At 72.1% G+C, this 227,743-nt stretch carries 196 protein-coding genes, 1 tRNA gene and 3 pseudogenes (1 of these 200 running past the window's edge); 112 read left to right on the top strand and 88 right to left on the bottom strand.

What is annotated here, in order from left to right; all coding sequences use genetic code 11:
* Positions 1–46: 46 nt before the first annotated feature.
* The 5 genes from ACZ4Z4_RS17175 to ACZ4Z4_RS17155 all read left to right on the top strand — a co-directional run bounded on the left by ACZ4Z4_RS17175 (position 47) and on the right by ACZ4Z4_RS17155 (position 5,334).
* Complete coding sequence (locus ACZ4Z4_RS17175; RefSeq protein ID WP_468327577.1) at positions 47–619, top strand: MTB12 C-terminal domain-containing protein; 573 nt, start codon at positions 47–49, stop codon at positions 617–619.
* Positions 594–1,883, top strand: a complete 1,290-nt coding sequence (locus ACZ4Z4_RS17170; RefSeq protein ID WP_468327576.1) for an ABC transporter substrate-binding protein — start codon at positions 594–596, stop codon at positions 1,881–1,883. Before ACZ4Z4_RS17175 ends, ACZ4Z4_RS17170 begins: the two co-directional genes overlap by 26 nt.
* Positions 1,884–2,046: 163 nt before the next feature.
* Positions 2,047–3,309: a glycosyltransferase family 4 protein gene (locus ACZ4Z4_RS17165; protein ID WP_468327574.1), complete on the top strand. Its 1,263-nt coding sequence runs from the start codon at positions 2,047–2,049 to the stop codon at positions 3,307–3,309.
* Complete coding sequence (locus ACZ4Z4_RS17160) at positions 3,306–4,199, top strand: hypothetical protein (RefSeq protein WP_468327572.1); 894 nt, start codon at positions 3,306–3,308, stop codon at positions 4,197–4,199. The genes ACZ4Z4_RS17165 and ACZ4Z4_RS17160 overlap by 4 nt, the downstream gene beginning before the upstream one ends.
* A gap of 58 nt (positions 4,200–4,257) precedes the next feature.
* Positions 4,258–5,334, top strand: a complete 1,077-nt coding sequence (locus ACZ4Z4_RS17155) for a helix-turn-helix transcriptional regulator (protein WP_468327570.1) — start codon at positions 4,258–4,260, stop codon at positions 5,332–5,334.
* Position 5,335: 1 nt separating this feature from the next.
* On the opposite strand, the pseudogene ctaD reads toward ACZ4Z4_RS17155, so the two are convergent.
* Positions 5,336–6,907: pseudogene (gene ctaD / locus ACZ4Z4_RS17150) on the bottom strand (aa3-type cytochrome oxidase subunit I); the annotation flags it as partial.
* 464 nt (positions 6,908–7,371) lie between these two features.
* Here ctaD and ACZ4Z4_RS17145 point away from each other — a divergent pair.
* Positions 7,372–7,587 (top strand): I78 family peptidase inhibitor, encoded by a 216-nt coding sequence (locus ACZ4Z4_RS17145; protein ID WP_468327568.1) that lies wholly within the window; start codon positions 7,372–7,374, stop codon positions 7,585–7,587.
* Positions 7,588–7,688: 101 nt separating this feature from the next.
* Here the strand turns inward: ACZ4Z4_RS17145 and ACZ4Z4_RS17140 are convergent, their stop codons facing one another.
* Positions 7,689–8,720 carry a phosphatase PAP2 family protein gene (locus ACZ4Z4_RS17140; protein ID WP_468327566.1) on the bottom strand — a complete coding sequence of 344 codons (1,032 nt, stop codon included), beginning with the start codon at positions 8,718–8,720 and terminating at the stop codon, positions 7,689–7,691.
* Between the two features lie 249 nt (positions 8,721–8,969).
* Positions 8,970–10,169: a hypothetical protein gene (locus ACZ4Z4_RS17135; RefSeq protein WP_468327564.1), complete on the bottom strand. Its 1,200-nt coding sequence runs from the start codon at positions 10,167–10,169 to the stop codon at positions 8,970–8,972.
* A gap of 297 nt (positions 10,170–10,466) precedes the next feature.
* On the opposite strand from ACZ4Z4_RS17135, the gene ACZ4Z4_RS17130 reads away from it, so the two are divergent.
* The gene (locus ACZ4Z4_RS17130) at positions 10,467–12,122 is read left to right on the top strand and encodes an MFS transporter (protein WP_468327562.1); all 1,656 of its coding nucleotides are present in this window, start codon (positions 10,467–10,469) and stop codon (positions 12,120–12,122) included.
* A 509-nt stretch (positions 12,123–12,631) separates the two neighbouring features.
* Entirely contained in the window at positions 12,632–13,828 is a 1,197-nt protein-coding gene (locus ACZ4Z4_RS17125) for an acyl-CoA dehydrogenase family protein (protein ID WP_468327560.1), read from the top strand.
* Between the two features lie 42 nt (positions 13,829–13,870).
* Here ACZ4Z4_RS17125 and ACZ4Z4_RS17120 read toward each other — a convergent pair whose 3' ends face one another.
* On the bottom strand, positions 13,871–14,320 hold the full coding sequence (locus tag ACZ4Z4_RS17120) for a cell division protein SepF (protein ID WP_365358353.1): 450 nt from the start codon (positions 14,318–14,320) through the stop codon (positions 13,871–13,873).
* A gap of 328 nt (positions 14,321–14,648) precedes the next feature.
* On the opposite strand from ACZ4Z4_RS17120, the pseudogene ACZ4Z4_RS17115 reads away from it, so the two are divergent.
* From ACZ4Z4_RS17115 to ACZ4Z4_RS17080, 8 genes and pseudogenes are all read left to right on the top strand, one after another.
* A pseudogene (locus ACZ4Z4_RS17115) lies at positions 14,649–15,810 on the top strand (DUF5685 family protein).
* 465 nt (positions 15,811–16,275) lie between these two features.
* Positions 16,276–18,111, top strand: coding sequence for an FAD/NAD(P)-binding protein (locus tag ACZ4Z4_RS17110; protein ID WP_468327558.1), 1,836 nt, complete (start codon positions 16,276–16,278; stop codon positions 18,109–18,111).
* Between the two features lie 31 nt (positions 18,112–18,142).
* Positions 18,143–19,213, top strand: a complete 1,071-nt coding sequence (locus ACZ4Z4_RS17105) for an LLM class flavin-dependent oxidoreductase (protein ID WP_468327556.1) — start codon at positions 18,143–18,145, stop codon at positions 19,211–19,213.
* Positions 19,210–20,547 carry an NtaA/DmoA family FMN-dependent monooxygenase gene (locus ACZ4Z4_RS17100; protein WP_468327554.1) on the top strand — a complete coding sequence of 446 codons (1,338 nt, stop codon included), beginning with the start codon at positions 19,210–19,212 and terminating at the stop codon, positions 20,545–20,547. Before ACZ4Z4_RS17105 ends, ACZ4Z4_RS17100 begins: the two co-directional genes overlap by 4 nt.
* A gap of 5 nt (positions 20,548–20,552) precedes the next feature.
* Positions 20,553–21,338, top strand: coding sequence for a DUF1684 domain-containing protein (locus tag ACZ4Z4_RS17095; protein ID WP_468327552.1), 786 nt, complete (start codon positions 20,553–20,555; stop codon positions 21,336–21,338).
* A gap of 190 nt (positions 21,339–21,528) precedes the next feature.
* On the top strand, positions 21,529–22,434 hold the full coding sequence (locus tag ACZ4Z4_RS17090) for a S1 family peptidase (protein WP_468327550.1): 906 nt from the start codon (positions 21,529–21,531) through the stop codon (positions 22,432–22,434).
* A gap of 157 nt (positions 22,435–22,591) precedes the next feature.
* Complete coding sequence (locus tag ACZ4Z4_RS17085; protein WP_468327548.1) at positions 22,592–23,425, top strand: slipin family protein; 834 nt, start codon at positions 22,592–22,594, stop codon at positions 23,423–23,425.
* 278 nt (positions 23,426–23,703) lie between these two features.
* Positions 23,704–24,786 (top strand): S1 family peptidase, encoded by a 1,083-nt coding sequence (locus ACZ4Z4_RS17080; protein WP_468327547.1) that lies wholly within the window; start codon positions 23,704–23,706, stop codon positions 24,784–24,786.
* Between the two features lie 81 nt (positions 24,787–24,867).
* Here ACZ4Z4_RS17080 and ACZ4Z4_RS17075 read toward each other — a convergent pair whose 3' ends face one another.
* A complete protein-coding gene (locus ACZ4Z4_RS17075) occupies positions 24,868–25,911 on the bottom strand; it encodes an ABC-2 transporter permease (RefSeq protein ID WP_468327545.1) in 1,044 nt (347 codons plus the stop codon).
* A gap of 185 nt (positions 25,912–26,096) precedes the next feature.
* Here ACZ4Z4_RS17075 and ACZ4Z4_RS17070 point away from each other — a divergent pair, with 185 nt between their 5' ends.
* The 3 genes from ACZ4Z4_RS17070 to ACZ4Z4_RS17060 all read left to right on the top strand — a co-directional run bounded on the left by ACZ4Z4_RS17070 (position 26,097) and on the right by ACZ4Z4_RS17060 (position 31,569).
* On the top strand, positions 26,097–29,555 hold the full coding sequence (locus ACZ4Z4_RS17070; protein ID WP_468327543.1) for a DNA polymerase III subunit alpha: 3,459 nt from the start codon (positions 26,097–26,099) through the stop codon (positions 29,553–29,555).
* Positions 29,556–29,563: 8 nt separating this feature from the next.
* Positions 29,564–30,538, top strand: coding sequence for a DNA polymerase Y family protein (locus ACZ4Z4_RS17065; RefSeq protein WP_468327702.1), 975 nt, complete (start codon positions 29,564–29,566; stop codon positions 30,536–30,538).
* A 155-nt stretch (positions 30,539–30,693) separates the two neighbouring features.
* Positions 30,694–31,569, top strand: a complete 876-nt coding sequence (locus ACZ4Z4_RS17060; protein ID WP_468327541.1) for an esterase/lipase family protein — start codon at positions 30,694–30,696, stop codon at positions 31,567–31,569.
* Here ACZ4Z4_RS17060 and ACZ4Z4_RS17055 read toward each other — a convergent pair.
* Together ACZ4Z4_RS17055 and ACZ4Z4_RS17050 are read right to left on the bottom strand one after the other, a co-directional pair.
* Positions 31,566–32,573: a lytic polysaccharide monooxygenase auxiliary activity family 9 protein gene (locus ACZ4Z4_RS17055; RefSeq protein WP_468327539.1), complete on the bottom strand. Its 1,008-nt coding sequence runs from the start codon at positions 32,571–32,573 to the stop codon at positions 31,566–31,568. The genes ACZ4Z4_RS17060 and ACZ4Z4_RS17055 overlap by 4 nt on opposite strands.
* 144 nt (positions 32,574–32,717) lie before the next feature.
* Complete coding sequence (locus ACZ4Z4_RS17050) at positions 32,718–33,404, bottom strand: response regulator (RefSeq protein ID WP_468327537.1); 687 nt, start codon at positions 33,402–33,404, stop codon at positions 32,718–32,720.
* Positions 33,405–33,535: 131 nt separating this feature from the next.
* Here ACZ4Z4_RS17050 and ACZ4Z4_RS17045 point away from each other — a divergent pair, with 131 nt between their 5' ends.
* The 4 genes from ACZ4Z4_RS17045 to ACZ4Z4_RS17030 are packed head-to-tail and all read left to right on the top strand — an operon-like array spanning position 33,536 to position 37,026.
* Positions 33,536–34,519 carry a Bug family tripartite tricarboxylate transporter substrate binding protein gene (locus ACZ4Z4_RS17045; protein WP_468327535.1) on the top strand — a complete coding sequence of 328 codons (984 nt, stop codon included), beginning with the start codon at positions 33,536–33,538 and terminating at the stop codon, positions 34,517–34,519.
* On the top strand, positions 34,516–35,046 hold the full coding sequence (locus ACZ4Z4_RS17040; protein ID WP_468327533.1) for a tripartite tricarboxylate transporter TctB family protein: 531 nt from the start codon (positions 34,516–34,518) through the stop codon (positions 35,044–35,046). Before ACZ4Z4_RS17045 ends, ACZ4Z4_RS17040 begins: the two co-directional genes overlap by 4 nt.
* A gap of 1 nt (position 35,047) precedes the next feature.
* Positions 35,048–36,556 (top strand): tripartite tricarboxylate transporter permease, encoded by a 1,509-nt coding sequence (locus ACZ4Z4_RS17035; protein WP_468327531.1) that lies wholly within the window; start codon positions 35,048–35,050, stop codon positions 36,554–36,556.
* On the top strand, positions 36,553–37,026 hold the full coding sequence (locus tag ACZ4Z4_RS17030; protein WP_468327529.1) for a GNAT family N-acetyltransferase: 474 nt from the start codon (positions 36,553–36,555) through the stop codon (positions 37,024–37,026). The genes ACZ4Z4_RS17035 and ACZ4Z4_RS17030 overlap by 4 nt, the downstream gene beginning before the upstream one ends.
* A gap of 34 nt (positions 37,027–37,060) precedes the next feature.
* Here ACZ4Z4_RS17030 and ACZ4Z4_RS17025 read toward each other — a convergent pair whose 3' ends face one another.
* Complete coding sequence (locus ACZ4Z4_RS17025; RefSeq protein ID WP_398310033.1) at positions 37,061–37,201, bottom strand: hypothetical protein; 141 nt, start codon at positions 37,199–37,201, stop codon at positions 37,061–37,063.
* A 123-nt stretch (positions 37,202–37,324) separates the two neighbouring features.
* On the opposite strand from ACZ4Z4_RS17025, the gene ACZ4Z4_RS17020 reads away from it, so the two are divergent.
* Positions 37,325–38,470, top strand: a complete 1,146-nt coding sequence (locus ACZ4Z4_RS17020; protein WP_468327527.1) for a methyltransferase domain-containing protein — start codon at positions 37,325–37,327, stop codon at positions 38,468–38,470.
* Here ACZ4Z4_RS17020 and ACZ4Z4_RS17015 read toward each other — a convergent pair.
* Positions 38,463–38,963: a ribonuclease FAU-1 family protein gene (locus ACZ4Z4_RS17015; RefSeq protein ID WP_468327525.1), complete on the bottom strand. Its 501-nt coding sequence runs from the start codon at positions 38,961–38,963 to the stop codon at positions 38,463–38,465. The two genes, ACZ4Z4_RS17020 and ACZ4Z4_RS17015, sit on opposite strands and share 8 nt — an antisense overlap.
* Positions 38,944–39,882, bottom strand: a complete 939-nt coding sequence (locus ACZ4Z4_RS17010; protein WP_468327523.1) for a GNAT family N-acetyltransferase — start codon at positions 39,880–39,882, stop codon at positions 38,944–38,946. The genes ACZ4Z4_RS17015 and ACZ4Z4_RS17010 overlap by 20 nt, the downstream gene beginning before the upstream one ends.
* Before the next feature lie 89 nt (positions 39,883–39,971).
* Between ACZ4Z4_RS17010 and ACZ4Z4_RS17005 the strand changes: the two genes are divergently transcribed.
* Positions 39,972–40,352, top strand: a complete 381-nt coding sequence (locus tag ACZ4Z4_RS17005; protein WP_468327521.1) for a GntR family transcriptional regulator — start codon at positions 39,972–39,974, stop codon at positions 40,350–40,352.
* Between the two features lie 147 nt (positions 40,353–40,499).
* Here the strand turns inward: ACZ4Z4_RS17005 and ACZ4Z4_RS17000 are convergent, their stop codons facing one another.
* Complete coding sequence (locus tag ACZ4Z4_RS17000; protein WP_468327519.1) at positions 40,500–41,594, bottom strand: DUF5925 domain-containing protein; 1,095 nt, start codon at positions 41,592–41,594, stop codon at positions 40,500–40,502.
* A 156-nt stretch (positions 41,595–41,750) separates the two neighbouring features.
* Here ACZ4Z4_RS17000 and ACZ4Z4_RS16995 point away from each other — a divergent pair, with 156 nt between their 5' ends.
* Positions 41,751–43,169 carry a GH39 family glycosyl hydrolase gene (locus ACZ4Z4_RS16995; protein WP_468327517.1) on the top strand — a complete coding sequence of 473 codons (1,419 nt, stop codon included), beginning with the start codon at positions 41,751–41,753 and terminating at the stop codon, positions 43,167–43,169.
* Between the two features lie 6 nt (positions 43,170–43,175).
* On the opposite strand, the gene ACZ4Z4_RS16990 is transcribed toward ACZ4Z4_RS16995, so the two are convergent.
* The 6 genes from ACZ4Z4_RS16990 to ACZ4Z4_RS16965 form a co-directional block, all read right to left on the bottom strand.
* The gene (locus tag ACZ4Z4_RS16990; protein ID WP_468327515.1) at positions 43,176–47,147 is read right to left on the bottom strand and encodes a lipopolysaccharide biosynthesis protein; all 3,972 of its coding nucleotides are present in this window, start codon (positions 47,145–47,147) and stop codon (positions 43,176–43,178) included.
* A complete protein-coding gene (locus ACZ4Z4_RS16985; RefSeq protein WP_468327513.1) occupies positions 47,140–47,943 on the bottom strand; it encodes a polysaccharide deacetylase family protein in 804 nt (267 codons plus the stop codon). The genes ACZ4Z4_RS16990 and ACZ4Z4_RS16985 overlap by 8 nt, the downstream gene beginning before the upstream one ends.
* Positions 47,940–48,947 (bottom strand): glycosyltransferase family 2 protein, encoded by a 1,008-nt coding sequence (locus ACZ4Z4_RS16980; protein ID WP_468327511.1) that lies wholly within the window; start codon positions 48,945–48,947, stop codon positions 47,940–47,942. The genes ACZ4Z4_RS16985 and ACZ4Z4_RS16980 overlap by 4 nt, the downstream gene beginning before the upstream one ends.
* Positions 48,944–49,777: a glycosyltransferase family 2 protein gene (locus ACZ4Z4_RS16975; protein WP_468327509.1), complete on the bottom strand. Its 834-nt coding sequence runs from the start codon at positions 49,775–49,777 to the stop codon at positions 48,944–48,946. Before ACZ4Z4_RS16975 ends, ACZ4Z4_RS16980 begins: the two co-directional genes overlap by 4 nt.
* 362 nt (positions 49,778–50,139) lie before the next feature.
* Positions 50,140–51,240 (bottom strand): GNAT family N-acetyltransferase, encoded by a 1,101-nt coding sequence (locus tag ACZ4Z4_RS16970; RefSeq protein WP_468327507.1) that lies wholly within the window; start codon positions 51,238–51,240, stop codon positions 50,140–50,142.
* Position 51,241: 1 nt separating this feature from the next.
* Positions 51,242–51,667, bottom strand: a complete 426-nt coding sequence (locus ACZ4Z4_RS16965) for a hypothetical protein (RefSeq protein ID WP_468327505.1) — start codon at positions 51,665–51,667, stop codon at positions 51,242–51,244.
* 243 nt (positions 51,668–51,910) lie between these two features.
* Here ACZ4Z4_RS16965 and ACZ4Z4_RS16960 point away from each other — a divergent pair, with 243 nt between their 5' ends.
* Positions 51,911–52,732: an SGNH/GDSL hydrolase family protein gene (locus ACZ4Z4_RS16960; RefSeq protein WP_468327503.1), complete on the top strand. Its 822-nt coding sequence runs from the start codon at positions 51,911–51,913 to the stop codon at positions 52,730–52,732.
* Here ACZ4Z4_RS16960 and ACZ4Z4_RS16955 read toward each other — a convergent pair.
* From ACZ4Z4_RS16955 to ACZ4Z4_RS16940, 4 genes are all read right to left on the bottom strand, one after another.
* Positions 52,716–54,440 carry a serine/threonine-protein kinase gene (locus ACZ4Z4_RS16955; protein ID WP_468327501.1) on the bottom strand — a complete coding sequence of 575 codons (1,725 nt, stop codon included), beginning with the start codon at positions 54,438–54,440 and terminating at the stop codon, positions 52,716–52,718. The two genes, ACZ4Z4_RS16960 and ACZ4Z4_RS16955, sit on opposite strands and share 17 nt — an antisense overlap.
* A gap of 31 nt (positions 54,441–54,471) precedes the next feature.
* Positions 54,472–55,863 (bottom strand): nickel transporter, encoded by a 1,392-nt coding sequence (locus ACZ4Z4_RS16950; protein ID WP_468327499.1) that lies wholly within the window; start codon positions 55,861–55,863, stop codon positions 54,472–54,474.
* Positions 55,864–55,943: 80 nt separating this feature from the next.
* On the bottom strand, positions 55,944–57,281 hold the full coding sequence (locus ACZ4Z4_RS16945; RefSeq protein WP_468327497.1) for a tetratricopeptide repeat protein: 1,338 nt from the start codon (positions 57,279–57,281) through the stop codon (positions 55,944–55,946).
* Between the two features lie 86 nt (positions 57,282–57,367).
* Positions 57,368–58,933, bottom strand: a complete 1,566-nt coding sequence (locus ACZ4Z4_RS16940) for a DUF4331 domain-containing protein (protein ID WP_468327495.1) — start codon at positions 58,931–58,933, stop codon at positions 57,368–57,370.
* A gap of 398 nt (positions 58,934–59,331) precedes the next feature.
* On the opposite strand from ACZ4Z4_RS16940, the gene ACZ4Z4_RS16935 reads away from it, so the two are divergent.
* Complete coding sequence (locus ACZ4Z4_RS16935; protein ID WP_468327493.1) at positions 59,332–59,601, top strand: hypothetical protein; 270 nt, start codon at positions 59,332–59,334, stop codon at positions 59,599–59,601.
* A 163-nt stretch (positions 59,602–59,764) separates the two neighbouring features.
* On the opposite strand, the gene ACZ4Z4_RS16930 is transcribed toward ACZ4Z4_RS16935, so the two are convergent.
* Together ACZ4Z4_RS16930 and ACZ4Z4_RS16925 are read right to left on the bottom strand one after the other, a co-directional pair.
* On the bottom strand, positions 59,765–60,547 hold the full coding sequence (locus tag ACZ4Z4_RS16930) for an ABC transporter permease (RefSeq protein WP_468327700.1): 783 nt from the start codon (positions 60,545–60,547) through the stop codon (positions 59,765–59,767).
* A gap of 62 nt (positions 60,548–60,609) precedes the next feature.
* Positions 60,610–60,720 (bottom strand): annotated as a pseudogene (locus tag ACZ4Z4_RS16925) (daunorubicin/doxorubicin resistance ABC transporter ATP-binding protein DrrA); the annotation flags it as partial.
* Positions 60,721–60,733: 13 nt separating this feature from the next.
* On the opposite strand from ACZ4Z4_RS16925, the gene ACZ4Z4_RS16920 reads away from it, so the two are divergent.
* Complete coding sequence (locus tag ACZ4Z4_RS16920; protein ID WP_468327491.1) at positions 60,734–61,264, top strand: TetR/AcrR family transcriptional regulator C-terminal domain-containing protein; 531 nt, start codon at positions 60,734–60,736, stop codon at positions 61,262–61,264.
* Between the two features lie 94 nt (positions 61,265–61,358).
* Here the strand turns inward: ACZ4Z4_RS16920 and ACZ4Z4_RS16915 are convergent, their stop codons facing one another.
* The 3 genes from ACZ4Z4_RS16915 to hmgA are packed head-to-tail and all read right to left on the bottom strand — an operon-like array spanning position 61,359 to position 64,720.
* Complete coding sequence (locus tag ACZ4Z4_RS16915; protein ID WP_468327489.1) at positions 61,359–62,561, bottom strand: type ISP restriction/modification enzyme; 1,203 nt, start codon at positions 62,559–62,561, stop codon at positions 61,359–61,361.
* Between the two features lie 25 nt (positions 62,562–62,586).
* Complete coding sequence (locus tag ACZ4Z4_RS16910; RefSeq protein ID WP_468327487.1) at positions 62,587–63,336, bottom strand: GntR family transcriptional regulator; 750 nt, start codon at positions 63,334–63,336, stop codon at positions 62,587–62,589.
* Between the two features lie 28 nt (positions 63,337–63,364).
* Positions 63,365–64,720, bottom strand: coding sequence for a homogentisate 1,2-dioxygenase (gene hmgA / locus ACZ4Z4_RS16905; RefSeq protein WP_468327485.1), 1,356 nt, complete (start codon positions 64,718–64,720; stop codon positions 63,365–63,367).
* A 230-nt stretch (positions 64,721–64,950) separates the two neighbouring features.
* Here hmgA and ACZ4Z4_RS16900 point away from each other — a divergent pair, with 230 nt between their 5' ends.
* From ACZ4Z4_RS16900 to ACZ4Z4_RS16880, 5 genes are all read left to right on the top strand, one after another.
* Positions 64,951–65,538 (top strand): TetR/AcrR family transcriptional regulator, encoded by a 588-nt coding sequence (locus ACZ4Z4_RS16900; protein WP_468327698.1) that lies wholly within the window; start codon positions 64,951–64,953, stop codon positions 65,536–65,538.
* A 114-nt stretch (positions 65,539–65,652) separates the two neighbouring features.
* Positions 65,653–66,507, top strand: a complete 855-nt coding sequence (locus ACZ4Z4_RS16895; RefSeq protein WP_468327483.1) for a hypothetical protein — start codon at positions 65,653–65,655, stop codon at positions 66,505–66,507.
* 52 nt (positions 66,508–66,559) lie between these two features.
* Complete coding sequence (locus ACZ4Z4_RS16890; RefSeq protein ID WP_468327481.1) at positions 66,560–71,995, top strand: caspase family protein; 5,436 nt, start codon at positions 66,560–66,562, stop codon at positions 71,993–71,995.
* A gap of 121 nt (positions 71,996–72,116) precedes the next feature.
* Positions 72,117–73,556 (top strand): CitMHS family transporter, encoded by a 1,440-nt coding sequence (locus ACZ4Z4_RS16885; protein WP_468327479.1) that lies wholly within the window; start codon positions 72,117–72,119, stop codon positions 73,554–73,556.
* Positions 73,556–74,824 (top strand): MFS transporter, encoded by a 1,269-nt coding sequence (locus tag ACZ4Z4_RS16880; protein ID WP_468327477.1) that lies wholly within the window; start codon positions 73,556–73,558, stop codon positions 74,822–74,824. Before ACZ4Z4_RS16885 ends, ACZ4Z4_RS16880 begins: the two co-directional genes overlap by 1 nt.
* On the opposite strand, the gene ACZ4Z4_RS16875 is transcribed toward ACZ4Z4_RS16880, so the two are convergent.
* A complete protein-coding gene (locus ACZ4Z4_RS16875) occupies positions 74,808–76,022 on the bottom strand; it encodes a S8 family peptidase (protein WP_468327475.1) in 1,215 nt (404 codons plus the stop codon). The two genes, ACZ4Z4_RS16880 and ACZ4Z4_RS16875, sit on opposite strands and share 17 nt — an antisense overlap.
* Positions 76,023–76,493: 471 nt before the next feature.
* Between ACZ4Z4_RS16875 and ACZ4Z4_RS16870 the strand changes: the two genes are divergently transcribed.
* Together ACZ4Z4_RS16870 and ACZ4Z4_RS16865 are read left to right on the top strand one after the other, a co-directional pair.
* Positions 76,494–77,882 (top strand): aldehyde dehydrogenase family protein, encoded by a 1,389-nt coding sequence (locus tag ACZ4Z4_RS16870; RefSeq protein ID WP_468327473.1) that lies wholly within the window; start codon positions 76,494–76,496, stop codon positions 77,880–77,882.
* 48 nt (positions 77,883–77,930) lie between these two features.
* A complete protein-coding gene (locus tag ACZ4Z4_RS16865) occupies positions 77,931–79,010 on the top strand; it encodes a zinc-binding dehydrogenase (RefSeq protein ID WP_468327696.1) in 1,080 nt (359 codons plus the stop codon).
* A 30-nt stretch (positions 79,011–79,040) separates the two neighbouring features.
* Here ACZ4Z4_RS16865 and ACZ4Z4_RS16860 read toward each other — a convergent pair whose 3' ends face one another.
* Positions 79,041–79,994 (bottom strand): urea transporter, encoded by a 954-nt coding sequence (locus ACZ4Z4_RS16860; protein ID WP_468327471.1) that lies wholly within the window; start codon positions 79,992–79,994, stop codon positions 79,041–79,043.
* A 165-nt stretch (positions 79,995–80,159) separates the two neighbouring features.
* On the opposite strand from ACZ4Z4_RS16860, the gene ACZ4Z4_RS16855 reads away from it, so the two are divergent.
* Positions 80,160–80,735 (top strand): TetR/AcrR family transcriptional regulator, encoded by a 576-nt coding sequence (locus ACZ4Z4_RS16855; protein ID WP_468327469.1) that lies wholly within the window; start codon positions 80,160–80,162, stop codon positions 80,733–80,735.
* Here ACZ4Z4_RS16855 and ACZ4Z4_RS16850 read toward each other — a convergent pair.
* Positions 80,725–81,477 carry an ArsR/SmtB family transcription factor gene (locus tag ACZ4Z4_RS16850; RefSeq protein WP_468327467.1) on the bottom strand — a complete coding sequence of 251 codons (753 nt, stop codon included), beginning with the start codon at positions 81,475–81,477 and terminating at the stop codon, positions 80,725–80,727. The genes ACZ4Z4_RS16855 and ACZ4Z4_RS16850 overlap by 11 nt on opposite strands.
* A 43-nt stretch (positions 81,478–81,520) precedes the next feature.
* The gene (locus ACZ4Z4_RS16845) at positions 81,521–82,171 is read right to left on the bottom strand and encodes a TetR/AcrR family transcriptional regulator (RefSeq protein WP_468327465.1); all 651 of its coding nucleotides are present in this window, start codon (positions 82,169–82,171) and stop codon (positions 81,521–81,523) included.
* 91 nt (positions 82,172–82,262) lie between these two features.
* Between ACZ4Z4_RS16845 and ACZ4Z4_RS16840 the strand changes: the two genes are divergently transcribed.
* From ACZ4Z4_RS16840 to ACZ4Z4_RS16830, 3 genes are all read left to right on the top strand, one after another.
* Positions 82,263–83,414: an acyl-CoA dehydrogenase family protein gene (locus ACZ4Z4_RS16840; RefSeq protein ID WP_468327463.1), complete on the top strand. Its 1,152-nt coding sequence runs from the start codon at positions 82,263–82,265 to the stop codon at positions 83,412–83,414.
* Positions 83,415–83,474: 60 nt separating this feature from the next.
* The gene (locus ACZ4Z4_RS16835) at positions 83,475–83,762 is read left to right on the top strand and encodes a YiaA/YiaB family inner membrane protein (protein WP_468327461.1); all 288 of its coding nucleotides are present in this window, start codon (positions 83,475–83,477) and stop codon (positions 83,760–83,762) included.
* 117 nt (positions 83,763–83,879) lie between these two features.
* Positions 83,880–84,518: a TetR/AcrR family transcriptional regulator gene (locus ACZ4Z4_RS16830; RefSeq protein WP_468327459.1), complete on the top strand. Its 639-nt coding sequence runs from the start codon at positions 83,880–83,882 to the stop codon at positions 84,516–84,518.
* Between the two features lie 7 nt (positions 84,519–84,525).
* On the opposite strand, the gene ACZ4Z4_RS16825 is transcribed toward ACZ4Z4_RS16830, so the two are convergent.
* Positions 84,526–84,990: a MaoC family dehydratase gene (locus ACZ4Z4_RS16825; RefSeq protein WP_468327457.1), complete on the bottom strand. Its 465-nt coding sequence runs from the start codon at positions 84,988–84,990 to the stop codon at positions 84,526–84,528.
* 120 nt (positions 84,991–85,110) lie between these two features.
* Between ACZ4Z4_RS16825 and soxR the strand changes: the two genes are divergently transcribed.
* On the top strand, positions 85,111–85,581 hold the full coding sequence (gene soxR / locus ACZ4Z4_RS16820; protein ID WP_468327455.1) for a redox-sensitive transcriptional activator SoxR: 471 nt from the start codon (positions 85,111–85,113) through the stop codon (positions 85,579–85,581).
* A gap of 21 nt (positions 85,582–85,602) precedes the next feature.
* On the opposite strand, the gene ACZ4Z4_RS16815 is transcribed toward soxR, so the two are convergent.
* Positions 85,603–86,670, bottom strand: coding sequence for an RNA ligase (ATP) (locus ACZ4Z4_RS16815; protein ID WP_468327453.1), 1,068 nt, complete (start codon positions 86,668–86,670; stop codon positions 85,603–85,605).
* A 180-nt stretch (positions 86,671–86,850) separates the two neighbouring features.
* Between ACZ4Z4_RS16815 and ACZ4Z4_RS16810 the strand changes: the two genes are divergently transcribed.
* A complete protein-coding gene (locus ACZ4Z4_RS16810; RefSeq protein ID WP_468327451.1) occupies positions 86,851–87,369 on the top strand; it encodes a hypothetical protein in 519 nt (172 codons plus the stop codon).
* 65 nt (positions 87,370–87,434) lie between these two features.
* Here the strand turns inward: ACZ4Z4_RS16810 and ACZ4Z4_RS16805 are convergent, their stop codons facing one another.
* Complete coding sequence (locus ACZ4Z4_RS16805; protein WP_468327449.1) at positions 87,435–88,043, bottom strand: hypothetical protein; 609 nt, start codon at positions 88,041–88,043, stop codon at positions 87,435–87,437.
* A 305-nt stretch (positions 88,044–88,348) separates the two neighbouring features.
* Between ACZ4Z4_RS16805 and ACZ4Z4_RS16800 the strand changes: the two genes are divergently transcribed.
* Positions 88,349–91,198, top strand: a complete 2,850-nt coding sequence (locus ACZ4Z4_RS16800) for a penicillin acylase family protein (RefSeq protein WP_468327447.1) — start codon at positions 88,349–88,351, stop codon at positions 91,196–91,198.
* A 9-nt stretch (positions 91,199–91,207) separates the two neighbouring features.
* Here ACZ4Z4_RS16800 and ACZ4Z4_RS16795 read toward each other — a convergent pair whose 3' ends face one another.
* The 3 genes from ACZ4Z4_RS16795 to ACZ4Z4_RS16785 form a co-directional block, all read right to left on the bottom strand.
* Positions 91,208–92,473, bottom strand: a complete 1,266-nt coding sequence (locus ACZ4Z4_RS16795; protein WP_468327445.1) for a serine-threonine protein kinase — start codon at positions 92,471–92,473, stop codon at positions 91,208–91,210.
* A 77-nt stretch (positions 92,474–92,550) separates the two neighbouring features.
* Positions 92,551–93,873 carry an MFS transporter gene (locus ACZ4Z4_RS16790; RefSeq protein WP_468327443.1) on the bottom strand — a complete coding sequence of 441 codons (1,323 nt, stop codon included), beginning with the start codon at positions 93,871–93,873 and terminating at the stop codon, positions 92,551–92,553.
* Positions 93,874–93,932: 59 nt separating this feature from the next.
* Positions 93,933–95,261 carry an erythromycin esterase family protein gene (locus tag ACZ4Z4_RS16785; RefSeq protein ID WP_468327442.1) on the bottom strand — a complete coding sequence of 443 codons (1,329 nt, stop codon included), beginning with the start codon at positions 95,259–95,261 and terminating at the stop codon, positions 93,933–93,935.
* Between the two features lie 136 nt (positions 95,262–95,397).
* On the opposite strand from ACZ4Z4_RS16785, the gene ACZ4Z4_RS16780 reads away from it, so the two are divergent.
* From ACZ4Z4_RS16780 to ACZ4Z4_RS16765, 4 genes are all read left to right on the top strand, one after another.
* A complete protein-coding gene (locus ACZ4Z4_RS16780; protein ID WP_468327441.1) occupies positions 95,398–96,093 on the top strand; it encodes an alpha/beta fold hydrolase in 696 nt (231 codons plus the stop codon).
* A gap of 97 nt (positions 96,094–96,190) precedes the next feature.
* The gene (locus tag ACZ4Z4_RS16775) at positions 96,191–96,958 is read left to right on the top strand and encodes an SDR family oxidoreductase (protein WP_468327694.1); all 768 of its coding nucleotides are present in this window, start codon (positions 96,191–96,193) and stop codon (positions 96,956–96,958) included.
* Positions 96,959–97,041: 83 nt separating this feature from the next.
* On the top strand, positions 97,042–98,697 hold the full coding sequence (locus tag ACZ4Z4_RS16770; RefSeq protein WP_468327692.1) for a class I adenylate-forming enzyme family protein: 1,656 nt from the start codon (positions 97,042–97,044) through the stop codon (positions 98,695–98,697).
* 22 nt (positions 98,698–98,719) lie between these two features.
* Positions 98,720–99,316, top strand: coding sequence for a TetR/AcrR family transcriptional regulator (locus tag ACZ4Z4_RS16765; RefSeq protein ID WP_468327440.1), 597 nt, complete (start codon positions 98,720–98,722; stop codon positions 99,314–99,316).
* Positions 99,317–99,461: 145 nt separating this feature from the next.
* Here ACZ4Z4_RS16765 and ACZ4Z4_RS16760 read toward each other — a convergent pair whose 3' ends face one another.
* The 3 genes from ACZ4Z4_RS16760 to ACZ4Z4_RS16750 all read right to left on the bottom strand — a co-directional run bounded on the left by ACZ4Z4_RS16760 (position 99,462) and on the right by ACZ4Z4_RS16750 (position 102,101).
* Complete coding sequence (locus ACZ4Z4_RS16760) at positions 99,462–100,676, bottom strand: acyl-CoA dehydrogenase family protein (RefSeq protein WP_468327439.1); 1,215 nt, start codon at positions 100,674–100,676, stop codon at positions 99,462–99,464.
* Positions 100,677–100,682: 6 nt separating this feature from the next.
* Positions 100,683–101,705: a phosphotransferase family protein gene (locus tag ACZ4Z4_RS16755; RefSeq protein WP_468327438.1), complete on the bottom strand. Its 1,023-nt coding sequence runs from the start codon at positions 101,703–101,705 to the stop codon at positions 100,683–100,685.
* 99 nt (positions 101,706–101,804) lie between these two features.
* A complete protein-coding gene (locus ACZ4Z4_RS16750) occupies positions 101,805–102,101 on the bottom strand; it encodes a hypothetical protein (protein ID WP_468327437.1) in 297 nt (98 codons plus the stop codon).
* Positions 102,102–102,238: 137 nt separating this feature from the next.
* Here ACZ4Z4_RS16750 and ACZ4Z4_RS16745 point away from each other — a divergent pair, with 137 nt between their 5' ends.
* A complete protein-coding gene (locus ACZ4Z4_RS16745; RefSeq protein ID WP_468327436.1) occupies positions 102,239–103,174 on the top strand; it encodes an NADP-dependent oxidoreductase in 936 nt (311 codons plus the stop codon).
* 41 nt (positions 103,175–103,215) lie between these two features.
* Here ACZ4Z4_RS16745 and ACZ4Z4_RS16740 read toward each other — a convergent pair whose 3' ends face one another.
* The 5 genes from ACZ4Z4_RS16740 to ACZ4Z4_RS16720 all read right to left on the bottom strand — a co-directional run bounded on the left by ACZ4Z4_RS16740 (position 103,216) and on the right by ACZ4Z4_RS16720 (position 106,019).
* Positions 103,216–103,554 (bottom strand): DUF202 domain-containing protein, encoded by a 339-nt coding sequence (locus ACZ4Z4_RS16740; protein ID WP_468327435.1) that lies wholly within the window; start codon positions 103,552–103,554, stop codon positions 103,216–103,218.
* A complete protein-coding gene (locus ACZ4Z4_RS16735; protein ID WP_362991409.1) occupies positions 103,542–103,934 on the bottom strand; it encodes a YidH family protein in 393 nt (130 codons plus the stop codon). The genes ACZ4Z4_RS16740 and ACZ4Z4_RS16735 overlap by 13 nt, the downstream gene beginning before the upstream one ends.
* Before the next feature lie 78 nt (positions 103,935–104,012).
* Complete coding sequence (locus ACZ4Z4_RS16730) at positions 104,013–104,549, bottom strand: NUDIX hydrolase (RefSeq protein WP_468327434.1); 537 nt, start codon at positions 104,547–104,549, stop codon at positions 104,013–104,015.
* A gap of 49 nt (positions 104,550–104,598) precedes the next feature.
* Positions 104,599–105,369 (bottom strand): glucose 1-dehydrogenase, encoded by a 771-nt coding sequence (locus tag ACZ4Z4_RS16725; protein WP_468327433.1) that lies wholly within the window; start codon positions 105,367–105,369, stop codon positions 104,599–104,601.
* Positions 105,366–106,019 (bottom strand): TetR/AcrR family transcriptional regulator, encoded by a 654-nt coding sequence (locus ACZ4Z4_RS16720; RefSeq protein ID WP_468327432.1) that lies wholly within the window; start codon positions 106,017–106,019, stop codon positions 105,366–105,368. Before ACZ4Z4_RS16720 ends, ACZ4Z4_RS16725 begins: the two co-directional genes overlap by 4 nt.
* A 152-nt stretch (positions 106,020–106,171) precedes the next feature.
* Between ACZ4Z4_RS16720 and ACZ4Z4_RS16715 the strand changes: the two genes are divergently transcribed.
* The 3 genes from ACZ4Z4_RS16715 to ACZ4Z4_RS16705 all read left to right on the top strand — a co-directional run bounded on the left by ACZ4Z4_RS16715 (position 106,172) and on the right by ACZ4Z4_RS16705 (position 110,610).
* Positions 106,172–107,836 carry an FAD-binding dehydrogenase gene (locus ACZ4Z4_RS16715; RefSeq protein ID WP_468327431.1) on the top strand — a complete coding sequence of 555 codons (1,665 nt, stop codon included), beginning with the start codon at positions 106,172–106,174 and terminating at the stop codon, positions 107,834–107,836.
* A gap of 199 nt (positions 107,837–108,035) precedes the next feature.
* Positions 108,036–108,998: a hypothetical protein gene (locus ACZ4Z4_RS16710; protein ID WP_468327430.1), complete on the top strand. Its 963-nt coding sequence runs from the start codon at positions 108,036–108,038 to the stop codon at positions 108,996–108,998.
* Positions 108,999–109,044: 46 nt separating this feature from the next.
* Complete coding sequence (locus ACZ4Z4_RS16705) at positions 109,045–110,610, top strand: APC family permease (protein ID WP_468327429.1); 1,566 nt, start codon at positions 109,045–109,047, stop codon at positions 110,608–110,610.
* 114 nt (positions 110,611–110,724) lie between these two features.
* Here the strand turns inward: ACZ4Z4_RS16705 and ACZ4Z4_RS16700 are convergent, their stop codons facing one another.
* On the bottom strand, positions 110,725–112,122 hold the full coding sequence (locus tag ACZ4Z4_RS16700) for a GntT/GntP/DsdX family permease (RefSeq protein WP_468327428.1): 1,398 nt from the start codon (positions 112,120–112,122) through the stop codon (positions 110,725–110,727).
* Between the two features lie 95 nt (positions 112,123–112,217).
* The gene (locus ACZ4Z4_RS16695; RefSeq protein ID WP_468327690.1) at positions 112,218–112,733 is read right to left on the bottom strand and encodes a gluconokinase; all 516 of its coding nucleotides are present in this window, start codon (positions 112,731–112,733) and stop codon (positions 112,218–112,220) included.
* 138 nt (positions 112,734–112,871) lie between these two features.
* Between ACZ4Z4_RS16695 and ACZ4Z4_RS16690 the strand changes: the two genes are divergently transcribed.
* Both ACZ4Z4_RS16690 and ACZ4Z4_RS16685 read left to right on the top strand, forming a co-directional pair.
* Positions 112,872–113,573 carry a FadR/GntR family transcriptional regulator gene (locus tag ACZ4Z4_RS16690; RefSeq protein ID WP_468327427.1) on the top strand — a complete coding sequence of 234 codons (702 nt, stop codon included), beginning with the start codon at positions 112,872–112,874 and terminating at the stop codon, positions 113,571–113,573.
* Positions 113,574–113,610: 37 nt separating this feature from the next.
* Positions 113,611–114,018 carry a YchJ family protein gene (locus tag ACZ4Z4_RS16685; RefSeq protein ID WP_468327426.1) on the top strand — a complete coding sequence of 136 codons (408 nt, stop codon included), beginning with the start codon at positions 113,611–113,613 and terminating at the stop codon, positions 114,016–114,018.
* Positions 114,019–114,112: 94 nt separating this feature from the next.
* Here ACZ4Z4_RS16685 and ACZ4Z4_RS16680 read toward each other — a convergent pair whose 3' ends face one another.
* Positions 114,113–115,390 (bottom strand): lipase family protein, encoded by a 1,278-nt coding sequence (locus ACZ4Z4_RS16680; protein ID WP_468327425.1) that lies wholly within the window; start codon positions 115,388–115,390, stop codon positions 114,113–114,115.
* Between the two features lie 390 nt (positions 115,391–115,780).
* Here ACZ4Z4_RS16680 and ACZ4Z4_RS16675 point away from each other — a divergent pair, with 390 nt between their 5' ends.
* Together ACZ4Z4_RS16675 and ACZ4Z4_RS16670 are read left to right on the top strand one after the other, a co-directional pair.
* The gene (locus ACZ4Z4_RS16675) at positions 115,781–118,660 is read left to right on the top strand and encodes a peroxidase family protein (RefSeq protein WP_468327424.1); all 2,880 of its coding nucleotides are present in this window, start codon (positions 115,781–115,783) and stop codon (positions 118,658–118,660) included.
* A complete protein-coding gene (locus ACZ4Z4_RS16670) occupies positions 118,647–120,026 on the top strand; it encodes a hypothetical protein (protein WP_468327423.1) in 1,380 nt (459 codons plus the stop codon). The genes ACZ4Z4_RS16675 and ACZ4Z4_RS16670 overlap by 14 nt, the downstream gene beginning before the upstream one ends.
* 6 nt (positions 120,027–120,032) lie before the next feature.
* Here the strand turns inward: ACZ4Z4_RS16670 and ACZ4Z4_RS16665 are convergent, their stop codons facing one another.
* A complete protein-coding gene (locus tag ACZ4Z4_RS16665; RefSeq protein WP_468327422.1) occupies positions 120,033–121,595 on the bottom strand; it encodes an acetolactate synthase large subunit in 1,563 nt (520 codons plus the stop codon).
* Positions 121,596–121,641: 46 nt separating this feature from the next.
* Entirely contained in the window at positions 121,642–122,685 is a 1,044-nt protein-coding gene (locus tag ACZ4Z4_RS16660; protein WP_468327421.1) for a GlxA family transcriptional regulator, read from the bottom strand.
* Positions 122,686–122,737: 52 nt separating this feature from the next.
* On the opposite strand from ACZ4Z4_RS16660, the gene ACZ4Z4_RS16655 reads away from it, so the two are divergent.
* The 5 genes from ACZ4Z4_RS16655 (at position 122,738) to ACZ4Z4_RS16635 (ending at position 127,894) form a co-directional block, all read left to right on the top strand.
* Entirely contained in the window at positions 122,738–123,154 is a 417-nt protein-coding gene (locus tag ACZ4Z4_RS16655) for a cupin domain-containing protein (RefSeq protein ID WP_468327420.1), read from the top strand.
* 220 nt (positions 123,155–123,374) lie between these two features.
* Positions 123,375–123,464, top strand: a complete 90-nt coding sequence (kdpF, locus tag ACZ4Z4_RS16650; RefSeq protein ID WP_033264828.1) for a K(+)-transporting ATPase subunit F — start codon at positions 123,375–123,377, stop codon at positions 123,462–123,464.
* Between the two features lie 8 nt (positions 123,465–123,472).
* Entirely contained in the window at positions 123,473–125,137 is a 1,665-nt protein-coding gene (kdpA, locus tag ACZ4Z4_RS16645; protein WP_468327419.1) for a potassium-transporting ATPase subunit KdpA, read from the top strand.
* A complete protein-coding gene (gene kdpB, locus ACZ4Z4_RS16640; RefSeq protein WP_468327418.1) occupies positions 125,134–127,218 on the top strand; it encodes a potassium-transporting ATPase subunit KdpB in 2,085 nt (694 codons plus the stop codon). Before kdpA ends, kdpB begins: the two co-directional genes overlap by 4 nt.
* Before the next feature lie 7 nt (positions 127,219–127,225).
* Positions 127,226–127,894 (top strand): potassium-transporting ATPase subunit C, encoded by a 669-nt coding sequence (locus ACZ4Z4_RS16635; RefSeq protein WP_468327417.1) that lies wholly within the window; start codon positions 127,226–127,228, stop codon positions 127,892–127,894.
* Positions 127,895–127,916: 22 nt separating this feature from the next.
* Here the strand turns inward: ACZ4Z4_RS16635 and ACZ4Z4_RS16630 are convergent, their stop codons facing one another.
* Positions 127,917–128,291, bottom strand: a complete 375-nt coding sequence (locus ACZ4Z4_RS16630) for an effector-associated constant component EACC1 (protein WP_468327416.1) — start codon at positions 128,289–128,291, stop codon at positions 127,917–127,919.
* A gap of 136 nt (positions 128,292–128,427) precedes the next feature.
* On the opposite strand from ACZ4Z4_RS16630, the gene ACZ4Z4_RS16625 reads away from it, so the two are divergent.
* Positions 128,428–129,456, top strand: a complete 1,029-nt coding sequence (locus ACZ4Z4_RS16625; protein WP_468327415.1) for a glucokinase — start codon at positions 128,428–128,430, stop codon at positions 129,454–129,456.
* Between the two features lie 17 nt (positions 129,457–129,473).
* Here the strand turns inward: ACZ4Z4_RS16625 and ACZ4Z4_RS16620 are convergent, their stop codons facing one another.
* The gene (locus tag ACZ4Z4_RS16620) at positions 129,474–130,865 is read right to left on the bottom strand and encodes a glucose-6-phosphate dehydrogenase (RefSeq protein ID WP_468327414.1); all 1,392 of its coding nucleotides are present in this window, start codon (positions 130,863–130,865) and stop codon (positions 129,474–129,476) included.
* Between the two features lie 125 nt (positions 130,866–130,990).
* Here ACZ4Z4_RS16620 and ACZ4Z4_RS16615 point away from each other — a divergent pair, with 125 nt between their 5' ends.
* Positions 130,991–133,324, top strand: a complete 2,334-nt coding sequence (locus ACZ4Z4_RS16615; protein WP_468327413.1) for an ATP-binding protein — start codon at positions 130,991–130,993, stop codon at positions 133,322–133,324.
* 12 nt (positions 133,325–133,336) lie between these two features.
* Here the strand turns inward: ACZ4Z4_RS16615 and ACZ4Z4_RS16610 are convergent, their stop codons facing one another.
* Positions 133,337–134,809: a trehalose-6-phosphate synthase gene (locus ACZ4Z4_RS16610; RefSeq protein ID WP_468327412.1), complete on the bottom strand. Its 1,473-nt coding sequence runs from the start codon at positions 134,807–134,809 to the stop codon at positions 133,337–133,339.
* A 2-nt stretch (positions 134,810–134,811) separates the two neighbouring features.
* Positions 134,812–135,477, bottom strand: coding sequence for an SIS domain-containing protein (locus tag ACZ4Z4_RS16605; RefSeq protein ID WP_468327411.1), 666 nt, complete (start codon positions 135,475–135,477; stop codon positions 134,812–134,814).
* Between the two features lie 138 nt (positions 135,478–135,615).
* Between ACZ4Z4_RS16605 and ACZ4Z4_RS16600 the strand changes: the two genes are divergently transcribed.
* Positions 135,616–136,929, top strand: a complete 1,314-nt coding sequence (locus ACZ4Z4_RS16600) for a caspase family protein (protein ID WP_468327410.1) — start codon at positions 135,616–135,618, stop codon at positions 136,927–136,929.
* Between the two features lie 65 nt (positions 136,930–136,994).
* Here the strand turns inward: ACZ4Z4_RS16600 and ACZ4Z4_RS16595 are convergent.
* A tRNA-Leu gene (locus tag ACZ4Z4_RS16595) sits at positions 136,995–137,079 on the bottom strand.
* A gap of 188 nt (positions 137,080–137,267) precedes the next feature.
* On the opposite strand from ACZ4Z4_RS16595, the gene ACZ4Z4_RS16590 reads away from it, so the two are divergent.
* From ACZ4Z4_RS16590 to ACZ4Z4_RS16580, 3 genes are all read left to right on the top strand, one after another.
* Entirely contained in the window at positions 137,268–138,593 is a 1,326-nt protein-coding gene (locus ACZ4Z4_RS16590) for a M20/M25/M40 family metallo-hydrolase (protein WP_468327409.1), read from the top strand.
* A gap of 146 nt (positions 138,594–138,739) precedes the next feature.
* Entirely contained in the window at positions 138,740–138,973 is a 234-nt protein-coding gene (gene chpH, locus ACZ4Z4_RS16585; RefSeq protein ID WP_468327408.1) for a chaplin ChpH, read from the top strand.
* Between the two features lie 143 nt (positions 138,974–139,116).
* Positions 139,117–139,995, top strand: coding sequence for a chaplin family protein (locus ACZ4Z4_RS16580; RefSeq protein WP_468327407.1), 879 nt, complete (start codon positions 139,117–139,119; stop codon positions 139,993–139,995).
* Positions 139,996–140,107: 112 nt separating this feature from the next.
* On the opposite strand, the gene ACZ4Z4_RS16575 is transcribed toward ACZ4Z4_RS16580, so the two are convergent.
* Positions 140,108–140,296, bottom strand: a complete 189-nt coding sequence (locus ACZ4Z4_RS16575) for a DUF5703 family protein (RefSeq protein ID WP_355810220.1) — start codon at positions 140,294–140,296, stop codon at positions 140,108–140,110.
* A gap of 47 nt (positions 140,297–140,343) precedes the next feature.
* Here ACZ4Z4_RS16575 and ACZ4Z4_RS16570 point away from each other — a divergent pair, with 47 nt between their 5' ends.
* Positions 140,344–141,081 (top strand): hypothetical protein, encoded by a 738-nt coding sequence (locus tag ACZ4Z4_RS16570; RefSeq protein WP_468327406.1) that lies wholly within the window; start codon positions 140,344–140,346, stop codon positions 141,079–141,081.
* Between the two features lie 88 nt (positions 141,082–141,169).
* On the opposite strand, the gene ACZ4Z4_RS16565 is transcribed toward ACZ4Z4_RS16570, so the two are convergent.
* Both ACZ4Z4_RS16565 and ACZ4Z4_RS16560 read right to left on the bottom strand, forming a co-directional pair.
* Positions 141,170–143,371, bottom strand: coding sequence for a helix-hairpin-helix domain-containing protein (locus tag ACZ4Z4_RS16565; protein ID WP_468327405.1), 2,202 nt, complete (start codon positions 143,369–143,371; stop codon positions 141,170–141,172).
* Positions 143,368–144,348, bottom strand: coding sequence for an aldo/keto reductase (locus ACZ4Z4_RS16560; protein ID WP_468327404.1), 981 nt, complete (start codon positions 144,346–144,348; stop codon positions 143,368–143,370). The genes ACZ4Z4_RS16565 and ACZ4Z4_RS16560 overlap by 4 nt, the downstream gene beginning before the upstream one ends.
* Before the next feature lie 136 nt (positions 144,349–144,484).
* Here ACZ4Z4_RS16560 and ACZ4Z4_RS16555 point away from each other — a divergent pair, with 136 nt between their 5' ends.
* Positions 144,485–145,540 carry an LLM class F420-dependent oxidoreductase gene (locus tag ACZ4Z4_RS16555; protein ID WP_468327403.1) on the top strand — a complete coding sequence of 352 codons (1,056 nt, stop codon included), beginning with the start codon at positions 144,485–144,487 and terminating at the stop codon, positions 145,538–145,540.
* A gap of 135 nt (positions 145,541–145,675) precedes the next feature.
* Here ACZ4Z4_RS16555 and corA read toward each other — a convergent pair whose 3' ends face one another.
* Positions 145,676–146,674, bottom strand: coding sequence for a magnesium/cobalt transporter CorA (gene corA, locus ACZ4Z4_RS16550; RefSeq protein WP_468327688.1), 999 nt, complete (start codon positions 146,672–146,674; stop codon positions 145,676–145,678).
* 61 nt (positions 146,675–146,735) lie between these two features.
* On the opposite strand from corA, the gene ACZ4Z4_RS16545 reads away from it, so the two are divergent.
* From ACZ4Z4_RS16545 to mshC, 4 genes are all read left to right on the top strand, one after another.
* Positions 146,736–147,422, top strand: a complete 687-nt coding sequence (locus ACZ4Z4_RS16545; RefSeq protein WP_468327402.1) for a histidine phosphatase family protein — start codon at positions 146,736–146,738, stop codon at positions 147,420–147,422.
* Between the two features lie 101 nt (positions 147,423–147,523).
* Complete coding sequence (locus ACZ4Z4_RS16540) at positions 147,524–148,114, top strand: DUF3090 domain-containing protein (RefSeq protein WP_362991476.1); 591 nt, start codon at positions 147,524–147,526, stop codon at positions 148,112–148,114.
* Positions 148,078–148,899, top strand: coding sequence for an SCO1664 family protein (locus tag ACZ4Z4_RS16535; protein WP_468327401.1), 822 nt, complete (start codon positions 148,078–148,080; stop codon positions 148,897–148,899). Before ACZ4Z4_RS16540 ends, ACZ4Z4_RS16535 begins: the two co-directional genes overlap by 37 nt.
* A gap of 184 nt (positions 148,900–149,083) precedes the next feature.
* The gene (gene mshC / locus ACZ4Z4_RS16530) at positions 149,084–150,313 is read left to right on the top strand and encodes a cysteine--1-D-myo-inosityl 2-amino-2-deoxy-alpha-D-glucopyranoside ligase (protein ID WP_468327400.1); all 1,230 of its coding nucleotides are present in this window, start codon (positions 149,084–149,086) and stop codon (positions 150,311–150,313) included.
* Between the two features lie 74 nt (positions 150,314–150,387).
* On the opposite strand, the gene ACZ4Z4_RS16525 is transcribed toward mshC, so the two are convergent.
* The 12 genes from ACZ4Z4_RS16525 to ACZ4Z4_RS16470 form a co-directional block, all read right to left on the bottom strand.
* Positions 150,388–151,002, bottom strand: a complete 615-nt coding sequence (locus tag ACZ4Z4_RS16525; protein WP_468327399.1) for a hypothetical protein — start codon at positions 151,000–151,002, stop codon at positions 150,388–150,390.
* A gap of 41 nt (positions 151,003–151,043) precedes the next feature.
* Positions 151,044–152,801 carry a S8 family peptidase gene (locus tag ACZ4Z4_RS16520; RefSeq protein ID WP_468327398.1) on the bottom strand — a complete coding sequence of 586 codons (1,758 nt, stop codon included), beginning with the start codon at positions 152,799–152,801 and terminating at the stop codon, positions 151,044–151,046.
* A gap of 249 nt (positions 152,802–153,050) precedes the next feature.
* Positions 153,051–154,034, bottom strand: a complete 984-nt coding sequence (locus ACZ4Z4_RS16515; protein ID WP_468327397.1) for a PAC2 family protein — start codon at positions 154,032–154,034, stop codon at positions 153,051–153,053.
* Positions 154,035–154,170: 136 nt separating this feature from the next.
* Entirely contained in the window at positions 154,171–154,842 is a 672-nt protein-coding gene (locus tag ACZ4Z4_RS16510; RefSeq protein ID WP_468327396.1) for a FadR/GntR family transcriptional regulator, read from the bottom strand.
* Positions 154,843–154,930: 88 nt separating this feature from the next.
* Positions 154,931–155,713 carry a ferredoxin reductase gene (locus ACZ4Z4_RS16505; RefSeq protein WP_468327395.1) on the bottom strand — a complete coding sequence of 261 codons (783 nt, stop codon included), beginning with the start codon at positions 155,711–155,713 and terminating at the stop codon, positions 154,931–154,933.
* Positions 155,706–156,323 carry a sulfite oxidase-like oxidoreductase gene (locus ACZ4Z4_RS16500; protein ID WP_468327394.1) on the bottom strand — a complete coding sequence of 206 codons (618 nt, stop codon included), beginning with the start codon at positions 156,321–156,323 and terminating at the stop codon, positions 155,706–155,708. The genes ACZ4Z4_RS16505 and ACZ4Z4_RS16500 overlap by 8 nt, the downstream gene beginning before the upstream one ends.
* Positions 156,320–157,675 (bottom strand): amidohydrolase, encoded by a 1,356-nt coding sequence (locus ACZ4Z4_RS16495; RefSeq protein WP_468327393.1) that lies wholly within the window; start codon positions 157,673–157,675, stop codon positions 156,320–156,322. The genes ACZ4Z4_RS16500 and ACZ4Z4_RS16495 overlap by 4 nt, the downstream gene beginning before the upstream one ends.
* A gap of 19 nt (positions 157,676–157,694) precedes the next feature.
* A complete protein-coding gene (locus tag ACZ4Z4_RS16490) occupies positions 157,695–158,465 on the bottom strand; it encodes a nucleoside phosphorylase (protein ID WP_468327392.1) in 771 nt (256 codons plus the stop codon).
* Entirely contained in the window at positions 158,462–159,373 is a 912-nt protein-coding gene (locus tag ACZ4Z4_RS16485) for an ABC transporter permease (protein WP_468327391.1), read from the bottom strand. The genes ACZ4Z4_RS16490 and ACZ4Z4_RS16485 overlap by 4 nt, the downstream gene beginning before the upstream one ends.
* Positions 159,373–160,479 (bottom strand): ABC transporter permease, encoded by a 1,107-nt coding sequence (locus ACZ4Z4_RS16480; protein WP_468327390.1) that lies wholly within the window; start codon positions 160,477–160,479, stop codon positions 159,373–159,375. The genes ACZ4Z4_RS16485 and ACZ4Z4_RS16480 overlap by 1 nt, the downstream gene beginning before the upstream one ends.
* Before the next feature lies 1 nt (position 160,480).
* A complete protein-coding gene (locus ACZ4Z4_RS16475) occupies positions 160,481–162,073 on the bottom strand; it encodes an ABC transporter ATP-binding protein (RefSeq protein ID WP_468327389.1) in 1,593 nt (530 codons plus the stop codon).
* Entirely contained in the window at positions 162,057–163,094 is a 1,038-nt protein-coding gene (locus tag ACZ4Z4_RS16470) for a BMP family ABC transporter substrate-binding protein (RefSeq protein WP_468327388.1), read from the bottom strand. Before ACZ4Z4_RS16470 ends, ACZ4Z4_RS16475 begins: the two co-directional genes overlap by 17 nt.
* 463 nt (positions 163,095–163,557) lie before the next feature.
* Between ACZ4Z4_RS16470 and mtnA the strand changes: the two genes are divergently transcribed.
* Positions 163,558–164,625 carry an S-methyl-5-thioribose-1-phosphate isomerase gene (gene mtnA, locus ACZ4Z4_RS16465; protein ID WP_468327387.1) on the top strand — a complete coding sequence of 356 codons (1,068 nt, stop codon included), beginning with the start codon at positions 163,558–163,560 and terminating at the stop codon, positions 164,623–164,625.
* 95 nt (positions 164,626–164,720) lie between these two features.
* Here mtnA and mtnB read toward each other — a convergent pair whose 3' ends face one another.
* The 7 genes from mtnB to ACZ4Z4_RS16430 all read right to left on the bottom strand — a co-directional run bounded on the left by mtnB (position 164,721) and on the right by ACZ4Z4_RS16430 (position 171,929).
* The gene (gene mtnB / locus ACZ4Z4_RS16460; RefSeq protein WP_468327386.1) at positions 164,721–165,338 is read right to left on the bottom strand and encodes a methylthioribulose 1-phosphate dehydratase; all 618 of its coding nucleotides are present in this window, start codon (positions 165,336–165,338) and stop codon (positions 164,721–164,723) included.
* Positions 165,335–166,078, bottom strand: coding sequence for an acireductone synthase (gene mtnC / locus ACZ4Z4_RS16455; RefSeq protein ID WP_468327385.1), 744 nt, complete (start codon positions 166,076–166,078; stop codon positions 165,335–165,337). The genes mtnB and mtnC overlap by 4 nt, the downstream gene beginning before the upstream one ends.
* Positions 166,075–166,665: a 1,2-dihydroxy-3-keto-5-methylthiopentene dioxygenase gene (locus tag ACZ4Z4_RS16450; protein WP_468327384.1), complete on the bottom strand. Its 591-nt coding sequence runs from the start codon at positions 166,663–166,665 to the stop codon at positions 166,075–166,077. Before ACZ4Z4_RS16450 ends, mtnC begins: the two co-directional genes overlap by 4 nt.
* 151 nt (positions 166,666–166,816) lie before the next feature.
* Entirely contained in the window at positions 166,817–168,427 is a 1,611-nt protein-coding gene (locus ACZ4Z4_RS16445; RefSeq protein ID WP_468327383.1) for a glycerol-3-phosphate dehydrogenase/oxidase, read from the bottom strand.
* Between the two features lie 4 nt (positions 168,428–168,431).
* A complete protein-coding gene (gene glpK, locus ACZ4Z4_RS16440) occupies positions 168,432–169,976 on the bottom strand; it encodes a glycerol kinase GlpK (protein WP_468327382.1) in 1,545 nt (514 codons plus the stop codon).
* 86 nt (positions 169,977–170,062) lie between these two features.
* The gene (locus ACZ4Z4_RS16435) at positions 170,063–170,854 is read right to left on the bottom strand and encodes an MIP/aquaporin family protein (protein WP_468327381.1); all 792 of its coding nucleotides are present in this window, start codon (positions 170,852–170,854) and stop codon (positions 170,063–170,065) included.
* A gap of 310 nt (positions 170,855–171,164) precedes the next feature.
* On the bottom strand, positions 171,165–171,929 hold the full coding sequence (locus tag ACZ4Z4_RS16430) for an IclR family transcriptional regulator (protein WP_468327380.1): 765 nt from the start codon (positions 171,927–171,929) through the stop codon (positions 171,165–171,167).
* A gap of 267 nt (positions 171,930–172,196) precedes the next feature.
* Here ACZ4Z4_RS16430 and metH point away from each other — a divergent pair, with 267 nt between their 5' ends.
* The 4 genes from metH (at position 172,197) to ACZ4Z4_RS16410 (ending at position 180,119) form a co-directional block, all read left to right on the top strand.
* Complete coding sequence (metH, locus tag ACZ4Z4_RS16425; protein WP_468327379.1) at positions 172,197–175,730, top strand: methionine synthase; 3,534 nt, start codon at positions 172,197–172,199, stop codon at positions 175,728–175,730.
* A 100-nt stretch (positions 175,731–175,830) separates the two neighbouring features.
* Positions 175,831–176,526: an HAD family hydrolase gene (locus tag ACZ4Z4_RS16420; RefSeq protein ID WP_468327378.1), complete on the top strand. Its 696-nt coding sequence runs from the start codon at positions 175,831–175,833 to the stop codon at positions 176,524–176,526.
* Positions 176,527–176,864: 338 nt separating this feature from the next.
* Positions 176,865–178,472, top strand: a complete 1,608-nt coding sequence (locus ACZ4Z4_RS16415) for an ABC transporter substrate-binding protein (protein WP_468327377.1) — start codon at positions 176,865–176,867, stop codon at positions 178,470–178,472.
* A gap of 60 nt (positions 178,473–178,532) precedes the next feature.
* Positions 178,533–180,119: an ABC transporter substrate-binding protein gene (locus ACZ4Z4_RS16410; RefSeq protein ID WP_468327376.1), complete on the top strand. Its 1,587-nt coding sequence runs from the start codon at positions 178,533–178,535 to the stop codon at positions 180,117–180,119.
* Between the two features lie 84 nt (positions 180,120–180,203).
* On the opposite strand, the gene ACZ4Z4_RS16405 is transcribed toward ACZ4Z4_RS16410, so the two are convergent.
* Both ACZ4Z4_RS16405 and ACZ4Z4_RS16400 read right to left on the bottom strand, forming a co-directional pair.
* Complete coding sequence (locus ACZ4Z4_RS16405; protein ID WP_098241447.1) at positions 180,204–180,875, bottom strand: response regulator; 672 nt, start codon at positions 180,873–180,875, stop codon at positions 180,204–180,206.
* A 15-nt stretch (positions 180,876–180,890) separates the two neighbouring features.
* A complete protein-coding gene (locus ACZ4Z4_RS16400; RefSeq protein ID WP_468327375.1) occupies positions 180,891–181,772 on the bottom strand; it encodes a RecB family exonuclease in 882 nt (293 codons plus the stop codon).
* 129 nt (positions 181,773–181,901) lie between these two features.
* On the opposite strand from ACZ4Z4_RS16400, the gene ACZ4Z4_RS16395 reads away from it, so the two are divergent.
* The 3 genes from ACZ4Z4_RS16395 to ACZ4Z4_RS16385 all read left to right on the top strand — a co-directional run bounded on the left by ACZ4Z4_RS16395 (position 181,902) and on the right by ACZ4Z4_RS16385 (position 185,163).
* Entirely contained in the window at positions 181,902–183,380 is a 1,479-nt protein-coding gene (locus tag ACZ4Z4_RS16395; protein WP_468327374.1) for a site-2 protease family protein, read from the top strand.
* A gap of 55 nt (positions 183,381–183,435) precedes the next feature.
* On the top strand, positions 183,436–184,338 hold the full coding sequence (locus tag ACZ4Z4_RS16390) for a tRNA (adenine-N1)-methyltransferase (protein ID WP_125511707.1): 903 nt from the start codon (positions 183,436–183,438) through the stop codon (positions 184,336–184,338).
* Positions 184,339–184,578: 240 nt separating this feature from the next.
* Entirely contained in the window at positions 184,579–185,163 is a 585-nt protein-coding gene (locus tag ACZ4Z4_RS16385; RefSeq protein ID WP_468327373.1) for a hypothetical protein, read from the top strand.
* 19 nt (positions 185,164–185,182) lie between these two features.
* Here the strand turns inward: ACZ4Z4_RS16385 and ACZ4Z4_RS16380 are convergent, their stop codons facing one another.
* Positions 185,183–185,494 carry a ferredoxin gene (locus tag ACZ4Z4_RS16380; protein ID WP_468327372.1) on the bottom strand — a complete coding sequence of 104 codons (312 nt, stop codon included), beginning with the start codon at positions 185,492–185,494 and terminating at the stop codon, positions 185,183–185,185.
* A gap of 254 nt (positions 185,495–185,748) precedes the next feature.
* Between ACZ4Z4_RS16380 and arc the strand changes: the two genes are divergently transcribed.
* The 6 genes from arc to prcA all read left to right on the top strand — a co-directional run bounded on the left by arc (position 185,749) and on the right by prcA (position 191,640).
* A complete protein-coding gene (arc, locus tag ACZ4Z4_RS16375; RefSeq protein WP_362993692.1) occupies positions 185,749–187,515 on the top strand; it encodes a proteasome ATPase in 1,767 nt (588 codons plus the stop codon).
* A 213-nt stretch (positions 187,516–187,728) separates the two neighbouring features.
* Complete coding sequence (dop, locus tag ACZ4Z4_RS16370) at positions 187,729–189,240, top strand: depupylase/deamidase Dop (protein WP_468327371.1); 1,512 nt, start codon at positions 187,729–187,731, stop codon at positions 189,238–189,240.
* A gap of 124 nt (positions 189,241–189,364) precedes the next feature.
* Positions 189,365–189,583, top strand: coding sequence for a ubiquitin-like protein Pup (locus ACZ4Z4_RS16365; RefSeq protein ID WP_150219625.1), 219 nt, complete (start codon positions 189,365–189,367; stop codon positions 189,581–189,583).
* Complete coding sequence (locus ACZ4Z4_RS16360; RefSeq protein WP_468327686.1) at positions 189,519–190,016, top strand: endonuclease VII domain-containing protein; 498 nt, start codon at positions 189,519–189,521, stop codon at positions 190,014–190,016. Before ACZ4Z4_RS16365 ends, ACZ4Z4_RS16360 begins: the two co-directional genes overlap by 65 nt.
* Positions 189,968–190,813, top strand: coding sequence for a proteasome subunit beta (gene prcB, locus ACZ4Z4_RS16355; protein WP_468327370.1), 846 nt, complete (start codon positions 189,968–189,970; stop codon positions 190,811–190,813). The genes ACZ4Z4_RS16360 and prcB overlap by 49 nt, the downstream gene beginning before the upstream one ends.
* A 53-nt stretch (positions 190,814–190,866) precedes the next feature.
* Complete coding sequence (gene prcA / locus ACZ4Z4_RS16350) at positions 190,867–191,640, top strand: proteasome subunit alpha (RefSeq protein WP_468327369.1); 774 nt, start codon at positions 190,867–190,869, stop codon at positions 191,638–191,640.
* Between the two features lie 72 nt (positions 191,641–191,712).
* Here the strand turns inward: prcA and ACZ4Z4_RS16345 are convergent, their stop codons facing one another.
* Entirely contained in the window at positions 191,713–192,777 is a 1,065-nt protein-coding gene (locus tag ACZ4Z4_RS16345; RefSeq protein ID WP_468327368.1) for a LacI family DNA-binding transcriptional regulator, read from the bottom strand.
* Positions 192,778–192,843: 66 nt separating this feature from the next.
* Between ACZ4Z4_RS16345 and ACZ4Z4_RS16340 the strand changes: the two genes are divergently transcribed.
* The 17 genes from ACZ4Z4_RS16340 to ACZ4Z4_RS16260 all read left to right on the top strand — a co-directional run bounded on the left by ACZ4Z4_RS16340 (position 192,844) and on the right by ACZ4Z4_RS16260 (position 209,979).
* Positions 192,844–194,103, top strand: a complete 1,260-nt coding sequence (locus tag ACZ4Z4_RS16340) for an MFS transporter (protein WP_468327367.1) — start codon at positions 192,844–192,846, stop codon at positions 194,101–194,103.
* A 9-nt stretch (positions 194,104–194,112) separates the two neighbouring features.
* A complete protein-coding gene (gene pafA, locus ACZ4Z4_RS16335; protein WP_055567245.1) occupies positions 194,113–195,474 on the top strand; it encodes a Pup--protein ligase in 1,362 nt (453 codons plus the stop codon).
* 147 nt (positions 195,475–195,621) lie between these two features.
* Complete coding sequence (locus tag ACZ4Z4_RS16330) at positions 195,622–196,620, top strand: FKBP-type peptidyl-prolyl cis-trans isomerase (RefSeq protein WP_468327366.1); 999 nt, start codon at positions 195,622–195,624, stop codon at positions 196,618–196,620.
* A gap of 59 nt (positions 196,621–196,679) precedes the next feature.
* Complete coding sequence (locus tag ACZ4Z4_RS16325) at positions 196,680–197,054, top strand: FKBP-type peptidyl-prolyl cis-trans isomerase (protein WP_468327365.1); 375 nt, start codon at positions 196,680–196,682, stop codon at positions 197,052–197,054.
* Between the two features lie 167 nt (positions 197,055–197,221).
* Positions 197,222–198,199, top strand: a complete 978-nt coding sequence (locus tag ACZ4Z4_RS16320; protein ID WP_468327364.1) for a helix-turn-helix transcriptional regulator — start codon at positions 197,222–197,224, stop codon at positions 198,197–198,199.
* A gap of 17 nt (positions 198,200–198,216) precedes the next feature.
* On the top strand, positions 198,217–199,266 hold the full coding sequence (locus tag ACZ4Z4_RS16315; RefSeq protein WP_468327363.1) for a helix-turn-helix transcriptional regulator: 1,050 nt from the start codon (positions 198,217–198,219) through the stop codon (positions 199,264–199,266).
* Positions 199,267–199,277: 11 nt separating this feature from the next.
* Positions 199,278–199,538: a hypothetical protein gene (locus ACZ4Z4_RS16310; protein ID WP_468327684.1), complete on the top strand. Its 261-nt coding sequence runs from the start codon at positions 199,278–199,280 to the stop codon at positions 199,536–199,538.
* 9 nt (positions 199,539–199,547) lie between these two features.
* A complete protein-coding gene (locus ACZ4Z4_RS16305; RefSeq protein ID WP_468327362.1) occupies positions 199,548–199,745 on the top strand; it encodes a hypothetical protein in 198 nt (65 codons plus the stop codon).
* A gap of 208 nt (positions 199,746–199,953) precedes the next feature.
* On the top strand, positions 199,954–200,235 hold the full coding sequence (tatA, locus tag ACZ4Z4_RS16300; RefSeq protein ID WP_468327361.1) for a Sec-independent protein translocase subunit TatA: 282 nt from the start codon (positions 199,954–199,956) through the stop codon (positions 200,233–200,235).
* Between the two features lie 95 nt (positions 200,236–200,330).
* Positions 200,331–201,224, top strand: a complete 894-nt coding sequence (tatC, locus tag ACZ4Z4_RS16295) for a twin-arginine translocase subunit TatC (RefSeq protein WP_468327682.1) — start codon at positions 200,331–200,333, stop codon at positions 201,222–201,224.
* Positions 201,225–201,241: 17 nt separating this feature from the next.
* Complete coding sequence (locus ACZ4Z4_RS16290; protein ID WP_468327360.1) at positions 201,242–202,132, top strand: diacylglycerol kinase; 891 nt, start codon at positions 201,242–201,244, stop codon at positions 202,130–202,132.
* 54 nt (positions 202,133–202,186) lie between these two features.
* Entirely contained in the window at positions 202,187–204,997 is a 2,811-nt protein-coding gene (locus ACZ4Z4_RS16285) for a DEAD/DEAH box helicase (protein ID WP_468327358.1), read from the top strand.
* Between the two features lie 390 nt (positions 204,998–205,387).
* Complete coding sequence (locus ACZ4Z4_RS16280; protein WP_468327356.1) at positions 205,388–206,992, top strand: ATP-binding protein; 1,605 nt, start codon at positions 205,388–205,390, stop codon at positions 206,990–206,992.
* Positions 206,989–207,396, top strand: a complete 408-nt coding sequence (locus ACZ4Z4_RS16275; protein ID WP_468327355.1) for a roadblock/LC7 domain-containing protein — start codon at positions 206,989–206,991, stop codon at positions 207,394–207,396. The genes ACZ4Z4_RS16280 and ACZ4Z4_RS16275 overlap by 4 nt, the downstream gene beginning before the upstream one ends.
* Positions 207,393–207,803, top strand: a complete 411-nt coding sequence (locus tag ACZ4Z4_RS16270) for a DUF742 domain-containing protein (RefSeq protein WP_468327353.1) — start codon at positions 207,393–207,395, stop codon at positions 207,801–207,803. Before ACZ4Z4_RS16275 ends, ACZ4Z4_RS16270 begins: the two co-directional genes overlap by 4 nt.
* The gene (locus ACZ4Z4_RS16265; RefSeq protein WP_468327352.1) at positions 207,784–208,407 is read left to right on the top strand and encodes a GTP-binding protein; all 624 of its coding nucleotides are present in this window, start codon (positions 207,784–207,786) and stop codon (positions 208,405–208,407) included. Before ACZ4Z4_RS16270 ends, ACZ4Z4_RS16265 begins: the two co-directional genes overlap by 20 nt.
* Before the next feature lie 90 nt (positions 208,408–208,497).
* Positions 208,498–209,979, top strand: a complete 1,482-nt coding sequence (locus tag ACZ4Z4_RS16260; protein WP_468327350.1) for a cytochrome P450 — start codon at positions 208,498–208,500, stop codon at positions 209,977–209,979.
* 3 nt (positions 209,980–209,982) lie between these two features.
* On the opposite strand, the gene ACZ4Z4_RS16255 is transcribed toward ACZ4Z4_RS16260, so the two are convergent.
* A complete protein-coding gene (locus ACZ4Z4_RS16255; protein ID WP_468327349.1) occupies positions 209,983–210,927 on the bottom strand; it encodes an RluA family pseudouridine synthase in 945 nt (314 codons plus the stop codon).
* Between the two features lie 554 nt (positions 210,928–211,481).
* Here ACZ4Z4_RS16255 and ACZ4Z4_RS16250 point away from each other — a divergent pair.
* Positions 211,482–212,084 carry a GNAT family N-acetyltransferase gene (locus ACZ4Z4_RS16250; protein WP_468327348.1) on the top strand — a complete coding sequence of 201 codons (603 nt, stop codon included), beginning with the start codon at positions 211,482–211,484 and terminating at the stop codon, positions 212,082–212,084.
* A gap of 6 nt (positions 212,085–212,090) precedes the next feature.
* Here the strand turns inward: ACZ4Z4_RS16250 and ACZ4Z4_RS16245 are convergent, their stop codons facing one another.
* Together ACZ4Z4_RS16245 and ACZ4Z4_RS16240 are read right to left on the bottom strand one after the other, a co-directional pair.
* Positions 212,091–212,927: a siderophore-interacting protein gene (locus ACZ4Z4_RS16245; protein ID WP_468327347.1), complete on the bottom strand. Its 837-nt coding sequence runs from the start codon at positions 212,925–212,927 to the stop codon at positions 212,091–212,093.
* 52 nt (positions 212,928–212,979) lie between these two features.
* Positions 212,980–213,885 (bottom strand): 5'-3' exonuclease, encoded by a 906-nt coding sequence (locus tag ACZ4Z4_RS16240; protein WP_468327680.1) that lies wholly within the window; start codon positions 213,883–213,885, stop codon positions 212,980–212,982.
* 275 nt (positions 213,886–214,160) lie between these two features.
* Between ACZ4Z4_RS16240 and ACZ4Z4_RS16235 the strand changes: the two genes are divergently transcribed.
* The 5 genes from ACZ4Z4_RS16235 to ACZ4Z4_RS16215 all read left to right on the top strand — a co-directional run bounded on the left by ACZ4Z4_RS16235 (position 214,161) and on the right by ACZ4Z4_RS16215 (position 220,485).
* Positions 214,161–215,276 carry a quaternary amine ABC transporter ATP-binding protein gene (locus ACZ4Z4_RS16235; protein WP_468327345.1) on the top strand — a complete coding sequence of 372 codons (1,116 nt, stop codon included), beginning with the start codon at positions 214,161–214,163 and terminating at the stop codon, positions 215,274–215,276.
* Complete coding sequence (locus ACZ4Z4_RS16230; RefSeq protein WP_468327343.1) at positions 215,269–217,881, top strand: ABC transporter permease/substrate binding protein; 2,613 nt, start codon at positions 215,269–215,271, stop codon at positions 217,879–217,881. Before ACZ4Z4_RS16235 ends, ACZ4Z4_RS16230 begins: the two co-directional genes overlap by 8 nt.
* A 155-nt stretch (positions 217,882–218,036) precedes the next feature.
* Positions 218,037–219,029, top strand: a complete 993-nt coding sequence (locus ACZ4Z4_RS16225) for a hypothetical protein (RefSeq protein WP_468327341.1) — start codon at positions 218,037–218,039, stop codon at positions 219,027–219,029.
* Between the two features lie 126 nt (positions 219,030–219,155).
* Positions 219,156–219,731 (top strand): helix-turn-helix domain-containing protein, encoded by a 576-nt coding sequence (locus ACZ4Z4_RS16220; RefSeq protein WP_468327339.1) that lies wholly within the window; start codon positions 219,156–219,158, stop codon positions 219,729–219,731.
* Between the two features lies 1 nt (position 219,732).
* Complete coding sequence (locus ACZ4Z4_RS16215) at positions 219,733–220,485, top strand: helical backbone metal receptor (RefSeq protein WP_468327337.1); 753 nt, start codon at positions 219,733–219,735, stop codon at positions 220,483–220,485.
* Here ACZ4Z4_RS16215 and ACZ4Z4_RS16210 read toward each other — a convergent pair.
* Positions 220,454–221,587, bottom strand: coding sequence for a TDT family transporter (locus ACZ4Z4_RS16210; protein ID WP_468327335.1), 1,134 nt, complete (start codon positions 221,585–221,587; stop codon positions 220,454–220,456). The genes ACZ4Z4_RS16215 and ACZ4Z4_RS16210 overlap by 32 nt on opposite strands.
* A gap of 70 nt (positions 221,588–221,657) precedes the next feature.
* Here ACZ4Z4_RS16210 and ACZ4Z4_RS16205 point away from each other — a divergent pair, with 70 nt between their 5' ends.
* A complete protein-coding gene (locus tag ACZ4Z4_RS16205) occupies positions 221,658–222,635 on the top strand; it encodes a LysR family transcriptional regulator (RefSeq protein ID WP_468327333.1) in 978 nt (325 codons plus the stop codon).
* Between the two features lie 332 nt (positions 222,636–222,967).
* Positions 222,968–223,936 (top strand): phosphotransferase family protein, encoded by a 969-nt coding sequence (locus ACZ4Z4_RS16200; RefSeq protein ID WP_468327331.1) that lies wholly within the window; start codon positions 222,968–222,970, stop codon positions 223,934–223,936.
* Here ACZ4Z4_RS16200 and ACZ4Z4_RS16195 read toward each other — a convergent pair.
* From ACZ4Z4_RS16195 to ACZ4Z4_RS16185, 3 genes are all read right to left on the bottom strand, one after another.
* Positions 223,905–224,591 (bottom strand): gamma-glutamyl-gamma-aminobutyrate hydrolase family protein, encoded by a 687-nt coding sequence (locus ACZ4Z4_RS16195; RefSeq protein WP_468327678.1) that lies wholly within the window; start codon positions 224,589–224,591, stop codon positions 223,905–223,907. The two genes, ACZ4Z4_RS16200 and ACZ4Z4_RS16195, sit on opposite strands and share 32 nt — an antisense overlap.
* 41 nt (positions 224,592–224,632) lie before the next feature.
* On the bottom strand, positions 224,633–226,078 hold the full coding sequence (eat, locus tag ACZ4Z4_RS16190) for an ethanolamine permease (RefSeq protein WP_468327329.1): 1,446 nt from the start codon (positions 226,076–226,078) through the stop codon (positions 224,633–224,635).
* 194 nt (positions 226,079–226,272) lie between these two features.
* Entirely contained in the window at positions 226,273–227,022 is a 750-nt protein-coding gene (locus ACZ4Z4_RS16185) for a FadR/GntR family transcriptional regulator (protein WP_468327327.1), read from the bottom strand.
* 75 nt (positions 227,023–227,097) lie between these two features.
* Here ACZ4Z4_RS16185 and ACZ4Z4_RS16180 point away from each other — a divergent pair, with 75 nt between their 5' ends.
* On the top strand, positions 227,098–227,743 hold the start of the coding sequence (locus ACZ4Z4_RS16180; protein ID WP_468327325.1) for a glutamine synthetase family protein. 725 nt of this gene lie beyond the right edge of the window; only the first 646 of its 1,371 coding nucleotides appear in the window; its start codon is at positions 227,098–227,100; its stop codon lies off the right edge, out of view.

Raw genomic sequence — 227,743 nt, 5'->3', positions numbered from 1 at the left:
AGCTCCGGGCCCGCGCGGCCCGGACCGACACCCGGTGGTGAGCCAGATGGTTCTCGGGAGCAGCCCAAGGCGGGGGACGCACCCCGGGCGGGGCAGGGCGCGGGGCGCGGCGCTGGCGGCCGCCGCGGTCCTGCTGATCGGACCGGCCGCCGTGGCCTGCGGCGACGACAGCGGGGGCGGGGACGGCGGCACGCCGCCCGAGCCGTCCGTGGAGAAGACGGCCGAGCGGACGACCGAGCCCGCGGAAGCGGACGCGCCCGCCGATCCGGCCGCCGCGGAGAACGAAGTCCGGGAGAACTGGGAGAAGTTCTTCGACCCGAAGACGTCTTTGAAGGAGAAGGAGACCGTCCTGGAGAACGGCGCCGAGATGCGCGCCGTGCTGCGGAGCTTCAGCGGCGACGAGCGGGGCGAGCAGGTCGCGGCCGAGGTCGGCGAGGTCGAGTTCAACTCCGCCACCGAGGCCGACGTGACGTACGCGCTGACGCTGAAGGGCGCCACCGCGCTGCCCGACGCCTCCGGAACGGCCGTCGACGAGGACGGCACCTGGAAGGTGTCGGTCAAGACCCTCTGCGCCCTGGTGAAGCTGAGCGGGAATGCGTCGCCCGGTCCGGGCTGCTGAGGCACTGTCCGCCGCCGCGCTCCTGGTGGCGTGCGCGGCCTGCGGGAGCCGGCTGCCGGAGAGCGACTTCGAGCGGCGCGGCACCGGGCCCGCCCCGGCCGGGGGAGCGCCGGTCAGGGTCGGCATCATCACCAGCGCGACCAGCCCGGTCGGCGGCGCCGCCTTCACCGGGCCACGGGACGGGGCCAAGGCCTATTTCGACCGGCTGAACGCGCGCGGCGGCATCGCAGGACGCAGGGTCGAGGTGCACACCTGCGACGACGGCGGCAGCGGCGTCGGCAACAACGACTGCGTGCGCAAGCTGGTCGAGGAGCAGCGCGTCGTCGCGCTCGTCGCCACGTCCTCGCTGGACTACGCGGGGGCGGCACGCGTCTCACGGGCGCGGGTGCCCGACATCGGGGGGCAGCCCATCGGCTCGGCCTACGACACGTATCCGTATCTGTACGGGATCTACGGCAGCCTCGCCCCGCGCAACGGGAAGCCGGGCTGGGACGGCAAGCTGTACGGCGGGACGGAGGTCTACCGCTACTTCAAGCGGGAGCACGGCGCGCGGACCGCCGCCGTCGTCGCCTACAACCAGGCCGCGTCCGCCGCGTACGCACGGCTCGTCACCCGGGGCCTGAAGGCCGAGGGGTACAAGGTGGTCACCGAACAGGTCGACTTCGCGCTGCCCAACTTCCGTGCCGCGGCGGCCGATCTGAAGGAGCAAGGCGCCGACCTCGTCTTCGACGCGATGGACACCCACGGCAACGCGCGGCTGTGCGAGGCGATGGACGACGTCGGCGCGCGGGTCACCGCCAAGGTCACCAACGTGCAGAACTGGACCTCGGCCGTCGCCGACGACTACAAGGACGCGCCCCGCTGCCGCAACGCCCTGTGGGCCACCGGGTCGAGCAGGAACCACGAGGACACCGGCCACCCGGCCGTACGCGAGTTCCGCGCGGCCATGCGGGGCGAGGCGCTCTCGCAGTGGCAGCTGGAGGGGTGGGCCGCCGCCATGTGGTTCACCGACGCGGCGCGGTCCTGCCCGGGCGGCGCCGACGTCACGCGCGCGTGCGTGGACCGTTTCATGCGCAGGGACGAGCCGTACTCCGCGCGGGGGCTGCTGGTGCCCGTGGAGTTCGAGCGGCGGAGGGAACCGCCCACGACGCGCAGGACGTGTGTGTCGGTGGCCCGCTGGCGGGACGGGCGGGGCTGGGTCACTCAGGGCGGCGACATGAACGAGAACTGTTTCGACGTCCCTCAGCTCTCTTACCAGCCTTGATGCACGCCATCGCGGAAAAGTTCCCATCCTTGGCTTGCGATCAGGCATCTGTTCGGAAACAGGATGGTGATGTCACCCAACCATTGGCCAGGATTCCCCGTCTAACCCTGCGGTAGGCGGACGAGGGGGACTGTCCGCATGGAAGCGCGGAATACGGGGACGCATGCACATTTCTTTCCTGATTCACAACGCGTACGGGATCGGAGGAACGATCCGGACGACGTACAACCTGGCGAACACGCTGGCCCAACAGCACGACGTCGAGGTCGTATCCGTCTTCCGGCACCGCGACGAGCCTGTCTTCGCGCCTGACCAGCGCGTCCGACTGAGCCACCTCGTCGACCTCCGCAAGGGCGCCCCCGGCTATGAGGGGGAGGATCCGGAGCACCTGCGTCCGGCCCGGACGTTCCCCGCCGCCGAGGGCCGCTACGACCAGTACAGCGCTCTGACCGACCGGCGTATCGCCGCCCACCTGGCGGCCCTCGAATCGGACGTCGTCGTCGGCACCCGGCCCGGCCTCAACGTGCACATCGCCCGTCAGACCGCGCGCGGTCCGCTGCGCGTCGGCCAGGAACACCTCACACTCGACAGCCACAGCAAGGAGCTGCGCCGCCAGCTGCGCAGCGTCTACCCGCGCCTCGACGTCCTGACCACGACGACCGAGGCCGACGCCCGCGCCTACACCCGCAAGATGCGGCTGCCCGGCGTGCACGTCCAGGCCGTGCCGAACCCCGTGCCCGCACCCGGCATAGAGCCCGCCGACGGCTCCCACAAGTGGGTCGTCGCGGCCGGACGCCTCGCCCCCGTCAAGCGGTACGACCTGCTGATCAGAGCCTTCGACAAGGTGCGGCGCGAGCGCCCCGACTGGCGGCTGCGGATCTACGGCGGCGGCAAGCAGAAGGAGAAGCTGCGCGCCCTGATCGACGAACTCGGCCTCTACAACCACGTCTTCCTCATGGGCCCCGCCCACCCGATCGAGCCCGAGTGGGCCAAGGGCTCCATCGCCGCCGTCACCTCCAGCCTGGAGTCCTTCGGCATGACGATCGTCGAGGCGATGCGCTGCGGACTCCCCGTGGTCGCCACCGACTGCCCGCACGGACCCGGCGAGATCATCGACAACGGTGTCGACGGGCGGCTCGTCGAGACGGGCAACGCCGACGCCATAGCGGGCGGCCTGCTCGAACTGATCAACAACGACTCGCTCCGGCAGCGGATGGCGGGCGCGGCGCTCCAGGACTCCGAGCGCTTCGACCCCGAACGCATAGCCGAGCGCTACGACGCGATGTTCTCCGGGATGCTCGCCCGCGGGAGCTCGATGGGGGGCCGGATGCGCGGCTCCCTGCACCGCACGCGAGGCGCGCTGCTCGGGGGCGCGTACGCCGTGCGTGATCTCGGCCGCATACAGACGAAGGGATCGACCGCATGACGGCCTTGGCCACCTCGCAGTCGGCGTCGCACGCCGGGGACGACCACGAGGCCGCGGGGGCGCCCCGCGCCGACTGCATCGCCGACTCCGCCGGGGGGCTCACCTTCGACGTCACGGACCCCGGCGAACCCGGCACGGCGGACGCCGCCCACCTGCTGCTGCGCCGCCGCGACGCCGCATCCCCCGAGGACTGCGTGCGGCTGCCGCTCTCCCCGTCGGCCGACGGCAGGCTGCGGGCCGCGCTGCCCAGCAGCGTCGAGCTCGCCGAGGGCCGCTGGAACGCGTACGCGCAGGTCGCGGGCGGCGAGCCGCGCCGCCTCATGCCGGGCGTCAACGACCTGCGCTCCCTGGTCGACCGCGCGCCCAGCGGCAGCCGAGGCCACGTCGCGGTACGCATCCCCTACGCCACCAAGCAGGGCAACCTCTCCGTGCGCAGCTGGCTGCGCGCGCCGCACGCCGAGGCCGGCGAGATCGAGATCACCGGCACCACCATGACCGCGCACGGCCGGGTGTACGGCACCGGGCTCACCCCCGCCGCGTACGTCGAGGCCGTCCGGCGCGCCGAGCCGGACGCCGTCCACCGCGCCGAAGTCACCGCGGACGGACCGGAGTTCACCTTCACGCTGCCGTACGGCCCCCTCGCCGCACACGGCGCGGGGCCCTGGGACCTGTGGCTGCTCCCGGCCGGCGGGAGCGGCCCGCGGGTGCGCCTGGCCCGCATCCTGGACGACGTCCCGGACAAGAAGACGATCTTCACCTACCCGGTCGTGCCGTGCGCGACGGAGCGGCACGGCACGCTGGAGACGGGCCCGTACTACACCCTCGACAACGACCTGTCCGTGCGCGTCCGCGAGACGCGCGGCGAGGAGGCGGCCGGCGAGGACGGCTGACGCCGCGGAGCGGCACCGCGGACCGTGGCTGTCCTCGGACACCGGCACAATCACGTCCATGTTGGAGACCTCGGCACGACTGCTCCGCCTGCTCTCCCTGTTGCAGGCCCACCGCGACTGGTCCGGCGCGGACCTCGCCGAACGGCTCGGGGTCACCCCGCGCACGGTCCGGCGCGACGTCGACCGGCTGCGCGGGCTCGGCTACCCCGTCAACGCCACCCCCGGCACCGGAGGCGGCTACCAGCTCGGCGCGGGGGCCGAGCTGCCGCCGCTCCTCCTCGACGACGACGAGGCGGTCGCGGTCGCCGTGGGCCTGCGCACCGCCGCGGGCCAGGGCGTCGAGGGCATCGGCGAGACCTCGGTCCGCGCCCTGTCCAAGCTCGAACAGGTGCTGCCGAGCAGGCTGCGCCGCCGCGTCGGCGCCCTGCACGCGTACACCGTGCCGATGCTGCGGACCCCGCAGCCGCAGGGCGTCGACCCGGCGGTCCTCACCGAACTCGCCGACCTCTGCCGGGACTGTGAGCGGCTGCGCTTCGACTACCGCGACCACGAGGGCACGTCGACCCGCAGGACCGTCGAACCGCACCGCCTGGTCTGCACCGAGCGGCGCTGGTACCTCGTCGCCTGGGACCTCGACCGCGACGACTGGCGCACGTTCCGCGCGGACCGCATCGAGCCGAGGCCGCCGCACGGGCCGCGCTTCGCGCCGCGCACCCCGCCCGCCGAGGATCTCGCCGCGTACGTCGCGAAGGGCGTCTCCACGCGCGTGTACGCCACCCACGCCGTGGTCCGGCTCCTCGTCCCGCTCGCCGAGGCGGCCCAGCGGATCACGCCCGCCGACGGCACCCTGGAGGCCGAGACCGAGGAGACCTGCCTGCTGCACACCGGCGCGACGAGCCTGGACGTGATGGTCTTCCATGTGCTGTTCATGGGCTTCGAGTTCGACATCGTCGAGCCCTTGGAGCTCGCCGACCGGGTCAGGTCGGCGAGGGACCTCCTGAGCCGGGCCCTGGACCGGGGTGCTCGGTCTGCGGGTCCTGACGCGGCCGGTCCTGGTCCCGCGCCTCGAACGCCGCGTACTCGGGATGGTGCAGGTCGAACGCAGGGGACTCCGAGCGGACCCGGGGCAGCGTGACGAAGTTGTGCCGCGGGGGCGGGCAGGAGGTCGCCCACTCCAGGGAGCGGCCGAAGCCCCAGGGGTCGTCGACGTCCACCTTCTTGCCGTACTTGGCGGTCTTCCAGACGTTGTAGAGGAACGGCAGCGTGGACAGGCCGAGCAGGAACGCCCCGATGGAGGAGACGGTGTTGAGCACCGTGAAGCCGTCCGCCGCCAGGTAGTCGGCGTACCGCCGCGGCATGCCCTCGGCGCCCAGCCAGTGCTGGACCAGGAACGTCGTGTGGAAGCCCACGAAGAGCGTCCAGAACTGGATCTTCCCGAGCCGCTCGTCGAGCATCTTGCCCGTCAGCTTCGGCCACCAGAAGAAGAAGCCGCCGAAGGTCGCGAAGACGACGGTGCCGAACACGACGTAGTGGAAGTGCGCGACGACGAAGTACGAGTCGGTGACGTGGAAGTCGAGCGGCGGCGAGGCCAGGATGACACCGGTCAGGCCGCCGAAGAGGAAGCTCACCAGGAAGCCGACTGCCCACAGCATGGGCGTCTCGAAGGAGAGCGAGCCCTTGAGCATCGTGCCCGTCCAGTTGAAGAACTTCACGCCCGTCGGCACCGCGATGAGGAAGGACATGAAGGCGAAGAAGGGCAGCAGGACCGCGCCGGTGGCGAACATGTGGTGCGCCCACACGACCACGGAGAGCCCGGTGATGGCCATCGTCGCGCCGACCAGCGGCAGATAGCCGAAGATCGGCTTCCGGCTGAAGACCGGGATGATCTCCGTGATGATGCCGAAGAACGGCAGCGCGATGATGTAGACCTCGGGATGCCCGAAGAACCAGAACAGGTGCTGCCACAGCAGCGCACCGCCGTTCTCCGACGCGAAGACGAGCGAGTGGAAGCGGCGGTCGGCCTCCAGGACCAGCAGCGCGGCGGCGAGCACGGGGAACGCGATCAGCACCAGGATCGACGTGAACAGCACGTTCCAGGTGAAGACCGGCATCCGGAACATCGTCATGCCGGGCGCGCGCATCCCGATGATGGTGGTCAGGAAGTTCACCGCGCCGAGGATCGTGCCGAAGCCGGAGAGCGCGAGCCCCATGATCCACAGGTCGGCGCCGATGCCCGGCGAGCGCTCCATGCTGTTGAGCGGGGCGTACGCGAACCAGCCGAACGAGGCGGGCCCGCTCGGCACGATCAGCGAGCCGATGACCATCAGGCCGCCGAAGAGGAACAGCCAGTACGAGAGCATGTTCAGCCGTGGGAACGCCACGTCGGGCGAGCCGATCTGAAGCGGCATGATCTCGTTGGCGAACCCCGCGAACGTCGGCGTCGCGAAGAGCAGCAGCATGATCGTGCCGTGCATGGTGAAGGCCTGGTTGAACTCCTCGTTGCTCATCAGTTGCAGCCCGGGGCGGGCCAGTTCGGCCCGCATGAGCAGGGCCAGCGCGCCGGCGAGGAGGAAGAAGACGAACGACGTGATCAGGTAGAGGTGCCCGATCTTCTTGTGGTCCGTGGTGGTCAGCCAGTCGACGACCACCCGGCCGGGGCGCTGCTGCCGCACCGGCCGTCCGGTCTCCCGCGCCGTCTCGGTCCCCATCGCTCGCCCCTTCGCCGTCGCGTCCCGGGCCCCGCTCGCAGGCTGTTCGAAGCTCACGCCATGATGCTCGCGTCGCGGCGGGTTCGACAGGGGGCGTACGTCGGTTCCGGGTGACCGGTGAGCGGACACCGATGCCGGAATGCGTAATTCCCCCATGCGCCGTCACATCCCGTGCGGGCGCCCGGATTCGGAAATGCGGAGAGTTCGTAAAGACCCCTCCGCCTCATTCGGGCAGCGCTTTTCCGGGGGTGGGGAAGGGACGGGGAAGAAGCCTTCCGAGTGACGTGAAGACGCCGTCGAATTACGTCGGTAGAAGGACGGAACCGCCCGTTCGTGTGACGGAGTTCGGCCGAAACACACGTGCTGATCCTGTGACAGAAGCGTGACCGGAGAGGTACCGGTGACGCATGGTGTGCGCCTGACGGGCTTCCCCCGTCGGTGCCGCGCCGCCTAACGTGGCGGCCATGGCACCTATTCCGACCCCTCCCACCGAGCCCCAGGACAGCCCGGACAGCTACGTGGGCCTGACGGCCGACGCGGCCGGGCAGCAGGCGCGCGAGCGCGGCTGGTCCACCGTCAGATCGCTGCCCCCGGGCTCGATCATCACCATGGAGTACCTCGCGGGACGGCTCAACTTCGAGGTCGAGGACGGCGTCGTGAAGCGCTGCTGGAAGGGCTGAGGCGCACATACGGCGGAAGGCCCCGGTTCCTGAATGAGGGAACCGGGGCCTTCGCGGTGCGGGGGGTGGGCTGTGCGTACCGGCCCCCGCCGTCCGTGGGGTCAGCCGCCCGCCAGCGGGCGGGCCGGCGTGGTGCCGCGGGTGACGCGGTCGGAGTGCGGCGGGCGGCGGCTGCCCGCCGGGGTGACCGGGGTGCGCTCGGAGCGGGCCGTGTGCGGGCCCGGGGCCAGATAGGCCGCGGGGCGGCCGCCGCGGGCGGCGCCGACCGGCTCGCGCGCGGGCGCGCTGTCGTCCGCGGCGGGCCGCTGCGGCACCATCGCGGGGGCGGCGCCGACCGGCGACGACGCAGGCTCGGGCACCGTGATGATCTGGGTGCGGCGGGCCCGCCAGGAGTCGCGGAGGCGGAAGATGCCGGCCTCGACCCGGGCGATCAGCGACTCGAACCAGGGCAGCGCAAGCAGGATGAGCAGGCCCGCGGCCCAGCCGAGGAAGACATCGCTCAGCCAGTGCGTACCGAGGTAGACGGTGGTGAGGCCGACGCTCAGCGAGACCACCGCGGACAGGGCCGACAGATAGCGGCGGGTGCGCGGGGTGGAGGCGAGATAGGCCAGGATTCCCCAGGTCACGACGGCGTTGGCGGTGTGGCCCGAAGGGAATATATCGCCGCCGAGCCACATCTCGTTCGAGCCGATCGCGGTGGCGTAGTGCGGGCCGAGGCGGCCCATGCCGAGCTTGGCGGCGCCGACGGTGACGTTCAGCAGGAGGAGCGAGGCGCCGAACATCAGGAGCGGGCGCAGCGTGTGCTGGCGCCAGGAGCGCCAGCCGAGCCAGGCCGCGACCATGACGGCGGTCGGGCCGCGCTGGCCGAGGACGACCCAGTAGTCGAGGAACGCGTGGATCTCCGGCCACTGCTGGTAGGGCCGGAAGAACATGACCTGCCAGTCGAACCGCACCAGCCACGAGGTGGTCAGCACGGCGACGACGATGGCCAGGTAGAAGGCCAGGGTCGCGCCGAAGAGCACGACCCTGTGCCGGCTCATCCTCGGCATGGTGAGGTGGGCCGGTCGTTCCGGCTCACGGTCCAGCCGGGCGAAGACCCGGTCAAGACGGGTGAGGTTTCGTTCGGTACGCACCCAATCGACGTTACAGCGAGTGAGTGCGGCACTAGGCCGAATCAGTGGCTTTGTGATGACGATGTGATGTGGGATTGATCTCAGGAAGAGGTTTATTCCTCATGGTTTCTTTATTGTGTGCCGACCGCTTACCCAATTCGTTGATCATTTCCGGTGCTGTTTTATAGCCCTTTTGAATTGGTTCACCGGGGGCTGGTGCGGAATTTCCCGTTCGATCACCGGCGGGCCGCCGAAATGATCATGACGTGATCAGGGCGGCCCCGAGCCGTGCAGCCAGAACGCCCCGTAGACCGCGCTCACCACCGCCACACCGCCCAGGACCAGCGCCGACCTGGACGTACGCAGCCGGGCCAGCGCCACCGCGACCGGCAGCAGGAGCGGGAACGCGGGCATCAGGAGCCGCGGCTTCGAGCCGAAGTAGCCGGCCGCGCACAGGGCGAGCACGACGACGATCCCGCAGTAGACCAGCAGCGGCACGGGCTGCTTTCCGCGTACGCCGAGGACGTACAGCCAGACCACCGCGGCGACACCGGCGATGAGGCCGAGGCCCGCGAGGGCGCCGGGGACCGACGTGAACTTCTCCCCGACGAACCGCGCGAACGCATAGCCGAAGTCGAAGCCGTTGCCCCACCCCGCCTGGACGTCGAGATAGCCGAAGAGACCGCCCCCGGTGCGGTGGCCCACCCACAGGACGTAGCCCGCGGCGCCGAGCGGAGCCAGGACCACCCCGAGGAGCATGCGCCCGCCGGCCCGCCGCTCCCGGTACACCCGCACGGCCACCGCCACCCAGATCGCGGCGACCACCGCGGCGCCCACCGGCCGGGTCAGCCCCGCACACGAGGCGAGCAGACCCGCCGCCACCCAGCGCTCCGTGAGCACCGCGTACAGCGACCAGGCGGCGAGCGCCGTGAACAGGGACTCGCTGTACGCCATCGACTGCACGATGCCGACCGGAAGCACCGCCCACAGCGCGGCCGCGCAGATCCCCGCCCGCCCGTCTCCCGCCACCGCCCTTCCAAGGCCGCGCTTCGCGCCTTCTTCTTCGCGCCCGTACACGTGGTCGGCGACCGCGAAGATCCCCGCGGCGGCGAAGAGCGACGCGAGCCAGCTCACCAGGAGACCCGCGTCGGCGTACGACAGCGGACCGACCGCCGCGACGAGCCGTTCCAGCCAGGGCAGCAGCGGGAAGAACGCGAGGTTCGAGTGGACGCTGCCGTCCGGGAGCGTCACTTCCCAGCCGTATCCGTGCTCGGCGACGCGGGTGTACCAGAGCGAGTCCCAGCGGGCGGTCAGCAGTGTGTGCGGACTGCGGCCGGCCACCGCGCCCCACACCGCGAGGACGGCGAGGCCCAGCGCACGCACCCCGGCGTACACGAGGACCGCGGGCGCCGCGCGGCGCAGCGCGCGGCCCGCCGGGGACGGCGTGCGGTGTTGATCAAGATCGGTCACGGGCTCGATTATCGGCCGTGGGGCCGGCCGGATGCCTCCGCGGGGCGCGGCCGGGCGCCTCCACGGGCGGGCTCGGACGCCTCCACCGGGCGGGCTTGGACGCCTCCACCGGGCGTGGCCGGGAAGTGACGGCGTGGTGCACACCACACCGCATCCGTACAACCGTGAGAGGTCCGCCACGCGCCTCAGGCGTGGACTCGCGTACTCTGACGGCTCACTCGCCTTGTCTGTGCCGCCGGAGCAGGGAGTTCCCATCCCGCAGGCCGCTGTCGCGAGGGACCACTGGGAGGTACGCACATGTCCGGGACGACCACGGCCGCAGCACCGCAGGGCCGTCGGGGATCCGGGGCCGGTGCCGGGGCCAACCGCTGGGTCGTGCTCGTCGTCCTCTGCGTCAGCCTGCTGCTCGTCGCCGTCGACGCCACCGTCCTGCACGTCGCGGTGCCCGCGGTCACCGAGGACCTGAAGCCCGGCGCGATCGAGCTGCTGTGGATCGTCGACATCTATCCACTGGTCTGCGCCTCGCTCCTCATCCTCTTCGGCACGCTCGGCGACCGCGTCGGCCGCAGACGCGTCCTCCTCCTCGGATACGCCCTCTTCGGCGTCGCCTCCGCGGTCGCGGCCCTCTCCGACAACGCGCAGGTCCTGATCGCGGCCCGCGCGCTGCTCGGCGTCGGCGGCGCGATGATCATGCCCGCGACCCTGTCGATCCTGCGCCAGGTCTTCCCCGACCGCCGCGAGCGGGCCCTCGCCATCGGCATCTGGAGCGCGGTGGCCGCGGTGGGCGCCGCCGTGGGACCGCTGCTCGGCGGGTTCCTCCTCGAACACTTCTGGTGGGGCTCTGTCTTCCTCATAAACATCCCGCTGATGCTGGTCAGCCTCCCCATCGGGCGCTGGCTGCTGCCCGAGTCGACCGGTGACAGGAACGGGCCGTGGGACGTCGTCGGCGCACTGATGGCCGCGGGCGGGCTCTTCGGCCTCGTCCTCGGGGTGAAGCGGCTCGGCGGCGGTGAGTCGCCGCTCGGTGCCACGACGCTGCTCTCCCTCGCCGTCGGCGGCGCCCTCCTCGTCGGCTTCGTCCGCCGGCAGCGGCGGCGCGAGCACCCACTCGTCGACCTGTCGATGTTCACGCGGCCCGCGTTCAGCACGTCGGTCGGCTGCATCGTCCTCGCCATGCTCGCCCTCGTGGGCCTCGAACTGATCGCCGCGCAGTACCTCCAGCTCGTGCTGGGGCTCTCCCCCCTGGAGACGGGGCTGCGGCTCGTGCCGCTCACCGTCGCCGCGATGGCCGCGGGGCTCGCGGGCTCGAAGATGCTCGGCGGCCTCGGGCCGCGCACGATGGTCTGCGCCGGGTTCTGCCTGACCGCGGCCGCCGTGCTGCTGCTCACCGGCATGGGCACCCACGCCGACGACACGCTGCTCCTCGTCGGGTTCGTGCTGCTCGGCTTCGGTCTGGAGACCACGCTCTTCGGGGCGTACGAGTCGATGCTGAGCGAGGCGCCGCCGGCGCAGGCGGGCGGTGCGGCGGCGATCGGCGAGACCTCGTACCAGTTGGGCGCGGGCATTGGCATCGCGCTGCTCGGCAGCGTCATGAACGCGGCGTACACGCCGGGGCTCTCCTCCGTGCCCGGGGTGTCCGCGGCGGACAGTGCCGCGGCGGGGCACTCGCTCGGCGAGGCGTACGAGGTCGCGGCGCGGCTCGGGGGGGATTCGGGGGCGGCGCTGCGGGCCGCTGCGCGGGACTCCTTTGTGCACGGGCTGCATGTGACGCTGCTTGTCAGTGCGGGGTTGTTGCTGGTTGGGGCGGTGGCGGCGTTGCGGTTGCCTCGGGGTATGGAGTGCGGGGAGCCGCCTGCGGGGCGGCTTGAGCAGGGGGTGCCGGGGCCTCGGGACCCGGCGCGGGTCGGGGCGGGGGTCTCCTCGTCCTCGTCCTCCTCCTCCGTGGATGCGTGAGCCTCTTTGGCGGGGTGGGTGGGTTCTTTGGGTGCGGTTGGGTTGTGGCTGGTCGCGCAGTTCCTCGCGCCCCTGGGTGGGCTGGCCTGGTTCTATGGGTGCGGATGGGTTGTGGCTGGTCGCGCAGTTCCCCGCGCCCCTGGGGGGCTTGCCCGTGTTCCTCGGGTGCGGGTCGGTTGTGGCTGGTCGCGCAGTTCCCCGCGCCCCTGACGGGGCCGCCGGCCCCGCGCTCCTGACGGGCCCGCGCCCCCGGCACCCTGACGGGGCCGCGCCCCCGTGTCCTCACGGGCCCGCGCCTCCGTGTCCTGACGGGGCCGCGCCCCGTGTCCTGATGGGGCCGCGCCCCTCGCGCCCTGGCGGGGCCGCGTCCCCCGTGCCCCGCCAGGGCCGCGCCCCGCGCCCCTGGCGGGGCCGGGTGGGGGAGTCTGGACGGGAAGGTGTGGGCGTCGTAACGTCGGCGCGAGTTGGAGTGGATTAGCGCTGCTAGTTTTGTGTGTCCGGAGGTTCGCATGTCCGTAAGTGCCCGCACCCCGCTGCCGTCGTTCGATCCCGCCGATCCCCTCGGGATTGATGACCTCCTCGGCCCGGAGGACCTCGCGATCCGTGACACCGTCCGGACCTGGGCGGCCGACCGGGTCCTGCCGCACATCGCCGACTGGTACGAGAGGGGCGAGCTGCCCGGGATCCGTGAGCTGGCGCGGGAGCTCGGCTCCATCGGGGCCCTCGGCATGTCGCTGGAGGGGTACGGGTGTGCGGGGGCCAGCGCCGTGCAGTACGGACTCGCCTGTCTGGAGCTGGAGGCCGCCGACTCCGGCATCCGCTCCCTCGTCTCCGTGCAGGGTTCCCTCGCCATGTACGCGATCCACCGCTTCGGTTCCGAGGAGCAGAAGCAGCGGTGGCTACCGGGCATGGCCGCCGGCGAGATCATCGGCTGCTTCGGGCTGACCGAGCCGGACCACGGCTCCGACCCGGCGTCCATGTGGACCCACGCCAAGAAGGACGGCACCGACTGGGTGCTCAGCGGGCGGAAGATGTGGATCACCAACGGCTCGGTGGCCGGGGTCGCCGTCGTCTGGGCGCAGACCGACGAGGGCATCAGGGGATTCGTCGTACCGACCGACAGTCCCGGTTTCTCCGCGCCCGAGATCAAGCACAAGTGGTCCCTGCGCGCGAGTGTCACCAGCGAACTGGTCCTCGACGAGGTGCGGCTGCCGGCGGATGCCGTGCTGCCCGGGGTGAGCGGCCTCAAGGGGCCGCTGAGCTGTCTCTCCCATGCCCGCTACGGCATCGTCTGGGGCGCCATGGGCGCGGCCCGCTCGTGCTTCGAGGCGGCCGTGGAGTACGCGAAGAGCCGTGAGCAGTTCGGCCGGCCCATCGGCGGTTTCCAGCTCACGCAGGCCAAGCTCGCCGACATGGCGGTCGAACTGCACAAGGGCGTTCTGCTCGCCCATCACCTGGGACGGCGCATGGACGCGGGCCGGCTCCGTCCCGAGCAGATCAGCTTCGGCAAGCTCAACAACGCCAGGGAAGCGATCGAGATCTGCCGCACGGCCAGGACGATCCTGGGCGCCAACGGCATCTCGCTCGAGTATCCCGTCATGCGGCACGCGACCAACCTGGAGTCGGTGCTCACCTACGAGGGCACCTCCGAGATGCACCAACTCGTACTGGGCAAGGCGCTCACCGGTCTCGACGCCTTCCGGTGACCGGCCCCGTGCCGACCCGGACTCCGATGAGCCGCCCTGCCCCTAGCTCTGATTGAAGAAACCGTCCGAGGGGCGACTCACGGCCTCGCCGTTGACGATCTGGGTGTCGGCGGGGGTGAGCAGGAAGACCCGCGTCGCCACGCGCTCGATCGAACCGCGCAGGCCGAAGGTGAGGCCGGCCGCGAAGTCGACCACGCGCTTGGCGTCGGTGGGCTCCATGGACGTGAGGTTCATGATGACCGGGACGCCGTCCCGGAAGAGCTCGCCGATGTGCCGCGCGTCCCGGAAGCTGTCCGGGGTCACGGTGCCGATCCGCTGCCCGTGGTCCTGGGCCGGCTCGCTCGCCACCCGCGCGCGCGGGTCCGTGACCCAGGCCTCCGGCTGGTCAGGTCCCTCGGCCCGGTCGTCTTCGTAGCCGTCGTCGTAGTAACGCTCGTCGTTGTTGTCGTCGACGAGGCCAAGCCAGGCACTCGCCTTGCGCACCGATCCCATGGACGCCTCCTCTCGCAGCGGTTTCCCTGAATTCCGCATCCCTATCGTCGTCCATGATGCGGATGATGCGCCAAGTGGATAGTCGCCGCGCGGGGTTTTCGTGACGGTACTGGTGCAGAGTCAACACGCCGATGTGCGGTGCGCTCCAAGGGTCGGACTGTGCACGGCTGCTGACTGTGAGTGAAATATGATTGTTCACGGCGTATGGGTGACGGCCGGTGCGTACGGGTGAACGAGCCGATGGCTACGATGCCGGGGTTGATCGCACACGGGCCGCGGCGACCACGGACAGTTCGCCCGCGTCGTCACCAACTACGACGGGCTCGTCATCTCGGTTCTGACGGAAGCTCAGGCCGAGCGGTCGACCGGTTGGCGGCGCACCGCGGGGCCCTGCCCGCTGAGGGGAATGCGGACCGCCTCCGTGGCCCAGGGGGAGGGGGCGCGGCTCGCCGCCGCCGTCTCGCTGGTGCTCGCTTCGGCGAAGGTCCGCGACGATGTCGTCGACGGCGACGGACTGCTGGCGCGCAGGCCGGTGGCCGTCGCCGCCCGGCGCGTCGCCAGGAAGTGGGACCGGGCGGGCGCGCGGACCGGCGCCGACGTGGGGTTCGACACCGCCGTCCTGGTCGACGCCGTCGAACGGCAGGCCGGTGTCGAGGCCTTGACGGGGCCCGTCAGCTCGCTGCTCACGGTCACCGAGCCGACCGAGACCGCGACCGCCGCCGCCTTCGCGCACACCGCCGTGCTCGCCGGGCGGCCCGGCAACGCGGAGCCGCTCGCCGAGGCGGGCCGGCTCTTCGGCAGGCTCGCCCACCTCCTCGACGCCGTCGAGGACAGGGAAGCTGACGCCGCGTCGGGAGCGTGGAACCCTCCCCCAAGCTCTTAAGGAGCAGGGGGGACCCCCAACCGCGACCGGCACGTCACTCGCCGAGGCGCGCCGTCTCGCCGACGACGCGCTGCACGGCATCCGGCTCGCGCTGCGCGACGCCGAGTTCACCGACGGCAAGCCGGCGCACATGCTGCTCGCGCACGAGCTGGGCACGTCGATCGACCGGGCCTTCGGCACCGTCGCGTGCGGGCACGCGCATGAGGTGACGGCTCATCAGGGTGGCTTCTTCGGGCCGCCGCAGCAGGGCGGGCCGTACGGGGCGCCGCCCGCCAGTGGCCCGTACGGATCGCAGAATCCGTACGGGGGTGGGGTGCCCGGCGGCCCCGGTGGACCGGTCGGCCCCGGTGGCTCGGGCGGTCCCGGTGGCTTCGGTGGTGGGCCCGCCTTCGAGCCGCAGCCCCCGAAGCCCGGCAGGCGCGGCTTCTGGGCGGGGTGTGCCGTCGCCATCGGGCTCTGCTGCACCTGCAAGATGTGCTGCGCCGACCAGTACGAAGGGCCCTGGTCCCGCAAGAAGCGCGAGGGCTGTTGCAGCAACTGCGGCGACTGCGACTGCGGCTGCTGCGGCATCTGTGAGTGTTGCTCCTGTTGTGACTGCGGCCTCTGAGCGGGGCGTCCGAGCGGACGTATGAGGGGAGGGGGTGTCACCGCTCGGACGGAGGAGCGGTGACGTACGCGTGTGAAGGCAGGGGCGACGGCGCGCGTCGGCGCGGACGTCGGACGTACGCGGAAGACCGGCCGGCCCGCGGCAGGAAAGAGAAGAAAAGGAGCGAGCCCGGGACGGGCTCGGCGCGCGGCGGGTCGGCTCAGGAGGGCATCAACAAGACGCCGACCACACTCGACCGAAGTCGATGTGGGAGCGCGTGACCAGCCACTGCTGCGAATGCATGGGCCAAGTGGAACAGGCATCCGTATCCGCGTCAACTGCCGTGAGACGTACGGCTCATATGCTGGACGGCCTTGACAGTGCGCGTGCAGGGGCCCGTAATCTCAAGGCGGACCGTGCTGAGGGGCTCGGTCCGCGTGAAGGCGTCACCCGTGTTCGATCTTCTGTATCCACGGAGCCTTCCGCATGTCCTCCGCCACCCTCGCCCCCCTTCCCGCCCCCGCCCGAGCGGCGACCGCCCCGCCGTCCCACTCGCTGGTCATCGTGGGAGCCGGGCCCCGCGGCACCGGAATCCTGGAGCGCATCGCCGCCAACGCGCCCTCGCCGTACGGGGGAGCGGGCCTGGACATCCACCTCGTCGACCCCTACCCGCCGGGCGGCGGGCGCGTCTGGCGGCACGACCAGTCGCCGCTGCTCTGGATGAACTCGCAGGCCCAGGACGTCACGATGTTCACCGACGACACGGTGGAGGTGGCGGGGCCCGTCCGGCCGGGGCCCGCCCTGCACGAGTGGACCGGGCGTGACGGGCGCGCCTTCCTCGCACGCCGCGAGCAGAGCGCCTATCTGCGCTGGGTGTACGAGAGGGCCGTGGCCGCCCTGCCCGCGGGCGTCACCGTCCACCACCACCGGCGCAGGGCGCTGCGCGTCACCGGAGCACACGACACCCGCCAGCACGTGCTCCTCGAGGGCGCCGACGAGCCGCTCACCGCCGACCTCGTCATCCTCGCCCAAGGGCACCTGGACGCCGAACCCGACCCGGAACAAGCCGAGTTGGCCGCGTACGCCGAGCGCAACGGACTCGTGTACCTGCCGCCCGACTTCACCGCCGACAGCGACCTGTCGCGGCTCGCGCCCGGCGCGCCCGTCGTCGTGCGCGGCTTCGGCCTCGCCTTCGTCGACCTGATGGTGCTGCTCACCGAGGGGCGCGGCGGACGGCACGAAGGTGACACGTACCACCCGTCGGGCCGTGAGCCCGTCCTGTACGTCGGCTCGCGGCGCGGCGTCCCCTACCACTCGAAGATCGGCTACGACTGGGGGCCCGGTGAACGCCCGCCGCTGCCGCGCTACTTGGGGCCGGCCGAGATCGACGGGCTCCTCGCCCGGCCCGGCGGGTTCGACTTCCGGCGGGACGTGTGGCCGCTCGTCGAGAAGGAGCTGGGCTTCGCCCACTACCACCGCCTCTTCACCGCACACCCCGAACGCACCCGGGCCGCCTGGACGGACTTCGACGAGAAGTACGAGGCCTGCGACCCCGGCAGCCCCGCACTGGACGCCCTCGTCGCCTCCGCCGTGCCCGACCCCGCCGACCGGCTCGACCTCACCGCGCTCGACCGCCCCCTGTCCGGAGTGCGCCACACCTCGTACGCGGCGCTCCAGGACGGGCTGCGCCGCCATGTCGCCGACGACCTCGCGCGCCGGCACGACCCCGGACACAGCCCCGACCTCGCCGTCTTCCACGGCCTCCTCTCCGTCTACGGACAGCTGGTGCGGCTCGGCGACGTGGGGCCCTGGTGGCACGGCTTCTTCAGCAGCCTCGCCTCCGGGCCGCCGGGACCCCGGCTGAGGCAGCTGCTCGCGCTCTCCCGCGCCGGAGTCGTGCGGTTCCTCGGCGCGGACGTCCGGGTCGACGCCGAGGGCGGGGTGTTCCGCGCGCGGAGCCCCACCCTGCCCGGCCAGGTCACCGAGGCCCGCGCGCTCGTCGAGGCGCGGCTGCCGCAGCCCACCCTCGCCCGCACCCGCGACCCGCTGCTGCGCGCCCTGTACGCCGAGGGCGCCGCGTCCACCGAGGCCGGGCTGCTCGCCGTCGACCCGGCCGACGGGCGGGTGCTCGACCGGGCCGGCGCGGCACACCCGCGCCGGTTCGCGCTCGGCCCGCACACCGACGCGCGCGGCGCGGGCGCGTTCACCCGGCCGCGCACCAACAGCCCCACCTTCCGGCAGAACGACGCCACCGCGCGCGCCGTACTCGACTTCCTGCACACCGCCACCCGGACCGGAGAAACCCGTGCCGCGGCCCAGTGATCCCCTCCCAGGTCCTTCAGGAGCCCCCCATATGCCTGCACCGCACACCCTCCACCTCGCCGTCGCCATCGACCGGCCCGAGGCCTACGAAGCCGACGCCTACACCGAGCCCGCGCTGCTCGCCGAGCGCGGGGCGATGGACTTCGTGACCCTCCACGACTCCTTCGCGCGGCCCGGTCCCGACGCGCTCGCCGTGGCCGCGCGGATCGCGCCCCGCACCGGACGCATCGGCCTCGTGCCGACCGTCACGACCACCCACACCGAGCCGTTCCACGTGCAGGCCGCCGTGGCGACCCTCGACTGGGTCAGCCACGGGCGGGCCGGCTGGACGGTCGACGTGTCGACGACCGAGGCCGAGGCCCGCCTCTTCGGACGGCGCCGCGCCGCGTCCCGCGAGGAGCTGTGGCGCGAGGCCGGTGAAGTGGCCGACGTCGCCGCCCGGTTGTGGGACAGCTGGGAGGACGACGCGGAGATACGGTCCGTGTCGACCGGCCGCTTCATCGACCGGGACAAGCTGCACTACGTCGACTTCCGGGGGCGCGGCTTCTCGGTGCGCGGCCCGTCCATCGTGCCGCGGCCGCCGCAGGGCCACCCCGTGCGGGTGGTCGACGCGACCGCCCCGCAGGCCCGTGAGACGGCCGCCCGGTACGCGGACGTCGCCCTGGTGCGGGTCGCGTCCGTCGAGCGGGCCGACGCCGCGCGGGCCGAACTGCGGGGCCTCGCGGCCCGGTCGGGGCGCGATCCGGGGACGCTGCTGGTGTTCGCCGCCCTCCACGTCGACCTCGGCGGCGGGGAGCACGCCGCGGAGCCGGGGCACGGGGGCGGGCCGCTGCCCACCGCCGAGGGGCCCGCCTACCGCGGCGGGCCCGTCGACCTGGCCGAGCTGATCGCCGACTGGCACCGCGCGGGCGCCGTCGACGGCTTCCACCTCACGCCCGCGGAGCCGCGCCGTGACCTGGAGCGGCTCGTCAACGGCACCGTCGCGCTGCTCCAGCACCGCGGCCTGTTCCGCACCTTCTATCCGGGCAGCACGCTCCGCGAACACCTGGGGCTCGCCCGGCCCGCCAACCGTTACGCCGCGCTCACGGGGGAGCCCTCATGACCCATCGACCCCTCAGAACTCATCGACCCCTTCGGTCCCGGTCACCCAGGCAGGTGCACCTGGCCGCCCACTTCCCGGGCGTCAACAACACCACCGTCTGGTCCGACCCGAGGTCCGGCTCGCACATCGACTTCTCGTCCTTCGAGGCGCTCGCCCGCACCGCCGAGCGCGGCCTCTTCGACTTCTTCTTCCTCGCCGAGGGGCTGCGGCTGCGCGAGCACAAGGGGCGGATCCACGACCTGGACGTGGTCGGACGGCCCGAGTCGCTGACCGTCCTGACCGCGCTCGCCGCCGTCACCGACCGGCTCGGCCTGGCCGGCACCGTCAACGCGACCTTCAACGAGCCCTTCGAACTGGCCCGCAGATTCGCCTCCCTCGACCATCTGAGCGCGGGCCGCGCCGCCTGGAACGTGGTCACCACCTCGGACGCCTTCACCGGTGAGAACTTCCGGCGCGGTGGCTACCTCGACCGCGCCGACCGGTACACGCGCGCCGCCGAGTTCCTGGCGACGGCGCGCGAGCTGTGGGACTCCTGGACGCCGCAGGGCCGGCCGCGGCCCTTCGCGCACCACGGCGAACACTTCACGATCGAGGGCCAGTTCACCCTGCCGCGCTCCCCGCAGGGGCACCCCGTGGTGATCCAGGCGGGCGACTCCCCGGAGGGGCGGGAGTTCGCCGCGTCGGCCGCCGACGTCGTCTTCACGCGGCACGGCACCCTGGAGGCCGGGCGGGAGTTCTACGCCGACGTGAAGGGGCGCCTCGCCAAGTACGGGCGGGCCGCCGACGACCTGAAGATCATGCCCGGCGTCACCTGCGTCCTCGGCGACACCGCCGCGGAGGCGCAGGAGAAGGCCGCCGAGATCCGCCGCAAGCAGGTCTCCCCGCAGAACGCGATCCTCGCCCTGGAACAGGTCTGGGGCGTGGACCTCTCCGCGTACGACCCGGACGGGCCGCTGCCCGACATCGACCCGGACCCGCACTCCCAGCTGGTCCAGGGCCGGGTGAAGACCGGCGACCCGGTCGCCGTCGCCGCGAAGTGGCGGGCGCTCTCCGAGGCCAAGGGGCTCTCCATCCGCCAGACCGTCATCGAGACCACGGCCCGCCAGTCCTTCATCGGCACCCCGGACCAGGTCGCCGCCGACCTGACGGAGTCCGTGCGCACCGAGGCCGCCGACGGCTTCATCCTGGTGCCGCACCTCACCCCGGGCGGCCTCGACGACTTCGTCGACCAGGTGGTGCCGCTGCTCCAGGAGCGCGGCGTGTTCCGCACGGAGTACGAGGGCGCGACGCTCCGCTCCCACCTCGGGCTGCCCGAGCCCGTATGGAAGGGTTGATCACCATGACGGACGACGCACAGGACTGGAAGCGCTGGCACGTGCAGCGGACGGAGACGGTGTCGGCCCCCTACGGGCCGCTCTCCCTCACCGGCACGCACTGGCTCGCGGACCACCCGGACGGACACCTGCCGGGCATCCCCGGGCACTGGGCCCCGGCGGCCGACGCGGTGGTCCTGACCGCCGGGGAGGACGACGGCCTCACCGTCGACGGGCGGCCCCCGGCCGGAGAGGTCCGGCTGGCCGCCGACAGCGGACCGGTCGCCGGTGCCCGCGTCGCGCACGGCGGGCGCTGGCTCGTCGTCATCCGGCGCGAAGGCCTCTGGGCGGTCCGCGACTTCGACCCGGACGCCGCCGCCCGCCGCGCCTTCCGGGGCATCGACGCCACCGCGTACGACGCCCGCTGGGCCGTGCCGGGCCGCTTCGTCCCGTACGCCGGGGAGCGCACCGTCACGGTCCCCAACGCGGACGGCAAGGAGCGCGGTCTCGGCCTCGGCGGTGAACTCTCCTTCCGCCTCGGGGGAGCCGAGCACACCCTCCGGGTGAGCGTCGAGGCGGACGGATCGCTCTGGGCCGTCTTCGCGGACGCCACCAGCGGGACGTCCAGCTACCGCTTCCGCTTCCTGCGGCCCGCCGCGCCCGACGCGGAAGGCCGCACCACCGTCGACTTCAACCGGTCACTGCTGCCGCCGTGCGCCTTCGCCGACCACTTCGTCTGCCCCTTCCCGCCGCCGGGGAACACCCTGGTCACCGAGGTCGCGGCGGGAGAGCGGAACCTTCTCGGCCGCTGAACAGGGGCCGGGCCGTGCCCGTCGGGCACGGCCGAAAGGCGCCCTTGTGCGGCTCGTGTCCGCCCCTCAATACTCCCGAGCAGCGCTTGTCAGGAGCACGGCGTAACCGGAATCCGGGCTTGCTCTTTGGCTGCGCCTCACGGGTCCTCAACCCACAAGGACCCACTGACTTCCCTCGGGAGGGAACAACGTGAGGATCAAGCGCACCATCCCCCACAGTGGCACGGCGAGACGCACCCGCCTGCTCGCCATGGCCACCGGACTCGTCGCCGCCGGAGCGCTCGCCGTGCCCGCGGCCAACGCGCAGGACGGCATGGCGTCCTTCAGCGCGTCCCAGCTGGAGCAGGCCAGTGACGCCGTCCTCGACGCCGATGTCGCGGGCACCGCCTGGGGTGTCGACCCGAAGACCAAGCAGGTCGTGGTGACCGCCGACAGCACGGTCTCCAAGGCCGAGATCGACCGGATCAAGGACGCGGCCGGGACCAACGCGGACGCCCTGAAGATCGAGCGCACGCCGGGCAAGTTCCAGAAGTACATCTCCGGCGGCGACGCGATCTACGCGAGCAGCTGGCGCTGCTCCCTCGGCTTCAACGTGCGCAACAGCGCGGGCGCCTACTACTTCCTGACCGCCGGGCACTGCACCGACGGGGCGACCACCTGGTACGCCAACTCGGCGCGGACCACCGTGCTCGGCACCACGTCGGGCTCCAGCTTCCCGACCAACGACTACGGCATCGTGCGCTACACCAACAACTCGATCACCAAGTCCGGCACCGTGGGCAGCCAGGACATCACCCGCGCCGCCGACCCCACCGTCGGGCAGAACGTCACCCGGCGCGGCTCCACGACCGGTACGCACAGCGGCCGCGTCACCGCGCTGAACCAGACGGTCAACTACGGCGGCGGCGACGTCGTCTACGGCATGATCAGGACGACGGTCTGCGCCGAGCCGGGCGACAGCGGCGGCCCGCTGTACTCGGGCACCACGGCGCTGGGCCTGACCTCCGGCGGCAGCGGCAACTGCTCGTCGGGCGGCACGACCTTCTTCCAGCCGGTCACCGAGGCGCTGCGCGCGTACAACGTGAACGTCTACTGAGGTCGAACGTCTACTGAGGTCAGCAGAGTCGAAAGCTGTGGCCAGCAGTGGGTGAGCCCCCGTCCGGACACCGGGCGGGGGCTCGCCCTCGTCCGGGGGGAGGGCTACCTTCGAAGGGAACGCCCGACACGCCCAATTCGGACCCCGGGGGGCCGGCATGGTCGAGGAGCTGGTGGCGGCGGGGCTGACCCTCGGGTCGGCCGGAGTGGTCTACGCGGCGGCGGCGGCGCGCGTCGTCAAGCAGTACGAGCGGGGCGTGGTGCTGCGCCTCGGCAAGCTGCAAAGCTCCGTGCGCGGGCCGGGGTTCACCATGATCGTGCCGTTCGTCGACCGGCTCCACAAGGTCAACATGCAGATCGTCACGATGCCGGTGCCGGCGCAGGACGGCATCACGCGCGACAACGTCACGGTCCGGGTCGACGCGGTCATCTACTTCAAGGTGGTCGACGCCGCCGAGGCGGTCGTGCAGGTGGAGGACTACCGCTTCGCGGTCTCGCAGATGGCGCAGACGTCGCTGCGCTCCATCATCGGCAAGAGCGACCTGGACGACCTGCTCTCCAACCGCGAGAAGCTCAACCAGGGCCTGGAGCTGATGATCGACTCCCCGGCCATCGGGTGGGGCGTGCAGATCGACCGCGTCGAGATCAAGGACGTGTCGCTGCCCGAGACCATGAAGCGATCCATGGCCCGGCAGGCCGAGGCCGACCGCGAGCGGCGCGCCCGCGTCATCAACGCCGACGCCGAGCTCCAGGCCTCCAAGAAGCTCGCCGAGGCCGCCCACGAGATGGCCGAGGAGCCCGCAGCGCTCCAACTCCGGTTGCTTCAGACCGTGGTGGCCGTCGCCGCCGAGAAGAACTCCACCCTCGTGCTGCCCTTCCCGGTGGAGCTGCTCCGCTTCCTGGAGCGGGCCCAGCAGGCCCTGCCGCACCAACAGCCGCCGCGTGTCGCGGAGTCCGCGGAGTCCGGGGAGTCGAGAACCGGACAGGACTAGTCCGCACGGGCCGACGCCCGTTGCTCGCGCGGGGTGTTTGCAACGGGAACCGGCGTCGTGTGACCGGGCTCACTCGACGTACGGGGGGCGCACTGTCGATCTCGCGTGCGCGTCCTGAAGTCGACCTTGTGTGCTACCGGTTGGCCTCGGGATAGTGGAAGAGGCAACTTTGGCATGGACGCGGCTTTTTCAGCGTGACAACTCCGTGCGCTGCACCCTTGCGGCCCGTCAGGCCCCCACGCCCGGCGAGCCGTTCCCCCCACAGGAGGTCGTGAGCTTTGAAGCACCGACGCATACCCAAGCGGCGTGCCGCCGTGGCAGGCGCGGGCATCGCCGCGCTCGTCACCGCGGGCATCACCTTCCAGACTGCGAACGCGAGCGAGAGCTCCCCGACGCCCACACCGGACACCCTCTCGGTGGCACAGGCCGGAAAGCTCGCCTCGTCCCTCGCCGAGGAGCTCGGCACGGACGCCGCGGGCACGTACTACGACGCGCAGGCCTCGGCCCTCGTCGTGAACGTGCTGGACAAGAGCGCCGCCGACACCGTCGAGTCGGCGGGCGGCAGGGCCAGAATCGTGCGGAACTCCCTCGCCGAACTGAAGAGCGCCCGCGCGACGCTCGACGAGAAGGCCGCCGTGCCCGGCACCTCATGGGCGATGGACCCGGCCGCGAACAAGATCGTCGTCACGGCGGACCGCACGGTCGGCGGCGCGAGGCTCGACAAGGTCGCCTCGATCGTCAGGAGTCTCGGCGGCAAAGCCGAACTGAGGCGCAGCAAGGGCGAGTTCAAGGCCTTCCTCGCCGGTGGCGACGCGATCTGGGGCGGCAGCTCGCGCTGCTCCCTCGGCTTCAACGTCGTCAGGGGCGGCGAGCCGCACTTCCTGACGGCCGGTCACTGCGGCAACGCGGTCAAGAGCTGGTCCGACTCGCAGGGCGGCCCGGAGATCGGCACCACGGAGGAGTCGAGCTTCCCGGGCAACGACTACGCCCTCGTGAAGTACACGGCCGACACCCCGCACCCCAGCGAGGTGAACCTCTACGACGGCACCTCCCAGCCGATCACCCAGGCCGGGGACGCCACGGTCGGTCAGGAGGTGACGCGCAGCGGCAGCACCACGCAGGTCCACGAGGGTGAGGTCACCGCGCTCGACGCGACGGTGAACTACCAGGAGGGCCGGGTCGACGGTCTGATCCAGACCACCGTCTGTGCCGAGCCCGGTGACAGCGGCGGCGCGCTCTTCGCCGGCGACACCGCGCTGGGGCTCACCTCGGGCGGCAGCGGTGACTGCTCCACCGGCGGGGAGACGTTCTTCCAGCCGGTTCCCGAGGCGCTGAGCGCGTACGGGGCCGAGATCGGCTGAGGCGGGCAGAGCCGGGCAGGACGCCTTGAGCCCCGCCCCCGTGAAAGCGGGGGCGGGGCTCTTCCGTGCCCGGTCCGACGGCTACGCGATGCCTCTGCCGTAGTTCGTGCCGCTCAGGTCGATGGAGCCGCTGCGCGTCCTGCGCCGGGTGGAGAGGGCGAGGGTGACGACGACGCCGAGGACCGCCCAGGCGGAGAGGACGAGGAGCGGCCGGGTGACCGAGTTCCCGTCGAAGTACGCGATGGAGCGTGCCACCCAGGTGCCGGCGCCCGGCGGCAGCCAGGGCCCGATCGCCTGCCAGAAGGGCGGCAGCATCGGCAGCGGGAAGGCACCGCCCGCGCTCGGGTTGCCCGCGATGACGACGAGGAGGACGGCGAGGCCGATGCCGACGATGCCGGTGAGCGCCTGGAGGGCGAGCGTGATCGCGCCGACCCCGAAGATCACCAGGGCGCCGAGGCCCCACAGGCCGAGGACGCTGCCCGGCAGGGCGCCGAGGATCGGTCCGATGATGACCGCGCCGCCGAGCCCGCCGACGATCGAGTAGAGCGCCATGGTGCCGAGTCTGATGACGGCGCGCGGCACGTTGGCGGCCCGGGAGCCCGCGCTGATCGCGAGGATCGACGCGCACAGATAACCGCCGACGCACCAGCCGACGACCAGGTAGAAGGACGAGAGGCCGTTGAAGTCCTGGTTCGACGCGGCGGCCACGTCGTCGGCCTTCACTGTGCGCTTCTGGGCGGCGTCGGCCTCGGAGACGAGCTCGGTGAGGGTCCTGGACAGGGCGGTGCCGCCGCCGGAGGCGACCAGGAGGGTGTCGGTGGTGCCGCGCGGGTCGACGAGCAGGGCGCCGTCGATGTCGCGGTTCATGATCTGGCGGCGGGCCGTGGCCTCGTCCTTGAGGACGCGGGGGTCGAGCGGGTCGCCGGGGAGCTTGTCGAGGCGGTCGGCCGTCTGCTCGGCCGCGGGGCCCGGGGCGACGACCCCGAAGGGCACGTCCCTCGGCTCCGGATGGTGCAGGGCCCCCACGTAGGAGGCGATGAACAGCAGTTGCAGGGCGAGTACGCCGATGACGAGCAGGGCTGCTCGCGGGGTGACGGCGCTCTTCAATTCATCGGCGAACCTCATGCCCTCACGCTCCGGGTCCCGGGGTGTTTCCGCAGGTGGGATGGGCCGAACGGACGACGGTACGGGCGGTCGGGCACGCCGGACCAGTGAATCGAACGTGTGTGTCGTACGTAAGTTCGAAACTGGTCTATGGTGGAGGCGGGGGATGTGAGAACGGATCGATTTCAGGGTTTCAGGAGGTGCGTGTGCCCGGGTTCACGCATCTGCACACCGTCTCCGGGTTCTCCCTGCGGTACGGCGCCTCGCACCCGGAGCGGCTCGCCGAGCGCGCCGCCGAGCGGGGCATGGACGCCCTCGCCCTCACCGACCGGGACACCCTCGCGGGCACCGTGCGGTTCGCCAAGGCCTGCGCCAAGGCGGGTGTGCGGCCGCTGTTCGGGGCCGAGCTCGCGGTGGGGGCGCCCGCCCCGGCCAAGGGCGAGCGGCGCCGGGCCCCCGTGCGCGGCGGTGCCTTCATCGACGAGTCGACCCCGCGCGTGACCTTCCTCGCCCGGGACGGCGCCGCCGGCTGGGCCGCGCTCTGCCGCCTGGTCACCGCCGCGCACCGCGACGGCGCGGCTCAGGGACAGAAGCAGGGGCAGGGGCAGCCCGTCCTGCCCTGGCAGGAGAACCACGGCGAGGGCCTCACCGTGCTGCTCGGCCCCGCCTCCGACGTGGGCCGCGCGCTCACCGCGGGCCGCCCCGACCGGGCCGCCCGCCTCCTCGCCCCCTGGCGCGAGCGGTACGGCGACGCGCTGCGCCTGGAATCCGTCTGGCACGGCCGCGAGGGCACCGGGCCCGGCTCGCTTCGCCTGGCCGCGCGGACCGTCGGCTTCGCCGCCGAGCAGGGCGTGCGCCCCGTCCTGACCAACGCCGTGCGCTACGCCGACCCCGGCCAGGGCCCCGTCGCCGACGTCCTCGACGCCGCCCGCCGCCTCGTCCCCGTCGACCCGACCAAGGAACTCGACAGCGGCGAGCGGTGGCTGAAGGGCGCGGACGCCATGCTGCGCGCCGCCGAGCGCGTCGTCGAGGCCGCGGGCTTCCGCCGCGACACCGCCCACCGCCTGCTCGAACAGACCCGGGCGACCGCCGCCGAGTGCCTCGTCGACGCCGAGGACCACATCGGCATCGGCTCCGTGCGCTTCCCCGAGCCCCACCTGGTCGGCGCCGGGCGCCGCACCGCGCAGCGCGTCCTCGCCTCGCGCGCGGCTGCCGGCATGGTGCTGCGCGGCTACGACTCCCGGCGCGAGTACTGGGAGCGCATGCACCACGAGCTGGACATCATCGACCACCACGGCTACGCCTCGTACTTCCTGACCGTGGCGCAGGTCGTCGACGACGTGCGCGACCTGGGCATCCGGGTCGCGGCGCGCGGCTCCGGCGCCGGGGCCCTCGTCAACCACCTCATCGGCATCGCGCACGCCGACCCCGTCGAGCACGGGCTGCTCATGGAGCGGTTCCTGTCCAAGCGGCGGCACGTCCTGCCGGACATCGACATCGACGTCGAGTCGGCCCGCCGCCTGGAGGTCTACCGCGCGATCATCGGCCGCTTCGGCGCCGAGCGCGTCGCGACGGTCGCCATGCCCGAGACCTACCGGGTCCGCCACGCCGTGCGCGACGTGGGCGCCGCCCTGTCCATGGACCCGGCCGAGATCGACCGGATCGCCAAGGCCTTCCCGCACATCCGCGCGCGCGACGCCCGCGCCGCGCTGGAGGAGCTGCCGGAGCTGCGGGCGGTCGCCGAGGAGCTGGGCGACCGCAAACGGCTCTGGGAGCTGGTCGAGGCGCTCGACGCGCTGCCGCGCGGCGTCGCCATGCACCCGTGCGGGGTGCTGCTCTCCGACGCCTCACTGCTCGCCCGTACGCCCGTGATGCCGACCAGCGGCGAAGGGCTGCCCATGTCGCAGTTCGACAAGGACGACGTCGAGGACCTCGGCCTGCTCAAGCTGGACGTCCTCGGGGTGCGGATGCAGTCGGCGATGGCGCACGCGGTGACGGAGGTCGAGCGGGCCACGGGGGAGCGGGTCGACCTGGACGCGGTGGAGCCGGGTGACCCGGCGACGTACCGGCTCATCCAGTCCACCGAGACGCTCGGCTGCTTCCAGATCGAGTCGCCGGGCCAGCGCGACCTGGTCGGGCGGCTCCAGCCCGCGACCTTCCACGACCTGGTGGTCGACATCTCGCTGTTCCGCCCGGGACCGGTCGCCGCCGACATGGTGCGGCCCTTCATCGAGGCCAGGCACGGCCGCGCGCCCGTCCGCTATCCCCACCCCGACCTCGCGGAGCCCCTGAAGGAGACGTACGGCGTCGTCGTCTTCCACGAGCAGGTCATCCAGATCGTGGACATCATGACCGGCTGCGGGCGCGACGAGGCGGACCGGGTGCGGCGCGGGCTCTCCGACCCCGAGTCGCAGGGCCGGATCCGCTTCTGGTTCGCGCAGCAGGCGGCGGCCAGGGGGTACGACGCGGAGACCATCGGCCGCACCTGGGAGATCGTCGAGGCCTTCGGGTCGTACGGCTTCTGCAAGGCGCACGCGGTGGCCTTCGCCGTGCCGACGTACCAGTCGGCGTGGCTGAAGGCCCATCACCCGGCCGCGTTCTACGCCGGGCTGCTCACGCACGACCCCGGGATGTACCCGAAGCGGCTGCTGCTCGCGGACGCGCGGCGCCGGGGGGTGCCGATCCTTCCGCTGGACGTGAACCGGTCGGCGGTCGCTCACCGTATCGAACTGGTGTCCGGTTCGGAGGGGGCGCCGGACCGGTGGGGGCTGCGGCTCGCCCTCGCCGACGTGCACGGCATCAGCGAGGCCGAGGCCGCGCGGATCGCCGACGGGCAGCCCTACGCCTCGCTCGTCGACTTCTGGGAACGGGCCAGGCCCGCCAAGCCGGTCGCGCAGCGGCTCGCCCAGGTCGGCGCGCTCGACATGTTCGGCGCCAACCGCCGCGACCTGCAACTGCACCTGGCCGAGCTGCGGCGGGGCGCACGCGGCGCCGCGGGCGCCCAACTGCCCCTGGCGGGCGGGCGGAAGACGGCACCCGCGGGCCTGCCCGACCTGGACGACGCGGAGCGGCTCAGCGCCGAACTGGGCGTCCTCGGCATGGACTCCTCGCGCCACCTCATGGCCGACCACCGCGCCTTCCTGGACGAGCTCGGCGCCCTCAGTGCCCGGCGGCTGCGCGAGGCCGAGCACGGCGCGACCGTCCTGGTCGCGGGCGCCAAGGCCGCCACGCAGACCCCGCCGATCCGCTCCGGCAAGCGCGTCATCTTCACCACCCTGGACGACGGCACGGGCCTGATCGACCTGGCCTTCTTCGACGACGCCCACGAGCGGTGCGCGCACACCGTCTTCCACTCCTGGCTGCTGCTCGTGCGCGGCGTGGTGCAGCGCCGCGGGCCGCGCAGCCTCAGCGTGGTGGGCGCGGCGGCGTGGAACCTGGCGGAGCTGGTGGAGCTGCGCGAGGAGGGCGGCCTCGACGCGGTGGCGCGGCGCTTGGCGGAGGCGGGTCCCAAGGGGGAGGAGGCGGGCGAGAACCCGGCCGGTGGCCGCCGCATCCGGCTGGCCAACGGGTACGAGATGCACCCCTGGGCGGACCTGCGCCCGGCGGGTGAAGGGACGGCATCGACACGGAAGCTGTGGCACCAGAGTCCGGGGAGCGCGGGATGAACGACGGCATCACCACCCTCTACGTACGGTTCCTGCTGCCGCCCATGCACGAGGCGCTGCTGCCGCAGCTGCTCGCCCTGCTCGGCGAGTTCTCCCCGCAGGTGGAGGCGGTGCCGCCCGACGCCGCGCTCGTCGACGTGCGGGGCGCGCGGCGGTACTTCGGGCGGAGCGCCGTCGACCTCGCCGCGCTGATCCGGGTGCGGGCGCTCGCGCTGTACGGGGTGGAGTGCGCGATCGGCGCGGGGCCCGGCCCGATGCTGGCGCGGATGGCCGCACGCGGCGCCGCCCCCGGCGTGACGCGTGCGGTGCCCGAAGGGCCGGACGGCGTACGGGAGTTCCTCGCCGACCGGCCGGTCGGCGAGCTGCCCGGCATCGGCCGCGCCACCGCCCGCACCCTGTGCGAGTACGGCCTCGACTCCCTCGGGAAGGTCGGCGCGGCGCCCCTGTCCACCCTCCAGCGGCTCGTCGGCGCCCGCGCGGGCCGCGAGCTCGGCGAGAAGGCGCGGGGTGTCGACCGCACCCGGGTGGTACCGAACGCCGCCGCACGCTCGCTCTCCGTCGAACGGCCCTTCCCCCGCGACGAGCTGGACCCCTTCCGGCACCGCCGCGCCCTGCTCTCCGGCGCCGAGGAGCTGGGCGCCAGGATGCGCGACGAGGGCCAGGTGTGCCGCACGCTGACCCTCACCGTGCGGTACGCGGACCGCAGCACGACCGTCCGGACCCGGGCCCTGCCCGAGCCGACCGCGCACTCCACCGCGCTGACCACGGCCGCGTACCGCATGTACGAGGCGCTGGGCCTGCAACGCGCCCGGGTGCGCGCCGTGTCCCTGCGCGCCGAGGGACTCGCCCCCGCCGAACAGGCCGTGCACCAGCTGACGTTCGACCCGGCGGACGAGAAGGCCCGCCGCATCGAGGAGGTGGCCGACCGGGCGCGGGAGAAGTTCGGACCCGGCGCGATCGTGCCGGGAACGCTGGCGGCCTGACCTGTCCGGTCACCCTGCCAGTGAACACTGGAAGTTTTGCCGACGCGCCGCTTCACTCCTCGCCTACCCGCGCGTAATTTGACGCGAGCACGACACGCTGCACTCCCCGCACGGCATCCCGTCGCACCTCCCTTGAGCCGCAAGGAGACCACACGATGCTGCCCTGGAGACGCGCGCTGCGCGCGCTCGCCGCCACCCTGCTCGTCACGGGCGCGGTCACCCTCGCCCCCGCCGCCACGGCCGCCGCCGACGAGCCGCGGACCTCGACGGCGACGGCGGTGTCACGGGGGTGGAACGACTACGCCTGCAAGCCGTCCGCCGCGCACCCCCGCCCCGTCGTCCTCGTGCACGGCACGTTCGGGAACTCCGTCGACAACTGGCTCGTCCTCGCGCCCTACCTCGTCAAGCGCGGCTACTGCGTCTACTCCCTGGACTACGGCCAGTTGGAGGGCGTGCCCTTCTTCCACGGGCTCGGCCCCATCGGCAAGTCGGCCGAGCAGCTCGACGGCTTCGTCGACAAGGTGCTCGCCTCGACGGGCGCGCAGGAGGTGGACCTCGTCGGCCACTCGCAGGGCGGCATGATGCCCCGCCACTACCTCAAGTTCCTCGGCGGCGCCGACGAGGTGAATGCCCTGATCGGCCTCGCCCCCGACAACCACGGCACCACCCTGCTCGGCCTCACCAGGCTGCTGCCGTACTTCCCTGGCATCGAGGACCTGCTGACCACGAAGACGCCGGCCCTCGCCGACCAGGTGGCGGGATCGCCCTTCCTGACCAAGCTCAACGAGGGCGGGGACACGGTGCCCGGGGTGCGCTACACCGTCATCGCCACCAAGTACGACGAGGTGGTCACCCCGTACCGCAGCCAGTTCCTCGACGGCCCCGGCGTGCGCAACGTGACCGTCCAGGACCTGTGCCCCGTCGACCTGTCGGAGCACGTCGCGGTCGGCATCCTGGACCGCGTCGCCCACCACGAGGTCGCGAACGCCCTCGATCCGGCGCACGCGACCCCGACCACCTGCCTGTCCTAGGACTTGTGTCGGCCGGCCGCGCGGCGGCGCGTCGTGGTGAACATCGCCGCGGCGCCGACGGCGAGAGCGGCGACACCGCCGATCGCGATGTACGGGGTGGTGCTGTCGCCGCCGGTCTCGGCGAGGTTGTCGTTCGCGGTGGTGACCGGCTTCTCGGCGCCGCCCTTCACCTCGGGGGCGTTGCCCGGGGCGTCCTCGGCATCGGCGGCCGGGGCGGCCTCGGTGACCTTGGCGCCCGTCCCGGCGTCGGCGTCACCGTGCCCGTGGTGCTCCACGGAGGACTTCTCGGCGCCCGCCTCGATCTCCCGGTCGGAGGGTGCGGAGGCGGCCGGTGCGGGCGCCGAGCCGGCACCGGAACCGCCGTCGTCCTTGCCGAAGACGACGTCGGAGCAGGTGTAGAACGCCTCGGGGGAATCCGAGCGCTGCCAGATCGAGTAGATCAGGTGACGGCCCTGGCGGGCGGGGATCCGGCCGTCGAAGACGTAGTCGCCGTTCTCCATCTTCGGGTCGGTGACCTTGACGAAGGGCTTCGCCTCCAGGTCCGACCACTTCAGGGGCTTCGTCGGGTCGTACGACTCCTTCGTGACGTACAGCTCGAAGGAACCCCTGTGCGGGGCGGTGCCCTTGTAGCGGAAGGTGTGGTTGCCCGCGGAGAGCCTGCTGGACGGCCAGTCGGCGCGCGGCAGGTCGAGGCCCTTGTATTTGTCGTTGTTCGCGCTGCACAGCTTGCCGTCGGGGATGATCTCCTTCGACTTGCCCGCGGCGTTGGCGATGTTCACGCCGTTCCAGTCGTAGAAGGCCTGCGTGCCACTGGCCGCGACAGCGGCCTTGCAGGCGGCCGACTTCGGGGCCTCCGGCCCCTCCTGGAAGCAGGCGGAGACCCGGCTGACCGGGTCCGTCATCGAGCCGTACGCGGCGGCGGGCGCGGCCGACAGGGCGGTCAGGGCGAGCGGCGCGACACCGACGGCGGCGAGGGCGGACATCTTGCGGTGGCGTGCGGTCATGGTGGTTCTCCTCGACGACGGTTCAGGGGGCGAGCAGCAAGCTAGCCCCTGAAATCCGTGAAATCCCCTGCTGAGGAGGGGGATCGGAGATCCTTATGGTCGCTTTAAGGGAGGGCTAACCGGGGGCTCAGGTAGAGCACGCCCTCACCCCACCCATCGGTACCGCCGCTCCGGCCGCCCCGTTCCCCCGTACCGCAGCGTCACCTCGGCCCTCCCCGTGGTCGTGAAGAACTCCAGGTAGCGGCGGGCGCTCACGCGGGAGAGGGCGCCCGCGCGGGCGCACTCCGAGGCCGAGAGGCCCTCCGGGTGGTCGCGCAGGGTCTGTCCCACCAGGTCCGCCGTGTGGGCCGCCAGGCCCTTCGGTAGTTCCCTCGACCCCGGCGGACGCGTGCCGAAGATCTGGTCGACGTCCTCCTGACGCGCCTCCGCGAGGCCGTCGAGGCGGGCCCGCAGCGCCGCCACATGCCGCAACTGCTCATGCAGGGCCGCCTGGTTGAACGGCTTGATCAGATAGTGCAGGGCGCCGGCCCGCAGCGCCGCCCGCACCACCTGCGCGTCCCGCGCCGCCGTGATGAACAGCGCGTCCACCGGCCGCCGCGCAGGATCGCGCTCCTCGGCCGCCCGCAGCTCACGCAGTACCGCGATGCCGTCCATGTCCGGCAGATACACGTCGAGGAGCACCAGGTCGGGGCGGAGCCGCTCCACCGCGTCGACCGCCTCCGCGCCGCTGTGGGCGACCCCGACCACGGCGCAGCCCTCCACCGCCGCGACGTACCGACTGTGCAGCTTGGCGACCATGAAGTCGTCGTCCACCACCAGCACCCTTGTCATCGCCGCAGGCTATGGGCGCGACCACAACGACCACAACGTCCGTTGATTCCGGAAGAGAGACAGGTTCTTAACGCCCGGGCAACATGTGGGCCACCTCACAACCGACTACACGCCGACAGGTGGTGGCACACGTGCGCCTGCGCACCCCCCTCGCCCTGCTCGGGGCCGCCCTCCTCGTGCTCGTGGCACCGCCGCTGCTCACCACGGGCAGCGGCGCCGACACCGGCACCCAGATCCCCGGCCTGCGCCTCATGGTCCCCAACACCCCCGGCGGCGGCTACGACATCACCGCCCGCACCGCCGCGAAGAACGCCGAGGACGCCGGACTCACCCACAACATCGAGGTGTTCAACCTGCCCGGCGCGGGCGGCACCGTCGGCCTCAGCCGGCTCGTCGGCGAGCACGGCAACGGCAAGCTCGCCATGTCCATGGGCCTCGGCGTCGTGGGCGCCGCCCGCTCCAACCACTCGCCCAGGACCCTCGCCGACACGACGCCCATCGCGCGCCTCACCGAGGAGCAGGACGTCGTCGTGGTCGCCAAGAACTCCCCGTACAAGACCATTGAGCAGCTCATGGACGCCTGGCGGAGGAACCCCGGCAAGGTGCCCGTCGGCGGCGGCTCGTCCCCCGGCGGCCCCGACCACCTCGCCCCGATGCTGATGGCCCGCGCCGCCGGCATCGACCCGAAGAAGGTCAACTACGTTCCCTTCGACGGCGGCGGCGAACTCCTCGCCTCCATCCTCGGCAGCAAGGTCGCCTTCGGCGTCTCCGGAGTGGGGGAGTACCTCGACCAGATCAAGTCGGGCGAGCTCAGACTGCTGGCCGTCACCGGACCGAAACGGGTGCGCGGCCTGAACGGGCCCACCCTCAAGGAGTCCGGATACGACGTGGACTTCACCAACTGGCGCGGCATCGTCGCCCCGCCCGGCCTCAGCGACGCCGAGCGGAAGAAACTCACCGGGCTCGTCAGGAAGCTGCACGCCTCGAAGGAGTGGCGCGACTCCCTGCGGAAGAACGGCTGGGACGACGCCTTCCTGACCGGCGACGACTTCGGCGACTTCCTCAAAGCCCAGGACAGGCGCGTCGTCTCGGTACTGAAGGAGCTCGGCCTGTGACCACCACCGACCTTCCCCACGAGCCGGCCGGCCGCCGCGCCTGGCTGCGCGAACACTCCGAGCTCGGCGTCTGCGTCCTGCTCCTCGCCCTCGGCGCGCTCGTCCTCACCGACGCCCTCACCATGGACGTCGAGCTCACCCAGCGCGGCCCCGTCGGCCCGAGGACCGTACCGATCGCGGTCGGCGCAGGACTGCTCGTCGTCGCCGTCCTGCTCGCCGTCGACGTGCTGCGCGGCGGCCGCGGCGAGGCCGAGGGCGGCGAGGACATCGACCTGTCCGAACCCGCCGACTGGCGCACCGTCCTGCTCCTGACCGGCGTCTTCCTCGCCACCGCCGCCCTCATCGAACCCACCGGCTTCCCCATCGCCGGGGCGCTGCTCTTCTGGGGCTCCGCCTACGCCCTCGGCAGCCGCCACCTCGACCGCGATCCGCTCATCGCCGCCGCACTTTCCGTCCTCACGTACGAGATCTTCAACAACCTGCTCGGCGTGCCCCTGCCGGGCGGCCCCCTGATGGGAGTGCTGTGACATGAACGCCTTCAACTCCCTCATGGACGGCTTCGGCACGGCCCTCACCCCGGTCAATCTCCTCTGGGCGGCCGTCGGCGTCCTCCTCGGCACCGCGATCGGCGTGCTGCCCGGCATCGGCCCGGCGATGGCCGTCGCCCTGCTGCTCCCGGTGACGTACGGACTCGAACCGACCGGCGCCTTCATCATGTTCGCCGGCATCTACTACGGCGCGATGTTCGGCGGCTCCACCACCTCCATCCTGCTCAACACACCGGGGGAGAGCGCGGCCGTCGTCGCGGCCATGGAAGGCCATCCGATGGCCAGGTCCGGGCGGGGCGCGCAGGCCCTCGCGGCCGCCGCCATCGGCCACTTCGCGGGCGGCATGATCGGCACGCTCCTGCTGGTGGCCCTGGCGCCCACCGTCGCCGACCTCGCCGTCGACATCGGCGCCCCCGACTACTTCGCCATCATGGTCCTCGCGTTCATCGCGGTCACCTCGGTGCTCGGCTCCTCCCGCGTCCGCGGCCTCGCCTCGCTCCTCATCGGCCTGACCATCGGCCTGGTCGGCCTGGACCAGATGACGGGCCAGCAGCGGCTCACGTTCGGCTCGCTCCAACTCGCCGACGGCGTCGACGTGGTGATCGTCGCGGTGGGCCTCTTCGCGATCGGCGAGGCCCTCTGGGTCGCCGCCCACCTGCGGCGCACCAGCGCGCGGGCCATCCCGGTCGGCCGCCCCTGGCTGGGCAGGGACGACGTCGAACGAAGCTGGAAGTCCTGGCTGCGCGGCCCCCTCATCGGCTTCCCGTTCGGCGCGATCCCGGCGGGCGGCGCGGAGATCCCGACGTTCCTGTCGTACGTCACGGAGAAGCGGCTGTCCAAGCACAAGGAGGAGTGGGGCAAGGGCGCCATCGAGGGCGTCGCGGGCCCCGAGTCGGCGTCCTCCGCATCGGCCGCGGGCACCCTCGTCTCCATGCTGACGCTCGGCCTGCCCACGACCGCCGTCGCCGCCGTCATGCTCGCCGCCTTCCAGCAGTACGGCATCCAGCCAGGACCGCTCCTCTTCGAACGCGAGGCCGACCTGGTCTGGGGCCTCATCGCCTCACTGTTCGTCGGCATGGTGCTGCTCCTGGCCCTGAACCTGCCCCTCGCCCCGCTCTGGGCGAAGCTCCTGCGCATCCCGCGCCCCTACCTCTACGCGGGCATCCTCTTCTTCGCCGCCGTGGGTGCCTACGCGGTCGGCGGCGAATCCCTCGACCTCGTCATCCTGCTCGTCATCGGCCTGATCGGCTTCGGCATGCGGCGCTACGGGCTGCCCGTGCTGCCCGCCGTCATCGGAGTCATCCTCGGTCCGAACGCGGAGCTCCAGCTGCGCAGGGCGCTACAGATCAGCGACGGCAGCGTGCGCGGCCTCGTCGACACCCCGTTCTCCGTGGCGGTCTATGGACTCATCGTCCTGATCCTGGCGTGGCCCTTGTTGAAGAAGGCGGTGTCGCGGGCGCGCCGGCGTGCCGTAGACGTAGAGGTATGACGACGCCCGAACACCCCAGGCAGCACACGGACATCCGGCTCGCCACCGCCGCCGACGTACCCGCCGTGCGGGCCGTCACGGACGCGGCGTACCACCACTACATCGAACGCATCGGGCGCGTCCCGAGCCCGATGGAGGCCGACCACGCGGCCGATGTGGCGGCGGGTTTCGTGCATGTCACCGGGGACCCCGTGGTGGGTCTCCTGGTGCTCGTCCCGCGTCCGTACGAGGGCCGGCTCCTCCTGGAGTCGATCGCGGTCCACCCCGCCGCCGCCGGGCAGGGGGTGGGCCGCCGCCTGCTGCACTTCGCGGACGACCACGCGCGTGCGCTGGGCCTGATCGAGATCCGCCTCTACACCAACGCGCTGATGTGGGAGAACCAGAAGATCTACCCCCGGTACGGATACGAGTTCGTCGAGCGGCGGGTGGACGGGCCCTACGACCGGTTCCACTACCGCAAGCGGCTGTAGCGCCCTTGAGGCGCTGTCACTACCTGACGGGGTCTCACCCGTCGGGCCACCAGGTCCGCTGGATGTCCTTGCGGACCTCGGGCCTCTCCTGGGGGCGCACCTCGGCCTCCTGGCGGTCCCGCACCCGGCGGCTGACGGACTTGCCCGCGGGTTTGTGCGTGGTCACTCGGCGCATGGCGGCCTCCCTGCCTTCCGATCCCCTGCCTTACCGATGTCCATTCGAGGACCGCCGTAGACCTCTTGGCGCCCGCTTTCTGATCGAGGGCCGATTGTCAGTGGCGGCTGCGAGCATCGGGGGATGACGAACACTGAGGCGAGCGCGGCCGTCGACTGGGACGCCGAGGCGGCCACCTTCGACGACGAACCGGACCACGGCCTGCGCGACGGGACGGTGCGCCTGGCGTGGGCGGAGCGCCTGCGGGACTGGCTGCCCGACACCCCCGGGGACGTCCTCGACCTGGGCTGCGGCACCGGCAGCCTCGCCCTGCTCGCCGCCGGGCGGGGCCACCGCGTCACCGCGGTCGACCTCTCGCCGGCCATGGTGGAGCGGGCCCGCGAGAAGCTGGCGGGCCGGGGCGCGGAGGTCCTGGTCGGCGACGCGGACCACCCGCCCGTCGAGGGGCGGAAGTTCGACGTCGTTCTGGCCCGGCACGTCCTGTGGATGCTGCCCGACCCCGAGGCGACCCTGCGGCGCTGGCGCGGACTGCTGCGCCCCGGCGGCCGGCTGGTCCTGATCGAGGGCGTGTGGGGGACGGTGGCGCCCGCCGGACTGCCGATGTCCCGCCTGGTGTCGGCCCTGACCCCGCTCGTCGCCCGCGTCCACTCCGAGCGCCTCTCGGGGGACGCGCGGCTGTGGGGCAGACAGGTCGACGACGAGCGGTACGCGGTGGTGGGCATGGCCCCGACCGCCCCGCCCCGGCACACCGAGATCGTCGACGTCCACCTGATCCTGCGCCGCGGCGACGAGGTCCTCCTCTCCCGCCGCACCGGGAGCGGGTACGGCGACGGTCTGCTGCACCTCCCGTCGGGCCACGTGGAGGACGGCGAGGACGTCCGCGCCGCCATGCTCAGGGAGGCACGCGAAGAGCTCGGCCTCGACCTGGCCCCCGCCGACCTGCGCGCGGAGGCGGTCGTCCAGCACCGCGGCCCCGGCGAGGCACCGCGCACCGGCTGGCTCTTCTCGGCGGAGCACGGCACGGGCGGCGAGCCGTTCAACGCCGAACCCCACAAATGTGCCGAGCTCGCCTGGCACCCCCTCTCCGCGCTGCCGCACGACATGGTGGCGTACTGCCGCGCGGCCCTGACCGCCTGGCAAGCGGGCGACCGCTTCCTCCTCCACTGGCAGCGGGACGACGAACCCGTCGCGTACGACGCCGACATCACGACGGCACCGGAGGGGTTGGCCCCGGTGGTGCGGCCCTCGCCGCGCGCCCCGGTCAGCTGAGGCCGAAGCCGTCGCCGCGGGCCATCGCCTCAAGGTCGTCCAGGGCGCGGACCGCCGCCGCGGCGGCAGCGGGGTCCGTGGTGGGCAGGCCGCTCGAGGTGAACTCGTCCTCGTCCAGGCGCAGTACGGTGGCGCCGTCCGCCGAGCACCACAGGTCCAGGTCGAGGTCCTCCACCGTGAGGACGGAGCCGTCGAGGACGGCGGGGCGGGTCACGTCGCAGTACCAGCCCTTCAGGGTGCCGTCCGCGGCGTACACCTCCTTGATCGCGTACCACCGGTCGCGCCAGTAGTGCTCGGTGAAGACGTCGCCCGGCTCGAAGCGCACGAAGCCGAAGTCGCGGACGCCGGGGGCCGCCCAGGGGGCGCGGACGGTGATCCGGGTCCCGTCGTCGTGCAGAAGCCGTGCCGGGTAGCGGATCTTGGTGCGGCCCGCCTTGACCAGGGCGATCTCCAGCGTGGCCGGCGGTGCCTGGTCAGCCGAGGGTGCGGACATGGCGGACCTCCGTCGCGCAGATCTCGTAACCGAACCACTCGTTGATCGCCAACATCGGCCCGTTCCCCGCGTCGTTCCCCGTGAACGCCTCCGTGCAGCCCGCCGCGCGGGCCCGGTGCAGGGAGTCGTTCTTGGCGAGCTTGGCCAGGCCGCGGCCGCGGTGGGCGCGCGCGGTGCCCGTCATGTTCGATCCGTAGCGGCCCGCGCCGTCCGTGCGGGCCAGGCTGAACGCCACGGGGCGGCCGTCCACCAGGACCACGCTCGTCAGCTCCTGGTCGACCAGCGGATGGTGCCAGGTCTCGGCGACCCAGTGCGCGTAGTCCGTGAACTCGGCCGCCACGTCGCTCGGTTCGTCCGCCACCGTCTCCGCGTCCAGCGCGAAGAGCGCGCGTGCGTCGTCCGCGAACACCGAACCGCTGACCAGCTCCACCCCGGCCGGCGGCTCCCGGCGGGGCGGCAGCGTGCCGTGCGCCAGGTCCAGGCGGAGGAAGTGCGCGCTGCGCCTGGCCCGGTAGCCGTGGCGCGCGGCGAAGGTGAGGTTCCCTGGCTCGTCCAGCACCCACGAGTAGACGGTCTGGGCGCCCGCGTCCGCGAGATGCTGCTCCGCGGTGCGCAGGAGCAGCGTGCCCGCGCCCCGGCCGAGCCGGTCCGGGTGGACGTAGACGTTGGCGTAGCCCTGGCCGGGCTCGGGGCTGTCGTAGGAAAGGCCCACCTGCGCCGTGCCGATGATCTCGCCGTCCGTCTCGGCGACCAACTGCCGGTAGGCGGAGTCCGGATGGGCGTGCGCCCGGTCGAACGCGACGGATTCGGGGGTGGCGAGCATGGCGGGTACGCAGGCCCTGCGTACGGCGGCGAAACCGGCGTCGTCCGCGGCGGCTGTCGGCGCGCCGTGGGCGAGGGCTCGGACGATCACTGTCATGGGGCCGCACGCTACGGGCGGGGCGCGCCGGGTCGCCTCCCATTTTCCGCCGCTGCGACTACTGCCGCGACGTGCGGGACAATCGTTCCGTGACTTTGAAGATCCACATTGATGGGGGCGCGAGCGACGCGCCGTACGAGCAGGTGCGGGCCCGGATCGCCGAGCAGGCGAGGTCCGGGGCGCTGCCGGTCGGCTACAAGCTGCCCACGGTCCGGGGGCTCGCCGAGTCGCTCGGGCTCGCCGCGAACACGGTGGCCAAGGCCTACCGGGCACTCGAGTCCGACGGGGTCATCGAGACGCGGGGGCGGAACGGGACGTTCGTCGCGGCGGCGGGTGACGCGGCTGCTCGGGCCGCGGCGGCCGAGGCGCAGTCCTTCGCCGAGCGGGCCCGCCGCCTCGGCCTCTCGGAGGAGGACGCGCTCGCCGCGGCCCGGGACGCGCTGCGCGCGGCTTACGGCACCTCCGGCTAGGCCTCCTCTGTCGGTACTCGGCACCGGGGGCTGTGCCCACCCTCCCCCAAGCTCTCGGCTGCGCTCGACCAGGGGGGACCCCCATCGCCGTGCGGAACGCCTGCCCGCAGCGGGAACGCCCACAGCGAGGGTGCCCGCAGCAGAGGCCTACAGGTACAGCCCCGAGTCCGCCCCATCCCGTTGGTCCGGTACCGAGGTCGGGGGTGTGCCGCGGCGCAGGGCGAAGAGTTCCGCGAGGGTGGCGCCCTCGCGGCCGACGCCCTCCTCCGTGCCGAGCCAGTCCACCGCCTCGGAGCGGGTCAGCGCGCCGACCTCGATGCGGGCCAGGCAGCGGCCGGGGCGGACCACGGCCGGGTGCAGGCGTTCCAGGTCCTCGTTGGTCGTCACGCCCACCAGAACGTTTCTCCCCTGGCCGAGCAGCCCGTCCGTGAGATTGAGCAGGCGCGAGAGCGCCTGCCCCGCCGTGTGCTTCGCCTCCCCGCGGATCAGTTCGTCGCAGTCCTCCAGGAGCAGCAGCCGCCACCGCCCCTTCCCCGTCCCGTCGTCCTCGCCGATCGCGATGTCCATGAGGTAACCGACGTCGCCGAACAGCCGCTCCGGGTCGAGCACGCAGTCCACCTGGCACCAGTCCCGCCACGACCGCGCGAGCGTCCGCAGCGCCGACGTCTTGCCCGTGCCCGGCGGCCCGTGGAGCAGGAGCAGCCGGCCCGAGATGTCCTCGGGCACCGTCTTCATCAGCTTGTCCATGGCGTCGGCGACGGGCGCCGTGTAGTTGGGCCGCACCTCCTCCCACGTACCGGCGGAGATCTGCCGGGTGGTGCGGTGCGGGCCGCGCCGCGGGGAGACGTACCAGAAGCCCATGGTCACGTTCTCCGGCTGGGGCTCGGGCTCGTCCTGCGCGCCGTCCGTGGCCTGCTTCAGGACCTTCTCGGCGAGCTCGGCGGTGGTCGCCGTCACCGTGACGTCCGCGCCCCGGTTCCAGCGGGAGACCAGCAGCGTCCAGCCGTCGCCCTCGGCGAGCGTCGCGCTGCGGTCGTCGTCGCGGGCCGCGCGCAGCACCTTCGCCGCGGGCGGCAGCAGCGTGGAACCGGACTTGACGCGGTCGATGTTCGCACTGTGCGAGAAGGGCTGCTCGCCCGTCGCGAAACGGCCGAGGAAGAGGGCGTCCACGACATCCGACGGGGAGTCGCTGTCGTCGACGTTGAGCCGGATCGGCAGGGCGTCCTGGGGGTTCGCAGACATGCCGACATGATCCGGCACGTACACGCCCCCGCGCACCCGGTTTGCTCAGGCGCTCCGCTTGCGCCGTTCGCACTTCCGAGCGCTGTGGCCGTGGTGCAGAGAGCCGTGGTGCGGAACCTGTCCTACCGCGTAAGGCCCCCGATACGCTTGTCGCTGATGGGACGTCATGGGTGGTTCTCACAAGCACGGCGGTGGCGACTCGCCGCACTGATCGGAGTCGGTCTGGCCGTCCTGGCCCTGGTGATCACGTTGATCGACACACTTCCCGGGGACGGTGGCAGCACCGAGGGCACCACCCGGGACGGCGGCAAGGTGCACGGCACGCCCGCGGTTCCCAAGGACGCCGAGCCGGAGGTCGGCTGGGGCTTCACCCACACCCAGTACAGCGCGGACGAGGGCGAGGACGAAGCCGTCGAGCGGGTCCGCGCCGAACTCGCGGGCCAGGGGCGGCCCGTCCCGCAGATCCAGCACATCATGGGCTGGGGCGCGGGCAACCCGGAGCCGGTCGACGGACGGTACGACTTCTCCGACATGGACCGCCGGATCGACTTCGTCCGGGCGAGCGAAGGCACACCCGTGGTCACCCTGTGCTGCGCACCGGACTGGATGAAGGGCGGCGAGCCCGGCGCGGACAACACCGACTGGAGCCAGCAGGCCCTGGAGACCGCCCCGGAGCCCGAGCACTACGACGACTTCGCGCGGCTCGCCGCGACGGTCGCCAAGCGCTATCCGGACGTACGCCACTTCATCGTCTGGAACGAGTTCAAGGGCTTCTGGAACGACGAAGAGGGCCGCTGGGACTACGAGGGGTACACCGAGCTCTACAACCTCGTCCACCGCGAGCTCAAGAAGGTCAACAAGGAGATCATGGTCGGCGGCCCCTACCTGGTCATGGACAGCGTCGACCCCCGCCAGACGCAGAACGCCTCCGAGGTGGAGGGGGACTGGGGCCGCCTCGACCAGCGGCCCCTCGACGCCTTCGAGTACTGGAACAAGCACAAGAGGGGCGCGGACTTCGTCGTCGTCGACGGCGCCAGTTACACCGCGGACGACGAGCTGCTGCCCGACGAGTTCAAGGCCACCGAGAAGTTCACGGCCGTCGGCGAGTGGGTGCGCGAGCGGACCGGTGACCTGCCCCTGTGGTGGGCCGAGTACTACGTGGAGCCCGGTGACAGCCAGGACAACCGCGACGACTGGTCCGAGGCGCACCGCGTGGCCGTCCACGCCTCGGGCCTGATGGCGATCGCCCGGGGCGGCGCCACCAGCGGCTTCTACTGGAACCCGCAGAAGCGGGGCGCGAAGTGCGCGGGCTGTCTGTGGACGGCCACCCAACAGGCGGACGGGGGAGAGAAGTTACCGATGCTGGAGCTCATCGAGCGGTTCGGCAAGGAGTTCGGCCCCGGCACCGCGTACGAGACGGTGACGGTCGCCGCCGACGACCGCGCCCACGTCCGCGTCCTCGCCGACGACGAGGCGGTCCTCGTGGTGAACACTCTCGACCGGAGGATCAGCACGAAGGTCGACGGGCGCCGCGTCGACCTGGCCGGGTACGAGGTGCGGTGGCTGAAGCGCTGAGCCGTCTCACGCCATCGTCACGAACCGCTGGGTCAGGGAAGCGAGGAGCACCGCGAGCAGCGGCAGCGAGAACCAGAAGCTGCCCTGGAGCCACCGCTGCTGCCGCACGCTCGGCGCGGCGGCGACCCGCACCACCTCGCGCGCCCCGAGCAGCAGCACGAGTGCCACGGCGGCGAGGCCGCCCACCACCGACCACGGCGTCCAGGTCACCCTCGGCCCGGCAGGCCCCGGATCGGCCCGCTCGACCGCGCCGTCCGGCCGCTCGCTCAGGGCGTAGACGGTCGCGTCGGCGTTGGCGAAGACCTTCTTGAGGTCCTTGCGGTCGTCGAGGTTGCGGACGAGCCGCGTCTCCCAGGTCTTCGAGTAGCCGGCGTCCAGCTGAAGGAAGGCCGTCTGGCTGCGGTTGATCATCAGGTACGAGTTGGGGCCCTCGTCCTTGAGGGCCTTCACCAGGCCGGACACCAGGACGGGGTCGGCGGGCGCCAGCGTCGGGACGTACTCCACCTTCTCCATGTCCCGGGAGCCCCACGGGATCGACGGCGTCACGTTGTTGACCGTGTCGTTGGTCATCCAGAGCAGCCGTGCCGTCGGCTCGTCGTGCGCGTACACGTACTCCATCGCCGCGACCTCGCCGGGGCGGACCCGCTCGAAGGGCTCGTTGCCCCAGCGGGCCACCAGGAAGCCGCCCATCAGGACGAGCCCGGCCAGCAGGGCGGCCAGCGGCGCGAGACTCACCCGGTCGCGGTCGCGCTCGTCCGCCGTGCCGCCCGCGCGCGGGAACAGCGCCAGGCCGGCGAGGAGGGCCGCGCCCGGCAGCGCGAACATGAAGACGCGCAGCGCCATCTCGCCGCCGTACGACTGCATGCCGAAGCCCAGGAACGGCACGAAGGTGAGGACGAGGAGCGAGCGTTCGCCGTACTTGTGGAAGCGCCGCCGCCACCAGCCCCAGCAGGCGAACGCCATGACGCCGCCGGCCATCGCCACGCGCACGTACAGCACCAGCTGGTGGGTGGAGCTGCCGCCCTCGATGCGTCCGGAGACCGACGAGGACACATTGCCGCCCACCCCGCCGACCCCGCCGAACAGTTCGCCGAAGTGCCCCGACCAGTACGGCTCGGCGAGGAAGCCGAGCCACACGACGACGAGCACCCCGAAGAGCAGCGGCAGGCCGCGCAGCTCCGAGCGGCCCACCAGGACGAGCACCGTAAGGACGCCGAGCATCACGAACGGGGTGAGCTGGTGCGCGGGGACCGTCGCGGCGAAGAGGCCGATCAGGACCAGGAGCAGCGCCGCGCGTTCCCCGCGGCCCGCCGGCTCGACCTCCGCCTCACCCGGGCGGCGCTTGGCCCACAGCACGCGCGGGGCGCGGAACCAGACCAGGAGCACGGCGACGAAGGCTATGTAGAGGAGGTACGTGAAGCCCTGCGGGGAGAAGTAGTCCTGACCGACCCAGCCGCTCAGGACGAAGATCCACAGACCCGCCCACTTGGCGCGCCAGGCCGCCCGCATGGACCGCACGAGCAGGAACATCGGGGCCAGGTAGAGCAGTTGGATCGCCGTCGGCCACCAGCGGATCACCTCGGTCATGTCCGAGACACCGCAGGCCTCGGCGACGAAGGTGGCCGCGGCGAAGAAGCCCGGCCAGCTCCAGCGCGCGTCCAGGTCGGGCACCGCGGTGCCCGTCCGGTCGATGTACTCCATGAAGCCCAGGTGCTGCCAGGCCGTGGCGAACCGCGGCTCGGCCTCGACGACCGCGGGCAGCGCGTGCAGCGACACGACGGTGGCGAGCAGGGTGAGCAGGAGGAGGCTCTTGACCGGCCGTTCCATCCAGAGCAGCGCGGCGAACACGACGATCAGGAGGGCGGCGCCGACCAGCGTCGGCGTCGGCAGCACGGAGATCAGTCCCAGCCCGCCCATGCCGTCCAGGTCCCGCTCCCCGAGCCCGAGGACGGGCACCCAGTACAGGGCGAGCGCGACGACGAGCAGCGCCGCCATGACGACCACGTGCCGCCGCACCGGGCGCGCCCCCGGCCCGCCACCGGCCGCGGACGCCTCGGTATCGGAGACCTCGCCTTGCACGACCGCAGCGGCCTCGCCCGCCCCGGCCGCAACGGACCCGGCCTGCGCCGGTCCGGCGCACCCGGGTCCGGCCTGCCCGGACCCCGCAGACCCAGGCCCGGCCTCCGCAGGCGAGGCCGGCCCAGGCCCGGCCTCCGCGGGGCCGGCCCCCACCGGCCCGGTCGGACCGGGGCCCGGCACGTGGTCCGTCGGTGTGGCGGGTGGGGTGTCCGGTACGGCCGGGGAGCGCAGTGCCCAGGTCGGCCGGTGGTCCATGTCATCCCCCTCGTTGCGCACCGCGGGTGTGCCCGCCGCGGGCGTGCCGGGGCCGGGGCGCACGTCCGGCCTGCGCTCCTGGTGTTCGAAGTCGAGCTGCACGGCGAGTTGCAGCGTGTCGGAGTCGAGCGACTCGCGCAACGCCCACGCGGGCCCGTGCCGCTCCTTGTGCGCCTTGCCCTCGCCCCGGTCCGAGACCCTGACGGGCAGCGTCGGCGTGTCCGGCGTCCCCAGGTCGGCCAGGTCCCCGTCCGGCGCCGCCGCCCCGGCCTTCCCCGAGGGTGCCGCCCGTACCACGCGGTACAGCTTCGGTGCCGCGATGGCCACGATCACCGCCAGGCTGCAAATCTCCGCGACGCCCGCACCGGTCAGCCCCATCCGCGGCAGCAGGATCAGCGTGAGGCCGAGCACCAGGACGCACAACAGGCCTTGGAGCCAGGCGATGCCGGAGGTCTTGCTCTGCGCGCGCTGCACCGCGAAGTACGTCTCCATGACGACCCGCAGCAGCGCACCCACCACGAACCAGCGCAGCAGCGGAGTGGCCGCGTCCGCGTACCCCCGGCCGAACATGCTCAGGATCAGCGGCGCGGCCAGGAAGAGGAGCCCGCACACCGGCAGCATGATCACGGCCATCCGGCGCAGCGCCGAGCGGGTGTTGGCGGCGAGCAGCGCCGGATCGTGCGCGCCCTCCACGGTCAGCGAGGCGCCCATGTTGATGGCGAGGAGGTTGATGGTGCTGCCGATGGTGGTGGTGATGTAGAAGTACGCGTTGTCGACCGAGCTGACCTGCGACGCCACGATCACCGGAACGAGGTAGACCACGGCGAGCGAGAAGAGCGAGCCGGTGTAGTCACCCGCGAGGAAACGGCCGATCTCGCGCAGCGTCGGCGGCTGCGCCTTCCCCTCGGTGGCCCGCACGTGCCGCGGCACCAGACGCCGGAAGACCAGCCAGCCGAGCGGGATCACCGACACGAGGATGGAGGCGACCCAGGAGACGAAGACGCCCGCGGTGGGGATCGCGGCGGCGATCGCGATGAGCAGCGCGAGCTTGGCGACCGAGAAGACGGTGTTGCCCACCGGCACCCAGAGCGCGCTGCGCAGCCCGGTCAGGACGCCGTCCTGCAACGTCAGGACCGACCAGGCCACCACGGCGAGGACGAAGCCGACACCGTGGACGGGGCCGTGCAGGAAGCGGTACGAGGGGCCCCAGAGGTCCAGCGTGAGCAGGAAGAGGACGGCGGCGAGCGCCACCACGGCCGAACTGCCCGCGTACGTACGGAAGATGAGCTTGCCCGTGGCGCGCCCCGCGATGGGGATGAACCGCGCGAGTGCGCCCATCAGCGTCAGCGCGGCGAGCCCCGCGAGGAGCTTCATCGCGGCGATCGCCGCCGAACCCTGGCCGACCGCCGACTCCGAGTAGTACCGGGCGGCGGCCAGCCAGAAGCCCACGCCGAGCACGCCGGAGATGCCGGTGTTGAGCATCAGCGCGTACGCGTTGCGGAACAGTGGGCTCTGGCCGTCTCCGCGGCCCCGCAGACCCATTCTGCGGGACCTGCCGGTCTTGCTGTCCTTGCCGGACGGCGACGGGCCCCCGGCGCTCGCGGAACCGGGGGCGCCGGCCTGGGCCGTGGTCGTGTCAGACACGGGAACGCATTGCCTTCCGACGGACCTGTCGGGCTCTGCGGACCACGGCGTACCCCTTGGTGAGGGCGCGGTCCTTGGCGAAGGTGCGGCCGATCGCGCGGCCCGTCACGAGCCGCTCGAACTCCTCGGCCCCGGTGGTGCGGCGCACGGTCACGCGCCGCAGCGCGTACGGCCCCTGCGTCCGGCAGGCCAGGCAGTTGCCGACGGCGAGTGCCTGGCCGAACCCCGTCTCGCGCACCGCCTCGCGCACCCGGCGGTCGGAGTAGCCGAACGGGTACGCGAAGGAGACGGGCCGGGTGCCCAGCTCGTCGGCGACGATGTCGCGGCAGCGCCGCAGCTCCGACCGGAGCCGGTCGTCGTCGAGCTGGTCGAGTTCGGGGTGCGTGTGGCTGTGCCCGCCGACCTCCGCACCGGCGGCCGCGAGCTCACGCACCTGGTCCCAGTCGAGCATGCGGTCCGGGGCGCCCCCGGTGTCGTGCTCCCCGCGCAGCCAGCCCGTGGCGAGGAACAGCGTCGACGCGAAGCCGTGCGCGGCGAGCACGGGCAGCGCGTACCGGTGCACGCCCTCGTAACCGTCGTCGAAGGTGATCAGGACGGGCCGCTCGGGCAGCGACCGGCACGAGACGCGCCAGAGGGCGGCGAGCCGGGCGGTCGTGAGCGGCGTGAAGCCCCGCTCGGCGAGCACCTTCATCTGGCGTTCGAAGGCGTCGGGCGAGACCGAGAGGTCGTGCGTCGCGGCGTTCGGCTCGTGGGCCACGGAGTGGTACATCAGTATCGGCACGGGTGCCGTGCTCATGCGGCAGCCCCCTCGCCGCCCGTCTCCGCCGTCCCGGCGATCTCCACGACCGAGAACGTCGCGCCTCCCCTGCGCGCACGGACGCTCCCCAGTACGTACCCCCCTGCCGCGCTGAGCACTCCCGCCACAATGGCGCCCGCGCGCCCCGCGCCGCCCGGCCGGCCGAGCGCCGCGTCGCGCAGACCGCGGCCGATCCCGGCGGGCAGCACGCGCGTGGTGTAGCGCCGTTCGGACTCGAGGCCCTTGGCGGCGCCGACACTCCGGGAGACGAGTGCCTTGGAGAGGCCTTCCGCGTACGTCCTCGTACGGAAGTAGCGGAATCGTTCCCGCGCGGCGGGCACCCGGTGGTGGATCACCGAGCGGTCGTCGATGAGCAGGACGGCGTCGGGTCTGGTGCGGGTGAGGCGGATGCAGAACTCCGTCTCCTCGCAGCCCAGCGGCCGCTTGTCGCCGTCCCGTCCGATGCCCGTGGCGAAGCCGCCCGCGGCGGCGAAGGCGGTGCGGCGGAACGCGGCGTTCCCGCCGAGGACGTTGCGCACCCGCACCCGCCCCGGGGGCAGTCCCCGGTACGTGCAGCCGACCACCCAGTCGAACTCCTCGGGGAACCAGCCGGGCCGCCTGCCGGACTCCCAGGCGGGCAGGGTGCGGCCGCCGACGGCCAGGACCCGCGGGTCCTCGAACGCCTCGGCGAAGTACCGCAGCCAGTCCCGCTCGGCGACGGCGTCGTCGTCGAGGAAGGCGATGACGTCGCCGCGGGCGGCGGCGATCCCGGTGTTGCGGCCCGCGGAGAGGCCGCGGGGGCCCGCGTTCGCGAGCACCCGCACGCCGTCGGTCTCCTTGTACTCCCTGGTGAGGCGGTCCAGGAGCGAGGCGTTGTGGTCGACCACGAGCAGTGTCTCCAGCGCCGCCCGGGACTGCGCGCGCACCGAGGAGACCGCCGCGAGGATGTCCTCCCAGCGGTCCTCGGTGTACACGCAGATGACGACGGAGGTCTCCGCGTTCAAGACACCTCTCCCTGACCGGCGCGGAGGGGCAGTCCCCGGCCGTCCTTGCGCCGCGCGCCGCGCCTGCCGCGGCTGGAGCGCTCGGAGAGGATCACCTTCAGTACGCGGATGCCGTCCCGGACGGCTCTGAGGTTGCTGGTGCCGTGGATCCGCAGGTACTCGTGGCTCGGGATCTCCTGGACCTTGAGCCCGGCCTTGACGACCCGGATGTTCATCAGGGTCTCGACCTCGAAGCCGGTGCAGTCGAGCTCGATCTTGTCGAGGCAGTGCCGCCAGAAGGCGTTGTAGCCGTAGCACAGGTCGGTGTAGCGCGCGCCGAACTTGGTGTTCACGACGGAGCACAGGATGTGGTTGCCGAGCTTGCGGATCGGCGTCATGTCGTCGGTGCCGCCGCCGTTGGCGAACCGGGAGCCCTTGGCGAAGTCGGCGCCCGAGACGAGGGCGGAGACGTAGGAGACGATCTCGTTGCCGTCGGCGGAACCGTCGGCGTCGACCATCACGATGATGTCGCCCGTGCACGCGGCGAAGCCGGTGATGAGAGCGTCGCCCTTGCCCTTGCCGAGCTGGCGGACGACCTTCACGTCCGGCCACAGCTCACGGGCGACGGCCACCGTGTCGTCGGTGGAATTGCCGTCCACGAGGACGACCTCGTGGATCCAGTCGGGCAGTGTCTTGAACACGTACGGAAGATTCTCCGCTTCGTTCATGGCCGGTATCACCACACTGACCGGCGGTGCGATCGCCAAGTGTGTGGAGATCGGTCGGTAGTTTCTCGCGATCTCTTCCCATGGGCCTTGTCCGGCGTCTGCCGGGCGCACAAAAGAAGTCATGAGTCCGGTGATCCCTCTCGTCCGGTGGACGGCCCGCCCCCGGGCAGTCCGGAAATTGATCCGGTTCGAAAGGGGGGTTCTCACTTGAGCGTGACGAAATGGATCTCCGTGCATGCCGAGTGAGCTGGCATTTGCGCGGGACGTGACCCGGTGAAGAGCGGACACCGAGCACGGCACCCCCCTACCGCGCCCGCACCGGCACCACCGCGATCTTGAGCCCTCCCCTTGATCGCAATTGCGTGATGGACCGTTGCGGGTGGATGTACGACGGTATTGATGAATGAGACTGTATGGCAAGACCTGGAGCGTGGTCCCACGTTTTTCACTATTTGAGTAATCTGTGCGATCGCATTCGGACGGTCTTATTCCCCGGCCCTAGATCGAATTCGGCCCAAACGCTTGAGCAGTTTGTCGGCCGGCTCGAACAATTCCGGTCGCGTCTGCACGGTGTTGCGCAGCGCCCTGACCGGGGCGCGACGTGCGCGGTGTCCGAACGCCACCGGGTGGCGGAGCGCCACCCACCCCTCGGACACGACGAGTTCACGCGTCTTGAGGGAGTCCTTGTAGGCCTTCTGGCCGCGGCCGAGATCGATGTACACGATCCCGTCGGCGGCGGCCCCCTCGGCCATGTGCAGGTGCATGATGAGGCCGGGCGAGTACTTCGCGTAGGCCGGGTCGTACGCCGGGAACCAGCAGGTGTGGATCCGCTCGGAGCGCAGCCCGAAGTGCGCGGCGATCGGCACGTCGGCGGCGTAGAGGACGGAGAGGACCCCGGCGAACGACTCGGTGCGGGTGTGGAAGAGCCGGCGCAGCAGCCGGACGATCCAGGGGCGCGCGAAGCGGTCGCTGCGGCCCGTCCTGCGGTACTGCGCGGACTTCCAGGCCATCAGCGTGGTGAGGACCGCGGGGTCGCGCTCGTCGTGCACGTACCGCACGGGTCCGTGGTCGCGGCTCAGCCTGCGCTCCTTGGCGAGCGTCGGCTTGATGAACTTCGGGGAGTGCTCGCGCAGCCCACGGAGGTAGGCGTCGTACCCCTGATCGAGATCGATGACGGGGGAGGCGAAGGTGCCGGAGGCGTGCGCCTCGAACGGCGCCTGACCGGCCACCAGATGGTCGAATTCCCACAGCGAGAGCCCGCAGGCCCGCACCAGTTCCCCGGCGTCCCAGTCGAAGCCCGGCCGGTGCACCAGGCCCTGGCAGTCGGAGATCCCGAGACCGATGGCCCGGCCGATGCCGGTGGCCGATCTCTGGAAGGGGAGGAACGCGGCGGGCTCGCCGTCCTCGCGTGCGACGGCTATCCGCACCCCGCGCCGCTCGTGCCCGATCGCGAGGGCGAAGTCGGGGGAGAGGAAGGGGTTGGCCAGACCGGTCGCGCCGTGGAGGTGCGCCTTGGACTGCAACGCGGTCCACGCCGCCCGGTCGGCGGCGGTGAGTTCGCCGGGGCGGTGCACGGTGATGTTCACGTCAGGTGGTCCACCTTCTCGCCGGACGGCCGCGCGGCCGTCGCACCACGGTCAGCAGGAGGATGAGCGAGCTGAGGACGGCGACCGCGGCGACACCGCCGCGCACCGACCACACGTGCAGCGCCAGCATGGCCTGGGCGACGAGCAGATCGACCGCCATGGCGCCGGACACGGACACCACGGCCCGGCCCCACGGCGTGAGGGTCCGCAGCGCCGCGCCGATCGCGGCCCCGGGCGCGGCGAGGAGGAAGAAGAGGGTGAACGGGCCGCGCAGCGGTGAGTCCAGGTCGAGCAGTGCGAGCACCGCGCCGACCCCGCCGACGGCGACGGCCGCTCCTGCGAGCAGCGGCACCAGGTCGTGGCGGGCGCCCCGTCCGGTGTGCTGCCCCGTGTCCGCTGGTGGTGCCTTGATCCCGATGGTCTGCATGGGCGACTTTGCCCCCCGACGCGCCGGATGCCGGGCTTCAATGTCGCCCACCGTGTGACGGCCCGTCAAGATGCGGAGTGGGTGTGCAGATGTTCTACGCCGACCCCTGTCGCAGCCGCGCCGGCAGCTGAACTCCCGGCGTCGGAAGCGGAATTGTTCAAGAACTTATTGACATGAACACTATCGACGGTCGGGGGTGCGTGCTACCACGGTCGTGGCAGAAACCCTGCTAAGGGAGGTTCCATGAAATTGGCCCGCATCACGGCATACATGTCCTCGCTCCTCCTCGCGGCCGCCTTCGCGCTCACCGGCGCGGCAGCGGCCCACGCCGGACAGTCCTCCGACCCGAAGGCCGCGGCCACCGGTTACGTGGCCCTCGGCGACTCCTACTCGTCGGGTGTCGGCGCCGGCAACTACGACAGCGGCAGCGGCAATTGCAAGCGCAGCAACCGCGCCTACCCCGCCCTGTGGGCAGCCGCCCACTCACCGTCGAGCTTCCATTTCACCGCTTGCTCGGGCGCTCGTACGGGTGATGTTCTGGCGAACCAGCTGGGCCCGCTCGGCGCCGGCACCGGCCTCGTCTCCCTCTCCGTCGGCGGCAACGACGCGGGCTTCGCCGACGTCATGTCGACCTGTGTGCTCCAGTCCGAGAGCAACTGTCTGGCCCGCATCGAGCGGGCGCGCCAGTACGTCGACTCCACGCTCCCCGGGAACCTCGACAGGGTGTACGACGCGATCAGCGCGAAGGCCCCCTCCGCCCGCGTCGTCGTCCTCGGCTACCCCCGCTTCTACAAGCTCAGCGGCAGCTGCGTCGCCGGCCTCTCCGAGCGCGAGCGGGCCGCCATCAACGGCGCCGCGGACTACCTCAACGCCGCCACCGAAAAGCGCGCCGCCGACCACGGCTTCGCCTTCGGTGACGTCACCCCCGCCTTCGCGGGGCACGAGATCTGCTCCGGCAGCCCCTGGCTGCACAGCGTGAACTGGCTCAACATCGGCGAGTCCTACCACCCCACCGCCGCCGGCCAGTCCGGTGGCTACCTCCCCGTGTTCACCGCGGCGGCCTGACCACCGCCGGCTGTCCGAAGCTATTCGGCGTGTAGGAGGCCCCGCCCGTCGGGGTCTCCTCCTCGCAGGTCACCGTGTACGCGACCGTGTTCGAGGTCGTCTCCACGGGCTTGCGCACCTGGACGCCGATCGCGTTCTCGTACGTCCCGCCACCCGTGTCGTACGCCGTCTCCACGTGATTGACCTGGCGCGTCCTGTTCCCCGCGGGGAAGGACAGCGTCTTCCAGCCGGGCTCGCTCGGCTCGCCGGACTTCGTCACCCAGCGGTACTCGACGGTGGCGGGGGCGCGCCCCACCGTGAACGTCGCGGTGAACGACGGTGCCTGACCGGCCGGCGGCGGGCAGACGCCCTCGTACCGCGTGTAGGCGCCCGAGACGTGCACCTTCACGGACTGCGGGGCAGCGGTGGTGCCCCCGCTTCCTCCGCTTCCGCCGTTCCCCCCGCTGCCTCCGCCGTTTCCCCCGCCTCCGTCGCCTCCGTCGGTGGAGCCGCCGTCGTCGCCGTTCCCGTCCGTGGAGCCGCCGGTCGACCCGCCACCGCCGGACCCGCCGTCCGAGCCCTCCGACGTACCGCCGCCACCGTCATCGGTCGAGCCGCCGCCGCTGTCACTTCCCGCACTGCCGCCGTCCTTGCCGTCGTCGCGGTCGACCAGGGCGTACGTGAGCCCGGCGAGCGCGAGCGCCAGCGCGACGAGCCCCGCCACCAGGGCGGCCACCGCCCGCCGTGACCGGCCGGCCCCGGCCGCCGAGGTGTCGGTGGTGGCCGTGGCCGGCCACGGCGCCGGGACGGGCAGGGGAGCGGGCGGTGTCGGCTCCGACGGGGGCCGCTCGGCCGTGGTCGTCGGCAGGTACGGGAGCGCTGTCCCGGTGCGCGCGGTGCCGCCCGCGGCCACGGCGCGCAGATCGCGCTCGGCGTCGGCCGCGGACATCCGCTCGTCCGGATCCTTGCGCAGCAGCCCCTCGACGACCGGCGTGAGCGGTCCTGCGTTGCGGGCGGGCGGCAGCGGCTCGTCGACCACCGCGCGCAGCGTGCTCAGCGGCGTGTCCTGGCGGAACGGCGAGCTGCCCTCCACCGCGGCGTACAGCAGCACGCCGAGCGACCACAGGTCGGACGCGGGACCCGGCCGATGCCCCAACGCCCGCTCCGGAGCGAGGAATTCGGGCGACCCGACGACCTCGCCGGTCATCGTCAGCGCCGAACTCCCCTCGACCAGGGCGATCCCGAAGTCCGTGAGGACGACCCGGCCGTCGTTCGCGATCAGTACGTTGCCGGGCTTGACGTCGCGGTGCAGGACCCCGGCGTCGTGGGCGGCGCGCAGGGCGCCCAGGATCTCGGCGCCGATCCGGGCGGCCCGCTGCGGGGTGAGCGCCCCTTCGGCGTCGAGGACGTCCGACAGGGAGAGGCCGCGGACCAGCTCCATGACGATCCAGGGGCGGCCGCTCTCGCTCGCGACGTCATAGACCGTCACCACGTTCCGGTGGGGGATGCGGGCGGCGGCCCAGGCCTCGCGCTCCAGGCGCGCGTACAACCGGTCGACCTCGCCCGCCGGGAGCCCGGCGGGGGCGCGCACTTCCTTGACGGCCACCTCACGGCCGAGCACCTCGTCACGGGCCCGATAGACGGTGCCCATGCCCCCCTCGCCCAACGGCGCCAGAAGGCGGTACCGCCCGGCGATCACGCGCTCTGGCTGGCTCACGGGCGCCCCCATCCGCAGCGGTGCGATTGTCCACAAAAGTAGCTCAACCGAGCGCTGTTGCGGCCCCCTTGAACACCAATCCACACCCAAGAGCGAGGACGACGCACGCCGAACCGAGCGGCAGGAACCGCCGGGCACAGCGCCGCGCCCACGCCGGACCGCGGCCGCGCCCCACGAGCGAGCCCGCGCGCACCACGAGGAAGCCGGCGGCCGTCAGCGCGGCGGCGAGCCCCACGCCGTACGCCACCACGAGCAGCAGCCCGAACCAGGCCTCACCGAGCGCGGCGGCGCCCACCAGCACGACCACGGCGGACGGGCTGGGCACGAGACCTCCGGCGAACCCGAGGAAGAGGGTGCCGCGCAGCCCACCGCCGTGGGAGTGCGCATGATGCCCGTGCCCGTGCCCGTGCCCGTGCCCGTGATCGTGGCCGTGATGGTGCACGTGGTCCGTCCGGCGTCGCTGCCACGCCCTGCGGACGAGCAGCACCCCCGCGCCCGTGACGAGCAGCCCGCTCACCGCACTGAGCCAGGCGACCACCGAAGGGCCCGCGGCGGAACCGCCGCTCACCAGCAGGCCGAGGGCGAGCACGCCCAGCGTGTGCGTGACCGTCACGGACGCGGCGAGCGGCAGCACATCGCGCGCGGAGGCACGGCCGCGGGCCGCCGCCGCGGCGGCCATCAGCGTCTTGCCGTGCCCCGGCGCGAGGGCGTGCAGCGCGCCCAGGAGCACGGCGGTGCCGAGGGCGACCGCCGCGAAGCCCGGTGTGAGCGGGTGCCGGCCGACGAGCCCGGTCAGGCGCTGCGCCCACCGGTCCGCGCCGCGCGGCAGCACGGTGGCCGCCCCTTCGGGAGCCGTGGCCCTGTCGTCGGTGAGGGCGGGCCCGCCGGGCGCGACCCGCAGTGACGCGGACATGGTGTCCGGCGGGGCGGAGAGCAACCGCTCCGGGTACCGGGTGAGCCGCCCGGACACGGAAGTCGCCGGTACGTCGGACCGGGTGAGGGTCGTCCGGTCGCCCCGGGCGGTGATCTCCCGCCAGCCGGTACGGTCGCGTGCTCCGCTGCGGAACCGGACGGTCACGTCGCCCTTTCCGGGCAGGGGAGCGCTGAGGGCGCACTCCACGCGGAGTGTGTCGAGCCCGGCCTGCCCCGGGCGCACGCTGACCCGGGAGGCGCCCGTGTCCAGCGCGACGCGGCGCCCGGCCACGTGCACACGGGCGTCGTCCGCGGCGGCCCGGCAGCGCTGCCCGGCCCACCGCGCGCGTCCCATCTCACGGATGCGGGGTGCGGCCTGGGCGGCCGGGATCTCCGCCAGGTCCTCCACGTGTTCGACCGTCAACCGCCCCGGTGCGACGACGAGCCCGTCGTACCGGCTGACGGTGAAGTTGCCCAGGGGGTGGGCGTGGGCGGTGCCGCCGGGGGCGCCCAGAGCGACCACCGCCCCCACCGCCACGCCCCCCAGGAGCAACCGCGCCCGCCCACGCCCGCCGGCCGGCCCGCCCCGAAGACCCCAGCCCCTCACGTGCCGCCACCCCCGCCCCCGACCGCCCGCAACGCCGCCCGCGCCGCCCGCGAACCCACCGGCGAGAAGCCGGGATTCAACCGCAGCGCCGCCTTCAGTGACCTCCGTGCCGCCCCGACCTCCCCCACGGCCCGCTCGATCATTCCTCGGTGGTACAGGAACGCCGCCTCCCGGAACCCCGTCCCCGTGGCCCGGCGCGCGTACCGCAGCGCCTCCTCGTCCCGCCCGTTCACATGCAGCGCCCAGCCGAGCGCGTCCGCCGTGTGCACCGTCCGGCGCCTGCCCCACTCCGCCCGCGCCGCCCGCAGTGCCTGCGCCCGGTCCCCGTGGTCGGCCGAGGCGAGCGCCGTGTCCAGGTCGGGCCGCACGCCGTTCGCGCGGGCCAGCGCGGCCCACGCGGCCACGAGGCGGTACTGCTCCCGGGCCCGCCCCGGCTCGCCCCGCGCCTCGTACAGTTCGCCGAGCGCCAGCGCGGGGCCCGGCAGCGGCTGCCGCGCCACGACCTCGCGCAGCCCGGCGATCGCCGCGCTGTGCTCGCCGCGCGCCGCCCGCGCCCGCGCCCGGCACTCCAGGGCGGGCAGGTGGGTGGCATCCGCGCGCAGAGCGGTCCCGCAGTGCCGCAGCGCGGCCCCGTAATCGCCCTGGCGCCAGGCCAGTTGCCCGAGCGCGGTCGCCACGTACGCGATGTCGCCGGGCGCCCTGGCCCCGTCGAGCGCCCGGCGCAGGACGCGCCGAGCGGCGGGCACGTCGCCGTGCAACTCCCGTACGTACGCGTACCGCGTGAAGACGGGCACCCCGGGCCGCCGCGCGTCCGCCTCGTCGGCCGCGCGGGACGCCGCGCCGTACCGCCCGAGTTCGACGAGGGCGTCGATGCGGGTGGCCAGCGCCCCCTCGCTGTAGGGGTTCTCGGCGAGCGCCGCCGTGGCGTACCGCAGGGCGCCGCGGAAGTCGTGCCGCGCGGCCGCGACGGCGGCGCGCCCCGCGAGCGCCGCGTCGTTGCCGGGGCGCAGCTCCAGGGAGCGGTCCAGGGCGCGGTCCGCCGCGCCGTACAGGGCCGGGTCGCCGCGGGTGCGGGCCTGTTCGACGTGGGCCGTCCCGAGCGCCGCCCAGGACGCGAAGTCCGCGGGGTGGTCGCGCAGCCGGGACCGGAGCGCGGCCACGCCTCGGTCGAGGTCCTGGCCGCGCAGGCCGTCGAGCGGCAGGGAGGGCCCCGCGGCGGCGGGAGCCGTCCGCCCCGCCCCGCCCTCGGGGCCGCTGAGCGCGACGGCGCCCGAGGTGAGGGCGAGCGCGAGGGCGACGACGGCGACGGAGTTCCGTACCAAGGTGCGTGCCATGCAAGAGACCAGCCTTCGTGCGGGGGAGGGATGGAAGGCGCGGCCCGCGGGGAATCCACCGCGGGCCGCGCCCGTCGTCGAGGGCCTCAGACGGTTCCGTCGAGCCCGTCGGCGGCCCCGCGCCCGCGGCCGCGCCACCAGGCGAGCCCGAGCCCCACGAGCAGCACCCCGGCGGTCCCGGCCGCCGCCGAGGCGATCAGCACCGTGTCGTCGGCTCCGCCGGACGGCGCGGAGGACGTGGCGGCCCCGGGCGCGGCGCCGCCCACGAGGGCGTCACGCGCCGATGTGTCGCCGCCGCCCTTGGCCGCCGGCGCGTGCGTCGGGGACGTGGGCAGCGCCACGTAGGGGAAGGTCTTGCCGAACGCCCGGTCATTGGCGTTCACCGCGTCGCCCAGGTCGTTCTCGGCGCCGACGAGTTCCCCCGCGACGGCCTGGAGCTCGATGTCGACGACGTCGTCGGCGAGCCGCCGCCCGTTCGGGAAGCCCGCGTTGTCGCCGTCGAGGACGCCGAGCCGCTTCGGGTCGGCGGACGGCTTGACGGAGGTGTTGAGGCGCAGGGCCTCTGCCGGGCGTACGCCGGGCGGCTGGTTGAGGTCCCGCACGCCGGTGAGGAAGACGGAGACCAGGTCCTTCCTGGGCTCGGCCGGGGCCTTGACGCCGTAGAACTTCTCCAGCAGCTTCGGCAGCTCGGGCTTCTGTACGTACGGCAGGAAGTCCGCGTCGTTCCACGGCGAGGACGCGTTGAACCTGTCCTTGTCGCGCAGCGGCACGACGACCTCGTTGACCAGCGGGTTGCCGAGCCGTGAGACCTGCGTCCAGTCGCCCTTGGCGTTCTTGCGCTGGGTCGTCGACCAGACGCCCACCGTCGGCTGCTTCGCCGACTGGCGTATCTCGGCGCTCGGCACCTGGAGCGCGACCGTGTTCACGTTGTAGCCCTTGAGGGTGTCCTTGCCGACCTGGGAGAGGTCGCCTCCGTAGAGCAGGTCGAACACCTGGAGGTCCAGGAAGAAGGGGTCGTCGGCCTGTCCGACGTACGACGTGCCGCCGCCCGCGACCTTCCGCACGGCCTGGTCGCGCAGCTTCTTGTAGTCGGGCATCGAGGCGTTGCCCACCCGCGACGGGGCGACCGGCAGGTCGTCGGCGAGCTTCTTCGTGGAGACGACCTTCTGGTCCTTCAGCTTCAGCAGATCGATGTCGTACGACTGCGTGATGTTGAGGTCGGGATCGTCGAGGTCGGTCACCGGGCCGGTGTTGTACAGGAAGGTGTTGCCGTTCTTGACCTTCGTGTCGAACGTCCACCGGTAGAGCAGGTCGCCCTGGGCGTCGCCGTCGCTGTCGATGTGGATGTCGTACTGGGCGTCCTCGGGGAACAGATAGAAGTTGGGGCCGCCCGCGGGCTCCTCGAAGGGGGTCCAGTTCGCCACGAGGGTCGTGGTGTCCGGCTTGTCGGGACTCACGAACGCGTACACGTCCGTGTTGTCGTACTGCGGCTGCCCCGAGATCAGCGGGGCCTCCCGGTGGCTGGAGGCCTGTGCGGCCCCTGGCTCAAGCGCACTCACCCCGGCGGCTGCGAGACCCCCGGTGGCGAGCGCGCAGCAGACCAGCGCGGCAAGGCCGCGACGGCCCGCCCCGCTCCTGGCGATTGCTGACATCGCATCCGTCCTTACGCGCCTGTTGTGCCTGACTGACACAGCGCATTCGGGGCGGAACGGCGTACGGATTGGCCGGGTTTCCGCGCGCGGCGGCCGGTGGCGGCCGGTGCCGGTCCAGGAGGAGACACGTGAGATGGCCCACGTCACCGGAGCGCCGTCGTGCTGCACGCGCCCCTTGCGTGACCCCCTGTGCGGCCCGGGTGCCGGGCCGGAGGCGGCTGGCGGTGCACGGTCAGGCCGAATGTCCAACTCGCCCTGGAATCAGTCGGATTCGGAGAGTAATCGTCAACCTCCTTGTGGGGTAGGTGAATCCTGAGCCCGGGATACACGCGTGTCAGGATGGGGCGATAGGGTTAACCTGCCCTGGGCCGGGTGCCCTCGTACGGGTGGGGAGTGACATGGAACAGATAACGGTGCGCAGCAGGGCGCGTGTCCCTGCGATCACTTGTGGCAGCAGCGCGAGCAGTTCGCGTCTCGACCGCCATCTCTCGGTGCTGGGCGGTCCCGCCGTCCCGCAGCGGGAGGCGCACGAGGCGACGCTGCTGATGCGTGAGCTGACCTCGCGTGACACCGCGCACGCCCGCAGCAGCAGGGGTGCCCGAGTGAGGCGAGTCTCGCTCTTCGCGCCACTGCGCCGGTTGCGGCGCTCGCTGTTCGGCGGACGCTGACCGCGGGTGGCCCCCGGGACTGAACCGCCGCTCCGCGGCGGGTCTTTCCCGCCACCCAGCTCTCCCCGTAAGCCCCACCAGAAGCCCCACCAGTACAGATTCAGTCGAACCGCACCGACCGCCGGGCCCACGCCCAGACTCCCCCGGTCGGTGCGTTCTGCTGTCAGCGCTCGCCGCGGGCGTACCGCCGGACGGCGAGCGGCACACAGAGTGCCAGCAGCGCCAGCGACCAGAGGACCGACCCCGCCACCGGATGGGTGACCGGCCAGGCCGCGTCCGTCGGGACGGGCGCGTTGCCGCACAGGTCGCGCACCGCCGTCGCCACCGCGCTGATCGGATTCCACTCGGCGACGGACCGCAGCCAGGACGGCAGCCCGTCGGTGGGCAGATACGCGTTCGACAGCAGCGGCAGCATGAACGTGGCGCTGCCCAGCTGGCCCGCCGCCTCCTCGCTCCGCGACGCGAGGCCCAGCAGGATCCCGACCCACGTGGTCGCGAACCGGAAGAGCATCAGCAGCCCGAACGCGCCGGCCGCCGCGAGCGGCCCGCCCTCGGTCCGCCACCCCATGGCGAGCCCCACGAGCACCAGCGGCACGAGCCCCGCCGCGGTGGTCACCAGATCGGCGAGCGCCTGCCCGAGCGGCACCGCGGCCCTGCTCACCGGCAGCGTCCTGAGCCGGTCCGTCACGCCCCGGTGGGTGTCCTGGGCGGCGGTGAACATCCCGTTCATGATGCCGCCCGCAGCGGTCGCGACGAGCATGCCGGGCACGAGGAAGGCCCGGTAGTCGGAGCCGGGCATCGCGAGGGCGCTGCCGAAGACGTAGCCGAAGAAGAGCAGGAAGACGATCGGCATGGTCTGGGTCATGACCAGGATCGCGGGCGCGTGCCGGACGCGTCGCAGGTGCCGGCCGAGCACGGCCGTGCCGTCGTACAGGAGGGCGTGCACGGGGGAGACCTCCGGGGGTCGGGGACCGCTCGTGCGGTCCTGGGCGGTGGCGGCAGTCGGGCTCACGGCACGAGCCGCAGGAAGACGTCGTCCAGCGACGGGCGGCGCAGGCTCGCGTCGACGACGGGAACCCCCGCCGCGTCCAGCTCGCGGACGAGCCGCGGCAGCGTGAGGGGCTGCGGCACGATGTCGCTGTACAACTACGTGCCGCGCAAGGAGGACCTGTACGAACTGATGGTCGACCTGGTCAGCGGTGAGTACGAGCTGTCCGAGGAGGCCGTGGGCGGCGACTGGTACGCGGAGATGCTCGCGCTCGGCCGGCAGACCCGGGCGATCCTGCGGCGGCACCCGTGGCTGGTGCACGTCATGTCGACGGTCTACGGATCGAGCCCGAACGCGCTGCGATATCTGGAGCACTGCCTCGGTGTCCTGGAGGGTCTCGACGCGCCCTGCGGCACCAAGATGGAGCTCATCGCGATGGTCAACGGCACGGCGATGACCGCCGTGGCCAACGAGATCGCCATCGCCGAGCGCGCGAGGGGTCTGCCGTGGTCGGCGCGGGAGGAGCAGGAGGCCAGGACGGCCTACCTGGTCCGGCAGGTGGCGGGCGGGGTGTACCCGCGACTGGCGGCCATGCTGGCACAGGCGCCACCGCCCGGCGACGCGGACGAGAGTTTCGAGCGGGCGCTGCGGCGCCTTCTCGACTCCTTCCGCTGAACGTTTCGCTGAGCGCTTCGGGGTGCTCGTGCGGGCCGGATGTGGCTGGTCGCGCAGTTCCCCGCGCCCCTTCAGGGGCGCGTCGGCGCGCCCCTCAGATCAGGGCGAACTGGCCGTCCGGGCCCTCCTCGTGGTGGTCGAGGACCGAGGCGGGGCGTCGTGCGGGGGTCGGTACGGGGAGGATGCCTGCGGCGTGCAGGGCGGCCGCGGGGAGTGGGGCGCCGGGGGATGCCGCCAACTCGGCCTGCTCCGGGGCGAGTTCCGCCAGCAGTGTGAGGACCGTGAGCAGTTCGAGGAGCTCGGAGGTCCACGGCTGGGGCCACGCCGGGGGCCGGATCGCCTCCAGCGTGCCCGCCTCGGCCGCCTCCGTGCGCCGTGCGAACCACCGCTCGACGACACGCACCCCGCTCACCTCGTACTCCCACGCCTCCCTCGCCACCGGCGAGATGACGCCCTCCTCGCCGACGCGCAGGGCCTCGTCATCGGCGTCGTACGCCAGGACGGCGGGCCGGGCGGGCAGCGGCGCCCGGACGTACGGCCTGCGGCCGCCCGGCAGCTTCGGGCGCTCGCCGTCGCCGCGCAGCTGGAGGCGCAGGAGCCGCTGCCCGAGCTCCACGCCCCGCGCCCAGACCCCGGCGTCGCGGGTGAGCGGCGCCCGGCAGCCCGCCGCGGAACCGGTGCCGACCGCGAGCACCCACGCGAGCAGGGCGCGCGCGGTGACCTCCTGGCCGAGCAGCTGCGAAAGGTGCGCGAGCAGCCCCGGCGCCACATTGGGCTCCCGGCCGCCGGGGCGGCGGAACAGCGGCCGTATCCGGCCCGGCCGTCCGGCGGGCGAGCGGCCGTCCGGCAGGACCGCCGACGCGAGGACGGCGGGCCCCGCGGCCCCGGGGACGTGCCCCTGCTCGACGGCGAAGAGCTGGCCTTCGCCCGCGACCCGCCACAGCTCGGGCCGGGCGACGTCGAGCAGGCGGTGGTCGGGGATCAGCCACTGCTCGTCGAACGGCCCGTGCAGGACGCGCACGGGCTCGGGGCAGGGGCCGGACTCCCTGGCCAGCCGGCCCGTGCCGCCGGTGTGGCCGGGCAGCTGGGCCACCGCGGTGTGCAGGGTGCGGGCGCGGGTGGGGCGGAAGAGGGCCTCGCGGTCCGGGCCCTCGGCGCGGACGAAGGCGTTCCAACGCGCCCGCAGGGATGCCGGGTCCGGGCCCATCGGCCACCCGCGGCCCGGCCGGAGCGGTGCGACGGACCACGGCATGAGGTCCGCGAGCAGCGGCGCTTCGTCGTGCGTCACGCCCGGCATCGTACGACGTGCCCGCCCGCGCCCGTCACGTCGCGTCGAGCGTGACCGAGAAGGAGAAGCGGTCGCCGCGGTAGTGGATGCGGGCCACGTCCAGGGTGCGGCCCTCCTCGTCGTACGTGACGCCGGTGTAGTGCAGGATCGGGCTGAGCAGCGGCACTTCGAGCAGCCGCGCGGTCTCCGGGTCGGCGAGCGTCGCCTCGACGGTGTCGGTGATGCGGCTGATGCGGACGCCCACCACGTCGCGCAGGACCTTCGTCATCGGCCAGCGCGCGAGGTCGGCGGGCTCGATGCGGGCGGCGAGGTCCGGGCGGACGTAGTTGCGGGCGTGGTTGGTGGGCTCGCCCGTCTTCTCGTCGCTGCGCAGCCGGTGGTACGTCGCGACCTCGGCCGCCCCGGGGAAGTGCCCGGCCAGTTCGGCGGGGAGCGGAGCGGTGCCGTGTTCAAGGAGCCGGGTGGTCATGCCCGACTGCTGGGCCACGATCGCGTCGACCGAGCCGAGCAGCCGGACGGGGGAGCCGCGCCGCGCGCTCGGCTCGATGAAGGTGCCGCGCCGCCGGTGGCGGGTGATCAGCCCCTCGTCCTCCAGCTCCTTCAGCGCCTGCCGCATGGTCAGCACGCTCACGCCGTAGTGCCCCGCCAGCTGCTCCTCGGTGGGCAGCCGGAGCGGGGCGTCGGGGGTGCGGCCCAGTATCGAGGCGCGCAGGGACTGTGACACCTGGTACCAGAGCGGCAGTTTCCGATTCAGGACGATCGAGTCCGGGGCGAAAGCGGTCACGGTCTCTCCGAATCAGGGTGCTGATACGTCAGTTGCGGAAGTGGCGCTCCAGACCCTGCCATACGTCGTCGTAACCGCGCTGGAGGTGGGACGCGGTGGCCGCCTGCTCCGTCGCCGTCACCGGCCAGCGCGTCTCGAACATGAAGGCGAGGCCGTCGTCGATCTTCTGCGGCTTCAGCTCGGCGGCCGACGCCCTCTCGAACGTCTCGCGGTCCGGACCGTGCGCCGACATCATGTTGTGCAGCGAGCCGCCGCCCGGCACGAAGCCCTCCGCCTTCGCGTCGTACGCGCCCTCGATCAGGCCCATGTACTCGCTCATCACGTTCCGGTGGAAGTACGGCGGCCGGAAGGTGTCCTCGCCCACCAGCCAGCGCGGGGCGAACACCACGAAGTCGACGCCCGCGAGGCCCGGGGTGTCGGACGGCGAGGTGAGCACCGTGAAGATCGACGGGTCCGGGTGGTCGTAGCTGATCGAGCCGATCACGTTGAAGCGGTGCAGGTCGTAGACGTACGGGACGTGGTTGCCGTGCCAGGCGACCACGTCGAGCGGGGAGTGGTCGTACGTCGCGCGCCAGAGGTTGCCGCAGAACTTGTTCACCACCTCGACCGGGCCCTCGACGTCCTCGTACGCGGCGACGGGCGCCCGGAAGTCCCGCGCGTTCGCCAGGCCGTTGGCGCCGATCGGGCCGAGGTCGGGGAGCTGGAAGGGGGTGCCGTAGTTCTCGCACACGTACCCGCGGGCGGTCGCGTCGAGGAGCTCCACGCGGAAGCGGACGCCGCGCGGGATCAGCGCGACCTCGCCGGGCTCGGCGTGCAGCAGCCCGAACTCGGTGCGCAGGAGCAGCCCGCCGCTCTCCGGCACGATCAGGAGCTCACCGTCCGCGTCGCTGAACACCCGCTGCGACATGGAGGAGTTGGCGTGGTAGAGGTGGATGCCCATGCCGGTGCGCTGCGTCGCGTCGCCGTTGCCGCCAAGGGTCCACAGGCCCGCCAGGAAGTCCGTGCCGGGCGCGGGCTCCGGGAGCGGGTTCCAGCGCAGCCGGTTCGGGTCGGGCACCGTCTCGGTGAAGGGGGCCGTGCGCAGCGCGCCGTTGTCGGCCCGCGTGAACCGCGGGTGCGCCGCCGAGGGGCGGATGCGGTAGAGCCACGAGCGGCGGTTGTGGGCGCGCGGCTCGGTGAAGGCGGAGCCGCTCAGCTGCTCGGCGTAGAGCCCGAGGGGTGCGCGCTGCGGCGAATTGCGGCCGTGCGGCAGGGCGCCGGGCACCGCCTCCGAGCTGTGTTCGTTGCCGAAGCCGGAGAGATAGGACAGCCCTTCAGCGGCCTTCCGGGCGTCGCCCGCTCCCGCGTCCGCTCCGCCGGTGTTGCTTGCGTGGTCCCCGCGCATCACAGCTCCCTCGTCAACGATTCCTATGGGACACCGTAGGATTCGCGTTTTCCTTCCGCAAGAGGGAGCCAGGAATGTGAGCGGTGCTCTACTCTCCCGGAATGCGCCACCCGAACCCGTCCGGCAGCCGAGCGAACCCGTCCGACGGTCGACCGAACCCGCCCGACGGCCACTCGACCCCGTCCGGCGGCCACCCGAACCCGCCCAAGGACCCCAGGGCCCCGGCCTCCATGCGCCGCGTCCCCGTGCAGGAGCGCAGCGCCGAGCGCCTCACCCGCATCCTCGACGCCTGTGCCGCCGTCCTCGACGAGACCGGTTACGAAGGCCTCACCACCCGCGCCGTGGCCCAGCGCGCGGGCGTCCCGATCGGCTCGGTCTACCGCTTCTTCGGCAACAAACGGGCCCTCGCCGACGCCCTCGCCCACCGCAACCTCGACGCCTACGCGGAGCGCGTGGCCGCACGCGTGACCGGCGTGGCGCGCGGCGACTGGCGCGGCGCCGTCGACGCCGCCTTCGACGAGTACCTGGCGATGATGCGCACCGTCCCCGGCTTCGGCCTCGTGGACTTCGGCATCCCCTCCGCCCCCGACGCGATGCCCGACGCCAACTCGCAGGTCGCCGAGCGGGTGGCGGCCCTGCTCGCGGACCACCTGAACCGCCCGCTCGACGCCGGGCTGCGCCGCACGATGCTGGTCGGCGTCGAGGCGGTCGACGCGGTCCTCCAGCTGGCGTTCCGCGCCGACCCGGCGGGCGACTCCGCGCTCGTCGACGAGGCGCGGATCCTGCTGCACGCCTACTTCGCGCGGTCGCTGGACTGAGCGCGGCGCCTGGGCGGACCGCGCGGGCCGCTCGCACCGGTCTTCGTCCGAACGGGCCCCGCACCACGGCCAGTTGCTAAAGTGATCGCACCCGCAGGCGGGCCGAGGGGGGACATGGCACGAGTGGTGTGCGTCCACGGGGTCGGTCAACAGCACGTGGGCGAGAGCCAGTTGCTCGCCGCCTGGCATCCCGCGCTCGCCGACGGCCTGATTCGCGCCGGCGCGGCGCCCCTGGCCGTGTCGGACATGACCTGCGTCTTCTACGGCGATCTGTTCCGGCCCGCGGGCCGCACGCTCGGCCTGCTCGATCCGCCGCTCGACGCCTCGGACGTCGCCGAAGGCCTGGAGAGCGACCTGCTCCTGGGGTGGTGGGCGGAGGCCGCCCGCACCGACCCCGCCGTCCTGCCGCCCGACGCCCGCACCCTCGCGCGCACCCCGCGCACCGTGCAGCGAGCCCTCGACGCGCTGAGCCGCTCCCGGTTCTTCGCCGGCGTGGCCCTGCGCTCCCTCGTCCTCGACCTCAAGCAGGTGCGCGCCTACCTCACCGACCCGGCCGTCCACGCCGAGGTCCAGCGCCGCGTCGCCGCCGCCGTCACCCCCGACACGCGCGTCGTCATCGGCCACTCCCTGGGCAGCGTCGTCGCCTACGAAGCCCTGTGCGCGCACTCCGAGTGGCCCGCCAGGGCGCTGCTGACGCTCGGCTCCCCGCTGGGCATCCGTCACCTCGTCTTCGACCGGCTGCGCGTCGGCGAGCACGGCAGCCCGGGGGACTGGCCGGGCCGCGTCGAGCAGTGGACCAACATCGCGGACGAAGGAGACGTGGTCGCCCTCGTCAAGGACCTGCGCCCGCTCTTCGGGGAGCGCGTGCGCGGCCACCTCGTGCACAACGGCTCCAAGGCCCACGACGCCACCCGCTACCTGTGCACCGAGGAGGCGGGCAGAGCGGTGAGCGAGGGGAGCGGTGAGTGAGTGAAGTGATGGGTGGTGCGGTGAGCGAGGGGTGCGGTGAGCGAGGGGCGCGGTGACGGCTGAGGACGGCGCGGTGACCGGCGCCCCCGCGCCGCCGCCCCCGCCCGCCCGCCGCTTCCTGCTGTCGACCGCGGTCACGGACGTCCACGCCCACCCGGAGGCGGCACGCCCCGAACTCGCCGACGACGTGGCCCGCATCGACCGGCTCCTCCTCGGCGAACTCGACTACCGCAGGGGCGCCGACCTGGGCCTCGACCCGACCCGCGAACAACTCACCAAGGCCCTGCGGAAGTTCGCCACCGACCCCGAGCGCACCCCCGACGACTACGTGGTCCTCTACCTCACCTGCCACGGCGTCACCGCCGAAGGCAGCGGCCGGCACTATCTGCTCCTCGCCGACAGCGACGCGCGCGACCTGCCCGGCACCGCCCTGCCCACCGAAGACCTCGTGACCCTGCTGTGGGAGGGCACTCCCGTGGCCCGGCTCCTGGTCCTCATCGACGCCTGCTACGCCGAGGAGGGCGCCGACAGCGCCCTGCGCGCCGCCCTCGAAGCGCGCCGCTCCGACCCGGGCTCCACCGGCGCGGGCTCCACCGGCCTGGTGATCGTCGCCGCGTCCCGGCGCAAGGAGGAAGCGCTGGCCGGAGCCCTCTCCGCGGCCTTCGACCGGGCCGTGCGCAGCCAGGCCACCGCGGGGCACGCGCCCGCCCACATCGGCATCGGCCAGGTCATGCGCGCCATCAAGGCCGACCCCGAGGTGCCGGCGACGCAGCGGGCCATCTGGTCCATGGCCCACGCCGACGCCGACATCCCCGACTTCCTGCCCAACCCCCGCCACATCCCCGGCGCCTCCGGCCTGAAGCTGGAGGAGATCGACCGGATCGTCGACCTCGCCGGGCGTGAACGCCGGGCCAGGAAAGCCGAACTGACCGGGTTCTTCCTCCCCAGGGCGCGCGGCACCGACGTGCCCACCGAGGAGGTCTGGGACTTCACCGGCCGGCACACCGCGCTCACCGACATCACCGACTGGCTCGCCCCCCACCGCGCCGCCGACCGCCTGTGCGTGGTCACCGGGGACCCCGGCTCCGGCAAGTCCTCCCTGCTCGGCATGGTCACCGTGCTCACCGACGCGGCCCACGGCGCCGCCGTGCCCCGCGCCGGCCTGCCCGCCAGGCTCCCCGGACCCGGCGCCGTGGACGTCGCCGTCAACGCCAGTCACAAGACGAAACGGCAGCTTCTCGACGCGCTCGCCGCCGCCTCCGGCTGCGCCGCCGCGTCGCTCGGCGCGCTCGCCGCGCACCTCCAGGCGAGACCCGAACCCCTCGTCGTCCTCATGGACTCCCTCGACGAGGCGCTCGACCCGCACGAGACCGTCGAGGAACTCATCGCGCCGCTCACCGACCCGCGACGCCAGCTGCCGGTGCGCCTCCTCGTCGGCGCCCGCCCCCACATCGCCCGCCTGCTGCCCCGCACCGCGAGCCGCGTCGACCTCGACGACGCACGCCACGCCGACCCCGACGCCGTGCGCGCCTACACCCGCACCCTGCTCACCACCCCCGGGTCGGTGCTGTGCACGGCGCCGCCCGACCGGGTCGACGCCATCGCCCAGGCCATCGCCGAGGCGGCAGGACGCTCCTTCCTGGTGGCCCGGATCACCGCGCGCACCACGGCCCGTGAGACCCGGGTGCCCGACCCGGACGACCGGCGCTGGCGCGACGCACTGCCGCGCCTGCCCGGTCAGGCCATGGAGCGCGACCTGGAGCAGCGCCTCGGCCCCCTCGCGGGCCGCGCCCGCGACCTGCTGCGCCCGCTCGCCTTCGCGCAGGGCGTGGGCCTGCCCTGGGCCGGGGTGTGGCCGCGCCTCGCGGCGGCCCTCAGCGGCTGCCCGTACGGCGACGAGGACATCGTCTGGCTGCGGAAGGCCGCGGGTTCCTACCTGGTCGAGGACGTCGAGTCCACCGGGGACGGCGTCTCCGTGTACCGCGTCTACCACCGTGCCCTCGTCGAGTACCTGCGCGAGGGCCGGGACGCCGAGCGGGTGCAGGCCACCGTCGCGGAGGTGCTGAAGGGCCTCGACCACCCCTACGTACGGCGGTACCTCGCCCTGCACGCGGCCGAGGGCGGCGTCCTCGACCCGCTGGTGGAGGACGCCGACTTCGTGCTCACCGCCGACCCCGACCAGCTGCTCGCCGCGCTGCCCCGGCTGCGCACGGCCAGGGGGCGGCGGGCCGGGCGTGCCGTGCGGGACGTGGAGGAGCTGCTGCGCGGGAGCCGGGTGCGCACCGCCGACCCCGGGAGCCGCGCCCGGCTGGGGCTCGCCGCCGCCTGCCGCAAGGCGACCGGGCTCGCCGCGTCGTGCGACCGGGGCGACCTGCCCTGGCGGGCCAGGTGGGCGGCGTGGAACCCGCACGGCGGGGCACGGCGGTACGAGGGGATGGATGCCGACCCGGCGAGCGGCATCGTGGTGCCGGTGGACGAAGGGGCGTACTTCCTGGAGAAGCAGCCCTTCCGTTCCGACGTCACGGTGTGGGACCTGGACACCGGCGACCGCTCGGACCGGCCGGCCACCGACGAGTCCGTGCTGGGCTCCACGTGGACGGCGACACCCCAACTGCCGGGCTGCGCGGCGGCGTTGTCGGACTACCGGCACGTGACATGGCGGCAGGGCGAGATCTTCCCGCGCCAGTGGCGGCTGCTGCACGTCTTCGACGCGGCCCGGGGCGGGTACTGGTGTTGGCGGCTCCCTCCTCACCCCGGGACCGACGCCGGGCACGAGCGCCTCGGGCTGCGCCGGGCGGCACAGGTGCAGGTGTGGGGCGACGTCGACGGGCAGGGGCCGCCGACCCGCGCGGTGCTGCGCTTCGCGGGCGGTGACTGTCTCACGTACGCACTGGGCACGCAGAGCGCGCAACCGCGGCCGTCCCGGCGCCGTCGGCGTGCGCTGCTCGACTTCGAGCGGATACGACAGGAGCGGCTCGAAGTGCAGCTCGGGGGGGAGTGCGTGGGCCGCTTCGCGTCGGGCGACGCGCGGTCGGGGACGTCGGCGCGGATCACCGCGCTGGCCGCGCTGCCCCCGGGGTACGGCCACCTGATGCTCGCGGGGTGCTCCGACGCCACCGTACGGATCACCGACCTCGACGTGTTCGGCCCGGCCGTCCCCACCGGGCACGACGGTGAGATCCTCGACCTCGCGCAGGTGGCCGAGCACGCCCAGGGCGATCTCGTCGTCACCCTGGGCGCCGACGGGACGGTCCGCCTGACCTCGCTCACCGACGAGGTGCCCGTGCGCACCCTGCTCGCCGGCGTCCCGCCGCCCCGCGCGCTCGCCGTGCGCCGGGTGGGCCGCCAGTGGGTCGTGGCCGTCGCCACCTCGGACGGGCTGCTGCACCGCGTCGACCTGGACAGCGGGCGCCCGCTGGGGCTGCCGCTGCGGATCGGGAGCGGCGGCCGGGTGCGCCTCGCGGCGTTCCGGCTCGGTCCGACGGAGTGCGTGGGCGTCCAGGGCGCCGGGCGCGGTCTCCAGCTGTACGACCTGGTCACGGGCGACCGCGTCGGCGGGCAGGAGGAACTGCACGAGGCGGCGGCGGTGTGCGCGGTGGACGGGACGACCGCCATCGGCGGCGACGACGGGGTGATCCGGCTCTGGTCCGGCGTGCACGCCGCCGACTCCACCCGGATCAACGCCCACGAGGCGCCCGTGCTCGCCGTCGGCGAGGTGCGCGCGAGGGGCACGCGCGGCGCCCTGGTGAGCGTCGGGCGGGACCATCTGATCCGCTGCTGGGACGTCGTCGAGCAGCGGGAGCTGTGGCGGCGGAGGCTGCCCCACCCGGAGCCGTGGACGTACTCGCTGGTGTCCTGCGCGACGGTCGGCCGCACCCGCGAGGGGCACGGCCTGGTGGTGACCGGGGAGATCGGCGGCCGGGTGACCGTGCTGACGCTGATCGGCACAGTGCCCCTGTCGGAGCGGGAGTTCACCGTCCCGGGCATCGTGACCGCCGTGACGACGGGCACGGTGAGCGGCCGTGACGTGGTCGTGGCCGCCACCGACAGCGGCCGCGTCGCCTGCTGGGACGTGACGCACGGCAGGTGGTACGGGCTGGGACCCGAACCCGAACACCGTGCCTGGACCACGGCGTTGGCCCTCGACCCCGAAGGGTCCGGGCGGCTGCTCGCGGGCGCCGACGACGGCACCGTACGGGAGTGGTCCCTGCCCGCCTGCCGCCCCCTCGGGGAGCCGCTCCTCCTGCACGAGGCGCCCGTGCACGCCCTCGCCTTCGCCCGGGGGACGCGCAGCACGCGGGCCTTCAGCGCGGGCGGTGACCGCCGCCTCGTGACGGTCCGGGGCGGGGCGTGGCAGCGCCGGCTCCCGCTGCCCCTGCGGTCGTTGGCGCGGGCGGACGGCGGAGGGCTGCTCGGCGGCGACGAGCGGGGCACGCTGTGGCGGCTCGACGAGAGGGCCGAGGGCTGGGAGCTGACCGAGGCCCTGGACGCCGTGCCGAGCGCGACGGCCGTCGCAGCGTTCGCCGTGGACGGGGGGACCGCCGTCGCGGTCGGCGGGTCCGACGGGACGGTCCAGGTGCGCGACGGTGTGAACGGTGCGCTGCGGCACCAGCTGCGGCCCGCCTGTGAGAGCGCGGTCGTGGAGCTGATGGGGTCGAGCGGGCCGGCGCCCGGTGGCGCGGCGCGGCCCGTGCTGTTCACGCGGAGCGAGCTGGGAGTCCTTGAGCGCTGGGGCCTCGGGGGCGCGCAGGGCGAGCGGCCAGGGAGAACGGTGCTGCGTGAGATCGTCCTGTCCGGCGGGGGCGCCCTGTCGGGGCTGGTGCGACTGGCGGGGCGGGGCCCGCACGGCGGTGACGAGGCGCTGGCGCTCGACTTCCGGAGCGACTTCGGCCACGCGCCCGTGGGCGTGCACTCCATCGACCACGGAGGGGCCGGGAGCCGCGACTGGCCCTCCTGCGGCCGCTCCCCGTATCCGCTGACCGGCGGCGCGGCGGCGGTGCGCTGCGGGAACCGGTGGCTCATCGGTGTCCCGACGCCCCATGGCCTCAGCCTCGTGGACGCCGAGACCGGGCACCGGGCGCTGGTGCCGGGCCGGCATGCGGTGCTGGCGCTCGGCGCGACCCCGGACGGCCCCGACGAGCTGATCCTCGTCGGCCGGTCGGGCACCTCGGTGCTGCCCGTGGCCCCGGTCCTCGCGGGACTCGGTGAGGGGCCGGGGCCCGGGCCGCGGCTGGACGTGCGGGCCACGCACGAGCACCCGAGCACGCTCTTCGGCGTGCGGCACGCCGCCGTGCTGCCCGGCGGTGCCACGTACGCCGTCGCGGCCTGGCGGCATCTCGTGGTGGTCGGGGCCAGGGACGGCGTCCCGCGGACGGGCCTCGAACTCCCCTCCGTCTGCACGGGTCTGGCCGCGGGTCCGGGCGGCGAGCTCGCCGTCGCCACCCGCAACGGCGCGATTCTCTTCGACGTCCCCGACGCACGGCCGTGACCTGGAGTTTTGCGCTTATTGCTCGCGCGTCAACATCTTGTTAACGCTGGACAGCGGGTCCTAACGTCGTCCGGACCGCCAGACCTGGTGGGAGTTCGATGGTGAACGTTAGGTAGCCCCCATGCTGACAATCCTCGGATTCGTCATGATCGCCACCTTCCTGGTGCTGATCATGATGAAGAAGATGTCGCCCATCGCGGCGCTGGTGCTGATCCCCGCGTTGTTCTGCGTGTTCGTAGGAAAGGGAGCCCATCTCGGGGAGTACGTCCTCGACGGCGTCGGCAATCTGGCGCCCACGGCGGCCATGCTCATGTTCGCCATCGTGTACTTCGGCGTCATGATCGACGTCGGCCTCTTCGACCCGATCGTCCGGGGCATCCTGCGCTTCTGCAAGGCGGACCCGATGCGCATCGTGGTGGGCACCGCCGTGCTCGCCGCGATCGTCTCCCTCGACGGCGACGGCTCGACCACCTTCATGATCACGGTCTCGGCGATGTACCCGCTGTACAAGCGCCTCAAGATGAGCCTCGTCGTGATGACCGGCGTCGCCGCCACCGCCAACGGCGTCATGAACACGCTGCCCTGGGGCGGCCCGACGGCCCGTGCCGCGACCGCCCTGAAGGTCGACGCCGCCGACATCTTCGTCCCCATGATCCCGGCGCTCGCCATGGGACTCGTCGCCGTGTTCCTCCTCTCGTACGCACTGGGTCTGCGCGAGCGCAAGCGGCTCGGCACCCTCTCGCTGGACGAGGTCCTGGAGAAGGAGACGGCGACCGAGACGGTCCTGTTGGGCGCGGGCGGCGAGGGCCGGACCCCGCTCACCGGGAAGACCAGCGGCGGCTCCTCGGGTTCCGGCACCGGCACCAGCACCGGCACCGGCGCCGAGACGGACGCGGAGGACGACTCCGACGACGACGGCTTCCAGGGGCTCGACCCCCATCGCCCCACCCTGCGCCCCAAGCTCTACTGGTTCAACGCCGCCCTCACCGTCCTGCTGCTCACCGCCATGATCATGGAGTGGCTGCCGATCCCGGTCCTCTTCCTGCTCGGCGCCGCGCTCGCCCTCACCGTCAACTTCCCGCACATGCCGGACCAGAAGGCCCGCATCGCCGCCCACGCGGAGAACGTCCTCAACGTCACCGGCATGGTCTTCGCCGCCGCCGTCTTCACCGGCGTCCTCACCGGCACCGGCATGGTCGACCACATGGCCGACTGGCTCGTCGACGCCATCCCGGAGGGCATGGGCCCGCACATGGGCCTGGTGACCGGACTGCTCTCCATCCCGCTCACCTACTTCATGTCCAACGACGGCTTCTACTTCGGCGTCCTGCCGGTCCTCGCCGAGGCGGGCCAGGCGCACGGCGTCTCCACCCTGGAGATCGCCCGCGCCTCCATCGCCGGACAGGCCCTGCACATGTCGAGCCCGCTGGTGCCCGCCGTGTACGTCCTCGTCGGCATGGCCAAGGTCGAGTTCGGCGACCACACCAGGTTCACCGTCAAATGGGCCGTGCTCACCTCGCTGGTGGTGCTCGGCTCCGGAATCCTCTTCGGCATCATCTGATGCCACACGCGATATCCGGGCCCGGTGGCAGGGGCTGGCTGCTCCGTCTCGTCATCGCCTTCAGCTTCGCGCAGGGGGCGGTGTCGATGGCGCGGCCCGCCGTCTCCTACCGGGCCCTGTCGCTGGGCGCCGACGAGCGGGCCGTCGGCGTCATCGCGGGCGTCTACGCCCTGCTGCCGCTCTTCGCCGCCGTGCCGCTCGGGCGCAGGACGGACCACGGGCGGTGCGCGCCGCTGCTGCCCCTCGGCGTCGTGCTGATCTCCGGCGGCTGCGCCCTCAGCGGTACGGCGGGGTCGCTCGTGGCGATGGCCGCCTGGAGCGGTGTGATGGGGCTCGGCCACCTCTGCTTCGTGATCGGCGCGCAGTCGATCGTCGCCCGTCAGTCCCCACCCGCCGAACAGGACCGCAACTTCGGCCACTTCACCATCGGCGCCTCCCTCGGCCAGCTGATCGGGCCGATCGCCGCGGGTGCCCTGATCGGCGCCGACACGGGCCGCACGAGCGCCCTCGCCCTCGTCGTCTCCGCGGCGGTCGGCGCGGTCTCCCTCGCCTCGCTCTGGCGCATCGAGCACAGGCGTCCCGCGGCCGCCGCCCCCGAGCGCGCCGAGCGCGTGCCGGTGCTCGGCATCCTGCGCACCCGGGGCGTGCCCGCGGGCATCTTCATCAGCCTCGCCGTGCTCTCCGCGACGGACATCCTCACGGCCTACCTGCCGGTGGTCGGCGAGCACCGGGGCATCGCGCCCGCCACGGTCGGCGTGCTGCTCTCGCTGCGGGCCGCGGCGACCATCGCGTGCCGTCTGGTGATGACGCCGATGATCCGGCTGCTCGGCAGGGCCGCGCTGCTGACCTGCACGTGCCTGCTCGGCGGGCTGCTGTGCGCGGGCCTCGCGCTGCCGGTCCCGGTGTGGGGGCTCGCCCTGATGCTCGCCGTGCTCGGTTTCTGCCTCGGTGTCGGGCAGCCGCTCTCCATGACGACGGTCGTGCGGGCCGCGCCCGACGACGCGCGCTCGACGGCCCTCGCGCTGCGGCTCACCGGCAACCGGCTCGGGCAGGTGGCGGCGCCCGCGTCCGCGGGTCTCGTCGCCGGGGTCGCGGGGGTGGCCGCGCCGTTCGTGATGCTGGGCGGGCTGCTGCTCGTCGCGGCGGGTCTCGGCGTACGCGAGGGGAGGCGCAAGACCCCCGGAGGCGCCGACTGCCTCCGGGGGGCCGGACGGGACGCGGACCGGCGAACGGGCCCGCGTCCCAGGGGTGTTACTGGACGATCTTGAGGAGCTTGTTCGGCGAACCCGTGCCCGGGCTGGTCACCACGCTCGGCGTGGCACCGTTCACCAGGGCGGAGGAGACCTGCGCCGGCGTGGCCGAGGTGTGGCCGGCCAGGTAGATCGCCGCCGCGCCCGCGACGTGCGGGGTGGCCATCGACGTACCGGAGATGGTGTTGGTCGCCGTGTCGCCGGTGTGCCAACCCGCCTTGATGGAGACGCCCGGCGCGAAGATGTCCAGGACCGAGCCGTAGTTGGAGAAGCTGGCCCTCGCGTCGTTGCTGCCGGTCGCGCCGACCGTGATGGCCGCCGGGACGCGCGCGGGGGAGGAGTTCGCGGCGTTGGTGTTCTCGTTGCCCGCCGCGACCGCGTAGGTGACGCCGTCGGCGATGGAGTTCTTCACGGCGGTGTCCAGCGAGGTGGACGCGCCGCCGCCGAGCGACATGTTGGCCACGGCCGGGGCACCGGCGGCGTGGTTCCTGGTCACCCAGTCGATGCCCGCGATGACGCCGGCGGTGGTGCCGGAGCCGTTGTTGTCGAGCACGCGGACGGCCACGATCTTGGCCTTCTTGGCGACGCCGTACGTCTTGCCGGCGATGGTCGTGGCGACGTGCGTGCCGTGGCCGTTGCCGTCCTGGGCGGTGGTGTCGCCGTCCACGGCGTCGTAGCCGTTGACCGCGCGGCCGCTGATCTCGGAGTGCGAGATACGCACGCCGGTGTCGATGACGTACGCGGTGACGCCCGTGCCCGCGGTGTCCGGGTACGTGTACGAGCCGGAGAGCGGCAGCCTCGTCTGGTCGATGCGGTCCAGGCCCCAGGGGGCGTTGGTCTGCGTCGCGGTCGAGTGGAGTCTCTGGTTCTGCTCGACGGAGGCGACGGCGGGATCGGCGGCGAGTCTCTTCGCCTCCGTCGCGGTCAGCTTCGCGGAGTAGCCGTTGAGCGCCGACTTGAAGGTCTTCTGCACCGAGCCGCCGTACTCGGCTATGAGGTCCTTGCCCTGGCTCGTGGCGGCCTTGAGGCCCGAACCGTTCTTCAGCGTGACGATGTAGCTGCCCTTGATCGCGTCGGCGGAGCCGGCCGCGAGCACGGTGCCCTCGGCGGGGGCGGCCTGGGCGGGGAGGGCGGTGACCGTACCGATGACAGCGGCGGCGGTGGCGGTCGAGATCGCCGCGGCGATCACAGTCTTCTTGCTGCGAAGCATGGCCATTACGAGGGAGTCCTCCTCATTGGCGGCGTGCCCGGGGTCGGGCGCGCGACTGTGGGGGGTGTGCGCGGGATCGCACACACAGAAGGGAGCGGTGCGTGCCGCTCCCGTCGCGATCAGCAGAGTGTCTGTTCGATGGGGCGAGATCAAGAGTCCCGACGTCTTGTCATGCGTCCGTCACGTATTTGAAATCGAATACAAGGCGAATGGGTGGGGTGTGTCCGGAAAACAGCGCAGGACGGGACGGGCGCGCGGAGCGGGCACACGGCAGGCCGCCGCCTCGCGCGCTGGTCGGCGGCCTCGTGCGGGCCTCGGGGCGGTCTGGAAGCAGGGTGGACGGGCGCTCGCCCGGGGCTGGAACCGGCCCGCGGGGCGCGGCCGGACCGGTCGGCGCGGGCGCCGGTGCCGTGGCCCCTGGTGCCCGAAAACTATCGGCGCTAGTTTGTAGCGCGGACGACAACCTGGAGGAATGCGATGAAGGCCCATGACGGGATGTACATCGACGGTGCCTGGCGCCCCGCTGCGGGCACCGACACCATCACGGTCCTGAACCCGGCCGACGAGCAGCCCGTCGGCCAGGTCCCCGCGGGCACCGCGGAGGACGTCGACGCCGCGGTCCGCGCCGCCCGCGCCGCCCTGCCCGGCTGGGCCGCCACCCCGCCCACCGAGCGCGCCGCCCTGATCGGCGCACTCCGCGACCGGCTCGTCGCCCGCAAGGACGAGGTAGCCGAGACCGTCACCGCCGAGCTGGGCGCCCCGCTGCCGTTCTCGCAGGCCGTGCACGCCGGGGTGCCCATCCTGGTCTCCGGTTCGTACGCCGAACTCGCCGCGACGCACCCCTTCGAGGAGCGGGTCGGCAACTCCACCGTCTATCTGGAGCCGGTCGGCGTGGTCGGCGCGATCACGCCCTGGAACTACCCCCTCCACCAGATCGTCAATAAGGTGGCCCCCGCGCTCGCCGCGGGCTGCACGGTGGTGCTCAAGCCCGCCGAGGACACGCCCCTCACCGCCCAGCTCTTCGCCGAGGCGGTCCACGAGGCGGGCGTGCCGGCCGGTGTGTTCAACCTGGTCACCGGCCTCGGCCCGGTCGCGGGCCAGGCGCTCGCCGAGCACGAGGGCGTCGACCTCGTCTCGTTCACCGGCTCGACGGCGGTCGGCAAGCAGATCGGCGCCACGGCGGGTGCGGCCGTCAAGCGCGTCGCCCTGGAGCTCGGCGGCAAGTCCGCCAACGTCATCCTGCCCGGCGCCGACCTCGCCAAGGCCGTCAACGTCGGCGTCGCCAACGTCATGTCCAACTCCGGCCAGACGTGCAGCGCCTGGACCCGCATGCTGGTCCACACCGACCGGTACGACGAGGCGGTGGAGCTCGCCGCGGCCGCCGCCGCCAAGTACGGCGACCGCATCGGCCCCGTCGTCAACGCCAAGCAGCAGGCGCGCGTGCGCGGCTACATCGAGAAGGGCGTCGAGGAGGGCGCCCGCATCGTGGCGGGCGGCCCCGAATCGCCCAGGGAGCGCGGCTACTTCGTCCAGCCGACCGTCTTCGCGGACGTCACGCCCGAGATGACCATCGCCCAGGAGGAGATCTTCGGCCCGGTCCTCTCGATCATCCGCTACGAGGACGAGGACGACGCCCTGCGCATCGCCAACGGCACCGTGTACGGTCTCGCGGGCGCGGTGTGGGCGGCCGACGACGCGGAGGCGGTCGCGTTCGCCCGACGCATGGACACCGGCCAGGTCGACATCAACGGCGGCAGCTTCAACCCCCTCGCGCCCTTCGGCGGCTACAAGCAGTCGGGCGTGGGCCGCGAGCTGGGCGCGCACGGCCTGACGGAGTACCTCCAGACGAAGTCCCTTCAGTTCTGAAACCGCCCGACCCCGCCCCTTGCCAACCTCCCCAAGGAGTACGTGAACGTGGTCCGCGCCGCCATCCTCCCCGCCGTCGGCTCGCCGCTGGAGATCGCCGAGATCCACCTGCCGGATCCGGGCCCCGGCCAGGTCCGGGTGCGCCTCGCGGCGGCCGGGGTCTGCCACTCCGACCTGTCCCTGACCAACGGCACGATGCGGGTGCCGGTGCCCGCCGTCCTCGGCCACGAGGGCGCGGGCACCGTGGTCTCCGTCGGCGAGGGGGTCACGCACCTCGCGCCCGGCGACGGAGTCGTCCTGAACTGGGCCCCCTCCTGCGGCAGCTGCCACGCCTGCTCGCTCGGCGAGGTGTGGCTCTGCGGCAACGCCCTCGCGGGCGCCGCCGACGTCTACGCCAGGCGGCCGGACGGCACCGACCTGCACCCCGGCCTCAACGTCGCCGCCTTCGCCGAGGAGACGGTGGTCGCGGCGGGCTGCGTCCTGCCGGTGCCCGACGGCGTCCCGCTCATCGACGCGGCCCTGCTCGGCTGCGCCGTCCTGACCGGGTACGGCGCCGTGCACCACTCGGCGCGGGTCCGCGCGGGCGAGAGCGTCGTGGTCTTCGGCGTCGGCGGGGTGGGTCTCGCCACGTTGCAGGCGGCCAGGATCGCGGGCGCCGGCCAGATCATCGCCGTCGACGTCTCCCCGGCGAAGGAGGAGTTGGCGCGCTCGGCCGGAGCCACCGACTACGTGGTGGCCTCGCCGACCACTCCGCGCGAGATCCGGGGGCTCACCGGCGGCCACGGCGCCGACGTCGCGGTCGAGTGCGTGGGGCGCGCGGTGACGATCCGCTCGGCCTGGGAGTCGACGCGGCGCGGCGGACGCACCACGGTGGTCGGCATCGGCGGCAAGGACCAGCAGGTCACCTTCAACGCCCTGGAGCTCTTCCACTGGGGCAGGACCCTGTCCGGCTGCGTGTACGGCAACTGCGACCCGGCGGTCGACCTGCCGGTCCTCGCCGGGCACATCAGGGCGGGCAGCCTCGACCTCGGCGCCCTGGTCACCGACCGGATCGGTCTCGACGGCATCCCGGCCGCCTTCGAGAACATGGTCGCGGGCAAGGGCGGGCGGGCGCTCGTCGTGTTCTGAGCCGCGCCCGGCCGCTGCCGGGCCGTGCTGTCACTTCCCGGTCGGCGAACCCGTCAGCCGGGGAAAGGACCTGGCTGCCGCCAGGAACACGAGCGTGGTCAGCACGAAGGGCCAGGTGAAGGCGTGCCCGCCGACCGGCGCGGAGAACGCCGCCACGGCCGGTCCGAGCGCCGTCGCGGTGGCGGCGCCCACGAGCGCGTACGCGAGTGTCGCCGCCCGCACCGGCAGGAAGACGCCGCACAGGGCGAGGGCCACGAGGACGGAGTTGTACCCCGCCGTGCCGTCGGCGAGCCGCGCGGCGGGGGCGCCGAGGGCCCACGCGGTGCCCAGCCCCACCGCGCTGCCGAGGCACGCGACGGCCGCGGTGCGGCGCCCGGCGACGAGCAGGCCGAGCAGCAGCAGGGCGCCCACGTACCACTGCGGCATGAAGAAGATCTGGCCGAAGCCGGCGAAGAACCCCCGGGCCAGGTCGGCGGGTTGCGGCGCGGTGGAGCCCGTCGCGGCACGCGCGAGCGCGGCCGGTCCCTCCCCGTGGTGCCAGACGTGCCGGAAGCCCGGCGCGGCGACGGTCGCCGCGGAGGCGGTCAGGCAGAACGGCAGGGTGAGCGACGGCAGCTCCCAGGCCCCGAGGAACCGGACCGCGGCCGCGGTCACGACCGTGACGACCACACAGCCCGCGACGGCGAGCAGCGCCGTCGACACGTGTTCCGCCCCGAGGAGGACGGCGAAGGAGAGCGCCGTGAGGCAGGCGTTGAACCCTTCGAGGCCGGTCGCCACGCGGTCGCGGGCCACGCCGAGGAGCCGCGCGGTGGCCGTCCCCACGGTGGTGCCCGCCAGGCCGTAGAGCCCGTACTCCCAGCCCCCGGCGAACAGCGCCACGCAGAAGACGGCGCCCGCGGCGACGCTCGGCAGGAAGGTCACCTGCGCCTGGCCGCGCAGCACTTGCGCGGCGAAGAGACGGAGCGCATCCGTCGCGTATCCCACGGCCACTCCCGTGTCACGTCTTCTGTTGGGTCCTGGTCTTGTGACGTCCTGGTTTCGCCCGCCAGGACGGATGCAGATTACAGCTACCTCGCCCGCCGCGGGGCCCCATGGAGTACTCTTCTCATAGTGGTCAAGGTGTAGTACTGCGAATGGAGTGGTGCGGCGATGGTGCGCAGGAACGACGGGCGGCGGGCGGCTCTGGTGGACGCCGCCATCGAGGTGCTGGCCAGAGAGGGCGCCCGCGGGCTGACCTTCCGGGCGGTGGACACGGAGGCCGCGGTGCCCACGGGCACGGCGTCGAACTACTTCGGCAACCGCGACGACCTCCTCACCCAGGCGGGCGCCCGCGTCTACGAGCGCCTCACGCCCGACGAGGCGATCATCGAGCGGCAGCGCGCCGCCAAGCCCGACAAGGAGACCTACGTCGAGCTGATGCGCGAGGTCGTCGGGCGCGTCAGCGGCTTCCGCACGGGCTATCTCGCCCTGCTCGAACTGCGCCTGGAGGCCACCCGGCGCCCGGAGCTGCGCGCCGTCCTCACCGAGCGCGTCAGCGCCGACCTGGCGGCCAACCTCTCGTACCACGCCGAATCCGGGCTGCCGGGCGACGCGACGGCGGTCAAGCTGCTGTACCTGGCCTTCAACTGGCTCATCGTCGAACAGCTCACCCTGCCCGACGTCCTCTCGGAGGCCGAGCGCGACGCCCTCGTCGCGGCCGCGGTGGAGCGCATCGTCACCGAGTGACGGCGTCCTGGAGGCCGTCCACACCGAGGTGCGCGGCGAAGGCCCGCGCCCCGGCCGGGGTCACCCGCACGGCGCGCTCCGAACCGATCCGCTCGCACCACCCCGTGGCCAGCGCGTGCCGGCACAGCGCCGCCCCCGCGACCCCGGCGAGGTGGGGCCGGCGCTCCGTCCAGTCCAGGCAGCCCCGGGCCAGCGGGCGCCGCCCGCCCCGCGCGAGCTCGATCCCCAACTCCCCGAACCACGCCACCCCTTGGTCGGTCAGGGCGAACCCGGTGTCCTGCCGCAGCAGCCCCCGCTCCGTCATCGCCCCGGTGATCGTGATCCCGAGCCGTCCCGCCAGGTGGTCGTAGCACGTGCGGCCGCGGGCCATCGCGCCGGCGGCACCGGCCTCGCGCAGCGTGCGGGGCGCGACCGGCGTGCCGGGCGCCGCGTGGGCGGCGAGGTCCTCGACGAGCTGGGCGACGCGCGCGTCGGCGAGCCGCACGTAGCGGTGGCGGCCCTGCCTGGCCTCGGTGAGCAGGCCGCCCGCGACCAGCCTGCCCAGGTGCTCGCTGACCGTCGACGCGGCGACGCCCGCGCGCCGGGCCAGCTCGCCGGCCGTCCAGGCCCGCCCGTCGAGCAGGGCGAGCAGGCAGACCGCCCGCGTCTCGTCGGCGAACAGCGCGGCGAGGGAGGCGAGGGCCGCGGCGGTCGCGGAGGCGTCGGCGGGTGCGGTGGTGTTCTTCGTGGGGCCCGGCTTCATGTCTCCAGGGTGCGCCGGAAACACTTCGGCGCGCACCGAAGGGTCACAGCCGCTGGGCCGCGACCTGTTCGTACTGGAGCGCGAGCCCGTCGAGCAGTGCCCGGAGGCCCGCCTCGAAGGCGCGCTCGTCGATGACCTGCTGGCGCTCGGCGAGCAGGTGGGCCTGGCCCAGGTGCGGGTAGTCGGCGGGGTCGTAGGCGGCCTCGTCGTCCACGAAGCCCCCGGCGAACGAGCCGAGCGCGGAGCCCATGATGAAGTACCGCATCAGCGCGCCGATCGACGTGGCCTGCGCGGCGGGCCACCCCGCGTCGACCATCGCCCCGAACACCGCGTCCGCGAGCCGCAGTCCGGCCGGGCGGCGGCCCGGGCCCCGCGCGAGCACCGGCACGATGTTCGGGTGCCGGGTGAGAGCGGCCCGGTAGGAGACCGCCCAGTCGTGCAGCGCGGTACGCCAGTCACGCCCGTCGGCGGCGTCGAACATCGACAGGTCGACCTGTGCGCTCACCGAGTCCGCGACCGCCTCCAGGATCTGGTCCTTGGTGCGGAAGTGGTTGTAGAGGGAGGGTCCGCTGACTCCGAGCTCGGCGGCGAGACGGCGCGTGGAGACGGCCGCGAGTCCCTCGGCGTCGACGAGGGCGCGGGCCGTGTCGACGATGCGTTCTCGGCTGAGGAGGGGCTTGCGCGGTCGGGCCATGCGGCACATAGTAGGGCTGCCCCCAGAAACTAGCAGTGCTAATTTAAAACCCCACGTACTCGCCGTAACCCCATGCGAAGAGGTGCCCACGATGAACCTGGAGCTCAGCGACGAGCAGGCCGCCGTCCGGGAGCTGGCCGAGGAGTTCGTCGCGCGCGAGATCACCCCGCACGTCGTCGAGTGGGACCGCGCCGAGAGCGTCGACCGGGCCCTCGTGAAGAAGCTCGGGGATGTCGGCTTCCTCGGCCTCACCATCGACGAGGAGTACGGCGGTTCGGGCGGCGACCACCTCGCGTACTGCCTGGTGACCGAGGAGCTCGGGCGCGGTGACTCCTCCGTGCGCGGCATCGTCTCCGTCTCGCTCGGCCTGGTCGCCAAGACGATCGCGCACTGGGGGAGCGAGGAGCAGAAGCGGCAGTGGCTGCCGGGGCTCACCTCCGGCGAGTACGTCGGGTGCTTCGGGCTCACCGAACCGGGCACCGGCTCCGACGCGGGCAGCCTCACGACGAGGGCCGTCCGCGACGGCGACGCGTACGTCATCAACGGCACCAAGATGTTCATCACGAACGGCACCTGGGCGGACGTCGTGCTCCTCTTCGCCCGCACCGGCGACGCCCCCGGCCACAAGGGTGTCTCCGCCTTCCTCGTCCCCACCGACACCCCCGGCCTCACCCGCCGCACCCTGCACGGCAAGCTCGGCCTGCGCGGCCAGGCCACCGCCGAACTCGTCCTGGAGGACGTGCGGGTCCCCGCCTCGGCCATGATGGCGCCCGAGGGCAAGGGCTTCTCCGTCGCCATGTCGGCGCTGGCCAAGGGGCGCATGTCGGTGGCGGCGGGCTGCGTGGGCATCGCGCAGGCCGCCCTCGACGCGGCGGTGCGGTACTCCACCGAGCGCGAGCAGTTCGGGAAGACCATCGCCCACCACCAGCTGGTGCAGGAGCTGATCAGCGACATCGCGGTGGACGTGGACGCCGCACGGCTGCTGACCTGGCGGGTCGCTGACCTGATCGACCGGGGCCGGCCGTTCGCCACGGAGTCCTCCAAGGCCAAGCTGTTCGCCTCCGAGGCCGCCGTGCGCGCCGCCAACAACGCCCTCCAGGTCTTCGGCGGCTACGGCTACATCGACGAGTACCCGGCGGGCAAGCTGCTGCGCGACGCCCGGGTGATGACCCTCTACGAAGGCACCAGCCAGATACAGAAGCTCGTCATCGGCCGTGCGCTGACCGGGGTCTCGGCCTTCTGAGTACCGACCTGAGTACGCGAGCGGATGTGGTGCCGGTCACGTGAGCGCGATGCTGCGGTCATGACCGAGCCACTCGTCAAGCAGCAGACCACCACCGCCTACTACGGCCAGGCCGTCGCCTCCTTCGCCATCGCCCTCGGCGCGGTGGTCGTCGGCATCGGCTACCTCGACGCCTCCGCCTGGGTGCGGGGCTTCCTCGCCGTCTCGGTGCTCTACCTGACGACCTCCGCGTTCACCCTCGCCAAGGTGATCAGGGACCGGCAGGAGGTGGAGCAGATCGTCAGCAGGGTCGACCAGGCCCGCGTCGACCGGCTCCTCGCCGAACACGACCCGTTCGCCAAGCCCTGACCCCACCCGGCCGGAACCGGCCGGACCCGACCTGACCTGCCCCGATCCGGCCGTCGCCCTAAGCGCTTGCTCACCGGCAGGGGTATGGTGTCCCTCCCGAACGGCGAAGGAGTGGACATGGGTGCGGCGGAGGAGACCGGCGGCGAGGAGCAGCCGTGGGGCGAGGTCAGCCCCGACGCGGCCAGGCGACTGCTGGTCGCCGCCGTCGAGGCCTTCGCCGAGCGCGGCTATCACGCGACGACGACCCGCGACATCGCGGGCCGCGCCGGCATGAGCCCCGCCGCGCTCTACATCCACTACAAGACGAAGGAAGAGCTCCTCCACCGCATCAGCCGGATCGGCCACGACAAGGCCCTGGCCATCCTGCGGACCGCCGCGGACGGCGAGGGCGGCCCCGCGGAGCGGCTCGCGGCGGCCGTGCGCTCCTTCGTCGGCTGGCACGCCGCCCACCACACGACCGCGCGCGTCGTGCAGTACGAACTGGACGCGCTCGGTGAGGAGCACCGCACGGAGATCGTCGCGCTGCGCCGCAAGTCGGACGCGGCGGTGCGGGACATCATCAACGACGGGGTGCGGACCGGGGAGTTCGACGTCCCCGACGTGCCGGGCACCACGCTCGCCGTCCTCTCGCTCTGCATCGACGTCGCCCGCTGGTTCAACGTGGCGGGACACCGGACGCCCGACGAGGTCGGCGCGCTCTACGCCGACCTCGTGCTGCGGATGGTGGGCGCACGGCCCGCGGAACCCCGTAAGTAGCGATACCTCAGAAGTAGTAGCGCGACACCGACTCCGCCACGCAGGCGGGCTTCTCGCCGCCCTCGCGCTCCACGGTGACCTTGGCCGTCACCTGCACGCCGCCGTCCTTCGTCGGCGTGACGTCGGTGAGCACGGCGGTGGCGCGCAGCCGTGAGCCGACCGGCACGGGGGAGGGGAAGCGGACCTTCTCCGTGCCGTAGTTGAGGCCCATCCTCATGCCCTCGACCCGCATCGTCTGCGGCACCAGGCTCGGCAGCAGGGAAAGCGTCAGGTAGCCGTGCGCGATGGTCGTCCCGAAGGGGCCCTGCGCCGCCTTCTCCGCGTCCACGTGGATCCACTGGTGATCGCCGGTCGCCTCCGCGAAGAGGTCGATCCGTTTCTGGTCGATCTCCAGCCAGTCGCTGTATCCGAGCTGCTCGCCGACCGCGGCGCGCAGCTCGTCGGGCGACGTGAAGATCCTCGGCTCCGCCATGTCCCTGGCCTCCTAGACGTATGCGAGTGGACGCATGCGAGAACGTACGCAGACTAAGCGCTTGCTCAGCATGGGGTGTGGGCCGACGCGTGTCAACGGACCAGCCAGTAGGTTTGAGGAGTGCCCCAGATACCGGAGAAGGTCCACGAGCTCACCGTCGGCCAGCTGGCCGACCGCAGCGGCGTCGCCGTGTCCGCCCTGCACTTCTACGAGTCCAAGGGCCTCATCTCCAGCCGCCGCACCTCCGGCAACCAGCGCCGCTACCACCGGGACACGCTGCGCCGCGTCGCCTTCATCCGCGCCTCCCAGCGCGTCGGCATCCCGCTCTCCACGATCCGCGAGGCCCTCGACTCGCTGCCCGAGGAGCGCACGCCCAACCGCGAGGACTGGGCGCGCCTCTCGGAGGGGTGGCGCTCGGAGCTGGACAAGCGCATCAAACAGCTGGGCAGGCTGCGCGACCACCTGACCGACTGCATCGGCTGCGGCTGCCTCTCCCTGGACACCTGCGTGCTGTCCAACCCCGACGACGTCTTCGGCGAGCGGCACAGCGGCTCCCGCCTGCTGGTGGACCGCAAGCCCCGCCGGACGTGAGGCGCCCGGCGGGGCCCGCGGTCACTCGTACTCCGTACCGCCCTTGCGCGTCAGATAGGCCGGGCTGACCGCCTTCGCGATGGCCCGCCCGCCGGTCACCGGGCTGTACCGCTCCACGGCCGGCCGGATCACGACGCCCTCCCGCAGATGCAGGTCCTGCCCGGACACGGTCTCCCGGCCCGTCGCGAGCTCCAGGACGCGCTCGGCGTCGTAGGGGCCCTCGTAGAGCCGTGGCACCAGCGGCAGTTCACCGGCGAGCAGCTTGGCCGCGTCCAGCCAGCGCACCTGGCCGTCGACGTCCGCGCTGACGTCGAAGACGGCGTACCCGAGCGTGTCGCGCCGGCCGTCCGCGCCATAGGCCAGGTCCTGCACCCCCGCCCCGTACACCTCGCCGAAGACGCCGACCCGGCGCGCCCCGAGCCGCTCCGCGAGCCGGGCCGCGGCGGCCGCGACGCCGTGCCCGCGCACTGCCCGCCAGTACAGATTGCGCGCGTCCTCCCGCAGCGCCAGGGACTTGGCGCCGAACCCCTTCGAGGAGACGTGCACACGCCCGCCGTCGGCGACGTACGTCACCAGGCAGGCCGAACCGTGCAGCTTCTCGGTCACGACGACCGGCTCGCCGGGCTCGAAGACGTCCGGACAGCGCTGGATGTTCTCGATGTCGACCCACGGCAGCAGGTCGGGTGCGGCTTCCACGTCACCGCTCATCGTCGGCGGGACCGGCGGCACCCACTTGGTGATGCCGAGCAGCTCCGCGAAGTCAGTGCCGTCGGCCGCCGCCCGCGCCAGGTCGACGCCGGCCAGCGCGGCCGGGCGGCAGACGATGCCCTGCGACAGCTCACCGCGCAGCCGTACCGCCTTGACCCGGTCGCGGTTGCCGCCCGCCAGCCGCCCGGTGAGACCCAGCTCCTCGATGAGCGCGGCGGGCAGCACCGACTGCTCGGGGATGTAGACCGCGCTCTCGCCGGTGCGGTAGGCGCCCTTGGCGACGACGGCGCGGTACAGGCCCACCTGGGCCAGTTCGAGGGCGTCGGCGCCCGGATGCTCGTGGATCGTCAGTGTTTCGGCGGTGACGCGCAGCGTCGACATGGGGCCGTTCTCCTCAGGGGCTTCCGGTGTCCTTCATCGACGATCACTCTGCCGCCCGGCAAATCCACGTGACCACCGGAATTTCCCTGTGCTAGACCTCCCGCAACCGCCCGCGCGGTACCAACGTGTCTTGTGCACAGGGAAATACGCAGAGCACGTCGACGCGGATCGGGGGACCACATGTCTGTCGCCATCTGCTCCTTGCTGTGGGACGCCGCACGGCACGGGCAGCAATCCATCAAGTACGACAGTGACGGCTACTACTTGGTGCGCTTTCCGTACGGCACGGGTGACGAGTCCTATGACCCGTGGCGCATGCACGACCCCTCGAAGGGCGGCACCAGCCCGTCGAAGTTCCCGGACGCCCGCTCGGGGCTGATCTGGCCCAGCCACGACGGCTGGGGCATGCTCTCCGCCATGGTCTTCTGGGCGGCCGACACCAAGGCCACCGAGCACCGCTCGCGCTATGTGCGCGACCCGCTGAACCTCACCACCGGTTACGACTCGACGGCGACCACCGACGCGGCGCCGACCAGGGGCGGGCAGTACCGCACCTACCTCTGGCAGATGTTCGTGCACCCGGACACACCCGTCGGCCTGAAGATCTCGACCCGCGGCGCGGGCGACGTGAAGCTCCGGACACCGCTGATCCACGCCCAGTTCAAGCTGGCCATCCACACGGACGTGAAGACGCCCTAGCCGCTTTCCGGCGCGGCCCGGAACCCGCGCCGGGCCGCGCCGGTCAGGAGTTCACCGAGGGGCGGTCAGGCGGACACCAGGGACCGCAGTGACCTCGACCGTGCCCGGGTGACCGCCTCCGGGGTGAGGACGGGGGCGGGCACGACGATGCCGCAGCCCGTGCAGACCGCTCCCGAGGACGGCTCGTGCGCCAGGCCGTGCTTCCAGGCGAGGGCGGTGTCCGCGCAGACGGGGCAGCCCGTGCCCGGCTCCCGCTCCAGCGCCGCGATGATCCGGCGCAGCACCTCGGCGAGGGGTTCGTGCGGGTGGACGTCGGGGTCGTCGCACCAGGCGACCCCGAACCCGCCCCAGGTGCAGCGGTGCCAGTCGTCGAAGCTGCCCGGGCGCCTGAGCCCGTCGTGCTTCTCCTTGCGGCGGCGTTCCGCGAAGCCCGCCTCGTAGGCGAGCCAGACCGCGCGGGCCGCCTCCAGCTCGTTCAGCGCCGACACCAGCCTCGCCGGGTCGGGGGACCTGTCCTCGGGCCCGAACCCGGCCCTGGCGCACAGATGGTCCCAGGTCGCCCGGTGTCCGTAGGGGGCGAACCTCTCCAGGCACTTGCGCAGCGAGTAGCGTCGCAGCGCCAGATCGCTCTTCGGATCGCGCACCTGTCTCGCGAGACTCCGGAATCCGGCCATCGCCCTGCACCTCCGTCACACATGCTTCGCGTACTGGTACCCCGTGTTCCGCATTCGCCTGCGTCGATGTCGAGCCAAGTCGATCGAGTTCGAAACGACGTCGCCGAGTAGACGTATCGACACGCGATTCGGCTCCCTCTTCGCGCGACTGTTTTTCGCCTGCCCGCCTCATCTGGGGTGATGCCGACACAAGGGGGGCGCGTTGTGGTGATTCGGCAAAGGCGACGCTTGTTCATCTTTCGGGTTCGGCAACCCGCCAGTAGCCTCCGCCGCATCGGCCTTCCGCAGGACCCGGAGGAGCACCCATGCGACGTGGCACCGTCAGGCTCAGAACTCTCACCTCGGGGGCGGCGCTGGCGCTCGGCGCCGCCCTGCTCGCGCCCCAGGCGGGCGCCGCGGCCGCCCCGCGGGACCCGGCGCCGAAACAGGAGCCCGTCGAGCCGCGGCAGGAGCCCGTCGACCACTGCGGAAGCCAGTGCGCGGACATCCTGCCGCCCGGCGCGAACGGCAGCGCGACGCTCGCCGAGATCCTCGCCCACCGGGTCCTCGGCACCCAGCCCCCGCACGCCGACGACCAGTTGGCGCCCTACGACGCGCTCTCCTCCGGCTACCCCTCGCTCACCGACGACCGCCTCACCGAGTTCTTCAACGACGCCTCCTTCGGCGTACGGGAGGGCCAGGTCGCCTCCGTCACCAGACCGCGCGACGACGTGACGATCACCCGGGACAAGAAGTACGGCATCCCGCACATCAAGGGCACCACGCGCTACGGCACCGAGTTCGGCGCGGGCTTCGCCGCCGGACAGGACCGGCTCTGGCTCATCGACCTCTTCCGGCACATCGGGCGCGGGCAGCTGACCTCGTTCGCGGGCGGCGCGCTCGCCAACCAGGGCCTGGAGCAGCAGTTCTGGCCGCAGGCCCCGTACACCGAGAAGGACCTCGAGAAGCAGGTCGAGTACATCAAGTCGACGCAGGGAGAGCGCGGCCGGCAGGCGATGGAGGACGCGCAGGCCTACATAGACGGGCTCAACGCCTACCGCGTGAAGGCCAAGAACGGCCGCTACTTCCCCGGTGAGTACGTCCTGACCGGCAAGATCGACGCGATCACCAACGCCGGCGAGATCGAGCCCTTCAAGGTCACCGACATGATCGCGCTGGCCTCCGTGGTCGGCGGCCTCTTCGGCAACGGCGGCGGCGGAGAGGTCGAGTCCGCCCTCTCCCTCCTCAAGTCCCAGGAGAAGTACGGCGTCGAGAAGGGCACGGAGGTCTGGGAGTCCTTCCGCGCCCGCAACGACCCCGAGGCCGTCCAGACCATCCACGACGGCACGGGCTTCCCGTACGCGGGCAAGCCCGAGAAGGCGCGCGGCACCGCGCTGCCGGACCCCGGCTCCGTCGAGCGCGAACAGCTCGTGTACGACCGCGAGGGCGGCGCGAGGAGCGGCGCCAAGGACCCGGTGAAGGCACCGAAGAAGCTCAAGCCGCTTCAGGGCATGTACGACAAGGGCGTCCTGCCCGCGGACCTCTTCGGCGAGGACGGACACAAGAAGGGCATGTCGAACGCCCTGCTCGTCTCCGGCAAGCACACCGCGAGCGGCAACCCCGTCGCCGTCTTCGGCCCGCAGACGGGCTACTTCGCCCCCCAGCTCCTCATGCAGCAGGAGCTCCAGGGCCCCGGCATCAGCGCCCGCGGCGTCTCCTTCGCGGGCGTCGGCATGTACGTCCAGCTGGGGCGCGGCCAGGACTACGCGTGGTCGGCCACCTCCGCGGGCCAGGACATCACCGACACATACGCCGTCGAGCTCTGCGAACCGGGCGGCGGCGCCCCCACCAAGCAGTCCACCGGCTACCTCCACCGGGGCACCTGCACGCCCATGGAGAAGCTGGAGCGCAAGAACGCCTGGAAGCCGACCCTCGCCGACTCCACGGCCGCCGGCTCCTACCGCATGCAGGTGTTCCGCACGAAGTACGGCATCGTGACGCACCGCGCGAGCGTCGACGGCAAGCCCGTCGCGTACGTCTCGCTGCGCTCCACCTACCGCCACGAGGCCGACTCCATCATCGGCTTCCAGATGGTCAACGACCCGTCGTACGTCAAGGACGCCGCGAGCTTCATGAAGGCGGCGCAGCACATCAGCTACGCCTTCAACTGGTTCTACGCCGACTCGCGCGACATCGCGTACTACAACAGCGGCGCCAACCCCGAGCGTGCCGACGGCGTCGACCCCGCCCTGCCGGTCAAGGGCCAACAGGAATACGAGTGGCGGGACTTCGACCCCGAGAACAACACCTCCGCGCAGACCCCGCCCGCCGAGCACCCGCACTCCGTCAACCAGGACTACTACATCTCCTGGAACAACAAGCAGGCGAAGGACTTCAGCACGGCGGGCTTCGGCATGAGCGCCGTGCACCGCGGCGACCTGCTCGACGGGCGGGTCAGGAAGCTCACCGAGGAGGGCGGCGTCACCCGCGCCTCCCTCACCCGCGCCATGTCGGAGGCGGCCGTCACCGACCTGCGCGGCGAACAGGTGCTGCCCGAACTGCTCAAGGTTCTCCGCGCCAAGCCGGTCACCGATCCGCAGTCGGCCAAGGCGATCCAGCAGCTGGAGGCGTGGCGCAAGGCGGGCGCGCAGCGCAACCGGACGTCGGCCGGGTCGAAGACGTACGCCCACCCCGACGCCGTGCGGATCATGGACGCCTGGTGGCCGCTGCTGATCGAGGCCCAGTTCGAGCCCGGCCTCGGCAAGGACCTCTACGCCGCGCTCACCGCACAGCTCGCCACCGACGAGGCGCCGTCCGCGGGCCACGGACCGACCGGGGCGCACGCCGGGTCGGCCTTCCAGTACGGCTGGTGGGGCTATGCCGACAAGGACCTGCGCAAGGTCCTCGGGGAGCCGGTGAAGGGCGAGCTCGCCGACACCTACTGCGGCGGCGGCGAGCTCGACGCCTGCCGCGACGCCCTCCTGACCACCCTCGCGCAGGCCGTCGCCAAGCCCGCCACCGAGGTCTACCCCGGTGACGACTCCTGCAAGGCCGGCGACCAGTGGTGCGCGGACTCGATCATCCACCGGGCGCTCGGCGGCATCACGCACAAGCCGGTCCAGTGGCAGAACCGCCCGACGTACCAGCAGGTCGTCGAGTTCCCCCGGCACCGGTAGGCGGGACCGTCAGGCGAGAGCGATCCGCCCCGCGGCGAAGACGAGGCGCGCCAGCTCCTCGTGGCACACGTCGCTGTGCGCGCCGGAGGGCGGACCGCCGCGCCGCACCACCGACGCCGCGTCGACGCTCACGCACCCCTTGGCCGGCACCTCGTCACCGAGCTTGATGCGTTTGGTGCCGGCCACGGAACGGATGCCGTTGTAGCCGATGGCGCCCCACCGCTCCCACAGGCTCAGGAAGCTCGACGAGTCACCGGCCAGCTTCGACGCCAGCGGGTACAGGCGGCCGAGCGCGTCGTCGTGGCGCGAGTAGCAGGAGACGAGCGGGCCGTCGACGCGGCGCTGCACGCCGTGCAGGGCGCCGCCGCGCGACTTGTCGTGCGGCAGCCGCTCGGCGAACGTGTAGTGCGAGAACGCCCCCTGGAGGAGCGTCACGGACTTCACCGCCCGCACGTCCGCGGGCATCCCGCGCAGCGCGTACGAGACGAGCCGGCCGCCGAAGCTGTGCCCGATGAGGTGCACCCTGATCGTCGGCACATCGGCGGCGAGCAGCCCGATCGCGGGGCCGAGCCCCAGCTGGCCGACCGCGCCCGCCCGCCGCTTCATCGCGTAGTACGTGCCCTGCCGCAGGAGTTCGTGCGCACCGTCCCACAGCCGGTCGCGCACTTCGCCGAGGAGCAGCGGCTCCCCGGTGTCCGCGCGCGCGGCGGCGAACACCTCGCAGACCTGGACGGCGTCGTCGGTGAGCATGGCGGGCTCGCCCGCGCCGGTGTCCTGGCCGAAGTGGCGTGCCGGGTGGGTCTCGCGCAGGGAGACCAGCTCCCGCACGTGCCGCCCGAACTCATAGACGCGCGACGGCACTTCGGAGCGCTCCGCGAGCAGTTCGGCGATCCGGTCGAGGGTCGATGCGTGGTCGGGGAAGGCCCGGTCGAGCGCCTGCCGGGTCGCCGCGTCGAGCACGGGCTCGCCGGGCGGTGCGACGGGCACGGCGGCGGCCGAGGGGTCGAAGTCGGGGATGGTCTCGTCGGGGAAGCGGATGGCGGGCCACAGCACCCCGACGTAGCCGAGGCGCACCCCTGGCCCGGCCAGCTCCCGGCAGGGCCCGAAGAAGCGCCGGTACAGCTTCCTGGCGTCCTTCTGCTCGTTGTTCCAGCCGTGCGCGAAGACCAGCAGATCGGTGACGCGTTCGCGTTCCGCGCCGGAGAGCAGCTGCGCACGCTGCGCGGTGTCGACGTCGCCGTCGGCGTCGAAGGTCAATTCCCAGTAGGGCTCCACGCGAAATATGATCCTGCCGCCCGGGCCACCTGGCCATAGACCGCGCAGCACCTGGCCCCGGCGAACAGGTGCACGGGTCAGGCCAGTTCCCGCTCCCGTGTCTCCGGCAGCGCGAGGACGCAGAGCAGCGACACGACCGCCATCGCGCTCACGTACCAGCCCACCGACGAGGAGCCGAACGCCGACTGAAGCCGTGTCGCCACCAGCGGCGAGACGGCGCCGCCGAGCACGCCGCCCAGGTTGTAGGCGAGCGAGGCGCCCGAGTAGCGCACGTTCGTGGTGAACAGCTCGGGCAGATAGGCGCCCATCGGGCCGTAGACGACCCCCATGCAGAACAGGGCGCCGCCCAGCGCGAGGGCGACGAGCACCGGCTGCTCGGTGTCGAGGAGCGGGAAGAGCACGAGCCCCCACACCACCGCGAGCGCCGTGCCCGCGAGCACCAGGCGGCGCCGCCCCGCCCCGTCGGAGCGCGTCGCGGCGAGCCAGGTGCCGGCCGCGAGGAAGAGGCACGCCACCAGGGAGAGGCCGAGCATGGTGTCGCGCGGGATGTGCAGGGTGCCGGTGGCGTAGGAGAGGCAGTAGGTCGTGGCGGTGTAGAAGAGGCCGTACGCGACGACCATCCCGCCCGCGCCGAGCAGCAGTTCGCGCGGATGGCGGCGCAGCACGTCGAGCGCGGGCACCTTGCTCGCCTCCTGCGCCTCCATGACCTTCGCGAAGACCGGTGTCTCGCTGATCCTGAGGCGCACGAACAGGCCGACGGCGACCAGCAGGAACGAGAGCAGGAACGGCACCCGCCAGCCCCACGTCCTGAACGCGTCGTCGGAGAGCGTGGCCGAGAGCAGCCAGAAGACGCCGGTGGCCGCGGAGAACCCGACGGAGGGACCGAGTTGCGGGAAGGCGGCGTACATCCCGCGCTTCTTCTTCGGCGCGTGCTCCACCGCGAGGAGCGCGGCGCCGCCCCACTCGCCGCCGAGCCCGATGCCCTGGAGGAAGCGGAGCAGGATCAGCAGCAGCGGAGCCCAGACGCCCCACGTGCCGTAGCCGGGCAGGAGGCCGACGAGGGCGGTCGAGAGCCCCATCAGGAGCAGCGACGCCACCAGGACGGACTTGCGCCCCACCCGGTCGCCGAAGTGCCCGAAGGCCACCGAGCCGATGGGCCGCGCCGCGAACGCCACCGCGTACGTGGAGAACGACGCGAGGGTGGCGTTGACCGGGTCGAGGGTCGGGAAGAACGCCTCGTTCAGGACGAGGGCGGCCGCCGTGCCGTAGATGTAGAAGTCGTAGAACTCGATGGCCGTCCCGATGAAGGAGGCCACGGCCACCCGGCGCAGACTCTCCGGGCCGCCGTCCTTCCCGCCCTGGACCTGCTGCTTCTCTGTTGCTGTCGCTTCGCTCTGCACGAGCGGCACTCTCGTGGTCGGTGTAGGGGCCAGTCAATAGGTGATACGGCTGGTCTCGGTCACTGAGACTGCCGGTGGGCCGGTGTGATGTCGTGCAGGTGGATGAGGATGTCGTGCGAGGCCCCGAGGCGGATCTTGTACGGGCCGTCCGGGTACGCGTTGCCGATGCTCCGGGTGGGCCGGGGCTCGGCCAGCCATGTGCGGGCGGCCGGGGGAGCGGTGCGCAGGTCGACGAAGTAGTCGTCGAAGCGCACCTTGTCGAGCGTGTGCTCGTTCGTGCCGCGCGCCGCCGGGGCGAGCCGGCGCGGCTTCCAGACCTGGGAATCCGCGCTCTGCGCCATCAGCCCGCCCTCGTTGAAGGTGAACCCGATGCTCGCGTACCGCTTGCCGATCCTGTCGCGCAGGAAGGCGCCCTGCATCTTCGGATAGCGCGGATCGAAGGACTCGTAGGCGACATGGGCGTTGTGGGCCGAGAGGAGCACCTTGCCGCCCGTGTACCGCTGCCACCACACCGTGTTCTGCGCCATGATGCGGTCGCGGTACAGCATCGCGTCCCGCTGGCCGTCGGGCGTGTCGAGCGGGAAGGCGTACATGTCGCCGGTCTGGGCGACGGACCGGGCGTGGTGCAGGGCGAGTTCGTAGGGCTTGCTCCGCGCGTCCGGCCTCCGCTCCTTCAGCAGGTCGTACGCCTCGCGCGCCTTCTTCGCGAGCGCCTCGCGCTCGGCGAGCGGCCGTCCCATGTACGTGTCGCCGTCCGTCAGGCGCCGCAGCGGCGCGTACAGCTCGGTGATCCGGGGCAGCAGCTCCGGCTCGTGTGCGCGCACGTAGTCGCTCACCCCGTCGAACAACTCCGCGCCCTGCTCGGGGTAGTTGAGGTCGTTGCCCATGAAGCGCAGCTCGCGCTCCGGGTGTTGTGCGTTGTACGCGCGCATCCAGCGCAGCAGATGGACGTACTCCTCCGTGTCCCACGGGGTCTTCGCCAGCTCACGGTGGACGAGCTCGCGGGCGTCGCCCGCCCCGCCCCGCACATACGCGTCGAAGCGCAGCCCGGTCGTCCAGCTCATCTCCTGCGCGAACGTGGTGAAGCCCTTCTCCGCGACGAGATGCCGGAACACCCGCTCCTTCATCGTGAAGAACTCGTGCGAGCCGTGCGTCGCCTCGCCGAGACCCACCACCGACGCGTCGCCGACCATCCGGCCGAGCGGCCGCAGGTCCTTCGTGCCGCCGCCCGGGTCGGTCGACCGCAGGGGATGGGCCGCGCGTTCGATCGCCGCGACCGGATCGGCGGGCCGTGGCGCGGCCTGGGCCGCGTGGGGAGCGAGCAGCGCACCCGTCCCGGCCGCCGTGACCAGCAGAAGAGGGACCTTGCGGCGCGTCACCCGTGCCATGTCGTGCCTCCTGAACTCGACCGATTCCCTACGAAGATCACCGTCCCGCGCGGGCCGGGCGCCGCACCATCCGGCAGACACCCCCACGGCCGGTGGGGTCTGCCCCACCACCGCCATGGCGTGTACGTTCGGCGGCATGGCGGATTTCATACTGGTGGCAGGGGCGTGGCTCGGCTCGTGGGCGTGGGACGACGTGGCGCGTGAGCTGCGGGCCGCCGGGCACGGCGCCCATCCGCTGACGCTCTCGGGCCTCGCCGACAAGCAGGGCGCGCCCGCCGGACAGCAGACCCACGTGCGGGACGTCGTCGACGAGGTCGAACGGCTCGGCCTGCGCGATGTCGTCCTCGTCGGACACAGCTACGCGGGCATCCCCGTCGGCCAGGCCGCCGAGCGGATCGGGGACCGGCTCGGGCGCGTCGTGTTCGTCGACGCCGTCGTGCCCGTCGACGGCGAGTCCTTCGCGTCGATGTGGTGGCAGGGGCAGCCCGCGTTCGAGGCCCGGCTCGCCGAGGACGGCGGCTCCTGGGTGCCGGACGCGGCGGACTTCGACGGCCAGGACCTCGACAGCGAGCAGATCGCCCGGATCGCCGGCGGCACGACCCCGCACCCGGGCGCCACCCTCACCGAGCCCGCCGTGCTGGAGCGCTCCCTCGGCGAACTCCCCACGACGTACATCAAGTGCCTGCTCGACGGCGCCGAGCCGGTGGACGACGTGGCCGAGCTCCTCAAGAGCGCGCACTGGCGCCTCGTCGAGATGGACACGGGCCACTGGCCGATGTTCTCCCAGCCCCGCGAGCTGGCGAGGGTCCTCCACGCGAGCGCGCGCACCTGAGCCGTCCGGCCGCCCACGACCTCCGCGCCCCCCTTTCGCCACGACATACCGACTGGTTAGTCTGCCAGCGAAGCCGAGCCGCGGGCGAAGGAGAACCATCGTGGAAACCTTGCGGGACAAGGGAGTCGTCGTCACGGGCGGAGGCGGCGGCATCGGGGCCGCGCTCGCCCGCCGCTTCGCCGCGCAGGGAGCGCGCGTCGTCGTCAACGACCTCGACGGCGCCAAGGCGGAAGCCGTCGCCGACGAGGTGGGCGGCATCGCTGTACCGGGCGACGCGTCCGGCGTCGTGCCGCAGGCCCGCGAGGCGCTCGGCGGCACGGTCGACGTGTACTGCGCCAACGCGGGACTCGGATCCGGCGGCAGCGAGGCCGCGCCCGAGGAGGTCTGGGCCGCGGCCTGGGACGTCAACGTGATGGCGCACGTACGGGCGGCCCACGCGCTGCTCCCCGACTGGCTGGAGCGCGGCAGCGGCCGCTTCGTCTCCACGGTCTCCGCGGCCGGCCTGCTCACCATGATCGGCGCCGCGCCCTACAGCGTCACCAAGCACGGCGCGTACGCCTTCGCCGAATGGCTCTCGCTCACCTACCGCCACCGCGGCCTCAAGGTCCACGCGATCTGCCCGCAGGGCGTCCGCACCGACATGCTCGCCGCCACCGGCACCGCGGGCGACCTCGTCCTCACGCCCACCGCCATCGAGCCGGACGACGTCGCCGCCGCGCTCTTCGCCGGCATGGCGGAGGACCGCTTCCTGATCCTGCCGCACCCCGAGGTCGCCGCGTTCTACCGGGCCCGCGCCGAGACCCCCGACAAGTGGCTGAAGGGCATGAACCACATCCAGCAGAAGTGGGAGGCGACCGACCGGTGAACGACCGCCCGCACGACCAGCCCCGTGACCGCACGCACCACCAGGCCCGCGACGGCGCTCACGACCGCACGCCCGCAGGATCCCTGTACGCGGCCAAGCCCTGGCTCGCCCGGCTCAACGACGCCCAGCGCGCCCCCGTGCACCCCGCCGCCTCCGTCCCCGACGCCTTCCGCGCGGCCGTCGCCCGCGCCCCCGAGCACACCGCCCTCGCCTACTTCGACGGGCGCCTGAGCTACCGCGAGACCGACGCCCTCAGCGACTCCGTCGCCGGACACCTGGCCGCGCGCGGCGTCGCCCGCGGCGACCGTGTCGCGATCCTCCTCCAGAACACCCCGCACTTCGTGCTCGCGCTCCTCGGCGCCTGGAAGGCGGGCGCGACGGTCGTCCCCGTCAACCCCATGTACCGGTCGGCGGAGGTCGGACACGTCCTCGCGGACGCCGGGGTGACCGCGCTGATCTGCTCGGACCGCGCCTGGGAGGCGTATCTGCGCGACACCGCGGCGAACTCGCCGGTGCGCGTCGTCCTCACCGCCTGCCAGCTCGACCTCCAGACCCGGGGCGACACCCGGGTCCTCGACTTCGAGCGCCTGCCGCCCGCCGCCGACGCCGACGACCTGGTGGCGGTCGCGTGCCAGGGGCTGCCCGCCCCCGGCGACCGCGCCGTCGGCCCCTCCGACACCGCGCTGATCAGCTACACGTCGGGCACCAGCGGCACCCCCAAGGGCGCCATGAACACCCACGGCAACATCACCTACAACGCCGAACGCCAGCGCGCCGGCTCCGGGATACCGGAAGGCGCCTGCTACTTCGCGATGGCGCCGCTCTTCCACATCACCGGCATGGTCGCGCAGGTCGCCGCGTGCATCGCCAACGCGGGCACCCTCGCGCTCGCCTACCGCTTCGAGGCCGGCGTGGTCCTCGACGCCTTCGCCGAGCACCGCCCCGCCTACACGGTCGGACCCTCCACGGCCTTCATGGCGCTGGCCGCCCACCCGTCGGTGACCCGCGCCCACTTCGACTCCTTCGCGATGATCTCCTCGGGCGGCGCGCCGCTGCCCCCGGCCCTCGTCGAGAAGTTCCGCGCGTCCTTCGGCCCCTACCTCCACAACGGCTACGGCCTCACCGAGTGCACCGCGCCCTGCGCCTCGGTGCCGCCGGGCCAGGAGGCACCCGTCGACCCCGTCTCCGGCACCCTCGCCGTCGGCGTCCCGGGGCCCGAGACGGTCGTACGCATCCTGGACGACCTCGGCCGCGAAGTGCCGTTCGGGGAGCACGGCGAGATCGTCGTCCGCGGCCCGCAGGTGGTGCCCGGCTACTGGCAGCGGCCCGACGCCACCGCCGAGACCTTCCCCGACGGCGAACTGCGCACCGGCGACATCGGGTTCATGGACCCGGCCGGCTGGCTCTACGTCGTCGACCGCAAGAAGGACATGATCAACGCGTCCGGCTTCAAGGTGTGGCCCCGCGAGGTCGAGGACGTCCTCTACACCCACCCCGCCGTGCGCGAGGCGGCCGTCGTCGGCATCCCCGACAGCTACCGGGGAGAGACCGTGAAGGCGTACGTCAGCCTCCGTCCGGGCAGCGGCACGGCACCCGACGAGCTCGCCGCGTACTGCAAGGAGCGGCTGGCGGCGTACAAATATCCGCGCGAGGTGGAGATCCTGACGGAGTTGCCGAAGACGACAAGTGGGAAGATCCTCCGACGGGAACTGCGTTCCCGGGCACAGCACGGCAAGTGACGCGAGAGGCAGGGTGGCGGCAGTGGCCAGAACGACGGACGGTGACGGCACGCCCGTCCCGCAGCGACTCCTCGCCGCCGCCACCAGGCTCTTCGCCGACCAGGGCTACGACCGCACCTCGGTACAGGAGATCGTCGAGGCGGCCGGCGTCACCAAGGGCGCGCTCTACCACTACTTCGGCTCCAAGGACGACCTGCTGCACGAGGTCTACGCCCGGCTGCTCCGCGTCCAGCAGGAGCGGCTCGACGCCATCGCCGACGCGGACGCGCCCGTCGCCGAGCGGGTCAGGGCCGCCGCCGCGGACGTCGTGGTCACCACCATCGACAACCTCGACGACGCGTCGATCTTCTTCCGCTCCATGCACAGCCTCAGCCCGGAGAAGAACAAGCAGGTCCGCGCCGAGCGGCGCCGCTACCACGAGCGCTTCCGGGCCCTGATCGAGGAGGGCCAGGAGTCCGGCGTCTTCTCCACGGCGACCCCCGCGGACCTGGTGGTGGACTACCACTTCGGGTCGGTCCACCACCTGTCCACGTGGTATCGCCCGGAGGGCCCGCTCTCCCCGCAACAGGTCGCCGACCACCTGGCCGACCTCCTCCTACGGGCCCTGCGGACCCCGTAAGGGGCCGGGCGCGCGCCCGTAGGGGCGCGGGGAACTGCGCGCTCAGCCCCCGCCGGGGCGCGGTCGCGTCTGCCGCGGCAGGTTCTACGGCGGGTGCGGCCCGCCGGGGGTCGCGCGCGCAGTTCCCCGCGCCCCTGACGGGGCGCTATACGTACCGCTTCAGTTCTCGCCGCGCCAGCGACCGCTGGTGCACCTCGTCCGGCCCGTCCGCCAAGCGCAGCGTCCGCGCCGCCGCCCACAGTTCCGCGAGCGGGAAGTCCTGGCTGACACCCCCCGCCCCGTGCAACTGCACGGCCCGGTCGAGGATGTCCACCACCGCGCGCGGCGTCGCGATCTTGATGGACTGGATCTCCGTGTGCGCGCCCTTGTTGCCGACCGTGTCCATCAGCCACGCCGTCTTCAGGACCAGGAGCCGCAGCTGCTCGACGGCGACCCGCGCGTCCGCGATCCACTCCTGCACGACGCCTTGCTGCGCGAGCGGCTTGCCGAACGCCGTACGCGACACGGCCCGTCGGCACATCAGCTCGATGGCCCGCTCCGCCATGCCGATCAGCCGCATGCAGTGGTGGATGCGGCCGGGGCCGAGCCGCGCCTGCGCGATGGCGAAACCGCCGCCCTCCTCGCCGATCAGGTTCGACACGGGGACCCGGACGTGGTCGAAGACGACCTCCGCGTGACCGCCGTGGTAGTGGTCCTCGTATCCGTACACCCGCATGGCGCGCCGCACTTCGAGGCCCGGGGCGTCGCGCGGGACGAGGACCATGGACTGCTGGCGGCGGATGTCGGCACCGTCGGGGTCGGTCTTGCCCATCACGATGAAGATCTTGCAGTCCGGGTTCATCGCCCCGGAGATGTACCACTTGCGGCCGGTGATGACGTACTCGTCGCCGTCGCGCTCGATGAGCGTGGTGATGTTCGTGGCGTCGGAGGAGGCCACCTCCGGCTCGGTCATCGCGAACGCCGAACGGATCTCACCGGCGAGCAGCGGCTCCAGCCACCGCTTCTTCTGCTCGTCGCTGCCGAACTGCGCGAGCACCTCCATGTTGCCGGTGTCGGGCGCGGCGCAGTTCAGCGCGGTGGGGGCGAGTTGCGGGGAGCGGCCGGTGATCTCGGCGAGCGGGGCGTACTGGAGGTTGGTGAGGCCCGCGCCGTGTTCCGCGTCGGGCAGGAAGAGGTTCCACAGGCCCTGCCCGCGGGCCTCGGCCTTCAGCTCCTCGACCACGGCAGGGGCGTCCCAGGGCGAGGCGAGCGCGGCGCGCTGCTCGTCGGCGACGGCCTCCGCCGGGTACACGTGCTCGTCCATGAAGGCGAGGAGCCTGGCCCGCAGCTCTTCGGTGCGGGCGTCGAATGCGAAGTCCACGGCGGGTCAGCCTTCCTGGAGGGTCGTCAGACCGTGCTCGATGAACACGGGCACCAGCTCGCCGATCCGGTCGAAGCCCGCACCGACCGTCTGGCCCAGCGTGTAGCGGTAGTGGATGCCCTCCAGGATCACGGCGAGCTTGAACCACGCGAACGCCGTGTACCAGGAGATCGCCGACACGTCGCGCCCCGAGCGCGCGGCGTACCGCTCGATCAGCTCGGCCGGGTCCGGGTGGCCCGGCGCGCCCGCGGTGGTGCTGACGGGGGAGTCGGGCACCTCCAGCCTCGCGCTGTACATCACGAGCAGACCGAGGTCGGTGAGCGGATCGCCGAGCGTCGACATCTCCCAGTCGAGGATGGCCTTGATCCGGTCGTCGTCACCGATCAGGACGTTGTCGAGGCGGTAGTCGCCGTGGACGACGGTCGGCGCGGGCGAGCCGGGCAGCGAGCGCCCGAGCGCCGCGTGCAGCTCGTCGATGCCCGCGAGCTCGCGGTTGCGGGACGCGTCGAGCTGCTTGCCCCAGCGGCGCAGCTGCCGGTCGAGGAACCCGTCGGGCCGCCCGAAGTCGCCGAGCCCGACGGCCGCCGGGTCGACGGCGTGCAGGTCGACGAGGGTGTCGACGAGGCCGAGCACCGCGTCACGGGTGCGCTCGGGGCCGAGCGGGGCGAGCTCCTCGGCGGTGCGGTACGGCGTGCCGTCCACGAACTCCATCACGTAGAACGGCGCCCCGACGACGGAGTCGTCCTCGCAGAGCAGGACGGGGGCGGGCACCGGCACGTCCGTCGGGTGCAGCGCCGCGATCACGCGGTGCTCGCGCTTCATGTCGTGCGCGGTGGCGAGGACGTGGCCGAGCGGGGGGCGCCGGACCACCCAGCGCGACGTGCCGTCGGTGACGGCGTACGTGAGGTTCGACCGGCCGCCCTCGATGAGCCGGGCGGAGAGCGGCCCGCCGACCAGGCCGGGCCGCTCGCGGTCGAGGTGGCCGCGCAACTGGTCGAGGTCGAGGCCCGGCGGGTGGTCTGCGCTCATCTTCGCTCCTGATCGGCGTGGTGGTGGCGTGCCACACCATGATGCCGACCAGTCGGTATGCCGTCCAGAGGCCCCCGCTCCGGGCCTTTCCCGGAGCGGTCAGTGGTCGTCCCAGTGTCCGTCGTGCGCGGCGTGCCGGTGGCCGTCGTGGAGGTAGTCGACGTGGTCGCCGTGGCGGACGGAGGGGTGCCCGCAGCCGTCGCCGTGCCGGTGGTCATGGCCCTGGTGGGCGACATGCCCGGCGGGCTCGCACTCGTCGTAGTGGTCGGTGTGGAGCCGGTGCAGGTGGCCGTCGTGCGCGTAGTCGACGTGGTCGCCGTGCGGCACCTCGGGGTGGCCGCAGGCCGGGCCGTGGATGTGGTCGTGCACCGGGTGTTCGTGGTGGAGCGTGGTCATGACGCGCACCTTCTGTGGCGTGGGGGACGGTGACTCTCTCAGGCTAGCCGCCCATGCCCCGTTTATTCCTTTATGCGAGCCTTGCAGTGTTTTCTCTGTCCTCCGCTGTCTCCCTCTCCTCCGCGAAGGCGACCCCCATGAAGGCGATCAGCTACCGCAGCTACGGCGGGCCCGAAGTCCTCGAGTACGGAGAGGTGCGCGACCCGAAGGTCGGGCCCGACTCCGTCCTCGTGAAGGTGCGCGCCGCGGCCGTGAACCCCGTCGACTGGAAGTGCCGCGAGGGCCATCTCGACGGCCTCCTGGAACCGGTCTTCCCCGTGGTCCCCGGCTGGGACGTCGCGGGCGTGGTCGTCCAGCCGGGCGCCTCCGCCCCGGAGTTCGCCGTCGGCGACGAGGTCATCGGCTATGTGCGCGAGGACTTCCTCTCCCGCGGCACCTTCGCGGAGTACGTCGCGGCCCCGGTGCGCACCCTCGCCCGCAAGCCGCGCAACCTCACCTTCGAGGAGGCCGCGGGCCTGCCGCTCGCCGGTCTCACCGCCTACCAGGTCATCGACCAGGCCCTGAAGGTGACCGAGGGGGACGTGGTCCTCGTGCACGCGGCGGCCGGCGGTGTCGGCTCGATCGCCGTGCAGCTCGCCCGGCACGCGGGGGCCCGGGTCATCGGCACCGCGAGCGAGCGCAACCACGCCTACCTGCGGGAGCTCGGCGCCGAGCCGGTCACGTACGGGGACGGGCTCGTCGAACGGGTCCGCGCGCTCGCCGCGGAGGGGGTCGACGCGGCCTTCGACACGATCGGCGGCGACACGCTCAAGGCGTCCGCCGAACTCCTCGCGCCCGGCGGCCGTCTCGCGTCCATCGCGGACGGCGCGGTGCTCGGCATGGGCGGCCACTACTGCTTCGTACGCCCCGTCGCCGCCGACCTCCAGCGCCTGTCCGAGCTTGCGGAACAGGACGTCGTGACCGTCCACGTGGACGCGACGTTCCCGCTGGAGCGGGCGGCCGACGCACACCGGCTGAGCGAGGAGGGCCGCACCCGCGGCAAGATCGTGGTGACGGTGGAGCAAGGGGACTGAAGACGGCTGAACCCGGGCGGGCCGGGGCCGCGCGGGATCGCTCAGACCAGCATCAGCGCCGCGCACACCGCGAGCGCCAGCGTGCACAGCGCCGCCGTCCACGCCGACCGGAGCGGCAGCGTCCGCGGTGGGTGCGAGGTCAGGGCGGCCATCCTGCGGTGCGCGACCAGCAGAAACCCGAGCCAGAGCAGCAGACACACCGCGCAGGCCAGCACGCCGAGAGCGGTGCTCCCGTCGTGGAGCACCGCTCGGGCGGCGAGCACCGCGGCGACCGTGCACGACAGCGTGGTGCGCCGCCAGGCGAGGCGGGTGCGCTCCGGTTGCAGACCCGGGTCGCGGACCCGCCCGCCCTCCGGTCTCCGCCGCGTCACCCCTCCCACCCGAAGAGCACGACCACCACCATGGCGAGCGCGACCACCGCGACCACCAGGCTCAGCACGGTCGGGAACCGGCCGGCCGGCAGGTCGTCCCCGCGTCGCATGGCGCGCTCGCAGCGCACCCAGTGGTTCACCGCGCGCAGCGAGCACAGGACGCCCGCGGCGAGCAGCGCGAGGGCGAGGCCGATCCGCCAGCCCCACCGCAGGTCCGGCAGGAACTGGTCGACGGCGAAGCCGCCGCCGATCAGCGCCAGGGCGGTGCGCAGCCAGGCCAGGAAGGTGCGTTCGTTGGCGAGCGAGAAGCGGTAGTCGGGGGTGTCACCCTCCTCGCGGACGCGCTCCGGGGCGAACCACAGGCGCAGATTCTGTACGAAGTTGCTCACGGCCGCACCATAAGCCGTGATCAACCGTGCCGCGGTGATCAGCAGTGATCAGCAGTGATGAGTAGTGATCGGCGGCGATCAGCTCGCGCGGAAGGCCCGCAGGCGGTGGTACGCGTCGAGCCCGTCCGGCACCCACTCCCACTCGCCGAGCCGGCGCTCCAGCTCGTCCTCGGTGACGAAGGAGTGCCAGGCGACCTCCTCGACCTGCGGCCGCACCGGCAGCTCGCAGCGGACCTCATAGAGATACGACCACCAGGACTTCCCCGCGCCGTCGTCGTACAGGAACTTGAACAGCGGCGTGGGGCGCGGCAGCCCCCGCACGCCCAGCTCCTCCTCCGCCTCGCGCAGCGCCGCGTCGTCGTACGACTCGCCCGCCCCGACCACCCCGCCCACGAACATGTCGTACAACGAGGGGAAGACCAGCTTGACCGGGGTGCGGCGGTGCACGAAGACGCGGCCCTCCGCGTCCCGCGCCAGGACGAACACGCAGCGGTGGCGCAGGCCCCGCGCGTACGCCTCACCGCGCGGGGCCTCGCCGACCACGTCGTCGTTCTCGTCGACGATGGTGATCATCTCTGCGCTGGGGTCGGGCACGGGTCCGCTGTTCGCCGTCATGCCGCCATCCAACCCCAACCCGGTCGCGAGACCGGGCGGCGGGTCCGGTTCACTGCCCCATGACATACTTGACGGTGGGTCCGGCCGTCCAGCCGCCGTCGACGGCCAGCTCGGCGCCGGTCACGTAGGACGCGGCGTCGGAGAGCAGGAAGACCATCGCGCCCGCGATCTCGTGCGCCTCGCCGACCCGGCCCATCGGGGTGTTGGGGTACTTGCCCTCGCCCTGCTCGATGCCTATCTGAGCGGTCATCGGGGTGTACGTCATGCCGGGGTGGACGGAGTTGACGCGGATCCGGGCCGTGCCGAGCTCGACGGCGCCGATCTTGGTGAGGCCGCGCACGCCCCACTTCGACGCGCCGTAGCCCGCGGTGAGCGCGAGGCCCATCAGGCCCGCGGCCGAGGAGACGTTGACGATGGAGCCGCCCCCGGCCTCCTTCATGGCGGGCACGACGGTCTTCATGCCGATGAACACGCCGGTGAGGTTGATGTCGAGCACCTTGCGGAAGTGTTCGACGGACTCGGACTCCAGGAACTGGCCGGTGGAGACACCGGCGTTGTTCACCAGGCCGTGGAGCGCGCCGAACTCGGCGACCGCGAGGTCGGCGACGCGCTGCCAGTCCGCCTCGGACGTCACGTCGTGGCGCGCGAAGCGGGCGCGCTCGCCGAGCTCGGCGGCGACGGCGCCGCCCTCCTCGTCGAGCACGTCGGTCAGGACGACGTTGGCTCCCGCGGCGACGGCCTGCCGGGCGGCCTCGGCGCCGAGCCCGCGTGCGGCGCCGGTGATGACGACGGTCCTGCCGGTGAGGTCGTGCTGGGTCATGGGGTCTCTCCAAGGGTGGGTCGCGGGGCCCGCAGCAGCGCCGCGGTGGTCTCGACGAGGTCGGCGAGGAAGACGTCCTCGCCGGTCAGGGGGGTAGTCCCGGCCAGGTACTGACGGGCGCGGTCGCCCAGGGCGGCGCCGATCACCGTGAGCGCGAGGTCGAGCCGTTCGAGCCGGAGGGGTTCGGGCAGGCCGGGCGCCGGGCGGGTCAGACAGTCCTCGATCCGGCCGATCACGGTCCAGTAGACGGTGCCGGCGATGGTGGGGTGCGGGGTGCGGGTGCGCACGCCGCTCTCGTGGCTGAGCTGGGCGGAGATGCGCAGACAGCGCCGCCCGCGCTCGGTGCGCAACTCGCCCGCCTCGGCGTTCACCAGAGCGGTCAGCAGTCCGCGCAGATCCGCCGCGGCGCCCCCGGCGCGCTCCAGCTCGGCGGCGAGCACCCGCTCGGTGCGCTGCTGGCGCGCGGCCATCACGGCGTCGAGGAGACCGCCGCGGGAACCGAAGTGGTACTGCACCGCGGAGGGGTTGCTCTGCCCCGCGAGCCGGACGATGTCGCGCAGCTGGGCGCCGTCCACGCCCTGGTCGGCGAAGACCTCCTCACCGGCGCGGATGAGCTTCTCCCGGGTCTCCGGGCCCGATGTCCTGGCCATGAGCACATTTTAATGCTGGCCATTATTAAAAGCGAGCGAAGGTTCCGGTCCGCCGCCGGTTGACGTGCGTCACACCGCTGCCCAGGATTCGACCAGCACGGCACATGACCCACCAGTAACCTTGCGGGACCTTGTCGAGGAGGACGACCTCAATGGCGTACGACGCAGATGTGATCGTGATCGGGGCAGGGCTCGCCGGACTGGCGGCGACCGCGGAGCTCGTCGACGCGGGGCGCCGGGTCATCCTTCTCGACCAGGAGCCGGAGCAAAGCCTCGGCGGTCAGGCGCACTGGTCCTTCGGCGGCCTCTTCTTCGTCGACTCGCCCGAACAGCGCCGGATGCGGATCAAGGACTCCCACGCGCTGGCCCTCCAGGACTGGATGGGGACGGCGGCCTTCGACCGGCCCGAGGACCACTGGCCGCGCAAGTGGGCCGAGGCCTACGTCGACTTCGCCGCCGGCGAGAAGCGGCCCTGGCTGCACGGCCAGGGCGTCCGGTTCTTCCCCGTCGTCGGCTGGGCCGAGCGCGGCGGCTACGACGCGCAGGGCCACGGCAACTCGGTGCCCCGCTTCCACATCACCTGGGGGACGGGCCCCGGGCTGCTCGCGCCGTTCATCCGGCGGGTGCGCGCCGGAGCCGACCGCGGCCTCGTCCAGCCGCGGTTCCGGCACCGCGTCACCGGACTCGCCCGCACCGGGGGCGGCGTCGACACGGTCACCGGCGAGATCCTGGCGCCGTCGGCCGTCGAGCGGGGCAGGGCCAGCAGCCGCGAGGTGACGGGCGGCTTCGAACTCCGGGCCCAGGCGGTGATCGTCACCTCCGGCGGCATCGGCGGCAACCACGACCTCGTCCGCGCCAACTGGCCCGAGCGGCTCGGCACCCCGCCCCGCAAGATGATCTCCGGCGTCCCCGCGCACGTGGACGGCAGGATGCTCGGCATCACGGAGGACGCCGGGGCCCGCCTCATCAACCGCGACCGCATGTGGCACTACACCGAGGGCATCGAGAACTGGAACCCGATCTGGGAGCGGCACGGCATCCGCATCCTGCCGGGCCCCTCGTCGCTCTGGCTCGACGCGCACGGCCGCCGCCTGCCCGTGCCGCTCTTCCCCGGCTTCGACACCCTCGGCACCCTCGACCACATCATGAAGACCGGCTACGACCACACGTGGTTCGTGCTCAACCAGCGCATCATCGGCAAGGAGTTCACCCTCAGCGGTTCCGAGCAGAACCCCGACCTGACCGGCAAGTCGGTGCGCGGCGTCGTCGACCGGGCCAGGTCCGAAGTGCCGGGCCCCGTCAAGGCGTTCATGGACCACGGCGTCGACTTCGTCGTGGAGCGGGAGCTCGGCGCCCTCGTGCGCGGCATGAACGCGCTCACCGGCGACTCGGCGGCCCCGCTCATCGACGAGGACGACCTGCGCCGCACCATCGCCGCCCGCGACCGCGAGATCACCAACCCCTTCACCAAGGACCTCCAGGTCACGGCCGTCCGCGGCGCCCGCAGATTCCTCGGCGACCGCCTCATCCGCGCCGCCGCCCCGCACCGCATCCTCGACCCCAAGGCCGGCCCGCTCATCGCCGTCCGCCTCAACATCCTCACCCGCAAGACTCTCGGCGGCCTGGAGACCGACCTCTCCTCGCGCGTCCTGACCGAGGGCGGCGAGCCGCTGCCCGGCGTGTACGCGGCCGGGGAGGCCGCCGGATTCGGCGGCGGGGGAGTGCACGGCTACCGCTCCCTCGAAGGCACCTTCCTCGGCGGCTGCCTCTTCTCGGGGCGCACGGCGGGCCGCGCGGCCGCCCGGGCGGTGAACTGACCGGCGCTCCAGCGGGAGTTGAGCGGAACTCGACCGGTGGGGAGTAGGGGACGTCCGCCCAGGTGGCGGGCGAAGTCTGCGGATTTTGAAATGAGTTGGTGAAGGCAGGGCGCCGCCGGGCCTTGACGTGGAGCAGCGCCTACCGCTTTGCTGTGCGTGATCATCCGCTCGCAAGCCGCGCCGGGGAGGACGTCCCGCGGTGTCACCACCCCCACCCCCACTGGGCCGCGCCCGCAGAAAAGCCGCGGGGCACGCCTTCGACGCCGCACTCGACGACGCCGAACTCGTCACCGCCCGGGCGGCACTCGCGCAGGGCCGCTGGACCGAGGTGCGCGCGCTGCTCGCCGCCACCGGCGACGACTGGGACCGCAGGGGCCACCGCTTCGACGTACTGGGCCAGGAGCCGACCACCACCGCCTGGGCCCGCGACTGGCAGCTCGCCGAGCCCGAGAGCCACGACGCCGAGGTGCTGCTCGCCTTCGCCGCCGTCCACAAGGCGCTGCGCGGCAAGGAGCGCTCGGACCGGGTGCGGGCCCGCTGCCGCGACGCCGCCGCGCGCGTCCCCGCCGACCCGACCCCGATTCTCGCGCTGCTCCTCCTCGAACGCTCGCTGGGCCACGAGGAGGACGTCGTACGCCTCTTCGACGAGATCCGGCACCGCCACCCCGAACACCACCACGCCCACCACCTGATGGTCGCCCGCCTCGCCGAGCGGCGCCCCGGCGCGGGCCAGGACCCGATGCACGAGGTGTACGACTTCGCGGCCTGGGCCGCCGAACAGGCGCCCGCCGACTCGCCGCTGGCCGTGCTGCCCGTCGTCGCGCACGCCGAGCGCTACCGCGTCCTCGCCGCCGCCGGCCTCGAACCGGCCGACCCGGCCGCGTCCGGACACTGGTCCGGGCGGCGCGCCCGCGGCGTCATGAAGGCCGCCTTCGACTGGTGGCTGGAGTGGGAGACGCCCGACGAACCGGGCCACCCCCGCTGCCACGTCGACCTCAACTTCCTTGCCCACGCGAAGTCCTGCGAGGGCAGGGCGGCCGAAGCCGCCGCGCTCTTCCACCGCATCGGACGGCACGCGACCCCGGCCCCCTGGTCGTACCCGGACCGGGACCCGTTCGCGGCGTTCACCGCCGCGCGGGCCACCGCGTTCGGCGCGGCCTGAAGCACTCTCCGAACCTCTGAAGAACCCCCGAAAGGACAACCGCGCGATGGCGACGGGAAGTTCGAGCCCAAGCGGAACCAGATCCCCCGGCGACCCGGCGGGCGCCACCGGGATCAGCACGTACAAGGGGCAGGACCAGGCGCTGCGCGCGGGCCGGCTCGGCACGGCCGGCCTGCTGCTCTCCGTGCTCGCCGCGACCGGGCCCCTGATGGTCGTCGCCGGCGTCATGCCCACCACCTACGGCGTGATGGGCGTCGTCGGACAGCCACTCCTCTTCCTCATCCTCGGCGTCGTCCTCGCGCTCTTCAGCCTCGGGTACGCCGAGATGAGCCGGCACGTCCACAACGCCGGCGCCTTCTACGCGTACATATCCCGCGGCCTCGGCGGCACCGCGGGCGCGGGCGCCGCGCTGGTCGCCCTCGTCGCCTACAGCGCCCTCCAGGCCGGCCTCTACGGCCTGCTCGGCTTCGAGGTGTCCGGGCTGCTCCAGACGTACTTCGAGGTCGAGGTCGCCTGGTGGATACCGGCGCTGGTCACCGTGGCCCTCGTCGGCGTCCTCGCCTGGCTGAAGATCGACCTCAACGCGCGCGTGCTCGGCGTGCTCCTCCTCATCGAGGTGGCGCTCGTCGTCATCTTCGACATCGCGGCCGTCGTCGACCCGGCCAAGGAGGGCCTGTCGCTGCACGCGTTCAACCCGGACACGCTCACCGGCGCGGGCGTGGCCACCTCGCTCTGCTTCTGCATCGCGGCCTTCACCGGCTTCGAGCAGGCCCCCGTGTACGCCGAGGAGACCAGCCGCCCGCAGGTCGTCGTCGCCCGCGTGATGTTCTTCGCCGTGGGCTTCGTCGCCGTCTTCTTCGCGCTCAGCTCCTGGGCGCTGACGGTCGCGGCGGGCCCGTCCGGCATCGTCCCGGCCGCCCAGGAGCAGAGCGCGGGCCTGCTCTTCGGCCTCACCGAGTCCCGGCTCGGCGGCACCTTCACCGACGTCCTGCACGTCCTCTTCGTGACCGGCATGTTCGCGGCGATCCTCAGCTTCCACAACGTCGTGGCGCGGTACGCGTTCGCGATGGGCCGCGAGGGGCTGCTGCCCGCCGCGTTCGGCCGCACGAACACGTCCACGGGCGCGCCCGGCACCGGCTCGCTGCTCCAGACCGTCGTCTCCGTCGTGGTCGTGATCGGCTTCGCCCTCGCCGACGACGGCGGGGCGGGCGACCCGACCGCGCCCGTCCTGCACCTGTTCACCTGGGGCGGCAACATCGGCGCGCTCGGCGTCATCCTGCTGATGGCCACCGCGTCCGTCGCCGTCATCGTCTTCTTCGCCCGCCGCGGTGCCGCGCGCGCCCAGGCCTGGCGGATCGCGGCGTCCGCGCTCGCCGCGGCCGGACTGCTCGTCATCGCGGGCTACACCGTCAAGGACTTCGACGTCCTCGTCGGCGCGGGCGAGGGCTCGGCGCTCAGCTGGGTGCTGCCCGGCGTCATCTTCGCCGCGGCGCTGATCGGCGTCCTCTACGGCCTGGTCCTCCGCTCCAAGAACCCGGAGAGGCATGCGCGGATCGGCCTCGGGAACGAGGCGTTCCAGCTTGAAAAGGCGTCCGGGAGTACTCAGGTGTGACGGGAACGCCGGAGGGGCTGACCATGTCAGCCCCTTGGGGGTCCCCCCTGCTCTTCAAGAGCTTGGGGGAGATTGAGGAGCGGGGTCCGGGGCGGAGCCCCGGGAGACGGCGCGCTAGATGATCAGTGACAGGAGCAGCACCAGCGCTCCCGCCACCACGGAGATGATCGTCTCCATGACGGACCACGTCTTGATCGTCTGGCCGACGTCGAGGCCGAAGTACTCCTTGACCAGCCAGAACCCCGCGTCGTTGACGTGCGAGAAGAAGAGCGAACCCGCACCGATCGCGAGCACGAGCAGCGCCGTGTGCGAGGTCGACATGTCGGCGGCGAGCGGCGCCACCAGACCTGCCGCGGAGATCGTCGCGACCGTCGCGGAGCCCGTCGCGAGCCGGATCGCCACCGCGATCAGCCAGGCGAGCAGCAGCGCGGGGATCGACCAGTCCTTGGAGAAGTCCAGGATCATCTGGCCCACGCCGACGTCGATGAGCGTCTGCTTGAAGCCGCCGCCAGCGCCCACGATCATCAGCACGCCCGCGATCGGGGCGAGCGACTTCTCGACGGTCGTCGACAGCCGGTCCTTGGTGAACCCGGCCGCCCGGCCCAGCGTGAACATGCCGACGATCACCGCGGCGAGCAGGGCGATCAGCGGCGAGCCGATCACGTCGAAGACCCGCTGCACGGTGGCCTCGGGGTCGTCGACCACGATGTCCACCAGCGCCTTGGCCAGCATCAGCACGACGGGCAGCAGCACGGTCGCCACCGTCGCGCCGAAGCCGGGACGCTTGTCCAGGTCCTCCGACGGGCGCTGCGGGATCATCTTCTCGGGGGCCGGTACGTCCACCCAGCGGGCCGCGACCTTCGAGAACAGCGGGCCCGCGATGATCACCGTCGGGATCGCGACGAGGACGCCGAGGGCGAGGGTGACACCGAGGTTGGCCTTGACCGCGTCGATCGCGACGAGCGGGCCGGGGTGCGGCGGGATGAGCCCGTGCATCACGGAGAGACCGGCGAGGGCCGGGATGCCGATCCGCATCAGCGAGTAGTTGCCGCGCTTGGCGACCATCAGGACGACCGGGATCAGCAGCACGATGCCGACCTCGAAGAAGAGCGGCAGGCCGATCACCGAGGCGATGAGCACCATCGCCCACGGCATCGCGCGCCCGCCCGCCTTCGCGAGGATCGTGTCGACGATCTGGTCGGCGCCCCCGGAGTCCGCGAGCAGCTTGCCGAGGATGGCGCCGAGCGCGATGAGCACACCGACGCCCGCGACCGTCGAGCCGAGCCCGGCGGTGAAGCTGGCGATGGCCTTGTCGAGCGGGGCGCCGGCGAAGGCGCCGAGCGCGAGCGACCCGACGGTCAGCGCGAGGAACGCGTGCAGCTTGAACTTGGTGATGAGCAGGACGATGACGGCGATGCCCGCGAGGACGGCGATCCCCAGCTGGGCATGGCCCGCCGAGGTGATCGGCTCGACGGGGTCCGCTGCCAACATCTCGACGCTGAGATGGGTCACGGTGCTTTCCTTGTGCGAGGGCCCCGTAAGGGGCGCGGGGAGCTGCGCGACCAGCCACAAGCGGCCCGCAGCCAATGAACTACTGGCGGGAGCGCTCAGCCAAGATGACCGAGCGCCTCGACGGCCCGGTCGGCAATTTCCTCCGGGGACCCGGCGACGTCGACGGCGACGCCCGCCTCGTCCGCCCCGAGAGGCTGCAACGTGGCGAACTGCGAATCCAGCAGCGCCGTCGGCATGAAATGCCCCTGCCGATGCGACATCCGGTCCTCGATGAGGGCCCGGTCACCGGTGAGGTGGACGAAGACGACATCGGGAGCGGCGGCCCGCAGCCGGTCGCGGTAGCTGCGCTTCAGCGCGGAACTGCTGACCACCCCGCCGAGCCCCGCGCGGCCGTGTGCCCAGGACCCGATCGCGTCGAGCCAGGGCCACCGGTCGTCGTCGGTGAGCGGCGTGCCGGAGGACATCTTCGCGATGTTCTCCGCCGGGTGGAAGTCGTCGCCCTCGGCGTAGGGAACGCCGAGCCGGTCCGCGAGCAGGGGCCCGATCGTGGTCTTGCCGGTCCCTGCCACGCCCATGACCACGACGACGTGGGGGGTGCGCCGTTCCTGCATCGCGTACTGCCTCGCTGTCTTCATCGACATCGGTCGGTTGTTCACGCCACTGAAACCCATTAGGTCTGACGAATTCAAGAGGCTGTGACATAAAAGTCTGACTTATTGTTCCCGTGCCCCTCCTCGTAGGCTTCCGTCATGACCGCACACGCCCGAGGGCTGCACTCCCGCGTACTGGAAAGCCTCGGGCCCGCCATCACCGCCGGCGAGTACCCGCCGGGCAGCGTGTTGCGCACGGACGAGCTGGGCCAGCGCTTCGAGGTGTCACGCTCCGTGATGCGGGAGGCGGTCCGCGTCCTGGAGTCCATGCACCTCGTCGAGTCCCGCCGCCGCGTGGGCGTCACCGTGCTCCCCGCCGACCAGTGGAACGTCTACGACCCCCAGGTCATCCGGTGGCGCCTCGCCGGCGCCGACCGGCCCCGGCAGCTGCGCTCCCTGACCGTCCTGCGGTCGGCGGTCGAACCGGTCGCCGCGGGGCTCGCCGCCCGGCACGCCACGGCCGCCCAGTGCGCGGAGCTCACCGAGTGCGCACTCGGGATGGTCGCCCACTCGCGCGGCCACCAGCTGGAGGACTACCTCAGGCACGACGTCGCCTTCCACCGGGTCATCCTCAACGCCTCCGGCAACGAGATGTTCGCCCGGCTCGGCGACGTCGTCGCCGAGGTGCTCACCGGACGTACCGCGCACCAAGTGATGTTCGAGGACCCCGACCCGCCCGCCGTCACCCTGCACGTCCAGGTCGCCGAGGCGGTCAGGGAGGGCGACGCGGTCCGCGCCGAGGCGCTCACGCGGGAGATCGCCCTCGGCGCGCTGGAGGAGCTGGACATCCTCGCGCCCTGAGCCCACGACCAGGGAAAGGTCGGCGACAATGGGCGCCATGTCCCGACGCGCGCCACGCCCCACCGCCACCACCTGCCCCTGCGGAAACCCCCTGCCGTACGAGAAGTGCTGCGGCAGGCTGCACCGCGGCGAGGCGGCCGCGGCCACCCCCGAGGAGCTGATGCGCTCCCGCTACAGCGCCTTCGCCGTGCGGGACGAGGGCTACCTGCTGCGCACCTGGCACCCGCGGACCAGGCCGCCGCGGGTCGAGTTCGACCCGGCGCTGAGCTGGGTGGGCCTGGACATCGAGGCGACCACGGAGGGCACGGCGTTCCACACCACCGGCACGGTCACCTTCCGGGCCCGCTACACCGACAGCGGCCGCCCGGACTCCCTGCACGAGAAGAGCCGCTTCGAGCGCACTGACGGGGCGTGGGTATACGTCGACGGCACCTTCATCGACTAGGAGGTCGGACGACTGGGTCAGGGGCGCGGGGCTCTGACATGTGCGGCTCCGCCGCGTGGGCGCGACAAGCCACGACGCGCCCGCAGCGTACAGCTCACAGCACATCCCCGAACTCGCTCAACACCCCCGGCGGAGTAAGCGCGTTGACGTAGTGCCCCGGCCCGTGATCCTCGAACGAGTAGGTGAACGGAATTGTCCGCGTCAACGCGAGACGCGCCGCGAAGAACGCCAGCGGCGCCACCACCGCGAGCCCGGCGAGGCTGTCCATCTGCGGATAGTGCAGGCCCGGGTCGCTGACCTCGGCCCAGCCGCCGGCCCGCGGCCCCCGCGCCAGCTCGGACAGCGAGCGCCCGGCCGCCCGCGCCCTGCGCCCCGCCATTCGGCGCAGCTGCCCGCGCAGCAGGTCGCCCGGGAGCGACACCGCGTCGATTGCCGTCTCGGCGGCGAAGGCGAGCGTCCCCTCCGCCACCCCGCGGGGCCTGCGGTAGTGCAGCTCGCGGCCGAAGGGGGCGTACGGCCCGACGGGTCGCGGCGGCAGCGCGGGCACGACGTCACGGTCGAAGATGTAGCGCAGCAGCCGGTCGCGCAGCACGTACTCGCCCCGGTGGTCGGTGGCCCGCGCGCAGGCGTCGGCGAAGTCGGGGCCGCCGAGCAGCGGCTGGCCGAAGGTGTAGACGGCCCGCAGCCGTTCGGCGACGGACCGGTAGCGCTCCTCGTGGGCGAGGACGACGCCCATCAGCGCGGCCATCGCCCCGCCGAGGCTGTGCCCGGTGATGTACAGCGCCTCCATGCCGTCGCCGCGTACGCCCTTCTCCTTCGGGTCGACCGACTCGCCGCGGGCCGCCCGGTCGAGGGCCTGCATGATCAGGTGCCGGGTGGCGCGCATGTTGCGGTAGAACCCCGCGTGCACCTCGTGCCGCTCGCCCGCCAGGTCCACGCAGAGCGTCTCGGGGCGCACGTCGGCGTCGGTGAGGATGCTGATGATGTCCTCGGGCTGGGTGCCGCGGTAGCAGAGGATCACCACCCGCCGGTCCTTGTCCTGGATCAGATACGCGGCCGACGCGATGTACATGGCGTCCACCCGCTGCTCGAAGACCCGGCAGCGGTTCTCCTCCAGGCCCAGCCTGGACATGATCATGGCCACGGTGCGCGGGTCGCCGACCCGGCCGACACCGGCGTACGCGTACGCGGCGCACGTCGCCATGGTGTGCGGGACGGGCCCCTCGGTCTCCGGCAGGCCCTTCTGTGCGGCCAGCAGGTCCACCAGGTCGCGGTGGACGGGGAAGGTCGGATGCCCCGGCCCGCCCCCGGTGGGCTCCTTGAGCGGGCGCAGCTCCGCGAAGCTCGGCCCCCTGGCGAAGTCGTCCCGCATGGCGTTCCCCCCACGACGAGCGGTGGCTGCACCGGAGTTGCGAGCACACCACCGGCCCGGCACACCGTCAACTCGCCGGCGCCGCGGCGGCCGGCACCCGACGGGACTTGGCCATCGCGCGCGCCCCGCGCGTGGGACTGGTGGGAACACAGACGCACACGGGGTGTGAAGGGAACACCCGCCGTCGCCCGCCGCACCCGGGGCAACCCCGTCCACGGGCCCAAACGCCCTGGCCCGCCCGCCAGTTCGAGGCGCCCGGCGGGCCCCGCACATAGGCGGGAACCGTCGCTGCGGCCGACCGGTGCCGCCAGTAGCGTCTGCCTGCCCCCTGTCCCGTACGCAGTACCGCCACCAGCCGTGCGAAGGAACGTGCGAAGGAAGAGGCGCCCGATGGCCGACACCGGACAGCACCAGCAGAGTTACGAGCGATACATGGGCGGCAGCCCGGAAGCCGAGCGCCGGATCTTCGAGCGACTGGCCAAGGAACTGATGAAGGTCCAGGAGAAGAACCGCCGCGCGGCCCGGTCGGCGGACATCGGCCGCGTCCAGCACGAGAAGGCCGCGCTCGGCGTGGAGAACGCCCGGCTGCGCTTCCACGACGACCTGCCCGACACGCTGCGCCAGGGTTTCGCCCAGCCCGGCGCCCAGTACCCGGCGACCGTACGGCTCTCCAACGCCGGCGGCATCCGGCAGGCCGACGGCGCCCCCGACCTGCGCGGCGCCGCCGTGCGCGTGGCCGTCTCCACCGAGGAGCACCACGACCTGCTCGCCACCAACCACCCGGTCTCGCACGCCCGCGACGCCCGCGAGTTCGTCGCCTTCGCCAAGGCCATGGCGGGCGCGACGACCCGGCTGCGCAAAGCCGTCGCGCTCTTCGTCGAACTCCCGCTCACCGTCGGCCTCGCCACCGCCACCCGGATGCGCCGCAACATCCAGGCCGCCACCCGCCGCACCGTGCACAGCCTCGCCGCCGAGACGTACTGGAGCCGCAGCGCCATCCTGTGGGGCGAGGCCGGACCGGTCCGCTACCTGCTGCGCCCCGCGGGCGGCGCGGCCACCGCCAGGTCCGACCCCGAGCGCCGCGACCCGCAGTACCTGCGCCGTGAGCTGGAGACCCGGCTCGCCCGGCAGGACGTCACCTTCGAACTGTGCCTCCAGCGGTACGTCGACGAGCGCCGCACCCCCGTCGAGGACGGCTCGGTGGAGTGGCTGGAGTCCGTCGCCCCCGCCGTGCCCGTGGCCACGCTCACCATCCCCAGCCAGGACCTCGACACCGCCGAGGCGCGCGCCGCGGGCGGCCGCGTGGAGGTGATGGGCTTCAACCCCTGGTTCACCACCGAGGAGTTCCGCCCGCTCGGCAACCTCAACCGGGCCCGCAAGACGGCGTACGAGGCGAGCGCCGCCCACCGGCACGGCCTGCGCTTCGTCACCGAGGAGCCGCTGCGCAACAAGGTGGTCGGTGTCCCCGCCGACGCGGCTCTGCGGCTGCTCAACCGCTATGTGCCGTGGCACAGGCTGCCCGTCCAGGCCGGTCTGCTCAACCTCGTCTTCCTCCGCAAGGCGCTGCGCCGCTTCAACCTCATCGACACCGACGTGTACGAGGCGCCGCCGAAGACCATGCCCGTGCCCGCCCCGGTCGACGAGCAGCTGCGCACCGTCCGCTCCTACGACGGGACGTACAACGACCTCTCCAGGCCGGCCATGGGAGCCGTGGGCGCCCCCTTCGGACGCAACCTCAAGCCCGTCTACCGGCCCGACCTCTTCGACGTCCCCAACCCGGTCACCGTCAGCCGTGAGCTGCTGCACCGCGACACGTTCCTGCCCGCGACGTCGCTGAACGTCCTCGCCGCCGCCTGGATCCAGTTCCAGGTCCACGACTGGGTCAACCACCGCCGCCACAAGCCCGGCGGCAAGTCCGTCGAGGTGCCGCTGCCGCCCGGCACCACCTGGTACAACACCCCGGGCGGGCCCGCCGAACACGTGATGCGCTTCGCCGACAACGAAGGCGTCGAACTCCCCGGCGACCAGCCGCCGATCCTCTTCGCCAACACGGCGTCGCACTGGTGGGACGGCTCCGAGGTGTACGGCGAGAACGAACACACCGCGAGGTTCCTGCGCGAGCCCGACGGCGGCGCCAAACTCCGCCTGGAGGAGGGCCATCTGCCGCTCGGCCCTAACGGCGTCCCGCTGACCGGCTTCGCCGAGAGCTGGTGGATGGGCCTCAGCGCCATGCACACCCTCTTCGCCCGCGAGCACAACGCCGTCTGCGACGCGCTGCGGCAGACCTACCCGTCGATGAGCCAGGAGAGCGTCTACCACACCGCGCGCCTCGTCGTCTCCGCGCTCATCGCCAAGATCCACACCGTGGAGTGGACCCCCGCGATCCTCGCCACCGAGGCCATCGACATCGGCCTGCGCACCAACTGGGAGGGTCCGCCGAGCAGTTGGCTCAACAAGCTCGGCCTCTGGCTGTTCGAGTCGCACTCGCTGACGGGCATACCCAAGACGCTGCCGGACCACCACGGCACGCCGTACTCCCTGACGGAGGACTTCGTCACCGTCTACCGCATGCACCCGCTGATCCCCGACGACTTCGAGATGCGCGAGCACCGCTTCGGGCAGCGCCTGGAGACCCTCGGCTTCCACGACATCCAGGGCGCCGCCGCCGAGGCCGCCATCCGCAAGACGGGCCTCGCCGACACGCTGTACTCCTTCGGCATCTCCCACCCGGGCGCCATCACCCTGCACAACTTCCCGCGCGCGCTCCAGCACTTCGAGCGCGACGGCGAGATCATCGACCTGTCCGTCGTCGACCTCGTCCGCACCCGCAGGCGCGGCGTGCCCCGCTACAACGACTTCCGCGAAGGCCTGCACAAACAGCGCATCCGCCGCTTCGAGGACCTGTCGCAGGACCCCGAGACCGTCGCCCGCCTCAAGGACGTCTACCGCTCCGTCGACGAGATCGACACCGTGGTCGGCCTCTTCGCCGAGAACCCGCCGCACGGCTTCGGCTTCAGCGACACCGCGTTCCGCATCTTCATCCTGATGGCCACCCGGCGGCTTCAGAGCGACCGCTTCCTGACCGTCGACTTCCGCCCCGAGATCTACACGCCGCTCGGCATCGACTGGGTCCAGAAGGGCGGCATGAAATCCGTCCTGCTGCGGCACTGCCCGGACCTCGCGGGCCTGCTGCCGCGCGGCGCCAGCGCGTTCGCGCCGTGGCGGCAGGTACAGGCGATGAGCGACAGGGGCGAGCGTGCGGGCGGCTGACGGCGACCCCGGCCACCCGGGCCTCGCGGACCTGTTCGCCCGGCCCCTCCTGGAGACGGTCTGGCGCCGCCGCACCCACCGGGTGAGCCGCGGCGCCGCCGTCCCCGCGGGCTCCATGAGCTACCGCTCGCCGCACGAGCCGCGGCCCCTGACCGAACTGGAGGAGGCGGTGCTGATCGCGCTCACCGGCTGCACCGGCCTCACCATGCCCGACCGGCCCTTCGACGACCCGCGCGACGGCAAACCCATCATGGCCAAGCCCAACATGACCATGGCGGGCCGCACCGCGGGCAGCCCCGACAACGCGCAGGCAACCCACTTCTTCCTGATCAACGACTCGGGCACGTACTTCCTGCGCCGACTGGACCCGGCCCCCGGCACGCCCCTCGACGCGACGAGCCTGGTCGAGCGGGCCCGGCAGGCGAAGGTCCGCGTCCTCGACCACCGCCTGGACGTCGCGGAGGACCGGCGCGACTTCCCGGCCTACCTCGACTCGAACCGCTTCCTGTCCAACCTCCCCGGAACGACCCTCCTCTTCCCGGTCGTGGACCTCTCCCACCAGTACATCAACGCCCTGATGTACCTGCTCACCCAGCCGGACGACGTCCGCCCCACGCTGGTCGACGACCGCAACCTCTACCGGCCGGCGGGCGTGAAGAAGTGGGTCAAGAACGGCTTCCTCAACGGCGACATCAAGCTGCCGCTGGGCGCCCTAGGCCCGCTGCGCACCCAGATAGAGGCGGACCTGCTCCTTCAGAACCTGATGCTGAGCGCCGAGGCGATGGGCCTCGGCGCCTGGATCCACGCCTCCATCAACCCGCAGATAGCCCTCGGCGACCCGAAGTTCTCCCGCGCGTACGGCAGGATGCTCGGCTTCACCTTCGTCACCCCGCGCTGGCGCCTGCCGGACCTGTGGCGCTGGCACGTCCCGCTCCCCAAGTACGCGAACGTCCGCTCCCACCCGGTCGGCCTCACCGCCCCCGACGGCGAGCCCCTGATCCAGGCGGCGTGCCCGCCCGCGCACCGCACGATGACGGCGGCGGTCGACGCCGTGATCCGCGCCAAGTTCGGCCCCGGCGGCACCTACGGCGACAAGGACGTCTTCGCCCGCATCTACAAGGAGGAGTACGGCCTGCGCTACCTGGCGGAGGCGAGCGAGTACGAGGAGCGGGTGATCGACTGCGCGCGGGACATCTGCGAGTACATCCTGCGCACCCACCGCCGCTTCCCCGCGCACACGGACGCGATCCACGTCCCCGGGGTGTGGCTCCAGGTCCACCACGTGGAGACGGAGTACTACGACAAGTACTTCACCGCGGGTCTGACGGACACCCACCGCCGCCACGAAGGACTGTGGGACCACTAGCCGAATTCAGCCCAGCGGCGGCACCACGCAGTCGATCAGGAAAGGACCCGGCTCCGCCAGACCCCGCTTGAGCAGCGCCGCGAACTCCTCGGCCGTGGTGGCCCGTTCCGCCGGCACCCCCATCCCGCGCGCCAGCGCCGTGAAGTCCAGGGACGGGCCGGAGAGGTCGAGGAGGCGGCGCGCCCGCGTCCCGCCCGCGCCCGCTCCCACCGCCCCCAGCTCCAGATTGAGGATCGCGTACGACCGGTTGTCGAAGACGACCGTCGTGACGTCGAGCCCCTCCCGCGCCTGCGTCCACAGCGCCTGCGGCGTGTACATCGACGCGCCGTCCCCGACCAGCGCGAGCACGGGCCGGTCGGGGCAGGCCACACTCGCCCCCACCGCGAGCGGCAGCCCCTGCCCCATCGAGCCACCCGTCAGCGTCAGCCAGTCGTGCGGCGGGGCACCGGCGGTCGCGCCGGGCAGCCAAAGACCCGACGTGTTGGCCTCGTCGACGACGACGGCACCCTCCGGCAGCAGCGCCCCGATCACGGCGGCCGCCGACTCGGCGGTCAGCTCACCGCTGGGCAGCGCCGGCCTGACCGCCTCCTGCCGTACGCGGCCCACGCCGGGGCCCACCACTTCGGCGAGCCCTTCGAGCGCCGCCGTCACGTCCTCCGCGCCCGCCGTGAGCCGGTGCACGGCGCACCCCTCGGGCACCAGACCCCCGCTCTGCCCCGGATAGGCGAAGAAGGCCACCGGCGACGCGGCCCCGGCGAGCACGAGGTGGCGCAGGCCCGCCAGTTGGCCGAGGGCGCTCGACGCGAAGTAGCCGAGCCGCTCGACGGCGGGCCGTCCCGCGCCCCGCTCCAGACGGGCCGGGAACGTCTCGCACAGCAGCTTCGCGCCCGTCGCCGCCGCGATCCGCCCCGCGGCCGCGAGCCCGGCGCCGCGCACGGCCGCCCCGCCGAGCAGCAGGGCGACGGGCTCACCCGAGCGCAGCGCCCCGGCGGCGCCCGTCACCGCGTCCACGGACACCAGGCCGTGCCGCGCCGGGGCGGGCGGCACGGACGCGGCCGGTTCGCCCGCCTGTGACCAGGACACGTCGGCGGGCACGACCAGCGTCGCGACGGCGCCCGGCGGCCCGGCGGCCGCGGCGACGGCGGCCGCGACGTCACCGGCGAGCTCGGTGGCGTAGTACGTGCGCCGCGTCCAGGCGGAGACGGTGCGGGCCAGCGCCCCGATGTCGGACTCCAGGGGCGCGTCGAGCCGCTTGTGGTGCAGGGCGTGGTCGCCGACGACGTTGACGACGGGCGTCGCGGCCCGCCGCGCGTTGTGCAGGTTGGGCAGGCCGCCCGCGAGGCCGGGACCGAGGTGCAGCAGCGTGCACGCGGGGCGGCCCGTCAGCCGCCCGTACCCGTCGGCGGCGCCCGTGGCCACCCCCTCGAAGAGGCAGAGCACGGGCCGCAGGTCGGGCGTCTCGTCGAGCGCGGCCACGAAGTGCATCTCGGAGGTGCCGGGGTTGGCGAAGCAGGCGCGGACACCCGCGTCCACAAGGCCGTTGATCAGGATCTGCGCTCCGTTCGGCATGGCGGTCCGCCTCTGCTGGGTGGGCGAGGGTGGGACAGGCCAGTCTTCACGGGGTGCGGGCCGTGGCGGCAGCCGGGATCCGGCCAGCCGCCACGGGCGTGCCGGGGCCGAACCTGCGCCGGTAGTCGGACGGGCTGAGCCCCGTCGCACGGCGCACCCTGGCCCGCAGATTGGCCGGGGTGCCGAGCCCGCTGCGGTGCGCGACCACGTCCAGGCGCTCCTCGCCGCGCTCGATGAGTCGGCAGGCCAGGGCGACCCGCTCACCCGTCAGCCAGGCCAGCGGAGTGGTGCCGAGCTGGGCACGGAAGCGTCGGTGCAGGGTCGCCGTGCTGACGCCGGCGCGGGCCGCGAGCCCCGCCACGGTGAGGGGCTCGCCGAGCCGCTCCTGCGCCCAGGCGAGCACCGGTGCCAGTGACTCGTCCCGCACCTCTGGAACGGGCCGTTCCACGAACTGCCGCTGCCCGCCGTCCCGGTGCGCCGCGAAGACGAGTCGCCTGCTCACGGAGGTGGCGACCTCCGCGCCGAAGTCCCTGCGGACGATGTGCAGACCCAGGTCGATGGCGGCCGCGCTGCCCGCCGCGGTGAGGATGTCGCCGTCGTCCACGAACAGCACGTCGGGTTCGAGCTGCACGGCCGGAAACCGCTCACGGAAGGAGTCGGCCCACTGCCAGTGGGTGGAGGCGCGGCGGCCGTCGAGGATGCCCGACTCGGCGAGCGCGAAGGCGCCGGTGCAGAAGCTCATGATCCGGGCGCCGCGCGCGTGGGCCCGCCGGATCGCGGCGAGCACGTCCGGGGCGCGCGGCACGGTGTTGTCGGGCCGCCCCGGCATGATGAGCGTGTCCGCGGTGTCCACGGCGTCGAGTCCGGGGACCCCGGTGAGGGTGAAGAACCCGTGGTTCATGCGGACGCCCGGCCGCGGCGTGCACAGGACGATCTCGTACAGGGCGCCCGGCAGGCCCAGTTCGGGCCGCGGCAGCCCGAACACCTCCGTGGCGACGCCGACTTCGAAGGGGTTGGTGCCCTCGTCGACGACGACCACGACGCGGTGCGGTGGCCGCCCGGCGAGCGGCTGCGAGGATTCTTGCGGCATGTGCGATTTCTAGCACTCGTGGCGGCGGCACACCACGGCACAAGATCGCCTCATGAACACCGAACCCACCGCCGCCGGCACCGAGCCCGTCGACCTCGACCAGGCCTTCGCCTCCTTCGACGCCCTGTGGAGCCCCCGCATCGTCACCTCCGTCAACGACTACGACGTACGCATCGCCAAGGTCGAGGGCGAACACGTCTGGCACGTCCACGACGACACCGACGAGTTCTTCCTGGTGCTCGACGGCGAGCTCCACATCGACCTGCGTGAACCGGCGGGGGAGCGCAGGGTCACGCTCCGGCGGGGCTCCGTGTACACGGTTCCGCGCGGCACCGAACACCGCCCGTACGCCCCCCGGGGCGCCCGCATCCTCCTCTTCGAACCGACCGGCACCCTGACGGTCGGCGACCGCCACGACGAGGTCCCGGACCACGTCGACGCGACGACGGGCCACGCACTGACCGGCTGAGCCGCTCCGTAAGAGAGCCGTCAAGACGGCGGAACGCGCCGTATGGAGGGTGTCAACGAAGGTCGTGGGCGGCGGAAAGGGCGGTTACCTCTAACCGTCCGAGCAAGCACTGCACCGTCCACGTCCTTCAGGAGCTCACGATGGCCGACCTGGCCTTCGTCGTCACCACGATCGCGGTCTTCGCGCTGGTGGCCCTCGTCGCCAAGGGGGTGACCAGGCTGTGACCGCCGAGAACATCGTCGGCCTCGTCGTGGCCGTCGCTCTCCTGGGCTATCTCGTCCTCGCCCTCGTCTTTCCGGAGAGGTTCTGAGTACGGATATGAGCCCCGCCCTTGCCGGTGTGCTCCAGCTGCTCGCCCTGATCGCGGCGCTCGCGCTGGCACACCGCCCGCTCGGTGACCACATGGCCCGCGTCTACGGCTCGACGAAGCACCTTCGCGTCGAGAAGTGGATCTACAAGGCCATCGGTGCCGATCCCGACACGGAGATGCGCTGGCCCGCCTATCTGCGCTCCGTCCTCGCCTTCTCCGCGGCCGGCGTCCTCTTCCTCTACCTGTTGCAGCGGCTCCAGGGCTCGCTGCCCGGCTCGCTCGGCTTCCGCTCGATCGACCCGGACCAGGCGTTCAACACCGCGGCGTCGTTCGTCGCGAACACCAACTGGCAGTCGTACTCCGGCGAACAGGCCATGGGCCACGTCGTGCAGACCGGCGGCCTCGCCGTGCAGAACTTCGTCTCCGCGGCCGTGGGCATCGCCGTCGCGATCGCCCTGGTACGCGGCTTCGCCGGCTCCCGCACCGGTGAGCTCGGCAACTTCTGGGCCGACCTGGTGCGCGGCACCGTCCGCGTCCTGCTGCCCATCTCCGTCATCGGGGCGCTCGTCCTGGTCGCCTGCGGAGCCCTCCAGAACTTCTCCGGCATCCACGAGGTCGGCCGGTTCCTCGGCGGCAAGCAGGAGTGGAACGGCGGCGCCGTCGCCTCCCAGGAGGTCATCAAGGAGCTGGGCACGAACGGCGGCGGTTACTTCAACGCCAACTCCGCGCACCCCTTCGAGAACCCGAACCCGATCTCCAACCTCTTCGAGATCTTCCTGATCCTGCTCATCCCGTTCGCGCTGACGCGGACCTTCGGCAGGATGGTCGGCTCGCTCAGGCAGGGCTACGCGGTCCTCGCCACGATGGCCACGATCTGGATCGGCTTCACCGCGCTGATGATGTGGACCGAGTTCCACCACGGCGCCCCGGCCTACGACCTGGCCGGCGGGGCGATGGAGGGCAAGGAGACCCGGTTCGGGGTCGGCGGTTCGTCGATCTTCGCGGTGGCCACCACCCTCACCTCCACCGGCGCCGTGAACTCCTTCCACTCCTCCTTCACCGGCTTCGGCGGCGGCATCCAGATGCTCGGCATGCAGCTCGGCGAGATCGCGCCGGGCGGCACCGGCTCGGGCCTGTACGGCATGCTCATCATGGCGATGATCGCCGTGTTCATCGCGGGACTCATGGTCGGCCGCACCCCCGAGTACCTGGGCAAGAAGATCGGCACCCGCGAGATCAAACTCGCGGCCTGCTACATCCTCGTCACCCCGGCCCTCGTCCTCGGGTTCACGGCCGTCGCGATGGCCCTGCCCACCCCGGCCGACTCGATGACGAACTCCGGCGCGCACGGCTTCTCCGAGATCCTGTACGCCTACACGTCCGGGGCCAACAACAACGGCTCCGCCTTCGCGGGCCTCGGCGCCGACACGCAGTGGTTCAACACCACCATCGGCCTCGCGATGCTGCTCGGCCGCTTCCTGCCGATGGTCTTCGTCCTCGCGCTCGCGGGGTCGCTCGCCCAGCAGCAGCCGGTCCCCGCCACCGCGGGCACCCTGCGCACCGAGAAGCCGCTCTTCACCGGCCTGCTGGTCGGCACCATCATGATCATCACCGGTCTCACCTATTTCCCCGCGCTCGCGCTGGGACCGCTTGCCGAGGGGCTGGCGTCATGAGCACTCACACCACACAGCACGACAGGGCGTCCGCCGACACCGGCAAGGTCGGCGCGGGCCTCTTCGACCCCGCCCAGCTGCTCAGGTCGCTGCCGGACGCCTTCCGCAAACTCGACCCGCGCACCATGGTCAAGTCACCCGTCATGTTCGTGGTCCTGATCGGCTCGGTGGTCACCACCGTGCTGGCGGTCAAGGACCCGGGGGACTGGTTCGGCTGGGCGATCACCGCTTGGCTCTGGCTGACCACGGTCTTCGCCAACCTCGCGGAGGCCGTCGCCGAGGGCCGCGGCAAGGCCCAGGCCGACACCCTGCGCAAGGCCAAGACGGACACCGTGGCGCGCCGCCTGACCGGGGACGCCGAGGAGTCCGTGCCCGGCACCGACCTGCGCGTCGGCGACCTCGTCGTCTGCGAGGCGGGCGACATCATCCCCGGCGACGGTGACGTCGTCGAGGGCGTGGCCTCCGTCGACGAGTCCGCGATCACCGGTGAGTCGGCCCCCGTCATCCGCGAGTCCGGCGGCGACCGGTCCGCCGTCACGGGCGGCACGAAGGTCCTCTCCGACCGCATCGTCATCAAGATCACGACGAAGCCCGGCGAGACGTTCATCGACCGCATGATCAACCTGGTCGAGGGCGCGGCCCGCCAGAAGACGCCCAACGAGATCGCCCTGAACATCCTCCTGGCCTCCCTCACCATCGTCTTCCTGCTGGCCGTCGTCTCCCTCAAGCCCTTCGCGATCTACGCGGGCGCCGACGACCAGACCTCGATGATCGTCCTGACGGCGCTCCTCGTCTGCCTCATACCGACGACCATCGGCGCGCTGCTCTCCGCGATCGGCATCGCGGGCATGGACCGCCTGGTGCAGCGCAACGTCCTCGCCATGTCGGGCCGGGCCGTCGAGGCGGCGGGCGACGTGTCGACCCTGCTGCTCGACAAGACCGGCACCATCACCCTCGGCAACCGCCGGGCCGCCGAGTTCGTGCCGGTGCGCGGCACCACCGAGGCGGAGGTCGCCGACGCGGCCCAGCTCTCCTCACTGGCCGACGAGACGCCCGAGGGCCGCTCCGTCGTCGTACTCGCCAAGGAGAAGTACGGCCTGCGCGAACGCCACCAGGGCGAGCTGACCGGCGCCGAGTGGGTGCCGTTCACCGCGCAGACCCGCATGTCGGGCGTGGACGTCGAAGGGCGCAAGGTCCGCAAGGGCGCGACCGGTTCGGTCATCGCCTGGGTCGAGGAACGTGGTGGCAAGGTGGCCGAGGATGCGCAGGAGCTCAACGACCGCATTTCACAGGCTGGTGGCACGCCGCTGCTGGTGGCTCTGGAAGACGCTGACGGCGCCCGGGTCCTCGGGGTGATCCACCTCAAGGACGTCGTCAAGGAAGGCATGCGTGAGCGCTTCGACGAACTGCGCCGCATGGGCATCAAGACCGTCATGATCACCGGCGACAACCCGCTCACCGCCAAGGCCATCGCGGACGAGGCCGGCGTGGACGACTTCCTCGCCGAGGCCACGCCCGAGGACAAGATGGCGCTGATCAAGCGCGAGCAGGCAGGCGGCAAGCTGGTCGCCATGACGGGCGACGGCACCAACGACGCCCCGGCCCTCGCCCAGGCCGACGTCGGCGTCGCCATGAACACCGGCACCTCCGCCGCCAAGGAGGCCGGGAACATGGTGGACCTGGACTCCGACCCGACGAAGCTCATCGAGATCGTCGAGATCGGCAAGCAACTCCTCATCACCCGGGGCGCCCTGACGACCTTCTCCATCGCCAACGACGTCGCGAAGTACTTCGCCATCATCCCGGCCATGTTCGCGGTGGCGTATCCGAGCCTCGACAAGCTCAACATCATGAACCTGTCGTCGCCGGAGTCCGCGATCCTCTCCGCGGTCGTCTTCAACGCGCTGGTCATCGTCGCCCTCGTGCCGCTGGCCCTGAAGGGCGTGCGGTACCGGCCGATGAGCGCGGACCGCATGCTCCGGCGCAACCTCGGCGTCTACGGCCTGGGCGGGCTCGTCGCCCCGTTCATCGGCATCAAGATCATCGACGTACTCATCTCCCTCATCCCCGGCATTGGGTGACTCGGCCATGAACAACTCCGTAGGAAACACCGCCCGGCTGCTCGGTGCGGGACTGCGCGCCCTGCTCGTCCTCACCGTGCTCTGCGGCGTCCTCTACCCGCTCGCGGTGACCGGCCTCGCCCAGGCCCTCTTCCACGACAAGGCCAACGGCTCCGAGGTCAGGGCGGACGGCGAGGTCGTCGGCTCCGAACTCATCGGCCAGCGCTACGACCTGCCGCTGAAGAAGGGCCAGGAGACGGCCGGACCCGACCTCAGGTGGTTCCAGCCCCGCCCCTCCAACGGCCTCGGCGAGAACACCGTCAACACCCAGTACAAGCTGCTCCTGTCCGGCGCCACCAACCTCTCCGGGGACAACAAGGAACTCATCCGGCAGGTGAAGGACGCCAAGGCGGCCGTCATCAAGGACAACTCCACCGCGGACCACCGGGTCGAGCCCTCCGACGTACCCGCCGACGCGGTCACCTCCTCCGGCTCCGGCCTCGACCCGCACATCTCCCCGGCCTACGCCGACCTCCAGGTCCACCGCGTGGCCGAGCGGAACCACCTGGCCGTGCGGCAGGTCCAGAAGCTGGTCGACGCCCACACCGACGGGCGGACCCTCGGCTTCATCGGCGAACCGCGCGTCAACGTCCTGCGCCTCAACATCGCCCTGAAGGACCTGGCCGGCACGGACTGAGAGGCGCCGGGCGGCCCCGCGGTCAGGGGGCGGGGTCCGAGTCCCGCACGTCCGGGTCGCGCAGTACCGTTCGGATGAATTCCTCGGCCCCCGAGATCTGCTGTGCGTCGATCTCCACCTCCTTGCCGTCGGGGTGCCGGACGACGATGGAGAGGTCCGCGCGGCGCTGCTTGATCCAGAGCTGCGCGGACGCGACGAGCGCGGCGACCGTACCGCTGCTGACCGCGGTGAGGACGAGCTCCGCCACGGCGCCCATCTGCCCCGGTCCGGGGGCCGTGCTCCGCAGCCGGACGCGGCCCCGCAGCTCGTCCTCCCGCTGCAACCACGCGTGCAGGTCCCGGACCAGCGTCGCATCGGACCCCTCGGGCCCGCCTGTCACCTGAATCTGTACCGACATCACCGCATCACCGCATCACCGAGATCCGTTGCCGCGCCCGCGCCCGCGCACGGACGTCTCGTCATACTGTGCCCCACGACAACTCGGTCCGGCCGTACGCCAATTGGCCCGACCCGACTGGCGAAGGGGTGATGCAGTGCGTACAGCGGTGGCCGCGTTCGACGTGGGGGGCACCCACACCCGGCTGCGCGGCGGACGGGCCGACGATCCGGCGCCCGTGGAACTGAAGGTCCGCACCGCCGACCACTTCTCGCTGGAGGAACTGCTCGTCGCCTGTCTGCGCCGTGCGGAGCTGCGGCCGGCGCACATGGTGCTCGCGGTCGCGGGCCGCGTCCCGGCGCACGGCACCGTGCGGCTGACGAACCTCCCTGCCTGGCCGCCGTTCGACAGCGCGGGCTTCGCCGAGCGGCACGGCGTCCGGCTCCGCGTCGTGAACGACATGACGGCCACCGCGCACGGCATGGCGGACCTCGGCCCCGACGAGATGCGACCGCTTACCGTCCACGAACCGGCCGCCGGTGGGGGCGAACTCCTCGCCGTCTCCGTGGGCAGCGGCGTCGGCAGCGCCCTCCTGGACGCGCACGGCGTGGTGCACACCTCCGAGTCGGGGCACGTCACCTGGCAGCCGGAGAACGACTTCGAGGCCGGATACCTCGCCCACCTCAGGACGGAGTTCGCCGGGGCCGTCACGGTCGAGGAGTCCATCGGCGGACTCCGCGGCTTCGACCGGATGTACGACTACGTGCGCCGCGGCACGCCGCCCGCCCCCGCGCTCCACGAGCAGGTGACCCGGGCGCGCGGGACCGGGGCCGCCGTCGCGCCCGTCATCACCTCCGCGGCGCTCGCCGGCGACCCCTGCGGCGTCGAGGTCGTCCGGCTGTTCGCCGCACTCTTCGGCCAGTATCTGCGCGGCGTGGCCCTGGTGTGCCTGCCCGCCGGGGGCGTCATCACCCTGACGAGCGGGGTACTGCAAGCCCCCGGGGTGGCCGAACTCCTCTGTACGGAGACGGAGTTCCTGCACCGCTTCGTCAGCCCGGGCGCCTGCCACCACGACCTGCTCGCGGAGATCCCGGTCCGGCTCGCCCTCGACCCGCTGGTGGGCGTGCGGGGCGCCCACCGCATGGCGGTCCGGGACGCCGGGGCAGGCCCCGCGTCCACCGCCTGACGGGCGGAGCCGACCCGTCACGGGAGAGGCGCGCACCAGCCGTCGCCCCCCGGCAGGTCGGCCGACTTCCGCGGCCCCCACGAACCCCGCGGATACTCCAGCGGCGCCTCCCGCACATCCAGCGCGGGCGCCACGACACGCCACGACTCCTCCACGGTGCGCATCGACACGAACCGTCCCGTCCGGCCCCGGAGGGCGTCCGACAGCAGATGCGTGTACGCCTCCCACGCGCCCCCGGAGGTGTCCGCGGCCGGCACGTCCGCCAGGTCGAGGCGGAGGTCGACCGGCACCGGACCGGGATCCGCCCCCGGCCCACGGGCGTTGAGCGTCAGCACGGCGCCGCCGTCACCGCCGATCCGGAAGCGGACCCGGGCCGGCCCCGGCTGTCGCCGGGCGAACCAGAGCCGGTGCTCGGTGGGCACGAAGTCGACCACCACCTCGATCGCCGTGGCGGCCAGACCCTTGCCGGAGCGCAGCAGGAACGGAACCCCGCGCCACCGCTCGGCGTCGAGGTCGAGCCGCAGCGCCGCGAAGGTCTCCACCGTCGAATCGGCGGCCACCCCCGCCTCCGCCCGGTACCCCGCGTACTGCCCGCGGACGAGGTGCCCGGGAGCCACCGGGCGCACCCCGGCGAGCGCGTCCGCGATCCGCTCGCGGAAGGCCTCCGCGGTGCCGTCGGCCGGGCGCTCCATCGCCACGGTTCCGACGAGCTGCATCAGATGGCTCTGCACCACGTCACGGACCGCCCCTATCCCCTCGTACAGCGCCCCCCGGCCGTCGACACCCCTGACCTCGCAGTGCGTGATCTGCACCCGGGAAATGGTTCTCCGGTCCCAGGCCGACTCCAGAAAGGGATTGCAGAAACGGAAAGCCAGAAGATTCTCGACGGCCTCCTTCCCGAGATAGTGATCGATTCTCAGGACCGAGTCGGCGGAGAAGACCTTGAGCAAGGAGGCGTTGAGCCGCCGGGCCGAATCCAGATCATTGCCGAAAGGCTTCTCCACGAGCACGGCGCCCGGCGGCAGGCGTACGGCCCCCATTGCCGAGATCGTCGCGGTGGCCCGCGGCGGCGGAACACCCAGGAAGTACACGGGACGGACCGCGGCGCCCAGCGCCCCGGCCACCTCCGCCAGCGTGCCGCGCCGCGTCGTGTCCCCCTCGACGAAGCACGTCCCCGCCAACAGCCGCCGCACCACCGCGCCGTCCGCCGGGCCGCACATGTCGTGCACGGCCGCGGCCACGAACTTCTCGAAACCGGCCCGGCCGAACCCGGGCAGTCCGACAGCGACGACCGGGGGCACGCACCGCTCCGACAGCGACAGGCGGTAGAGCGCGGGCCACAATTTCCGGCGCGCCAGATCTCCGGTCGCACCGAAAAGGACCAGGGCGTCTGCTGATGCGTTCGTCACGCACCCTCCTCAAGGAGAACCGGACGCCGCGAGAATACCCGGGCCTCATGCCCGGGACACGTCCCGCAACAATGTGCAAGACGTATAATCCGCCCAACTCGCCTTGACCCCACGGGGGTGGATCCGTGTCAGCAGGGGAGATCCGAGCACCGGCCGCCGGGGTGCCCACGCGCGACGCGCCCACGACCGGTTCGCAGACCAGCTGGGAGGGGCTGCGCAGGCTGCTCGACGAACGGGCCGACCGGCTGCGCGGCCGGGAGCGCCCGCAGGCCGGGGACCGCCTCCGCACCGCGGCCGGGTCGGTCGACGAGCTGTCCCGGGCCGTCACGGACGACCCGGAGTTCGGCCGCAGGATCATCGAGCGCCTGCTGCGGTTCCAGTCGCCCGAAGCACGGACGGCGGACCGGCCGCCGCTCCCCGTGCCCCACCAACTCCCGCTGGACCGGCCGGGGTTCGTCGGACGCGAGAGCGAGCTCGCCGAGCTCGACCAGCTCATCGGGGAGCCGCGGCGACAGGGCCCGGACACCGCGGTGATCTCCTCCGTCGGGGGAGCCCCCGGGGTCGGGAAGACCGCGCTGATGGTGCACTGGGCGCACCGTTCCCGCGACGCTTTCCCCGACGGCCAGCTGTACGTCAACCTCCGCGGCCACGGCCCGGGAAACCCGCTCGCACCCGCGGAGGTCCTCGCCGACTTCCTGCACGCCCTCGATGTGCCGTCCTCCAAGGTGCCGCAGGAACTCGAACCGCGCGCGGCCCTGTTCCGGACCCTGCTGCACGAGCGGAAGATGCTGGTCCTCCTCGACAACGCCCGCAACTCCGCACAGGTGCTCCCCCTGCTGCCGGGCAGCTCCACCTGCGTGGTGATCGTGACCAGCCGCAACCGCCTCCAGGGCCTGGTCGGGAGCTACGGCGCACGCAGCATCCGCCTCGACACCCTCAGCGAGCGCGAGTCCGTCGAGCTCCTGACGGGCATCGTCGGCGGCGACCGCGTACTCCAGGAACGCGGCGCGGTCGAGGAACTCGCCGCCGGCTGCGGCCATCTGCCGCTGGCCCTCAGCATCGTCGGCGAACGCGTCGCGGCGTATCCGCAGTGGCCCATCGCCGACCTCCTGGAAGGCCTCGGGGACGAACGCCACCGGCTCGACACCTTCGCCGCGGCCGTCGAGGACACCGGCGACGAGCAGCGCGAGGTGCGCGTCGCCTTCTCCTGGTCGTACCGCGCGCTGGGCGCCGGCAGCGCGCGCTGCTTCCGCATCCTCGGGCTGCACCCCACCGGCGAGTTCAGCCTGCTCGCCGCGGCCGCCGCGACCGGCGACTCCAGGATGCGCACCAACCTGTACCTGCGCGGCCTGATCGACTGCCACCTGCTCGAACAGGTCGCGCCCGACCGGTTCCGCTTCCACGACCTCATCCACGACTACGCCGCCGAGCGGGCGTACGAGGAGGAGTCCGCGCAGTCCCGACGGGACTCCGTCAGACGCTGCCTGCTCTGGTACCTGCACACGGCGGACGCGGCGAACAGGCAGCTCATGCCCCACCGGCGCAGGATCGAACTAGACGAACGGCCCGACCGGTGCGAGCCACTCCGCTTCGCCGACGGCGCACAGGCGCTGGCCTGGTGCGACACCGAGCGGACCCATCTGATCGCGCTGATCCGGCAGGCGATCCAGTACGAGCAGGACGCGATCGCCTGGCAGCTGCCCGTCGTCCTGTGGAGCTTCTTCAACGTCCGCAAGCTCCTGAGCGACTGGATCGTCACCCACGAACTGGGCCTGCGCGGGGCGCGGCGCTCCGGCTGCCCCAGGGGAGAGGCCTGGACGCTGAACAGCCTCGGCAACGCCTACCGCGGCACACAGGAGTTCGAGAAGGCCGTCGAGGTCTGGGAAGAGGCTCTGGCCATCCGCCGGCAGATCGGCGACAAGTACGGCGAAGGCACTTCCCTCAACAACCTCGCGGGCGCCCTGCGGCGGATGAACCGCATCGAGGACTCCATCCGCTGCTCCACCAAGGCACTCGCCATCCACCGGGAGATCAAGGACCGCTGGAACGAGGGCATCGACCTCAACAGCCTCGGCACCGCCCACCGCGACCTCGGCCGCATCGACGAGGCGATCAGCTGCTGGCTCCGCGCCCTCGGCATCCAGCGCGAGATCAAGGACCTCTTCGGCCAGGGCACCTCGCTCAACCACCTCGGCGAGGCCTACCGGAGCGCCGGACGCGACGAGGAGGCCGTGGCGGCCTTCGACGAGGCGCTGCGCATCAGACGGTCCTTCGGCGACGAGCCGGGAGCCGCGACGACCGCGCTCAACCTGGGCGCGACGACGGCCGCGATGGGACGGCTCAAGGAAGCCGCCGTCTACTACACCCTCGCCCTGGAGGACCTGGAGCGGCTCGGCGACCCGCGCACGGACGCGGTGCACGAAGCCCTCCGCGAACTGGTCGGCCGTACGACGACATAGCCGCGCGCCCCCCTACGGCTCCCTCCCGTCGCGGACCGCCGCGAGATCCGCGAGCTGCGCCCGCAGCCAGCCCTCGGGCGAGGCCGCGAGGAGCGGCGCACGCATCCGGTGCGCCCGGCCGGCCCGCTCGTGCGGCGGCATCGCGAGCGCCCGGCCGAGCGCCGACGCGGTCTCGCGCACGTCGCGCGGGTCATGCACGACGACGGCGCCCGCGCGCAGCCGCTCGGCGCTGCCCGTCCGCGCCGACAGGACGACCGCGCCGTCCCGCCCGTTCACCAGCACCCCTTCCTGGGCGACCAGATTCATCCCGTCGTGCACCGAGTTGACGAGCAGGACGTCGTACTCCCGCAGCGCCGCCATGGCCCGCACCCGGTCCTCCTCCCAGTACACGGTCAGGACCCCGGGGTACTCCCGCTGGATGCCGGCGACGGCGTCCCGTACTCGGGCCGCGTACCACGCGTACTCCGGCACCCCGGCCCGCGAAGGCGTCAGACAGGCCACGAACCTGACCCGGTGCCGCAGCTCCGGACGGTCGGCCAGCAGCAGCGCGAAGGCCTCGAAGCCCCGCAGCACGTTCTTCGCCGGATCCAGCCGGTCCACCCGCACCAGGAGCCGCGCCCCCTCCCGCAGCCGGCGGAAGGTGCTCGACCACCGGTCGGCCTCCCCGGTGCCGAAGACGCCGGAGAGGTAATCCCGGTCGGGCGGGGCCGGATAGCGGCGGACCAGCGTCCGCCGGCAGCCGTGCCGGACGGCCCCGGCCCGGCGGTCGACCTCGTGGCCCGCCTCCTCGCTGAGCCGCAGGAAGGCGTCCGCCCAGCGTTCACTCTGGAAGCCGAGGACGTCCGCGGCGAGCATGCCGCGCAGCAGCAGCCCCCGGACCACCCGGGGCAGCACCGCGAGAGCGGCCGGGGCCGCGAACGCCGCGTGCATGAAGAAGCCCACCGTCTGCGTGGGCAGCCGGGCCCGCAGGAACCCGGGCGCGGTGCCGAACTGGTAGTCCTGGAAGCAGACGAGGGTACGGGGGTGGCAGCGGGCCGCGGCCGCGGCGGCGACGGCCCGGTTCACCTTCTGGTACGACCGCAGAGCCGCGCCGTCACGGAACACCTCGGACCCGGAGCCGGGCGGAAGGTCGCCCCAGAGGTCGTGCAGCGCGTACCAGAGCCCCCGCACGCCCGCGTCCTCGTAGTACCGCCGGTAGTCCGCGGCCCGGCACGGGACGGGCCGGAAGCCGTAACCGAGCCCCAGCCCGTCGAACCGGCCCTCCCGCACCGCCCGGCGGTCCTCCTCGCCCGTCGACGGAGCCAGCCAGCACACCTCCTCGCGCAATGCGCGCGCGGAGGTGTCGAGCAGCGACGTCACACTGCCCGGCCGCCGCTCCGGTACGGGACCCGACGGCGTGGACCGGAACGTCACAGGGCCCCGGTCGGAGACGAGGACGACATCGGCCGTACGCGTACGGGGCGCCCGCGCGGGCCCGTCGGCCACCGTCAGCCCTGGATTGCGTCGAACGACGGGTCCAGGATGTCCCGGGAGCGGCCCCGGCCCGTGCCCAGGGCGAGGGCCAGCGAGTGCACAAGACCCAGATGCACGGTCTCCACCACCCCGTACACCTCGCTGTCCACCAGCAGCGGCACGTCGACCAGCGCGGCGGCGCTCCCCCCGGACCCACCGAGCAGCCCGACCGTCCGCACACCGCGCGCCCGCGCCGCCTTCAGACCTTCGAGGATGTTCGGGGAGTCACCGCTGACGCTGATGGCCACCACCACGTCACCGGGCGTGAGCAGGCGCGCGAGCTGCTCGGAGAAGACCCGGTCGTATCCGATGTCGTTGGCCAGCGCGCTGAGCAGCGGTGTGTTGCCGGTGAGCGCGTTCGTCCGCAGACCCGCGGCCGGTGGGCCCGAGGTCATGGCGAGATCGCATGCCAGATGGCTCGCCGTGGCGGCGCTCCCGCCGTTGCCGATCGCGTAGAGACAGCTGCCGGTCGTCCTGACCGAGTCGAGCAGCCGGACGGCCGAGGCGAAGGCGTCCGGTGCCACGGCGAGGGCGGCGTCGGCCACCAGGTTCTGGAACGCCGTGCAGACGGCGGAAGCCTGGTGAGAGCCTCCCTCGCGCCCTAACTCGCCGGCGTTGTCCATCGTGTCCGTGCGTCCCATCGCAACCCCCACCCGTCGCGCCGACTTCGGATTGGCCAGCATGCCCGAAACCTCGGACAGCGGTAAGAGCGCCCCTCCTCAAATGAGTTGCCTCGCTACCATTTGGGCAGCGGTGCGGTGCGGCAAGAGGGGGACGACGTGCGGCTGGCCAGCGGCTCCGACTCGCATGCGGTCCTCATCGGCTGCGGCAGCTACGACGACACCGAGCTGCCCCCGCTCCCCGCGGTGCGCAACAACCTCGACGACCTGCGCACCCTGCTCACCGGCGCCGGAGGCTGCGCGCTGCCCGAGGCGCGCTGCACGGTGCTGCGCGACGTCAAGGAGCCCCAGCGGGTGGGGGAGGCGCTCAGCCGCGCGGCGAGCGCGGTGCAGGACATGTTCCTCGTCTACTTCGCGGGGCACGGCGCGCTGGACGACCGCGGCCTGCTCCACCTCCTGCTCACCGGCAGCGACACCAGGCTGCTCGGCTGGTCGAGCCTGCGCTTCGACCTGATCCGCGAGACCATGGCGTCCGCACCGGCCAGGAACCGCGTGCTGCTGCTCGACTGCTGCTTCTCGGGCCGGGCCATCGAGGCGATGGGGGACACCGCGTCGCTCTACTTCGGCCAGCTGGAGATCGCCGGCACGTTCGTCCTGGCCTCGGCCCCCGCGAACGCCCCGGCCCGCGCCCCCCTGGGCGACCGGCACACGCTGTTCACGGGGGAGCTGATCAAGTTCCTCCGCGACGGCTCCGCCGCGGAACGGGAACTGCTCACGCTGGAGGCCGTCTACCGGCACACCTCCCGGGTCCTCGCCGCGAAGGGGGAGCCGAGGCCCCAGCGGTGCGGCACGGGGACGAGCGACCAGCTGGCCCTGGCCGTGAACGCCGCGTTCCGCCCGCTGACCCCCGCCGAGGTGCCGGAGCGCCTGCGCCGGGCCGTCGCGTCGGGAGAGGCCGGCGACCCGGCCGGCGCGCTGACCGCCCTGCGGGGTCTCGCGCCCCAGTGCGACCACGTGCTCGGCGAACACCACGAGCTCACCCTCCTCGCGCACCGGGCCCTGGCGCACGCCGAGGGCGAGAACGGACACGCGGCCGAGGCCGCCCAGGGGTACGCGCGGCTCGCCGAGCGGCTGGCCGTCGAACGCGGGCCGACGCACCCCGACACGCTCCAGGCGCGGCACGAGCGGGCCCGGTGGTGCGGCATCGGCGGCGACGCGGCCGCCGCGGCCGACCTCTTCGCCGAGCTGTCCGTGGACGCCTCGGGGGCGCTGGGCCCCGGCGACGTGCGCGCACTGAGCTGCCGGTGGCAGCACGCCCACTGGCTCGGCGCGAGCGGCCACCCCGACCGTGCGGCGGCCGCCTTCGCCGAGCTCGCCGAGAGCTACGGCTCCGCGCTGGGCGAGCGGCACGCCGACACCCGGGCCGCCCGCCGCAACCACGCCCACTGGCGGGACTCCACGGGCGGGTCCTGACCGGCGGCCGACCGGATTGGGCCCACACGCGAAAGGCCCCAGTCTCACGACTGGGGCCTTGCTTGTGTCCGAGGGGGGACTTGAACCCCCACGCCCGATAAAGGGCACTAGCACCTCAAGCTAGCGCGTCTGCCATTCCGCCACCCGGACCGGGTGTTTGTCTCTGCGGGGTGTTTCCCGCGGCGACAGAGAGAACATTACCAGGCCTCCAGGGGTACTCGATCACCCCCCTGGTCCGCTGTGAACGGCGCGTGACGACACCCGCCCGCCCTTGGGCGCGGAGCCGCGGAGAGGGAGGATGAAGGGGACCACCAGCAGCGAATGCGGGAGGAGCCAGCGTGAGCGGGTCCAGCACGGGCAAGGCCGTCACCGGTGAGGACGAGGTCGTCGACCTCTGTCGCGAACTGATCCAGATCGATACGAGCAACTACGGCGACCACTCGGGCCCGGGGGAGCGCAAGGCCGCCGAGTACGTCGCGGAGAAGCTCGCCGAGGTCGGTCTCGAACCGAAGATCTTCGAGTCCCACCCCGGCAGGGCCTCCACGGTCGCGAGGATCGAGGGCGAGGACCCGTCGCGGCCCGCGCTCCTCATCCACGGCCACACGGACGTCGTGCCGGCCAACGCCGCCGACTGGACGCACAACCCCTTCTCCGGGGAGATCGCGGACGGCTGCGTGTGGGGCCGGGGCGCCGTCGACATGAAGGACATGGACGCGATGACCCTCGCGGTCGTACGGGACCGGATGCGCAGCGGCCGCAAGCCCCCGCGCGACATCGTCCTGGCGTTCCTCGCGGACGAGGAAGCGGGCGGCACGTACGGCGCGCGGTACCTCGTCGACAACCACCCTGACCTCTTCGAGGGGTGCACGGAGGCGATCAGCGAGGTCGGCGGCTTCTCCTTCACCGTCAACGAGAACCTGCGGCTCTACCTCGTCGAGACGGCCCAGAAGGGCATGCACTGGATGAAGCTGACCGTGGACGGCACCGCCGGACACGGCTCGATGATCCACAAGGACAACGCGATCACCGAGCTCTCCGAGGCGGTCGGGCGCCTCGGACGGCACAAGTTCCCGGTGCGGGTCACCAAGACGCTGCGGCACTTCCTCGACGAGCTCGGCGACGCCCTCGGCACCGAGCTCGACCCGGAGAACATGGACGAGACGCTCGCCAAGCTCGGCGGCATCGCCAAGCTCATCGGCGCCTCCCTCCAGAACACCGCCAACCCCACGCAGCTCGGCGCGGGCTACAAGGTGAACGTGATCCCGGGCCAGGCCACCGCGCACGTCGACGGCCGCTACCTGCCGGGGTACGAGGAGGAGTTCCTCGCCGACCTGGACCGGCTCCTCGGCCCGAACGTCCGGCGCGAGGACGTGCACGCCGACAAGGCCCTGGAGACCACCTTCGACGGCGCTCTCGTCGACGCCATGCAGACCGCCCTGCGGGCGGAGGACCCGATCGCCCGCGCCGTGCCGTACATGCTCTCGGCCGGCACGGACGCCAAGTCCTTCGACGACCTCGGCATCCGCGGCTTCGGCTTCGCCCCGCTGAAGCTGCCGCCGGAGCTGGACTTCGCGGGCATGTTCCACGGCGTCGACGAGCGGGTGCCGGTCGACGGCCTGAAGTTCGGTGTCCGGGTCCTGGACCGCTTCATCGAGGCTTCCTGACCGAAACGAAACACCAACAATCGTCAGCGCGTGCGTATTTGACTGAAAAGAGTGAATGAGACCATAGGCTCGTAGCCATGGAGATCCCTCCTCGTTACAGGTGATGCAGTCCGCGGCTGGGACTGCATTGCCAACTAGGAGGAATAATGCTCAAGAAGGTCGTCGCTGCTGTGGCTGCCACCGGTGGTCTCGTGCTCGCCGGTGCGGGTGTCGCCACCGCCGACGCCGGTGCCCAGGGCGCCGCTGTCAACTCCCCCGGCGTCGCGTCGGGCAACGTTGTCCAGGTGCCCGTGCACGTGCCGGTGAACGCCTGTGGCAACACCGTCTCCGTGATCGGGCTGCTGAACCCCACCTTCGGCAACTACTGCGTCAACAAGTGATGTTGCCGCGCCTCACCCGTTGAGGGTCTGAGCTCGTCGGCCCCGGAGCGCACGCCATGCGCTCCGGGGCCGACCGGTATTCCACGTCCGGGCCAGCAGGCTCGAACGTCATCCGGATGTACGGCAAAAGGCAGGGAACAGCTATGCGACAGGTCACGCGCAAAGGCCTGATCACCGTGGCGGCCGCGACCGGCGTGCTCGCCGCGACCGGCAACTACGCACACGCGGATTCAGGCGCGAACGGAAGCAGTTCGAACTCGCCCGGCGTGCTGGCGGGCAACACCGTCCAGCTCCCCGTCGACGTCCCGGTCAACGTGTGCGGAAACACCGTGAACGTGGTCGGCGTCCTCAACCCGGCGGCAGGGAACACCTGTGCCAACACCTCGGGCAAGGGCGGCGGTTCGCACAAGCCGTCCGGTGGCGGAGCCAAGGCCGACGGGCACGCCGGCGACTCGCCCGGTGTCGGCTCCGGCAACAACGTGCAGTTGCCGATCAACGCCCCGGTGAACGTCTGTGGCAACAGCGTCACCATCGGCGGCCTCGGCAACGCCGCCATGGGCAACGAATGCGACAACGACTCCGGTGACGCCGGGACTCCGCCGGGCGGCGGAAAGCCCCCGACCGACCCTGGACAGCCGGGCCAGCCCGAGCAGCCGGGCCAGCCTGGCGACCCGGGTAAGCCGGGCGATCCGGGTAAGCCAGGTGACCCGGGCAAGCCCGGCGACCCCGGTAAGCCCGGTGACCCGGGCAAGCCTGGCGACCCCGGTAAGCCCGGTGACCCGGGGCAGCCGGGTAAGCCCGGCGATCCCGGCACCCCCGGCACCCCCCAGTCGCCGCACGACCCGGGCGGCGACCACGCCATCCCGGGCAACCCGGGCGCGCAGCTCGTCACGCCGCCCGAGGGGACGTCGCAGCTCGCCTCGACCGGCAGTGAGCTGCCGCTCGGCCTCGCGCTGCCGCTCGGCGCGGGCGCGCTGCTCGCGGGCGCGGTGCTCTACCGGAGGGCACGGGCGGCCGCCTGAGCCACCCCCGTCCGAGCACAGTCCGAGCACGCCGAACGGAGCGGGCCCCACCGTCGTGGGGCCCGCTCCGTCTTTCCCGCGCCGCGGCCCGGTCTTCCCGGGCACGCGGCACTCACCAGGTGGCCCGCACCTGGCGGATGATCCGCCGCTTCAGCCGCACTCTGCGGCTGCCGTCGGGGTGCAGTCTCAGGCGGTCCAACTCCCAGTGTCCGTACTCTGCGTGGTCCGTCAGCAGGCGTGTGGCTTCCTTGCGGGTGACCCCGCGCGGTACATACACGTCGACAAATTCGTATTCCGGCATCGCATCTATTGTGCGGGCACGGGCCCGGTACGGATAGCGTCTGCACTATGTCTGATGCTGCGCAGCCCACCGCTGCCGAGGTACGTGCCGCCGCCGAGGCGGTCAAGACCGCGCTCGACCGCCACCTGGCCGCGGTCGAACGCAGGTCGGGCGAGGATGATCCGGCCGTCTACGAAGCGTTCAACGAACTCGCCGCGGCGGCGGAGGAGTACGACGAACTCCTCTACGACCGCTACGACGAGGTCACGCCCTTCGAGATTCCCGGCACGGAGGAGGCACTGCCGCCCTACCAGGGCCCGGAGGAGGCCAACGCGCTGAGCGTGCTGATCCGCCGTGACTACACCGTGGCGGAGCCGCAGCGCCTCATGGCGCAGGCCCAGCGGGTCGCCGACCTCGACGCGGGCGTCGCGGGGAGCAACGGCTCGGCCGACACCGTGCACAGCGCCCTGGGCGTCCTCTTCGGCGAGTTCGAACCGGACGAGATCTCCTCCCGGCACAAGGAGTTCGGCCTGGAGGAGGGCGACTCGACGCTCTGGGTCACCGCGGTGGACACCCCCGCCGAGCCGGGGGAGTGGCTCGACGCCCCCTTCGACCACGCCGACCCGCACCGGGTGGTGTGCCGCTTCGACGTCAGCGTGGTCTTCGACGACGAAGCGGACGACGACGGACTCGACGGCCTCGACGCGGACGTCGACATCGATCCCGACGTCCCGGTGCCGCTCGACGAGATCGACGACGCCGATGACGAAGACGACACCGACACCGACACAACAGCTGGTCGCTGACGCGCCTGCGTGGCGAATCGCTCCTGCGCTCGCCGCTCCCTCCCGGGGGCGGCGAGCGCGTTCACCGGGCGAGCGGACGCGGTTCGGCTCAGGCCGCCGCGGCCGGCTCCGCGGGCACCTGCGGGCGCAGCAGCGTCTGCAACCGCGTCGTACGCTCCTTCCAGAGGCGCTCCGCCACCGCGCGGGGCAGCGCCTGCTCCACGCCCTGCACGACCGACAGGTGCCGCTCCCCGCGGCTGAACGCGGTGTAGACCCAGGGGCGGGTCAGCGCCTGCGCGGCGTCGCCCGGCAGCACCACGACCACGGCGGGCCAGCGCTGCCCCGTGGCCTGATGCGCGGTGAGCGCCCACGCGTGCCGCACTTCCCGCTCCACCCGCTCCTTGGGTACGACGACGGGGGCGCCGTCGCACTCCAGGTGCAGTCCCTCCGCGTCGGCCCGCACCACGCGGCCGAGCGTCGTGCGGCCCGGGGCGGGGACGTGCGCGACCCGGTCGTCCGGGTCGAAGCCGCCGAACCGGCCAGGGCCCGGATTCAGCCGTTCCTTCAGCGCCGCGTTGAGCGCGCGGGTGCCTGCCGCGCCGCCGTGTCCCGGCGTGATGACCTGTGTCTGCTCCGCGGGCACCCCGATCGCCCTCGGCACGGAGTCGGCGACGAGCTGCACGGTGCGGTGGATCGCCTCGGCGGCGTCCCGCACGGGGACGAGGACGACCTCCTTGCCGGGCGCCTCGACCTGGTTCAGCTCGCCGATGCCGATGCCGGACGTCAGCTCCCCGAGGGGGCCGGGGTCGGGGGTGCGCGAGACGACCTGCGGGCAGCAGCGCGCGGCGACGAGGTCGGCGAAGACCCGGCCGGGCCCCGCCGACCACAGGACGCCGGGGTCGCCGCTGAGCACCAGGCGGGCGCCGTCCGGCAGCGACTCGACGAGCATCGCGGCGCTCTCCACGTCCAGCTGCGGTGCGTCCAGGACGACCAGGAGGTCGAGCGCGAGCGCGCCGTCCGCGTCGCGTCCGGGGCCCTGGTCTCCGCTGAGCAGCCCCGCCACGGTCACCGCGGCCCCGTCCGAGCCCGTCGCCCGCGCGAGGCGGCGGCGTCCTTCGGCGCTGTGGGCGGCGGCGCACACGCGCAGGCCGAGCGCCGTGGCCGCGGCGACCAGGGCGGCGGGCTCGGCGCGGGCCTCCTCGCCGCCGGAGTGCAGCACGAGGCCGTGCCCGGCGACGGCACGGATCAGCTCGGCGGTGGTGCCCGACGCCTGCGCGGCGGCGGCCTCCCAGTCGGCGGCCAACGGGCCCTCGCCGTCCTCCTTCGGCAGGGAGTTGATCACCCGGGCGAGGCCGTCGGCGAGGCTCTCCTCCGCGAGTGCGTACCGCTCCAGGCCGATCAGGACGCGGACCGGGCGCGCCGGCTCCTCGGCCGTGCCCTCCTCGTCCCCCTCGCCGTCCCGCGCTCCCTCGTCGGCCGGGCGCCGGACCGGTGCCTCGGCCCCTTCGAGGGCGTCCTGGAAGACCAGGGCGTCGCCCTCGGCGAGCGCGCTCTGCACGGCCGCGTCCGGATCGGGCACCGCGCGCTGCCCCAGCGCGGCGGTCAGCGCCGCGGAGTCGAGCGCCGTGTGCCCGGCGAGGGCGGCCTGCTCCAGGAGCCAAACGGTGATCGCGCGGCCCCTGCGCTCGTCGTCCGGCCCGCACTCCGGGCCGAGCAGCGCTCTGGCGAACCCGTCGGCCTGCTCGGGCCGCACCCCGGCGACCCGCAGCAACTGCCACGGGTCCGCGCGCAGTTGCCCGTCGGCGCCCTCGCCGAGCGCGGCCGCCGCCGGCGCCGCGAGGGCGGCCGGCGCGCCACCCTCGGCGAGCACGGCGGCGACGGCCTCGACGGTCTCCGCCGCGGGTGCCCGTGACGGCTCGGGGCGCTGCGGGCGCACGGGCTCCGGGGCGCCGGACGGTGCGGGCCTGCGCGGTGCGGGCTGCGGGTCGCGGAAGGCGGACGCGACGGGCTTCTCGCCGCTCTCCACGGCCCGCACGGCGGCCAGCAGATCGGCGGCGGTCCCGCTCAGCTTCGCCCCGGCCCCGATCGGCCCCTGCTTGGCGGCCTTCCGCTGCTCGATCCGCTCCCGCAGCTCCCGCTGCGCGGCGATCTCCGCCTCGGCCTCGGACAGCTCGGTGCCCTCGGCCTCGGCCCCGCCCTCGCCTTCGGGCGTCTTCGGCGATTCCGGCGTGGCTTCCTCCGCGCCGGGCGACTCCGCCTGCTCCGCGGCAGCGGCCTCGGGGTCCTCCGCGGCAGCGGGTTCCGTACTCACAGCGTGCTCCAGTCGTGATCGGGATAGCGGTGCACCGGCGCCGACACGTCGTCGAGCGCCCGGCAGATCTCGTCAGGAAGACTAAGGGTCTCCACTGACAACGCGGCCGTGAGCTGCTGCGCGTTGCGCGCGCCGACGATGGGGGCCGTCACTCCGGGGCGGTCCCGCACCCACGCGAGGGCGACCTGGAGCGGGGTGGCCGCGAGCCCGTCGGCGGCCGTCGCGACCGCGTCGACGATGCGGCCCGCCGTGTCGTCGAGGTACGGCGCGACGAAGGGCGCCAGGTGGTCCGAACCGCCGCGCGAGTCGGCGGGGGTGGCGTGGCGGTACTTCCCCGTGAGCACGCCCCGCCCGAGCGGCGAGGACGGCAGCAGGCCGACTCCGAGGTCGACGGCGGCCGGCAGCACCTCCCGCTCGACGCCGCGCTGCAACAGGGAGTACTCCATCTGCGTACTGGCCAGGCGGGTGCGGGTGCCGGGCGGTGCGAGCTGCCACGTGGCGGCCTTGGCGAGCTGCCAGCCGCAGAAGTTGGAGACCCCCGCATAGCGGGCCCGCCCGCTGTTCACCGCTATGTCGAGGGCCTGCAACGTCTCCTCCAGAGGTGTCTCCGGGTCGAAGGCGTGCACCTGCCACAGGTCCACATAGTCGGTGTTGAGGCGGGCGAGGGAGGCGTCGAGCGCGGCGAGCAGGTGGCCGCGCGAACCGTCGAAGCGCCGCTCGGGGTCCGGGACGCTGCCCGCCTTGGTGGCGATGACCAGGTCGCGCCTCGGCACGAGCCGCTCGACCAGCCGCCCGAGCAGATACTCGGCCTCCCCGTCTCCGTACACATCGGCGGTGTCGACCAGGGTGCCGCCCGCCTCCCAGAACACCTTCAACAGCTCGGCGGCGTCGTTCTCCTCGGTGTGGCCCCAGGTGAGGGTGCCGAGTCCGATGCGGGACACGCGAAGGCCGGTCCGGCCGAGATGCCTCTGCTCCATGGGCACGGAGATTACTGGCCGGGCAACGGCGGTGGGCGGGCCTGTGGACGAAGCAGTGATTGTGGATAACTCGGTCACCCTTTACAGTCCCCGGCACAGGGACGTTACTCATGAGTACAGCGGTAAGGGGTCTGTCATGCAGCTCGGGATCAACCTCGGCTACTGGGGCGCGGGGATGGACGCGGACAATCTCGCCGTGGCCAAGGAGGCCGACAAGCTGGGCTACGCGGTCTGCTGGGCCGCGGAGGCGTACGGCTCGGACGCCGCGACGGTGCTGTCCTGGGTGGCCGCGCAGACCGAGCGCATCGACATCGGGTCCGCCATCTTCCAGATCCCGGCCCGGCAGCCCGCGATGACCGCGATGACGGCGGCGACCCTCGACTCCCTCTCCGGCGGCCGTTTCCGGCTCGGCCTCGGCGTATCGGGCCCGCAGGTCTCCGAGGGCTGGTACGGCGTGAAGTTCGACAAGCCGCTGGCACGCACGCGTGAGTACGTCGAGATCGTCCGCAAGGCCATGACCCGGGAGCGCCTCTCCTACGAGGGCGAGCACTGGACGCTGCCGCTGCCCGGCGGCCCCGGCAAGCCCCTCAAGCTGACCGTCCACCCGCAGCGCGAGCACATCCCGCTGTACATCGCCGCGATCGGCCCCAAGAACCTGGAGCAGACCGGCGAGATCGCCGACGGCGCCCTGCTGATCTTCCCGGCCGCCGAGCACCTGGAGGAGACGGCGATCAAGCACCTGCGCGCCGGGCGCGAGAAGGCCGGCCAGACCATGGAGGGCTTCGACGTCGTCCCGACGCTGCCCCTGGCCGTCGGCGACGACGACCGGGTCGAGTCCCTCGCCGACATGTTCCGGCCGTACACCGCCCTCTACGTCGGCGGCATGGGTAGCCGTAAGCAGAACTTCTACAACCAGCTCGCGCAGCGCATGGGGTACGAGAAGGAGGCCGCCGAGATCCAGGACAAGTACCTGGCGGGCGACAAGGACGGGGCTGCCGCCGCCGTGCCGCACCAGCTGATCGACTCGACCACGCTGCTCGGTTCCGTGGACCGGATCGCCGACCGGATGCGGGCCTACGCCGCCGCCGGTGTCACCACGCTCACGCTGGCCCCCGCGGGCTTCACGCTGGAGGAGCGGATCACGGCGCTGCGGGCGGGCACGGAGGCCCTGGAGCGCGCCGGTCTGGCGTAGCGGAAGGGATAAGTCAGCGGCCGTGGTGGGGGCTCGGGGGGTCTTCCCCGCCACGGCCGTCACGAGGAACAACGCCGCACGGGGCCCGCGGTTACGGCCTCGTGGCGGCGCCGGACTCGTTCCGCGCGCCGGGAGCTACATCCAGCCGCGGCGCTTGAACATCCGGTACAGGACGACCTCAAGGACCGCCATCAGGAGCAGCACGGCCGGATACGTCCACACCCAGTGCAGCTCGGGCATGTGGTCGAAGTTCATGCCGTAGACACCCGCGATCATCGTGGGGACCGCCGCCATGGCGGCCCAGGCCGAGATCTTCCGCATGTCGTCGTTCTGCCGCACGCTCATCTGCGCCAGATGCGCGGACAGGATGTCCGACACCAGCCGGTCCAGGCCCTCCACGGACTCGTTGACGCGCGTCAGATGGTCGTTGACGTCCCGGAAGAACGGCCGCGCCGTCTCGTCCACGAAGGGCACGGAGGGACTGAAAGGGCCCACTCCGGAGAGGCGCGCCACGGGCAGCGCCAACGGCCCGGTGGCCCGGCGGAACTCCAGGATCTGCCGCTTGAAGGTGTAGATCCGCGACGCCGTGGGGCGCGAACGGCCGCCCTCCGGAGAGAAGACCTCCGCCTCCAGGACCTCCAGGTCCGCCTGCAACTCGTCGGCGACCTCCAGATAGTGGTCCACGGAGGCGTCCGCGATGGAGTACAGGACCGACGTCGGGCCGTGCTTCAGGACGTCCGGTTCGGCCTCCAGACGGTGGCGCACCGCGCCCAGGGGCGCCCCCTCGCCGTGCCGGACGGTCACCACGAACGAGTCGCCCACGAAGATCATGACCTCGCCGGAGGAGACCTTGTCGCTGTCCGGCTCGTACACGACCGGCTTGAGGACCATGAACAGCGAGTCGTCGTAGACCTCCAGCTTGGGCCGCTGGTGGGCCTTGAGGGCGTCCTCCACGGCCAGGGGATGCAGCCCGAACTCCTGGCTGACCTCGTCGAACTCCTCCTCCGTCGGCTCGTGCAGCCCGATCCACACGAACGCGTCACCCGTCGCCCGCGCCTCGTCCAGGGCGTCGGAGAAGTCCTGGGGGCCTTCTCTCCGGCGGCCCCCGCGATAAATGGCGCAGTCGACAATCACACTGCGCATTGTTCCCAGCCACCCCGCCTGTTGCACCTCCGGGGCGCCTAGGCTGAACCGCATGCCCACGCTGATTCTCGTCCGGCACGGACGCTCCACCGCCAACACCGCCGGTCTGCTCGCCGGGTGGACCCCCGGTGTGGCCCTCGACGAGCGGGGTGCCGCGCAGGCCGCCGCGCTGCCCGGGCGGCTCGCGGCGCTGCCGATAGCAGAGGTCGTCACCAGCCCCCTGCAACGCTGCCAGGAGACCGTGGCGCCGCTCCTCGCCGCCAGGCCCGGACTCCACGCGCACACGGAGGACCGCATCGGGGAGTGCGACTACGGCGACTGGTCGGGCCGCAAGCTCGCCGAGCTCACCGACGAGCCGCTGATGGAGGTCGTCCAGCAGCATCCCTCCGCGGCCGCGTTCCCCGGCGGCGAATCGATGCGGGCCATGCAGACACGGGCCGCCGAGGCGGTCCGCGAGTGGAACGCGCGCGTGGAGCGCGAACACGGCGAGGACGCCGTGTACCTGATGTGCTCGCACGGCGACATCATCAAGTCCCTCGTCGCCGAAGCACTCGGACTCCACCTCGACCTCTTCCAGCGCATCTCCGTGGAGCCCTGTTCCGTCACCGTCATCCGCTACACGCGGCTGCGCCCCTTCCTCGTACGCCTCGGGGACACCGGTGACTTCGCCTCGCTGGCGCCGCGCGAGGAGCCGCCGAGCGGCGACGCGACGGTCGGGGGCGGTGCGGGCGCACCGTGATCGTCGCCCGCAGTAGGGTGAAGCGGTCGAAGCCGCCCTCTCGCGGTTGAAACAGTCCTCTAGAAGCAGCCCTCTTGCAGTCGATCCAATGGAGACAGGTCGTGTCCCGTCAGGTGTTCCTCTACGACCCCCCGGAGCGTTTCGTCGCGGGAACGGTCGGGCTGCCCGGACGGCGTACGTTCTTCCTCCAGGCCTCCGCCGGGGTCAGGGTGACCAGCGTCGCCCTGGAGAAGACCCAGGTGGCCGCGCTCGCCGAGCGCATGGAGGAACTCCTCGACGAGGTCGTGCGCCGCAGCGGGGGCAGCGCCCCCGTGCCGGCCGTCGCCCCCACCGAGGTCACCGACAGCGCGCCGCTCGACTCCCCCGTGGAGGAGGAGTTCCGGGTCGGCACCATGGCGCTCGCCTGGGACGGCGAAGAGGAGCGGATGGTCGTCGAGGCGCAGGCCCTCGTCGAGCTGGACGCCGAATCCGACGACGATCTCGCCGCCGCGGAGGAAAGGCTTCTGCAGGACGACGAGAACGGCCCGCCCATGCTGCGCGTCCGCCTCACCGGCGCGCAGGCCCGCGCCTTCGCCAAAAGAGCCCTCGACGTCGTGAACGCGGGACGCCCGCCGTGCCCGCTGTGCAGCCTCCCGCTCGACCCGGAAGGACACGTATGCCCGCGCCAGAACGGATACCGGCGGGGAGCGTGAGCGCCGACCCCGTCACGCTCCTCACCCACGGCGAGCTGACCGTGCGCGGCCGCATCCGTGAGGCCTCGAACGCGGTGCTGTACTGCACGGTGGCGTACGAGGGCCAGGAGGCCGCCTGCGTCTACAAGCCGGTCGCCGGGGAGCGCCCCCTGTGGGACTTCCCCGACGGCACGCTCGCACAGCGCGAGGTCGCCGCGTACGAGGTGTCCCGGGCCACCGGCTGGGACCTGGTGCCGCCGACGGTCCTGCGGACAGGACCGCACGGCGAGGGCATGTGCCAGCTGTGGATCGAGGCCTCCGGCGACGCGCAGCTGCTCGCCCTGGTCGACGGCGACGAACCGGGCGAGGGCTGGAAAGCGGTCGGTCTCGCCCAGGTCGACGAGGAACGGACGGCGCTCCTCGTGCACGCCGACGACGTACGCCTGCGCCGCCTCGCGGTCCTCGACGCCGTGATCAACAACAGCGACCGCAAAGGCGGTCACCTGCTGCCCGCCGACGGCCGTCTGTACGGCATCGACCACGGCGTCACCTTCCACGTCGAGAACAAGCTGCGGACGCTGCTGTGGGGGTGGGCGGGGGAGCCCCTGACCGAGGAGGCGATCGAGGCCCTCCAGACCCTCAGGGACGGCCTCAAGGAGGGTGCCGCCCTCGCCGAGCGGCTGGGCGGGCTGATCACCGCCGCGGAGACCGAGGCGCTGCGCGCACGGGTCGCGGCCCTGCTGGCGTCGGGCCGCCACCCGGAACCGACGGGCGACTGGCCCGCGATTCCCTGGCCACCGGTCTGACCCGTACCTGGCCACCGGTCCGACCCGGCTCCGGCCACCGACCCGTCCCCGGCCACCGGTCCGACCCAAACCACCCGCACCACACCCCCGCACACACCGGCCGATCGCGCAAGAGCGCGGGATCAGCCACCGTTCCGATGATCCCCACTCGTATGCGGACGCCCCGTCCGGTTAGGCTCAGGGCATGCATGCCTGGCCCGCTTCTGAGGTCCCCGCCCTTCCTGGCAAGGGCCGCGACCTCCGGATCCACGACACCGCGACCGGTGGACTCGTCACCCTCGACCCCGGTCCCGTCGCCCGTATCTACGTCTGCGGCATCACTCCGTACGACGCCACCCACATGGGGCACGCGGCGACCTACAACGCGTTCGACCTCGTGCAGCGCGTGTGGCTCGACACCAAGCGGCAGGTTCACTACGTCCAGAACGTGACCGACGTGGACGACCCGCTCCTGGAACGCGCCAACCGCGACGGCAAGGACTGGGTCGAGCTCGCCGAGGGCGAGACCGCCCTGTTCCGCGAGGACATGACCGCGCTGCGCCTCCTGCCGCCGAAGCACTACATCGGAGCCGTCGAGGCGATACCCGGCATCGTGCCGCTCGTCGAACGCCTCCGTGACCTCGGCGCCGCCTACGAACTCGACGGCGACGTCTACTTCTCCGTCGAGTCCGACCCCCACTTCGGGGAGGTGTCCGGGCTGGACGCCGCCGCCATGAAGCTGCTCTCCGCCGAGCGCGGCGGCGACCCGGAGCGGCCGGGCAAGAAGAACCCGCTCGACCCGATGCTCTGGATGGCGGCCCGCGACGGCGAGCCGAGCTGGGACGGCGGCTCGCTGGGCCGCGGCCGGCCCGGCTGGCACATCGAGTGCGTGGCCATCGCCCTCGACCACCTGGGCATGGGCTTCGACATCCAGGGCGGCGGCTCGGACCTCGCCTTCCCGCACCACGAGATGGGCGCGTCCCACGCCCAGGCCCTGACCGGCGAACACCCCTTCGCCAAGGCGTACGTCCACGCCGGCATGGTCGCCCTGGACGGCGCGAAGATGTCCAAGTCCAAGGGCAACCTCGTCTTCGTGTCGAAGCTGCGCCGCGACGGCGTCGACCCCGCCGCGATCCGTCTCGCCCTCCTCGCGCACCACTACCGCGCGGACTGGGAGTGGACGGACGGCGTCCTCGAAGAGGCCGTCGAGCGGCTGGAGCGCTGGCGTGCGGCGGTGTCCCGCCCCGACGGGCCCGCCGCCGAGGCGCTCGTCGAGGAGATCCGCGAGGCCCTCGCCCATGACCTGGACGCCCCGACGGCGCTCGCCGCGGTCGACCGCTGGGCAGCCCGCCAGGACGCGGAGGGCGGTACGGACGAGGGCGCGCCCGGCATCGTGTCGCGTGCCGTGGACGCGCTGCTCGGCGTGGCCCTGTAGTACATGCTGAGGCCGTTCACCGGGCGGGCGGAGGTTTCCGCCCGCCCGGCGAACGGCGCGGTGCCGTCAGCGGGTCACTTCGTGACCACGATGGCCAGCAGGTAGCCGGGGTTGCTGGTGTCGTAGTAGCCGATCACCTGCTGTCCGAAGGCGAACGCCTCCTGGACCTCGTCACGCGTGTGGTGGCTGGGGTTGACGAAGGCCCGCCAGGCGTTGTCGACGTGCAGATAGAGGATGTCCGCCTGGCCGGGGAGCGGCTGGACGACGTCCCAGAACGCCGTCGCCACGTTGGACGCGAGCGCCTGGGTGGAGATCTCCGGCGCGAGCGCCTGCGGGATCTGCTGCTCCTGCTGCTCCTGGCCGAACTGCTGGAGCAGGTGCTGGAAGGGCTGCTGCTGGCCGAGCTGCTGCAACTGCTGGCGCAACTGCGGCGGGACCTGCTGCATGCCGGGCTGGCCCTGCATGCCGGGCTGCTGCTGGATGCCCTGCTGGCCCTGGCCCTGGATGCCCTGCTGGGAGCCGTACTGCTGCTGGCCGATGGGCTGCTGCTGGTACTGCTGCTGCCCCTGCTGCCGCGGCGGGGCCGTGCTCGGGCCCTGCTGCTGGCCGTACTGCTGCTGACCGAACTGCTGGCCGTACTGCTGTCCTTGGTGCTGACCCAGTTGACTCATCTGCGGGGTGGTGCTCATGCCTGTGCCACCTTCCCTCACTGATCGACTGATGGAACGGTTCAGCCTGTGACGACGAGGCCGACGACCTCGTCGTCCGAGAACCAGACGCGTACGTCCGGTCGGCCCCCGGCGAAGGCGGCGTGCACCGCCTGCCGCATCTCGGGGGACGGGTTGTCGAGGTTGCGCCACTGCCCGGCCACGAACAGCCGGAGCCGCGGCGGAAGTTCCGGCGGATACGGGAGCAGCTCGTCCCAGTACCGCTCGGCCTGTCCCGAACCCACCGCCGACGGCAGCAGGTTCGTGACCGCCGCCTTGATGTCGGGACGGTTGCCGATGCGCTGCGACGCGGGCCTGCCCGGCGCGTCCTGCTGCGGCGAACCCGTGGAGCGCAGCACCGCACGCGCCCGCTCGGGGGTCATCGGCTGCTGGCCCGCGGCCTTCAGCATGCCCTGGAGCGCGGCGAGGGCGCCGACGACGATCGGCGACGCGGAGGACGTGCCGGAGAACGTGTCGGTGTACCAGGCGATTTCGTCGGCGCCGCCCTGAAGATCGCCGGGCCGGTCCCAGAAGCCGCCGGTCGTCGTGGTCTCGCGGCCCCAGCCCTGCGCGTCCACCCGGGCGCCGTAGTTGGAGAACGCCAGGCGCGAGCGGTCCGGGCCGTGGTCGCGGCCGTGCGTGCCGGGCGGCGGCGCGCCGGCGCCCACCAGGACCGCGCCGGAGGAGCGGTTGGTCGGGTTGAAGGGGTTGCGCCACCAGGACGGGAAGCCGTCGGGCCGGTGCTCGTAGACCGCGTCGTCCAGGGACTCGGCGCCGTTGCCCGCCGCGCCCACGACGAGGATGCCCTTCGCGGTGGCGTGGCGCACCGCCGCGTAGTCGTCGGGCCACCACTCGATGGCGATGTAGCCCCTCTGGTCGTCGCGCGGCTCGAAGTCGAACCTCGGCCCCGGGCGGTGCAGTTCGAGCAGGATGATGTCGCCGCGGTTCAGCCGCTCGGCCGCCGCGTGGATGGTGGCCGCCGTGCCGAGGGGCTGGAAGGAGGCGGCCGCCGTCACGGCCTCCGGGACGATGCCGGTGACGCCGAGGCCGTTGCGGTCGCCGCCGAGGACGCCGATCACCGCGGTGCCGTGGTTGCGCCAGGCCAGGTCCTGGATGGGGGCGCCGACGACGACGCCCGCGAGCTTCGCGGCGAGGTCCTCGTGGCGCAACTGCCAGGCACCCTCGACGTCGATGACGGTGACGCCCTCACCGGAGCCGCCGGTCCGCTGCCACGCCCAGCGGGCGTCGATGCCCTCGGGGGCCGGTTGCAGATAGCCCTGGCGGCTGGTGAAGTCGGGCGTGACGGGCATGCCCTCCTTGCGGCGCCGGGTCGCCTCGTCGAGGTCGTGCGGCTGCGTCGGCGACGGGTCGATGGAGGCCGGGACGGCGCCCGGCTTGACGTACGCCGTGTCGATGCCCGGCAGCGCCGCCATCCGCGCACGCAGCTCCTCGGACCGGTCGTCGCCGCCGCGGACGCGGTAGAAGAGGGCCAGGTCGGGCAGGTCGTCGTCGGCGTCGGCCGGGGGCGCGGCGGCCCGCAGCCGTTCTTCGTTGCCGAACAGTGGTTCAAGGGAGAGCTGTTCGTCGGAGAGGAACATGTTCAGGGCCGACACGTCGGAGCCGGAGGCCGAGCGGACGTCCCGCTCCCCGGCGCGCAGCCGGGCCTCGGGCCGGGCGACGACGATCAGCTCCTGGACGGCTTCTCGGTAGGTGAATCCCATTCCGTCGGGGCCCGGACCACCGGCTCCTGGGTCCCGCGCCGGGTCTGCCTGCTCGGTCATCGCTTCACCGCTCCCTTCACTTCTTCGGGTGCCGTGCTGTGCGCTGCGCCAGGTTTCCGGGGCACACCCTGCTACGGCGGGGCCGCGACGTCCACCCCTCTTTCGAGCAACAGTGTTTGAAGGGAAGTTGAATGGGGAACCCCGTGCAATTCGGCCAGGGGCAGCGCAATGGGGCGGCACCCGCGCGGGTGCCGCCCCATTGCGCTGCCCCTGGCCTGACGGGCCACGGAACCGACGTATTACGGACCCTCAGTCCTCCGAGGAATCCGCCGGACCGGAGTCGTCGTTGTCGCTCTCGCCCTCCGTGCCCTGGCCGGGCCGCTGGGTGGGCTTCGGCTTCGGCGGCCGGGTGCGGTCGCTCGGCGTGTCCCGCAGATACGCCGCGCCGTCGCCGCCGTCCCTGCGCCGCAGATACCGCTCGAACTCGCGGGCGATGGCCTCGCCCGACGCCTCCGGCAGCTCCGCGGTGTCCCGCGCCTCCTCCAGGGACTGGACGTACTCCGCGACCTCGCTGTCCTCGGCGGCCAGCTGGTCCACGCCCACCTGCCAGGCGCGCGCGTCCTCGGCCAGCTCGCCGAGCGGGATGCGCAGCCCGATCAGGTCCTCCAGGCGGTTGAGGAGCGCGAGCGTGGCCTTCGGGTTGGGCGGCTGCGACACGTAGTGCGGGACGGCCGCCCAGAGGCTGACGGCCGGGACGCCCGCGTGCGTGCACGCCTCCTGGAGGATGCCGACGATGCCCGTCGGCCCCTCGTACTTGGTCTCTTCCAGGTCCATGGTGCGCGCGAGGTCCGGGTCGGACGTCACGCCGCTGACCGGAACCGGGCGGGTGTGCGGGGTGTCACCGAGCAGCGCACCCATGATCACGACCAGCTCGACGCCCAGCTCGTGCGCGAACCCCAGGATCTCGTTGCAGAACGAGCGCCACCGCATGGACGGCTCGATGCCCCGCACCAGGACCAGGTCGCGCGGCTTGTCGCCACCGACGCGGACCACCGAGAGCCGCGTCGTCGGCCACGTGATCTTACGCACCCCGCCGTCCAGCCAGACCGTCGGACGGTTGACCTGGAAGTCGTAGTAGTCCTCGGCGTCCAGCGCCGCGAACACCTCGCCCTTCCACTCCTTGTCGAGATGCGCGACCGCGGCGGAGGCGGCGTCACCGGCGTCGTTCCAGCCCTCGAACGCGGCCACCATGACCGGGTCGACCAGCTCGGGAACCCCCTCGAGCTCGATCACCCAGGCCTCCTTCCGATGTTCCCTTGCGTACGCCCCAACCTTACGGCGTCGGCGGGGTCCGTCCGCAGCCCCCTTGCGTGGGGGAGTGCGTGATCACTGCCCACGCTCGGCGCCGGGAAACAGCCACCTCGTGGTGTCAGAGCGTCGAGCGAAGCCACTGCTCCACGCTCGCGATGTGCACCGTCGCCCACGACCTGGCCGCTTCCGCGTCGCGGTCGCGCAGCGCGGTGAGGATCGCCCGGTGCTCGTGCAGGGTGCGGCTGACCGCGTCCTCCTGGGTCAGGCCGCGCCAGATGCGGGCCCGGGTGGTAGGGCCGGAGAGGCCGTCGAGGAGGGAGCACAGGACGGAGTTGCCGGACGACTGGACGATGCTGCGGTGGAACTCCAGGTCGCAGGCGACCAGCTCCTCCACGGACGGCGCGTCGCCCAGGTCGTCCAACTGCCGTGTCAGCGTGTCCAGTTCGGCTTCCGTGATGTGGGAGCACGCCATCGCCGTGGCCGCCGGCTCCAGGATGCGGCGGACCGCGAGGAACTCCAGGACCGTGTCGTCGCGGTGGAAGTCGACGACGAAACTCAGCGCCTCGAGGAGGAGTTGCGGGTCCAGGCTGGTGACGTACGTGCCGTCTCCCTGGCGCACGTCGAGGATGCGGATCAGGGCGAGGGCGCGCACCGCCTCGCGCAGCGAGTTGCGCGAGAGGCCCAGCTCGGCGGCGAGTTCGCTCTCCTTGGGCAGCCGGTCACCGGGACGCAGCGCGCCCGAGACGATCATGCCCTTGATCTTCTCGATGGCCTCGTCGGTGACCGCCATGGGACCTCGCCTCAAGAGTCGGGGAATCAACAGACATCCGATGTGTGAGCTGATTATGTCCCCTGGGGAAGGGCGGCGGGGCCCGGCTTCAGCCGAAGCGTTCGATCCGGATCCGGTCCACCGGCTGGCCGCCGTCGACCAGCAGCCGCGAGGCGTGCTCGGCGAAACCGTTGGAGCCGCAGATGTACGCCTCCCAACCGCCCTCGGGCTGCCCGGTGCCGGCCAGGAACGGCGCCAGGTGGGCGGCGTTCAGGCGGCCTTCGGTGCGGGTCAGGACGACGGTGGTCTCGTCGCCGTACTCGTCCGCGTAGATCAGGTCCTCCTGCGTGCGTGCCGAGACGATCAGGCGCAGCGGCACGTCGAGCCCCGCGAGGCGGTGGTGGCGGACCATCGACATCAGCGGCACCACGCCGGAACCGGCGCCGAGCAGCAGCGCCGGACGGTCGCCGGGCCAGGCGAAGAAGCCGGACAGCGGCCCGCGCACCTCGACCGTGTCGCCGACCCGCGCCACGGTGTGCAGATGGCCCGACACCTCGCCGTCCAGGACGTGGTCGAGGGTCAACTCGATCTCGCCGTTGCCGTCGGGGGCCGAGGCGATCGAGTAGTGCCGCTGCGCGACGTAGCCGTCCTCGGCGGTGAGCCGCAGCATCAGGTGCTGGCCCGGCAGATGCCCCTCCCACTCGGGCACCTTCAGGCGGAACGTCGAAGCGGCCGGGGTCTCCCGGCGGATCGCCACGACGGTCGCGCGCTGCCACAGGGCGGCGGAGCGGTTGCTCACCGCGATGCGGCCGGGCACGGCGAACGCCGTGGGCGGCACGAAGGGGGCCGGCGCCTGTGCCGACGGCGAGGGGGTGCGGGAAGGGTCAGTCACCGGCGTAACGCTCCTCGGCCCACGGGTCGCCCCGGTGGTGGTAGCCGTTCTGCTCCCAGAAGCCCGGCTCGTCGCGGTCGGAGAGCCGCAGCCCGGCGACCCACTTGGCGCTCTTCCAGAAGTAGAGGTGGGGGACGATCAGACGGGCGGGGCCGCCGTGCTCGGCGGGCAGCGGCTCGTCGCCGTACTCCCAGACGATCCACGCGCGGCCGCCGGTCACGTCGGCCAGCGGCAGGTTCGTGGTGTATCCGGTGTGGGAGTACGCGATCACGTGCGTCGCGCCGGGGAGCGGGCGGGCCGCGGCCAGGAACGTGTCCAGGCTCACCCCGCCGAAGCGCACCCCGAATTTGGACCAGCTCGTCACGCAGTGGATGTCGCCCCGGTACTCGGCGGCGGGCAGGGCGTGCGCCTCGTCCCAGGTCCAGGTGCGCGGGGCCGCGACCAGGCCGTCGACGCGGAACGTCCAGTCGGCGGCGGCGAGGCGCGGGGTGACCTCGGCGGACAGGACGGGCCAGCCGTCGCCCGCGTCGTACTGCCCCGGGGGCAGCCGCGGGTCCCGGTCGGCGGCGCGGGCGCGGCCGGTGAAGCCGCGGGTGGGTTCGAACGTCATACGGAAGGTGCCACTTCGGAGGTTGTCGCCGCGTCCCGCAGGGCCCGCAGGACGGCCGGCTCGTCGAGGGTGAGCAGGTCGCGGCCGCGCATCAGGACGCGCCCGTCCACCACAGTGTCCCGGACGTCGGCGGCCGACGCGGCGTACGCGAGCATCGACCACGGGTCGTGCCGGGGCGTGAGGTGCGGCCGCGCCAGGTCGAGGACGATCAGGTCCGCGCGCTTGCCGGCCTCCAGCGACCCCAGCTGGTCGCCGAGGCCCAGCGCCCGCGCCGACTCGATGGTCGCCATCCGCACGGCCTGCTCGGCGCCGACCGCCGTCGGGTCGCCGCCCGCCTTGTGCACCAGCGCGGCGACCTTGACCGCGCCCAGCAGGTCCAGCGTGTTGGAGCTCACGGCGCCGTCGGTGCCGAGGCCCACCCTGACGCCCGCGTCGAGCAGCTCGGGCACGCGCGCGATGCCGCAGCCCAGCTTCAGGTTCGACACCGGGCAGTGCGCGACGCCCGTGCCCGTGCGGGCCAGCGTCGCGATCTCCGCGTCGGTCAGGTCGACGGCGTGCGCGAGCAGCGTGTCGGGGCCGAGCACGCCGAGTGAGTCGAGCAGCTCCACCGGGCGCATGCCGTGCTGCTCGGTGACGGTCGCCACCTCGCCCGCGTTCTCCGCCGCGTGCAGGTGCAGCAGCGCGCCGTGCTCCCGCGCGAGCGCCGCGATCGCCGTGAGCTGCTCGGGGTTCAGGGTGTACGCGGAGTGCGCGAAGACGACCGGGCGGGTGCCGGGCGCCGGGGTGTGCGCCTTCAGGTGCGCGGCCGCCCAGCCGAGCCGCTCGCCGTAGCGGCGGCCGTCGGGCGGCTCCGGCACGTCCATGAACGTCGGCCCCGTCAGCAGCCGCCAGCCGGCGTCGCGGGCCGCGTCCGCGGCGGCCTCGTGGAACCAGTACATGTCGAGCGCGGTGGTGACCCCGCCGCGCACGGACTCGGCGATCGCGCCGCGGATGCCCGCCGCCACCGTCTCCGGCGACAGCAGCTCGGCCTCGCGGGGGATCACGCGGGCCAGGAAACCCTGGAGCGTGACGTCGTCGGCTATGCCGCGCAGCAGGGTCATCGCGAGGTGGGTGTGCGTGTTGACGAGGCCCGGCAGGACGAGGCAGCCGCGCGCGTCGATCTCCTCGGCCGCCTCGTACGCGGCGCGCAGCCGATCGGCGGGGCCGACCTCCACGATGCGGCCGCCGCGGACGGCGACCGCGCCGCCCGGCACGAGCGTGCCCGCCGCGTCGACGGTCAGCACGTCGCCGCCGTGCACCAGCAGGTCGATGGCGCCGCCGCGGCCCTGGGCCGGCAGGTCAGTGGGGTGCATCGGTTCCGTTCTCCGTCGTTCAGTGGTCGGCCGTGGCCAGCAGGCGCAGCGCGTCCAAGGTTATCCGGGCGCCACGGTCGACCCCGTCGGCGACCACCTGGCGGTGCGGGTCGTAGGCCCCTGTCGAGAAAGGCGCCTCCTCGTCGACCAGCTCGTCGGCGTTCGCGCCGTCCACGACCAGTGCGCCGCCCGCGGTCAGGCCGTGCGTCGAGGCGAAGACGAGGAGCGCGGAGAGCTCCATCTCGATGGCGGCGATCCCGGCGGCCGCGTACGCCTCGCCGGGCAGCGGCAGGAACCCCGGCTGGAACGCGGCCCGCGTCCACACCACGCCCCGGTGGTGCGGGGCGCCGGCCGTCCGCGCCGCGCGCTGCAACGCCAGCACTGCCTCCGGCGCGGAGAACGCCGGATACTCGGCGGGAATCAGCTGCTGGGTCACCCCGTCGTCCCGCACCGCCGCGTCCGCGATGACCAGGTCGCCGTCGCGGATGCCGGGGCGGATCGCGCCCGCCGTGCCGAGCCGCAGGATCGTCGTGACACCGGCCTCGGCGAGCTCCTGGAAGAGGAGGATCGCGCCGGGGGCGCCCACGCCGTGCGAGGCGACGACGACCGGAGTGCCCTGCCAGGTGCCGGTGAAGGTGCGGTACTCGCGGTGGTACGACACCTCCTTCGCGTCGGACAGGAGGTCGGCGACGGCGGCCGCGCGGCCCGGGTCGCCGACGACGACCGCCTGCGCGGGCAGGCCGGCGCGGGGCACACGGGTGACGGGCAGTGCGTCGATGAGCGAGGTCATGAGGATGTGGCTCCCAGCGGAGACTTGGGGCGTCTGCCGCGCGTGGGCCTGCGGCGCGCCGTGGACAGGAAGAGGGCGACCAGGGTCACCACATAGGGGGCGGCGTCGGTCGCCTGCTGCGGCAGACCGTTGCCCTGCAACCGGAACCCGACTGCCTCCGCGACACCGAAGAGCAGCCCGGCGAGCAGCACCCCGAGCGGCCTGGCCCGGCCGAGGAGCACGGCGACCACGGCGATCCAGCCGCGCCCCGCCGTCATGTTCTCCGAGAACAACGTGACGTTGCCGAGGGCCAGTTGGGCGCCCGCGAGGCCGCAGAGCAGACCACCGGCGAGCACGGCGGCGTACTGGTACCTCGCCGGACTCACCCCGAGCGTCGCCGCCGCGTCCGGCGCCTCGCCGACCCCGCGCAGCCGCAGCCCCCACGGGTGGCGCGCGAGGAACACGGCGGCGAAGGCGACGGCCGCCCACGAGACGTAGACGAGAGGCGAGTGCCCGGACAGGACGGGGCCGAGGAAGGGGAGGTCGACGCCGCCGAGGCCCGCGAGATCCGGGTCGGAGAACGTGCCCTGCACGCCGAAGACGGTCCGCAGCAGAAAACCGGTCAGGCCGACCGCGAGCAGGTTGAGGGCGACACCGAGCACGACGGCGTCCCCCCGCAGAGTGATGGTCCCCACGGCGAGGATCATCGCGTACGCGGCGGAGGAGAGGGCCGCGAACAGGACACCGAGCCAGGCGCTGCCGGTGAACCAGCTGCCCGCGACCGCGCTGAAGCAGCCGATCAGCATCATGCCTTCGAGCCCGATGTTGAACACGCCCGCGCGCTCACAGATCGCGCCGCCGAGCGCGGCGAGCAGGATCGGGGTGAGCGCGAGGAGCGCCGCGTGGAACAGCGCGGAGTCGACGGACATCAGACCTGCTCCTTGATCTCGGCGTGCTGGGCCTGCGCAGTGTTCTTGGCTTGCTCGGTGCGCCGCGCACGCCGCCAGGTGAACCGGAGGCGCGCGGCCAGGAAGACGATGACGACGGCCTGGAGCACCTGCGTCAGCTCGCGCGGCACCTCCGTGGCCCGCTCCATGGCGAGACCGCCGACGTCCAGCGCCGCGAAGAACAGCGCGGCGACCGCGGTGCCGACCGGCGCCGCGGAGGCGAGGAGCGCGGCCGTCAGACCGGTCCAGGTGTGCCCGGCGGCGGTCAGCGAACCGTCGATGAAGCGGTACGGGAAGCTGAGCACGCCGATCGCGCCGACGAGCCCGGCGACGGCTCCGGAGACCGCCATGAGCCGCAGCGTGAGGCGGGGCCCGTCCACGCCCGCGTACGCCGCGAAGCGCGGGTTGAGCCCCGTCATGCGGATCTCGTAACCGGTGGCCGTGCGCGCGTCCGTGAAGACGAAGACACCCGCGGCGACCACGACGAGCACGAGCCCCACGGTGACCGTCGACGAACCGAGGGCGGGCAGCTCCACGCCCTCCGGCAGCCGCCGGGTCTGCGGCAGGCTCGACCCCTCCTCCTTGAGCGGGAAACGCGCGAGGTACGAGGCGAAGGACATCGCCGGATAGCTGAGCAGCAGGCTGCTCACCAGCAGCGGCACGCCGAACCGGTTCTGGCAGAGCGCGGCGAGCGCGGCGTAGCCGGCGCCCGCCAGCATGCCGGCGAGGAGCGCGGCGACCACGGCGAGCGGCGCGGGCAGCGGGGCGTGGAGGCCGGTGGCCGCGGCGGCGATGCCGCCCAGCACCAGCTGCCCGTCGCCGCCCAGGTTCAGCAGCCCCGCCCGCATCGGCACGGCCAGCGCGACGGAGAGGCCGAGGATGCTGGTCCCGGTGGTCAGTGTGGACCCGATCCCGTCGGGCCCGAGCGAGCCGGTGACGACGGACTCGTACGCCCCCAGGGGATCGGCTCCGGCCCCGGCGAGGAAGAGCGCCCCGACGAGGACGGCGGCGACGACGGAGTGCAGGGCGGGGGAACGCAGGGCGCGCCCCGCGACGGAACGCCCTCGGGCCGGGCTCTCGACGGCCATGTCAGGGGGCCTCCTCAAGGGGCGCTGGTGGGGTGGGGGAGTCCGGTGAGGTCGGGGTGTCGGGGGCCTCCGCGGGGGAGGCGGGGGAACCCGTCGGTGTAGCGCCCGCCATCGCCAGGCCCAGGCGCCGCTCGTCCGCCTCCTCCCGGGAGAACTCGGCCGCGACTTCGCCCTCGTACATCACGAGGACACGGTCCGCGAGGCCGCGGATCTCGCTGAGCTCGGCGGAGACGAGAAGAATCGCGTGGCCCGCGTCGCGGTGCGCGACCAGGTGGTCGTGGATGGTCTGGACGGCGCCGATGTCCACGCCGCGGGTGGGCTGCTCCACGATCAACAGCGGCGCTTCGTGCGCCAGTTCGCGCCCGATGACGAGCTTTTGCAGATTGCCGCCGGAGAGCGACCCCGCCGCGTGCCCCGACGACGCCGCCTTGATGCCGAACCGTTCGACGAGCACGCGCGCGTGCTCCCGGAGCCGGCCGGGGCGCAGCAGACCGTGCCCCCGGTGGTGGCCCATGGCCAGGTTCTCCGCGATCGTCGCGGCGGGCGCCGTGCCGACCGCCGCACGGTCCTCCGGAACGTACGCGAGCCCCGCCGCCCGCCGCTCCGCGGCGGACGCGTCGGTGACATCGTGCCCGGCGAGGGTGACCCGGCCCGTCAGGGCCGGCCGCAACCCCGCGACCGCCTCGACCAGTTGGGACTGGCCGTTGCCCGCGACGCCCGCGATGCCGACGATCTCCCCGGCGCGGACGGTGAGCGACACGTCGCGCACCCCGTCCGCCGTCAGACCGTCGACGGCGAGGACGGTGCCGCCCGGCGAGCCCGCCGGACGCACCCGGTCCAGTTCCACCGCGCGCCCCGTCATGGCCGCCGCGATGCCGTCCGCGCTGGTGTCGGCGGTCCGCATGCGTGCCGCGACCCGCCCGTCGCGCAGCACCGTCACCGCGTCACTGCCCTCCATCACCTCGCGCAGCTTGTGCGTGACCAGGAGGACGGTGCGGCCCTCGTCCGCGAGGGAGCGGAGCACACCGAACAGCGCGTCCGCCTCCGCGGGCGTCAGGACGGCGGTCGGCTCGTCGAGGATCAGGGTGCGGGCGCCGCGGTGCAGCAGCTTGAGGATCTCCACGCGCTGGCGCACGCCCACCGGCAGGTCGCCGACCTTCGCCGCCGGGTCGACGGCGAGCCCGTGCTCCGCGGCGAGCACCCCTACCCGCCGCACCGCCTCCGCCCGGTCCACGAGGCCGAAACGCCGTGGTTCGGCGGCGTACACGACGTTCTCCGCGACCGTGAAGGAGGGGAACAGCCGGAAGCTCTGGTGCACCATCCCGAGGCCCGCGGCGATCGCCTCGCTCGGGCTCGCGAAGGACACCTCGCGCCCGTCGAGCAGGATCTGCCCGGCGTCCGGACGCAACAGCCCGTACAGGACGGACATCAGCGTGGACTTGCCCGCGCCGTTCTCACCCATCAGCGCGTGGATCTCGCCGCGCCGCACGGCCAGGTCGACCCGGTCGTTGGCGAGCGTGCCGGGGAACTCCTTGGTGATGCCCCGCAGTTCGACGGCGAGCGGGCCGCCGCCGGCCTCAGGCGGCGGGGTCATCGACGGTCAGCCTTCCGGCGGCGATGTCGTCGCGCAGCTTCTCGACGCGCTTCAGCACGTCCTTGTTGGCGGGCTGCGCGATGAGGCACTTGGAGCCGGCGAGCCCCGGCTCCAGGCCGGTCAGCGACATGCCGCCCTCCTTGAGGCCGTACGACACGGTGGTGCCGCCCTTGCCGTCGAGGATCTGCCCGATGCCCTTCTCCACGGCGACATCGGTCTTCTTGAGCACGTTGTCGACGACGACACCGGGGCTGGTCAGGCACTGGTTGGCGTCCACGCCGTACGCCCGGAACCCCTTGCCCTCCGCGGCCTGGAAGACGCCCGTGTTGCCCGCGGCCGCGGCCGCCATCACCTGGTCGACGCCGCCCGCGGCGAGCGTCGACGCCTGGTCCTTGGCGCGCGCCGCGTCGTTGAACGGCGACTGCCCGCCCACGAACAGCGTCCGGGAACCGACACCCGCCCGCACCTTCTTCGCGCCCGCCGCGAAGGGCTCGCTGTACCGCCGGAACTGCGGGGTGTCGAGCACGTCGACGGCCCCGACCTTCTTGCTCCTCGTCAGCAGACCGGCCTCGGCACCGGCGAGGAAGACGGCCTCGTGCTCGCGGAAGACGGCACAGGTGACGTTCTCGTACGTCTTCTTCGTGCACGCGTCGACGAGCAGGAACTGCTGCTTCGGGTGGGCCTCGGCCTGCTGCGCCACGATGTCCGCGAACTCGAAGCCGACCAGCGCGACGACGTCGGGCGCCGAGTCCACGGCGGAGGCGACATTCTGCTGCCGCGAGTCGGTGTCGCTGCTCTGGAAGACCTTCTGCGAGCCGTCGTGCGCCTTCGCCGCCGCCTTCACCCCGGAGACGGCGAGCTTGAGGAACTCGTTCTGGGCGACGGGGTCGGGGGTGACAAGGGTGAACGACCTGCCGTTTCCACCGCCGTCCCCGTTCTTGCCCGAACCCCCGTCCTTGGCGGCCGCGTTGCAGCCCGTGGCCAGGAGGGCGGCGCCGACGGCCGCGGCGGTGAGTCTCATAGACGTACGCGTACGCAGGGACAGCAGGGGCATGGGATCGCCTTCGTGGAGGTGCCCGGGAGCGGCCCGGGCGGTGACAGGAGAGTCGTACGGGTGCGAGCGGCGTCGCTCAGCGGAACCGGCGGAAACGCGGCCGGCAGCGGAAACACGGCTGACAGCTGGAGCACGGCTGACAAGTGGAGCTCGGCTGACAGCCGGCACACAGCCGGCCGCGGCGCATGCGGCGGCCGCGGGCCACGGCGGGGCAGCACAGCGCGTCGGCTTTCGCGGCCATGGCTGTCCTCCTCGCACCGTGGGTCTCGCACCGTGGACCGGATCGATCCGTCCCGGGTGGCGGCGAGAGTAACACCGGGTTTCGGACAGCCGCACGAACGTCTCGAAATGTGGTTCGAGCACGTCAGGTACGGTGACGACACCCCTCCTCCCGTGGCCGAATCGCCCCCTTTCCTTCGGAGTTGAGCCCATGAAGAGCCAGGATCTGCGCGCCGTGACGTGGACGGAGGCGGAGGGTGACGGTGCCCCGGCCCTCTCCCTCATCGACCAGACGGCGCTCCCGCACACCCTGGAGCGCCTTGCCGTCACGACGGTCGACGGCCTGGTCGACGCGATCGTCCGGCTCGTCGTGCGCGGCGCCCCCGCGATCGGCGCCGCGGGCGCGTACGGCGTCGCCCTGGCGATGGCACAGGCCGAACGCGAGGGCTGGGACCGCCCACGCCTCGACACCGAGGTGGCGCGGATCCGGGCGGCCAGGCCCACGGCGGTGAACCTGATGGTGTGCGTCGACCGCGTGCGGCCGTTCATCGACAAGGGGATCGCCGCGGTCCGCGCCGAGGCCGACGCGATCGTCCAGGAGGACCTCGCGGCCAACCACGCGATGGGCGCGCACGGCGCCGACTGGCTCCTGAAGCGGGTGCCGGCCGCCGCCGACCGGCCGCTGCGGATCCTCACCCACTGCAACACCGGCGCCCTCGCCACGGCGGGCTGGGGCACGGCGCTCGGCGTCATCCGCGAACTCCACGCCAGGGGGCGGCTCGAAACGGTGTACGCCGACGAGACGCGCCCGCTCCTCCAGGGGGCCCGCCTGACGGCCTGGGAACTCGCCCAGGAAGGCATCCCGCACTACGTCCAGGCGGACGGCGCGGCCGCGGGCACGATCCTGCGCGGCGAGGTCGACGCGGCGATCGTCGGCGCCGACCGCGTCGCGGCCAACGGCGACACGGCCAACAAGGTCGGCACGGTCGGCATCGCCCTCGCGTGCGCACACGCGGGCATCCCCTTCGTGGTGGCGGCGCCGACCACGACGGTGGACCTCGCGACGGCCACGGGCGACGACATCCACATCGAACTCCGCGACGAGGCCGAGATCCTGGAGTGGGCGGGCGTCCGCACGGCCCCGGCGGTCTCGCGCGGCCACAATCCCGCGTTCGACGTGACGCCGGGGTCACTGGTGTCGGCGCTGGTCACGGAGCGGGGCGTGCGGGAGGTGGCGGCGGGGGAGCTGCCGGGGGAGACGGGCCTCTCCGGCGTCTGAGGAAGGTGGCCGGGGGGGGGGGGGGCTCGCCTCTCGCCGAGGCGCAGCGGGGGGCTCGTCTCCCGCTGCGGACAGCGGGGGCACCCCCCGCCCCCTCACCCCCGCGCCACCGCCAACTCCAGCAGCCACTCCACGACCTCGGCCCGGTGCCGTGCCTCGCGCGGGTTAGCGCCCCACACATAGATGCCGTGCCCGGCGACGACCACCGCCGGCATCCCCGGCTGGAGCGCCGCCTCCAGGCGGTCCCCGAGCTCGGCCATGTCCTGGCTGTTCACGATCACGGGCAACACCACCGACACCTCGTGCGTCGGATGCCCGAGCCCCTTCAGCATCTCCAGGCCCTCGAAGGGAATGCCCTCCGGCGCCCGCTGCCCCATCAGGACCGACGCCACCGTGTGGACGTGCACCACGGCACCCGCCCCGGTGAGCCGCACCACGCGCGCGTGGAGGGCGGCCTCGGCGGAGGGCCGCCCCGGCCCGACGGCCGCGCCCTCGCCGTCCGTCAACACCACGTCGGCCGCCGTGAGTTCACCCTTGTCCCGGCCGCTGGCGGTGACGGCGAGCCGGAGCGGGTCCCGGGAGAGGACCAGGGACAGATTCCCGGACGTCCCCCGCATCCACCCGAAGGAGGCGAACCGCGCGGCCTCCGCGGCCAGCACCGCCCCGGCCTCCTCCAGGTCCGGTGCGGTCACATCGGCGGTGGTCTCGGTCATGAGCTGCTCCCGCTGTCAGGAGTGGCGGCAAGGGGACTGATCTCGGAGAAGGCCGATACCCGCGGATGATCGCCGAAGTCGGCGTCGGCGTACGGCTCCCCGGCCCGGCGCACACCGACCGTCCGCCAGCCCGCGGCCCGCGCCGCGTCCAGCTCGCCGGGCCGGTCGGAGAGGAAGAGCAGCCGCCCCGGGGCGACCCCGGTGGACGCCGCGATGGCCCGGTAGGAGTCCGCCTCCTGCTTCGGCCCCGCGTTCTCGGTGTCGTACAGGCCACCGACAAGACCCAGCAGGTCACCCTCCGCGGAGTGCGCGAACCACGCCCGCTGCGCCGCCACCGAACCGGACGAGTACACGTACAGCCGCACTCCGTCCGCGTGCCAGCGCCGCAGCACCGGGACGACGTCCGGGTAGAAGTGCGAGACGAGCTCACCGCGTGCGAAGCCCTCCGCCCACAGGATGCCCTGGAGCGTCTTCAGGGGAGTCGCCTTGCGGTCGGCGTCGACCCACTCGCCGAGCACCTTCTCCACGCGCCCGGCGTCGGCCCCCGGCTCGCCGATCTCGGCCCGCACCTGCGCCACGGCCCGCGCCACCTCGGGCTCGTCGCCCCGCGACGCGAGCAGCTCACCGAACCGCTCGCGCGCGTACGGGTACAGCACGTCCACCACGAACCCCGTGGCGCTCGTGGTGCCCTCGATGTCCAGCACCACGGCGTCCACGTGGCACAGATCGTGATCCGTCACGCGGCGTACCCCGCGTGGATCTCGTCGAAGTCGGGGAAGCGGTCCGCGATCGGGCTGCCGGTGAAGTTCCCGATCCAGCCGTCCTCCTCGTGGAAGAAGCGGATCGCCGTGAACGCGGGGGACGTGCCCATGTCGAACCAGTGCGTGGTGCCGCGCGGCACACCGAGCAGGTCGCCCTTCTCGCAGTACACGGCGTGCACCTCGCCGCCCACGTGGAGGTAGAAGATCCCGGCGCCCGCGACGAAGAAACGCACCTCGTCATCGTCGTCGTGCGTGTGCTCGGCCAGGAACTTCTGACGGGCTGCCTGCGCCTTCCCCGGCCACTCGGGGTCGTCGCCGGCCGGGGGGTGCAGCGCCACCACGTCGACGGTGCGGAAGCCTTCCTCGGCGTTCAGCTTGTCGATCTCCGCGCGGTACGCGGCGAAGACGGTGTCGCTGTCCGCGTCGGCCGGCACGTCCTCGCGCACCGGCCACTGCTCGTAGCGCACGCCTATAGGAGCGAGTGCGGCGGCGATCTCCGCCGGGTCCGCGGTGCGACGGACAACGGTCTCGGGCCCGGCCTCCGGCCAGGTCGTCAGGAGAGTCATGGTCACTCCAGGGCAGGTCAGCGGGTGTTCTCGGGATCGTAACTCCCGTCCCCGGCCCGCCACAGGGCGTCCCAGTGCGTGGACGCGTAAGGGGCGGCCTCCATGGAGACCGCCCCTTACCCACTACCTGTTACCTACTGCCGACGGGCCGTCAGGCCTTCTTCTTCAGCAGGTCCTCGACCTTGCCGCGCACCTCGTCCGTGGCCAGGCCGCGGATCGTCAGCGTCGTACGGCGGCGCAGCACGTCGTCCGCCGTCTCGGCCCATTCGTTGTCGCGGGCGTAGACGACCTGGGCCCAGATCTCCGGGGCGTCCGGGTGGACGCGCTCGGCGAGCTCCGGGTTCTCGTTCGCAAGTCGGGCGATGTCGAAGGAGAGCGAGCCGTAGTGCGTCGCCAGGTGCTTGGCGGTGTCGGCGGCCATGCGCGGGCCGGGCGCCGGGCCGTCCACGAGGAGGCGGTGGGCGACGGCACGCGGGTTGGCGATGCCGGGCAGCGGCAGCTTCTTCGGCAGCTCGGAGATCGGCTCGTAGTCGTCGCCGAGCGGGTGCCCCGGCAGGGACTCCAGCTTCTTCATCACCGTACGACCGATGTGGCGGAACGTCGTCCACTTGCCGCCGGCCACCGACAGCATGCCGCCGCGGCCCTCGGTGACGACCGTCTCGCGCTTGGCCTTCGACGTGTCGCCGGGGCCGCCGGGCAGCACCCGCAGACCCGCGAAGGAGTACGTGATCAGATCCCGCGACAGCTGCTGGTCGCGGATGGAGAACGCGGCCTCGTCGAGGATCTGCGCGGTGTCGGCCTCGGTGACGCGCACGTCCGCCGGGTCGCCCTCGAACTCCTCGTCCGTGGTGCCGAGCAGCAGCATGTCCTCCCAGGGGAGGGCGAACGTGATGCGGTACTTGTCGATCGGGGTGGCCAGCGCGGCCTTCCAGGGGGCGGTGCGCTTGAGCACCAGGTGCGCGCCCTTGGAGAGGCGGATGGAGGGCGCCGCGTCCGGGTTCTCCATCTTGCGCAGGTGGTCGACCCACGGGCCGGTCGCGTTCAGCACGAGGCGGGCGTTGACGCCGAACTCGTCGCCGCTCATGCGGTCCTTGAGCTCCGCGCCCGTGACCCGGCCCTTGGTGAAGCGCAGCCCGGTGACCTCGGCGTGGTTGAGGACGGCGGCACCGGCCTCGACGGCCGCGCGGACCGTCATCAGGGCCATGCGCGAGTCGTTCATCTGGTCGTCGCCGTAGACCGCGACGGCCTTCAGGTTGTCCGTGCGCAGCTCCGGCACGTCCTGCGCGGCCTTCGACGGCGAGAGCAGGTGGCCGACGCCGTCGCCGAACGCGGAGAGCGCGCTGTAGGCGAAGACGCCCGCGCCGAGCTTGGCCGCGCCGTGCGGGCCGCCCTTGTAGACGGGCAGGTAGAAGGTGAGCGGATTCGCCAGGTGGGGGGCGACCTGACGGGAGACCGCGCGACGCTCGAAGTGGTTCTCCGCGACCAGCTTCACCGCGCCGGTCTGAAGGTAGCGCAGACCGCCGTGGAGCAGCTTGGAGGAGGCGGAGGAGGTGGCGCCGGCGAAGTCACCGGCGTCCACCAGGGCCACCCGCAGGCCCGACTGCGCGGCATGCCAGGCGGTGGAGATGCCCAGGATTCCGCCGCCGATCACCAGGAGGTCGTACGTCGCCTTGGAAAGCTGCTCCCGGGTCTCGGCGCGGCTCGGGTTGAGGCCGGCAGCCGGATGCGTCCCGAGGGCAGGGACGCTCTGCAGGGTGGTCATTGTCTTACTCCTCGCCACTCTCGTCGAGCCAACCCATGGACCGCTCGACGGCCTTGAGCCAGCTCTTGTACTCACGGTCGCGGGTGCCCGCGTCCATGTGGGGGGTCCACTCCGCGGCCCGCCGCCAGTTGGCGCGCAGCTCGTCGGTCGAGGACCAGAAGCCGACGGCGAGACCGGCGGCGTAGGCGGCACCGAGGCAGGTCGTCTCGGCCACCATCGGGCGCACCACCGGCGCGTCGAGGAAGTCCGAGAGGGTCTGCATCAGCAGGTTGTTGGAGGTCATGCCGCCGTCGACCTTGAGGGCCGCGAGCTCGACGCCGGAGTCCTTCGTCATGGCGTCGGTGATCTCACGGGTCTGCCAGGCCGTGGCCTCCAGGACGGCGCGCGCGATGTGCGCCTTGGTGACGTACCGGGTCAGACCGGCGATCACACCGCGGGCGTCGGAGCGCCAGTACGGGGCGAACAGGCCGGAGAAGGCCGGTACGAAGTAGGCGCCGCCGTTGTCCTCGACCGACGACGCGAGCGTCTCGATCTCGGCGGCGGAGTTGATCAGGCCCATCTGGTCCCGCATCCACTGCACCAGCGAACCGGTGACGGCGATGGAGCCCTCCAGGGCGTAGACCGGCTTCTGGTCGCCGATCTGGTAGCCGACCGTGGTCAGCAGCCCCGAGTAGGAGTTGATGGCCTTGTCACCGGTGTTCATCAGCATGAAGGTGCCGGTGCCGTACGTGGACTTGGCCTCGCCTTCGTCGAAGCAGGTCTGGCCGAAGAGGGCCGCCTGCTGGTCGCCGAGCGCGGACGCGACGGGGATGCCGCCGAGCAGGTCGCCGAGCTGTCCGCCGGTGACCTCGCCGTAGACCTCGGCGGAGGAGCGGATCTCGGGGAGCATCTGCGTGGGGACACCGATGGAGGAGCAGATCCGCTCGTCCCAGGCCATCTCGTGCAGGTTCATCAGCATGGTGCGGGACGCGTTGGTGACGTCGGTGACGTGCTTGCCGCCGTTCACCCCGCCCGTCAGGTTCCAGATGACCCAGGAGTCCATGGTGCCGAAGAGGATGTCGCCGGCCTCGGCGCGCTCCTGGAGGCCCTCGACGTTGTCGAGCAGCCAGCGGGCCTTGGGGCCCGCGAAGTAGGAGGCGAGCGGCAGGCCGGTCTCGCGGCGGAAGCGGTCCTTGCCGACGTTGCGCCCGAGCTCTCGGCAGAGCGCGTCGGTGCGGGTGTCCTGCCAGACGATGGCGTTGTGCACCGGCTCGCCGGTGTTCTTGTCCCACAGCAGCGTGGTCTCACGCTGGTTGGTGATGCCGATCGCCTTGATGTCGTCGCGGGTGATGCCGGCCTTCTCGACGGCGCCGGCGACGACCTCCTGGACGTTGGTCCAGATCTCGGTCGCGTCGTGCTCGACCCAGCCCGGCTTCGGGAAGATCTGCTCGTGCTCCTTCTGGTCGACGGAGACGATCCGGCCGTCCTTGTCGAAGACGATGCAGCGGCTGGACGTGGTGCCCTGGTCGATGGCCGCGATGAAGGGGCCTGCGGTGTGTGCGTCGGTCACGGTGTGCTCCAGAATTCTTGTCTGACGGCTCTCAAGCGTCTTTGGCGGTCATCCGTCTCAGGCGGTCATCGGTCGCTGTCGCGGGTCTACTTGAACGCGACGTTGTAGAGACCGCCGGCGATGGCGCCGCCGATCAGCGGACCGACGATCGGCACCCAGGCGTACGACCAGTCCGAGCTGCCCTTGTTCGGCAGCGGGAGCACGGCGTGGACGATGCGCGGACCGAGGTCGCGGACCGGGTTGATCGCGTAGCCCGTGGGGCCGCCGAGCGAGAGGCCGATACCGACCACGACGAGCGCGGTGATCAGGGCGCCGAGGGTGCCGAGGCCGTTGCCGCCGTCGTTGAGGCCCTGCGTCAGGATGGCGAGGACCAGGACGACCGTGGCGATGATCTCCGTGAGCACGTTCTGGACGTAGTTACGGATCTCGGGGCCGGTCGAGAAGATGCCGAGCACCGGGCCCGCCGACGGGGCGGCCTTCTGGTCGACCATGCCCTCTGCCACCGGCTGCGCCGCCAGGACCTCGGGGTCGGTCAGGTGGGCCTTGAACTGGCCCATGTACGTGACCCACACCAGGAGGGCGCCGATCATCGCGCCGAGCAGCTGCGAGCCGAGGTAGAGCGGTACGTCGCTCCACTTGGTGCCGCCCTCGACGGCGAGGCCGAGCGTGACCGCCGGGTTGAGATGGGCGCCGGAGACGCCACCCGCGAGGTAGGCGCCGGTCAGTACGGCGAAGCCCCACCCGAAGGTGATGGCGAGCCAGCCGGCGTCCTTGGCCTTCGAGCGCTTGAGCGTGACAGCGGCGCACACGCCACCGCCGAGCAGGATGAGCACGGCGGTACCGATGGTCTCGCCGATGAAGATGTCGGAGCTGGACACCCGCGACTCCTTTGTCCTTCGTCCAGGGGAAGGCGAACCCCGGGTCCCTCCGGTGGTCCGCGACCTCAGGTGAGGTCGTTGCCGGCCCTTGGCCTTGTCACACTCTAGCGCGTAATGCCGGTAGGTGTTCGACAATGCCGACCGATGGACGCGAGTCTCGCCCCGGGGTTACTCACCCGTCAAGGGTTCTGTTATTGAAAACACGATCGTTATTGATCGTTTCGCGTTATCGGTGGAGGCGCATCCGAGCAGGGTGCGGCGCGGCTCGGCGATGGACCGTGGAACGGCGCGGAAGCGGCTGGCCGGCGCCTCAGAAGCGCCCGGCGCCCAGATCCCTCGACACGGCGCGCGCGCAGTCCCGCACGGCGGCGATCAGCTCGGGCCGCAGCTCCCCGTCCTTGCAGACGCGCTCCACGGCGCCCGTGACGCCGACCGCGCCGACCGGCATGCGCCGCCGGTCGTGGATGGGGGCCGCCACGGAGGCGATGCCCTCCCAGGTCTCCTCGACATCCGCCGCGTACCCACGCGCGCGGGTGAGATCAAGGATGCTCTCGAAGCCCTCGGCATCGGCCACCGTGCGCGCGGTGAAGGTCTGCCGCTCCGCCTCGACGGCTTCGTTGTGCGCGACCGGGTCGTACGCGGAGAGCACCTTGCCCAGCGCCGTGGAGTGCAGCGGCTGCATGGCCCCCACCTCGAGGACCTGGCGGCTGTCGTCGGGCCGGAAGACGTGGTGGACGATGAGGACGCCCTGCTGGTGCAGAACCCCCAGGTGCACGCTCTCGCCGCTGGACCTGGCCAGGTCGTCCGTCCACACCAGGGCGCGCGCCCGCAGCTCGTGCACGTCCAGATAGCTGTTGCCCAGGCGCAGCAGTTCGGCGCCCAGCTGATAGCGGCCCGACGCGGAGTCCTGCTCGACGAAGCCCTCCGCCTGAAGGGTGCGCAGGATGCCGTGCGCCGTACCCTTGGCCAGGTCGAGGGCGGAGGCGATCTCGGAGAGGCCGAGCCGTCGCTCGCCGCCCGCGAGCAGCCGCAGCATCGCCGCGGCCCTTTCGAGCGACTGGATGTTGCGTGCCATCGCAGCCCCGACCTCCGTCCCCTTGCACCAACTCGACGTTCGACAATGCTGAACACTATCGGTCGTTGTCGACCTCTCGCTAATGCGCGGACAGCACGTGTTGCCCCCTCTCCCCATGTCAAGCACCCGAACCGGACAAGCCCGCCACGCCCGTCCGTCTCGTGGACTCCTTCCCAAAGGGACCTTGGTCCCGGCTACCCTGACCGAGTGCGCCCTCCAGCCAGAAGGCGCAAAGCCGACAGCCGTCGCACTCCAGGGAGCTCTTTCATGGCCTCGTCGCCAACCCCGTCGTCGCAGCCCACGCCTGTTTCGTCCGAGAGCAGGACCCGAGCCGACGCCCTCCGCGAGGCCCTCGCCACCCGCGTGGTGGTGGCCGACGGCGCGATGGGCACCATGCTCCAGGCCCAGGACCCCACGCTCGACGACTTCCAGCAGCTCGAGGGCTGCAACGAGATCCTGAACGTCACCCGCCCCGACATCGTGCGCTCCGTCCACGAGGAGTACTTCGCCGTCGGCGTGGACTGCGTGGAGACCAACACCTTCGGCGCGAACTTCGCGGCCCTGAGCGAGTACGACATCGCCGACCGCAACTTCGAGCTGTCCGAGGCGGGCGTCCGCATCGCCCGCGAGGTCGCCGACGAATTCACCGCCGCCACCGGACAGCAGCGCTGGGTCCTCGGCTCCATGGGCCCCGGCACCAAGCTGCCCACCCTCGGTCACGCCCCCTACACCGTCCTGCGCGACGCCTACCAGACGAACGCCGAAGGCATGATCGCCGGCGGCGCCGACGCCCTCCTGGTGGAGACCACCCAGGACCTCCTCCAGACCAAGGCCGCCATCCTCGGCGCCCGCCGCGCCATGGACGCCACCGGCGCGAACCTCCCGCTGATCTGCTCGGTCACCGTCGAGACGACCGGCACCATGCTGCTCGGCTCGGAGATCGGCGCCGCACTGACCGCGCTGGAACCGCTCGGCATCGACATGATCGGCCTGAACTGCGCCACGGGCCCGGCCGAGATGAGCGAACACCTGCGCTATCTGGCCCGCCACTCCCGTATCCCGCTCTCCTGCATGCCCAACGCCGGCCTGCCGGTCCTGGGCAAGGACGGCGCCCACTACCCGCTGACGGCGCCCGAGCTCGCCGACGCGCAGGAGAGCTTCGTCCGCGAGTACGGCCTCTCGCTCGTGGGCGGCTGCTGCGGTACGACGCCGGAGCACCTGCGCCAGGTCGTGGAGCGCGTCCGGGGTGTCGAGACGGTCCCGCGCGACCCCCGCCCGGAGCCGGGCGCCGCGTCGCTGTACCAGACGGTGCCCTTCCGTCAGGACACCGCCTACCTGGCGATCGGGGAGCGGACGAACGCCAACGGGTCGAAGAAGTTCCGTGAGGCGATGCTGGAGGGCCGCTGGGACGACTGTGTGGAGATGGCGCGCGAGCAGATCCGTGAGGGCGCGCACATGCTGGATCTGTGCGTGGACTATGTGGGCCGCGACGGGGTTGCCGACATGGCCGAGCTCGCCGGGCGGTTCGCGACCGCCTCCACGCTGCCCATCGTGCTGGACTCCACCGAAGTCCCGGTCATCCGGGCGGGGCTGGAGAAGCTGGGCGGGCGTGCGGTCATCAACTCCGTCAACTACGAGGACGGCGATGGCCCCGAGTCGCGTTTCGCGAAGGTCACCGCGCTGGCCAGGGAGCACGGGGCGGCGCTGATCGCGCTGACCATCGACGAGGAGGGCCAGGCCCGCACCCCCGAGCACAAGGTCGCCATCGCCGAGCGTCTGATCGAGGACCTGACGGGCAACTGGGGCATCCAGGAGTCGGACATCCTCATCGACACCCTGACCTTCACGATCTGCACCGGTCAGGAGGAGTCCCGCAAGGACGGCATCGCGACCATCGAGGCGATCCGGGAGCTGAAGAAGCGCCACCCGGAGGTGCAGACCACGCTGGGGCTGTCGAACATCTCCTTCGGCCTCAACCCCGCCGCCCGCGTCCTGCTCAACTCCGTCTTTTTGGACGAGTGCGTCAAGGCCGGCCTCGACTCCGCCATCGTGCACGCCTCGAAGATCCTGCCGATCGCCCGCTTCGACGACGCACAGGTCCAGGTCGCCCTCGACCTCATCTACGACCGGCGCGCCGAGGGCTACGACCCCCTCCAAAAACTCATGGAGCTCTTCGAAGGGGTCTCCACGAAGTCGATGAAGGCCGGCAAGGCCGAGGAACTCCTCGCGCTGCCGCTGGAGGAGCGGCTGCAACGCAGGATCATCGACGGTGAGAAGAACGGCCTGGAAGCCGACCTGGATGAGGCCCTTAAGACCACGCCGGCGCTGGACATCGTCAACAACACCCTGCTGGAGGGTATGAAGGTCGTCGGGGAGCTGTTCGGCTCCGGGCAGATGCAGCTGCCCTTCGTCCTCCAGTCCGCCGAGGTCATGAAGACCGCTGTCGCCCACCTGGAACCGCACATGGAGAAGGTGGAGGGGGCCGAGGGCAAGGGCACCATCGTGCTGGCCACCGTGCGCGGGGACGTGCATGACATCGGCAAGAACCTCGTCGACATCATCTTGTCCAACAACGGCTACAACGTCGTCAACCTCGGCATCAAGCAGCCCGTCGCCGCCATCCTCGATGCCGCCGCCGAGCACAAGGCCGACGTGATCGGCATGTCGGGGCTGCTGGTCAAGTCCACGGTGATCATGAAGGAGAACCTTCAGGAGCTCAACCAGCGCAAGATGGCCGCCGACTACCCCGTCATCCTCGGCGGCGCCGCTTTGACCCGCGCCTACGTCGAGCAGGACCTGCACGAGATCTACGAGGGCGAAGTGCGCTACGCCCGCGACGCGTTCGAGGGCCTGCGCCTGATGGACGCTTTGATCGCGGTCAAGCGGGGGGTGCCGGGGGCGAGCCTGCCCGAGCTCAAGCAGCGCCGCGTGCCCAAACGGGACACGCCCCTCGTCGTGGAGGAGCCCGAGGGGCCCGCCCGTTCGGATGTGGCGGTGGACAATCCGGTGCCCGCGCCGCCGTTCTGGGGCACCCGCGTCATCAAGGGCATCCAGCTCAAGGAGTACGCCTCCTGGCTGGACGAGGGCGCCCTGTTCAAGGGGCAGTGGGGCCTCAAGCAGGCCCGCACCGGCGACGGGCCCACCTATGAGGAGCTGGTGGAGAGCGAGGGACGCCCGCGCCTGCGCGGCCTCCTGGACGAGCTCCAGACCAAGAACCTCCTGGAAGCGGCCGTCGTGTACGGCTACTTCCCGTGTGTCTCCAAGGGCGACGACCTGATCCTCCTCAATGACGACGGGTCGGAGCGGACCCGCTTCACCTTCCCGCGCCAGCGCCGCGGCCGTCGGCTCTGCCTGGCCGACTTCTTCCGGCCCGAGGAGTCGGGGGAGACGGACGTGGTGGGGCTCCAGGTCGTCACCGTCGGCTCGAAGATCGGTGAGGCCACCGCCGAACTGTTCGCCGCCGACTCCTACCGCGACTACCTCGAACTGCACGGCCTGTCCGTCCAGCTCGCCGAGGCCCTCGCCGAGTACTGGCACGCCCGCGTCCGCGCCGAGCTCGGATTCGCGGGAGAGGACCCCGCCGACGTGGAGGACATGTTCGCGCTGAAGTACCGCGGCGCGCGCTTCTCGCTCGGCTACGGCGCCTGCCCAGACCTGGAGGACCGCGCGAAGATCGCCGAGCTGCTGCAACCGGAGCGGATCGGCGTACAGCTCTCGGAGGAGTTCCAGCTCCACCCGGAGCAGTCCACCGACGCGATCGTCATCCACCACCCCGAGGCGAAATATTTCAACGCGCGCTGATCCGGCGCAGTCGTACACTGGTCGGTCCAGTGCAGGCCGGTCGCCTTCCCGTCAGAAGGAGGCGACCGGCCTTCTCGTCCCTCATGGAAGGTGTGGTCGCATGACCAGTACGGTTCCCGCGCTCGGCACCCCAATGGCCGAAGGCTCCACGTTGCAGGGTGTGCTCCTCGACATGGACGGCACCCTCGTCGACACCGAGGGCTTCTGGTGGGACGCCGAGGTCGAGGTCTTCGCGTCCCTCGGCCACGCGCTCGACGAGGCCTGGCGCGATGTCGTCGTCGGCGGCCCCATGACGCGCAGCGCCGGCTTCCTCATCGAGGCCACCGGCGCCGACATCACCGTGCCCGAGCTCACCGTGCTGCTCAACGACCGCTTCGAGGACCGCATCGGCCGCTCCCTGCCGCTGATGCCGGGCGCCGCGCGCCTGCTCGCCGAACTCGCGGCGCACGACGTGCCGATGGCCCTCGTCTCCGCGTCGCACCGCCGCATCATCGACCGTGTCCTCGACTCGGTCGGCGCCCACCACTTCGAACTCACCGTCGCGGGCGACGAGGTGCCCCGCACCAAGCCCCACCCCGACCCGTACCTCCTCGCGGCCCGGGGGCTCGGCGTGGACCCCACCAGATGCGCCGTCATCGAGGACACCGCGACCGGCGTCGCCTCGGCGGAGGCCGCGGGCTGCCGGGTGGTGGCCGTGCCCTCGGTCGCCCCCATCCTCGCCGCCGCGGGCCGCACCGTCGTCCCCTCCCTCGAACACGTCAACCTGCCTTTCCTGCAAGGCCTGATGACTCTCTGACAGGTTCCGTCGAGACCTCCCCCATGCTGTGACGTTTCCCACTCGGCGGGGGGTCGACAGCGGGGCCGGTGTGTGCAGTAAGCCCCTTTGGGGTGCCGGGGGGCGTGACGTTGTGTCCCGATTGGTGGGAGCGTGCACGAAACCTTCCGGTGTCGGGTTATCGGTGTGTCCACGCCCGGTTTCGCAGCGTGATTGATACGCGGTTCATGCGCCCTCCGAAGCTCATCTGGTGCGGACTAATCTCGTCGCGAGAACATCGCCCCACCCCCCGTGCCCCACCAACCCACACCCCGCGTTGCCGGATTCACGGGAATCAAGAGCTCTGGAGAACGTCGAGCATGAACCGCAAGACTTTGGTGCTGCCGGCTGTCATAGGTCTGCTCGCCCCCGCGCTCGCCGCGTGCGGTGGTTCGGACGGCGGAGACGGCGACAAGCCGGTCACCGCCGGCACCACGGACACGTTCGCCATCTCCAAGGAGGTGCCGGCGCCCTTCGACCCGGCGTACTCCTACGACGCCGGTTCCTGGAACATCCTGCGCCAGACCGTCCAGACGCTGATGGCCATGCCGCGCGGCGGCGGCGACCCGCAGCCCGAGGCCGCCGAGCAGTGCGGTTTCACCGACACGGGCAACGAGCGCTACGCCTGCACCCTGCGCAAGGGGCTGAAGTTCTCCGACGGGGAGCCGCTGACGGCCGCCGATGTGAAGTTCTCCATCGAGCGGGTCCGCGACATCAAGATCAAGTACCCCAGCGGTTCGGACGGCCTGGTCTCGAACGTCGAGGAGATCGAGGTCCAGGGCGCCCGCGACATCGTCTTCCACCTCAAGACCCCGGACGCGACGTTCCCGTTCAAGCTGGCCACGCCCACCGCGGGCATCATCAGCAAGGACCACTACAGCAAGAACAAGCTGCGGGACGGCTTCGACGTGGACGGCTCGGGCCCGTACACGGCGAAGTCGGAGGTCGAGAACGACCGCGTGGTCAAGACGGTCTTCACCAAGAACCCTCACTACAAGGGCGCGTTCAAGGTCCAGAGCGACAAGGTGGAGCTCCGCAACTTCGCCGACACCGCCGCCATGGGCAAGGCGCTCGAGGACGGCGACATCGACCTGATGACGCGCACCATGTCGCCGGAGCAGGTCAAGCAGTACGACGGGGCCAAGGACAAGAAGATCGACGTGGTCGAGATGCAGGGTCTGGAGATCCGCTACCTCGCCTTCAACACCGACGCCCCGACGGCCAAGAACAAGGCCGTCCGCCAGGCCATGGCGCAGCTCGTCGACCGCGGCGCGCTGGCCTCCGCGGTGTACGGCTCGACGGCCGACCCGCTGTACTCGCTGGTCCCCTCCACCATCACCGGGCACGCCAACTCGTTCTTCAACAAGTACGGCAACCCGAACACGGCCAAGGCCCGCACCCTGCTGAACAAGGCGAACATCTCCACGCCGGTGAAGATGACGCTGCACTACACCACCGACCACTACGGCCCGGGCACCAAGAAGGAGTTCGAGCTGCTGCGCGACCAGCTGAACGACTCCGGGCTGTTCGACGTGTCGATCAAGGGCGTGCCGTGGAACACCTTCCGCGCCGCCGAACGCAACGGCAAGTACGCGGCGTACGGCATGGGCTGGTTCCCCGACTTCCCGGACGCCGACAACTTCCTCGCGCCCTTCCTCGACAAGGACAACTTCCTCGGCTCGCCGTACGTGAACGACACGATCAACGACCAGCTGATCCCGACGTCCCGACGCGAGGCCGACCGGCTCGCCGCCTCCAAGAGCATCCGCCGCATCCAGGACATCGTCGCCGACGACGTCCCGGTGCTCCCGCTCTGGCAGGGCAAGCAGTACATCGCGGCACGCGACGACATCACGGGTGTCGAGTGGGCCCTCAACTCCTCGTCCAACCTCCAGCTGTGGGAGCTCGGCCGCGGCGTCAGCGGCTGACCTCCGCATCCGGAGACACCTCGAGTTCCAGCGAACGACCACAAGACCAAAGGCACGTAAGTGAAATGTCGTAACCAGTGGCTGGCCCTTCCCCTCACGGGAGGGCTCGCCGCCGCCCTGCTGACCGGCTGTGGCACGGAATCGGGTGGCGCGGGGGACACGGGCGACGCGGTCGTGATGGGGATGTCCGACGACGTCCTCGCCACCGACCCGGCATCCGGCTACGACCCCGGTTCCTGGCTCCTGTTCAACAACGTCTTCCAGTCGCTCCTGAGCTTCCCCAAGGGCGCCACCGAGCCCGCGCCGGAGGCCGCCGAGAGCTGCGGCTTCACGGACACGGAGGCGAAGGTCTTCAAGTGCGAGCTGCGTGACGGGCTGAAGTTCAGCAACGGCAACGCGCTCACGTCGAAGGACGTCAAGTTCTCCTTCGACCGCATGCGGAAGATCAACGACGGCGACGGCCCCGCGATCATGTTCCCGATGCTCGACCGGGTGCAGACGCCGGACGCCAAGACCGTGGTCTTCAAGCTGAAGTACTCCGACGCGACCTTCCCCAGCAAGATCGCCTCGGGCGCCGGCTCCATCGTGGACCACCGCGAGTACGACATGAACCGGCTGCGCGAGGACGGCAAGGCCGTCGGCTCAGGACCGTACAAGCTCGACTCGTTCAGCAAGGAGCAGGCGGTCTTCTCCGTCAACTCCGACTACAAGGGCACCGCCAAGACGAAGAACGAAGGCATCGCCCTCAAGTTCTTCCGCGGCGACCAGAAGGGCCTCAAGCAGGCCCTCCTCGACGGCAAGATCGACGTCGCCTACCGAGGCCTCGCCGCCGCCGACATCGCCGACATCGAGCAGGACACCTCCAAGGACAGCCAGGACGTCGACATCGTCGAGGGCACCAGCGCCGAGGTGCAGCACCTGGTCTTCAACATGAAGGACCCGGTGGCGGGCAAGCTCGGCGTCCGCAAGGCCATGGCGTACCTCCTGGACCGGGACGCCCTGGTCAAGGAGGTCTACCAGGACACGGCCACGCCGCTGTACTCGATCGTCCCCGCCGGCATCGGCGGCCACAACACGGCGTTCTTCGACACCTACGGCGCCCGCCCGCAGCGCGCCAAGGCCGCCGCCGCGCTGCGCTCCGACGGCATCGAGAGCAAGGTCAAGCTGACCCTCTGGTCGACGCCGACCCGCTACGGCCCGGCCACCGACCAGGAGCTGCGCGCCATCGCCAAGCAGCTCAACGCGTCCGGCCTCTTCGACGCCGAGGTGAAGTCCGTCGCGTTCGACCAGTACGAGAAGGACATCGAAGCCGGCAAGTACGGCGTCTACGTCAAGGGCTGGGTGCCGGACTACCCGGACCCCGACAACTTCACGCAGCCCTTCTTCGGCAAGGGCAACGTCCTCGGCAACCACTTCGAGAACAGCACCATCACCGGGAAGATCATCCCCGGCACCGCGACGGAGAGCGACCGCACCAGGACCGACAAGCAGTACGGCCAGCTCCAGGACATCGTGGCCGAGCAGCTGCCCGTCCTGCCGGTCTGGCAGGCCAAGCAGTACGCGGTCGTCCGCGACAGCGTCTACGGCCTGGAGTCCTGCCTCGACGCGTCCACCGTCTTCCGGTTCTGGGAGATCAGCAAGGGCTGACCCCGCAACCGGCTGACCGTACGGACGAAGGTGGCCGCCCCCTCGCCGGGGGCGGCCACCTTCGTCGTTCCCTCCGAGCAAGGGTCACTGCGCGCCGGGGCGCACCAGACCGCTCTCGTACGCGTACACCGCGGCCTGCACCCGGTCGCGCAGGCCCAGCTTCGTCAGCACATGACCGACATGCGTCTTCACGGTCGTCTCGCTGACGAACAGGTCCGCCGCGATCTCCGCGTTCGACAAACCGCGCGCGACCAGCTTCAGGACCTCCACCTCACGCTCGGTGAGCGTGTGCAGGGTGTCCGGCACCGGCTCGTCACCGGACGGCAGATGCGCGGAGTACTTGTCGAGGAGCCGGCGCGTGATGCTCGGCGCGAGCATCGCCTCACCCGCCGCGACCACCCGGATCGCCTGCACCAGCTCGTTCGCCGGGGCGTCCTTCAGGAGGAAGCCGCTGGCACCGGCGCGCAGCGCCTCCACCACGTACTCATCGAGGTCGAAGGTCGTCAGGACCAGCACCTTCGCCGGACCGTCCCGGCCGGGACCGGTGATCTGCCGGGTCGCCTCCACACCGTCCATCCGCGGCATGCGGATGTCCATCAGGACCACATCGGGCTGGAGCGCCCGCACCTGGTCGAGAGCCTGTAGGCCGTCGCCGGCCTCGCCGACGACCGCGATGTCCTGCTCGGCCTCCAGAATCATCCGGAACCCGGTGCGCAACAGCGGCTGGTCATCGACCAGTAGGACGCGGATGGCCACGTGTCTCTCCTTCAGCTAGTCCGCGCCCATTCTGCCCTGCCCGCCCTCCACGGACTCGGGCGCCCTCACAGGAAGCGGATACGGCGGGGGAGTCCCACCGAATTCGGGACACACCGCCTGGTGATCGCACCAACCGCACAGCTTGGTCGGCCGCGGCCGCCAGTCACCCGTCTCCGTCGCCAGCTCGATCGCCTCCCACAGAGCGAGCAGCTTCCGCTCCACCCGCTCCAGGTCCGCCACCACCGGGTCGTACGTGATCACGTCACCGCTGCCCAGATAGACCAGCTGGAGACGGCGCGGCACCACACCCTTCAGACGCCACACCACCAGCGCGTAGAACTTCATCTGGAACAGCGCGCCCTCCGCGTACTCCGGACGCGGGGCCTTGCCCGTCTTGTAATCCACGATGCGGACATCGCCCGAGGGCGCCACGTCCACCCGGTCGATGATCCCGCGCAGCTTCAGCCCCGACGCCAGCTCCGCCTGCACGAACAGCTCACGCTCCGCGGGCTCCAGACGCGTCGGATCCTCCAGCGTGAACCAGCGCTCCACCAGCTTCTCCGCGTCCGACAGCCAGCGCGCCATGCGCTCGCCCTCCGGATCGTCCGCGAACAACTCCGTCAGCTCCGGCTTCGCCTCCCGCAGCCGGTCCCACTGACCCGGAATGAGCGACTTAGCGCGCGGCGCCGTGCGCTCACCCGCCGGAGCGTCGAAGAGCCGCTCCAGCACCGCGTGCACCAGAGTGCCCCTGGTCGCCGCCTCACTCGGCTTCTCGGGCAGCTTGTCGATCACCCGGAACCGGTACAGCAGCGGGCACTGCATGAAATCGCCCGCGCGCGAGGGCGACAAGGACGCCGGGCGCACGGCCGCCGCGGCACCGTCGGTGCTGGTTTCCATGAGGACAGACCCTACGACCCACCACTGACAACAGCCGCATACCATCGACGACAGACCGTCTCACCCTGCATGATCGTGCGGGTAACCGCGCCATACCGGGGCGAGGGACGCTTCGAACGAGGGGACATCGTGGACGAAAGCGGCGGGAGCGGCGGGCCGCAGTCCGACGGCACCGAAGGGCTGCGGCAGAAAGACCCGCAGAACCCGAAAGACGCACACGGCGCGGCCGGCTCCCCGGAGCCGACGCGCCCGGCCGGCACGGACACGGACACGGACACCGTCCCGAACCGGGACGACACGGGCAGCGGCACCGCCGACGAGCCCGCACAGCCCCGGCGCGACGACACCCCCACATCCCTCACCAAGACGCCCCGCGAGGACCGCCCCACGGACCCGCGGCACCCGCCCGCACCACCCCACGGCAAGGGCACCCCGGTCCCACCCAAGGCACAGAAAGGACCCGGCGGCGGCCTCCTCATGGGCAAGCCGTTCGGCGTGCCCGTCTACGTCGCACCCAGCTGGTTCCTCGTCGCCGCCCTCATCACCTGGGTCTTCGGCGACCAGCTCGACCGCGTCCTGCCCGAGCTCGGCGGCGCCCGCTACCTCGTCTCCCTCTTCTTCGCCGTCGCCTTCTACGCCTCCGTACTCGTCCACGAACTGGCCCACACCGTCGCCGCCCTCCGGTTCAAACTGCCGGTCCGCCGCATCCAGCTCCAGTTCTTCGGCGGCGTCTCCGAAATCGAGAAGGAGTCCGAAACCCCCGGCCGCGAATTCGTCCTCGCCTTCGTCGGCCCCCTCCTCTCCCTCGTCCTCGCCGGCGTGTTCTACGCGGGCATGCAGGCCGTCGACCCCGGCACCGTGCCCGGCGTACTCCTCGCCGGACTGATGATCTCCAACCTCATCGTCGCCGCCTTCAACCTCCTGCCCGGCCTCCCCCTCGACGGCGGCCGCATGCTGCGCGCCGTCGTCTGGAAGATCACCGGCAAACCCATGAGCGGCACCGTCGCCGCCGCCTGGGTCGGCCGCGCCCTCGCCATCTCCGTCCTCATCGGACTGCCCCTCCTCAACCAGTCCGGCGCCCTCGGCGGCGAACCCGAGGACATCGGCGGCATGAACACCGTCACCGACGCCCTGCTCGCCGCGATCCTCGCCGCCATCATCTGGACCGGCGCGGGAAACAGCCTCCGCATGGCCCGCCTCCGCGAACACCTGCCCGAGCTGCGCGCCCGCACCCTGACCCGCCGCGCCGTCCCCGTCGAAAGCGACACCCCGCTCTCCGAAGCACTGCGCAGGGCCAACGACGCCGGCGCCCGCGCCCTCGTCGTCGTCGACGCCGACGGCGACCCCATGGCCGTCGTCCGCGAAGCGGCCATCGTCTCCGTCCCCCAGCACCGCCGCCCCTGGGTCGGCGTCGGCGGCCTCGCCCAGGACATCACCGAAGGCATGCGCATCTCCGCCGAGCTCGCCGGCGAAGAACTCCTCGACACCCTCAGGGCCACCCCCGCCACCGAATACCTCGTCGTCGAGGAGTCCGGCGAGATCTACGGAGTGCTCTCCGCCGCCGACGTCGAACGCGCCTTCGTCAAAGCGATGGCCAGACCCTCCTGAGCACCGCCCCCCAGCGGTGGTCCGAGGTTCCCGCCACGGCCGGTAGGCTGGTCACATGTCCGAACCGACCGGTGCCGCCCGCCGTCGCGGGCCCTTCAAGGTCGGGGACCAGGTCCAGCTCACCGACCCCAAGGGACGCCACTACACGTTCACGCTCGAAGCCGGGAAGAACTTCCACACCCACAAGGGTTCCTTCCCCCACGACGAGCTGATCGGCGCTCCCGAGGGCAGTGTTGTCCGAACCACGGGAAACGTCGCCTACCTGGCGCTGCGACCCCTGCTCCCCGACTACGTCCTGTCCATGCCCCGCGGCGCCGCCGTGGTCTACCCCAAGGACGCGGGGCAGATCCTGGCCTTCGCCGACATCTTCCCCGGCGCCCGCGTCGTCGAGGCGGGCGTGGGCTCCGGATCGCTCAGCAGCTTCCTGCTCCGCGCCATCGGCGACCAGGGCATGCTGCACTCCTACGAGCGCCGCGAGGACTTCGCCGAGATCGCCCAGCAGAACGTGGAGCGCTACTTCGGCGGCCCCCACCCCGCCTGGCAGCTCACCGTCGGCGACCTCCAGGACAACCTCAGCGACACCGAGGTCGACCGCGTCATCCTCGACATGCTCGCCCCCTGGGAATGCCTGGAGGCCGTCTCCAAGGCGCTCGTCCCCGGCGGCATCCTCTGCTGCTACGTCGCGACCACCACCCAGCTCGCCAGGACCGTCGAGTCCATCCGCGAGATCGGCGGCTTCAACGAGCCGACCGCCTGGGAGTCGATGATCCGCAACTGGCACATCGAAGGCCTCGCCGTCCGCCCCGACCACCGCATGATCGGGCACACCGGCTTCCTCCTCACCGCCCGCCGCCTCGCGGACGGCGTCGAGCCCCCCATGCGCCGCCGCCGCCCCGCCAAGGGCGCCTACGGCGAGGACTACTCAGGACCGAACGCCGACGGCGGCACCCCGCGCTGACCCGCGCCACAGGACCCGCCCAATGAGCAGGCGCCGCCGCCGAGTTCCCTGACCGACCAGGGAACTCGGCGGCGGCGCCGTTTCGTTGACAGGACACCAGCCGCGTACCGGAAGAACCGCGAGAGCCACCGGATCACCAACCGGATCACCACCGTGACCCCGGTGTTCCACCTCACTGTGACGTATGGCACGATGCTGGCCACCCCCCGCCGGCACAGCCCTCACAGGAGACACTTCCTAGTGCAGCACCCCGCCGTCCCGGAACTGGCCCACACCACCGCCCGCCCCATCCACTGGCTCGCCACCGCGGCCGCCCTGGCCGCCGTCGTCGCCGCCTCCGCCGTCCTCCAGCCCGACCCCGCGACCGCCGCACAGACAGGCCCGAAGCCGCACCCCAGAGCCGCCGCGGCCGCACCGGCCCCGGCCCCCGCGCCCGACCCGGCCTCCGTCGACTTCCCGATCAGCTGCGGCCCCGTCGAGCCCGTCGTGAAGAAGAAGGCCACCGGCGACCTCGACGGCGACACCAGACCCGAGACGGTCGCCGTCGTCCACTGCGACGCCGGATCCGGCACCCCGCCCGACGGCATCTATGTGATCAGGCCGGCAGCCGGCAAACCCCGCGTCGTCGCGACCCTCGTCGACCCCGAGGACCGCCTCACCGTCAGCGCCTTCGCCCTGCGTGACGGCGCGGTCACCGCCACCCTCCTCGGCTACTCCACACCCGACGTACCCCGCTGCTGCCCCGACAAGCAGGACAGAGCCAAGTGGCAATGGAAGGACGGGACGTTCAAGCGGACGACGCCCGCCGAGGCGCGCAGCGTGTGACGCCCCGGCAGCGGCCGGATCAAGCCGCCTCGGGGCCGTAGACCTCGACGCCGTCCGAAACCCGCCGCACATGGATGCAGTCGCCAGGACACTCCTTGGCCGAATCCACGACGTCGTTGAGGAGCGGCAACGGCACGGGCGTTGTCGCCCCCGGGGTCTGAAGCAGCTCGTCGTCGCCGCTCTTCACATACGCCAGACCATCGATGTCCAGCTCGAACACCTCCGGCGCGTACTGCGCGCAGATGCCGTCCCCGGTACAGAGGTCCTGGTCGATCCAGACCTCCAGCGGATCGCCCTCACTGCCGGTCTCGGCCTCGTGCCGCACGGTCATCTCTCCTGCCGGTCGCTGCGCCGGGCGGCCCGAAAATACAGCAAGTCGGGCCAGCCCTGACGGGTGTTGAACAGTTCGACGATACAACCGCCCGCTTTCCGATGTTGTTGGGTGGGTATTCCTCTGGCGTGAGGGAGAGCGCAAGGGTGAAGATCGGACACACCCCCACTGTCTTTGTGATCTAGGGGTTTCAATCGACACCCACCCAGGTAGGGTCTGGAAGCGTCCAGCTCCCCTTGGAGGAGGTGAGGACCGTGGCAGCCCACGACGACGACATCAACCGCGGCATCCGGCCGGGGCGAGGGTCTGAGGACCCCGCCGGTCAGGTTGCCTATCTCGAGCAGGAAATCGCCGTCCTGCGACGCAAGCTCGCCGACTCTCCGCGTCATACGAGGATTCTCGAAGAGCGGATCGTCGAGCTGCAGACCAACCTGGCCGGCGTATCCGCACAGAACGAGCGGCTCGCCAACACGCTCCGTGAGGCCCGCGACCAGATCGTGGCCCTCAAGGAGGAAGTCGACCGGCTCGCACAGCCACCGGCCGGCTTCGGAGTCTTCCTCGTGGCGAACGAGGACGGCACGGCGGACATCTTCACCGGGGGCCGCAAGCTCCGGGTGAACGTCAGCCCGAGCGTGGAGCTCGAAGAGCTCAGGCGCGGCCAGGAAGTAATGCTCAACGAAGCGCTCAACGTGGTCGAGGCCATGGAGTTCGAGAGCGTCGGCGACATCGTCACCCTCAAGGAAATCCTCGAGGACGGCGATCGAGCCCTGGTGGTCGGACACACCGACGAAGAACGAGTGGTGCGGCTCGCCGAACCCCTCCTCGACGTCACCATCCGCCCGGGCGACGCCCTCCTGCTCGAACCCCGCTCCGGCTACGTCTACGAGGTCATCCCCAAGAGCGAGGTCGAAGAGCTCGTCCTCGAAGAAGTCCCCGACATCAGCTACGAGAAGATCGGCGGCCTCGGCGGCCAGATCGAGATGATCCGGGACGCCGTCGAGCTCCCCTATCTCTACCCCGACCTCTTCAAGGAGCACGAACTGCGGCCGCCCAAGGGCGTCCTGCTGTACGGGCCCCCCGGCTGCGGCAAGACACTGATCGCCAAAGCCGTCGCCAACTCCCTTGCCAAGAAGGTCGCCGAGGTCACCGGCCAGCCCGCGGGGAAGAGCTACTTCCTCAACATCAAGGGCCCCGAACTCCTCAACAAGTACGTCGGCGAGACCGAGCGCCACATCCGCCTGGTCTTCCAGCGTGCCCGCGAGAAGGCGAGCGAAGGCACCCCCGTCATCGTCTTCTTCGACGAGATGGAATCCCTCTTCCGCACCCGCGGATCCGGCGTCAGCTCGGACGTGGAGAACACCATCGTCCCCCAGCTGCTCGCCGAGATCGACGGCGTGGAAGGCCTGGAGAACGTCATCGTCATCGGCGCCTCCAACCGCGAGGACATGATCGACCCCGCGATCCTGCGGCCCGGACGACTCGACGTCAAGATCAAGATCGAGCGCCCCGACGCCGAAGCCGCGAAGGACATCTTCGCCAAGTACCTCACCGAACGGCTCCCGCTGCACGCCGACGACCTGGCCGAGCACAGCGCCGACCGGCGCACCACCGTCCAGGGCATGATCCAATCCGTCGTCGAGCAGATGTACGCCGAATCCGAGGAGAACCGCTTCCTCGAGGTGACGTACGCCAACGGCGACAAGGAAGTCCTCTACTTCAAGGACTTCAATTCCGGCGCCATGATCGAAAACATCGTGGGCCGCGCCAAGAAGATGGCCATCAAGGCCTTCCTCGAAGCGAACCAGAAGGGCATCAGGGTCGCCCACCTCCTCCAGGCTTGCATCGACGAGTTCAAGGAGAACGAGGACCTGCCCAACACCACCAACCCCGACGACTGGGCCCGCATCTCCGGCAAGAAGGGCGAGCGGATCGTGTACATCCGCACCCTCGTCACCGGAAAGCAGGGCGCGGACACCGGACGCTCCATCGACACGGTGGCCAACACCGGTCAATACCTGTAGAACACAGGACGGCTGCGGGTGTCCTTCACGGGTACCCGCAGCCGTCTGCTTTTCAATGAAGGCAATGATCTCCCCACCAGCGCAAAGGCGTTCTAGGCTCTTCGGTACCGCCGAGTCGCGCAGTGCGGGGACGGGCACCGCACACGCACCGGAGCAACAGCGGTACTTGAGCGCCGTTCCCGAACGGGAGCGCCGCCGGGCAAGGAGGGCCGCATGACCGTACGGCGAGTAATGGGCATCGAGACGGAGTACGGCATCTCCGTCCCCGGCCACCCCAACGCCAACGCAATGCTCACCTCGTCCCAGATCGTCAACGCCTACGCCGCGGCGATGCACCGGGCGCGGCGCGCCCGCTGGGACTTCGAGGAGGAGAACCCGCTGCGGGACGCGCGGGGATTCGACCTCGCCCGCGAGGCCGCCGACTCCAGCCAGCTGACCGACGAGGACATCGGCCTCGCCAACGTCATCCTGACCAACGGAGCGCGCCTCTACGTGGACCACGCGCACCCCGAGTACAGCTCACCCGAGATCACCAACCCCCTGGACGCGGTCCTGTGGGACAAGGCCGGCGAACGCATCATGGCCGAGGCCGCCGAACGCGCGGCCCAGCTCCCCGGCGCCCAGCCGATCCACCTCTACAAGAACAACACCGACAACAAGGGCGCCTCCTACGGCACGCACGAGAACTACCTGATGAAGCGGGAGACCCCCTTCTCGGACATCGTGCGGCACCTCACGCCCTTCTTCGTCTCCCGGCAGGTCGTCACCGGCGCCGGCCGCGTCGGCATCGGACAGGACGGCCACGAACACGGCTTCCAGCTCAGCCAGCGCGCCGACTACTTCGAGGTCGAGGTCGGCCTGGAGACGACGCTGAAGCGCCCCATCATCAACACCCGCGACGAGCCGCACTCCGACGCCGAGAAGTACCGCAGGCTGCACGTCATCATCGGCGACGCCAACCTCTCCGAGATCTCGACGTACCTCAAGCTCGGCACGACGTCCCTGGTCCTCGCGATGATCGAGGACGGCTTCATCAACGTCGACCTCGCCGTCGACCAGCCCGTGCGCACCCTGCACCAGGTCTCCCACGACGCGTCGCTCAAGCACCTCGTCACGCTCCGCAGCGGCCGGTCACTCACCGCCGTGCAACTCCAGATGGAGTACTTCGAGCTCGCCCGCAAGTACGTAGAGGAGCGGTACGGCTCCGACGCCGACGAGCAGACCAAGGACGTACTGGCCCGCTGGGAGGACGTCCTCGGCCGCCTGGAGAGCGACCCGATGAGCCTCTCCGGAGAGCTCGACTGGGTCGCCAAGCGCGAGCTCATGGAGGGCTACCGCCGCCGCGACAACCTCGACTGGGACGCCGCCCGGCTCCACCTGGTCGACCTCCAGTACGCCGACGTACGCCCCGAGAAGGGCCTCTACAACCGTCTGGTGGCCCGCGGCAAGATCAAGCGGCTCCTCGACGAGGCGGACGTCGAGCGCGCCACCACCAAGCCGCCCGAGGACACGCGCGCGTATTTCCGCGGCCGCTGCCTCGAGCAGTACGCGGACGACGTGGCCGCGGCCTCCTGGGACTCGGTCATCTTCGACCTCCCCGGCCGTGACTCTCTGCAACGGGTGCCCACGCTGGAGCCCCTGCGCGGCACGCGCAACCACGTCAAGGAACTCCTGGACCGCTGCCGCAGCGCAGAGGACCTGGTTCGGGTCCTCTCGGGCGGCTGAAAGGTCATCCACGGGGGAATCACAGAGGTGGGTCCCGCACGTTGACGCAACTGCGGGGCCGATGTCGGACCCGAAGCGTAGGGTCTGATCAAGAACGTCTAACCGAGCGAGCGGGGTGAGGTAGATGGCGACCAAGGACACCGGCGGCGGACAGCAGAAGGCGACGCGTCCCACCGAGGAGACCGAGGAGCAGACGCAGGACGCGCAGGCTTCGGAGGACCTCAAGGAGCGGCAGGAGAAGCTGAGCGACGACGTCGACTCGGTTCTTGACGAAATCGATGATGTGCTCGAGGAGAACGCCGAGGACTTCGTGCGCTCCTTCGTTCAGAAGGGTGGGGAGTGACTTTTCCTTCGAATCGAAGGGTGGGGATGTAAGGAGGGGTCTTGTCGGAGCCGCTCAAGCGGCGCGCGATGCCGGGAGTTCAAGCCGCGCGAGGCGTTTGCGTCAAATCGGGCATGGCGTGATGGCCTGCAGTGCTACTGCAGGCCGTGCCGGACATCTCAAGCGCCAGTACGGCATGACCGAAGCCGAACGCGATGAAATGATCGCCTCCCCAAAGGGGCTCTGCGTGATCTGTCTCAGTGCCCCCGCCGTCCATGTGGATCACTGTCACGAGACGGGTAAAGTCCGTGGCGTACTGTGCTTCAACTGCAACTCGGGCATCGGCAAGTTGGGGGACGACCCCGACAGGACCCGCCGAGCCACCGCTTACCTGGAAGGAAACTCGTGGAAGCCAATCCTCGTAGCACCGGGCGTCTACCAGCTGCCTTCCTGACGCCTGGTTCGTCGTCGTTCATGGATTTCCTCTCCGAGCACCAGCCGGAGATCCTCCCCGGCAACCGTCAACTGCCGCCCACGCAGGGCGTCATCGAGGCGCCGCACGGCACGACCATCGTGGCCGTGACGTTCCCCGGCGGTGTGGTCCTCGCCGGTGACCGGCGGGCGACCATGGGCAATGTGATCGCGCAGCGGGACATCGAGAAGGTGTTCCCGGCCGACGAGTACTCGGCGGTGGGCATCGCCGGCACGGCGGGTCTCGCCGTGGAGATGGTGAAGCTCTTCCAGCTGGAGCTGGAGCACTTCGAGAAGGTGGAGGGCGCCACGCTCTCGCTGGAGGGCAAGGCGAACCGGCTCTCCACGATGATCCGCAGCAATCTCGGCATGGCCATGCAGGGTCTCGCCGTGGTGCCGCTCTTCGCGGGGTACGACGTGGACCGCGAGAAGGGGCGCATCTTCTCGTACGACGTGACGGGTGGGCGTTCGGAGGAGCACGGTTTCGCGGCGACCGGTTCGGGTTCGGTCTTCGCGCGCGGTGCGATGAAGAAGCTCTACCACGACGGTCTCACCGAGGAGCAGGCGACGACGCTGGTCGTTCAGGCGCTGTACGACGCGGCCGACGACGACTCGGCGACGGGTGGTCCGGATGTGGCCCGCCGGATCTTCCCGATCGTCACGGTGATCTCGGACGAGGGGTTCCGGAGGCTGACGGACGACGAGTCGTCCGCGATCGCGCGCGCGATCCTGGAGAAGCGTCTTGAGCAGCCGGACGGTCCGCGCGCCGCTCTGCTCTGATCGCTCCGAATTCGCCACTGACTGAAGTTTTTTGACAGAAAGGGACGGATCCGGTGTCGACGCCGTTCTATGTCTCACCCCAGCAGGCCATGGCCGACCGGGCGGAATACGCCAGGAAGGGCATCGCCCGTGGCCGCAGCCTTGTCGTGATGCAGTATGCCGACGGCATTGTGTTCGTCGGCGAGAACCCGTCCCGTGCGCTGCACAAGTTCAGCGAGATCTATGACCGGATCGGCTTCGCGGCCGCCGGCAAGTACAACGAGTACGAGAATCTGCGCATCGGCGGCGTGCGCTACGCCGACCTTCGTGGATATACGTACGACCGCGACGACGTGACGGCCCGTGGGCTCGCCAACGTCTACGCGCAGACGCTCGGCACGATCTTCTCCAGTAACGCGGAGAAGCCGTACGAGGTGGAGCTGGTCGTCGCCGAGGTCGGTACGACGCCGGACGGTGACCAGATCTACCGGCTGCCGCACGACGGTTCGATCGTGGACGAGCACGGTTCGGTCGCGGTCGGTGGCAACGCCGAGCAGATCAGCACGTATCTCGATCAGCGGCACCGGGACGGGATGACGCTGGCCGAGGCGCTCAAGCTCGCGGTGCAGGCGCTGTCCCGCGACACCAACGGCAGTGAGCGGGAGATCCCCGCGGAGCGGCTGGAGGTGGCGATCCTGGACCGGACGCGGCCGCAGCAGCGGAAGTTCAAGCGGATCGTGGGGCGGCAGCTGTCGCGGCTGCTCGACGAGGGCGGTGCGACGGACGCGGCGACCGATGCGGACGAGGACGCCGGGCCTGCGCCGAAGTCCGGCGGTGACATCGAGTAGTTCGCTTGCGGGCGCGCCCCGTGTTCCGGCCGACGGCCGGGGCGCGGGGCGCGTTCGTGTGTGGGGTGGCCGTCAGCGGGCGGGTCCGGTGGAGCCGCGGACGACCAGCTCGACGGGGAGCGGGGTGGCGTCGGGGGCGCGGCCCTCCAGGACGGCGACGAGGGACTCCATGCCGCGCTCGCCGAACCGTTCGGCGGGGAGGCGGACCGTCGTGAGTTCCGGTTCGACGGCGGTGGCCAGGGTGAGGTCGTCGAAGCCGGTGACGGAGACGTCCTCGGGGACGCGCAGGCCGAGTCGGTGTGCGGCTTTGCAGACTCCGGCGGCGAGGAAGTCGTCGTCGCAGACGACCGCGGTGGGCCGGGGGCCGGGGGCGGAGAGGGCGGCTTCGGCGACGACGCGGGCGCCTGCGACGTTGAGGGGTGCGGCGACGCGGCGTACGGCGGTGTCGGTGCCGCGCAGGGTGCGGTCGAGGGCGTCGGCGCGGACGTCGAAGGTCCAGGAGTCGACGTCGGCGGCGAGGTGCAGGAAGTCGCGGTGGCCGAGGGCGAGGAGGTGTTCCGTGGCGCGGCGCATGCCGTCGGCGAGGTCGAGGTTGACGGTGGCGGCGCCGAGGCTGCCGGCGGGGTCGCTGTCGAGCATGACGAGGGGGAGGTCGTCGCCGCGGATGGTGGCGAGGGCGTCGGAGGCCATGGAGGAGGCGAGGACGCCGTCGAGGGAGGCGCGGGCGGAGGCGAAGGGGTCGCGGGCGGGTCCGATGCCGTCGGGGGAGGGGTAGAGGACGACGCCGAAGCCGTGGCGGGCGGCGATGCGGGCGACGCCGGTGTAGACGTGTGCGAAGAATTCGTTGGTGAGTTCGGGGACGACGAGGAGGGCTGTTCTGGTCCTGCCGAGGCGGAGGTTGCGGGCGGCGAGGTTGGGGCGGTAGCCGAGTTCGCGTGCGGCGGTGCGGACGCGTTCGGCGGTGGGTTCGGCGACGCGGCCGCGCCATTTGTCGCCGAGGACGAGGGAGACGGTGGCCTGGGATACGCCGGCCGCGCGTGCGACGTCGCGGCTGGTGGGGCGTGGGGCCCCGGCTTCCTGAAGTGGCCCGGCCACTGTCGCCTCCCGTTCTGCGGTGGACCCGCGTGCTGCGCTCATGGTACGTATGACGCCGGACGTTATACGTAAAACCCCGGCTCGGCGTGCGGGGGGAGGGCGGAGAACATGGCGGCGGGATACGCGGAGATCCTCCGGACGCGGTACGCGACGCGGCTGCTGGCCGGGACGCTGGTGGGCAGGTTGCCGAACGCGACGGCGGCGATCGCAATCGTGCTGTTCATCCGGGCCGAGGGCGGCACCTACAGCCTGGCCGGCGCGCTGGCCGCGGTGTACGGCGTGGCCAACGCGGTGGGCCAGCCGCTGCTCGGGCGCCTCGTCGACCTGTACGGCCAGCCGCGCATCCAGCTGCCCGCCGCGCTGCTCTCCGGGCTCGGCATGGCGGTGTTCGCGTTCACGGGGCCGGACCAGCTGGCGCTCGCGTATGGGGCGGTGGGGGCCGCCGGTCTGTTCACGCCGCCTCTGGAGGGCGGTCTGCGCGCCCTGTGGCCGAGCGTCCTCGGCAAGGAGGAGCAGGTCCACACCGCGTACGCCATGGACGCCATAGCCCAGGAAGTCATGTTCACCGTCGGGCCGTTGCTCATCACGGGCTGCGTGGCCCTGTGGTCGGAGCAGGTGGCGCTCCTCGTCGTCAACGTGGTCGGCGTGCTCGGTGCCCTCTCCGTAGTGGTGTCCCGGCCTTCGCGCGCGTGGCGCTCGGCGCCGCGGGAGGCGCACTGGCTCGGTGCCCTGCGCTCGCCGGGGCTCCTCGCGCTCCTCGGCGCGTTCCTCTTCATCGGCATGGCGCTCGGTTCCATCACCGTCGCCGGGGTCTCGTACGCGGACGCGCACGGGGGTGACGCGGTGTACGGCTGGATGATGGCGGCGCTCGGTCTTGGCGCGCTCGTCGGTGGTTCCGTGTACGGGGCGCGGCAGTGGGCCGGTGTGCCGGAGCGGCGGCTGAGTCTCCTGGTGGCGCTGTTGGCGGTCTGCTATTGGCCGTTGGTGCTGACGCCGGGGGCGGTGGCGATGGTGCCGCTGACGGCGCTCGCGGGTGTGTTCCTCGCGCCGGCGCTCGCGTGTGCGTTCATCATCGTGGACCGGCACGCTCCGCGGGGCACCGTGACGGAGGCGTTCTCCTGGCTCGTGACGACGTTCACGGTGGGGGCGTCGCTGGGGACGGCGGCGGCGGGGCCGATGGTCGAGTGGGGTGGCGCGGCGTGGGGTTTCGCGGTGCCGGGGCTCGCCGGCGTGGCGGCGCTGCTGGTTCTGCTCGCCACGGCGCGGGTACTCGTACCGGTCGTGGAATCCGGGGTTGTTGCGGGTTCATCGGAAAATGATCGAAACGGTGCTGCCGAACCCGGTTTCAGTGCCGGGCATCAGGCGTAATGTTCAGTCATGGACCGCCGCATTTTCGGGCTGGAGAACGAGTACGGCGTCACGTGCACGTTCAGGGGACAGCGCCGCCTGTCGCCTGACGAGGTGGCGCGCTACCTCTTCCGCCGTGTTGTGTCATGGGGCCGCAGCAGCAACGTCTTTCTGCGGAACGGCGCCCGCCTGTATCTCGACGTGGGGTCACACCCGGAATACGCGACACCCGAGTGTGACAACGTGACCGAGCTGGTCACCCACGACAAAGCGGGCGAGCGCATTCTGGAAGGCCTGCTCGTCGACGCCGAGCGCCGCCTGCACGAGGAGGGAATCGCGGGCGACGTCTACCTTTTCAAGAACAACACCGATTCGGCGGGAAACTCCTACGGCTGCCACGAGAACTATCTGGTGGCACGTCACGGGGAGTTCTCCCGGCTCGCGGACATCCTCATTCCGTTCCTCGTCACGCGGCAGCTGCTGTGCGGCGCGGGCAAGGTGTTGCAGACTCCGCGCGGCGCCGTGTACTGCGTCAGTCAGCGTGCCGAGCACATCTGGGAAGGGGTGTCCTCCGCGACCACCCGGTCCCGGCCGATCATCAACACCCGCGACGAGCCGCACGCGGACGCCGAGCGCTACCGCAGGCTCCACGTCATCGTCGGTGACTCGAACATGTCCGAGACGACCATGCTCCTCAAGGTCGGTGCCACCGATCTCGTGCTGCGCATGATCGAGGCGGGCACGGTGATGCGGGACCTGACTCTGGAGAACCCGATCAGGGCGATCCGGGAGGTCAGCCACGACATCACCGGCCGCCGCAAGGTGCGCCTGGCCAGCGGCCGGGAGGCCTCGGCCCTCGAAGTGCAGCGCGAGTACTACGAGAAGGCGGTGGACTTCGTCGACCGGCGCGGCATCCGCACCGGCACCGTCGAGCAGGTCCTGGAGCTGTGGGGCCGCACGCTGGACGCGATCGAGTCGGAGGACCTCGACCGCATCGGCACCGAGATCGACTGGGTCATGAAGTACAAGCTCATCGAGCGGTACCGCGCCAAGAACAACATGACCATGTCGCACCCGAGGGTCGCGCAGATAGACCTCGCGTACCACGACATCCACCGTCGTCGGGGGCTGTACTACCTCCTGGAGAAGAAGGGCCAAGCCGCCCGTATCTGCAACGACTTGAAGATCTTCGAAGGCAAGTCGGTGCCGCCGCAGACCACCCGCGCGCGGCTGCGCGGGGACTTCATCCGGCGGGCTCAGGAACAGCGGCGTGACTTCACGGTCGACTGGGTCCACCTCAAGCTCAACGACCAGGCACAGCGCACCGTGTTGTGCAAGGACCCCTTCCGGTCCGTGGACGACCGGGTGGAGAAGCTCATCGCCGGCATGTGATCCCGGGGCCCAAAGGGGCCCTGGGGAACCGAGTCATGTTGCGGGAACGCAACACGGGCGCCGTACGTTCCTCGTACGGCGCCCTTCTCACGCCGTAGAGTTGCGCGCACGCCAACCCACAAGATCGACCGATACGAGGCCCCCACCGTGCGCCGACGCTCACTTCTCCTTGCCGTCCCGGCCGGCCTGCTCACGCTGGCAGGTTGTGGTGACGACAAGGCCGACAAGGCCAAGTCCAAGCCCACCGACAGCCCGACGAACGCGACGTCGGCCCCGCCGACCGCGAAGATCGTGGACGGGCCGCTGCCCGAGATCACGAAGGGCGACAAGTTCGGCCAGAAGCCGACCGTGGCCAAGGGCAAGGGCAAGCCGTCCTCGGACCTCGCCGTCAAGACCCTGATCGAGGGCAAGGGCAAGAAGGTCGCCAAGGGTGACTATCTCCAGGCCAACTACCTCGGCCAGATCTGGGCCACGGCCAAGGTCTTCGACAACTCGTACGACCGCGGCAACCCCACGGTCTTCCCGATCGGTGTCGGCCAGGTCATCCCGGGCTGGGACCAGGCGCTGGTCGGCAAGAAGCTCGACAGCCGGGTGGAGATCGCCATCCCCCCGAAGATGGGGTACGGCGAGGAGGGCAACAAGCAGGCGGGCATCAAGGGCTCGGACACGCTGGTGTTCGTCGTCGACCTCGTCGGCACCTTCAACTCGAAGAGCTCGGCCGAGGGCAAGGAGGTCGCGCAGTCCAACAAGGACCTGCCCAAGGTCGGCACGAACACCGACGGCAAGGCCCCCTCGATCGACGTCCCGAAGACCGACGCCCCCAAGAAGCTCGTCGCTTCGTACGTCCTGGAGGGCGACGGCGACAAGGTCAAGGAGACCGACAGCCTCCTCTGCCAGTACAAGGGTGTGCTCTGGGCCGACGGCAAGGAGTTCGACTCCTCGTACAAGAGCGGGCAGCTCGCCCAGTTCCAGCTGGCGCAGGTCGTCAAGGGCTGGGCGCAGGGTCTGACGGGCAAGAAGGTCGGCAGCCGCGTCCTCATCGTCATCCCGCCGGAGCTGGGGTACGGCGACCAGCCGCCGCAGGGCAGCTCGATCAAGAAGGACTCCACGCTGGTGTTCTGCGTGGACATCCTCGCGAAGGCCTGAGCCCTCGGGGATGTAAGACTGTCCGAGCTGACCTTTTCGTATCAAGCAGGAGCATTTTCGTGAACATCGACAAGCCCGAGGTCGACTTCCCCGTCGGCGACCCGCCGGCCGATCTCCAGATCAAGGACCTCTGGGAGGGCGACGGGCCGGTCGCGAAGGCGGGCGACTTCGTCAAGGTCCACTACGTGGGCGTGGCCTTCAGCACGGGCGAGGAGTTCGACGCGAGCTGGAACCGCGGCAACCCGCTGGAGTTCCAGCTGGGCGCCGGCCAGGTCATCCCCGGCTGGGACCAGGGCGTGCAGGGCATGAAGGTCGGCGGCCGGCGCGAGCTGACCATCCCGGCCCACCTGGCGTACGGCGACCGCGGCGCAGGCGGCGGCCGCATCGCCCCGGGCGAGACGCTGATCTTCGTCTGCGACCTGGTCTCCGTCTGAGGACGTCTGTGACCTGATCCTTTCGCCGAGGGTCCATGCCTGCCCGGCATGGGCTCTCGGCTTTTGCGCAGCCTGTCCGGCATGAACCCTCGGCTTTTGCGCAGACACCCCCGGGCGGTACGGTCATCGGTCGGAAGCACAATCTGAACAGCCGAGAAAGGGCGTCGATGGCCATTGCCAAGGCCGAGCGGCTGATGAATCTTGCGCTGTGCCTGCTCGGGACCCGGCGGCCGCTCAGCAAGCGTGAGCTTCGGGACTCCATCGAGGCGTACGTCGAGGCCTTCGGGCCGGGGGGCCGGGCAGCCGGGTCCGAGGACTCCTTCAACCGGATGTTCGAGCGCGACAAGGACGATCTGCGCGAGCTGGGCCTGGTCATCGAGACCGTGGAGAACCTCGAGGGCGAGGTCGGCTACCTCGCCCGCCGCGACAGCAACCGCCTGCCGCCCATCACCCTGGACGCCGAGGAGGCCGCGGCCCTCGGCCTGGCCGCCAAGGTCTGGCAGCAGGCCCGCCTCGCCGGGGCCGCCAGCGGCGCCCTTCAGAAGCTGCGCGCCGCAGGCCTGCCCGAGGGCGTGGACCCGTACGGGGCGCACAGCGCCCTGGAGCCCCGCATCCCCGCGCACGAGGCGTCCTTCGAGCCGCTGATGCTGGCCTGCCGCGACCGCCGCCCCGTCGTCTTCGACTACCGCAAGGCCACCGCCGCCCGCCCCGAGCAGCGGCACGTGGAGCCCTGGGCGCTGGAGTGCTGGCGCGGCCACTGGTACCTCGCGGGCTGGGACCGCGACCGGGGTGCCGAGCGGGTCTTCCGGCTCTCCCGGATCACCGGCAAGGTGCGCGCCCGGGCGGGGAAGTACACGGCGGACGTCCCGGACGTCGTCACGGTCCGCGAGACCGTCGCGAGCTGGGCGGGGGAGACCGCCGACCGCACCGCCCTGATCCGGCTGCGCACGGACGCCGGCTACCCGCTGCGGGCCAAGGCCGTCGCGGTGCGGGAACTGGGCGACGGCTGGGCGGAGTTGGAGATTCCGTACGGCCACGGGCTCGATGCCTGGCTGGTGGAGTTCGGGCCCGACGTGGTGGTTCTGGAGCCCGCGGAGCTGCGGGCCGACGTCGTGGACCGGCTGCGCGCCGTGGCCAAGGGCTGAGGGGAACGACAAGACCAATGGCCTCGAACGCCATCGATCAGACGCGGCGGATGCTGTCGCTGGTGACCTATCTGCGCGAGCGCCCCGGCGCCCACGTCGGCGACGTCGCCCGCGCCTTCGGCATCACCACGGACGAGCTGATCTCCGACCTCGATGTGCTGCCGATGTGCGGGACCAGCTTCCGCGGCGGCGACCTCCTCGACATTGACACCGACGGCGACCGCATCTGGTGGCACAACCCCGACGACGTCGCGGCCCCGCTGCGGCTCGCCGCCGACGAGGCGACCGCCCTGCTCGTCGCCGCCCGCGCCGTGGCCACGCTGCCCGGCCTGCGCGAGAGCGACCGCCTCGCGCTGCTGCGCGCCACCGCGAAGCTGGAGACCGCGGCGGGTGAGGCGGCGGGCGCCAGCTCGCGCCTCTCGGTGACCTTCGAGTCCGAGGGCGGCGTCTTCGCCGACGTCGACCGGGCCATCTCCGAGCGCCGCAGGCTCTGGATCCGCTACTACTCGCCCGCCCGCGACGAGGTCACCGAGCGCGAGATCGACCCGATCCGCCTGGTGAGCGTCGGCCACACCTATGTGGAGGCGTGGTGCCGGCGCTCCGAGGCGCGGCGCACCTTCCGCCTCGACCGCGTCGCCGAGATCAAGATCCTCGACGAGCCGTCCATGCCGCCCGAGGTGGAGCTGCGCGACCTGTCCGAAGGTCTCGTGCAGCCCGCGGCCGAGGATCCGGAGGTCGTCGTCGAGGTCGGTCCCGGCGGCCGCTGGGTCGCCGAGTACTACCCGCACGACAGCGCGGAGGAGCTGCCCGACGGCGGCCTGCGGATCACCCTGCGCACCCCCGAGCCCGCCTCGCTGCGCCGGCTCGCGCTGCGGCTCGGCAGGGACGGCCGGATCGTCTCCCCGCCCCAGCTCGCGGAGAGCGCGCGCCAGGCGGCACGGGAGGCTCTTGAGGCGTACGACAGGGATGTCGAGACGTACGGGGAGGGCGCCGAGGCGTACGAGAGGGACGTCGAGGCGTACGAGAGCGAGCGCGACAGTCACGACAGTCAGGAGCAACGGCGTTGAGCACACCGACGATGTCCGGGCTGCCCGGAGTGCCGGCGCAGCCGCGGCCCGCCCCCGTCTTCTTCACGGCCGCCTGCCCGGAGTGCCGCGCGCGGTTCGAGCTCTCCGCCGGGGCGCTGCGGCTCGCGATCGGCGCCAGCCGCCGCACCACCTTCTACTCCTTCACCTGTCCCGAGTGCGGGGCCGCGGTGCGCAAGCCCGCGGGGGAGCGCATCGTCGAACTCCTCACCCGCGGCGGGGTGCGGACGCTGCGTCTGCACTCGACCGTCTAGGCTCGGCGCATGTTCTGGGCGATGCTCGCGATCGCGGCGGGCTTCTTGGGCCTCGCCGTCCTCGGCGTACTGGCGGTCAGGGTCTTCGTGGAGGCGCAGCGTCTCGCGCGTCAGGTGAGCGAGACCACACGGAGGATCAACCGGGCCGCGGAGGACCTGGAGAAGGCCGCGGCCCGGGTGGCCGGTGCGGGACGAGGGGCTCTTTAGCGTCCGCGATCTGTCAACTCCCCGAGGGGGGCGGGTACGCTGCGGGCACGGCCCGGATCGAGGCGGGGGCCGCACTCGGAGTATGCGCGGGGATTGCCGAGCGTTTACCCCGGGGGGTTACGATCGCTGTCAGCGCGGGAGATCGGATGTATGTCCGGTCTGCCGGGCAACCAGACTCCTGTCGCCTCGGTGAAGAAGGTATACAGCTATGGGTAGGCTCGGCCCCACCGAGATCATTCTCATCCTCGTCATCATCGTCCTGCTGTTCGGTGCCAAGAAGCTGCCCGACATGGCGCGCTCTCTCGGCAAGTCGGCCCGCATCCTCAAGAGCGAGGCCAAGGCCATGAAGTCCGAGGGCAAGGACGACGCCGCCGCCCCGGCCGACCCGCCGAGCGACCCGCTCCAGAAGCGCACGATCCAGGCTGCCCCCGGCGACGTGACCAGCTCGCGCCCGGTCACCGAGCCGACCGACCGTACGACGCAGCGCTGATCCAAGGCCGGCGACGACGGCCGGCCTGCCGCACGAGATGAGGACGTGGGTTGCTCAAGTCTGCCCGCAAGAAGGAGAAGGACCCCGAGGGGCGGATGTCCCTCGGGGAGCATCTGCGCGAGCTCCGCAACCGGCTCGCGAAGGGGCTCCTCGCCATCACGGTCGTGTCGATCGTGGCGGCTTTCTACAGCCAGGAGCTGATGGAGTTCCTCGCTGATCCGGTGCCGCGCTGCAAGCCGGGCATGGACCCCACGGGCGGCCACTGCGCGAAGGTGACGTTCAACGACCTGCTGTCGCCCTTCACCACCACGGTGAAGGTCAGCCTCATGGTCGGCATAATCGTCTCCAGCCCGGTCTGGCTGTATCAGCTGTGGGCGTTCGTCGCGCCCGGTCTGCACAAGCACGAGCGGAAGTACACCTACTGGTTCGTCGCCGCCGCCGTGCCGCTCTTCTTCGGCGGCGCCTGGCTGGCGTACACGATCATGCCGGTCAGCATGCGGGTCCTGATCAGCATCACGCCCGACCAGGCCGAGAACCTCCTCGCGATGGACAAGATCCTCGACTTCACGGTCAGGATGGTCCTCGTCTTCGGTATCTCCTTCGAGCTGCCCCTGCTCCTGGTCATGCTCAACATGACGGGGATGGTGACGGGCCGCCGCATGCTCACGTGGTGGCGCGGCGTGGTCATGGGTGTCTTCATCTTCGGTGCCGTGGCGACCCCGACCACCGACCCCGTCGGCATGATCGCGCTCGCGGGACCGATCGTCGTCCTCTACTTCATGGCCGTCGGCATCTCCTTCCTGAACGACGCGCGCCGCCGGCGCAACGACCCGGACGCCGAGCTCGACGACGACGAGGCCTCCGACCTCGACCTCACGCCCGAGGCCGTCGGCGAGGTCGAAGCGGTGCGGTCGCCGCAGGCGCTGCCGGAGCAGGCGGGCACCGGACGGGCCGATCATCGTGTGAACGGTTTCGACGACGTGACCTGACCTTGTAGGGTCCGGCCGTGACCAGCGAGATCACTCTCTTCGTCAATCCCACCGCGGGCCGCGGCCGGGGCGCCCACGCGGCGCAGCCGGCCGCTTCCGCTTTGCGGGCCCGCGGCTTCTCCGTGCGCACGGTCATCGGCGCCGACGCCCCCGACGCGCTGCGGCGGGCCCGCGACGCCGTCGACGGCGGCACGGGAGCGCTGATAGCCGTCGGCGGTGACGGCATGGCGAGCCTCGCGCTACAGGCCGTCGCCGGGACAGACACCCCGCTGGGGGTGATCGCGGTGGGGACCGGCAACGACTTCGCGCGGGCCCTCGGCCTCCCGGTGCGCGAGCCCGCCGCCGCGGGGGAGATCGTGGCCGAGGCGCTCAAGGGGGCCCGCACCCGCGACGTCGACCTGGGCAGGGTCGGCGGGACCTGGTTCGGGACGGTGCTCGCCTCGGGCTTCGACTCGCGCGTCAACGACCGGGGCAACCGGATGCGGTGGCCCACGGGGCGCTTCAAGTACGACCTCGCGATGGTCGCGGAGCTGGCCGCGCTCAAGCCGATCCCGTACCGCGTCACCCTGGACGGCGGGGACGTCCACGAGGTCGAGGCCACGCTGGTCGCGGTCGGCAACGGATCGTCGTACGGCGGCGGCATGCGGATCTGCGCCGGTGCCGACATGAGTGACGGGCTCTTCGACGTCACCGTGGTGGGGGAGTGCAGCCGGACGACGCTGCTCAAGGTCTTCCCACGGGTCTACCGGGGCACGCACCTGGACCATCCGAAGGTCACCGTGCACCGCGCGGCCAGGGTCGAGCTCGCCGCGCCCGGCGTCACCGGGTACGCGGACGGGGAGCCGCTGGGGGCGCTGCCGCTGACCGCGGAGTGCGTGCCGGGGGCGGTGCGGGTCCTGACCACGTGAGCCGACGATAATGATCGTCTGTTGTCAGTGGTGGCCGGTAGTCTCGAAAGCACGATGACAGAGGACCTCTCACCGGCCGAGCGGTACGCGGCGGCGCGCAAGCGCGCTGCCGAGCAGGCCACCGCACTCGCGTCCTTCCGCGAGATGTACGAATTCGGCCTCGACCCCTTCCAGATCGAGGCCTGCCAGGCGCTGGAGGCCGGCAAGGGCGTGCTCGTGGCCGCCCCCACGGGCTCGGGCAAGACGATCGTCGGCGAGTTCGCCGTGCACCTCGCGCTCCGCCAGGGCAAGAAGTGCTTCTACACCACGCCCATCAAGGCGCTCTCCAACCAGAAGTACGCCGACCTCTCCAAGAGGTACGGCGCGGACAAGGTCGGCCTCCTCACCGGCGACAACAGCGTCAACAGCGACGCCCCGGTGGTCGTCATGACCACCGAAGTCCTGCGGAACATGCTGTATTCCGGCTCGCAGTCGTTGCTGAACCTCGGCTATGTGGTCATGGACGAGGTGCACTACCTCTCCGACCGCTTCCGGGGCGCCGTCTGGGAGGAAGTGATCATCCACCTCCAGGAGTCGGTGACGCTGGTCTCCCTGTCGGCCACCGTGTCGAACGCGGAGGAGTTCGGCGACTGGCTCGACACCGTCCGCGGCGACACCGAAGTGATCGTCTCCGAGCACCGGCCCGTGCCGCTCTTCCAGCACGTCCTTGCCGGGCGTCGGATGTACGACCTCTTCGAGGAGGGCGAGGGCCACAAGAAGGCGGTCAACCCGGACCTCACGCGCATGGCGCGCATGGAGGCCAGCCGCTCGTACAACCCGCGCGACCGCCGCAAGGGCAAGATGATCCGCGAGGCCGACCGCGAGCGGGAGCGCCGCCAGCGGTCGCGGATCTGGACGCCGGGCCGCCCCGAGGTCATCGAGCGGCTCGACGCCGAGGGCCTGCTGCCCGCGATCACGTTCATCTTCAGCCGCGCGGGCTGCGAGGCCGCGGTGCAGCAGTGTCTGTACGCGGGCCTCCGGCTCAACGACGACGAGGCACGGATGACGGTCCGCGAGATCGTCGAGGAGCGCACGGCCTCCATTCCCCACGAGGACCTCCATGTCCTCGGCTACTACGAATGGTTGGAGGGGTTGGAGCGCGGTATCGCGGCGCACCACGCGGGCATGCTGCCCACCTTCAAGGAGGTCGTCGAGGAGCTGTTCGTGCGCGGCCTCGTCAAGGCCGTCTTCGCCACCGAGACCCTCGCGCTCGGCATCAACATGCCCGCGCGCAGCGTGGTCCTCGAAAAACTCGTGAAGTGGAACGGCGAGCAGCACGCCGACATCACCCCGGGCGAGTACACACAGCTGACCGGCCGTGCCGGGCGCCGCGGCATCGACGTGGAGGGCCACGCGGTGGTCCTCTGGCAGCGCGCCATGAGCCCCGAGCACCTGGCGGGCCTCGCGGGCACGCGCACCTATCCGCTCCGCTCCAGCTTCAAGCCGTCGTACAACATGGCGGTCAACCTGGTCGAGCAGTTCGGGCGGCACCGCTCGCGCGAGCTGTTGGAGACGTCCTTCGCGCAGTTCCAGGCCGACAAGTCGGTCGTGGGGATCTCCCGTCAGGTCCAGCGCAACGAAGAGGGCCTGGAGGGCTACAAGGCCTCGATGACCTGCCACCTGGGCGACTTCGAGGAGTACGCGCGGCTGCGCCGCGAGCTCAAGGACCGCGAGACGGAGCTCGCCAAGCAGGGCGCGGCCCAGCGCAGGGCCGCCGCCGCGGCGGCCCTGGAGAAGCTGAAGCCGGGGGACGTCATCCACGTCCCGACGGGGAAGTACGCGGGTCTCGCGCTCGTCCTCGACCCGGGTCTGCCCGCCGGGCGGGCCAACGGCCACCGCGGCTTCGACCACGTGGACGGTCCGCGGCCGCTGGTGCTCACGGCCGAGCGGCAGGTCAAGCGGCTCGCGGCGATGGACTTCCCGGTGCCCGTCGAGGCCCTGGAGCGGATGCGCATCCCCAAGTCGTTCAACGCCCGATCGCCGCAGTCCCGCCGCGACCTCGCGTCGGCGCTGCGCACCAAGGCCGGGCACATCGTCCCCGACCGGCACCGCAGGGGGCGCGCGGCGGCCGCGGACGACCAGGAGATCGCACGGCTGCGCGCGGAGCTGCGCGCGCACCCCTGCCACGGCTGCGACGAGCGTGAGGACCACGCCCGCTGGGCCGAGCGGTACCACCGCCTCAAGCGGGACACCGCGCAGCTGGAGCGCCGCATCGAGGGGCGTACGAACACGATCGCCCGCACCTTCGACCGCATCGTCGCGCTCCTCACCGAGCTCGACTACCTCCGCGGTGACGAGGTCACCGAGCACGGCAAGCGGCTCGCCCGGTTGTACGGCGAGCTGGACCTGCTGGCCAGTGAATGCCTGCGCGCCGGCGTGTGGGAGGGGCTGAAGCCGGCGGAGCTGGCCGCGTGCGTCTCGGCGTTGGTGTACGAGTCGCGGGTGGGTGACGACGCGCTCGCGCCGAAGCTGCCGTCCGGTGCGGCGAAGGCGGCGCTGGGCGAGATGGTGCGCATCTGGGGCCGCCTCGACGGTCTGGAGGAGGAGTTCAGGATCAGTCAGGCGGAGGGCGTCGGCCAGCGCGAGCCGGACCTCGGCTTCGCCTGGGCGGCGTACATGTGGGCGAGCGACAAGGGCCTCGACGAGGTGCTGCGCGAGGCCGAGATGCCGGCCGGTGACTTCGTGCGCTGGTGCAAGCAGGTCATCGACGTCCTCGGGCAGATCTCCGCGGCGGCGCCGCGCGAGGGCAGCACGGTCGCGAGGAACGCCCGCAAGGCCGTCGACCAGCTCCTGCGTGGCGTCGTGGCGTACAGCTCGGTGGGCTGAGGCCCCACCAGCCGCTGAGCACGAGCGCTGAATACGAGCGCTGAATACGGGCGCTGAGCACGGGCGCGTTCGTCGACCGACCGGTCGTCGGACGCGCCCGTTCCGTATGTCCTTTCGGGGTTACTCCATGTGTTCGAAGTGTTGCGTCGCGTACAAAAGGGCGGAGTGTATGCCCCTTGGCGAGCCCTTTGCAGAGGGTTGCCGAATGTGACTCGGCGATGATTTCGGCGGACTAAGCTCGCCCGGAGCGCGGCGAGTTGAACCGAGTTGCGGCAGGTTCGCGCGCTTGTTCCCAAATCTCCCGATCGTTCGTTTCGGCATCCGCAGAAACATGTTCCGTCATTCCCCGAAGACGTCAAAACCCCCAAGACGAGTGTTCAGAGGGCATACATGGTGAGTGTTCAATCGCCTCCCGGTGGCCGAGAAGTCCCTTACGCGCGCGCGTTGTTGCTGCCCGCCATGCTGATGGCGGCGGCGACCGGAGCCGCCGTCGCCTCGGTGGCGGAGCCGGCCCGGCCCGCCGTCGGCTGGTGCGGCGCCGTCGCGACCCTCCTGGTCGTCGTGGTCGGCGTCGAGGCGGTACGCCGCGGCCGGACGCTCCGGAGGCAGCGCACGCAGTACGCACAGCGACTCGCCGGCCTCGAACGGCGCATCGCGTCCCACGACGACGAGACCGTCCGCCTCGGCCGGGAGATCCTGCCCGACGCCCTCTGGCGGCTGCGGCAGGGCGAAGCGCCCCCGGAAGTGATCCGCAACGTCGTCGACAAGAGCGAGGCCTACCGCGAACTCCCCGCCTCCCAGCGTGACTTGCTCCGCTCCGTCCTCGAAACCCTGGATCACGAGGAGGCGATGCGCGAGTCCGCGCAGCGCGCCTTCGTCAACATCGCCCGGCGCGTCCAGTCGATCGTCCACCAGCAGGCCGCCGAACTCCGCGAGATGGAGGAGTTCCACGGCCGCAACCCCGAGGTCTTCGACGACCTCCTGCGCATCGACCACGGCACCGCCCTGATCGGCCGGCTCGCCGACTCCATCGCGGTGCTCGGCGGCGCCCGCCCCGGCCGCCAGTGGCCCAACCCCGTACCGCTGTACAGCGTGCTGCGCGGCGCGATGTCCCGGATCCTCGACTACCCGCGCGTCGAACTGCACTCCATCGCGGAAGTCGCCATCCACGGCACGTCGGTCGAGCCGCTCATCCACGCCTGCGCCGAACTCCTCGACAACGCCACCCGGTACTCGCCCCCGCAGACCAAGGTGCACGTCACCGCCGTCGAGGTGCAGACCGGCATCGCCGTCGAGATCGAGGACGGCGGCGTCAGCCTCAGCGAGGAGGCACGGGCCCGCGCCGAGCGCATGCTGGCCCAGGCGCAGGCCGGCATCGACCTCAACGACCTCGGTGAGACGCCCCGCCTCGGCATGGCCGTCGTCGGACGCCTCTCGCAGATGTACAACCTCCAGGTCTCGCTGCGGCAGTCGGCGTACGGCGGGGTCCGCGCGGTGCTCATCGTGCCGCGCGAGATGATGACGACCGGGCCCGCGCCCGGCCTCGCCCACGGCATCGGCGCCTCCGCCGTGCCGCGTGTGGACAACGCGGGACGGACCATCGAGGAGCCCGCCCGGAACATCCGCCGCAAGAAGCCGCGCGTCGTCACCGCGGGCCCGCCGCTGCGCTCCCCGCGCACCGCCACCGCGACCGTGCAGGACGACGTCCCCGAGGTCACCGAGTGGACGTCGGGCGGCCTGCCGCAGCGCCGCAGCCGCGTCAAGATCTCCCTCAAGGAGCGGTACGCCCAGGAGGCCGAGGCCCAGCGGATCGCCGAGGCCCACGCCGCCGCCACCGCGCCGCCGCCGCCCGCGCCCAAGCGGGACGAGCCCGAACCGGGCCTGTGGATCGAGGCGTTCATGAAGGGCGTCAAGGGAGACAACCAGCCGGACGGCTCCGACCCGGTGCCCCCGCAGAACAACCACGGCAGCGCCGACGAGAGGGACTGGCAGTGATCCAGCAACGCGCCAACTTCGACTGGATGCTGAAGGAACTCGCCGACGGGGTGCCGCAGACCCGGCAGATCGTGGTGCTCTCCGCCGACGGTCTGCGCATCGCGCGCTACGGCGGCGACCCCGACGCGGCCGACCGCATCGCCGCGGCCTGCGCGGGCTTGCAGTCCCTCGCCGCCGCCGTCGCCACCGAGATCCCGCACAGCGACGGCGGCATGAAGATGGTCATCATCGAGATCAACGGCGGCTACTTCTACCTGATGGCCGCGGGCGCGGGCGCCTACCTCGCCGTGCTCGCCGACGAGACCGTCGACGCGGGCCTCGTCGGCACCCGCATGCGCGACCTCGTCGTGCGCATCGGGGCGCACCTGACGAGTCCGCCCAGGCGTGACGGGCAGGCCGTATGACTCCTCCGCAAGACTCCTCCCACGGCTCGGAGCAGGGTGGCCCACCCGACCCCGGCACGCACCCGCAGCGGGAGCGCCGCAGCCCCGAGAACCCGGAGCGGCTGTACATCCTCACCGGCGAGGACTCCGACCGGGCCCCGCTCGACCTCGTCACCCTGATCGTCGCGCAGGGTGAGGCGTCCCCGATGGCCCAGCCCGAGCACTCCGCGATCCTGCGGCTGTGCACGACTCCGCTGTCCGTCGCCGAGCTCTCGGCGTACATGGCGCTGCCGTTCAGCGTCGTGACGGTCGTCCTCACGGAGTTACTGGCGACCGAGCTCGTCCAGGCGCGCGCCCCCATCGTCCGCTCCGCGCTCCCCGACCGATCCCTCCTCGAAGCGGTGATGCATGGACTTCAGAAACTCTGAGACCACCGACACGATCTCCGGCCCGCGCAGTGAGGACGTCCTGCCGCACACCGCCACGGCCGCCGTGAAGGTCGTGATCGTGGGCGGCTTCGGGGTCGGCAAGACGACGATGGTCGGCTCGGTCAGCGAGATCCGCCCGCTGACCACCGAGGAGACCATGACCCAGGCGGGCATCGGGGTCGACGACAACTACGGCTCCGAGTCCAAGACGGCCACCACCGTGGCGATGGACTTCGGGCGCATCAGCATCTCCGAGGAGCTCGTCCTCTACCTCTTCGGCACCCCCGGCCAGGAACGCTTCTGGTTCCTGTGGAACGGCCTCTTCGAAGGGGCGCTCGGCGCCGTCGTGCTCATCGACACCCGGCGCCTCGAAGTCAGCTTCGACGTGATCGGCCGCCTGGAGGAGCGCGGCGTGCCGTTCGTCGTGGCCGTCAACGACTTCCCGGACGCGCCCGTCCACCCCATCGAGACGCTCCGCAGGGCGCTCGACCTGGAACCGGCCGTGCCGATCATGGCGTGCGACGCCCGCCGCAGGGAGTCCAGCCGCGACGTCCTGATGACCCTGATGCGCTACCTCCACTCCCTGACGGCGACCCGCGTCTGACCGCACCCGCACCCCGTATCCAGCACCCCCTATCCATCACCCCGGAACTCTGCAACCCGGACCCCTTCAGCGAAACCCGGAGCGACGACCGTGACGACTCCTGCCTCCCCCTCCTGGCCCCACGCCGGCGACCCGACCGCCGAGCCCCCCGTCGGCTGTCCCGCCCACGGCCTCGGCCCCGGCGGCCTGCGCCGGCTGTACGGCCCCGAGGCGGACGCCGACCTCGCGGGTCTGTACGAGAAGCTGCGCGCCGAGCACGGCGCGGTGGCGCCCGTGCTGATCCACAACGACGTGCCGATGTGGGCGGTGCTCGGCCACAGCGAGAACCTGCACATGGTCCGCACCCCCTCGCAGTACACGCGCGACTCGCGCCGCTGGCGGGCGGTGCAGGACGGCTCGGCGGGTCTCGACCACCCGCTCGCGCCCGTCTTCACCTGGCAGCCGATGTGCAGCTTCGTCGAGGGCGACGAGCACCAGCGGCTGCGCGGCGCGGTCACCGGCGCCATGTCGAGCATCGACCACCGCGGCATCCGCCGCTTCATCAACCGCTACACCAACCACCTCCTCAACGACTTCTGCCAGGACGGCCGCGCCGACCTCGTCAGCCGGTTCGCCGAGCACCTGCCGATGATGGTGATGTGCCACGTCCTCGGCATGCCGGAGGAGTACAACGAGCGCATGGTGCAGTCGGCCCGCGACATGATCAAGGGCACCGACACCGCCATCGCCAGCAACGCGTACGTGATGGAGGTCCTGATGGGGCTCGTGGCACGGCGCCGCGCCAACCCCGAGGAGGACTTCACCAGCAACCTCATCGCGCATCCCGCCCGGCTCACCGACGACGAGGTCGGCGCGCACCTGCGTCTGGTGCTCATCGCCGCGTACGAGGCCACCGCCAACCTCATCGCGAACGTCCTGCGGATGGTCCTCACCGACCCGCGCTTCCGCGCCCAGCTCAGCGGCGGGCAGATGACGGTGCCCGAGGCCGTCGAGCAGTCCCTGTGGGACGAGCCGCCGTTCAGCGCGATGGTCGGCTACTTCGCCAAGCAGGACACCCAGCTCGGCGGGCAGCACATCCGGGCGGGCGACGGCCTGATCATGGGCATCGCGCCGGGCAACGTCGACCCGGTCGTACGGCCCGATCTCGCGGCCAACATGCGGGGCAACCGCTCGCACCTCGCGTTCGGCGGCGGGCCGCACGAATGCCCCGGCCAGGACATCGGCCGTGCCATCGCCGACACCGGCGTCGACGCGCTCCTGATGCGGCTGCCGGACGTCGAACTGGACATCGACGAGAGCGAGTTGCGGTGGACCGCGACGATCATGTCGCGGCATCTGGTGGAGCTGCCGGTCAAGTTCGCGCCGCGGCCTCCGCAGGACGTGACGGCCCGCCCGTCGGCGCAGATGCCGGCGCCGCGCAGGGACTGGCAGGTGTCGTCCCCGCCGCCGCGCACTCCGGAGCCCGCCGCCCCGCTCGCACGGCCGGCGGCCGCCGCCCCGGCCGCGAGCCCCGGGCCCGCCCGGCCCAAGGGGGCCTGGCAGCGCTTCCTCACCTGGTGGCGCGGGTACTGACGGCTACCGCGCCCAGGCGTCGTACGCCGACCAGGCGCTCAGTGTCCGCCCGCTGACGAAGCGGTGCGCGACGCCCGTGACCGGGTCCGTGAACTCCAGGACGCGCGCCAGGAGTTGCAGGGGCCGCCGGAAGTCGTCCGGCGGCACGGGTCCGGCCACCACCGGGTAGACCGGGTCGCCGAGGATCGGCAGGCCCAGCGCGTTCATGTGGACGCGGAGCTGGTGGGTGCGGCCGGTGTGCGGGGTGAGGCGGTAGCGGCCGAGGCCGGCGCGGTGCTCGACGAGCTCTATCCGGCTCTCGCTGTTCGGCGCCGCGTCCGCCACCTCGTACGCCGCGATGATCCCGCGCTCCTTGACGATGTGACTGCGCACGGTCCGCGGGAGCGGTACGGCCGGGTCGTACGGGGCCACGGCCTCGTACTCCTTGTGCACGCGGCGGTCGCTGAACAGCGTCTGGTACGCGCCGCGTTCCCCGGGCCGGACGGTGAACAGGAGCAGGCCCGCGGTCAGCCGGTCCAGGCGGTGCGCGGCGCCGAGGGTCGGGATGCCGAGCTCCTTGCGCAGCCGGGCGAGGGCGGTCTGGGTGACGTGGCTGCCGCGCGGCATCGTCGCGAGGAAGTGCGGCTTGTCCACGACGACGATGTGCTCGTCGCGGTGGACGACGTCGAGGGCGAACGGCACGGGGACCTCCGGGCGCAGCTCCCGGTGGAACCAGACGAAGCCGCCCGGTGCGTAGGGCGCGTCGTGGGACACGGGTGCGCCGTCCGCGCCGACGATCCTGCCGTCCCGCAACATCGCGTCGACGACCCCCGGCCCGGCCGCGAGCCGCTCCACCAGGTGATCACGCACGGTGGACCACGCGCCGTCGACCGGCAGTCTGACCCGGGTGGGGTCGACGCCGTCGCGCTGGGGGAGCGGGGCGGGCGGGATGCGGGGCTTGCGTGTCATCAGGGGGTCAGCGTACGGGGCGGGGTGGGGCGGGTGGGCGTAGGGAGGGTGGGCGGTGAGGGGCGCGGGGGCGGGTGGTGCGGGGCATGGGGGCCGGGCACAGGGGCGGCGACGCAGGTCACGGAGGGCGGGCGGTGTGGATCACGGGGCGGTGCACCGGGGTGGCGGTGCGGGGCATGGGGGGCGGCGCACCGAGTTGGTGGTGCGGGCATGGGGCGGCGTGCCGGGGCGGCGGCGCGGGTTATGGGGGCGGCGTGCCGGGCGGCAGTGCGGGTTGCGGGGGCGGGGCACCGAAGCGGCGGCGCGGGTCACGAGGCGGCGCACAGAGGTGGCGGTGCGGGTTACGGGGGCGGGGCACCGAGGCGGCGGCGCGGGTCACGGGGCGGCGCACAGAGGTGGCGGTGTGGGTTACGGGGTGGGTGGGGGTGGCGGGGTGTATTCGTGGGGCTTCGGGGGTGGACCGTGTGCGGGGCGCTCGGGTGCGGGAGGCGGGGGCTCATGTGCGCCCCGGAAAACCACTGCCGTCACTTGGGCCCCGCTGGCACGATGCGCCCATGCCTTTCAAGATCTCCGACATCGTCGCGGCCGGCACGCTCGCCCGCCGTCCGCAGCCCACGCTCGCCGTCGCCGGGGGCGGTCTGGTCGTGCGGCCCTGGGAGGTCGAGGACGCGCCCGCCGTGTACGAGGCGTTCCAGGACCCCGTGATGCAGCACTGGCACGCGCGCGTGGCCGACTCCGAGAGCGAGGTGCGGGGCTGGATAGAGGGCTGGCGCAGGGCCTGGGCGGACGAGCGCGACGCGTACTGGGCGGTCGCCGACGCCGGGACCGACGAGGTCCTCGGGCGGGTCGCTCTGCGGTGCATCGTCCTCGGTGACGGGCTGGCGGAGGTCGCGTACTGGACGATGCCGTCGGCGCGCGGCCTGGGCATCGCCCCGCGCGCCGTCACGGCGCTCACGGAGTGGGCCTTCGACACGGTCGGCCTGCACCGCCTGGAGCTGACCCACTCGACGGCCAACGAGGCGTCCTGCCGCGTGGCCCTGAAGACGGGCTTCACGCCGGAGGGCACGAAACGCAGCGCGCTGCTGCACGAGGACGGCTGGCACGACATGCACCTGCACGCCCGCATCAGGGATGACGGGCCCGCCGTCCTGGCGTGAGGCAGGTCAGGCCGACTGCTCCTGCTCCGCCTCCACCTGTGCGTTCCACTCGCGCTTGGAGGCCTGCCAGCCGTCCTCGTTGTGGCCGAGGCGCCAGTAGCCGGAGATGGAGAGGCGGTCCCGGGGGATCTCGCGTTCCACGCGCAGGTAGCGGCGCAGCTCCTTCACGAAGCCTGCCTCGCCGTGCACGAAGGCGTGGAGGTCGCCCTCGGGGAACTCCAGTGCGCGTACGGCTTCGACCAGGAGCCGGCCGACCGGGCGGTCGCCGCGGTGCAGCCAGACGATCTCCGCGTCCGTCGCGATCTTCTGCTCCTCCTCGGGGCCCGCGACCTCGATGAAGACATGGGCGAGCGCGCCCTCGGGCAGTGCCTCGGCCGCGGCGGCGACGGCGGGCAGGGCGCTCTCGTCGCCGGCGAGGAGGTGCCAGTCGGCGGCGGCGTCCGGTGCGTAGCCGCCGCCGGGGCCGAGGAAGCGGACCGTGGCGCCCGGCTCGACGTCGCGTGCCCACGGGCCCGCGAGGCCCTCGTCGCCGTGGATCACGAAGTCGAGGGCCAGCTCGCGGGTCTCGGCGTCCCACCAGCGCACCGTGTACGTCCGCGTCACCGGCCACTGCTCGCGCGGGAACTCCTCGCGGATGCGCTGCATGTCGAAGGGTTCCGGGTAGGTGACGCCTTCGGCTGCGAAGAGCAGTTTCACGTAGTGATCGGTGTGCTCGCCCGCCGTGAACTCGGCGAGGCCCTCGCCGCCGAGGATGACGCGCTGCATGTGCGGGGTCAGCCGTTCCGTGCGGACGACCTGCGCGACATGGGCCTTCGGTGCTTTGCGTGCCGGACGTTCTGCCATGGCGACGGCCTCCCCTGATCCACAATTACTTAGGTTTACCTAAGCTAACACCTCAGGTGTGCAGGGTGGTGAGAAGCCGCGTCAGCGAGCCGCCGAGGCCCCAGCGGGCCGCCAGCTCGTCCAGGGCGGCGGGGTCGCGCGGCTCGCGGGGGAGCGCGAGGTCGATCTCCGGCAGGGGGACGTCGTCCGCCACCCGCACGACCTTCGGCGCGACCGCCACATACGCGCGGGCCTCGTCGAGCCGCTTGCGCTGCGACGGCGTGAGCTTGGACTTCGGGTCGTCGACGGCGGCCATGATCCCGGCCAGGTCGCCGAACGCGTCCAGGAGCTTGGCCGCCGTCTTCTCGCCGATGCCGGGCACGCCGGGCAGGCCGTCGCTCGGGTCGCCGCGCAGCAGCGCCAGGTCCACATAGCCCGGCCCGTCCACGCCGTACTTCTCGCGGAGCCACGCCTCGTCCGTCGTCTGGAGGGTGCCGACGCCCTTCAGGGGATAGAGGACGCGGATGCCGCGCTCGTCGTCCACCAGTTGGTAGAGGTCGCGGTCGCCGGTGACGATGTCCACCGGGCCGGTGGCGCGGGCCGCGAAGGTGCCGATCACGTCGTCCGCCTCGTACGCCTCGACGCCGACGCGGGCGATGCCGAGCGCGTCGAGGACGGCCTCGATGACCGGCACCTGCGGGGCGAGGGTGTCGGGGGTCTCCTCGGCGTCCGGGCCCTGGGCGACCTCCTCGGCGACGCGGTGCGCCTTGTACGAGGGGATGAGCTCGACGCGCCAGTGCGGGCGCCAGTCCGCGTCCATGCACGCGACCAGGTCGTCCGGCCGGTGGTCCTGGACGAGACGGGTGATGAAGTCGAGCAGTCCGCGCACGGCGTTGACCGGAGTGCCGTCCGGGGCCTTCACCGACTCCGGGACGCCGAAATAGGCCCGGAAGTAGAGGGACGCCGTGTCGAGGAGCATGAGCCGTCGAGTTCGCTGAGTCACATCGCGCATCATGCCGCACGGCACCGACAGCGCGACCGCGTTGCGCATCGCGCCAGGCCGTGCCGAGAACGCAACGGATGTGAACTGGGTCACTCCTTGGTTTGGTTCGGACAAGTGGGGGCAGGGGCGCAGCCGGAGCCAACCCGGTCGCGAATTCAACTTTTTCGATCGGTAAGCGGGCAGACACCGCGTCGCTCCACGGCCCGCCGGCGGGGGAGGCGGGCCGTCTTGGTTCAACCCGAGAGGTGTATGTGTCCAGGCTTCAGGCCGAGCACTTGTACAAAGTGTTCGGCAGACGACCCGATGACGCGGTGGAGAAACTCCGCCACGGAGCCGACCGGGAGGAGTTGCGCGCCGACGGCACCACCGCCGCCGTGATCGACGCCTCCTTCGAGGTCGAGCCGGGCCAGATCTTCGTCGTCATGGGTCTGTCCGGATCCGGCAAGTCCACGTTGCTGCGCATGCTCAACGGGCTGTCGGAGCCGACGGCCGGTCACGTCCGCTTCGACGGTCAGGACCTCACCGAGCTGAGCGCCCGCGAGATGCGCGCGGTGCGCTCCAAGAAGATCAGCATGGTCTTCCAGCACTTCGCGCTCTTCCCGCACCGCAGCGTCCTGGAGAACGCCGGCTACGGCCTTGAGGTGCAGGGCGTCCCGCGCGCCGAGCGCGAGAAGCGCGCCACCGAGGCGCTGGAGCTCGCAGGCCTCAAGGGCTGGGAGAAGTCCTGGCCCGACGAGCTGTCCGGCGGCATGCAGCAGCGCGTGGGCCTGGCCCGCGCGCTCGCCACCGACGCCGACCTGCTCCTCATGGACGAGTCGTTCAGCGCGCTCGACCCGCTGATCCGCCGCGACATGCAGGACCAGCTCCTCGTCCTCCAGAAGCGGCTGAAGAAGACCATCGTCTTCATCACCCACGACCTCAACGAGGCCATGCGCCTCGGCGACCAGATCGCCGTCATGCGCGACGGCCGCATTGTGCAGATCGGCGCCGCCGAGGACATCCTCGTCACCCCGGCCAGCGACTACGTCGCAGCGTTCACGCAGGACGTCGACCGATCCCGCGTGCTCACTGCGGGCGCGATCATGGCCGAGCCCGACGAGGGCTTCGTGATGGCCGACGCCCCCGCGACGGTCACCGAGGACACCCCGATCATCGAGCTGTTCACGCCCTGCTCCACCAGTGGTGTCGCGGTCGCTGTGACCGACGGCGACGGCAAGCTCGTCGGCGTCGTACCGCGGGCGCGGCTGCTCGCCGTGCTCGGCGAGCCGATGGAGTCCGACGAGACGGACGCGGAGCCGCGGGATGTCGTCGTTCCCGCGCAGGACAACGGCGGCAAGAGCGTGGGCAAGGTGAGCAGCGGTGCCTAGGATTCCCTTCGGCGACTGGGTCAACGACTGCGTCGACTGGCTGCTCAGCCACATGGCCTGGCTGTTCGACTTCTTCAAGACCGTCTTCCAGGGCGCCTACGACGGCATAGCCGACGTGCTCCAGGCGCCCGAGCCGCTGCTGCTCGCGGGCATCTTCGCCGTCATCGCGTTCTGGCTGCGTGGCGTGGTGGCCGGTGTGCTGACCTTCGCGGGCTTCGCGTTCATCGTCTCGCTGGAGCTGTGGGACCACGCGATGATGACGCTGGCCCTGGTGCTCGTCTCGACGATCATCGCGCTGCTCATCTCGGTGCCCGTGGGCATCTGGGCGGCGCGGTCCAACACCGTCAGCGGCATCGTCCGCCCGGTGCTCGACTTCATGCAGACGCTGCCGGCGATGATCTACCTCATCCCCGCCATCCTCTTCTTCGGAATGGGCGCCCCGGCGGGCATCGTCGCCACCCTGATCTTCGCCCTGGCCCCCGGCGTCCGCATGACGGAGCTGGGCATCCGCCAGGTCGACAAGGAACTGGTCGAGGCCGCCGACGCCTTCGGCACCACGCCGCGCAACATCCTGCTGCGCGTCCAGCTGCCCCTCGCCCTGCCCACGATCATGGCCGGTGTCAACCAGGTCATCATGCTGGGCCTGTCCATGGCCGCCATCGCGGGCATGGTCGGCACGGAGGGCCTGGGCGCCGACGTCAACGAATCCATCGGCCAGCTCAACGTGGGCCTCGGCTCCGAGGCGGGCATCGCCATCGTCATCCTGGCGATCTACCTGGACCGGATGACCGGCGCCCTCGGCACCCAGGTCTCCCCGCTGGGCCGGCGCGCCGTCGCGAAGCTGCGGGCCGCGCAGGGCCTGAACATCTGGACCTACCGTCCGCAGGCCGCCGTCGCGGTCGTCGGCGTGGTCGTCCTCGCCCTCATCGCGGGCGGCATGGGCGTCTTCGGCGGCTCGAAGTCCGAGGACACCGCCACGGACGCGAAGAACGTCGGTCAGGGCAAGCAGCTCAACATCGGCTACATCCCCTGGGACGAGGGCGTGGCCTCCACCTTCCTCTGGAAGGAGATCCTGGAGCAGCGCGGCTTCAAGCCGCAGACCAAGCAGCTGGAGGCGGGCCCGCTCTACACCTCGCTGGCGCAGGGCAGCATCGACTTCCAGACCGACGGATGGCTGCCGACGACGCACGCCGCGTACTGGAAGAAGTACGGCGCCAAGCTGGAGGACATGGGCTCGTGGTTCGGCCCGACCTCGCTGGAGCTCTCCGTGCCCTCGTACGTGAAGGGCGTCGACTCGCTCGACGACCTCAAGGGCAAGAGCGGGCAATTCAAGGGCAAGATCGTCGGCATCGAGCCGAGCGCCGGCATGATGGGGCTCCTCAAGGACAAGGTCCTCAAGGAGTACGGCCTCGACAAGGAGTACAAGGTCGTCGACGGCTCCACGCCGGCGATGCTGGCCGAGCTGAAGCGCGCGTACGCCAAGAAGGAACCGATCGTCACCACGCTCTGGTCGCCGCACTGGGCGTACAGCGACTTCGACCTGAAGAAGCTCAAGGACCCGAAGGGCGCCTGGGGCAAGGGCGACGGCGTGCACGCGCTGGCGCGCAAGGGCTTCTCCGACGAGAACCCCCTGGTCGCCAAGTGGCTCAAGGACTTCAAGATGAGCGAGAAGCAGCTCACCAGTCTTGAGGCGGAGATCAACAAGGCGGGCAAGGGCAAGCAGCAGGACGCCGTCCGTGCCTGGCTGAAGAAGAACCCCGGCATCGTCGACAAGCTCGCCCCGCTGCCGGACGACTCCACCCCCGCCGAGGCGAAGCGTCCGCTGAACGCCGCGTACTTCGCGTGGGACGAGAACATCGCCGTCACCAATCTGTGGAAGCGCGTCCTGGAGAAGCGCGGCTACAAGATGAAGCTGACGCCGGCCGACGTCGGCCCGGTCTACACCGCCCTCGCCCAGGGCGACCTCGACCTGGACCTCGACGCGTGGCTGCCCACGGCCCAGAAGCAGTACTGGGAGAAGAACAAGGCGAACCTCAAGGACCTCGGCTCCTGGTACAGCCCGACGTCGCTGGAGATCGCCGTCCCGTCCTACGTCAAGGACGTGAAGTCGCTCGAGGACCTCAAGGGCAAGGGCGACAGGTTCAAAGGCAAGATCATCGGCATCGAGCCCGGCACGGGCGTGATGACGGCCCTCAAGGACAAGGTGCTCCCCGGCTACGGCCTCGACAAGGAGTACAAGATCGTCCCCGGCTCCACGCCGGCGATGCTCTCCGAGCTGAAGTCGGCCTACGCCAAGAAGGAGCCGGTCGCGGTCCTGCTCTGGTCGCCGCACTGGGCGTACAACGAGTACGACCTGACCAAGCTCAAGGACCCCAAGGGCGGCTTCGGCAAGGGCGACACGATCCGCACGATCTCCAGCAAGAAGTTCCCCGAGCAGTACCCGCAGCTCACGAAGTGGCTCAAGGACTTCAAGATGAGCGAGCAGGAACTGGCCAGCCTGGAGAACGAGATCAACAAGGCGGGCAAGGGCAATGAGCCCAAGGCCGTCGACGCCTGGCTGAAGAAGAACCCGGGCTTCGAGCAGAAGATGACGGCGGCGAAGTAAGCCGGAACCGCATCCACCCCCGAGGGGTGGGCCTCGCCCTGTGGCGAAGCCCACCCCTCGACGCGTTCCCGCGGGGCCGCCGACTCCTTAACCTCGACTGGGCCCCGCCCCTCGTGCACATGTGAACGTGAGACCCGACCCGTGAGACACCGCCCGTGACCGCCAGGCAGCAGCACAGGACGGTGCTCTTCCTCGCCGCCGCCGCGCTGGCCCTCGCCACCGCCCTGCTCGTCGCGCAGCTCGCCCGCGCCGACGCCGCCCCCGCCTCCGCGGGCACCGCGCGCCTGGCCGCGCTCGCCGAGGACGTGACCGCCGCCGACGGGCACCGCTACGACGCGCGGGACCACACCGGCCGCACCATGGACGCCGCGCAGATCGAGCAGGACCAGGACGGCGGCTACCTCGCCGTCTACCACACGCTCCTCGCCGACGGCCGCTTCCACGCCGCCGTCGCCACCTCCACCGACCTGCGCCACTGGCGGCGCCGCCACGACTTCGGACCCGGCACGCACCAGGCCTCGCTCGCCCACGACGGCCGCGGGGGCTACGTCCTCGCGTACGAGAAGGACCCCCGCAACCACATCGCCGTCCGGGCGTACGAGAACCGTGCCGCGCTGCTCGACGGGCGGGCCCGCCGGGCCTTCGACGCGCCGCTGACCCTCTCGCGCTGCGCCGAGGGCACCCCGAGCGTCACCGCCGTGCGCGGCGCCACGATCCACCTCACCGGGCACTACCGGGCGGGCTGCGACACCGACCGCCAGCTGCGCGCCACCCTCACCGGCTTCCGGCGCTGGCACGCCGAGCCCGACCGGCGCCTGGACCGTGCCGTGCGCGCCCGGGGCAACGGCGGCAACATCGGCGACCGGGCGCCCGTGCGGCTCGGCGGGCAGCGCGTGGTCCTCGTCGAGGGGCAGGGGCGGCGCGGTGACTTCGGCAGCTGGGGCACGTACGCCTACGACCCCCCGAGTGGCCGCGCGGACCGCCTCGACATCCGCACGCACGGCGGCAGCCGCGCCTTCGCCAACCCGTCGGCGACCCTCCTCACCGACCCGCGGGGCCGCCCCGCCCTGCTCGTCAGCCTGTTCGTACCGGCGGAGGGTGCCGCGCCCGGGGAGGCCGGACAACTGCTCTACTGGCACAAGCTGTAGCTCCACCGGCACAAGCTGCGGGGGCCGGTCCGGGGAACGGGGCGAAACCGTTTGGCGAACATGCGTAGGGTGCAGAAAACCCCTCAGGGTTGAGAGCGGGCCGATGCGCTGAAGGGAGCCGAGGCGATGGACGAGCACAAGGAGACCCTCCGGGTGGGCTCTGCCGTGCGGCGGCGCCGCCGCCAGCTGGAGCTCACCCTTGCCGTCGTCGCCGAGCGCAGCGGACTCTCCGTGCCGTTCCTCAGCCAGATCGAGAACGAGCGCGCCCGGCCCAGCTCGCGCTCCCTCCAGCGGGTCGCCGACGCGCTGTGCACCACCGACGTGGAGCTCCTGGCCGCCGCCGACCCGGCCCGCACCGTCGAGGTGGTGCGCGCCGACGACGCCACGGACCTGGAGGGCTCCACCCCCGAGGCGCGCGTACGGGAACTGGCGCGCGGCCACCATCAGCTGCACGCCCTGGAGTTCATCGGCGACCACGACGAGGGGCGCGAGTTCCAGCACCGCAACGACGAGCTGATGTACGTGGTGGAGGGCGCCGTGGAGATGGAGGCCGAAGGCCGGGCCTACCGCCTGGGGCGCGGCGACACCCTCTTCCTCACGGGCGGCGTGCGCCACCGCTGGCGGGCCACCGTGCCGGACACCCGGGTCCTGGTGGTCGCCGTGGGGGACCACATCGAAGCGGTGGACGACAGGGGGCGCTGACGTGCCGCTCGCGCGGGGCCCGCTGCGGGTCGTCTCGCTGGTGCCCTCGCTGACCGAGGCGGTCGCGGTCACCGTGCCGGGCGCGCTGGTCGGTGCGACGGACTGGTGCAGCCATCCGGCGGACCTGGACGCGCGCGGAGTGGCGCGGGTGGGCGGCACGAAGAACCCCGACGTGCCCCGCATCGTCGCCCTCGCGCCCGACCTCGTCATCGCCAACGAGGAGGAGAACCGCGCCCCCGACCTGGCGGCCCTGCGCGCGGCCGGCGTCGAGGTCCTGGTGACGGAGGTGCGGACGCTTGACCAAGCCTTTCGCGAACTGACCCGCGTCCTCGCGGCGTGCGGGGCACAGCGGCGGCCGCGGTGGCTGACGGACGCGGAGGCGGCGTGGCAGGGCTGGGCGGCTCCCCCGGTCCGCCTCCGCGGGGCGGTCCCGATCTGGCGGCGGCCGTGGATGGTCCTCGGCCGCGACACCTTCGCGGGAGACCTGCTCGCGCGCCTCGGCGTCGACAACGCGTACGCCGGACACGCCGAGCGGTACCCACGCGTCCCGATCGAGGAACTGCGGGCGGCGGACCTCGACTTGGTGATCCTCCCCGACGAGCCGTACCGCTTCACGCGCGACGACGGCCCCGAGGCGTTCCCGCGCCAGACGCCGGTCGCCCTGGTCAGCGGCCGGCATCTCACGTGGTACGGGCCGTCGCTCGCGGAGGCGCCGGGGGTGCTCAGCGGGGCGGTGCGAGCAGCCGGCCGGTGAGGATGCCGTGCAGGGTGTGGGTCAGGGCCACGGCCCATGCGGTCGTCAGGAGCAGGAAGAGGGCGGTGGCGAGCCAGGAGAGCGGGGTGAGGCCGGTGTGGGCGGCGAGGCCCTCCGCGCCGGTGACGCAGGTGCCGATGGGGAAGGTGAACGCCCACCAGGTCATCGCGAAGCCCATGCCGCGGCGGCGGGCGCGGAGCACCAGGGCTCCGGCGAGTGCCAGCCACAGCAGGGCGAAGCCCAGCACGGGCACGCCGTAGAGGACGGCGAAGGCGAGGAAGCCGCGGTCGAGGGGGGCGGGGACGACGCCCGGGGCGAAGTCGGCGAACTTGTTCGCGGCGGTCGTGGACTGGCCGAGCGGGCCGAGCACCAGGAACAGGGTGGGGGTGAGGGCCAGGGGCAGCGGGCCCGCGGTCACCAGGCGGGCGAAGATCACCGGCAGCATCACCAGGGTGGCGAGGAGGCTCAGGCCGAACATGGCGAAGCAGGCGTACAGCAGCGTCTGCTGTGCCTGGCCCGCGGGCAGGTGGGGTACGAGCAGCGGGCCGACGGCCGCCGAGACCATGGGCGCCACCACGGGCAGCAGCCACACCGGTGAGGCCTGGTCGGCGGTGATGCGGTGCCGGGTCACCATCAGGTAGGGGACGGCGACGGCCGCCGCGAGACCGATGACGGTGCCGGTGGTGAACAGGACGGTGTCGAGCGCGACGGCCGCGCCCGTGCCGATCCAGTCCTCGCCGACGAGCAGGGTGCCGGCGCCGACCGCGAGCAGGGCCATCGACAGACAGCCGTAGAACGGTGCCACGGCCGGGTCGAGCAGATGGGCGCGGGCCTGGTCGCGGTGGTGGATCCAGTGCGCGGCGCGGGCGATGAGCAGGACGGCCAGCAATAGGAAGGACAGCGCCCACACGATCGTGCAGCCCGTGCGCAGCCCCGGAAACCCGTACGGCAGTGTCGCGCCCGCGTTGGCGACGATGGCGGTGCCCATGACGGAGGCGTACCAGTTGGGGCCGAGGTGGCGGACCGCGAGGGCGCGGGTAGCGGGGGCGTGGGTGCCGGGGGCCGTGGGGGAGACGGTGGCGGGGTGGGCGGTGGTGACCATGGGTCCACCGTCGTACGGGGGGAGCGGTGCGACCAGGGAGCACCTTTCTATGAGGGCATAAGCTGGTTTTATGAGTACGTCGCCTGCGTCGCCCGAGCCCGCTGCTTCTGCTTCCGGCCATATCGCTGAGGCGTCCCTCGCGCACCGCGTGCCCGACCTCGGCGCGCTCCAGCTGTTGCTCGCCGTGGCGCGGCTCGGCAGTCTCGGGCGGGCCGCCCGTGAGCTCGGCATCACGCAGCCCGCGGCGAGCAGCCGGGTGCGGGCGATGGAGCGTCAGCTGGGCGTCGCCCTCGTCGACCGGTCGCCCCGCGGTTCGCGGCTCACCGACGCGGGCGCCCTGGTCACCGACTGGGCCGGCCGTGTCGTGGAGGCGGCGGAGGCCTTCGACGCGGGGGCGCAGGCGCTGCGCGTGCGGCGGGACTCGCGGCTCCGGGTGGCAGCGAGCATGACGATCGCCGAGTATCTGCTGCCGGGCTGGCTGATCGCCCTGCGGACGCAGCGGCCGGACACGGCGGTGTCCCTGCTCGCGGGGAACTCCGCGGCCGTCGCCGCCCGGCTGCTGGCCGGTGAGGCGGACCTCGGCTTCGTCGAGGGGCTCACCGTGCCGGGCGGGCTCGACGAGGTCGTCGTCGCGCACGACCGCCTGGTCGTCGTGACGGCGCCGGGGCATCCATGGGCGCGGCGCAGGAAGCCGCTCGCGGCGGCGGAGCTGGCGGCGACGCCGCTGATCCTGCGCGAGGAGGGCTCGGGCACCCGCCAGGTCCTCGACGCGGCACTCGGCGGACTCGCCCGCCCCCTGATCGAGCTGTCGTCGACGACGGCGGTGAAGGCCTCGGCGGTGAGCGGCGCGGGCCCCTCGGTCCTGAGCGAACTCGCGGTGGGCGAGGAGCTCGCGGCGCGCCGCCTGGTCGAGATACCCCTCGCCGACGTCCAGCTGCGCAGGGAGCTGCGGGCGGTCTGGCCGACGGGGCACCGCCCGGCGGGACCGGGGCGGGATCTGCTGGCGCTGACGCGGGGTGGGCCGGGGGCCGGTGGGCGGCGGCCCTGAGCCGCGGATCCGGACCGGAGCGGGCCGCCCGTGCGGGCCGCCGCGTCCAGGACCGGTTCGCGCGCGGCGCCCGTGCCAGGTACGCCCTGCCGCCCTCGGCCCGCGCTGCGTCGTGCGGCTTGTGCCGTTCCCGCTCGGCGGCGCCGCTGAGCTCATCGCGGGTGGGCCGGAGGCGGTCGGTGCCTCCAGGTGGCGGGGGAGTGGGCGCGCGATCGGTGGGGGAGCACGCCGGGAGCGGGCGGCGTGGGTGGGGGAGCGGCAGCAGGGGGGCGGGTGGCGTCCGTGGGGGAAAATGCGTGGCAGGCCCGCCCGGGTCCGCTCACCATGGGTGAATGAACCCCACTGCTCCCCCGGCCACCGGCGTACGCACCCCCTGGCGTCAACTCCCCGCGCACGTACGGGCAGGGCTGGCGGACGCGCTCGGGGCGCCTGTGGTCGAAGCCGTGACGCAGCGGGGCGGGTTCTCGCCGGGTGTCGCCGCGCGGGTGCTGCTCGCCGACGGGCGGCGCGCGTTCGTCAAGGCGGTCAGCGCCGAGACCAACCCCGGCAGCCCACGCCTGCACCGCGCGGAGGCCCGTAACGCCGCCGCCCTGCCGGACTCCGTGCCCGCGCCCCGGCTCCTCGCTTCCTACGACGACGGGACCTGGGTCGCCCTGGCCTTCGAGGACATCGACGGGCGGCAACCTCAAGTCCCTTGGCAGGCGGCCGAGTTGGAGCGCGTGCTTGATGCTGTGGATGCCCTCTCGCGGGAGCTCACACCCGCGCCGCTCGCCGCCCCCACCGCGGCGCAGGCGCTGGCAGGCGTCTTCCGGGGGTGGGAGCGGCTGATCGAGGAGGGGGCGGAGGGTGACGCCAGGCTCGACCCGTGGGTCCGTCGGCATCTGCCCGCCCTCGCCGAACTCGCCGCGCCGTGGCCGCAGTTCGCGGCGGGCGACACCCTCGCCCACGGCGACCTGCGCGCCGACAACATGCTGCTCACGGCAGAGGGCGACCGGGTCGTCTTCGTCGACTGGCCGCATGCCCTGCGTGCCGCGCCCTGGCTCGACCTGCTCCTCATGCTGCCGTGCGTGCGGGCGCAGGGCGGCCCCGACCCGGAGGAGGTGTTCACCGCCCGGCGGGTGGGCCGGGCGGCGGACCCACGGGGCGTGACCGCGACGCTGGCGGGCGTCGCCGGGTACTTCGTGCGGGCGTCGCTGCGGCCCGCGCCGCCCGGCCTGCCGACCCTGCGCGCCTTCCAGGCCGCCCAGGGCGCGACCGCAGTGGCGTGGCTCAGGACGCGGCTCGGACCAGCGCTGCCATGACGCGCGTGTCCTCGCCCATCTCTGGGTGCCACTGCACACCGAGCGCCCAGGCGGGCTCCGGGAGCTCGACGGCCTCGACGGTGCCGTCCTCCGCGTACGCCGACACGATCAGGTCCCTGCCGAGGCGGTCCACCGCCTGGTGGTGGTAGGTCGGCACGTCCGTCGACGCGTCCGGCACGATCGAGGCGTAGAGCGTGCCGGGGACCGGCTTCACGGTGTGCGTGCCGAAGACGCCCACCGCCTCCGCGTGCCCGTCCATGTGCTGGATCAGCGTCCCGCCGAGCGCCACGTTCATGAGCTGCATGCCGCGGCAGATGCCGAGGAGCGGTGTCCCCGACGCCAACGCCGCCTCGATCAGGGCCAGTTCCCAGCTGTCCCGCTCCCGTGCGGGCGGCCCGGTGCGCTCCTCGCGCACCGCACCGTACAGCTCGGGCTGCACGTCGGGGCCGCCCGCGACGACCACGCCGTCGAGCCGGGCGACGACGGACTCCGCGTGCGCCGGGTCGTCCGGCGGCAGCATCGCGGTGAGTCCGCCCGCCGCCCGGACGAGACGCGGGTACCCGGCGGGCAGCAGGGCCGCGGGCAGCTGCCACACGCCCCAGCTCACCCGGGGGTCCAGATAGGTGCTGACCCCGATCAGCGGCCTGCTGCCCACTGCGCTCTCGCTCTCGCTCACCGTTCTCCTCATGATCGTGCTCAGTCGCGTTCCAACTCTGCCTCGGCCGCCGCGAGCGCCGCGAACTCCTCCTCCGGTGCGCGCGCCACCAGGTGCTTGCGGCTGTAGATGCCGAAGTAGGCGATGGCGACCACGTACACCGCGAGCGCGATGAGCGCCGCCGTCACGTCCACCAGGAACGTCGCGACGAGGGCCGCGCAGGCGAGGACCAGCGCCACGGACGACGTGAGGACGCCGCCGGGTGTGCGGTAGGGCCGCTCGAGGCCGGGCTCGCGGCGGCGCAGCACGATGTGCGAGAGCGACATCAGGGCGTACGAGATGGTCGCGCCGAAGACCGCGACGTTCAGCATGCGGGCGCCGTCGCCGGTCGCCGCGGCGAGCCCGAAGCCGATGGCGCCCGGCACGAGCAGGCCGAGGTAGGGAGCCTTGCGGCTGCTGGTGAGCGAGAGGAAGCGGGGGAGGTATCCGGCCCGGGAGAGCGCGAAGAGCTGGCGCGAGCCCGCGTAGATGAGGGAGAAGAAGGAGGCGATCAGGCCGGCGAGGCCCGCGTAGTTGATGACACGGCTCAGGCCGGTCGCGTCGCCGTCCGGCTCCAGCGCCTCGACCAGGGGGTTGCCCGCGTCCTGGATCGCGTCCGCGCCGCGTGCGCCCGCCGACGCGAAGAAGGTGAGCAGCGCGAGGGCGACGAGGATCGCCATCGACCAGCGGATCGCGCGCGGCAGCGTGCGCGCCGGGTCCTTGGTCTCCTCGGCTGCCAGCGGTACGCCCTCGACCCCGAGGAAGAACCACATGCCGAACGGGAACGCCGCCCAGATGCCCAGAATGCCCATCGGCAGCCAGGAGTTGGCGCCGAAGGCGTCCGCCTCCACGGGGATGTCGTTCAGCTTCGACGCGTCGAAGTCCATGAACGCGCCGACCGCGAAGACCAGCAGCGCCGCCACCGCGATGCCGGTGACGACGAAGCTGAAGCGCAGCGCCTCGCCGACGCCCCACAGGTGGATCCCGATGAAGATGACGAAGCAGGCCAGGTAGACGGGCCAGCCAGAGGTGAGGCCGAAGAGGCCGAGCGACTCCACGTAGTCACCGATGAAGATGGAGATCGCGGCCGGCGCCAGGATGTACTCGATGAGGATCGCCGTGCCGGTCAGGAAGCCGCCCCAGGGGCCGAGCGCCCGGCGCGCGAAGCCGTAGCCGCCGCCCGCCGTCGGCAGGACGGACGAGAGTTCGGCGAGCGAGAAGACCATGCACGCGTACATCACGCCCATGAGCGCCATCGCGATCCCGAGGCCGCCGAAGCCGCCCTCCGCGAGGCCGAAGTTCCAGCCGGAGAAGTCCCCGGACACGACATAGGCGACGCCGAGTCCGGTGAGGAGCAGCCAGCCCGCGCTGCCCCGGCGGAGCGTTCTGCGCTCCAGATAGTCGTCCGCCGGTTCGGCCGGGCTCGGATTGCTGGACTCCACGGTCATGGCACGGCTCCCATGCGACGGCACTGCGGCGGGTGACCCAGACGGGCGACTCAATGGAACGGATCCATACCTTTGCGGTGTCGCGGGGTGGAAATCAAGCCCCGTGCGTTACGTCGCGGTTAATCGGTGCCCCCGTGCCCCGTCCCGTCCCGTTCCGCCCCGTCCCGCTCAGGTGAGGAAGCCCCCCGCCCCGCTCAGGTGAGGAAGCCCCGCAGCAGGGCCGCCGTTCCCGCGCAGTGTTCGCGCATCATCTCGCGCGCGCCGTCCGCGTCCCCGTCGAGCACCGCCTCGACGAGCGCGGTGTGCTGGCGCTGCGAATGCTCCAGGTTCCGCACGAGCAGCGGGATGCAGTCCAGGAGGTCGTTGACGGTCGCGCGGACCGCCGCGTACTGCGCGGTGAGCGACGGCGACCCGCACAGCTCGGCGAGCGTGAGGTGGAGCAGCGTATCGAGCCTGCGGTACTCCGCAAGGGGTGCGTCGTGGGTCTGTGCGAGCGCCGTGCGCAGCCGGTCCGCCTGCTCGTCGGTGAGCCCGTGCGCCGCGCAGAGCCCGGCCGCGCCGACCTCCAGGACCTCGCGGAAGCGCAACGCGTCCTCGACGTCGACGTCCTCGATGCGGCGGCGCAGCTCGTCCTCGCCCGGCGCCTCGGGGCGCGGCCGCACGAACGTGCCGCCGTACCGCCCGCGGCGCGACTCGACGAGCCCCTGCTCCTGCAACACCTTCAGGACCTCGCGCAGCGTCACCCGGCTGATGCCGAGGCGGTCGGCCAGCTCCCGCTCCGACGGCAGCCGTTCGCCGCCGGGCACCAGGCCGAGGCGGACGACCTGGAGGATCTGCTCCAGGGCCTCCTCGAAGCCGTTGCCCGCCCGCACCGGACGCAGTACCGGTGTCAGCCGGTCGTCGTCCAGCGCCGCGGGCGACGTGCCCTCTTCCGTGTGCGACATGCCCGTACCCCCTTCCCAAGCAAAGGTTCTCGGCAATACCTTATGGCTCCCGGCTGACCCAAGGAGGCTTTTCCCGTGGCAGACCGCACACCCCCGCTCACCGTCGAGGAGCTGAAGGCCCTCGTCGCGAGCGGCGAGATCGACACTGTCGTCCTGGCCTTCCCCGATATGCAGGGGCGACTCCAGGGCAAGCGGTTCGCCGCCCGCTTCTTCCTCGACGAGGTCCTCGAACACGGCACGGAGGGCTGCAACTACCTCCTCGCCGTCGACGCGGACATGAACACCGTCGAGGGCTATGCGATGTCCTCCTGGGACCGCGGCTACGGCGACTTCGCCATGCACGCCGACCTCTCCACCCTGCGCCGGGTCCCCTGGAACGAGGGCACCACGATGCTCATCGCGGACCTCGCGTGGAACGACTCCTCGCCCGTGGTCGCCGCACCCCGCCAGATCCTCCGCCGCCAGCTGGAGCGGCTCGCGGAGCTCGGCTACACCGCCCACGTCGGCACCGAGCTCGAATTCATCGTCTTCAAGGACACCTACGAACAGGCGTGGGACGCCGGGTACAAGGACCTCACGCCGGCGAACCAGTACAACATCGACTACTCCGTCCTCGGCACCGGCCGCGTCGAACCGCTGCTGCGCCGCATCCGCAACGACATGGCCGCCGCCGGGCTCGTCGTCGAATCGGCCAAGGGCGAGTGCAACCCGGGCCAGCACG

Source organism: Streptomyces sp. NPDC030245 (assembly GCF_055572995.1).
Note: the sequence above shows the minus strand (reverse complement) of the source record. Positions and strands in the feature narration are given on the sequence as shown.

Bases quoted from the DNA above. Each gene is read 5' to 3' on its own strand.
- ACZ4Z4_RS17175 (WP_468327577.1), top strand. From the start codon at position 47: ATGGTTCTCGGGAGCAGCCCAAGGCGGGGGACGCACCCCGGGCGGGGC.
- ACZ4Z4_RS17170 (WP_468327576.1), top strand. From the start codon at position 594: ATGCGTCGCCCGGTCCGGGCTGCTGAGGCACTGTCCGCCGCCGCGCTC.
- ACZ4Z4_RS17165 (WP_468327574.1), top strand. From the start codon at position 2,047: ATGCACATTTCTTTCCTGATTCACAACGCGTACGGGATCGGAGGAACG.
- ACZ4Z4_RS17160 (WP_468327572.1), top strand. From the start codon at position 3,306: ATGACGGCCTTGGCCACCTCGCAGTCGGCGTCGCACGCCGGGGACGAC.
- ACZ4Z4_RS17155 (WP_468327570.1), top strand. From the start codon at position 4,258: ATGTTGGAGACCTCGGCACGACTGCTCCGCCTGCTCTCCCTGTTGCAG.
- ACZ4Z4_RS17145 (WP_468327568.1), top strand. From the start codon at position 7,372: ATGGCACCTATTCCGACCCCTCCCACCGAGCCCCAGGACAGCCCGGAC.
- ACZ4Z4_RS17130 (WP_468327562.1), top strand. From the start codon at position 10,467: ATGTCCGGGACGACCACGGCCGCAGCACCGCAGGGCCGTCGGGGATCC.
- ACZ4Z4_RS17125 (WP_468327560.1), top strand. From the start codon at position 12,632: ATGTCCGTAAGTGCCCGCACCCCGCTGCCGTCGTTCGATCCCGCCGAT.
- ACZ4Z4_RS17120 (WP_365358353.1), bottom strand. From the start codon at position 14,320: ATGGGATCGGTGCGCAAGGCGAGTGCCTGGCTTGGCCTCGTCGACGAC.
- ACZ4Z4_RS17110 (WP_468327558.1), top strand. From the start codon at position 16,276: ATGTCCTCCGCCACCCTCGCCCCCCTTCCCGCCCCCGCCCGAGCGGCG.
- ACZ4Z4_RS17105 (WP_468327556.1), top strand. From the start codon at position 18,143: ATGCCTGCACCGCACACCCTCCACCTCGCCGTCGCCATCGACCGGCCC.
- ACZ4Z4_RS17100 (WP_468327554.1), top strand. From the start codon at position 19,210: ATGACCCATCGACCCCTCAGAACTCATCGACCCCTTCGGTCCCGGTCA.
- ACZ4Z4_RS17095 (WP_468327552.1), top strand. From the start codon at position 20,553: ATGACGGACGACGCACAGGACTGGAAGCGCTGGCACGTGCAGCGGACG.
- ACZ4Z4_RS17085 (WP_468327548.1), top strand. From the start codon at position 22,592: ATGGTCGAGGAGCTGGTGGCGGCGGGGCTGACCCTCGGGTCGGCCGGA.
- ACZ4Z4_RS17075 (WP_468327545.1), bottom strand. From the start codon at position 25,911: ATGAGGTTCGCCGATGAATTGAAGAGCGCCGTCACCCCGCGAGCAGCC.
- ACZ4Z4_RS17060 (WP_468327541.1), top strand. From the start codon at position 30,694: ATGCTGCCCTGGAGACGCGCGCTGCGCGCGCTCGCCGCCACCCTGCTC.
- ACZ4Z4_RS17055 (WP_468327539.1), bottom strand. From the start codon at position 32,573: ATGACCGCACGCCACCGCAAGATGTCCGCCCTCGCCGCCGTCGGTGTC.
- ACZ4Z4_RS17050 (WP_468327537.1), bottom strand. From the start codon at position 33,404: ATGACAAGGGTGCTGGTGGTGGACGACGACTTCATGGTCGCCAAGCTG.
- ACZ4Z4_RS17035 (WP_468327531.1), top strand. From the start codon at position 35,048: ATGAACGCCTTCAACTCCCTCATGGACGGCTTCGGCACGGCCCTCACC.
- ACZ4Z4_RS17030 (WP_468327529.1), top strand. From the start codon at position 36,553: ATGACGACGCCCGAACACCCCAGGCAGCACACGGACATCCGGCTCGCC.
- ACZ4Z4_RS17025 (WP_398310033.1), bottom strand. From the start codon at position 37,201: ATGCGCCGAGTGACCACGCACAAACCCGCGGGCAAGTCCGTCAGCCGC.
- ACZ4Z4_RS17020 (WP_468327527.1), top strand. From the start codon at position 37,325: ATGACGAACACTGAGGCGAGCGCGGCCGTCGACTGGGACGCCGAGGCG.
- ACZ4Z4_RS17015 (WP_468327525.1), bottom strand. From the start codon at position 38,963: ATGTCCGCACCCTCGGCTGACCAGGCACCGCCGGCCACGCTGGAGATC.
- ACZ4Z4_RS17010 (WP_468327523.1), bottom strand. From the start codon at position 39,882: ATGACAGTGATCGTCCGAGCCCTCGCCCACGGCGCGCCGACAGCCGCC.
- ACZ4Z4_RS17000 (WP_468327519.1), bottom strand. From the start codon at position 41,594: ATGTCTGCGAACCCCCAGGACGCCCTGCCGATCCGGCTCAACGTCGAC.
- ACZ4Z4_RS16995 (WP_468327517.1), top strand. From the start codon at position 41,751: ATGGGACGTCATGGGTGGTTCTCACAAGCACGGCGGTGGCGACTCGCC.
- ACZ4Z4_RS16985 (WP_468327513.1), bottom strand. From the start codon at position 47,943: ATGAGCACGGCACCCGTGCCGATACTGATGTACCACTCCGTGGCCCAC.
- ACZ4Z4_RS16975 (WP_468327509.1), bottom strand. From the start codon at position 49,777: ATGACTTCTTTTGTGCGCCCGGCAGACGCCGGACAAGGCCCATGGGAA.
- ACZ4Z4_RS16965 (WP_468327505.1), bottom strand. From the start codon at position 51,667: ATGCAGACCATCGGGATCAAGGCACCACCAGCGGACACGGGGCAGCAC.
- ACZ4Z4_RS16960 (WP_468327503.1), top strand. From the start codon at position 51,911: ATGAAATTGGCCCGCATCACGGCATACATGTCCTCGCTCCTCCTCGCG.
- ACZ4Z4_RS16955 (WP_468327501.1), bottom strand. From the start codon at position 54,440: ATGGGGGCGCCCGTGAGCCAGCCAGAGCGCGTGATCGCCGGGCGGTAC.
- ACZ4Z4_RS16945 (WP_468327497.1), bottom strand. From the start codon at position 57,281: ATGGCACGCACCTTGGTACGGAACTCCGTCGCCGTCGTCGCCCTCGCG.
- ACZ4Z4_RS16940 (WP_468327495.1), bottom strand. From the start codon at position 58,933: ATGTCAGCAATCGCCAGGAGCGGGGCGGGCCGTCGCGGCCTTGCCGCG.
- ACZ4Z4_RS16935 (WP_468327493.1), top strand. From the start codon at position 59,332: ATGGAACAGATAACGGTGCGCAGCAGGGCGCGTGTCCCTGCGATCACT.
- ACZ4Z4_RS16920 (WP_468327491.1), top strand. From the start codon at position 60,734: ATGTCGCTGTACAACTACGTGCCGCGCAAGGAGGACCTGTACGAACTG.
- ACZ4Z4_RS16915 (WP_468327489.1), bottom strand. From the start codon at position 62,561: ATGCCGGGCGTGACGCACGACGAAGCGCCGCTGCTCGCGGACCTCATG.
- hmgA (WP_468327485.1), bottom strand. From the start codon at position 64,720: ATGCGCGGGGACCACGCAAGCAACACCGGCGGAGCGGACGCGGGAGCG.
- ACZ4Z4_RS16900 (WP_468327698.1), top strand. From the start codon at position 64,951: ATGCGCCGCGTCCCCGTGCAGGAGCGCAGCGCCGAGCGCCTCACCCGC.
- ACZ4Z4_RS16895 (WP_468327483.1), top strand. From the start codon at position 65,653: ATGGCACGAGTGGTGTGCGTCCACGGGGTCGGTCAACAGCACGTGGGC.
- ACZ4Z4_RS16885 (WP_468327479.1), top strand. From the start codon at position 72,117: ATGCTGACAATCCTCGGATTCGTCATGATCGCCACCTTCCTGGTGCTG.
- ACZ4Z4_RS16880 (WP_468327477.1), top strand. From the start codon at position 73,556: ATGCCACACGCGATATCCGGGCCCGGTGGCAGGGGCTGGCTGCTCCGT.
- ACZ4Z4_RS16875 (WP_468327475.1), bottom strand. From the start codon at position 76,022: ATGGCCATGCTTCGCAGCAAGAAGACTGTGATCGCCGCGGCGATCTCG.
- ACZ4Z4_RS16870 (WP_468327473.1), top strand. From the start codon at position 76,494: ATGAAGGCCCATGACGGGATGTACATCGACGGTGCCTGGCGCCCCGCT.
- ACZ4Z4_RS16855 (WP_468327469.1), top strand. From the start codon at position 80,160: ATGGTGCGCAGGAACGACGGGCGGCGGGCGGCTCTGGTGGACGCCGCC.
- ACZ4Z4_RS16850 (WP_468327467.1), bottom strand. From the start codon at position 81,477: ATGAAGCCGGGCCCCACGAAGAACACCACCGCACCCGCCGACGCCTCC.
- ACZ4Z4_RS16845 (WP_468327465.1), bottom strand. From the start codon at position 82,171: ATGGCCCGACCGCGCAAGCCCCTCCTCAGCCGAGAACGCATCGTCGAC.
- ACZ4Z4_RS16840 (WP_468327463.1), top strand. From the start codon at position 82,263: ATGAACCTGGAGCTCAGCGACGAGCAGGCCGCCGTCCGGGAGCTGGCC.
- ACZ4Z4_RS16835 (WP_468327461.1), top strand. From the start codon at position 83,475: ATGACCGAGCCACTCGTCAAGCAGCAGACCACCACCGCCTACTACGGC.
- ACZ4Z4_RS16830 (WP_468327459.1), top strand. From the start codon at position 83,880: ATGGGTGCGGCGGAGGAGACCGGCGGCGAGGAGCAGCCGTGGGGCGAG.
- ACZ4Z4_RS16825 (WP_468327457.1), bottom strand. From the start codon at position 84,990: ATGGCGGAGCCGAGGATCTTCACGTCGCCCGACGAGCTGCGCGCCGCG.
- ACZ4Z4_RS16815 (WP_468327453.1), bottom strand. From the start codon at position 86,670: ATGTCGACGCTGCGCGTCACCGCCGAAACACTGACGATCCACGAGCAT.
- ACZ4Z4_RS16810 (WP_468327451.1), top strand. From the start codon at position 86,851: ATGTCTGTCGCCATCTGCTCCTTGCTGTGGGACGCCGCACGGCACGGG.
- ACZ4Z4_RS16805 (WP_468327449.1), bottom strand. From the start codon at position 88,043: ATGGCCGGATTCCGGAGTCTCGCGAGACAGGTGCGCGATCCGAAGAGC.
- ACZ4Z4_RS16800 (WP_468327447.1), top strand. From the start codon at position 88,349: ATGCGACGTGGCACCGTCAGGCTCAGAACTCTCACCTCGGGGGCGGCG.
- ACZ4Z4_RS16785 (WP_468327442.1), bottom strand. From the start codon at position 95,261: ATGGCACGGGTGACGCGCCGCAAGGTCCCTCTTCTGCTGGTCACGGCG.
- ACZ4Z4_RS16780 (WP_468327441.1), top strand. From the start codon at position 95,398: ATGGCGGATTTCATACTGGTGGCAGGGGCGTGGCTCGGCTCGTGGGCG.
- ACZ4Z4_RS16755 (WP_468327438.1), bottom strand. From the start codon at position 101,705: ATGAGCGCAGACCACCCGCCGGGCCTCGACCTCGACCAGTTGCGCGGC.
- ACZ4Z4_RS16750 (WP_468327437.1), bottom strand. From the start codon at position 102,101: ATGACCACGCTCCACCACGAACACCCGGTGCACGACCACATCCACGGC.
- ACZ4Z4_RS16745 (WP_468327436.1), top strand. From the start codon at position 102,239: ATGAAGGCGATCAGCTACCGCAGCTACGGCGGGCCCGAAGTCCTCGAG.
- ACZ4Z4_RS16730 (WP_468327434.1), bottom strand. From the start codon at position 104,549: ATGACGGCGAACAGCGGACCCGTGCCCGACCCCAGCGCAGAGATGATC.
- ACZ4Z4_RS16725 (WP_468327433.1), bottom strand. From the start codon at position 105,369: ATGACCCAGCACGACCTCACCGGCAGGACCGTCGTCATCACCGGCGCC.
- ACZ4Z4_RS16720 (WP_468327432.1), bottom strand. From the start codon at position 106,019: ATGGCCAGGACATCGGGCCCGGAGACCCGGGAGAAGCTCATCCGCGCC.
- ACZ4Z4_RS16715 (WP_468327431.1), top strand. From the start codon at position 106,172: ATGGCGTACGACGCAGATGTGATCGTGATCGGGGCAGGGCTCGCCGGA.
- ACZ4Z4_RS16705 (WP_468327429.1), top strand. From the start codon at position 109,045: ATGGCGACGGGAAGTTCGAGCCCAAGCGGAACCAGATCCCCCGGCGAC.
- ACZ4Z4_RS16695 (WP_468327690.1), bottom strand. From the start codon at position 112,733: ATGCAGGAACGGCGCACCCCCCACGTCGTCGTGGTCATGGGCGTGGCA.
- ACZ4Z4_RS16690 (WP_468327427.1), top strand. From the start codon at position 112,872: ATGACCGCACACGCCCGAGGGCTGCACTCCCGCGTACTGGAAAGCCTC.
- ACZ4Z4_RS16685 (WP_468327426.1), top strand. From the start codon at position 113,611: ATGTCCCGACGCGCGCCACGCCCCACCGCCACCACCTGCCCCTGCGGA.
- ACZ4Z4_RS16680 (WP_468327425.1), bottom strand. From the start codon at position 115,390: ATGCGGGACGACTTCGCCAGGGGGCCGAGCTTCGCGGAGCTGCGCCCG.
- ACZ4Z4_RS16675 (WP_468327424.1), top strand. From the start codon at position 115,781: ATGGCCGACACCGGACAGCACCAGCAGAGTTACGAGCGATACATGGGC.
- ACZ4Z4_RS16665 (WP_468327422.1), bottom strand. From the start codon at position 121,595: ATGCCGAACGGAGCGCAGATCCTGATCAACGGCCTTGTGGACGCGGGT.
- ACZ4Z4_RS16660 (WP_468327421.1), bottom strand. From the start codon at position 122,685: ATGCCGCAAGAATCCTCGCAGCCGCTCGCCGGGCGGCCACCGCACCGC.
- ACZ4Z4_RS16655 (WP_468327420.1), top strand. From the start codon at position 122,738: ATGAACACCGAACCCACCGCCGCCGGCACCGAGCCCGTCGACCTCGAC.
- kdpA (WP_468327419.1), top strand. From the start codon at position 123,473: ATGAGCCCCGCCCTTGCCGGTGTGCTCCAGCTGCTCGCCCTGATCGCG.
- kdpB (WP_468327418.1), top strand. From the start codon at position 125,134: ATGAGCACTCACACCACACAGCACGACAGGGCGTCCGCCGACACCGGC.
- ACZ4Z4_RS16635 (WP_468327417.1), top strand. From the start codon at position 127,226: ATGAACAACTCCGTAGGAAACACCGCCCGGCTGCTCGGTGCGGGACTG.
- ACZ4Z4_RS16630 (WP_468327416.1), bottom strand. From the start codon at position 128,291: ATGTCGGTACAGATTCAGGTGACAGGCGGGCCCGAGGGGTCCGATGCG.
- ACZ4Z4_RS16605 (WP_468327411.1), bottom strand. From the start codon at position 135,477: ATGGGACGCACGGACACGATGGACAACGCCGGCGAGTTAGGGCGCGAG.
- chpH (WP_468327408.1), top strand. From the start codon at position 138,740: ATGCTCAAGAAGGTCGTCGCTGCTGTGGCTGCCACCGGTGGTCTCGTG.
- ACZ4Z4_RS16580 (WP_468327407.1), top strand. From the start codon at position 139,117: ATGCGACAGGTCACGCGCAAAGGCCTGATCACCGTGGCGGCCGCGACC.
- ACZ4Z4_RS16575 (WP_355810220.1), bottom strand. From the start codon at position 140,296: ATGCCGGAATACGAATTTGTCGACGTGTATGTACCGCGCGGGGTCACC.
- ACZ4Z4_RS16570 (WP_468327406.1), top strand. From the start codon at position 140,344: ATGTCTGATGCTGCGCAGCCCACCGCTGCCGAGGTACGTGCCGCCGCC.
- ACZ4Z4_RS16560 (WP_468327404.1), bottom strand. From the start codon at position 144,348: ATGGAGCAGAGGCATCTCGGCCGGACCGGCCTTCGCGTGTCCCGCATC.
- ACZ4Z4_RS16555 (WP_468327403.1), top strand. From the start codon at position 144,485: ATGCAGCTCGGGATCAACCTCGGCTACTGGGGCGCGGGGATGGACGCG.
- ACZ4Z4_RS16545 (WP_468327402.1), top strand. From the start codon at position 146,736: ATGCCCACGCTGATTCTCGTCCGGCACGGACGCTCCACCGCCAACACC.
- ACZ4Z4_RS16535 (WP_468327401.1), top strand. From the start codon at position 148,078: ATGCCCGCGCCAGAACGGATACCGGCGGGGAGCGTGAGCGCCGACCCC.
- mshC (WP_468327400.1), top strand. From the start codon at position 149,084: ATGCATGCCTGGCCCGCTTCTGAGGTCCCCGCCCTTCCTGGCAAGGGC.
- ACZ4Z4_RS16525 (WP_468327399.1), bottom strand. From the start codon at position 151,002: ATGAGCACCACCCCGCAGATGAGTCAACTGGGTCAGCACCAAGGACAG.
- ACZ4Z4_RS16520 (WP_468327398.1), bottom strand. From the start codon at position 152,801: ATGACCGAGCAGGCAGACCCGGCGCGGGACCCAGGAGCCGGTGGTCCG.
- ACZ4Z4_RS16510 (WP_468327396.1), bottom strand. From the start codon at position 154,842: ATGGCGGTCACCGACGAGGCCATCGAGAAGATCAAGGGCATGATCGTC.
- ACZ4Z4_RS16500 (WP_468327394.1), bottom strand. From the start codon at position 156,323: ATGACGTTCGAACCCACCCGCGGCTTCACCGGCCGCGCCCGCGCCGCC.
- ACZ4Z4_RS16495 (WP_468327393.1), bottom strand. From the start codon at position 157,675: ATGCACCCCACTGACCTGCCGGCCCAGGGCCGCGGCGGCGCCATCGAC.
- ACZ4Z4_RS16490 (WP_468327392.1), bottom strand. From the start codon at position 158,465: ATGACCTCGCTCATCGACGCACTGCCCGTCACCCGTGTGCCCCGCGCC.
- ACZ4Z4_RS16485 (WP_468327391.1), bottom strand. From the start codon at position 159,373: ATGTCCGTCGACTCCGCGCTGTTCCACGCGGCGCTCCTCGCGCTCACC.
- ACZ4Z4_RS16480 (WP_468327390.1), bottom strand. From the start codon at position 160,479: ATGGCCGTCGAGAGCCCGGCCCGAGGGCGTTCCGTCGCGGGGCGCGCC.
- ACZ4Z4_RS16475 (WP_468327389.1), bottom strand. From the start codon at position 162,073: ATGACCCCGCCGCCTGAGGCCGGCGGCGGCCCGCTCGCCGTCGAACTG.
- ACZ4Z4_RS16470 (WP_468327388.1), bottom strand. From the start codon at position 163,094: ATGAGACTCACCGCCGCGGCCGTCGGCGCCGCCCTCCTGGCCACGGGC.
- mtnA (WP_468327387.1), top strand. From the start codon at position 163,558: ATGAAGAGCCAGGATCTGCGCGCCGTGACGTGGACGGAGGCGGAGGGT.
- mtnB (WP_468327386.1), bottom strand. From the start codon at position 165,338: ATGACCGAGACCACCGCCGATGTGACCGCACCGGACCTGGAGGAGGCC.
- ACZ4Z4_RS16450 (WP_468327384.1), bottom strand. From the start codon at position 166,665: ATGACTCTCCTGACGACCTGGCCGGAGGCCGGGCCCGAGACCGTTGTC.
- ACZ4Z4_RS16445 (WP_468327383.1), bottom strand. From the start codon at position 168,427: ATGACCACCCTGCAGAGCGTCCCTGCCCTCGGGACGCATCCGGCTGCC.
- ACZ4Z4_RS16430 (WP_468327380.1), bottom strand. From the start codon at position 171,929: ATGGCACGCAACATCCAGTCGCTCGAAAGGGCCGCGGCGATGCTGCGG.
- metH (WP_468327379.1), top strand. From the start codon at position 172,197: ATGGCCTCGTCGCCAACCCCGTCGTCGCAGCCCACGCCTGTTTCGTCC.
- ACZ4Z4_RS16420 (WP_468327378.1), top strand. From the start codon at position 175,831: ATGACCAGTACGGTTCCCGCGCTCGGCACCCCAATGGCCGAAGGCTCC.
- ACZ4Z4_RS16415 (WP_468327377.1), top strand. From the start codon at position 176,865: ATGAACCGCAAGACTTTGGTGCTGCCGGCTGTCATAGGTCTGCTCGCC.
- ACZ4Z4_RS16400 (WP_468327375.1), bottom strand. From the start codon at position 181,772: ATGGAAACCAGCACCGACGGTGCCGCGGCGGCCGTGCGCCCGGCGTCC.
- ACZ4Z4_RS16390 (WP_125511707.1), top strand. From the start codon at position 183,436: ATGTCCGAACCGACCGGTGCCGCCCGCCGTCGCGGGCCCTTCAAGGTC.
- ACZ4Z4_RS16380 (WP_468327372.1), bottom strand. From the start codon at position 185,494: ATGACCGTGCGGCACGAGGCCGAGACCGGCAGTGAGGGCGATCCGCTG.
- dop (WP_468327371.1), top strand. From the start codon at position 187,729: ATGACCGTACGGCGAGTAATGGGCATCGAGACGGAGTACGGCATCTCC.
- ACZ4Z4_RS16365 (WP_150219625.1), top strand. From the start codon at position 189,365: ATGGCGACCAAGGACACCGGCGGCGGACAGCAGAAGGCGACGCGTCCC.
- ACZ4Z4_RS16360 (WP_468327686.1), top strand. From the start codon at position 189,519: ATGATGTGCTCGAGGAGAACGCCGAGGACTTCGTGCGCTCCTTCGTTC.
- ACZ4Z4_RS16345 (WP_468327368.1), bottom strand. From the start codon at position 192,777: ATGAGCGCAGCACGCGGGTCCACCGCAGAACGGGAGGCGACAGTGGCC.
- ACZ4Z4_RS16340 (WP_468327367.1), top strand. From the start codon at position 192,844: ATGGCGGCGGGATACGCGGAGATCCTCCGGACGCGGTACGCGACGCGG.
- pafA (WP_055567245.1), top strand. From the start codon at position 194,113: ATGGACCGCCGCATTTTCGGGCTGGAGAACGAGTACGGCGTCACGTGC.
- ACZ4Z4_RS16320 (WP_468327364.1), top strand. From the start codon at position 197,222: ATGGCCATTGCCAAGGCCGAGCGGCTGATGAATCTTGCGCTGTGCCTG.
- ACZ4Z4_RS16315 (WP_468327363.1), top strand. From the start codon at position 198,217: ATGGCCTCGAACGCCATCGATCAGACGCGGCGGATGCTGTCGCTGGTG.
- ACZ4Z4_RS16310 (WP_468327684.1), top strand. From the start codon at position 199,278: ATGTCCGGGCTGCCCGGAGTGCCGGCGCAGCCGCGGCCCGCCCCCGTC.
- ACZ4Z4_RS16305 (WP_468327362.1), top strand. From the start codon at position 199,548: ATGTTCTGGGCGATGCTCGCGATCGCGGCGGGCTTCTTGGGCCTCGCC.
- tatA (WP_468327361.1), top strand. From the start codon at position 199,954: ATGGGTAGGCTCGGCCCCACCGAGATCATTCTCATCCTCGTCATCATC.
- tatC (WP_468327682.1), top strand. From the start codon at position 200,331: ATGTCCCTCGGGGAGCATCTGCGCGAGCTCCGCAACCGGCTCGCGAAG.
- ACZ4Z4_RS16285 (WP_468327358.1), top strand. From the start codon at position 202,187: ATGACAGAGGACCTCTCACCGGCCGAGCGGTACGCGGCGGCGCGCAAG.
- ACZ4Z4_RS16280 (WP_468327356.1), top strand. From the start codon at position 205,388: ATGGTGAGTGTTCAATCGCCTCCCGGTGGCCGAGAAGTCCCTTACGCG.
- ACZ4Z4_RS16270 (WP_468327353.1), top strand. From the start codon at position 207,393: ATGACTCCTCCGCAAGACTCCTCCCACGGCTCGGAGCAGGGTGGCCCA.
- ACZ4Z4_RS16265 (WP_468327352.1), top strand. From the start codon at position 207,784: ATGGACTTCAGAAACTCTGAGACCACCGACACGATCTCCGGCCCGCGC.
- ACZ4Z4_RS16255 (WP_468327349.1), bottom strand. From the start codon at position 210,927: ATGACACGCAAGCCCCGCATCCCGCCCGCCCCGCTCCCCCAGCGCGAC.
- ACZ4Z4_RS16250 (WP_468327348.1), top strand. From the start codon at position 211,482: ATGCCTTTCAAGATCTCCGACATCGTCGCGGCCGGCACGCTCGCCCGC.
- ACZ4Z4_RS16245 (WP_468327347.1), bottom strand. From the start codon at position 212,927: ATGGCAGAACGTCCGGCACGCAAAGCACCGAAGGCCCATGTCGCGCAG.
- ACZ4Z4_RS16240 (WP_468327680.1), bottom strand. From the start codon at position 213,885: ATGCTCCTCGACACGGCGTCCCTCTACTTCCGGGCCTATTTCGGCGTC.
- ACZ4Z4_RS16220 (WP_468327339.1), top strand. From the start codon at position 219,156: ATGGACGAGCACAAGGAGACCCTCCGGGTGGGCTCTGCCGTGCGGCGG.
- ACZ4Z4_RS16210 (WP_468327335.1), bottom strand. From the start codon at position 221,587: ATGGTCACCACCGCCCACCCCGCCACCGTCTCCCCCACGGCCCCCGGC.
- ACZ4Z4_RS16205 (WP_468327333.1), top strand. From the start codon at position 221,658: ATGAGTACGTCGCCTGCGTCGCCCGAGCCCGCTGCTTCTGCTTCCGGC.
- ACZ4Z4_RS16200 (WP_468327331.1), top strand. From the start codon at position 222,968: ATGAACCCCACTGCTCCCCCGGCCACCGGCGTACGCACCCCCTGGCGT.
- eat (WP_468327329.1), bottom strand. From the start codon at position 226,078: ATGACCGTGGAGTCCAGCAATCCGAGCCCGGCCGAACCGGCGGACGAC.
- ACZ4Z4_RS16185 (WP_468327327.1), bottom strand. From the start codon at position 227,022: ATGTCGCACACGGAAGAGGGCACGTCGCCCGCGGCGCTGGACGACGAC.